Origin of the sequence: Pseudomonas putida, from assembly GCF_002025705.1 — a bacterium.
GTDB classification, from domain to species: Bacteria; Pseudomonadota; Gammaproteobacteria; order Pseudomonadales; family Pseudomonadaceae; genus Aquipseudomonas; species Aquipseudomonas putida_J.
Genome location: NZ_CP018846.1, coordinates 3,552,748 through 3,773,391 on the forward strand (window position 1 = coordinate 3,552,748; position 220,644 = coordinate 3,773,391).

General features: G+C 61.8%; 219 protein-coding genes, 6 tRNA genes, 3 rRNA genes, 3 pseudogenes and 1 riboswitch (2 of these 232 cut by a window edge). Of the genes and pseudogenes, 125 read left to right on the forward strand and 106 right to left on the reverse strand.

What is annotated here, in order from left to right; translation table 11 throughout:
• Together BUQ73_RS15970 and BUQ73_RS15975 are read right to left on the reverse strand one after the other, a co-directional pair.
• Window positions 1-332: the 5' end (the start) of a formate/nitrite transporter family protein gene (locus tag BUQ73_RS15970; protein ID WP_079228790.1), read on the reverse strand. Its footprint begins 457 nt before the window's first position; the window shows 332 of its 789 coding nt (coding positions 1-332); the start codon lies at window positions 330-332; its stop codon lies off the left edge, out of view.
• Between the two features lie 411 nt (window positions 333-743).
• A complete protein-coding gene (locus BUQ73_RS15975; protein ID WP_152031563.1) occupies window positions 744-1,658 on the reverse strand; it encodes an NAD(P)/FAD-dependent oxidoreductase in 915 nt (304 codons plus the stop codon).
• Window positions 1,659-1,769: 111 nt separating this feature from the next.
• Between BUQ73_RS15975 and BUQ73_RS15980 the strand changes: the two genes are divergently transcribed.
• The 8 genes from BUQ73_RS15980 to BUQ73_RS16015 all read left to right on the forward strand — a co-directional run bounded on the left by BUQ73_RS15980 (window position 1,770) and on the right by BUQ73_RS16015 (window position 9,418).
• The gene (locus BUQ73_RS15980; protein WP_079228792.1) at window positions 1,770-2,198 is read left to right on the forward strand and encodes an Rrf2 family transcriptional regulator; all 429 of its coding nucleotides are present in this window, start codon (window positions 1,770-1,772) and stop codon (window positions 2,196-2,198) included.
• Between the two features lie 73 nt (window positions 2,199-2,271).
• The gene (locus BUQ73_RS15985; protein ID WP_079228793.1) at window positions 2,272-2,754 is read left to right on the forward strand and encodes a cell division protein; all 483 of its coding nucleotides are present in this window, start codon (window positions 2,272-2,274) and stop codon (window positions 2,752-2,754) included.
• Window positions 2,747-4,189 (forward strand): TIGR01777 family oxidoreductase, encoded by a 1,443-nt coding sequence (locus BUQ73_RS15990; protein WP_079228794.1) that lies wholly within the window; start codon window positions 2,747-2,749, stop codon window positions 4,187-4,189. The genes BUQ73_RS15985 and BUQ73_RS15990 overlap by 8 nt, the downstream gene beginning before the upstream one ends.
• Before the next feature lie 9 nt (window positions 4,190-4,198).
• Window positions 4,199-6,643 (forward strand): PEP-utilizing enzyme, encoded by a 2,445-nt coding sequence (locus tag BUQ73_RS15995; protein WP_079228795.1) that lies wholly within the window; start codon window positions 4,199-4,201, stop codon window positions 6,641-6,643.
• 29 nt (window positions 6,644-6,672) lie between these two features.
• A complete protein-coding gene (locus BUQ73_RS16000) occupies window positions 6,673-6,963 on the forward strand; it encodes a YceK/YidQ family lipoprotein (RefSeq protein ID WP_079230573.1) in 291 nt (96 codons plus the stop codon).
• Between the two features lie 50 nt (window positions 6,964-7,013).
• Window positions 7,014-7,781: a hypothetical protein gene (locus BUQ73_RS16005; protein WP_079228796.1), complete on the forward strand. Its 768-nt coding sequence runs from the start codon at window positions 7,014-7,016 to the stop codon at window positions 7,779-7,781.
• Between the two features lie 15 nt (window positions 7,782-7,796).
• Window positions 7,797-8,813 (forward strand): 5'-nucleotidase, encoded by a 1,017-nt coding sequence (locus tag BUQ73_RS16010; RefSeq protein ID WP_079228797.1) that lies wholly within the window; start codon window positions 7,797-7,799, stop codon window positions 8,811-8,813.
• 62 nt (window positions 8,814-8,875) lie between these two features.
• Window positions 8,876-9,418: an AAA family ATPase gene (locus BUQ73_RS16015; RefSeq protein WP_079228798.1), complete on the forward strand. Its 543-nt coding sequence runs from the start codon at window positions 8,876-8,878 to the stop codon at window positions 9,416-9,418.
• A gap of 34 nt (window positions 9,419-9,452) precedes the next feature.
• Here BUQ73_RS16015 and trbK read toward each other — a convergent pair whose 3' ends face one another.
• Window positions 9,453-9,632 (reverse strand): entry exclusion lipoprotein TrbK, encoded by a 180-nt coding sequence (trbK, locus tag BUQ73_RS16020; protein ID WP_079228799.1) that lies wholly within the window; start codon window positions 9,630-9,632, stop codon window positions 9,453-9,455.
• 145 nt (window positions 9,633-9,777) lie between these two features.
• Here trbK and BUQ73_RS16025 point away from each other — a divergent pair, with 145 nt between their 5' ends.
• Entirely contained in the window at window positions 9,778-10,548 is a 771-nt protein-coding gene (locus tag BUQ73_RS16025; RefSeq protein WP_079228800.1) for an SDR family NAD(P)-dependent oxidoreductase, read from the forward strand.
• 30 nt (window positions 10,549-10,578) lie between these two features.
• On the opposite strand, the gene BUQ73_RS16030 is transcribed toward BUQ73_RS16025, so the two are convergent.
• Both BUQ73_RS16030 and BUQ73_RS16035 read right to left on the reverse strand, forming a co-directional pair.
• A complete protein-coding gene (locus tag BUQ73_RS16030; RefSeq protein WP_079228801.1) occupies window positions 10,579-11,238 on the reverse strand; it encodes an HD domain-containing protein in 660 nt (219 codons plus the stop codon).
• A 39-nt stretch (window positions 11,239-11,277) separates the two neighbouring features.
• Window positions 11,278-11,640: a hypothetical protein gene (locus tag BUQ73_RS16035; RefSeq protein ID WP_079228802.1), complete on the reverse strand. Its 363-nt coding sequence runs from the start codon at window positions 11,638-11,640 to the stop codon at window positions 11,278-11,280.
• Window positions 11,641-11,813: 173 nt separating this feature from the next.
• Here BUQ73_RS16035 and BUQ73_RS16040 point away from each other — a divergent pair, with 173 nt between their 5' ends.
• Entirely contained in the window at window positions 11,814-13,535 is a 1,722-nt protein-coding gene (locus BUQ73_RS16040) for an ABC transporter permease (protein WP_079228803.1), read from the forward strand.
• A gap of 9 nt (window positions 13,536-13,544) precedes the next feature.
• Window positions 13,545-14,846 carry a nitrate/sulfonate/bicarbonate ABC transporter ATP-binding protein gene (locus tag BUQ73_RS16045; protein ID WP_079228804.1) on the forward strand — a complete coding sequence of 434 codons (1,302 nt, stop codon included), beginning with the start codon at window positions 13,545-13,547 and terminating at the stop codon, window positions 14,844-14,846.
• A gap of 12 nt (window positions 14,847-14,858) precedes the next feature.
• Here the strand turns inward: BUQ73_RS16045 and BUQ73_RS16050 are convergent, their stop codons facing one another.
• A complete protein-coding gene (locus tag BUQ73_RS16050) occupies window positions 14,859-15,947 on the reverse strand; it encodes a polyamine ABC transporter substrate-binding protein (protein WP_079228805.1) in 1,089 nt (362 codons plus the stop codon).
• Between the two features lie 42 nt (window positions 15,948-15,989).
• Window positions 15,990-17,291 carry an NAD(P)/FAD-dependent oxidoreductase gene (locus tag BUQ73_RS16055; protein ID WP_079228806.1) on the reverse strand — a complete coding sequence of 434 codons (1,302 nt, stop codon included), beginning with the start codon at window positions 17,289-17,291 and terminating at the stop codon, window positions 15,990-15,992.
• A 134-nt stretch (window positions 17,292-17,425) separates the two neighbouring features.
• Here BUQ73_RS16055 and BUQ73_RS16060 point away from each other — a divergent pair, with 134 nt between their 5' ends.
• The 4 genes from BUQ73_RS16060 (at window position 17,426) to BUQ73_RS16075 (ending at window position 22,031) form a co-directional block, all read left to right on the forward strand.
• Window positions 17,426-18,346, forward strand: coding sequence for a LysR substrate-binding domain-containing protein (locus tag BUQ73_RS16060; protein WP_079228807.1), 921 nt, complete (start codon window positions 17,426-17,428; stop codon window positions 18,344-18,346).
• A gap of 165 nt (window positions 18,347-18,511) precedes the next feature.
• Window positions 18,512-19,117: a glutathione transferase GstA gene (gene gstA / locus BUQ73_RS16065; protein ID WP_079228808.1), complete on the forward strand. Its 606-nt coding sequence runs from the start codon at window positions 18,512-18,514 to the stop codon at window positions 19,115-19,117.
• 200 nt (window positions 19,118-19,317) lie between these two features.
• The gene (locus BUQ73_RS16070; protein ID WP_079228809.1) at window positions 19,318-20,088 is read left to right on the forward strand and encodes a class I SAM-dependent methyltransferase; all 771 of its coding nucleotides are present in this window, start codon (window positions 19,318-19,320) and stop codon (window positions 20,086-20,088) included.
• Window positions 20,089-20,447: 359 nt separating this feature from the next.
• Entirely contained in the window at window positions 20,448-22,031 is a 1,584-nt protein-coding gene (locus tag BUQ73_RS16075) for a methyl-accepting chemotaxis protein (protein WP_079230574.1), read from the forward strand.
• A 57-nt stretch (window positions 22,032-22,088) separates the two neighbouring features.
• On the opposite strand, the gene BUQ73_RS28500 is transcribed toward BUQ73_RS16075, so the two are convergent.
• Window positions 22,089-22,691: a hypothetical protein gene (locus tag BUQ73_RS28500; protein WP_192858658.1), complete on the reverse strand. Its 603-nt coding sequence runs from the start codon at window positions 22,689-22,691 to the stop codon at window positions 22,089-22,091.
• Here BUQ73_RS28500 and BUQ73_RS16085 point away from each other — a divergent pair.
• The 4 genes from BUQ73_RS16085 to BUQ73_RS16100 all read left to right on the forward strand — a co-directional run bounded on the left by BUQ73_RS16085 (window position 22,690) and on the right by BUQ73_RS16100 (window position 28,253).
• Complete coding sequence (locus BUQ73_RS16085) at window positions 22,690-24,477, forward strand: alpha/beta fold hydrolase (protein WP_079228811.1); 1,788 nt, start codon at window positions 22,690-22,692, stop codon at window positions 24,475-24,477. The two genes, BUQ73_RS28500 and BUQ73_RS16085, sit on opposite strands and share 2 nt — an antisense overlap.
• A 120-nt stretch (window positions 24,478-24,597) precedes the next feature.
• Window positions 24,598-26,346, forward strand: coding sequence for an OPT family oligopeptide transporter (locus tag BUQ73_RS16090; protein ID WP_079228812.1), 1,749 nt, complete (start codon window positions 24,598-24,600; stop codon window positions 26,344-26,346).
• 103 nt (window positions 26,347-26,449) lie between these two features.
• On the forward strand, window positions 26,450-27,283 hold the full coding sequence (locus tag BUQ73_RS16095) for an oxidoreductase (protein ID WP_079228813.1): 834 nt from the start codon (window positions 26,450-26,452) through the stop codon (window positions 27,281-27,283).
• 28 nt (window positions 27,284-27,311) lie between these two features.
• Window positions 27,312-28,253 carry an AraC family transcriptional regulator gene (locus BUQ73_RS16100; protein WP_079228814.1) on the forward strand — a complete coding sequence of 314 codons (942 nt, stop codon included), beginning with the start codon at window positions 27,312-27,314 and terminating at the stop codon, window positions 28,251-28,253.
• A 21-nt stretch (window positions 28,254-28,274) separates the two neighbouring features.
• On the opposite strand, the gene BUQ73_RS16105 is transcribed toward BUQ73_RS16100, so the two are convergent.
• Entirely contained in the window at window positions 28,275-29,657 is a 1,383-nt protein-coding gene (locus BUQ73_RS16105; protein ID WP_079228815.1) for a PLP-dependent aminotransferase family protein, read from the reverse strand.
• 121 nt (window positions 29,658-29,778) lie between these two features.
• Between BUQ73_RS16105 and BUQ73_RS16110 the strand changes: the two genes are divergently transcribed.
• The 3 genes from BUQ73_RS16110 to BUQ73_RS16120 all read left to right on the forward strand — a co-directional run bounded on the left by BUQ73_RS16110 (window position 29,779) and on the right by BUQ73_RS16120 (window position 32,622).
• Window positions 29,779-30,648 (forward strand): DMT family transporter, encoded by an 870-nt coding sequence (locus BUQ73_RS16110; protein WP_079228816.1) that lies wholly within the window; start codon window positions 29,779-29,781, stop codon window positions 30,646-30,648.
• 269 nt (window positions 30,649-30,917) lie between these two features.
• Window positions 30,918-31,826 carry a glutaminase B gene (gene glsB, locus BUQ73_RS16115; RefSeq protein ID WP_079228817.1) on the forward strand — a complete coding sequence of 303 codons (909 nt, stop codon included), beginning with the start codon at window positions 30,918-30,920 and terminating at the stop codon, window positions 31,824-31,826.
• An 85-nt stretch (window positions 31,827-31,911) separates the two neighbouring features.
• A complete protein-coding gene (locus BUQ73_RS16120) occupies window positions 31,912-32,622 on the forward strand; it encodes a tellurite resistance TerB family protein (protein ID WP_079228818.1) in 711 nt (236 codons plus the stop codon).
• Between the two features lie 193 nt (window positions 32,623-32,815).
• Here the strand turns inward: BUQ73_RS16120 and BUQ73_RS16125 are convergent, their stop codons facing one another.
• On the reverse strand, window positions 32,816-33,259 hold the full coding sequence (locus BUQ73_RS16125) for an NUDIX domain-containing protein (RefSeq protein WP_079228819.1): 444 nt from the start codon (window positions 33,257-33,259) through the stop codon (window positions 32,816-32,818).
• A 91-nt stretch (window positions 33,260-33,350) separates the two neighbouring features.
• Between BUQ73_RS16125 and BUQ73_RS16130 the strand changes: the two genes are divergently transcribed.
• Window positions 33,351-33,752, forward strand: coding sequence for a GFA family protein (locus BUQ73_RS16130; protein ID WP_079228820.1), 402 nt, complete (start codon window positions 33,351-33,353; stop codon window positions 33,750-33,752).
• Window positions 33,688-34,146, forward strand: a complete 459-nt coding sequence (locus BUQ73_RS28105; RefSeq protein WP_152031565.1) for a hypothetical protein — start codon at window positions 33,688-33,690, stop codon at window positions 34,144-34,146. Before BUQ73_RS16130 ends, BUQ73_RS28105 begins: the two co-directional genes overlap by 65 nt.
• 169 nt (window positions 34,147-34,315) lie before the next feature.
• Here BUQ73_RS28105 and BUQ73_RS16140 read toward each other — a convergent pair whose 3' ends face one another.
• Window positions 34,316-34,825: a ProQ/FinO family protein gene (locus tag BUQ73_RS16140; RefSeq protein ID WP_079228822.1), complete on the reverse strand. Its 510-nt coding sequence runs from the start codon at window positions 34,823-34,825 to the stop codon at window positions 34,316-34,318.
• 150 nt (window positions 34,826-34,975) lie between these two features.
• Window positions 34,976-35,200, reverse strand: coding sequence for a hypothetical protein (locus BUQ73_RS16145; protein ID WP_079228823.1), 225 nt, complete (start codon window positions 35,198-35,200; stop codon window positions 34,976-34,978).
• Window positions 35,201-35,452: 252 nt separating this feature from the next.
• On the opposite strand from BUQ73_RS16145, the gene BUQ73_RS16150 reads away from it, so the two are divergent.
• The gene (locus BUQ73_RS16150; protein ID WP_079228824.1) at window positions 35,453-38,485 is read left to right on the forward strand and encodes an autotransporter outer membrane beta-barrel domain-containing protein; all 3,033 of its coding nucleotides are present in this window, start codon (window positions 35,453-35,455) and stop codon (window positions 38,483-38,485) included.
• Between the two features lie 139 nt (window positions 38,486-38,624).
• Here BUQ73_RS16150 and BUQ73_RS16155 read toward each other — a convergent pair whose 3' ends face one another.
• On the reverse strand, window positions 38,625-38,822 hold the full coding sequence (locus BUQ73_RS16155) for a DUF1737 domain-containing protein (protein ID WP_079228825.1): 198 nt from the start codon (window positions 38,820-38,822) through the stop codon (window positions 38,625-38,627).
• Window positions 38,823-39,084: 262 nt separating this feature from the next.
• Here BUQ73_RS16155 and BUQ73_RS16160 point away from each other — a divergent pair, with 262 nt between their 5' ends.
• The 5 genes from BUQ73_RS16160 (at window position 39,085) to BUQ73_RS16180 (ending at window position 42,626) form a co-directional block, all read left to right on the forward strand.
• Window positions 39,085-39,993, forward strand: coding sequence for a DUF2167 domain-containing protein (locus BUQ73_RS16160; RefSeq protein ID WP_079228826.1), 909 nt, complete (start codon window positions 39,085-39,087; stop codon window positions 39,991-39,993).
• Between the two features lie 397 nt (window positions 39,994-40,390).
• Entirely contained in the window at window positions 40,391-40,633 is a 243-nt protein-coding gene (locus BUQ73_RS16165; RefSeq protein WP_060513428.1) for a hypothetical protein, read from the forward strand.
• A 103-nt stretch (window positions 40,634-40,736) separates the two neighbouring features.
• The gene (locus BUQ73_RS16170; RefSeq protein ID WP_079228827.1) at window positions 40,737-41,003 is read left to right on the forward strand and encodes a DUF3077 domain-containing protein; all 267 of its coding nucleotides are present in this window, start codon (window positions 40,737-40,739) and stop codon (window positions 41,001-41,003) included.
• A gap of 117 nt (window positions 41,004-41,120) precedes the next feature.
• Window positions 41,121-41,405 carry a DUF3077 domain-containing protein gene (locus BUQ73_RS16175; RefSeq protein WP_079228828.1) on the forward strand — a complete coding sequence of 95 codons (285 nt, stop codon included), beginning with the start codon at window positions 41,121-41,123 and terminating at the stop codon, window positions 41,403-41,405.
• A 57-nt stretch (window positions 41,406-41,462) separates the two neighbouring features.
• Window positions 41,463-42,626, forward strand: coding sequence for an AAA family ATPase (locus BUQ73_RS16180; protein ID WP_079228829.1), 1,164 nt, complete (start codon window positions 41,463-41,465; stop codon window positions 42,624-42,626).
• 277 nt (window positions 42,627-42,903) lie between these two features.
• Here the strand turns inward: BUQ73_RS16180 and BUQ73_RS16190 are convergent, their stop codons facing one another.
• The 13 genes from BUQ73_RS16190 to thrS all read right to left on the reverse strand — a co-directional run bounded on the left by BUQ73_RS16190 (window position 42,904) and on the right by thrS (window position 56,927).
• The gene (locus tag BUQ73_RS16190; RefSeq protein ID WP_079228831.1) at window positions 42,904-44,091 is read right to left on the reverse strand and encodes a phospholipase D family protein; all 1,188 of its coding nucleotides are present in this window, start codon (window positions 44,089-44,091) and stop codon (window positions 42,904-42,906) included.
• Window positions 44,092-44,323: 232 nt separating this feature from the next.
• The gene (locus BUQ73_RS16195; RefSeq protein WP_192858659.1) at window positions 44,324-45,466 is read right to left on the reverse strand and encodes a DUF3883 domain-containing protein; all 1,143 of its coding nucleotides are present in this window, start codon (window positions 45,464-45,466) and stop codon (window positions 44,324-44,326) included.
• 904 nt (window positions 45,467-46,370) lie between these two features.
• A complete protein-coding gene (locus BUQ73_RS16200) occupies window positions 46,371-48,116 on the reverse strand; it encodes an ATP-binding protein (RefSeq protein ID WP_079228833.1) in 1,746 nt (581 codons plus the stop codon).
• A gap of 19 nt (window positions 48,117-48,135) precedes the next feature.
• Window positions 48,136-49,290, reverse strand: coding sequence for a DNA cytosine methyltransferase (locus BUQ73_RS16205; protein ID WP_079228834.1), 1,155 nt, complete (start codon window positions 49,288-49,290; stop codon window positions 48,136-48,138).
• A gap of 147 nt (window positions 49,291-49,437) precedes the next feature.
• Window positions 49,438-49,514 (reverse strand) — tRNA-Pro (locus tag BUQ73_RS16210).
• Between the two features lie 116 nt (window positions 49,515-49,630).
• Window positions 49,631-49,987 (reverse strand): MerR family transcriptional regulator, encoded by a 357-nt coding sequence (locus BUQ73_RS16215; protein ID WP_008100384.1) that lies wholly within the window; start codon window positions 49,985-49,987, stop codon window positions 49,631-49,633.
• The gene (gene ihfA / locus BUQ73_RS16220; protein ID WP_003250679.1) at window positions 49,968-50,270 is read right to left on the reverse strand and encodes an integration host factor subunit alpha; all 303 of its coding nucleotides are present in this window, start codon (window positions 50,268-50,270) and stop codon (window positions 49,968-49,970) included. Before ihfA ends, BUQ73_RS16215 begins: the two co-directional genes overlap by 20 nt.
• Before the next feature lie 4 nt (window positions 50,271-50,274).
• On the reverse strand, window positions 50,275-52,656 hold the full coding sequence (gene pheT / locus BUQ73_RS16225) for a phenylalanine--tRNA ligase subunit beta (protein WP_079228835.1): 2,382 nt from the start codon (window positions 52,654-52,656) through the stop codon (window positions 50,275-50,277).
• Window positions 52,657-52,687: 31 nt separating this feature from the next.
• Window positions 52,688-53,704 (reverse strand): phenylalanine--tRNA ligase subunit alpha, encoded by a 1,017-nt coding sequence (pheS, locus tag BUQ73_RS16230; protein ID WP_079228836.1) that lies wholly within the window; start codon window positions 53,702-53,704, stop codon window positions 52,688-52,690.
• A 109-nt stretch (window positions 53,705-53,813) separates the two neighbouring features.
• A complete protein-coding gene (gene rplT, locus BUQ73_RS16235; protein ID WP_003250671.1) occupies window positions 53,814-54,170 on the reverse strand; it encodes a 50S ribosomal protein L20 in 357 nt (118 codons plus the stop codon).
• A gap of 27 nt (window positions 54,171-54,197) precedes the next feature.
• On the reverse strand, window positions 54,198-54,392 hold the full coding sequence (gene rpmI, locus BUQ73_RS16240; protein ID WP_003250667.1) for a 50S ribosomal protein L35: 195 nt from the start codon (window positions 54,390-54,392) through the stop codon (window positions 54,198-54,200).
• Between the two features lie 61 nt (window positions 54,393-54,453).
• Entirely contained in the window at window positions 54,454-55,005 is a 552-nt protein-coding gene (gene infC, locus BUQ73_RS16245; RefSeq protein WP_012052879.1) for a translation initiation factor IF-3, read from the reverse strand.
• Window positions 55,005-56,927 (reverse strand): threonine--tRNA ligase, encoded by a 1,923-nt coding sequence (gene thrS / locus BUQ73_RS16250; protein WP_079228837.1) that lies wholly within the window; start codon window positions 56,925-56,927, stop codon window positions 55,005-55,007. Before thrS ends, infC begins: the two co-directional genes overlap by 1 nt.
• 337 nt (window positions 56,928-57,264) lie before the next feature.
• On the opposite strand from thrS, the gene BUQ73_RS16260 reads away from it, so the two are divergent.
• Window positions 57,265-57,567, forward strand: a complete 303-nt coding sequence (locus tag BUQ73_RS16260) for a hypothetical protein (RefSeq protein WP_079228838.1) — start codon at window positions 57,265-57,267, stop codon at window positions 57,565-57,567.
• Between the two features lie 162 nt (window positions 57,568-57,729).
• Window positions 57,730-57,942, forward strand: a complete 213-nt coding sequence (locus BUQ73_RS16265) for a cold-shock protein (RefSeq protein WP_003250656.1) — start codon at window positions 57,730-57,732, stop codon at window positions 57,940-57,942.
• A gap of 197 nt (window positions 57,943-58,139) precedes the next feature.
• On the opposite strand, the gene BUQ73_RS16270 is transcribed toward BUQ73_RS16265, so the two are convergent.
• On the reverse strand, window positions 58,140-58,460 hold the full coding sequence (locus tag BUQ73_RS16270) for an I78 family peptidase inhibitor (protein ID WP_027920506.1): 321 nt from the start codon (window positions 58,458-58,460) through the stop codon (window positions 58,140-58,142).
• Window positions 58,461-58,721: 261 nt separating this feature from the next.
• On the opposite strand from BUQ73_RS16270, the gene BUQ73_RS16275 reads away from it, so the two are divergent.
• Entirely contained in the window at window positions 58,722-58,934 is a 213-nt protein-coding gene (locus BUQ73_RS16275; protein ID WP_027920507.1) for a hypothetical protein, read from the forward strand.
• On the opposite strand, the gene BUQ73_RS16280 is transcribed toward BUQ73_RS16275, so the two are convergent.
• The 7 genes from BUQ73_RS16280 to BUQ73_RS16310 form a co-directional block, all read right to left on the reverse strand.
• Window positions 58,906-59,913, reverse strand: coding sequence for a nucleoside hydrolase (locus BUQ73_RS16280; protein ID WP_079228839.1), 1,008 nt, complete (start codon window positions 59,911-59,913; stop codon window positions 58,906-58,908). The two genes, BUQ73_RS16275 and BUQ73_RS16280, sit on opposite strands and share 29 nt — an antisense overlap.
• A 181-nt stretch (window positions 59,914-60,094) precedes the next feature.
• Entirely contained in the window at window positions 60,095-60,493 is a 399-nt protein-coding gene (rbsD, locus tag BUQ73_RS16285; protein WP_079228840.1) for a D-ribose pyranase, read from the reverse strand.
• Window positions 60,490-61,398: a ribokinase gene (gene rbsK / locus BUQ73_RS16290; protein ID WP_079228841.1), complete on the reverse strand. Its 909-nt coding sequence runs from the start codon at window positions 61,396-61,398 to the stop codon at window positions 60,490-60,492. Before rbsK ends, rbsD begins: the two co-directional genes overlap by 4 nt.
• 12 nt (window positions 61,399-61,410) lie before the next feature.
• The gene (locus BUQ73_RS16295; RefSeq protein WP_079228842.1) at window positions 61,411-62,433 is read right to left on the reverse strand and encodes a LacI family DNA-binding transcriptional regulator; all 1,023 of its coding nucleotides are present in this window, start codon (window positions 62,431-62,433) and stop codon (window positions 61,411-61,413) included.
• Window positions 62,434-62,437: 4 nt separating this feature from the next.
• Window positions 62,438-63,433 (reverse strand): ABC transporter permease, encoded by a 996-nt coding sequence (locus tag BUQ73_RS16300; RefSeq protein ID WP_079228843.1) that lies wholly within the window; start codon window positions 63,431-63,433, stop codon window positions 62,438-62,440.
• Complete coding sequence (locus BUQ73_RS16305) at window positions 63,430-64,983, reverse strand: sugar ABC transporter ATP-binding protein (protein WP_079228844.1); 1,554 nt, start codon at window positions 64,981-64,983, stop codon at window positions 63,430-63,432. Before BUQ73_RS16305 ends, BUQ73_RS16300 begins: the two co-directional genes overlap by 4 nt.
• Before the next feature lie 20 nt (window positions 64,984-65,003).
• On the reverse strand, window positions 65,004-65,960 hold the full coding sequence (locus tag BUQ73_RS16310; RefSeq protein WP_079228845.1) for a sugar ABC transporter substrate-binding protein: 957 nt from the start codon (window positions 65,958-65,960) through the stop codon (window positions 65,004-65,006).
• 403 nt (window positions 65,961-66,363) lie between these two features.
• Between BUQ73_RS16310 and BUQ73_RS16315 the strand changes: the two genes are divergently transcribed.
• Both BUQ73_RS16315 and BUQ73_RS16320 read left to right on the forward strand, forming a co-directional pair.
• Window positions 66,364-67,452, forward strand: coding sequence for an asparaginase (locus BUQ73_RS16315; protein ID WP_027920515.1), 1,089 nt, complete (start codon window positions 66,364-66,366; stop codon window positions 67,450-67,452).
• Between the two features lie 185 nt (window positions 67,453-67,637).
• Complete coding sequence (locus BUQ73_RS16320; protein WP_027920516.1) at window positions 67,638-67,880, forward strand: DUF1654 domain-containing protein; 243 nt, start codon at window positions 67,638-67,640, stop codon at window positions 67,878-67,880.
• Window positions 67,881-67,883: 3 nt separating this feature from the next.
• Here the strand turns inward: BUQ73_RS16320 and BUQ73_RS16325 are convergent, their stop codons facing one another.
• The 4 genes from BUQ73_RS16325 to BUQ73_RS16340 form a co-directional block, all read right to left on the reverse strand.
• A complete protein-coding gene (locus BUQ73_RS16325; protein ID WP_079228846.1) occupies window positions 67,884-68,309 on the reverse strand; it encodes a GTP pyrophosphokinase in 426 nt (141 codons plus the stop codon).
• A 63-nt stretch (window positions 68,310-68,372) separates the two neighbouring features.
• The gene (locus tag BUQ73_RS16330) at window positions 68,373-68,945 is read right to left on the reverse strand and encodes an SPOR domain-containing protein (RefSeq protein WP_079228847.1); all 573 of its coding nucleotides are present in this window, start codon (window positions 68,943-68,945) and stop codon (window positions 68,373-68,375) included.
• 159 nt (window positions 68,946-69,104) lie between these two features.
• Window positions 69,105-69,181: transfer RNA gene (locus BUQ73_RS16335), tRNA-Val, on the reverse strand.
• Between the two features lie 179 nt (window positions 69,182-69,360).
• Window positions 69,361-69,437, reverse strand: a tRNA-Val gene (locus tag BUQ73_RS16340).
• Window positions 69,438-69,639: 202 nt separating this feature from the next.
• Here BUQ73_RS16340 and BUQ73_RS16345 point away from each other — a divergent pair.
• On the forward strand, window positions 69,640-70,923 hold the full coding sequence (locus BUQ73_RS16345) for an NAD(P)/FAD-dependent oxidoreductase (protein WP_079228848.1): 1,284 nt from the start codon (window positions 69,640-69,642) through the stop codon (window positions 70,921-70,923).
• Between the two features lie 119 nt (window positions 70,924-71,042).
• On the opposite strand, the gene BUQ73_RS16350 is transcribed toward BUQ73_RS16345, so the two are convergent.
• Window positions 71,043-71,786 (reverse strand): peptidase C39 family protein, encoded by a 744-nt coding sequence (locus BUQ73_RS16350; RefSeq protein WP_079228849.1) that lies wholly within the window; start codon window positions 71,784-71,786, stop codon window positions 71,043-71,045.
• A 155-nt stretch (window positions 71,787-71,941) separates the two neighbouring features.
• Between BUQ73_RS16350 and BUQ73_RS16355 the strand changes: the two genes are divergently transcribed.
• Complete coding sequence (locus tag BUQ73_RS16355) at window positions 71,942-72,121, forward strand: hypothetical protein (RefSeq protein ID WP_027920521.1); 180 nt, start codon at window positions 71,942-71,944, stop codon at window positions 72,119-72,121.
• Between the two features lie 54 nt (window positions 72,122-72,175).
• On the opposite strand, the gene BUQ73_RS16360 is transcribed toward BUQ73_RS16355, so the two are convergent.
• Both BUQ73_RS16360 and BUQ73_RS16365 read right to left on the reverse strand, forming a co-directional pair.
• Window positions 72,176-72,928, reverse strand: coding sequence for a TerC family protein (locus tag BUQ73_RS16360; protein ID WP_016391529.1), 753 nt, complete (start codon window positions 72,926-72,928; stop codon window positions 72,176-72,178).
• Between the two features lie 29 nt (window positions 72,929-72,957).
• Window positions 72,958-73,197 carry a hypothetical protein gene (locus BUQ73_RS16365; RefSeq protein ID WP_079228850.1) on the reverse strand — a complete coding sequence of 80 codons (240 nt, stop codon included), beginning with the start codon at window positions 73,195-73,197 and terminating at the stop codon, window positions 72,958-72,960.
• 132 nt (window positions 73,198-73,329) lie between these two features.
• Between BUQ73_RS16365 and nhaR the strand changes: the two genes are divergently transcribed.
• From nhaR to BUQ73_RS16380, 3 genes are all read left to right on the forward strand, one after another.
• On the forward strand, window positions 73,330-74,223 hold the full coding sequence (gene nhaR / locus BUQ73_RS16370) for a transcriptional activator NhaR (protein ID WP_079228851.1): 894 nt from the start codon (window positions 73,330-73,332) through the stop codon (window positions 74,221-74,223).
• A 99-nt stretch (window positions 74,224-74,322) separates the two neighbouring features.
• A complete protein-coding gene (gene sstT, locus BUQ73_RS16375) occupies window positions 74,323-75,534 on the forward strand; it encodes a serine/threonine transporter SstT (RefSeq protein ID WP_079228852.1) in 1,212 nt (403 codons plus the stop codon).
• 151 nt (window positions 75,535-75,685) lie between these two features.
• Window positions 75,686-76,333: a YceH family protein gene (locus BUQ73_RS16380; RefSeq protein ID WP_079228853.1), complete on the forward strand. Its 648-nt coding sequence runs from the start codon at window positions 75,686-75,688 to the stop codon at window positions 76,331-76,333.
• 5 nt (window positions 76,334-76,338) lie between these two features.
• Here BUQ73_RS16380 and BUQ73_RS16385 read toward each other — a convergent pair whose 3' ends face one another.
• The 8 genes from BUQ73_RS16385 to BUQ73_RS16420 form a co-directional block, all read right to left on the reverse strand.
• Window positions 76,339-76,527: a hypothetical protein gene (locus BUQ73_RS16385; RefSeq protein ID WP_027920526.1), complete on the reverse strand. Its 189-nt coding sequence runs from the start codon at window positions 76,525-76,527 to the stop codon at window positions 76,339-76,341.
• Window positions 76,528-76,695: 168 nt separating this feature from the next.
• A complete protein-coding gene (gene ahpF / locus BUQ73_RS16390; RefSeq protein ID WP_079228854.1) occupies window positions 76,696-78,258 on the reverse strand; it encodes an alkyl hydroperoxide reductase subunit F in 1,563 nt (520 codons plus the stop codon).
• A gap of 125 nt (window positions 78,259-78,383) precedes the next feature.
• The gene (gene ahpC / locus BUQ73_RS16395) at window positions 78,384-78,947 is read right to left on the reverse strand and encodes an alkyl hydroperoxide reductase subunit C (protein WP_004375926.1); all 564 of its coding nucleotides are present in this window, start codon (window positions 78,945-78,947) and stop codon (window positions 78,384-78,386) included.
• 307 nt (window positions 78,948-79,254) lie between these two features.
• Window positions 79,255-80,610, reverse strand: a complete 1,356-nt coding sequence (gorA, locus tag BUQ73_RS16400; protein WP_079228855.1) for a glutathione-disulfide reductase — start codon at window positions 80,608-80,610, stop codon at window positions 79,255-79,257.
• 99 nt (window positions 80,611-80,709) lie between these two features.
• Entirely contained in the window at window positions 80,710-81,549 is an 840-nt protein-coding gene (gene galU, locus BUQ73_RS16405) for a UTP--glucose-1-phosphate uridylyltransferase GalU (RefSeq protein ID WP_012273146.1), read from the reverse strand.
• A gap of 196 nt (window positions 81,550-81,745) precedes the next feature.
• The gene (locus BUQ73_RS16410; RefSeq protein ID WP_079228856.1) at window positions 81,746-82,666 is read right to left on the reverse strand and encodes a c-type cytochrome; all 921 of its coding nucleotides are present in this window, start codon (window positions 82,664-82,666) and stop codon (window positions 81,746-81,748) included.
• Window positions 82,663-83,313 carry a c-type cytochrome gene (locus BUQ73_RS16415; protein WP_079228857.1) on the reverse strand — a complete coding sequence of 217 codons (651 nt, stop codon included), beginning with the start codon at window positions 83,311-83,313 and terminating at the stop codon, window positions 82,663-82,665. The genes BUQ73_RS16410 and BUQ73_RS16415 overlap by 4 nt, the downstream gene beginning before the upstream one ends.
• A gap of 145 nt (window positions 83,314-83,458) precedes the next feature.
• Window positions 83,459-83,818, reverse strand: coding sequence for a hypothetical protein (locus BUQ73_RS16420; RefSeq protein ID WP_079228858.1), 360 nt, complete (start codon window positions 83,816-83,818; stop codon window positions 83,459-83,461).
• Between the two features lie 159 nt (window positions 83,819-83,977).
• On the opposite strand from BUQ73_RS16420, the gene BUQ73_RS16425 reads away from it, so the two are divergent.
• The 8 genes from BUQ73_RS16425 to csrA all read left to right on the forward strand — a co-directional run bounded on the left by BUQ73_RS16425 (window position 83,978) and on the right by csrA (window position 89,787).
• Window positions 83,978-84,280 (forward strand): DUF1883 domain-containing protein, encoded by a 303-nt coding sequence (locus tag BUQ73_RS16425; protein ID WP_027920533.1) that lies wholly within the window; start codon window positions 83,978-83,980, stop codon window positions 84,278-84,280.
• A gap of 8 nt (window positions 84,281-84,288) precedes the next feature.
• Entirely contained in the window at window positions 84,289-84,459 is a 171-nt protein-coding gene (locus tag BUQ73_RS28505) for a hypothetical protein (protein ID WP_165837353.1), read from the forward strand.
• Between the two features lie 21 nt (window positions 84,460-84,480).
• A complete protein-coding gene (locus BUQ73_RS16430) occupies window positions 84,481-85,557 on the forward strand; it encodes an NAD(P)H-dependent flavin oxidoreductase (RefSeq protein ID WP_079228859.1) in 1,077 nt (358 codons plus the stop codon).
• Window positions 85,558-85,723: 166 nt separating this feature from the next.
• Window positions 85,724-86,482, forward strand: a complete 759-nt coding sequence (gene modA, locus BUQ73_RS16435) for a molybdate ABC transporter substrate-binding protein (RefSeq protein WP_079228860.1) — start codon at window positions 85,724-85,726, stop codon at window positions 86,480-86,482.
• Window positions 86,482-87,162 (forward strand): molybdate ABC transporter permease subunit, encoded by a 681-nt coding sequence (gene modB / locus BUQ73_RS16440; RefSeq protein ID WP_079228861.1) that lies wholly within the window; start codon window positions 86,482-86,484, stop codon window positions 87,160-87,162. The genes modA and modB overlap by 1 nt, the downstream gene beginning before the upstream one ends.
• Window position 87,163: 1 nt before the next feature.
• A complete protein-coding gene (modC, locus tag BUQ73_RS16445; RefSeq protein ID WP_079228862.1) occupies window positions 87,164-88,255 on the forward strand; it encodes a molybdenum ABC transporter ATP-binding protein in 1,092 nt (363 codons plus the stop codon).
• Window positions 88,256-88,312: 57 nt separating this feature from the next.
• The gene (locus BUQ73_RS16450) at window positions 88,313-89,335 is read left to right on the forward strand and encodes a DNA topoisomerase IB (RefSeq protein ID WP_079228863.1); all 1,023 of its coding nucleotides are present in this window, start codon (window positions 88,313-88,315) and stop codon (window positions 89,333-89,335) included.
• A 254-nt stretch (window positions 89,336-89,589) separates the two neighbouring features.
• On the forward strand, window positions 89,590-89,787 hold the full coding sequence (csrA, locus tag BUQ73_RS16455; protein ID WP_012315047.1) for a carbon storage regulator CsrA: 198 nt from the start codon (window positions 89,590-89,592) through the stop codon (window positions 89,785-89,787).
• A gap of 70 nt (window positions 89,788-89,857) precedes the next feature.
• Here csrA and BUQ73_RS16460 read toward each other — a convergent pair whose 3' ends face one another.
• The 4 genes from BUQ73_RS16460 to BUQ73_RS16475 all read right to left on the reverse strand — a co-directional run bounded on the left by BUQ73_RS16460 (window position 89,858) and on the right by BUQ73_RS16475 (window position 93,192).
• On the reverse strand, window positions 89,858-90,211 hold the full coding sequence (locus BUQ73_RS16460) for a response regulator (protein ID WP_079228864.1): 354 nt from the start codon (window positions 90,209-90,211) through the stop codon (window positions 89,858-89,860).
• A 12-nt stretch (window positions 90,212-90,223) separates the two neighbouring features.
• Window positions 90,224-91,669 carry an ATPase domain-containing protein gene (locus tag BUQ73_RS16465; protein WP_079228865.1) on the reverse strand — a complete coding sequence of 482 codons (1,446 nt, stop codon included), beginning with the start codon at window positions 91,667-91,669 and terminating at the stop codon, window positions 90,224-90,226.
• A gap of 5 nt (window positions 91,670-91,674) precedes the next feature.
• Window positions 91,675-92,835, reverse strand: a complete 1,161-nt coding sequence (locus BUQ73_RS16470) for a two-component system sensor histidine kinase NtrB (RefSeq protein ID WP_079228866.1) — start codon at window positions 92,833-92,835, stop codon at window positions 91,675-91,677.
• A gap of 84 nt (window positions 92,836-92,919) precedes the next feature.
• Window positions 92,920-93,192, reverse strand: coding sequence for a hypothetical protein (locus BUQ73_RS16475; RefSeq protein WP_079228867.1), 273 nt, complete (start codon window positions 93,190-93,192; stop codon window positions 92,920-92,922).
• Window positions 93,193-93,396: 204 nt separating this feature from the next.
• On the opposite strand from BUQ73_RS16475, the gene BUQ73_RS16480 reads away from it, so the two are divergent.
• Together BUQ73_RS16480 and BUQ73_RS16485 are read left to right on the forward strand one after the other, a co-directional pair.
• Window positions 93,397-93,481 (forward strand) — tRNA-Leu (locus tag BUQ73_RS16480).
• Window positions 93,482-93,585: 104 nt separating this feature from the next.
• The gene (locus BUQ73_RS16485; protein WP_079228868.1) at window positions 93,586-93,999 is read left to right on the forward strand and encodes a DoxX family protein; all 414 of its coding nucleotides are present in this window, start codon (window positions 93,586-93,588) and stop codon (window positions 93,997-93,999) included.
• Here the strand turns inward: BUQ73_RS16485 and BUQ73_RS16490 are convergent, their stop codons facing one another.
• Entirely contained in the window at window positions 94,000-94,194 is a 195-nt protein-coding gene (locus tag BUQ73_RS16490) for a hypothetical protein (protein ID WP_060485048.1), read from the reverse strand.
• A 211-nt stretch (window positions 94,195-94,405) separates the two neighbouring features.
• On the opposite strand from BUQ73_RS16490, the gene BUQ73_RS16495 reads away from it, so the two are divergent.
• Together BUQ73_RS16495 and BUQ73_RS16500 are read left to right on the forward strand one after the other, a co-directional pair.
• Window positions 94,406-95,625 (forward strand): IS3 family transposase gene (locus BUQ73_RS16495; RefSeq protein ID WP_152031491.1). Its coding sequence is split into 2 segments (ribosomal slippage): window positions 94,406-94,754 and window positions 94,754-95,625, totalling 1,221 coding nucleotides; the frame shifts between segments, so codons are not numbered across the junction.
• Between the two features lie 523 nt (window positions 95,626-96,148).
• Window positions 96,149-96,823, forward strand: coding sequence for a polysaccharide lyase family 7 protein (locus tag BUQ73_RS16500; protein WP_079228869.1), 675 nt, complete (start codon window positions 96,149-96,151; stop codon window positions 96,821-96,823).
• Window positions 96,824-97,153: 330 nt separating this feature from the next.
• Here BUQ73_RS16500 and BUQ73_RS28115 read toward each other — a convergent pair whose 3' ends face one another.
• A complete protein-coding gene (locus BUQ73_RS28115) occupies window positions 97,154-97,417 on the reverse strand; it encodes a hypothetical protein (protein ID WP_152031567.1) in 264 nt (87 codons plus the stop codon).
• A 474-nt stretch (window positions 97,418-97,891) separates the two neighbouring features.
• Window positions 97,892-98,548: a hypothetical protein gene (locus tag BUQ73_RS28120; RefSeq protein ID WP_152031568.1), complete on the reverse strand. Its 657-nt coding sequence runs from the start codon at window positions 98,546-98,548 to the stop codon at window positions 97,892-97,894.
• Between BUQ73_RS28120 and BUQ73_RS28710 the strand changes: the two are divergent.
• A pseudogene (locus tag BUQ73_RS28710) lies at window positions 98,547-99,042 on the forward strand (hypothetical protein). The gene BUQ73_RS28120 and the pseudogene BUQ73_RS28710 overlap by 2 nt on opposite strands.
• Before the next feature lie 80 nt (window positions 99,043-99,122).
• Here the strand turns inward: BUQ73_RS28710 and BUQ73_RS28395 are convergent.
• From BUQ73_RS28395 to BUQ73_RS16515, 4 genes are all read right to left on the reverse strand, one after another.
• Window positions 99,123-99,290 carry a hypothetical protein gene (locus BUQ73_RS28395; RefSeq protein ID WP_161492846.1) on the reverse strand — a complete coding sequence of 56 codons (168 nt, stop codon included), beginning with the start codon at window positions 99,288-99,290 and terminating at the stop codon, window positions 99,123-99,125.
• Window positions 99,287-99,457: a hypothetical protein gene (locus tag BUQ73_RS28400; protein ID WP_161492847.1), complete on the reverse strand. Its 171-nt coding sequence runs from the start codon at window positions 99,455-99,457 to the stop codon at window positions 99,287-99,289. The genes BUQ73_RS28395 and BUQ73_RS28400 overlap by 4 nt, the downstream gene beginning before the upstream one ends.
• Window positions 99,454-99,609 carry a hypothetical protein gene (locus BUQ73_RS28405; RefSeq protein WP_161492848.1) on the reverse strand — a complete coding sequence of 52 codons (156 nt, stop codon included), beginning with the start codon at window positions 99,607-99,609 and terminating at the stop codon, window positions 99,454-99,456. The genes BUQ73_RS28400 and BUQ73_RS28405 overlap by 4 nt, the downstream gene beginning before the upstream one ends.
• 156 nt (window positions 99,610-99,765) lie before the next feature.
• Complete coding sequence (locus BUQ73_RS16515; protein WP_079228870.1) at window positions 99,766-100,590, reverse strand: DUF2971 domain-containing protein; 825 nt, start codon at window positions 100,588-100,590, stop codon at window positions 99,766-99,768.
• Between the two features lie 151 nt (window positions 100,591-100,741).
• On the opposite strand from BUQ73_RS16515, the gene BUQ73_RS28715 reads away from it, so the two are divergent.
• Both BUQ73_RS28715 and BUQ73_RS28720 read left to right on the forward strand, forming a co-directional pair.
• A complete protein-coding gene (locus BUQ73_RS28715; RefSeq protein ID WP_237772711.1) occupies window positions 100,742-101,083 on the forward strand; it encodes a hypothetical protein in 342 nt (113 codons plus the stop codon).
• Between the two features lie 57 nt (window positions 101,084-101,140).
• Window positions 101,141-101,440, forward strand: a complete 300-nt coding sequence (locus tag BUQ73_RS28720; protein ID WP_237772712.1) for a hypothetical protein — start codon at window positions 101,141-101,143, stop codon at window positions 101,438-101,440.
• On the opposite strand, the gene BUQ73_RS28125 is transcribed toward BUQ73_RS28720, so the two are convergent.
• Window positions 101,396-102,025, reverse strand: coding sequence for a hypothetical protein (locus BUQ73_RS28125; protein WP_152031569.1), 630 nt, complete (start codon window positions 102,023-102,025; stop codon window positions 101,396-101,398). The genes BUQ73_RS28720 and BUQ73_RS28125 overlap by 45 nt on opposite strands.
• A 44-nt stretch (window positions 102,026-102,069) precedes the next feature.
• Here BUQ73_RS28125 and BUQ73_RS28130 point away from each other — a divergent pair, with 44 nt between their 5' ends.
• The 5 genes and pseudogenes from BUQ73_RS28130 to BUQ73_RS16545 all read left to right on the forward strand — a co-directional run bounded on the left by BUQ73_RS28130 (window position 102,070) and on the right by BUQ73_RS16545 (window position 104,737).
• A complete protein-coding gene (locus tag BUQ73_RS28130; protein ID WP_152031570.1) occupies window positions 102,070-102,612 on the forward strand; it encodes a hypothetical protein in 543 nt (180 codons plus the stop codon).
• Window positions 102,613-102,893: 281 nt separating this feature from the next.
• Window positions 102,894-103,210, forward strand: a pseudogene (locus tag BUQ73_RS16530) (hypothetical protein); the annotation flags it as partial.
• Window positions 103,211-103,299: 89 nt separating this feature from the next.
• A complete protein-coding gene (locus BUQ73_RS28725; RefSeq protein WP_079228871.1) occupies window positions 103,300-103,548 on the forward strand; it encodes a hypothetical protein in 249 nt (82 codons plus the stop codon).
• Window positions 103,549-103,568: 20 nt separating this feature from the next.
• The gene (locus BUQ73_RS16540; protein ID WP_079228872.1) at window positions 103,569-103,826 is read left to right on the forward strand and encodes a hypothetical protein; all 258 of its coding nucleotides are present in this window, start codon (window positions 103,569-103,571) and stop codon (window positions 103,824-103,826) included.
• Window positions 103,754-104,737, forward strand: a complete 984-nt coding sequence (locus BUQ73_RS16545) for a tyrosine-type recombinase/integrase (RefSeq protein ID WP_079228873.1) — start codon at window positions 103,754-103,756, stop codon at window positions 104,735-104,737. The genes BUQ73_RS16540 and BUQ73_RS16545 overlap by 73 nt, the downstream gene beginning before the upstream one ends.
• A 96-nt stretch (window positions 104,738-104,833) precedes the next feature.
• On the opposite strand, the gene BUQ73_RS16550 is transcribed toward BUQ73_RS16545, so the two are convergent.
• Window positions 104,834-104,907, reverse strand: a tRNA-Cys gene (locus tag BUQ73_RS16550).
• A gap of 154 nt (window positions 104,908-105,061) precedes the next feature.
• Window positions 105,062-106,081: a protease SohB gene (gene sohB / locus BUQ73_RS16555; protein WP_027920547.1), complete on the reverse strand. Its 1,020-nt coding sequence runs from the start codon at window positions 106,079-106,081 to the stop codon at window positions 105,062-105,064.
• Window positions 106,082-106,276: 195 nt separating this feature from the next.
• On the opposite strand from sohB, the gene BUQ73_RS16560 reads away from it, so the two are divergent.
• The 4 genes from BUQ73_RS16560 (at window position 106,277) to BUQ73_RS16575 (ending at window position 109,403) form a co-directional block, all read left to right on the forward strand.
• A complete protein-coding gene (locus BUQ73_RS16560; protein WP_079228874.1) occupies window positions 106,277-106,987 on the forward strand; it encodes a histidine phosphatase family protein in 711 nt (236 codons plus the stop codon).
• Between the two features lie 54 nt (window positions 106,988-107,041).
• Entirely contained in the window at window positions 107,042-107,359 is a 318-nt protein-coding gene (locus BUQ73_RS16565) for an SCP2 sterol-binding domain-containing protein (RefSeq protein WP_027920549.1), read from the forward strand.
• 185 nt (window positions 107,360-107,544) lie between these two features.
• Entirely contained in the window at window positions 107,545-108,612 is a 1,068-nt protein-coding gene (locus BUQ73_RS16570) for a phosphotransferase family protein (RefSeq protein ID WP_079228875.1), read from the forward strand.
• 23 nt (window positions 108,613-108,635) lie between these two features.
• Window positions 108,636-109,403 (forward strand): SDR family oxidoreductase, encoded by a 768-nt coding sequence (locus BUQ73_RS16575; protein ID WP_079228876.1) that lies wholly within the window; start codon window positions 108,636-108,638, stop codon window positions 109,401-109,403.
• A 102-nt stretch (window positions 109,404-109,505) separates the two neighbouring features.
• Here BUQ73_RS16575 and BUQ73_RS16580 read toward each other — a convergent pair whose 3' ends face one another.
• Entirely contained in the window at window positions 109,506-109,856 is a 351-nt protein-coding gene (locus BUQ73_RS16580; protein ID WP_079228877.1) for a hypothetical protein, read from the reverse strand.
• A 172-nt stretch (window positions 109,857-110,028) separates the two neighbouring features.
• Here BUQ73_RS16580 and BUQ73_RS16585 point away from each other — a divergent pair, with 172 nt between their 5' ends.
• From BUQ73_RS16585 to BUQ73_RS16600, 4 genes are all read left to right on the forward strand, one after another.
• Window positions 110,029-110,211 (forward strand): hypothetical protein, encoded by a 183-nt coding sequence (locus BUQ73_RS16585; protein WP_027920554.1) that lies wholly within the window; start codon window positions 110,029-110,031, stop codon window positions 110,209-110,211.
• 74 nt (window positions 110,212-110,285) lie between these two features.
• Window positions 110,286-110,678 (forward strand): glycine zipper domain-containing protein, encoded by a 393-nt coding sequence (locus BUQ73_RS16590; RefSeq protein ID WP_079228878.1) that lies wholly within the window; start codon window positions 110,286-110,288, stop codon window positions 110,676-110,678.
• 153 nt (window positions 110,679-110,831) lie between these two features.
• Window positions 110,832-112,661 (forward strand): SLC13 family permease, encoded by a 1,830-nt coding sequence (locus BUQ73_RS16595; RefSeq protein WP_079228879.1) that lies wholly within the window; start codon window positions 110,832-110,834, stop codon window positions 112,659-112,661.
• Window positions 112,662-112,799: 138 nt separating this feature from the next.
• Window positions 112,800-114,224 (forward strand): GGDEF domain-containing protein, encoded by a 1,425-nt coding sequence (locus tag BUQ73_RS16600; protein WP_079228880.1) that lies wholly within the window; start codon window positions 112,800-112,802, stop codon window positions 114,222-114,224.
• A 2-nt stretch (window positions 114,225-114,226) separates the two neighbouring features.
• Here the strand turns inward: BUQ73_RS16600 and BUQ73_RS16605 are convergent, their stop codons facing one another.
• The gene (locus BUQ73_RS16605) at window positions 114,227-114,988 is read right to left on the reverse strand and encodes a sulfite exporter TauE/SafE family protein (RefSeq protein WP_027920558.1); all 762 of its coding nucleotides are present in this window, start codon (window positions 114,986-114,988) and stop codon (window positions 114,227-114,229) included.
• A gap of 99 nt (window positions 114,989-115,087) precedes the next feature.
• On the opposite strand from BUQ73_RS16605, the gene BUQ73_RS16610 reads away from it, so the two are divergent.
• Complete coding sequence (locus BUQ73_RS16610; protein WP_079228881.1) at window positions 115,088-116,008, forward strand: LysR family transcriptional regulator; 921 nt, start codon at window positions 115,088-115,090, stop codon at window positions 116,006-116,008.
• A gap of 116 nt (window positions 116,009-116,124) precedes the next feature.
• Here BUQ73_RS16610 and BUQ73_RS16615 read toward each other — a convergent pair whose 3' ends face one another.
• Window positions 116,125-116,319, reverse strand: a complete 195-nt coding sequence (locus BUQ73_RS16615) for a hypothetical protein (protein WP_027920560.1) — start codon at window positions 116,317-116,319, stop codon at window positions 116,125-116,127.
• Between the two features lie 544 nt (window positions 116,320-116,863).
• On the opposite strand from BUQ73_RS16615, the gene BUQ73_RS16620 reads away from it, so the two are divergent.
• Window positions 116,864-118,777, forward strand: coding sequence for a tyrosine-protein phosphatase (locus BUQ73_RS16620; protein WP_079228882.1), 1,914 nt, complete (start codon window positions 116,864-116,866; stop codon window positions 118,775-118,777).
• 108 nt (window positions 118,778-118,885) lie between these two features.
• On the opposite strand, the gene BUQ73_RS16625 is transcribed toward BUQ73_RS16620, so the two are convergent.
• The 4 genes from BUQ73_RS16625 to BUQ73_RS16640 form a co-directional block, all read right to left on the reverse strand.
• Window positions 118,886-119,830 (reverse strand): AraC family transcriptional regulator, encoded by a 945-nt coding sequence (locus BUQ73_RS16625; RefSeq protein WP_416171829.1) that lies wholly within the window; start codon window positions 119,828-119,830, stop codon window positions 118,886-118,888.
• A gap of 106 nt (window positions 119,831-119,936) precedes the next feature.
• Entirely contained in the window at window positions 119,937-120,314 is a 378-nt protein-coding gene (gene crcB, locus BUQ73_RS16630) for a fluoride efflux transporter CrcB (RefSeq protein ID WP_079228884.1), read from the reverse strand.
• A 71-nt stretch (window positions 120,315-120,385) separates the two neighbouring features.
• A riboswitch (Fluoride riboswitch) is annotated at window positions 120,386-120,447 on the reverse strand.
• A gap of 130 nt (window positions 120,448-120,577) precedes the next feature.
• Window positions 120,578-121,294, reverse strand: a complete 717-nt coding sequence (locus tag BUQ73_RS16635; protein WP_079228885.1) for a glycosyltransferase family 25 protein — start codon at window positions 121,292-121,294, stop codon at window positions 120,578-120,580.
• A gap of 56 nt (window positions 121,295-121,350) precedes the next feature.
• Window positions 121,351-122,721 carry an oligosaccharide flippase family protein gene (locus tag BUQ73_RS16640; protein ID WP_079228886.1) on the reverse strand — a complete coding sequence of 457 codons (1,371 nt, stop codon included), beginning with the start codon at window positions 122,719-122,721 and terminating at the stop codon, window positions 121,351-121,353.
• 312 nt (window positions 122,722-123,033) lie between these two features.
• On the opposite strand from BUQ73_RS16640, the gene BUQ73_RS16645 reads away from it, so the two are divergent.
• Entirely contained in the window at window positions 123,034-124,533 is a 1,500-nt protein-coding gene (locus BUQ73_RS16645) for a sensor domain-containing diguanylate cyclase (protein WP_079228887.1), read from the forward strand.
• Window positions 124,534-124,699: 166 nt separating this feature from the next.
• On the opposite strand, the gene BUQ73_RS16650 is transcribed toward BUQ73_RS16645, so the two are convergent.
• The 5 genes from BUQ73_RS16650 to BUQ73_RS16670 all read right to left on the reverse strand — a co-directional run bounded on the left by BUQ73_RS16650 (window position 124,700) and on the right by BUQ73_RS16670 (window position 128,354).
• Window positions 124,700-124,775, reverse strand: a tRNA-Gly gene (locus BUQ73_RS16650).
• Between the two features lie 63 nt (window positions 124,776-124,838).
• The gene (pgsA, locus tag BUQ73_RS16655; RefSeq protein WP_079228888.1) at window positions 124,839-125,399 is read right to left on the reverse strand and encodes a CDP-diacylglycerol--glycerol-3-phosphate 3-phosphatidyltransferase; all 561 of its coding nucleotides are present in this window, start codon (window positions 125,397-125,399) and stop codon (window positions 124,839-124,841) included.
• A 33-nt stretch (window positions 125,400-125,432) separates the two neighbouring features.
• Window positions 125,433-127,256 carry an excinuclease ABC subunit UvrC gene (uvrC, locus tag BUQ73_RS16660; protein ID WP_079228889.1) on the reverse strand — a complete coding sequence of 608 codons (1,824 nt, stop codon included), beginning with the start codon at window positions 127,254-127,256 and terminating at the stop codon, window positions 125,433-125,435.
• A 6-nt stretch (window positions 127,257-127,262) separates the two neighbouring features.
• Window positions 127,263-127,901 carry a UvrY/SirA/GacA family response regulator transcription factor gene (uvrY, locus tag BUQ73_RS16665; protein WP_027920570.1) on the reverse strand — a complete coding sequence of 213 codons (639 nt, stop codon included), beginning with the start codon at window positions 127,899-127,901 and terminating at the stop codon, window positions 127,263-127,265.
• A gap of 63 nt (window positions 127,902-127,964) precedes the next feature.
• The gene (locus BUQ73_RS16670; protein WP_079228890.1) at window positions 127,965-128,354 is read right to left on the reverse strand and encodes a helix-turn-helix domain-containing protein; all 390 of its coding nucleotides are present in this window, start codon (window positions 128,352-128,354) and stop codon (window positions 127,965-127,967) included.
• 525 nt (window positions 128,355-128,879) lie between these two features.
• Here BUQ73_RS16670 and BUQ73_RS16675 point away from each other — a divergent pair.
• The 11 genes from BUQ73_RS16675 (at window position 128,880) to BUQ73_RS16725 (ending at window position 143,227) form a co-directional block, all read left to right on the forward strand.
• Window positions 128,880-130,187, forward strand: coding sequence for a nucleotide sugar dehydrogenase (locus BUQ73_RS16675; RefSeq protein WP_079228891.1), 1,308 nt, complete (start codon window positions 128,880-128,882; stop codon window positions 130,185-130,187).
• Window positions 130,188-130,278: 91 nt separating this feature from the next.
• Window positions 130,279-131,808, forward strand: a complete 1,530-nt coding sequence (locus BUQ73_RS16680; RefSeq protein WP_192858660.1) for a glycosyltransferase — start codon at window positions 130,279-130,281, stop codon at window positions 131,806-131,808.
• A 16-nt stretch (window positions 131,809-131,824) separates the two neighbouring features.
• On the forward strand, window positions 131,825-132,988 hold the full coding sequence (locus BUQ73_RS16685) for a PilZ domain-containing protein (protein WP_079228892.1): 1,164 nt from the start codon (window positions 131,825-131,827) through the stop codon (window positions 132,986-132,988).
• Between the two features lie 21 nt (window positions 132,989-133,009).
• On the forward strand, window positions 133,010-134,461 hold the full coding sequence (locus BUQ73_RS16690; protein ID WP_079228893.1) for a tetratricopeptide repeat protein: 1,452 nt from the start codon (window positions 133,010-133,012) through the stop codon (window positions 134,459-134,461).
• Entirely contained in the window at window positions 134,458-135,912 is a 1,455-nt protein-coding gene (locus BUQ73_RS16695) for an alginate export family protein (RefSeq protein ID WP_079228894.1), read from the forward strand. The genes BUQ73_RS16690 and BUQ73_RS16695 overlap by 4 nt, the downstream gene beginning before the upstream one ends.
• Window positions 135,913-135,926: 14 nt before the next feature.
• Window positions 135,927-137,354: an MBOAT family O-acyltransferase gene (locus BUQ73_RS16700; protein ID WP_079228895.1), complete on the forward strand. Its 1,428-nt coding sequence runs from the start codon at window positions 135,927-135,929 to the stop codon at window positions 137,352-137,354.
• A 9-nt stretch (window positions 137,355-137,363) separates the two neighbouring features.
• Complete coding sequence (locus BUQ73_RS16705) at window positions 137,364-138,458, forward strand: alginate O-acetyltransferase (protein ID WP_079228896.1); 1,095 nt, start codon at window positions 137,364-137,366, stop codon at window positions 138,456-138,458.
• 18 nt (window positions 138,459-138,476) lie between these two features.
• Complete coding sequence (locus BUQ73_RS16710; RefSeq protein ID WP_079228897.1) at window positions 138,477-139,106, forward strand: alginate O-acetyltransferase AlgF; 630 nt, start codon at window positions 138,477-138,479, stop codon at window positions 139,104-139,106.
• A 27-nt stretch (window positions 139,107-139,133) separates the two neighbouring features.
• Entirely contained in the window at window positions 139,134-140,537 is a 1,404-nt protein-coding gene (locus BUQ73_RS16715; protein ID WP_079228898.1) for an alginate O-acetyltransferase AlgX-related protein, read from the forward strand.
• A gap of 146 nt (window positions 140,538-140,683) precedes the next feature.
• Window positions 140,684-141,769, forward strand: a complete 1,086-nt coding sequence (locus tag BUQ73_RS16720) for a polysaccharide lyase (RefSeq protein ID WP_079228899.1) — start codon at window positions 140,684-140,686, stop codon at window positions 141,767-141,769.
• A gap of 3 nt (window positions 141,770-141,772) precedes the next feature.
• Complete coding sequence (locus BUQ73_RS16725; RefSeq protein ID WP_079228900.1) at window positions 141,773-143,227, forward strand: right-handed parallel beta-helix repeat-containing protein; 1,455 nt, start codon at window positions 141,773-141,775, stop codon at window positions 143,225-143,227.
• Window positions 143,228-143,353: 126 nt separating this feature from the next.
• Here the strand turns inward: BUQ73_RS16725 and BUQ73_RS16730 are convergent, their stop codons facing one another.
• Together BUQ73_RS16730 and BUQ73_RS16735 are read right to left on the reverse strand one after the other, a co-directional pair.
• Window positions 143,354-143,785 carry a GNAT family N-acetyltransferase gene (locus BUQ73_RS16730; protein WP_079228901.1) on the reverse strand — a complete coding sequence of 144 codons (432 nt, stop codon included), beginning with the start codon at window positions 143,783-143,785 and terminating at the stop codon, window positions 143,354-143,356.
• Window positions 143,775-144,161 (reverse strand): DUF488 domain-containing protein, encoded by a 387-nt coding sequence (locus BUQ73_RS16735; protein ID WP_079228902.1) that lies wholly within the window; start codon window positions 144,159-144,161, stop codon window positions 143,775-143,777. The genes BUQ73_RS16730 and BUQ73_RS16735 overlap by 11 nt, the downstream gene beginning before the upstream one ends.
• Before the next feature lie 121 nt (window positions 144,162-144,282).
• On the opposite strand from BUQ73_RS16735, the gene BUQ73_RS16740 reads away from it, so the two are divergent.
• Window positions 144,283-145,899 (forward strand): inorganic phosphate transporter, encoded by a 1,617-nt coding sequence (locus BUQ73_RS16740; RefSeq protein ID WP_079228903.1) that lies wholly within the window; start codon window positions 144,283-144,285, stop codon window positions 145,897-145,899.
• Window positions 145,900-146,049: 150 nt separating this feature from the next.
• On the opposite strand, the gene BUQ73_RS16745 is transcribed toward BUQ73_RS16740, so the two are convergent.
• The 3 genes from BUQ73_RS16745 to BUQ73_RS16755 all read right to left on the reverse strand — a co-directional run bounded on the left by BUQ73_RS16745 (window position 146,050) and on the right by BUQ73_RS16755 (window position 148,775).
• A complete protein-coding gene (locus tag BUQ73_RS16745; RefSeq protein ID WP_079228904.1) occupies window positions 146,050-146,745 on the reverse strand; it encodes a glutathione S-transferase N-terminal domain-containing protein in 696 nt (231 codons plus the stop codon).
• An 88-nt stretch (window positions 146,746-146,833) separates the two neighbouring features.
• Entirely contained in the window at window positions 146,834-147,334 is a 501-nt protein-coding gene (locus BUQ73_RS16750; RefSeq protein WP_027920586.1) for a PaaI family thioesterase, read from the reverse strand.
• A 58-nt stretch (window positions 147,335-147,392) separates the two neighbouring features.
• Window positions 147,393-148,775, reverse strand: a complete 1,383-nt coding sequence (locus BUQ73_RS16755) for an amino acid permease (protein WP_079228905.1) — start codon at window positions 148,773-148,775, stop codon at window positions 147,393-147,395.
• A 266-nt stretch (window positions 148,776-149,041) separates the two neighbouring features.
• On the opposite strand from BUQ73_RS16755, the gene gcvA reads away from it, so the two are divergent.
• On the forward strand, window positions 149,042-149,938 hold the full coding sequence (gcvA, locus tag BUQ73_RS16760) for a transcriptional regulator GcvA (protein ID WP_079228906.1): 897 nt from the start codon (window positions 149,042-149,044) through the stop codon (window positions 149,936-149,938).
• A 209-nt stretch (window positions 149,939-150,147) separates the two neighbouring features.
• Window positions 150,148-151,398 carry an aspartate aminotransferase family protein gene (locus tag BUQ73_RS16765; RefSeq protein WP_079228907.1) on the forward strand — a complete coding sequence of 417 codons (1,251 nt, stop codon included), beginning with the start codon at window positions 150,148-150,150 and terminating at the stop codon, window positions 151,396-151,398.
• A gap of 3 nt (window positions 151,399-151,401) precedes the next feature.
• On the opposite strand, the gene BUQ73_RS16770 is transcribed toward BUQ73_RS16765, so the two are convergent.
• A complete protein-coding gene (locus BUQ73_RS16770; RefSeq protein WP_027920590.1) occupies window positions 151,402-151,704 on the reverse strand; it encodes a hypothetical protein in 303 nt (100 codons plus the stop codon).
• 264 nt (window positions 151,705-151,968) lie between these two features.
• Between BUQ73_RS16770 and BUQ73_RS16775 the strand changes: the two genes are divergently transcribed.
• Window positions 151,969-152,394, forward strand: a complete 426-nt coding sequence (locus BUQ73_RS16775; RefSeq protein ID WP_079228908.1) for a hypothetical protein — start codon at window positions 151,969-151,971, stop codon at window positions 152,392-152,394.
• 73 nt (window positions 152,395-152,467) lie between these two features.
• Window positions 152,468-154,582: an elongation factor G gene (gene fusA / locus BUQ73_RS16780; RefSeq protein ID WP_079228909.1), complete on the forward strand. Its 2,115-nt coding sequence runs from the start codon at window positions 152,468-152,470 to the stop codon at window positions 154,580-154,582.
• A 153-nt stretch (window positions 154,583-154,735) separates the two neighbouring features.
• On the opposite strand, the gene BUQ73_RS16785 is transcribed toward fusA, so the two are convergent.
• Both BUQ73_RS16785 and BUQ73_RS16790 read right to left on the reverse strand, forming a co-directional pair.
• Window positions 154,736-156,178 (reverse strand): SulP family inorganic anion transporter, encoded by a 1,443-nt coding sequence (locus BUQ73_RS16785; RefSeq protein ID WP_079228910.1) that lies wholly within the window; start codon window positions 156,176-156,178, stop codon window positions 154,736-154,738.
• 96 nt (window positions 156,179-156,274) lie between these two features.
• On the reverse strand, window positions 156,275-157,432 hold the full coding sequence (locus BUQ73_RS16790) for a hypothetical protein (protein WP_079228911.1): 1,158 nt from the start codon (window positions 157,430-157,432) through the stop codon (window positions 156,275-156,277).
• Between the two features lie 144 nt (window positions 157,433-157,576).
• On the opposite strand from BUQ73_RS16790, the gene BUQ73_RS16795 reads away from it, so the two are divergent.
• The 16 genes from BUQ73_RS16795 to nuoN all read left to right on the forward strand — a co-directional run bounded on the left by BUQ73_RS16795 (window position 157,577) and on the right by nuoN (window position 176,433).
• On the forward strand, window positions 157,577-158,341 hold the full coding sequence (locus tag BUQ73_RS16795; RefSeq protein WP_192858661.1) for a secretin N-terminal domain-containing protein: 765 nt from the start codon (window positions 157,577-157,579) through the stop codon (window positions 158,339-158,341).
• Between the two features lie 490 nt (window positions 158,342-158,831).
• Complete coding sequence (aceA, locus tag BUQ73_RS16800) at window positions 158,832-160,157, forward strand: isocitrate lyase (protein WP_023534769.1); 1,326 nt, start codon at window positions 158,832-158,834, stop codon at window positions 160,155-160,157.
• A gap of 268 nt (window positions 160,158-160,425) precedes the next feature.
• Window positions 160,426-161,088, forward strand: a complete 663-nt coding sequence (locus BUQ73_RS16805; protein WP_192858662.1) for a lysoplasmalogenase — start codon at window positions 160,426-160,428, stop codon at window positions 161,086-161,088.
• Between the two features lie 381 nt (window positions 161,089-161,469).
• The gene (locus BUQ73_RS16810; protein WP_011534614.1) at window positions 161,470-161,883 is read left to right on the forward strand and encodes an NADH-quinone oxidoreductase subunit A; all 414 of its coding nucleotides are present in this window, start codon (window positions 161,470-161,472) and stop codon (window positions 161,881-161,883) included.
• Between the two features lie 10 nt (window positions 161,884-161,893).
• Entirely contained in the window at window positions 161,894-162,571 is a 678-nt protein-coding gene (locus BUQ73_RS16815; protein ID WP_027920598.1) for a NuoB/complex I 20 kDa subunit family protein, read from the forward strand.
• A gap of 79 nt (window positions 162,572-162,650) precedes the next feature.
• Window positions 162,651-164,432, forward strand: coding sequence for an NADH-quinone oxidoreductase subunit C/D (gene nuoC, locus BUQ73_RS16820; protein ID WP_027920599.1), 1,782 nt, complete (start codon window positions 162,651-162,653; stop codon window positions 164,430-164,432).
• A 2-nt stretch (window positions 164,433-164,434) separates the two neighbouring features.
• Window positions 164,435-164,932, forward strand: a complete 498-nt coding sequence (gene nuoE, locus BUQ73_RS16825; RefSeq protein ID WP_012273294.1) for an NADH-quinone oxidoreductase subunit NuoE — start codon at window positions 164,435-164,437, stop codon at window positions 164,930-164,932.
• Window positions 164,929-166,290, forward strand: a complete 1,362-nt coding sequence (gene nuoF / locus BUQ73_RS16830; RefSeq protein WP_079228913.1) for an NADH-quinone oxidoreductase subunit NuoF — start codon at window positions 164,929-164,931, stop codon at window positions 166,288-166,290. The genes nuoE and nuoF overlap by 4 nt, the downstream gene beginning before the upstream one ends.
• Before the next feature lie 132 nt (window positions 166,291-166,422).
• A complete protein-coding gene (nuoG, locus tag BUQ73_RS16835; RefSeq protein WP_079228914.1) occupies window positions 166,423-169,137 on the forward strand; it encodes an NADH-quinone oxidoreductase subunit NuoG in 2,715 nt (904 codons plus the stop codon).
• Window positions 169,134-170,141, forward strand: coding sequence for an NADH-quinone oxidoreductase subunit NuoH (nuoH, locus tag BUQ73_RS16840; RefSeq protein ID WP_027920602.1), 1,008 nt, complete (start codon window positions 169,134-169,136; stop codon window positions 170,139-170,141). The genes nuoG and nuoH overlap by 4 nt, the downstream gene beginning before the upstream one ends.
• 11 nt (window positions 170,142-170,152) lie before the next feature.
• Window positions 170,153-170,701, forward strand: a complete 549-nt coding sequence (gene nuoI / locus BUQ73_RS16845; protein WP_003251442.1) for an NADH-quinone oxidoreductase subunit NuoI — start codon at window positions 170,153-170,155, stop codon at window positions 170,699-170,701.
• Window positions 170,702-170,711: 10 nt separating this feature from the next.
• Window positions 170,712-171,212, forward strand: coding sequence for an NADH-quinone oxidoreductase subunit J (gene nuoJ / locus BUQ73_RS16850; protein ID WP_027920603.1), 501 nt, complete (start codon window positions 170,712-170,714; stop codon window positions 171,210-171,212).
• 3 nt (window positions 171,213-171,215) lie between these two features.
• Window positions 171,216-171,524 carry an NADH-quinone oxidoreductase subunit NuoK gene (nuoK, locus tag BUQ73_RS16855; protein WP_008096201.1) on the forward strand — a complete coding sequence of 103 codons (309 nt, stop codon included), beginning with the start codon at window positions 171,216-171,218 and terminating at the stop codon, window positions 171,522-171,524.
• Entirely contained in the window at window positions 171,521-173,374 is a 1,854-nt protein-coding gene (nuoL, locus tag BUQ73_RS16860; protein ID WP_027920604.1) for an NADH-quinone oxidoreductase subunit L, read from the forward strand. Before nuoK ends, nuoL begins: the two co-directional genes overlap by 4 nt.
• 49 nt (window positions 173,375-173,423) lie before the next feature.
• Complete coding sequence (gene nuoM, locus BUQ73_RS16865; RefSeq protein WP_027920605.1) at window positions 173,424-174,956, forward strand: NADH-quinone oxidoreductase subunit M; 1,533 nt, start codon at window positions 173,424-173,426, stop codon at window positions 174,954-174,956.
• A gap of 7 nt (window positions 174,957-174,963) precedes the next feature.
• Window positions 174,964-176,433: an NADH-quinone oxidoreductase subunit NuoN gene (gene nuoN / locus BUQ73_RS16870; RefSeq protein WP_079228915.1), complete on the forward strand. Its 1,470-nt coding sequence runs from the start codon at window positions 174,964-174,966 to the stop codon at window positions 176,431-176,433.
• 43 nt (window positions 176,434-176,476) lie between these two features.
• On the opposite strand, the gene BUQ73_RS16875 is transcribed toward nuoN, so the two are convergent.
• Window positions 176,477-176,779, reverse strand: coding sequence for an ogr/Delta-like zinc finger family protein (locus BUQ73_RS16875; protein ID WP_079228916.1), 303 nt, complete (start codon window positions 176,777-176,779; stop codon window positions 176,477-176,479).
• Window positions 176,780-176,980: 201 nt separating this feature from the next.
• Here BUQ73_RS16875 and BUQ73_RS16880 point away from each other — a divergent pair, with 201 nt between their 5' ends.
• On the forward strand, window positions 176,981-177,367 hold the full coding sequence (locus BUQ73_RS16880) for a helix-turn-helix domain-containing protein (RefSeq protein WP_079228917.1): 387 nt from the start codon (window positions 176,981-176,983) through the stop codon (window positions 177,365-177,367).
• Window positions 177,368-177,369: 2 nt separating this feature from the next.
• On the opposite strand, the gene BUQ73_RS16885 is transcribed toward BUQ73_RS16880, so the two are convergent.
• From BUQ73_RS16885 to BUQ73_RS16895, 3 genes are read right to left on the reverse strand one after another with little or no spacing between them, the layout of a single operon-like run.
• Window positions 177,370-177,732 (reverse strand): hypothetical protein, encoded by a 363-nt coding sequence (locus BUQ73_RS16885; RefSeq protein WP_079228918.1) that lies wholly within the window; start codon window positions 177,730-177,732, stop codon window positions 177,370-177,372.
• Window positions 177,725-178,096 carry a head completion/stabilization protein gene (locus BUQ73_RS16890; protein ID WP_079228919.1) on the reverse strand — a complete coding sequence of 124 codons (372 nt, stop codon included), beginning with the start codon at window positions 178,094-178,096 and terminating at the stop codon, window positions 177,725-177,727. Before BUQ73_RS16890 ends, BUQ73_RS16885 begins: the two co-directional genes overlap by 8 nt.
• Before the next feature lie 8 nt (window positions 178,097-178,104).
• Window positions 178,105-178,353, reverse strand: a complete 249-nt coding sequence (locus tag BUQ73_RS16895) for a response regulator transcription factor (RefSeq protein ID WP_079228920.1) — start codon at window positions 178,351-178,353, stop codon at window positions 178,105-178,107.
• 231 nt (window positions 178,354-178,584) lie between these two features.
• Between BUQ73_RS16895 and BUQ73_RS16900 the strand changes: the two genes are divergently transcribed.
• Complete coding sequence (locus BUQ73_RS16900) at window positions 178,585-180,648, forward strand: TonB-dependent receptor family protein (RefSeq protein ID WP_079228921.1); 2,064 nt, start codon at window positions 178,585-178,587, stop codon at window positions 180,646-180,648.
• Between the two features lie 9 nt (window positions 180,649-180,657).
• On the opposite strand, the gene BUQ73_RS16905 is transcribed toward BUQ73_RS16900, so the two are convergent.
• Entirely contained in the window at window positions 180,658-181,722 is a 1,065-nt protein-coding gene (locus tag BUQ73_RS16905) for an AI-2E family transporter (protein WP_079228922.1), read from the reverse strand.
• A gap of 129 nt (window positions 181,723-181,851) precedes the next feature.
• Here BUQ73_RS16905 and yegQ point away from each other — a divergent pair, with 129 nt between their 5' ends.
• The 6 genes from yegQ to BUQ73_RS16935 all read left to right on the forward strand — a co-directional run bounded on the left by yegQ (window position 181,852) and on the right by BUQ73_RS16935 (window position 187,783).
• Window positions 181,852-183,216: a tRNA 5-hydroxyuridine modification protein YegQ gene (yegQ, locus tag BUQ73_RS16910; protein ID WP_079228923.1), complete on the forward strand. Its 1,365-nt coding sequence runs from the start codon at window positions 181,852-181,854 to the stop codon at window positions 183,214-183,216.
• 50 nt (window positions 183,217-183,266) lie between these two features.
• Complete coding sequence (locus tag BUQ73_RS16915) at window positions 183,267-184,955, forward strand: copper resistance system multicopper oxidase (protein ID WP_416171830.1); 1,689 nt, start codon at window positions 183,267-183,269, stop codon at window positions 184,953-184,955.
• Window positions 184,948-185,829 (forward strand): copper resistance protein B, encoded by an 882-nt coding sequence (locus BUQ73_RS16920; RefSeq protein ID WP_079228925.1) that lies wholly within the window; start codon window positions 184,948-184,950, stop codon window positions 185,827-185,829. The genes BUQ73_RS16915 and BUQ73_RS16920 overlap by 8 nt, the downstream gene beginning before the upstream one ends.
• A 14-nt stretch (window positions 185,830-185,843) precedes the next feature.
• The gene (locus tag BUQ73_RS16925) at window positions 185,844-186,272 is read left to right on the forward strand and encodes a DUF411 domain-containing protein (protein ID WP_079228926.1); all 429 of its coding nucleotides are present in this window, start codon (window positions 185,844-185,846) and stop codon (window positions 186,270-186,272) included.
• Complete coding sequence (locus BUQ73_RS16930; protein ID WP_079228927.1) at window positions 186,272-186,709, forward strand: YqaA family protein; 438 nt, start codon at window positions 186,272-186,274, stop codon at window positions 186,707-186,709. Before BUQ73_RS16925 ends, BUQ73_RS16930 begins: the two co-directional genes overlap by 1 nt.
• Before the next feature lie 75 nt (window positions 186,710-186,784).
• The gene (locus tag BUQ73_RS16935) at window positions 186,785-187,783 is read left to right on the forward strand and encodes an alpha/beta fold hydrolase (RefSeq protein WP_079228928.1); all 999 of its coding nucleotides are present in this window, start codon (window positions 186,785-186,787) and stop codon (window positions 187,781-187,783) included.
• 28 nt (window positions 187,784-187,811) lie between these two features.
• Here BUQ73_RS16935 and BUQ73_RS16940 read toward each other — a convergent pair whose 3' ends face one another.
• The 6 genes from BUQ73_RS16940 to BUQ73_RS16965 form a co-directional block, all read right to left on the reverse strand.
• Window positions 187,812-188,393 (reverse strand): DinB family protein, encoded by a 582-nt coding sequence (locus tag BUQ73_RS16940; protein WP_079228929.1) that lies wholly within the window; start codon window positions 188,391-188,393, stop codon window positions 187,812-187,814.
• Between the two features lie 12 nt (window positions 188,394-188,405).
• Complete coding sequence (gene zapE / locus BUQ73_RS16945) at window positions 188,406-189,515, reverse strand: cell division protein ZapE (RefSeq protein ID WP_079230577.1); 1,110 nt, start codon at window positions 189,513-189,515, stop codon at window positions 188,406-188,408.
• 87 nt (window positions 189,516-189,602) lie between these two features.
• Window positions 189,603-190,751, reverse strand: coding sequence for a PQQ-dependent sugar dehydrogenase (locus BUQ73_RS16950; RefSeq protein ID WP_079228930.1), 1,149 nt, complete (start codon window positions 190,749-190,751; stop codon window positions 189,603-189,605).
• Between the two features lie 27 nt (window positions 190,752-190,778).
• On the reverse strand, window positions 190,779-191,096 hold the full coding sequence (locus tag BUQ73_RS16955) for a hypothetical protein (RefSeq protein WP_079228931.1): 318 nt from the start codon (window positions 191,094-191,096) through the stop codon (window positions 190,779-190,781).
• Between the two features lie 144 nt (window positions 191,097-191,240).
• Window positions 191,241-192,209 (reverse strand): agmatinase, encoded by a 969-nt coding sequence (gene speB, locus BUQ73_RS16960; RefSeq protein WP_079228932.1) that lies wholly within the window; start codon window positions 192,207-192,209, stop codon window positions 191,241-191,243.
• A gap of 25 nt (window positions 192,210-192,234) precedes the next feature.
• The gene (locus tag BUQ73_RS16965) at window positions 192,235-193,314 is read right to left on the reverse strand and encodes an extracellular solute-binding protein (RefSeq protein WP_079230578.1); all 1,080 of its coding nucleotides are present in this window, start codon (window positions 193,312-193,314) and stop codon (window positions 192,235-192,237) included.
• Between the two features lie 102 nt (window positions 193,315-193,416).
• Here BUQ73_RS16965 and BUQ73_RS16970 point away from each other — a divergent pair, with 102 nt between their 5' ends.
• The gene (locus tag BUQ73_RS16970) at window positions 193,417-194,307 is read left to right on the forward strand and encodes a LysR family transcriptional regulator (RefSeq protein WP_079228933.1); all 891 of its coding nucleotides are present in this window, start codon (window positions 193,417-193,419) and stop codon (window positions 194,305-194,307) included.
• A gap of 104 nt (window positions 194,308-194,411) precedes the next feature.
• Here BUQ73_RS16970 and BUQ73_RS16975 read toward each other — a convergent pair whose 3' ends face one another.
• The 3 genes and pseudogenes from BUQ73_RS16975 to BUQ73_RS16985 form a co-directional block, all read right to left on the reverse strand.
• Window positions 194,412-196,835: a TonB-dependent siderophore receptor gene (locus tag BUQ73_RS16975; RefSeq protein WP_079228934.1), complete on the reverse strand. Its 2,424-nt coding sequence runs from the start codon at window positions 196,833-196,835 to the stop codon at window positions 194,412-194,414.
• 129 nt (window positions 196,836-196,964) lie between these two features.
• Window positions 196,965-197,840 (reverse strand): FecR family protein, encoded by an 876-nt coding sequence (locus tag BUQ73_RS16980; RefSeq protein ID WP_237772713.1) that lies wholly within the window; start codon window positions 197,838-197,840, stop codon window positions 196,965-196,967.
• 4 nt (window positions 197,841-197,844) lie between these two features.
• Window positions 197,845-198,351: pseudogene (locus tag BUQ73_RS16985) on the reverse strand (RNA polymerase sigma factor); the annotation flags it as partial.
• A 136-nt stretch (window positions 198,352-198,487) separates the two neighbouring features.
• On the opposite strand from BUQ73_RS16985, the gene BUQ73_RS16990 reads away from it, so the two are divergent.
• Complete coding sequence (locus BUQ73_RS16990) at window positions 198,488-198,976, forward strand: LEA type 2 family protein (RefSeq protein WP_079228936.1); 489 nt, start codon at window positions 198,488-198,490, stop codon at window positions 198,974-198,976.
• Between the two features lie 9 nt (window positions 198,977-198,985).
• Here BUQ73_RS16990 and BUQ73_RS16995 read toward each other — a convergent pair whose 3' ends face one another.
• Window positions 198,986-199,249: a hypothetical protein gene (locus tag BUQ73_RS16995; RefSeq protein WP_027920628.1), complete on the reverse strand. Its 264-nt coding sequence runs from the start codon at window positions 199,247-199,249 to the stop codon at window positions 198,986-198,988.
• A gap of 129 nt (window positions 199,250-199,378) precedes the next feature.
• On the opposite strand from BUQ73_RS16995, the gene BUQ73_RS17000 reads away from it, so the two are divergent.
• Window positions 199,379-199,699: a DUF883 family protein gene (locus BUQ73_RS17000; RefSeq protein WP_027920629.1), complete on the forward strand. Its 321-nt coding sequence runs from the start codon at window positions 199,379-199,381 to the stop codon at window positions 199,697-199,699.
• A 3-nt stretch (window positions 199,700-199,702) separates the two neighbouring features.
• On the opposite strand, the gene BUQ73_RS17005 is transcribed toward BUQ73_RS17000, so the two are convergent.
• Entirely contained in the window at window positions 199,703-200,320 is a 618-nt protein-coding gene (locus tag BUQ73_RS17005; RefSeq protein WP_079228937.1) for a tRNA-(ms[2]io[6]A)-hydroxylase, read from the reverse strand.
• 153 nt (window positions 200,321-200,473) lie between these two features.
• On the opposite strand from BUQ73_RS17005, the gene BUQ73_RS17010 reads away from it, so the two are divergent.
• Entirely contained in the window at window positions 200,474-201,337 is an 864-nt protein-coding gene (locus tag BUQ73_RS17010) for a universal stress protein (RefSeq protein ID WP_079228938.1), read from the forward strand.
• A 66-nt stretch (window positions 201,338-201,403) separates the two neighbouring features.
• Here BUQ73_RS17010 and rrf read toward each other — a convergent pair.
• The 3 genes from rrf to BUQ73_RS17025 form a co-directional block, all read right to left on the reverse strand.
• Window positions 201,404-201,519, reverse strand: a 5S ribosomal RNA gene (gene rrf, locus BUQ73_RS17015).
• Between the two features lie 138 nt (window positions 201,520-201,657).
• Window positions 201,658-204,550 (reverse strand): 23S ribosomal RNA (locus BUQ73_RS17020).
• 289 nt (window positions 204,551-204,839) lie between these two features.
• Window positions 204,840-206,376, reverse strand: a 16S ribosomal RNA gene (locus BUQ73_RS17025).
• The 16S, 23S and 5S rRNA genes sit together here, the layout of an rRNA operon.
• A 602-nt stretch (window positions 206,377-206,978) precedes the next feature.
• Here BUQ73_RS17025 and rhtA point away from each other — a divergent pair.
• Window positions 206,979-207,866 (forward strand): threonine/homoserine exporter RhtA, encoded by an 888-nt coding sequence (gene rhtA, locus BUQ73_RS17030; RefSeq protein ID WP_079228939.1) that lies wholly within the window; start codon window positions 206,979-206,981, stop codon window positions 207,864-207,866.
• Between the two features lie 190 nt (window positions 207,867-208,056).
• A complete protein-coding gene (locus BUQ73_RS17035; protein ID WP_079228940.1) occupies window positions 208,057-208,338 on the forward strand; it encodes a hypothetical protein in 282 nt (93 codons plus the stop codon).
• A gap of 56 nt (window positions 208,339-208,394) precedes the next feature.
• Here BUQ73_RS17035 and BUQ73_RS17040 read toward each other — a convergent pair whose 3' ends face one another.
• A complete protein-coding gene (locus tag BUQ73_RS17040; RefSeq protein WP_079228941.1) occupies window positions 208,395-210,203 on the reverse strand; it encodes an aminopeptidase P family protein in 1,809 nt (602 codons plus the stop codon).
• A gap of 208 nt (window positions 210,204-210,411) precedes the next feature.
• On the opposite strand from BUQ73_RS17040, the gene BUQ73_RS17045 reads away from it, so the two are divergent.
• Window positions 210,412-211,530 (forward strand): DUF3182 family protein, encoded by a 1,119-nt coding sequence (locus BUQ73_RS17045; protein ID WP_079228942.1) that lies wholly within the window; start codon window positions 210,412-210,414, stop codon window positions 211,528-211,530.
• Complete coding sequence (locus tag BUQ73_RS17050) at window positions 211,514-212,284, forward strand: alpha/beta hydrolase family protein (protein ID WP_079228943.1); 771 nt, start codon at window positions 211,514-211,516, stop codon at window positions 212,282-212,284. Before BUQ73_RS17045 ends, BUQ73_RS17050 begins: the two co-directional genes overlap by 17 nt.
• On the opposite strand, the gene BUQ73_RS17055 is transcribed toward BUQ73_RS17050, so the two are convergent.
• Window positions 212,263-212,643 (reverse strand): antibiotic biosynthesis monooxygenase, encoded by a 381-nt coding sequence (locus tag BUQ73_RS17055; RefSeq protein ID WP_079228944.1) that lies wholly within the window; start codon window positions 212,641-212,643, stop codon window positions 212,263-212,265. The genes BUQ73_RS17050 and BUQ73_RS17055 overlap by 22 nt on opposite strands.
• 86 nt (window positions 212,644-212,729) lie before the next feature.
• Between BUQ73_RS17055 and soxR the strand changes: the two genes are divergently transcribed.
• Window positions 212,730-213,182, forward strand: a complete 453-nt coding sequence (gene soxR, locus BUQ73_RS17060) for a redox-sensitive transcriptional activator SoxR (protein ID WP_079228945.1) — start codon at window positions 212,730-212,732, stop codon at window positions 213,180-213,182.
• Here soxR and BUQ73_RS17065 read toward each other — a convergent pair.
• Entirely contained in the window at window positions 213,174-214,163 is a 990-nt protein-coding gene (locus BUQ73_RS17065; RefSeq protein WP_079228946.1) for a GlxA family transcriptional regulator, read from the reverse strand. The two genes, soxR and BUQ73_RS17065, sit on opposite strands and share 9 nt — an antisense overlap.
• Before the next feature lie 82 nt (window positions 214,164-214,245).
• Here BUQ73_RS17065 and BUQ73_RS17070 point away from each other — a divergent pair, with 82 nt between their 5' ends.
• A complete protein-coding gene (locus BUQ73_RS17070) occupies window positions 214,246-214,794 on the forward strand; it encodes a cysteine hydrolase family protein (protein WP_079228947.1) in 549 nt (182 codons plus the stop codon).
• Window positions 214,795-214,806: 12 nt separating this feature from the next.
• Here BUQ73_RS17070 and BUQ73_RS17075 read toward each other — a convergent pair whose 3' ends face one another.
• A complete protein-coding gene (locus BUQ73_RS17075) occupies window positions 214,807-215,370 on the reverse strand; it encodes a helix-turn-helix domain-containing protein (protein WP_079228948.1) in 564 nt (187 codons plus the stop codon).
• Window positions 215,371-215,453: 83 nt separating this feature from the next.
• Between BUQ73_RS17075 and BUQ73_RS17080 the strand changes: the two genes are divergently transcribed.
• The 4 genes from BUQ73_RS17080 to BUQ73_RS17095 all read left to right on the forward strand — a co-directional run.
• Window positions 215,454-216,404, forward strand: a complete 951-nt coding sequence (locus BUQ73_RS17080; RefSeq protein WP_079228949.1) for a DMT family transporter — start codon at window positions 215,454-215,456, stop codon at window positions 216,402-216,404.
• Window positions 216,405-216,553: 149 nt separating this feature from the next.
• The gene (locus BUQ73_RS17085) at window positions 216,554-219,469 is read left to right on the forward strand and encodes a monovalent cation/H+ antiporter subunit A (protein ID WP_079228950.1); all 2,916 of its coding nucleotides are present in this window, start codon (window positions 216,554-216,556) and stop codon (window positions 219,467-219,469) included.
• Complete coding sequence (locus tag BUQ73_RS17090) at window positions 219,469-219,813, forward strand: Na+/H+ antiporter subunit C (RefSeq protein ID WP_003250128.1); 345 nt, start codon at window positions 219,469-219,471, stop codon at window positions 219,811-219,813. Before BUQ73_RS17085 ends, BUQ73_RS17090 begins: the two co-directional genes overlap by 1 nt.
• Window positions 219,810-220,644, forward strand: partial view of a monovalent cation/H+ antiporter subunit D gene (locus BUQ73_RS17095; protein WP_079228951.1) — the start only. Its footprint extends 845 nt past the window's final position; only the first 835 of its 1,680 coding nucleotides appear in the window; the start codon lies at window positions 219,810-219,812; the stop codon falls past the right edge of the window. Before BUQ73_RS17090 ends, BUQ73_RS17095 begins: the two co-directional genes overlap by 4 nt.

Here is a 220,644-nt window from a genome sequence, read left to right on the forward strand (position 1 = left end):
AGCAGCCAGTTGCGCGCCACGGCCGCCAGGCGGATGCGCCCGGCGAACATGGCCAACGGTAGGCTCATCATGTTGCCGGTGAGTAGCTCGCCGCCCGCCAGGATCACCAGGATCAGGCCGATGGGAAACACCGCGGCGCCCAGCAGGTTGCCCAGCGAAGCCCACTGCCCGGGGATCATGGCGCTGACATGGATGGCCAGGATGAAGCCCATCGAGATGAAACCACCGGCAAGGAAACCGAGGATGAGCAGCGCGCGGGTGGGCAGCCGGGCTTTGTTGGTACCGGCTTCGATGACGAGCTCGGTGATCCGGGAGGGGGCATTGACAGACATTTCAGTAACTCGAACGCAGGGACGCCAGCGATGCCCAGAGGCATGCCGGAGGTCGGGAATTTACGGATTGCGGGGGTACGGCAGAGGTGCTCAGGGGGAAGGCAAAACGGGTGGTCTCTGGGGCTGCAACGAAGAGCCGCGCACGTTACTGAGGCAGAATGTCGCAGTCAAATTGATAGGGTGGATGGGTTGATAGATGGGGTCGATGAGGGGCCCGGCCATTCACCGAGCTTGCGGCCTGCTCCGGTACTTGTAGGAGCGGCCTTGTGTCGCGAAAGGGCTGCAGAGCAGCCCCAGGTTTTCAGCGCAGGTGCACAAATTGCTGGGGCTGCTCTGCAGCCCTTTCCGACCGGTCCGGCGCCCCGGCAAGGCCGCTCCTACAACAGACCGCGTGAGGCCAAGCAGGTTTGCCTAACGGAAGATCAACGAGTGATGAGCAGCGCCGCCTGTTCGAGCCCCGTCCCCCACCGCGATCGCCACATTACCAGCCGCCACAGCCGCATCACCACAGGCAAATACCCCTGGCACGCTGGTTTCACGCATCGCATCGACCTTGATGAACTGGCCCATGGGCCCGTCTTCGAAGGCGCAGCCCAGCATCGCCGGCAGTGGGCTGGCCATGCGCGTAAGCGGCTGGGTGAACAGCCCCGCCAATTCGACCACCCGACCGCTGGCAAGGGTGACATTGACGCGCTCCCCCACCACGGCCACAACGCCTTCACGCTCCAATTGCACACCGCGTCGCTGCAGTTGCCCTAGCTGCTCGGCATCGGGCTCGAACACACCGTTGAGGAAGAACGTGGTCGGCCCCCAGTCGGGCAGCATCATCGCGTGATGAATCGCCACCGGCGACGCCGCCAGCACACCAATCGGCCCGCCATCCAGCTCGTAGCCATGGCAATACGGGCAATGGAACACGCTTTGCCCCCAGCGTTCCGCCAGGCCTGGAACGGCAGGCAGCTCGTCCACCACACCGGATGCCAGGATCAAGCGGCGCCCTTTGAACTGCTTGCCGTGCGCAGTGCCCACCACGAATCCATCGTCCTCTCTGGACGCTGAAACCGCCGACTGCGTCAGCCACTGTACCGTCGGATATGCCAGCAACTGGCCACGCGCTTCTTCGGCAATCGCACCGGGGTCACGCCCATCTTGCCCCAGGAAACCATGCGAGCTGTGGGCGAAACGATTGCGCCGCTCACCTGCATCGATCACCAGCACCTTGCGACGCGCCCGCGCCAGCTGCAAACCCGCAGAGATACCGGCATAGCTGCCGCCCACGATGATCACGTCGAACATTTGCTCAATCTCCCAGGGCCGAAGACCCATTCAAGGAACTCACGACACAACGTAAGTTACATGAAGGCGACGCGTCAACAGTCTTGTAACTTTTGTTGTTTCGTGTGAGGCTGCGGGTCAACTTCCGACTGCCTGTTGCCCATGAGAAACGACACCCGCCTGTCCCGCATGCTGCACGTGCTGATCCACATGGCCCGGCACGACCAACCCGCCACCTCAGAAACCATCGCGCAAATGCTCGGCACCAACCCGGTGGTGGTGCGCAGGACCATGGCCCTGCTCAAAGAGCAAGGCTACGTGAGCTCGGTAAAGGGGCACCGGGGCGGATGGACACTGGCCAAGCCGCTGGCCGACATCACCTTGCTGGATATCCATGAGGCACTGGGTGGCGCGTCGATCTTTGCCATCGGGCTGTCGACTGACCACCCGCAGTGCCTGGTCGAACAGGCAGTGAACGCGGCGCTGACCGATGCCTTCGATGCGGCGCAGGCGTTGCTGCTGGAGCGTTTGGGGAGCGTGACACTGGAGCAGCTGGCGAGTGATTTCGAGGGGCGGTATCAGGCGTTGTAACCCGCCCCTTGCGCCGCAGCCTCGGCAAATCAAGGTACACTGCCGGCCGACATGGAAGCCGTCAGGACAAGGAATGCTCTTCTCTTCTACAGCGCAACCTGCTGTGCGCCGTGCATTGGTGCGCTGGCTGCAAGCCGCGGCGCTGATGCATCTGCTGATTGGCCTGGGCCTGACCTGGGCCGGCCACAGCCCGCTGCTGGGCAACTACCAACTGAGCATCGAGCAGGCCTTCTGGGGCCAGGCAGCGCCAGCGCCTGCACGCGAGCAGCAAGTGTGGTGGCTCGCACTGTTCGGCGCCACCTTGCAAAGCTACTCACTGTACATGCTCGGCCTGGTCCAGCTGGGCGACCGCCTGCGCAGCCACAGCGCCTGGGCCTGGCTGGGTTTCGGCATCGTGCTGTGGGCACCGCAGGACATGCTGGTGTCGCTACAGGCCGGGATGTGGTCGCACCTGATCATCGATGGCCTGGCCCTGCTCGTCCTGCTGCCGCCGTTGCTGTGGCTGTACCGCCACGACCGCCCCACCTCCACTTTGAAAGGACTTGAACGTGGCTGAACTGCCGATCCTGACCTGGGCTCTCAACCTGCTGCTGATCCAGGGCCTGCTGGGTGCGCTGGATACCCTTTACCACCATGAACTGACCGTGGCCCTGCCCCAGCGCTACAGTGCGCGGCTGGAGCTGGCGATCCATGCGGTGCGCTCGTGCTGCTACGGCATCCTGTTCCTGGGCATTGCCCACGTGGCGTTCCAGGGCGTCTGGGCGATCATCGTGGCGCTGGTGTTCACCCTGGAAATCGGCCTGACCCTGTGGGACTTCGTGGTCGAGGACCGCAGCCGCAAGCTGCCCGCCATCGAGCGCATCATGCACACCGTGCTGGCGATCAACGCCGGCGCCTTCTTTGCCCTGTACGGCCTGCAACTGTTGCAGTGGTCGAGCCTGCCCAGCGGCCTGGTCGCCATCGACCTCGGCTGGCGCGGCTGGTTGCTCACCCTGTTCGCCCTCGGCGTGACCGCGTCGGGCATTCGCGATGCACTGGCGACGTTGCGCATGCAACGCCAGGGGCAGCCAGCCAACCCGTTTGCCGGGGGTACCTTCAAGCAGGTGCTGGTCACCGGCGGCACCGGTTTCATCGGCGAAACCCTGGTCAACCAGCTGCTCGATGCCGGCCACAGCGTCAGCGTGCTGGCCCGCGATCCACTGCGTGCCGCCTACCTGTTCGACGGCCGCGCCCGCTGCCTGCGCAGCCTCGACAAGCTCGGCCATGACGAGCGCTTCGACGTGGTCATCAACCTGGCCGGCGCGCCCGTCGCCGGGCCACGCTGGACACCCCGCCGCCAAGCCCAGCTGCTCGCCAGCCGGGTCGGCACCACCGAAACCTTGCTGCACTGGATGCGCCAGGCCCGGCACAAGCCAGCGCTGTGGATCCAGGCCTCGGCCATTGGCTATTACGGTGTGCGCGACGCCAACCTGCCATTGGACGAAAGCGCCAGCAAGGGCGACGGCTTCATGGCTGAGCTGTGCGATCGCTGGGAGGCGTCTGCCAGCCCGGCCAGCGCCCTCGGTGCGCGCCAGGTGGTGCTGCGCCTGGGCGTGGTATTCGGCCCGGGCGGCGCGCTGACGCCACTGCTGATGCCGTTCCGCCTGGGCCTGGGCGGGCGCATGGGCGATGGCCAGCAGATCATGAGCTGGGTGCACCGTGACGATGTGCTGGCAGTGATGGCGCGCGCCATGGCCGACAGCAACATGCAAGGCACCTACAACCTGGTCGCCCCCGAGTCGGTCAGCCAGGCCACCTTCGCCCAGGCTGCCGGCCAACGGCTCAAGCGCCCGGTGTGGCTGCATATCCCGGCAGCACCGGTGCGTGCCTTGGCTGGCGAAATGGCCGAGCTGTTCTTCGACGGCCAGCGTGTACTGCCAAGCCGCCTGGAGCAGGCCGGCTACCGCTTCCAGTACCCGACCCTGGACAGCGCGTTGCGTGACCTGGCCTGAGGAGCATCGATGAGCAAGCCCCTGCTGTACCTGCTGGCCGGCAACGGCAGCGCCGCCGACTGGTGGGACGATGCCCTGCCGCACTTCCAGCACTACCAGGTGCAGGCCCTGGAGCTGCCCGGCTTCGGCAGCAACCCCGCGCCGCCCTGCGCCAGCCTGGGCGACTATGCGCAAGCCCTGCTCGACCTGACCGAGCGCGGCCACGCGATCATGGCCGTGGGTGTCAGCGCACTGATCGTGCTGCATACCCTGCAGCGCCGCCCTGGGCACTTCAGCCGCAGCGTGCTGCTGGCCCCAGTGGGGGCGTTCCTGTGGCAACGGCGCCTGCCGGCGCTGATGTCACCGCTGCCATTGCGCAAGGCCATCCATGGGCTGCTCAGCCACAAGCCACAGTGGTTCGCCCGCAAGTTCTCCAGCCAGCGCTGGACGCCTGCGCAATACCAGCGCATGGGTGCTGGTTACGCCCGCTGCCGAGCCTTCGTGCCCTCCTGGGAGCAACTGCGCGCCGACACCGCACTCCCCCTGCTGGAATGGATCACCGACCCGGTCGAGCTGGTGTGGGGCGACCACGACCGCATGCTGGGTATCGCCCAGGCCGCCGCCTGGTCGGCAATCCTCGCCCGCGCCGACCTGCGCATCAGCCTGCAACCGGGGTGGGGCCACTACCCCTGGATCGACGCACCCGCCCAATTCGTCGCCTGGCTGGAGTCTGGCGCGCAAGGCTTCGTCGCCCACACCAAAGGCGGCCGCCTGCAACTGGCTGCGCTTGCCGGCCAGGCGGTGCCCGAAGCCCTGAGCCTCGACGATGGCCAAGACCCGCGCCTGGCCAGCTTGCTCGCCTCAGACATGGATGCCTTATGGGCCGTTCGCTCCTCCAGCTACGGTGAAGATCAGGCCGATGCCGCCAACGCCGGCCTGAGTACCACTTACCTGCGCGTACCTGGCCACGCCGTCACCGACCTTGTCAACGAGCTGCGTGAAGCCGGCGTCGAAGAAGTGGTGGTGCAGCGGTTCATCCAGCCGACGGTGTCTGGCATCGCCTTCGTGCGCCACCTTTCGGTGGAACTGGAGTGGCTCGAAGGCCACCTCGAAGCCCTGGCCGACGGCCAGGCCACCCCCCAGCGCGCGACGCTGTCGCGCCTGGGGCCCGCCTGGCAAAGCGGCCAGTTCGCCGAGCTGCATGGGCTGACAGCCACTGCGCTCTGGGACTTCCTGCAGGGCGTGCTGAAGGTGTTCCACTACGTCCCCGGCGACATCGAATGGGCCTGGGACGGCCAGCAACTGTGGTTGCTGCAGTACCGCCCGATCAGCGAGCACGGCTGGCGCCGCCACCTGACCTCGGCCAACATCGCCGAGATTCTGCCGCCCCAGCCCAGCCGCTTCGTCGAATACGCCCAGCGCCGCGCCGCCGCCAGCATCCCGGCGATCATGGCGCGCTGGGACAGCCGCGTGCTGCAGGACAACGAACCCTTCACCGCCGTGTTCGGCGGCGCCTCGTACATCAACAACGACCTGTTCCTGGCCCGGCTGGCCGACTGGGGTATCTGCGCCGCCAATTACGCCGGCGAAGTCGGCGGCGCCACCCCAGCCCTGCCCTGGCGCCCGGCACGCCTGCTGCGCTCGCTGCCGCGCCTGTGGCGCATGCAGCACGCTGCGCGCAGCCACCTGCAAGCCCTGGCCCCCGGCCTGCAACGCTTCGACGAGGAGCTGGCGCAGCTGCAGGCCGCCGCTGCCGACGGCCAGCAACTGGCGGACTGGTTCAGCCGCTTCTACGTCTTCGTGGTGCAAGGCAACCTGTGCATCGCCACCGCCCTGGCCAGCAGCGCAGGCGCCTGGCTCGGCCGGCCACCCACCGCCTACGACGACCTGCAGCACAGCCCCCACCGCCTACCGTGGGAAACCGACCCCGGCACCCCGCGCCCGGCGCCAACCGAACTGCCTCTGCAACCGATGCCGGCCTGGCCTTACGCCATCACACTGGCCCACCGCCTCGGCCTGCCCGGCCTGCGCGGATACTACCTGCAGGTGCGCGAATGGTACCGGGACAATTTGATGCGGATTTTCTTCCGCGTGCACCACGCCATGCCTGAAGCACAGCGGGCACACTGGTTCGCCCCGCATCCGGATGTACGCAGCCGCGATGGCAGCTTCTGGCAGGACGGCAGCATGGGCAGCGAGCAGGCCACCGGCTTCATGATCTATCCCGGCCAGGTGCAAGGCATCCTGGGCCAGGACATCCTCCTTGAAGACAGCCTCGACCCCGGCCGCCACGCCCAGTATCAGGCTGCGCGGGCAGTGATTGCGCGCATGGGTGGGCGGTTGTCCCATGGCTCGACCTTGCTGCGCGAACTGCGCAAGCCTTCGGCGGTGCTGCCGCAGGTGAGCAGTGAGTGGCTGGGGCGCGAGGTGCAGTATCGGGATGGGGAGTTGCTGTTGGTTGAAGGGCAACAATGATGAACGACAGGGAAGGTTCAACGAAGCTTATGACAAGGATTGCCAAGTGCCTGGTGCTCACAGTGCCGCTGATGCTGAGTGGCTGCTGGAGCACGCTCACTCACCTCGGTGGCGAGCGCTGCGTGTATCCGGGCACGCGCTTTGGCTGGAACTTTGCCACTCAGAACGGCGCTGGCGGCTGGGCTGGCCTGATCGACGTGCCCTTCTCTTTTGCGCTGGATACCGTGTTGCTGCCTTATGACCTGACGGCGTTTCTGCCTGAGGGGTTGGGCGGGGATGACCGGGAATGCAATCTGGATGGCTCGTTCAAGGTGATGTAGGTCGATGATCAGGCCCATTGGGCTTTATAGTGGCAGGAAGGGGGAGCTGAATGTACACGGAAACCGAGAAGTATCTTCAAGTCATGGCCGACATTGAACAGGCCTACAAACAGACTGTCCGCGCTGACCGCATGCAACGCCGGTCCGAAAAGGTCAGTCATCTGATATTTCGGCACTTCTGGATCGCGATGAGCTTGCCTTCTGTCCTGGCAGTAGTGCTGGCGTTCTTTGCAAAATACTCGCAGACACCTTGGCTCTTCCAGATTTGCTGGCTTTTGATCGCGCTTTCCTATCTGGCTATGTTCATCTACCCGTTCCTCACCCTGTGGGTGCTCAAGCATTCGCTGAGCAAGGTGATGCGCTCGCCCTTTGCCAGCCTGTTGGAGTGGAACGTCAAAATGACGATGACCGTTGACGCCCAGTACCTCCATACGCTGGCATCGCTCTCTTCCGGCACATTGAAGCTGGGAATGCTGGAACTCAAGAGCGAGCGAAACAGCTTCGAAAAGAGAACCTGGCTAGTCACCGGCGCGTTGGAGAAGATCGGTATATTCCCAGGCTTGCTCGCCCTCATTACCGGCCTCACGACGCTTGAAAAAAACCTGAGCAGTGCCGGCATACCCGATGCCATGCAGTGGGTGTTTGCCGTGGCCGTTGCTAACTTTTTTTTCTTTATACTGTGTGCCTACAGCCAAATGAAACTTGTGCACTACGATCGCATGGTCGCGCTGACCGAGCTGGCCCTTGAACAGCAGCGTGATGTGAACGCAGCCTCTTTGCAGAACTGCGCCCAGGAGCTGAATGTAATACCGCATTAACGGGAGCGCGCCGCCATGCCATACCCCATCGAACAGAAACTCGTCGTCGGCGTCGCCTCCAGCGCCCTGTTCGACCTGACCGTCTCCGACAACATCTACCAGTGCGAAGGCGTGGAGGCATACCGCCTGCATCAGGAAGAAAACCTCGACGTGCCTTTCCCCAAGGGCGTGGCCTTCCCGTTCATCCGCCGCTTCCTGAGCATCAACAAGGCTTTCCCCGAGCAGCTGCCGGTTGAGGTGGTGCTACTTTCGCGCAACTCGCCGGAGACCGGCCTGCGGGTGTTCCGCTCGATCAACCATTACAACCTGGACATCACCCGCGCGGCGTTCATGTCCGGCCGCTCGCCGTACGAATACATCCCCGCGTTCAACGCCTCGCTGTTTCTCAGTGCCCATGAGGGCGACGTGCAGCGCGCCATCGATGCCGATTACCCGGCCGGCCTGGTGCTGCCGACCAAGATCTACGATGACGAAATCGACACCGAGTTGCGGGTGGCCTTCGACTTCGATGGCGTGATTGCCGATGACGAGGCGGAGAGCGTGTACAAGCAGCGCCTGAACCTGGACGAGTTCCAGGCCCATGAACGCGATCGCAAGGCCATTCCGCACCAGCCGGGGCCTTTGGCGGATCTGTATCGCAAGCTATCGCTGATTCGCAAGCTGGAAGACCGCAAGTTGGCGCAAGACCCCGCATACAAACGGATCTTGCGTATCGCGATCGTCACGGCGCGCAATGCGCCTGCCCATGAGCGGGTGGTGACGACGCTGAAGAACTGGGGTGTTTCGCCGGATGAATCCTTCTTCCTCGGCGGAATGGAAAAGGACCGGGTGCTAAAGATTCTGAAGCCGCACATGTTCTTCGATGATCAGCGCAGCCACTTGTTCTCGGCGGCCGGAGACCTGCCGATGGTCCACGTGCCATTTGGTATAGCGAACAAAGTGCGGGCAGCGCAGCCTGCAGTGCCAGAAACGCCGGACGATGACCCGCTCGCAGAAGCAAAACCTGCAGGCCGCTTCGCCGAAGGAACATGAGCATTTGTTGGCCGGTGCGCGCATGGATACAATCGCCGGTTTGCTTGCGACAGGAAGTCCCCATGCAACGAATCGTCATCCTCGGTAACGGTGGCAGCGGCAAGTCCACCCTCGCCCGCTTGCTCGGCGAACGCCTTGAGCTGCCCGTCGTCCACCTGGACGAACTGTTTTGGGAGCCCGGCTGGGCCGAGCCGGACGCCGAGCAGTTCCGCGAACGAGTGCGCGAGGCAGTAGCCGGCGATGCCTGGGTTTGCGAGGGCAACTATGCGCGCCGCACGTTCGACCTGCGCCTGCCGCGGGCTGACCTGGTCATCTGGCTGGACACGCCTCGGCTGACCTGTTTCATGCGGGTACTGCTGCGCCTGCTGCGTAACCAGCCACGCCCTGATCGGGCGGATGGCTGTGAAGAAAGGCTCGACGTCGAATTCCTCAAGTTCGTGTGGACGTTCGACCGCGGCTACCGACAAGGCATCGAAGCCGTGCGCCAGAAGGTCGGGCCGCAGGTGCCTGTGCTGCATTTGCAGGGCAAGCGGCAAGTCAGGGCATTTGTCGAAGGCTTACCTGCCGCCAATGGCAACCCGGCATCGATGCTGAAAGACGTTTGAGCATCGCCAAGGGCATTGGGGCCGCTTTTCGGCCTCAAGGCGACTGCCGAGGCATGCACTTCTCGACCAGCGTATCCCGGTTGGCATTGTTGGGGAGTGTCTTCAAACGGTCGGGCTGGCAGTGCTCATCGGACACTGCGTAGTGGGAAGAGTCGTCGCCGCAGGCCGCCAGCAACAAAGCGGTGAGAATCACAAGAAGGGATTTGCGAATCATCTGCTCACTCACTCCATTGAAGGGCGGAGGCTTGGCATAAGAAAAGATTCTTGCCCAAATAGTAGCGCGTCACAGGGCGAGTTCAATGCCAGACTGGCACTGATTCACCAGACGATGCTGCCCACTTGCGGACATGAGGCACTGCATGAGCCTGATACCCAACCTGAATGGCCAAGCCAACGTCATGATTGCCGGCGCCAGCCGAGGCATCGGTTTGGCGCTGTGCACGGCATTGTTGGCCCGTGATGAGGTAACCAGGCTCTGGGCCGTCGCACGCAACGCCAAAGGCAATGGCGCGCTTGCACAACTCACCAGGCAACACGGCGAGCGCCTGGTGCTGGTGGATTGCGACGCGCGTGACGAACAAGCACTGGCAGCCCTCGCAACCGGGCTCGGGCATACCTGCGATCACCTTCATTTGGTCATCAGCACCTTGGGCACTCTTCATCAGGACGGCGCCAAGGCAGAGAAATCCCTGGCGCAGCTGGATCTGGCCGGCCTGCAGGCGAGCTTTGCGAGCAATGCCTTCGCACCGATATTGCTGCTCAAGCATCTGCTGCCCTTGTTGCGCAAGGAGCCCGCCACCTTTGCAGCGCTGTCAGCCAGGGTGGGTTCTATCGGCGATAACCGCCTGGGTGGTTGGTACAGCTATCGGGCAAGCAAGGCGGCGCTCAACCAGTTGCTGCACACGGCCAGTATCGAGCTCAGGCGCCTGAACCCGGCAGCCACGGTGCTGGCGCTGCACCCTGGGACCACGGACACGCAGCTGTCGCGACCGTTTCAAGGGAATGTGCCGGCGGGGAAGCTGTTTGGCCCTGCGTTTGCGGCGCAATGTGTCATCGAGCAGGTGGCGCGGTTGGGGCCTTCGGACAGCGGAGGGTTCTGGGCGTGGGACGGGCGCGCGATTGAATGGTAAGACCATCGCCAGTCGCAAGCCCGCAAAGCGCTACCCCTTGCCCGCGCCGACCTCATCCATGAAATCAGCAAGAAACACCTCAAGCCGCGCATGGCGCTCGGCCGCCAGGCGGGCCCCTTCACCGGTCGTGAAGCCCGAGGCAAGTTTCAGCAGCTTGGTTTGAAAGTGTTCGATCGCATACGCCGAATCCCGATACGCCCTGCCCTGTGCAGCGGGGTTCTCGAAGTCGTATAGCGCCGACCCCATTCGCCCAGCCGTATAGAAGCACCGGGCAATGCCCAGCGCACCCAAGGCGTCCAGCCGGTCACTGTCCTGAAGGATCCTGGCCTCAAGGGTGCGCGGCTCGAAGCCGGCCGAGTAGCTGTGGGCCTTGACGGCATGTGCCACCTGCTCGATGCGCTGCGAAGGCCAGCCCAGCTCAGCCAGGATCGACGCGGCCTTGTTCGCAGACAGCGTCGACGCCTGGTCACGCAGTGGCGAGTTCTTTTCTACTGCGACACAGTCGTGCAGCAGCGTCGCCGCAAACAGCACTTGCAGGTCGCCACCTTCCACCCGCTGAATCCGCTGCGCGTTTACCCACACACGATGGATATGGGACAGGTCGTGGGAGCCATCCTGCTGGCCAACCGGCAGGTATTTCAGCAACTCGGCGGCGAGGATCTGGAACGGGGCAAACGCTTCGCTATTCATCTGAGGTGTATTCCATACGCGACAATTGCGCGGGGTTTACTAGTCGACCAGCTCGACGTAGCTGGACTCGCCCCCGCCCTCTGCACCGGACAACCAGCCCCAGACAAAGTGCAGCGTTGTACGCCCATGTGAATCCTGGCCCACCTCGCCGCGCGACCAGCCAGCGAGAAGCTCACCCTCCGTGGTGACGCACTGAAAAAGCAGTTCGAAGGTATCGGTGCCCGTCACTCGGCCTACCTGGTTGCCCACACGGATGCGGCCGCCCTGGTAAGTGCTGGTGATGGCCTCACCGTCAACAAAGTAACGGAAAATCGTGCCGTCACCGGACAGCCCTTGGCTGTTGCTGGCGACGGTGAATCGACGGTTGTGCAAGCGTTCGTACATATCAGAAAAGTTATCCATGACCCTCGTGCCTTCACGTGACATTCCATTTCAGACAGCCGAACCTTAGCCGAACAGCGTGGGCACTACCATCTGAAGGTCCGTTTTTGACACATTGAACTGTCAGGGAACTGAACCATACTGGCTCACGTGCTGGCATCCACCCTTTCACCCCTGACGATCGAGACCTGCCCATGGCCCGCCTGTTCAACCCATCGCCAGGCCTGCGTGACGCCGCGCCCAATCGCTGGGACTGGATCCTGTTGCCGCTGGTGCTGGTATTGCTGGTGCTTGCCGCCTATGGCGCCATGCAGATGAGCCGCCCGTTCGTGGTCGGCGAGGCGCTGCCGATTTCCCTCGATCCGGCCAACCTGCCCTACTACCTGATGCGCACCATCCTGCGGATGTTCATCGCGCTGGGCTTCTCGCTGCTGTTCGCCTTTATCTTCGCCGCCCTGGCAGCCAAGTACCGCGCCGCCGAGAAGGCCATGATCCCGCTGCTGGATGTGCTCCAGTCGGTGCCCATCCTGGGCTTCCAGGCCATCGCCATCGCCCCTTTCATCGCGCTGTTCCCGGGCAACCTGCTGGGTGTGGAGTGCGCGGCAATCTTTGCCATCTTCACCTCCCAGGCATGGAACATGGCGCTGAGCCTGTACCAGTCGTTCCGCACCGTGCCGCCGGAGCTGAACGAGGCTGCGCGGATATTCCGCCTCTCGGCCTGGCAGCGCTTCTGGCGCCTGGAGCTGCCGTTCGCCATGCCCGGCCTGCTGTGGAACATGATGATGTCGATGTCCGGCGGCTGGTTCTTCCTGGTCGCCGCCGAGGCCATCTCGGTGGCCGGGCAGGACATCAAGCTGCCCGGCATCGGCTCCTACATCGCCGTGGCCATCGACCAGCGCAACCTTGGCGCCATCGTCTGGGCCATCGGCGCGATGCTCACCGGCATCCTGCTTTACGATCAGCTGTTCTTCCGCCCGCTGCTGGCCTGGGCCGACCGCTTCCGCTTCGAAGACACCCAGGGCGACACCGCGCAGCGCTCCTGGGTGCTTGACTTTGCCCGCCGCAGCCGTTGGCTGAGCGCCTTCAGCGAGCGGCTGGACAAGGGCATGCAAAACGCCATGGGCTGGTTCGCCCTGCGCCACGACGGCAGCGTGGCACGGCGCCAGTGGCTGAGCCTGCCAGCCTGGTGGCCACGCGCCTGGGACATCTTCCTGGTACTGGCCTGTTCCTTCGCCTTCTTGCGCCTGGGGCTGTTCGTGCACCAGGACGTCGGCTGGGGCGAAGCCTTGCACGTGCTCGGCCTGGGCCTGATCACCCTGTGCCGGGTGATGCTGCTGATCGGCCTGGCCTCGCTGGTGTGGGTGCCGCTGTCGATCTGGATCGGCCTGCGCCCACGCTACTCGCAGAAGGTCCAGGCGCTGGCGCAGTTCCTTGCCGCCTTCCCGGTCAACCTGCTGTTCCCGCTGGTGGTGTTGCTGCTGGTGCACTTCCAGCTCAGCCCGAACATCTGGCTGAGCCCGCTGATGGTATTCGGCACCCAGTGGTACATCCTGTTCAACGTGGTCGCGGGCGCGGCGACCATCCCCTACGAACTGCGCCTGGCCGCCGACAACCTCGGCCTGCGCGGCTGGCTGAAATGGAAGCGCGTGTACCTGCCGGCGGTATTCCCCAGCTTCGTCACCGGTGCCATTACCGCCAGCGGTGGCTCGTGGAACGCCAGCATCGTCGCCGAGTACGTCAGCTGGGGCGACACCTCGCTGGTGGCCGACGGCCTGGGCAGCTACATCAAGCAGATGACCGACGCCGGCGACTTCCACCGCATTGCCTTGGGCATCGGCGTGATGTGCATTTATGTGATGCTGCTGAACCGCTTTTTCTGGCGCCGCCTGTACCTGCTCGCCGAAAGCCGTCGTTGAGGACCTGCCATGAAACAACTGTTGATCGAACTCAAGGGCGTGAGCAAGGCCTTCCAGGCCTCCGACGGCACCCCGCGCACCATCCTCGAAGGTGTCGACTTCCACCTGCGTGAACGTGAGATCGTCGCCCTGCTCGGCCGCTCCGGGTCGGGCAAGTCGACCCTGCTGCGGATCATCGCCGGCCTGGTCGGCGCCGACCGCGGCACCGTCAACTACCGCGGCCGGCCGATCCACGGGCCGGTGGGCGGTGTGGCCATGGTCTTCCAGACCTTCGCGCTGTTCCCCTGGCTGACCGTGCAGCAGAACGTCGAACTCGGCCTGGAAGCCCAGGGCGTGACCCCGGCGGAGCGCCAGCGCCTGGCCGACGCGGCGCTGGAGCTGATCGGCCTGTCCGGCTTCGGCGGCGCCCTGCCACGCGAACTGTCTGGCGGCATGCGCCAGCGTGTGGGCATCGCCCGCGCCCTGGTGATGAACCCCGAGGTGCTGCTGATGGACGAGGCCTTCTCGGCGCTCGACGTGCTCACCGGCGAAACCCTGCGCGACGACATGCTCGAGCTCTGGGAAGAACGCCGCATCACCACCCGCAGCATGCTGGTGGTGTCGCACAACATCGAGGAGACGGTGATGATGGCCGACCGCATCCTCATCCTTTCCAGCGACCCAGGCCGGGTGCGCTCGGAACTGCACATCGACCTGCCGCGCCCGCGCAATGCCGACTCTGCGGAGGTTCGCGCGCTGGTCGACGAGGTCTACGCACTCATGACCCAGCGCCCCGAGGCCATCGCCGCTGCGGGCGCGCCGCCGGCCGTGGAGCTTGGCTACCGGCTGCCCGACGCCGACATCGCGCGGATGGAGAGCGTGCTCGAGCTGATCGCCGGCGAGCCGTTCAACGGTGAGGCCGACCTGCCGCACCTGGCCGAAGAAACCGAGCTGCCCGACGAGGTGCTGTTCCCGATCTACGAAGCCCTGGGCCTGCTCGGCTTCGCCCAGGTGGTCGAGGGCGACATCCGCCTCACGCGCCACGGCCGCAACTACGTGACCGCCCGCCAGGCGCGGCGCCAGGACCTGTTCGCACGCCAGTGCAAAGGCCGCGTGTCACTGATCGGCTATATCCTCGACAGCCTGCACCTGGAGCCTGCCGGCCTGCTGGAAAAAACCGTGCTCGACCGCCTGACGGAGTACATGGACGCCGACGAGGCCGAGCGCGTGCTCAAGGTGGCCATCGAGTGGGGGCGCTATGCCGAACTGTTCGAGTACGACTTCCACACTCGCCGCCTGACCCTGGCGCGGGAAATCATGGATGAGCATTGAGCCCGCTGAGCGTCACTTGCCGCTGGTCACCCGGGTCCACATCCGGGTGCTCAGGCGCATCCCGGCTGGCGACAAGGTCTTGATCGGGAACAGCGTGTCGAGCACCGCTTCCGGCGGGTAGATAGCCGGATTGTCGCGCAGCTCGGGCTTGATATACGCCAACGCCGCCGCATTGCCGTTCGGGTACTTCACCGTGTTGCTGATGTTGGCGATCACCTTCGGCTCCAGCAGGTAGTTCAGGTAGGCATAGCCATTCTCGCGGTGCGGCGCCCCCTTGGGCATTACCACCATGTCCACCGCCACTGTCGACCCCTCCCGCGGAATGCTGTAGCCAACATTCACCCCGTTGCCCGCCTGCTGTGCGCTGGCCATGGCCTGCAGCACATCACCACTGAAGCCGATGGCTACGCAGATGTTGCCATTGGCCAGGTCACTGACGTATTTGGACTGGTGGAAATAGCTGATGTAAGGCCGTACCGCAAGCAATGCCGCCTCGGCCTGCTTCAGGTCCTCGGGCTTTTCGCTGTGCGGGTCCAGGCCGAGGGTCCTGAGGGTGATCGAGATGATCTGCGTCGGGTTGTCGAGGAAGGCCACACCGCACTTGCCAAGCTTTTCGATGTTCTCTGGCTTGAACAACAGGTCCCAGGACTGGGTGACCTCGGTGCTGCCGAAGATCGCCTTGATCTTGTCGACGTTGTAGCCGATGCCGGTCGTAACCCACATGTACGGCACCGCATAGCGATTGCCCGGGTCGCTCGCTTCGAGGATCTTCATCAGCTTGGGGTCGAGGTTGTGCCAGTTGGGCAGCTTGCTGCGGTCCAGCTCTTCGATGGCGCCGGCCTTGATCAGCCGCGGCAGAAAGTGGTTGGACGGGCTCGCCAGGTCGTATCCACTGTTGCCTGTCATCAGCTTGGCTTCGGTGGTCTCATTGCTGTCGATCAGGTCGTAGGTGGTCTGAATACCGGTTCGCCGCGTGAACTCGGCCAAGGTGTCGTCGGCGATGTAACCACTCCAGTTGGCAATGTTGACCTGTTCTTGCGCCTGCACTGTCGCGGCCAGCAATGCCGAGGACAACAGGGCCACACATGTGAGCTTGATCATGGGACGGTTCTCTTGTTCTTGTTTGATTGGGTGATTGAACGATCAGCGTTCCAGCCGCGCGCGTTGTACTTCCCAGGCCATGCGCAGCTTGGCACCCAGGTCGAAGAATGGCCGCGGCGGCAGGTAGCCAGGGCTGGCCTGGCCGAGTACGTCGCCAAGCAAGGTCGAGTCGGCGCCGATTGCCATTTCGACCAGCAGGCGCCCCCACAGGGTGCCGCGGGCAACGCCGGAGCCATTGCAGCCGGCCACCGCATGCAGGCCGTCCGCGACCCGGGCGAAATACGGCTCGCCGCTACGGGTGCCGCTGAGATGGCCGGTCCAGGTGTATTGCAGGTCCTGTGCGGTGATGCCGGGAAAGCGCTTTTGCAGCCCCAGCAGGTGCTGGCCCTGGCGCGCGGCCAGGCCACGGCTGCCAATGTCGTGCTGGCGGTACTCGACGGTGTTGCGGATCAGCAGGCGGCGCCCCGGCAACAGGCGCAGGGTGCAGCCGCCTGGCAAGGTGGACAGCACACCCCAGCCCTGTTCGTCGAACAGCTGCTGCCAGTGCGCCCCGTCCAGCGGGCGGGTGATGCTTGCACTCAACTCCAGCGGGAAGGTACCGCTGCGCTTGAGCCCGACCCTGGGCAGGAACGCACCGACACAGGCCAGTACCTGCCGGGCCTGTACCTCGCCGTCCTCGGTGCGGGCAACCCAGCCCTGGCCCGGGCGACGGCGCAGGTCGGTCACCGCGCTGTGCTCGAAGACCTCCACCTGCGCTGGCAACCCATCAGCCAGCCCTTTGACGTAACGCGCCGGCTGCAGCAGGCCGTTACCGCCAGCGCAGTGGATAGCCCTTGAGTAGAAGGCGCTGCCCAGGCGCCGTTGCAGGCACTCACCGTCGAGGTAGCTTGCCTGGGCACCGACGGCGCCCAGCGTCTCCAGTGTGCGCTCGACCTGAGGCAGATGCGCCGGCTGGTGGACCGCGAAGTGGTAGCCGTGGTCGCTGAACTCGCAGTCGATGGCCAGCTCAGCGATTCGCTGGCGGACTTCACCACCCGCTGCGGCCCCGATGCGCGAGGCGACCTGATAGGCGGCAAAGCCCGGGCTGCCGAGCAGTTCGTCGGCACCGGGCAGTTCATGGCTGACCACAAAACCCGAGTTGCGTGCCGAAGCACCCTGAGCAACCCGCTGACGCTCCAGCAACAGGATGCGCTGTGATGGAAAACGGCGCGCCAGGGTATGGGCCGCCGACAAGCCGGTGATGCCGCCGCCGATGATCAGCCAATCGACCTTGTGGGTGCCTAGCAGGCGCGGCCGCTGGGGCGATTCACCGGCCAGCGCGATCCAGCCACAGTGGTTGTTCATTACGTGCCACTCCTTCAAAATCGATGCACAGGCGTGATCGGCGGTTGCCTGCCAAAACGCGTCTTGTGCCCAATTTACGAGTGCGCCAGCGCAATTTCTAACGCTAATATTTCATTCATCCATTCGGAATTTGCATGGATAAAAACCTTCGCCTGCCGTCGCTACAGGCGTTACAGGCCCTGGTCCGGGTCGCCGACACCAGCAACTTCACCGAGGCTGCGCGCCAGTTGCACCTGACCCAGAGCGCCATCAGCCGGCAGATCCAGCAACTTGAGGAGCACTTCCAGACCGCGTTGTTCGACCGCACCAGCCGCAAGGTCGCGCTGACCGCCCACGGGCACGAGGTCTACGTGGTGGCGAAGAACATGCTGAACACCCTGCGCACGCTGGAGGAGAAACTGGCGCCAACACCGCTGGACCGGCCTTTTCGCATCCGCATCTTCGTGTCGCTGGCGGTACGTTGGCTGCTGCCCCGGCTGACCTCGTTCTACGCTGGCAACCCTGGCCTGACCCTGTCGATCGAAACGGTCAGCGGCGACCTGGTAGACACCGGCGGCGACTGTGACGCTTATGTGCTGTACCTGCCGGGCGGCCTGGACGAGCGCCCACTGACGCCGCTGTTCGACGAGTACCTGATCCCGGTCTGCGCGCCCGTGCTGAGCGACGGCCGCAGCCCGCCCCGGCGCGCCGCCGAGCTTGCCAGCCATGCGCTGATCCACGGCTCCACCTCGCGCTACGAATGGACCCTGTGGCTCAAGGCGCAACCAGACCAGCCCGCGCACCAGTACCAGCACCTGCTGTTCAACCTTGACGACCTGGCGCTGGACGCCGCCACCCGCGGCATGGGCATCGCCATGACCGACCGCATGCTGGCCCACGACGCCCTACAGCGCGGCGACCTCGTGGTGCCTTTCGGCGAAGCGCTGAAAACCGGCGGCGTGTATGCCCTGTGGCTGCGCGACAGCGGCGTTGCTCACCCCGCGTGCCAGGCCGTACTCAAGTGGTTCGAGGAACAGGTGGAGCAGACGATGCAACCGGAGCGACGCGCTACGTGAACGGCACCGGGCAACCCTCCCAGTGGTCGGTCACGACCGAACGCTGCCGTTCGCAAGCAAAAGGCAGCTTGCGTGAAATCCAGCTTTGGTGTCATAACCAGTGGGCTGCACAGTGCCTCACCTCGCCAGCCTGCTCACGGCTGGCCCGCTCAAAGGGAGACGACAATGAAGCTCTTTTACTCGCCAGGTGCCTGTTCACTCTCGCCGCACATCGTCCTTAACGAACTGGACCTGCCCTACACCGTCGAAAAAGTCGATCTAAAGACCCACACCACTGCCAGCGGCGCGGATTTCTACACGCTCAATGCCAAGGGCTACGTGCCAGCCCTGCAGTTGGATACCGGTGAAGTCCTCACCGAGGGCCCGGCCATCATCCAGTACCTCGCCGAGCAGAAACCCCAGGCCAACCTGCTGCCCCCTGCGGGCTCGCTGGAGCGCGCACGGGTGCAGGAATGGCTGAACTTCATTGGCACCGAGGTGCACAAGACCCTCGCCGCCCTGTTCAACCCGAGCATCGCCCCGGAGGCCAAGAGCAAGACCATCGACACCTTCGGCAAACGCCTGGGCTTTGTGGAAAAGGCACTGCAAGGCAAGGACTACCTGACCGGCAAGGCCTTCAGCGTGGCCGACGCCTACCTGTTTACCATCGTCAACTGGGCGCCCATGCTGGGCATTGACCTCTCGCCCTGGCCAACGGTGGCGCAGTTCCAGAAACGCGTCGCCAGCCGCCCGGCCGTGCAGAAGACCCTGCAGGCTGAAGGCTTGATCTGAGCTACGCGGGGCTCATTTTGCAAGGCTTGCGCGATCTCGCTCTCACAGAACTGCACATGACATTCTGATCTGCGCAGATCTGTGGGAGCGATCCGACAAGCCCGCCCCCACAGAGTTACTGTTGACCTTGCAGGTAGCTTCACGCCTGCGCGCGGTTTCTATACTTCGCTAATCGCCAGCCCTGCCAGGAGCCACCCAGCATGCCTCCCGTTCATGACGCCGCCCAGACCGGATTCTCCCGCCAGGCGCAGACCTACACCCAGGGCCGGCCCACCTACCCCGAAGCCTTATCCACCTGGCTGCGGCAGGTGGTGATGATCGACGGGCACACCCGTGTGGTCGATCTTGGCGCCGGCACCGGCAAGTTCACCCGCCTGCTGCTACCGCTGACTGATCGGCTGGTTGCCGTCGAGCCCATCGATGCGATGCGCCAGGAATTCGCCAAGTACGTGCCCGGTATCGAGGTGCTTGCCGGAACAGCCCAGGCAATAGCTTTGCCCGCTGCCAGCGCAGACGTGGTGTTGTGCGCCCAGGCCTTCCACTGGTTCGCAGACGCCCAGGCACTGGCAGAAATCCATCGGGTGCTCACACCTGGCGGGCGCCTGGGGCTTGTGTGGAACGTACGGGACGAATCGGTCGACTGGGTCGCGGCGATTACCCGGATCATCACCCCTTACGAAGGCGATACGCCGCGCTTTCATACCGGCCAATGGCGCACAGCATTCGACGGTTCAGGTTTCTCGGCACTGGAACTGACATGCTTCGAGCACACTCACCGCGGTAGCGCCGAAATGGTGATCATGGACCGCTTTCTGTCGGTCAGTTTCATCGCCAGCCTGCCGCCTGCGGACAAGGCCGAGGTTACCCGGCAACTGCGCGAACTGATCCAGACGCATCCGGCGCTGCGGGGCCAGGAAACCATCGCGTTTCCCTACCAGACCCACGCGTACCTCTGCCATCGGCTTGGCTGAAGGTCGGCTCAGAACGAGTCCCACAGCACAATTGCTCACACAAAGCAGCTGATAATGTCCACAATTCAGCACCATATCTGTTGTGAATAATGCGCTCGGAATGTATATTTTTCTGCAGCTGATGGCCCAGTGCCATGTCACTTGTCGCGCGGTTTCAGCCCCTGCAATCAGTGAAGGGATTCATCCTGAGTGAAGGGGCTTGAGGTACGTGCGTATTCACTCAATGCCCTCATTCCAGGTTTCTATCGCCGTCGCCTTCCCTGGCCACGGCAGCATTCCCTTACCTCGTGCAACAGGACCCCAACGGGCATCGCCCGGTAATGGCTATTTCAGGAACGATCAAAAGAAGGGCTATGCAGATGTTCGATGTAATCGGGAAGGTGTTGGCTGATATCAGCGTGAGGTCAAAGCTGACCCTGGGCTTTGCCCTGGTCTTGTTGTTGACCCTTGTGATTGCCGGCATCGGCTGGGGCGGCTTGAGCGGCCTGGGCGAGCGCAGTGCCAAGCTGAGCAGTATCGCCAAGATCAACGAAGAGGCACGCGACGTGCGCATCGCGCGCCTGAACTACACCGTGTCCCCCGGTTCTGCGCAATCTGCACTCATGGTCAAGGCGATGGATGAGCTCGGGCTTCGCATCGAAACGCTCGCAAAGCAGTTCACCGACCCGGAGGACCTGCGCTGGATAGGCCAGGCAGGCAACGCAGTCGAACGCTACCGTACACACTTCCAGGATTATGCCCGTGCCATCGAAGGGCACAACGACGCCCAGGCCAGCCAGGCCTTGGAAGTGCTTGAGGCCGACCTCAAGGGGTTGCTCGAAGCGTCCGGGCAATTGTCGAACAGCCAGTCAGCAAAGCGTGACCATGAAGTGCAGTCGTCGATCCAGCGGTTGATCCTCGCGACATTGCTGGCTTTGGTGCTCGGTGCTATGGCGGCCTGGTTGATCACGCGCCTGATCGTGTTGCCGTTGAAACAAGCCCTGCAGAGCGCAGAGCGGGTAGCCAATGGCAATTTGAGCCAGGATATCGAGGTTTCGCGGCGTGACGAGCTGGGCGAGCTGCAGGCCAGCATGCAGCGCATGACCCTTAACCTGCGTGACCTTATCGGCGGGTTGCGCGACGGCGTGGTGCAAATTGCCAGTGCCGCCGAGGAGCTGTCTGCCGTGACCGAGCAAACCAGTGCGGGCGTCAGCAGCCAGAAGGTCGAGACAGACCAGGTGGCCACGGCCATGAATGAAATGGCCTCCACTGTGCAGGACGTGGCACGCAGCGCCGAGCAGGCCTCGAATGCGGCAGTCAATGCCGGCCATGAGGCACGCGAAAGCGACGCCGTCGTCAACCAGGCCATCGAACAGATTACCCATCTGGCCACCGAGGTGGGTCATTCGACCGAGGCCATGGCCGGGCTCAAGCAAGAAAGTGACAAGATCGGCACGGTGCTGGATGTGATCAAGTCGGTCGCCCAGCAGACCAACTTGCTCGCCCTGAACGCGGCCATCGAAGCGGCACGCGCTGGTGAGGCCGGTCGTGGTTTTGCCGTGGTCGCCGATGAAGTTCGCAGCCTGGCGCAACGCACCCAAAGCTCCACTGAAGAAATCGAAGAGCTGATTGGCGGCCTGCACCGCGGCACGCAGCAGGTGGGCGATATTCTGGAGCGCAGCCGCGCCCTGACCAGCAACAGTGTCGAACTCACCCGCCGCGCCGGCGCTTCGCTGTTGAACATCAGCCGTTCGGTGTCCACCATCGAATCGATGAACCTGCAGATCGCCACGGCTTCGGAGCAACAGAGCGTTGTGGCCGAGGAGATCAATCGCAGCGTGCTCAACGTACGCGACGTGTCCGAGCAGACGGCCACCGCCAGCGAGGAAACCGCCGCATCCAGTGTCAAGCTGGCCCGGCTGGGTGCGGACCTGCAAGTGCTGGTGGGCAAGTTCAAGCTCTGAGCTTAGCCAGTGGCCCGTGCAGGTTGTGACTGCATGGGCCAGCGGCTGCTCGTAACATCACGCAGCCCAGGTTTCATGCAGATGACGCCATAGAGCGCGATCTCCCTGAAGGCTGAACAGTGCGGTCGAGATGCGTGTCTTCGCGTCCTGGCCGGGCTGGCGATGTGTCTCCTGATAGCGGATCACTGCCCCCTCCGGCCATTGCGCCAATGTTTCCAGCTCGGTCAGCTCAATGGTCAAGCCTGGTTGGCCACCCGCACGTTTTGCGAACAAGGTTGCCACATCCTGCAGGCATACCTGAACACCGGTAGGCGTGATCATGGAGAAGTCCTGGGTGAAGCGCTCGATCATCGCCTCAACCTGGCCTTCTCCTCTGGCGAACAGCGCCTCGATCAGTACGTGCAGGTCGATGACTTCTTGTAGGTAACGATTCATGGCATTCCAGTCCTGGGTTGATTGCCGATTATGACTGATCACCCAGGACAATGAGTGCTCATGGATCCCCTCCGAGGCACGCGATGAAAAGTACAAACCGTCGCCCCGGATCCGTCTCGTCATGAAATGAAAATTCGCTGACGTGCGATGAGAAGTGGCCGCTGCCACGGCTGCCTTAGAGTCGGTGCACAACAAGACCGTGCCCGGAATCAAGAGAGCAGCCATGAGCAGACCCACCCGAACGAGCGACACCGCCACCCAGCAAGCTCCAGCAACCGCCCGAAAGCGTCGCACGCGCAAGCAGGCCGACCTCCCGGAAGACTCTCCGTATCAAGCGCTGATCGACGCCGCGGCCAACCAGACCCTGGCGGCCAACCCGCTGGTCAGCATGCGCCCGGCTGACCTGGCCGGTTGGGCCGGTTGCCTGCTCAAGGCCGTGGGCAAGTCGCCGCTCAAGGCTGGCGCCCATGTAGGCGGTTACCTGAAGGCGCTGGGTGGCATCGTCGGTGGCCACTCCGGCATCGCGCCAGACCCGAAGGACAAGCGCTTTGCCGATCCGGCCTGGCAATCCAATGCCTTCTTGCGTGCACTGCTGCAAAGTTACCTGGCCGGCCAGAGTGAGTTGACCCGCTTCATCGAGACCAGCGACCTTGCCCCGCTGGAAAAGAGCCGCGCCCGGTTCATTGCGGCACTGCTGGCCGATGCCCTGGCACCCAGCAACTCACCACTGACCAACCCGGCGGCGCTGCGCAAGCTGGTGGACACTGGCGGCATGAGCCTGGCCAAGGGCATCGGCCAGTTCGGCCAGGACATCCTGCATAACCGCGGCCTGCCGAGGCAGGTCGACAGCTCACCGTTCAAGGTTGGGGAGAACATCGCCACGGCCAAGGGCGAAGTGGTGTTTCGCAACGAGATGTTCGAGCTGCTGCAGTTCGCCGCCACCACCGCAAATGTCTATGCCAGGCCACTGGTGATGTCGCCACCGCAAATCAACAAGTACTACGCCATCGACCTGTCGCCGGAAAAAAGCCTGATCAAGTGGATTCAGGACAGCGGGGTAACCCTGTTCGTCATCAGTTGGCGCAACCCCACCCGCGAGCATCGCGACTGGGGCCTGGCCGATTACGCGCTGTGCCTGGACCAGGCGGTGGACGTGGCGCGCAGCATCACCCGCAGCCCGGATGTGAACATGTGGGGCTCCTGCTCGGGCGGTATCACCCTGGCCGCCTACCTGGGTTGGCTGGCGGCGCGTGGCGAGGGCCACAAGGTGGCCAATACCAGCTGGGCGGTGTGCGTGCTCGACATGCCTTCGGCGTTGGGCGACACCACCCTGGGGCTGTTCAACACCCCCTCGGCCCTGCGCGCGGCCAAGGCCAGCTCGCGGCGCAAAGGTGTGCTGAGCGGCCAGGACATGGCGCGCATGTTCGCCTGGATGCGCCCGAACGACCTGATCTGGAGCTACTGGGTCAACAACTACCTGCTGGGCAACAAACCGCCGGCTTTCGACATCCTGGCCTGGAACAACGACACCACGCGGCTACCGGCCCAGCTGCACGCTGACTACCTCGACCTGATCCAGCAGAACCCCTACAGCCACCCGGGTACCCTGCAGATTGCCGGCGAGTCGATCGACATGACCCAGGTGCAGGTGGGCGCCTATGTGGTTGGCGGTACCACCGACCACATCACCCCCTGGCAGGGCTGCTACCGCACTGCCCGGCTGTTTGGCGCAGACACCACCTACGTGCTGTCCAACGCTGGCCACTTGCAGAGCCTGGTAAACCCGCCGGGTAACCCGAAGTCGTTCTTCTACACGGCACCGGCCGACGCCGAGGCCCCGGAAACCTGGCTGCAGAACGCCGGGGAACGCCAGCAAGGCAGCTGGTGGCCACACTGGCGCGAATGGATCGGCCAGCGCTCGGGCGACAGCCGGGCCGCACCGAAGAAGCCCGGTTCGCGCAAGTACCCCCCCCTGTGCCCCGCACCTGGCACCTACGTCATGGCGCGTTGAGTCAACGCCTGCAGTCGCGAAGGGCCGTTGACGGTGAGGGTGCATGAGCAGCAGTGAACCTTCGTGGCGTTCGCGGCTCAGTTGTGCAGAGCACGCTTGCGACTTCGACAAAGGATTGCCATGCCCCATGCCCCCTCCACCACCCTCCCCGCGATGCGCGTAGAACGTGAACTGAGCCTGCGGGCGGTGCTCACTGGGGCGCTGTTGGGCATCTTGCTCACGCCTTCGAATGTGTATGCAGGGCTGAAGATCGGCTGGTCCTTCAACATGTCGATCATTGCCTTGCTGATCGGTTTCGCCCTGTGGCAAGGGCTCGCGGGGCGCAGGGAAAACCGGCCTGCGTGGACACTGCACGAAAGCAACATCAACCAGACCGTGGCCTCGGCCGCCGCCTCCATCGTCTCTGGCGGGCTGGTCGCGCCGATTCCCGCCTACACCCTGCTCACCGGTCACCAGCTGGACCCGGTGCCGATGATGGCCTGGGTGTTCTCGGTGAGCTTTCTGGGCATCTGGATCGCCTGGTATCTGCGCCCTGCCCTGCTCAACGACCATGGCCTGAAATTCCCCGAGGGCATGGCGACCCTGGAAACACTGCAGCAAATCTACAACCACGGGCGCGAAGCCATGGCGCGAATCAAGGTGCTGTGCAGCGCCGCGCTGTTGTCCGGGCTGGTGAAGTGGATCGACGGGTTCGTCTGGGCGATACCGCGCTGGGCGCCCACACCTGCTCTCGAGCGCCTGACCTTCACGCTCGACCCTTCGCTGATGCTGATCGGCTTCGGCAGCATCATCGGCATACGTGTGGGCCTGACGCTGCTGATCGGCGCCGCTTTGGCCTGGGGCGGGCTGGCGCCGTGGTTGATCGAACATGCTCTGGTGGTGCTTGCCCCGGACGCCAGCGGCCCACAGTTCGCCGCACTGGTGGAATGGCTGTTGTGGCCGGGTGTAAGCCTGATGGTGTGTGCGACCCTGGCTTCGTTGATGGTTCGTCTTTTCCAGGTACCCCGGCGCACACCCGCCAACCTGCGCGTGCCGCGCGCCAAGGTGCGACTCACCCCATGGCCTGTGGCGGGGCTGCTGCTGTCCATCGTGCTGATCGTGACCCTGCAAGCCCTGTTGTTCGGGATCGACTGGTGGATGGCGCTGCTGAGCATTCCTTTGGCAGTGTGCCTTGCCGTGGTCGCCGCACGCGTGGTCGGCGCCACCGGCATCGCGCCGATTGGCGCCATCGGCAAGCTGTCGCAGCTCAGCTTCGGCCTGATTGCGCCGGGGCAGGTGGCGATCAACCTGATGAGCGCCAACACGGCCGGTGGCGCGGCCGGGCAGTCCACTGACCTGATGAACGACTTCAAGGTAGGCCTGGCGATCGGTGCGACGGCGCATAAGCAGCTGGTGGCGCAATGCATCGGGATCTTCATTGGCAGCGTGGTCGGGGTGCTGGTGTACCTCGTGCTGATTCCCGACCCGCAGGCCTTGTTGCTCACCGAGCAGTGGCCGGCACCGGCCGCAGCGACCTGGAAGGCGGTGGCGCAGACATTGACTCAGGGGCTGGGGGTGCTGCCGCTGGAGTTGCGCTGGGAGATTGTGGCCGGCTGCGGGGTTGGCGTGCTGTTGGGCGCGTTGGACAGCCTGCTGCCGCAGCGCGCGGCGCGCTGGTTGCCGAGTACGGCAGCGCTGGGGTTGGCGTTCATCTTGCCGGCTTCGATCAGCCTGATGATGGGGCTTGGGGCGGTGGTTACCTGGCTGGTCAGTTGCCGGTGGCCGAGCGTTACCGAGCGGTTTGCGATCACTGCGGCGGCAGGGTTGATTGCCGGGGAAAGCATCATGGGGGTGGCGGCATCGTTCTGGGAGATGCTGCGCGCGCTGTAGGCCGACAGATAGAAACAGGCAATACTCCAATTGGATCCGGCATAGGCGCCAGCCCCTTCTGAACCTAGCATTGCTGTGCCTTGAAACTTCAGGAACAGCAGCCATGAATGCAGAGAAAACCCTCTTTATCACCGGTGTCAGCAGCGGATTTGGCCTGGCGCTGGCCAGGGAGGCACTTGCCCAGGGGCATCGCGTGATCGGCACCGTACGCAGCGAGTCCGCACGGGCAGACTTTGCGGCGCTCTCGCCTGGACGGGGCCATGGGGTGGTGCTGGACGTTACCCGGTTCGATGCCATCGACGCGGTCATTGCCGAGGTGGAGCAGCGGCACGGCCCGGTGGATGTATTGGTGAACAACGCGGGCTATGGCCACGAAGGCGTGTTCGAAGAATCGCCGCTGGCCGAGATGCGCCGCCAGTTCGACGTCAATGTATTTGGCGCCGTTGCGGTGACCAAGGCGTTCGTGCCGTATTTTCGCCAGCGGCGCAAAGGGCACATCCTCAACATAACCTCCATGGGCGGGCATATCACCATGCCCGGCATTGCCTACTACTGCAGCAGCAAGTTTGCCCTGGAAGGTATCTCTGACACGCTGAGCAAGGAGCTCGCCCCGTTTGGTATCCATGTCACGGCCGTGGCGCCGGGGTCGTTCCGCACCGACTGGGCAGGCCGCTCGATGCAGCGCACCCCGCGCAGTATCAGCGACTACGATGCCAGCTTCGACCCCGTGCGCAAGGCGCGTGAAGAGAAAAGCGGCCATCAGCCGGGCGACCCGCAGAAAGCCGCACGCGCCATGCTGACGGTCATCGCCAGCCCCTCCCCGCCAACGCACCTGCTGCTGGGCAGCGACGCCCTGGCCTTGGTACGTGACAAGCTGCGCCAGACACTGGAGAGTATCGAGCAATGGGAGCCACTCAGCCGCTCGACCGATGGCTGAGGGCGAGACGGCAGGAGACGTGCAGACAATGGCCAGATCAAGCGACCTGTGCACACAGCGCATGGTGCAGTTGATGAAGCAGCTGGCCCCGCTGGAAGGCTACAACCTGAGCCCACTGGATGATGTGCGTTTTCTGCGCAGCAACCGCCCGCTGACGCGCACACCGGTACTGTACGAGCCCGGCATCGTCATCCTCTGCCAGGGCTGCAAGCGCGGCTACCTGGGCGACGAGATCTTTGTCTATGACGCCCAGCATTACCTGGTGGTGTCGGTACCGGTGCCCTTCACCATGGAGACCGATGCCAGCGAGGCTGAGCCGATGCTGGCGCTGTACCTGCGCCTGGACTTCACCCTGGCCGGTGAGCTGATCCAGCAAGTGGATGCAGTACGAGGGTTCGGCGCATCCCAGCCAATGGGCATGTACGCATCCCCCATGGACGATGCGCTGCGCCGCTCTACCTTGCGCTTTCTGGAAATCATGGCAGACCACACCGACGCTCAGATCCTCGGCCCGGCGATGCTGCGCGAACTTTACTACCGCATCCTCACGGGCGATCAAGGCGCAACCCTGCGCGCCGCTATTGCCCAACAGGGCCAGTTTGGCAAAGTGACCCGCGCCATTCACAAGATCCACCACTGCTATCACGAGCACCTGGATGTCGACGCCCTGGCCCGAGAGGCACAGATGAGTGTGCCCAACTTTCACCTGCATTTTCGCAAGGTCACCGAGTCCTCGCCCATGCAGTACCTCAAGTCGACACGCTTGCACCAGGCACGCTTGCTGATGCTGCGCAACGACCTGACGGCAGCCAGAACGGCGTTTCTGGTGGGCTACGAAAGTGCATCGCAATTCAGCCGCGACTTCAAGCGCCTGTTCGGCCGTACTCCATTGGCGGAAGTGGCGTGGATGAAGCAGGCCTATGCGTTGCCGGCACCGACCACACCCTCCCCGTTCGTGTCATCACACTAGCCATGGGGATTGAACTCGCGACTAAGCACTCAGCGCCCGTTTCAACACTTCATAGATTTTGCCGTCGCCCGATTGAGCAACGTTGAAACGCAGGAAATCCCCCGCCGTCATGGACTGGCTGAACGCATTGCCGGGCGCCAGCAACACACCTTCGTTCAGGCAGGCCCTGGCCAGCGTGGCTGCATCCTTGCCTTGAGGGAGCTGGCACCAGAGGTACATGCCTGCCTGGGGAATCATCCAGGGCTTGATACCAATGGCTTGAAGCTTCGCTACCGTACTGTCCATTGCCTCGGCCAACCGCAGGCGAACACTCTCCAGGTGCTTTCGGTACCCGCTATCAGTGATCGCTTGATGGATGATATCCGCAGCCAGGCGCCCAGCCCCGAATGTGGTCGCAATCTTGAGGTCGACCAGGCTCTCGATCCATTCACTCCGTGCGGCGATGTAGCCGCACCGGATCGACGCGGAGATGGTCTTGGAAAAGCTGCCTATCTGGATAACACGTGAGAGGCCATCGAAGGCAGAGAGCCGTGGCGCGGGCGTGTTCTCGAAATCGGCGAAGATGTCGTCCTCTACGATCACCAGGTCGGAGCTGTCGGCCAGCTTCAGCAGCCTGTGCGCCGTGACCGGGGACAGAGTGGCCCCGGTCGGGTTGTGGATGCCGGAATTGGTCATGTACAACCTGGGGGAGTGCTTGAGCAGGGCAGCGCCGAACGCCTCGATATCAGGGCCTGTCTGCGTGTAGGGTACGCCCACAATGTTCACCCGGTGTGCTTTCAGGATTGCGTGAAAGTTGAAGTAACAGGGGTCGTCGACCAGGACGGTGTCCCCCGGCTCCAGCAGAAACCGGCAAATCAGGTCGATGGCGTGGGTGCCGGAATCAGTGAGCATGATCTGCTCCGCAGGCGCATCGACCCCGATGCCCGCCAGCCGCCGCGACAGGAATTGCCTGAGCGGCGGATGCCCAAGGGGTGACGCGTAATCCGTCAGTTTCAAGGTGTCGGAACGGGCAGCGACTCGCAGCGCTTTACGCATGCCGGCTTCGTACATCCAGGATGCAGGTAGCCAACCACACCCGGGTTTCAGCGCATCGCTGGGCGCTTCGAGGGACTGGCGCGAGATCCACAATGGGTCGACTTCACGATCGAGCCTGGGGCCGAGTTCAGTCAGTGCCAATGGCGCCACGGGCCCGGCCACGTAATAGCCGGAGCCACGGCGTGAGCTGAGTACACCCTCTGCCATCAACCGCTCATAAGCTTCGAGGACGGTGGAAACCGATACCTGCATGGTCTGCGCCATTGCCCGGACCGAAGGAATCCTTGCACCTGGCGTGTAGGTTCGAGAGGTAATCCTGGACTGGACCTCACCCATTACCGCCCGGATCAGCGTTCCACTGCGTTTCATCGCGCCCTCAACTGTACTGGGTTAATGTGCATAACAGTTCGGTCAAACTGTATTGGATTGTACATGGCCTTGGTGAGCCCGTCAGTGATGTACTGAACCCGGACTTTTCGAGGACTGGGCGATGGAAAAATCAACAAGCGGGTGGATCAACGGCTTCATAGGCGTCGCCATCTTCGCGGGCTCGTTGCCGGCAACCCGTGTGGCAGTGACGGCCTTTGAACCTACGTTTCTGACTTGCGCCAGGGCAACGATTGCCGCCCTGCTGGGTGCGCTGTTCCTACTCGTGCTACGCCAGCCTCGCCCCAAACGTAGCGACTTGTCGTCATTGGCCATAACAGCGGCGGGCGTGGTTATCGGTTTCCCATTGCTGACAGCGCTGGCCCTGCAGCACGTCACCTCTGCTCATTCCATTGTCTTTGTCGGGCTGCTGCCACTGTGTACCGCAGGGTTCGCCGTGCTGCGGGGCGGTGAGCGACCTCGGCCACTGTTCTGGCTGTTCTCGTTGATGGGTGCCGGAATCGTCGCGGGCTATGCATTGATGAATGGCGGCGAGGCGTCGGCGGTGGGCGATCTGCTGATGATGGCAGCGGTAGTCGTCTGTGGCTTGGGTTATGCGGAAGGGGCGCGTCTGTCGCGGACATTGGGGGGTTGGCAGGTGATCAGCTGGGCGTTGCTGGTGGCGTTGCCGCTGATGCTGCTACTGACCGTCACTAATCTTCCGGCGCCAGATGCCTTCGCCAAGGTCAGCGCCCCTGCGTGGTTCAGCCTTGGTTACGTTTCACTGTTCAGCATGCTGATCGGGTTTGTGTTCTGGTACCGGGGGCTGGTCCAGGGTGGCATTGCAGCAGTGGGCCAACTGCAACTCTTCCAGCCGTTCATGGGGCTTGGGCTGGCCGCGTTGCTGCTGCACGAGCAGGTCAGCTGGATGATGCTGGTGGTGACGCTGGGGGCTGTCATCTGTGTTGCCGGGGCCAAGAAATACGCCCTGTAGCGCTGAAAGCGGGTGATGTTCCTGTGGGAGCGGGCTTGCCCGCGAAGCAGGCTACGCGGCGGATGGCACCGGCTTTGCCGGTGTTCGCGGCGGTGCGGCGATCCGACAAGCCCGCTCCCACAGATCCGTGCCAATCAGAAGATGTGTGCAGATCTGAGCCGAATGATCGACTGCGCCATTTTGGTGCAAAAGTGTGATCTCTCCTGCTGAGCCTGCGTCTGAAACGCTACCCCTCGCTGTCGCCTGGGGGCGTGATGACAGGGCCTTCCATGCAAACGCTGTTGAACGAGATTCTCGACGAAGTGCGCCCCTTGATCGGCAAGGGCAAAGTGGCTGACTACATTCCTGCACTGGCCGATGTGCCGGCGCAGCAGCTGGGCATCGCCGTATATGGCAACGATGGCAGTTATCACTGCGCAGGCGATGCCCTGGTGCCGTTTTCGGTGCAGAGTATTTCCAAGGTATTCAGCCTGGTCCAGGCGATTGGCCATTCCGGTGAAGCCATCTGGGAGCGGCTTGGGCATGAGCCCTCGGGCCAGCCGTTCAATTCGCTGGTACAGCTGGAGTTCGAGCGCGGCCGCCCGCGCAATCCGTTTATCAATGCAGGTGCGCTGGTGATCTGCGATATCAACCAGTCGCGCTTCGCCGCCCCCACATTGTCGATGCGCGACTTCGTGCGACGGCTGTCGGGCAACCCGCACATTGCCATCGATGCCCGCGTCGCAGATTCGGAGTACCAGTTCCGTGCGCGCAATGCGGCCATGGCTTACCTGATGCAGTCCTTCGGCAACTTCCATAACGAAGTCGAGACGGTGCTGCGCAGCTACTTCAGTTACTGCGCACTGCAAATGAGCTGCCTGGACCTGGCCCGGGCCTTCTGCTTCCTGGCCAACGACGGGTTCTGCAAACACAGCGGCGAGCAGATCCTCAGCCGGCGCCAGACCCAGCAGGTGAACTCGATCATGGCCACCAGCGGGCTGTATGACGAAGCGGGGAACTTCGCCTACCGCGTGGGCTTGCCAGGCAAGAGTGGCGTGGGCGGCGGGATTGTGGCAATCGTGCCGGGGCAATTTACCGTGTGCGTGTGGTCGCCGGAGCTGAATGCGGCGGGCAACTCCCTGGCGGGGATGGCGGCGCTCGAATTGCTGAGTTCACGGATTGGATGGTCGGTGTTCTGATCAGCAGCCAGACGGTCATGGCGGTTCGGCTTGAGGGGGCTATCGTTGCTTGTCTGGGCAACCACTACCGATCGAGGGTAGAGCCATGAACACCAGTGATTTGCTCGAACAATTGCTCCGGGCCGGCCAGGGTTCGCAAGCGCAACAAGGCAGCGGCGGCCTTTCTTCGCAAGACGGCCTGGGCGGCTTGCTGGGCGGGCTGCTTGGCGGCGCAAGTGCCACGGGTGGTGGCAATGGCCTGGGTGGTTTGCTGGGCGGCCTGTTGGGTGGTGGCGGCAGCGCTGGCGGTTCTGCCCAGGGGCGCTCCGCAGGTGGCATCAACTACGCGACCTTGGCGTCGTTGGGCATGATGGCGTTCCAGGCCTATCAGAGCTGGCAACGTAGTCAGGCAGCCGCGCCGCAACAGGCAGTGCGAACTGTCGATCAATTGTCCGGCCCCGAGGCCGAGGACCACAGCCACGCGATCCTGCGCGCGCTGATTGCCGCCGCCAAGGCTGACGGGCGCATCGACGAGCAGGAAGAACAGTTGATCTACGCGGAAATCAAACGGCAGACCAACGACCCGCAACTGCAGCAATGGCTGGATGAAGAAGTCAGCAAGCCGCTCGATGCTGCCGAGGTCGCGCGGTCGGCCAAGGACCCGGCCATGGCCGCGGAAATGTACCTGGCCAGCGTGATGCTGGTGGATGACCAGCAGGATGCAGAGCGGGCCTATCTTGACGAACTGGCCAGTGCGCTGCAGATCGACCCGACATTGCAGGTGCACCTGGAGCAGCAGGCCAAGGGAGCTGTTTGACACCGCCATTGGGGCCAGAGATGAACCATTGCGGCCAGAGGTGGACCATTGGGGCCAGAGGTGAACTTTGTGGGAGCGGGTTTACCCGCGAACACGGGCGAAGCCCGTGCCATCCTCCGCGTTGCCTGCTTCGCGGGTAAACCCGCTCCCACAGGATCCGCGCCGGCCTGTAAAAATGAGCAAGTGCAGTACTTCAGATTTCTGATGCCCCATCTGCCCAATGACCGGATATCTTCAGTACTTCGCGCAAGTAATCCAGTGCCCGCTGAAAGACGGGGTGGCAGTCCGCATAGGGAAGATCTTCGAGCGAAGCCCAGAAAAACTCGAACACGTGGCCGTGGTCATCCAGCGTCTGGTGCGCCCACCGCTGGGGCAATGCTTGGTGAATTCGGCACAAGTGAAACGACCACACTTGACCCAGATGCCCGGCGCCCCAGCACCCCAGGTCGCGCTCGATGGCGGCACCCCTGATACCGGATTCCTCTTCCAGCTCACGCAACGCCGCCTCACCCGGCGTCTCGCCGTGCTCGATGGTGCCCTTCACCAATTGCGTGCCTGCAAGGGGATGCCGAAACAGCAGCAGCTGCGGGGGCATCGTGTTCGAAAGCACCACTGGGCAGGATTTGTTTGGGTGCATCACGCTCTCCTTACCTATTCGCGACCTCAGACAGTCGACCGATACTACCGGGCCGGTTACGCTGGCGCTTCCCACCTGCACGGACGCACCCATGACAGACGCCTACCAAGGAAGCTGCTTATGCGCAGCAGTCAGTTTCGAGCTACTCACCCCGCCAAAGGCAGTCAGTCATTGCTATTGCAGCCAGTGCCGCAAAGGCCATGGAGCCGCATTTGCTTCCTATGGCAGCGTCCCGCGCAACAAGCTGCGTGTACTTCGCGGCGCCAACAGTATCAAGGTCTATGCCTCTTCACCGACGGCCGTGCGCGAGTTCTGCGTGGAGTGTGGCTCGACCTTGTTCTGGTCACGCTCTGAAGGTGAGTTTGCCGGCTGGATTTCGATAGCGCTGGGTACGCTTGATACACCGTTTATGCCGCAAAAGCAGACACATGTTCACGTCGATTGCGCAGCGCCCTGGTACACACCATCCAGCATTCAGTCTCAGGTCGACTGAGCCCTATGGGGCGTTGGCAGCCAGTGCCCGCAAGATCATCACCAACCTTGTCGAACTCAAGGTTCGCAAGCAGAACCCCAAGCCAGCTCATTCAAGGAAGCCTTCCGGCATGATGCCACATGACGCTTTACGGTTTACCCGCTGGGTGGCCGGTTTCTCTATCACTACGGTGATTCTCGGCCTGGTACTGGCATTGTACGTGCTGCAATCACCCACCAGTTCGCCCGTCAATATCTCAGGTGCTCTTGCGCTGGGCGTGCTGTGGCTCACCAACCTGATCACGTTGCTGATGAACGCGGTTTACTGGTTTATCCGCAGGTGGCCGAAATGGTTGCTGGTGACGATCGTGGCGCAGGCCGCTGTGGCAGTGATTGGGCTGCTGCAGATGTTCTGACCCGATGATTAGTTCAGGCGAATGCCAGTGCTTGGCCTGAGTGAGCCTGGCAGGGTGGCGCTGCTCAGTTGGCAGGCCAGGGCAAGGTTGAGCACCCTGCCCTGCCGTTCTGCGCGCTTCGGCCCAAGCGCTCGCAAACTGCAAGACGCAGGGCCGAGCAAGGCTGGACTCAGTCCGCAGCCTGTTCCGACGCGCTATCAGCGACCGGCGCTGGAGCAGCCGCTTTGGGCTTCGCACGGTTTTTACGGTCTTTGCCGCGCTGCCGCGAAGCTTGCTGCTTGGCATACAGCGCCTGGCCCGCAGTGACAACGCCAGCGGGCTGGCCGTTCAGGTCCAGGCGCGGTGCGTTCTCTACCATGCTTGCCCAGTAGCGGTTGCCACGGCACCAGGTCGAGATGCCCAGCTTGAGCTGTTCACTGGTGATGCCAAGCAGCTCCAGGTGTTGCTCGGCATCTTTGAAGATGCCCTCTTTGAGCGGCACCTTGGGGGCTGGGTTTACAGGGAACGCCAAGGGGAAGTGCTTCTGCAATGGCCAGATCGCTTCCACCGCCGGGTCCACCTCACGCGCCTTCGCCTGCGGCGCGGGCTTGCGCTTGGCTGGGCGCGGGTTCTCGGCCTTCTGCTGTTCTTTTTCAGACCGCAGGCGGTCACGTAACTCAGCTAGTTGTTCAAAACCCATCGTTAATTCACTGCTTCTACGTTGATTGCGTGACGCAAGGATAAGCCATCAAGCGCCTGGGAGCAGCAGAAAAGGATGAATTGCTGCTGATTTCGTGACGGGGAATGACTTGCCAGTGCGCCACATGCGCACAGCCTGACGCCTGAAACTTCAGGCGATATCGATATCCGACAAGCCCAGTACCTCAGCCTGGGCCAGTATCTCGGCAGGCGTGGCATCGGCTGGCGGCATGACCAGACTGTTCTCGCCGTCACCGAAGTGCAGCACCATCAAATGAAGCGCTGCCTCGTGCCGGGCAAGGCTGGGCTGCTTGAGTTCGAAGCGATGCGATGCTGGCTGGCCGTTGAGCTGGTAGTGCACGGTGTAGGAATGCATGAGTAACTCCAAAGGCAAGGGACTCATTACCTGACCAGGCGGCCAGAACATAATTCAGATGCATCCGCCAGCCGCCTCGGCCCGCTGTGTGCACGGCGTCACGTTCCGCAAACCACTAGCACATGCGTTCTATTCTCATCGCTCCACGCCCTCCCGATACTCCCAGCGTCTATCCGTTGCATCCAAGGAACGCCAGCACCCTCGGGGCTGGCAGCCACTTGCGTGGCATCTAATGGAATATCTGGAATCGCCATGAACCCCCTATTCAGACTCTCCCCGCTCGCACTCTCGATCACCCTCGCCCTGTTGCCAAATGCCTACGCCGCAGACTACGTCCTCGACAGCGGCGAGGACACGTTCAGCAGCGATCGCGCCTACGATGGCACGGTATCGCTGCGCCCCGGCAACGGCGTGCCCGCCACCCTGACCGTCAACAATGGCGCCGTGCTCACCAGCAAAGGTGGACGGATCGGTGGCGCGTCCACCAACAACCAAGCCAGTACGGCCATGGCCACTGTCACGGTCCAAGGCCCAGGCACCCGCTGGGTGGTGCCGCGCACTACAGCCGTCCTGGGTAACACCATCGTCATCGGCGGCGCCGGCCAGGGCACGCTCAACGTGCTCGACGGCGGCGAAGTGTTTGTGCGCGACCTGCAGCTGAGTGACAACGGCAACGCCGGCAATGCCCTGTCGCGGGCGAACCTGGTGGTCAGCGGCCCAGGTGCGAAGGTGGATGCCGTGAACGTGACCTCCGGCGGTACCTTCCTCTATGACTCGCGCATCACCCTGCAAAACGGTGGGCAGCTGGCCAGCGAGCGCGTGGCCATCAACTCGATCAGCGACCTGTCCGGCGCCAACACGCGCTGGGACAACACTGGCAGCTTCCGCAACCGCAACGACCTCAGCCTGAGCGATGGCGCGGTACTGACCAGCGACTCGATGGAGCTGGGTTCGGCCAACATCAGCCGTAATACCGTGGTCAGTGTATCTGGCGAAGGCACCCGCCTGGCCACGCGCGCGCTGACCCTGGGCACCACCACCTCCAGCACCACCCTGGTGCTGGCCAACGGCGCCGAGCTGAGCAGCACAGACGGCATCGACATCAGCGAGCTGACCAGCCTCAACTCAGCCGCACGCGGCGCACTCAGTATCGGTGGCGCAGTGGTCAGGGACGACAGCCGCACCGATATCGACGCAATCACCGCCGGCACCGCACAAGCCGCCGGCCGCCTCGACCCGCAAACGGCGATCCGCTTTGGCGCCGGCAGCGGGGCATTGGCGTTCAACCACACCGACAGCGACCTGCAAGTGAGCAACAGCATCAGCGGTGCGGGCCGGGTCTATGCCTTCAGCGGCAACACCACCCTGAGCGGCGACCTGACCGGCATGAGCGGCAGCACGGTGGTACGTGGCGGGCGCCTGGTGCTGGCCGGCGATGTCGACCAGACCAACCCACGCGGCACCTCGCTGCTGAGCGTTGGCAACGGCACCCTGGTGGTCAACGGCACCGTCGGCCATACCGACAGCGCCGGCAATTACAGCAACCGCGCCCAGGTACTGGACGGCGGCGTGCTGGCCGGTACCGGCCGGGTCGGCAGCACTCAGGTCGCCTCGGGCGGTACCCTGTCGCCGGGTGAAGGCGCGCTGGGCACCCTGACGATCAACGGCGACCTGGACATGGCGGCCGGCTCGCGTTATGCCGCCGACATTGCCGGCGATGGAGGCTCGGACCGCGTCAACGTCAGCGGCACCGCGACCCTGCGTGGCACCCGTGTCGATGTCACCACGCTCAACGACGCGCAAAGCTACCAGACCGGGCAGACCTACACCCTGCTGGCCGCCCAGGGCGGCGTGGTGGATGGCGCTGCTGCTGGCACCGCCTATGCCCAGGCATTTACCAACTCGGCGTTCCTCAACGTCAGCCTGCAGCGCACGGCCAATGAACTGAACCTGACCATCGCGCAGAAGACCACCACGCCAGAGCCACCTGTTGAACCACCGGTCGAACCGCCCGTAGAGCCCCCGGTGCAGCCACCGGTCCAGCCGCCTGTGGAGCCCCCGGTTCAACCGCCGGTACAGCCACCGGTCGAGCCCCCGGTCCAGCCCCCCGTACAACCCCCGGTCCAGCCGCCAGAAACCGGCGGGCCAGCCACCCCCGGCATCTTCCAGACCGTGGCGCTTACCCAGAACCAGTGGAACACCGCAGGCGCCCTGAGCGAGCTGCAACAAAGCGGCGAGCCGCTGCGCCTGTACAACAACCTGCTGGTGCTGGATGCCGACAGCGCCCGCGACGCCATCGATCAGCTCGCCGGCGACTACCACGGCAGCACCGGCACCGCGCTGATCGCCAACAGCCAAGTGGTCTCCGGCGTGCTGGGCACCCGCCTGCGCAACCTGTTCGACAGCACCACCGTGCGCATGCCGCTGGGTGCGTCGAGCTTCATGCCCACCACCCCTGAAATGGAAGGCGGAGCCTGGGCACAGGCCTTTGGCAACTGGTCGAAGCTGGACGGCAACAACGGCGCCGGCGGTTTGCACCAGCGGACCGGCGGCGTGCTGATTGGTGCCGACGGCAGCATCAACCCCGACTGGCGGGCAGGCCTCTACGGTGGCTACAGCCGCACCAAGTTCGATGCCGACGACACCGATGCCAAGGGCCACAGCGACAACTACCACCTGGGCCTGTACACCGGCGCCCAGCTCGATGCCCTGCGCCTGAGCGCAGACGTGGGCTACACCTGGCACAAGCTGGACAGCAAACGCAACGTGGCCTTTGCCGGGTTCAGCGACCACCTGAAGGGCAAGCGCGACGCCAACACCCTGCAGGCCAGTGGCGAGGCGGCTTACCGCATCGGCTTGGGCGCAGTGGCGCTGGAGCCGTTCGTGGGGGTGTCGTACGTGAAATACGATGCCGACAGCTTCCATGAGAAAGGTGGGGCTGCGGCGCTGGATGTGTCCAGTGAGCAGCAAGACACCTGGTTCTCGACCGTGGGCATGCGTGCTTCAACCCGTACACGTGTGGCTGACCATGACACCCGGTTCTACGGGTCGTTGGGGTGGCGCCGTGCTTATGGTGACCTGGACCCGAGCAGTACGCAGGCCTTTGCCGGTGGGCCGGACTTTGCGGTACAGGGCATTGCCCAGACGCGTGATGTGGCGATGACTGAATTGGGGGCGACGGTGAAGGTGAACCGCCAGACTGAAGTGGGGTTGTCGTATCAGGGGCAGTTTGGGTCGGACGCCCGGTACCATTCGGTGAATGCGGGGGTTACGGTTCGGTTCTGATGCGGTGAGGTTGCCTTGCCGAGGTGTTCGCCTTGGCAAATGCAGCGCCTGGGAGATCGAGCGCCGCCCGCGCGGCGCATCGCGGGCGGCGCTCGATCTCCCAGGCCCTACAAATACCAAGACGAACAACCTTGCACCCTCAAGACGAAACGCCATGCACCTCTGGCCAGATAACAGCCTGCGCCACGATCACATCTTTGCCATTAAACGTGAGTGCAGGCCCGCCATGGAGTTGATAACCCAGCTTCAAGGCATCACTGACCCGGTGGCAAAAGGAAGCGTCATCGGGGCCGGTGAGCACCCGGTAAATCGGTAATCCATCCGGTGGTTGAGTCATCTGTTCGCTCCTTGCGGTAGTAAGTGTGTATTCCGAAAATACTGTTAATGCCAGGCGGAAGGCTACGACCAGATGGCGTCTGGAGAGTGGCCCTGCAAGAGCAAGTTCACTCGCGAACAATCCAACGCAGTGCATGGCAGCAACTGCGCCAATGTTCGCAGCAATAGGCTGGCGCATTGAAACGAACATGAAATTCTGGCGATTGGCCAGTTCTTTCAGTTATCCTGCGCGGCCAAATTAATTCAAATTGTAAGGGACTACAATGAAACACCTGCGCCAGCTATTGGCGGCAGTGTTGCTCTGCGCAACCACTTTGCCCGCCATTGCCGCCAGCACTCCCGCGTCTGCGCCAACCGCCAGTGAACAACCGCAGCAGACCGCCGAACAGTGGCTGGCCACGCTCAACCCACAGCACGGCAACATCACCCTGCCCAGCGGCATCGCCAGCCTGCAACTCAACAACGAATTCTACTACCTGTCGCCGGACGACACCGAGCGCCTGCTGACCGAAGGCTGGGGCAACCCACCGGGCTTCAAGACCCTCGGCATGATCATCCCGACCACCGTCAATCCACTGGCCGACAACGGCTGGGGCGTGATCATCAGCTACAAGAACGACGGCCACATTTCCGACGATGACGCAGCCAAGATCGACTACGCCGACCTGCTCGAACAGATGAAGGCCGATGACGAAGAAGACAACAAGGCGCGTCGCGAGCAAGGCTATGCCGGCCTGACACTGTTGGGCTGGGCCGAGCCACCAAGCTACGATCAGGCTACCCACAAGATGTACTGGGCGCGCGAGTTGAAGGCCGAAGACGCCGACCAGACCACGCTGAACTACAGCATCCGCGTGCTGGGCCGCGAAGGCGTGCTGGAGCTGAACGCCGTGGCGGCGATGGCCGACCTGCAGACCATCAAGCAGGAAACGCCGAAGATCCTCGCCTTCACCAACTTCACCGACGGCAACCGCTACGCCGACTACGACGCCAAGACCGACAAGCTGGCGCCATACGGCCTGGCCGCCCTGGTCGCCGGTGGCATCGCCGCCAAGGCCGGCCTGTTCGCCAAGATTGGTGTTGCCTTGTTGGCGTTCAAGAAGTTTATCGTCCTGGGGTTGGTGGCTATCGCTGGCTTCTTCGGCAAGTTGTTCAAGCGCAAGCGAGCCTGATTCTGACGTGGCTCACCCTTGTTGGGTGGGCCACTACCGCAATTGTTCGAGTCGGCTTACAGGGCTGAGCAGTCACATATTGTTACGCCCTCTGGCCAATAAAATCAGATTTAGCCCCTTCCTTGTAGGACCTTTCCCAAAGATACTGCCGACGCCCATTTTTCGTTGCACATGGTCAATGTGGATCCTAGTCTCGGCCGGTCGCTGCCAATTCAGCGATCGGTTTTGACAGACCGTCGATTGTTGTCCGTGTGCACACGCTTATGGCGGCTGTACGTGCGGGCACATTATTGTGCGCCGAGTGCCAACAATCTCGGTCTGTCAACCCGCGTACAGCTGCCACCCTCCCGTTTGACAGCGAGGTGGATCGCAGCTCAACCATTGTTGGAGCGTAAGCATGCTGAAGATAGTTCCAGACCCACCCCACAATCTCCACTCCCTCGAAGACACGCTGATGATGGCGGCAGACTATGCCCTCTGTGCCGAAGTCGTTGCCCAGCAGGCGATGCTGATGCAGCCCAAGTCACCCGTGTCGTTGTTGATCATGACGTCAATGCACGAGCTCGAAACCCTGCGCAAATTGCTCGAATCGGCGCTGGTTCAAATCCAGAAACCAGCCGATCCGCAGACGCTGCATTAATTCGCATCATGATCCTGCCTGGTCTGACGCTTTCGTCTTTGGGTCCCCAGCTTGCGAGCGATTGGGCCAGCCCAGGCAGCTACAACTTCAGGGAGATCAAACAATGGCGACCGAAGAAACCAAATTCACAGTCGGCAAAACCACCTTCTACCAAGGTGATAACCAGACCCATCCCCTCTTCCGCATCGAGCCCGGCATCCCTTGCCAAAGCGCCCGCGAACAGGCCTCTGAACTGATGGGCTACGTCCGCGACCTGACCATCGACGGCCTGATGGAAGACAAACCTCAGCTGCTCTGGGCCTCGCACTACCTCAGCGCCCTGGCCAAGGCCCTGCTCGATGATGCCGAACTGGGCATGATGAAAGACTAAAGTCGTGCCAGCCCCCCTGTGGGAGCCGCGCTTGTCGTGGCGACGAACCGCGGCGATGGGCCGCAAGGCGGCCCCAACAATCCAAGCCCCTGCGCCAACCTCCAGGAGAATTAACCAATGCTCCAAATCAACACCCCGAGCAGTTCGAGCAACAACAATCCAGGCCCTCGCTACAGCCCCTTCCAACGAATGCTCACCGCGCTCCCTGGCATCGCCACCACCCAAGGCAAAGATCAAGCCTCAAAACTCTTGGACTGCGCCCGCTACCTCAACCACACCGGCGTCATGCTAGGCGACCACCGAAGGGTTGCTGCCTCTCACTACCTCAACATGATGGTTCGCGCCCTGTTTGATGAACTTGAACAAAGCCGCCCCTACTCCCGAACCCAAGCTGACCAGTAGTAACGCCGACCCAGTTCAGCCACAATCGGCCACTCAGTTAAAGCTGGGACGCACCGGATGCTCACCACCCTCGCCATCGGCAATTACCGCTCGATCAATCACCTTGTGTTGCCACTAGGCCAACTCAATCTGGTGACTGGGGCCAACGGCAGCGGTAAATCCAATCTCTACAAAGCCCTACGCCTGCTCGCCGAAACCGCCCAAGGCGGCGTGATCGAAGCACTTGCCCGTGAAGGCGGACTGGATTCGACCTGGTGGGCCGGGCCTGAGATGAGTGCACGCATGAAGCGCGGAGAGGTGCCCATTCAAGGCCAGCATCCGAGCGACGTCAAACGCCTGCGCTTGGGTTTTGCCACCGAGGATTTCGGCTTTGCCATCTCGCTCGGCCTGCCTATTCCCCTGCCCTATCCCACTGCATTCATGCTTGATCCCGAGATCAGATCTGAAGCCATCTGGGGTGCTGGAGCCTACCGTCCCTCTTCCTTGTTGGTAGAGCGCAAGAACGCGATGGTGCGCGCCCGGGAGGGCAACAGCTGGACGGTGCTCGATCAGCATGCCGACAGTTGTGAGAGCTTCTTCAACATCGTTGGTCGACCGCGACAGGCACCAGAGATCGGCGAGCTACGGGCGTTCATCAATAGCTGGCGGTTCTACGATCACTTCCGCATCGACCCAGATGCCCCCTGCCGCCAGCCCCAGCTGGGCACCCGCTCGCCAGTGCTGCACCACGATGGACGCAACCTCGCTTCGGCGCTGCAGACCATCATTGAGATCGGAGAGGTAGAAGACCTCGTTGCCGCGCTGGAGGATGCATTCCCTGGCAGCCGCTTGGAGATCGACGCGCCACCGGGTGGCCTGTTCAGCGTGCGGCTGCACCAGCACGGGCTGCTGCGTTCGCTGGGTGGTGCCGAGTTGTCGGACGGGACCCTGCGCTACCTGTTGCTGATGGCCGCGCTGCTGACGCCACGGCCGCCATCGCTGATGGTGCTCAACGAACCGGAGACCAGCTTGCATGCCGACCTGCTCCCGGCGCTGGCGCGGCTGATCATTCGCGCTTCGCAGCGTAGCCAGGTGTGGGTGGTGTCACACAGCAGGCCGCTGATCGAGGCGTTGACGGCGTGTCAGGGGTGCAATGTGCTGGAGCTGGAGAAGCACCAGGGGCACACGCAATTGCGCGGGGTTAGGTTGCTGGATGAGCCGCTGTGGCGCTGGGTGGATTGATCCTATGTTTCGGGATGATCCCGAGCAGAAGGCAATTATCGAAGTCGAAGTCGTCTTGGAGTTGGGTGAACTGGTAACTCCTACGCGGAGTGCACGGGTAGAGTACGTGTTGAAGCTTATTTATCCGGGGAAACTGGAGAGCAAAGCGTCTACGCAGCAGATTGGGATGATGAACTTGAAGGCGCTGAGTCCTTGGCGTTTTTGAGTAAAACAAAAAGGGGCATGATACCCCTTCTAAGTGGTAACAACTATTCTTGTAGTTCAGTCAATCAATTTGTTATTTGCTTCTTGGCTGGTAGAAGAGCGCATCGAGCATAGCTGCTCTAGCGTTCCATGCTTTCAGGGCGAGCCCTGATGGCGGGGCTGCAGATCTCCACCACGGTGCATCCATGATCCGCTCAATGACCTCATCCCAGTATCGCAGGTAGTCCAGTTGGTCAGGTCGAACCAGTCCAACATCTCTGGCCAATAGTTTTCGATTAGCGCTGTCGACACAAAGAAACTGATCAGGTCGTTTCATGCTGAGCAAGCGTGTAGCCGTACCGATTCCGTCACGCCCATCAGGGAAAGCACTGCGGTAATGTGCGATGAATTTGTTGAACTGCGCCTTGGTGACGGTGCCTTTTTCAGGAATATGCTCCAGGGCTCTCGACAAAGGCTCGGGCCTTTCTATAACCACATTCTTGTAAACACCTGCGCCCCGCATCGAACCAAACCAAGCAGCAGATGCCATGACTTTATTTGGCAAACCCGCAATTGCCCTTCGTGTGTCTCCATCAAGGTCTTGGAAGGTTGGAGCACTGGCGAAAGCAACCTTGATTTGATCCAGAAATGCCAAGCGCTCGTTGAAGCCGTGTTGCTTGTCCTCTTTCAGCAACACCAGATAGCTTTCCCAGTCCAACGTCATAACGCTAGAGTCAATGGCCGCCTTACCTGCAGCTCGCTCTCCATAAAGGTCCATCAGTTTATCAAGCTGAGGTTTCCTCGCGTCTCGAATGGCCTGATACCGTTTTGCGTCATCTTCGGTTACGACGCGCGCGTTCTGGCTATACCCTTCGATAAGACTCTGAATTTCCTGGATATTCAGACCGTCTCGGTGAGTTATCAATGTACTGAGTTCCGTATTTTTGCCCAGCGCACCAGCAGTCAGATTCGCACTACCAATGATGGCTTCCCAGCTGTTATCACTGCGGAAAAGGAAAACCTTTGGGTGGAAAACGCCGTCAGGCTGCATCACGAATTTGACGTGTTCGAAGCCTGCGAAATCCAACAGTACTTGAGCGTCAGTCTGGTAGAAATGAATGCCCACCACACCGCTGCGGATCTTCGTCTTATTTTTGATTAAAGCGTTATAGACATCAGTGGTTGCTGATGCCCAAGCAACGCCGAAGGAAATGGAGTCGTGGCCTTCGATGAGACGTTTGAGATGCGCTTGCAGCGCATTTGCGGTACTGATGAGTTCCATAGCATCCAAATTGAAATTGTCGAAAGAGCGGTCTTATCCAAGTCTACCGGCCTTTGATGCCATAGCGCCATCATCACTAAGTGGAATCGCACCCGCTCAATGCACATCAACGACTAGCTTCGACAGGCTGATGACGACCAAACATGCGGTTCGCTTTATGGTGGCTGTGTGAGGGGCACCTCGTGTGCGCCGGCTTGGCCTTCATCGGACTGCCAACCCATGCACAGCTGCACTACCTGAAATGCTCACGGAAACTGGCTCTGAAATCCAGCGGCTTTAAGTACAACTGGCTAGATAAATCGCCCCGCAGAATGAAAAGCCTCGGCTCGCCGCTAAGCTGGAAAACCCGGTAGAGATAAAACTGATCCCCAGCCTCCGCAGAAAATTCCAGCTCATTGTGGCTAACGACAAACGATGACGCGATCCCCCCATTCGTGGCCTTCACTTCGATGTAGCGATGGAGAACATCGCTATCAAACGAGAGGATATCGAAGCCAGCGCCATCTCCTTGATTCTCCGAGATCCACTCCAATTTCTGAAACAGCTCAGGATGACCCATTTCGGTAAGCCGGTGCTGCTCGTAGCCAATCACCCAATGCTCTCCCAATCGTCCAAGCTTGCGATTTGCTTCGTCTCGAGCAGCATAGTCAAATTTGCGCGGTAGACGTTGTCGCGAACGTGTCGACGAAACGAGCTTTTGCCGCTCCTCCATCACTGGAGATTCCACCAACACCGCAGAGTAGGATTTCTGTGCCGGAATCTTCACCTCTTCCAGCCTATCGACGATCTTGCTCACTTCTGCCGAATGTAGAAATACGTAATCCTGGACAGCTTTGCGCAATAGCAATTGACTGTTACCACGCGGTTTGTAGCCTTGGATGAAAGGCAAGCCCATACCGTTGAGAACAGCACTGATGTTCTGGTGTTTAAGTTCGACCGCACCCTTGCTTCGCTCTTTTAACTGCTTGCGGAGAGCCTCGTTGTGCTCGGACTTGTTGTAGGGCGAACCGTCAGCTTCCAAACGGAGCATTTCGAAATAGTCCACGACGGTGGAGTGAACCTCTTCTTCTGTCCAATCCTCCCCCGCTCGAAGAATCTCGAAACCCAAAGCCCGAAGCAGCGGAACCACGGTCATTTCACCGCCAGAGAAATGCTCAGCTCTGAGCACTCCTTGACTTGGAAATTGTTTTCCGAAAGCAACACCCACGATAGCTTTGGAGTCGCATGGCTCCCCGGTTCGGGGGTTTCGAACCATGTAGTCTCTAGATTTACCGAAGCCATAGCGTCTGAGAAACGCCACTCGCCCCAGGTGCGAAAATTCGTCCATTGCGGCTTGAACGGCGGCGGGACTTTTCAATTGGGAAAGGTGAGGCACTGGCTGTGCGTCCTTGCGATTATTTTCGCAGCCACTCTCAGCTTTTTCCTACGAAAAATCAAGCCGCATCAGGCCTCTAAGGCTGCTGTTAAAAGAAAGCTCGCCTGCTGCAACCCTTTGTATAGTTTCGGGAGCAATCGTCGATGACGGCACGAACACCAATGACTTAGTCCAAGAAAGTCATGGGGCGTCCTTACACCCAAATGGAGAACGCATTTTGAAAAGATGTATCCGTGGTTCGGTCGCACGGCGCCGCTAGTTCGAGCAGAGCACGAAGCGTCGAAATAGTCGAATCGAAGGCTCGCCGCCTACTGCCGACTGAACGTGAAAGCCATCGACAAGTGGCGATCACATAATAAGCGCTCCATATACAGGGTGGGTTATATAGAGCGTTTACCGACCAAGCGCAATGGTGCTGAGTCTCTACGTCAGGTTGTGCAGGCGTTTCCGCACAAGATGCACAACATCCTGACTAAAGCGCCGTAGCATGCATCAAGCAGCCCCGATATCGCAACGGCGCGAGTAATATGCTCGATGTACACATTTTTATCGCGTCTGCAATGAGACGCCACCAAGCATCCACCGGCCAAACCTATCACCAGTGGAATAATGGCCAGGTCGAGCGCATGAACCGGACGATCAACATCACTAGGTTCAAGAGCCTTCTACAATCCAGACTTCTCGATGCAAGCGCGCATACTGGCTTTCGTGAGGGCCTTCAACTTCACCAGACATCTCAAGGCCCTGAGCTTAACGGTGATCTGTGAAACCTGGACGAAAAGTCAGGAACGACTCACTATCAATTCGCACCATTTCATTGCTGGACCATACACATAGAATCCTCACGTCAAACATCAATCAAACGACAGATTCAACTCAGAACATAGCTGTTTTATGAAAAGCCTCAGCCTTCCTCAATCAAATGCCTCAAAATTGGAAGAACAGAATCCCTAATACTAAAAGACTCATACTTATTGACAAGCTGGAATGCGTTGTGAGCAGCCGAATTCAGTGTGGACTTATAATTTGAGAACTTTGCAAGACTGTGCTTAATTTTGTTCTTCTGAGCCTCACCCCAAACATCATCTCGACGCTGAAGAAACAAGATGATCTCATCCATACTAGGCTCGAGACCCTTTTCTTCCTTGGAACTTAGCTTGCTTCTACCTTGTTTAGCTCGTTCTTGATTTCGAGAATTTAATACTTCCTCCTTGAGCTCACCATATATTTCTTTTCTAACCAAGAAGCAAACAGAGCACGATTCAAAAAGCATACGCATCAAGACCAAACCAGAATACGTCATTTCGCCAAGATTAAGTCTCTTCGCTTCATGAACCAGAGCTAAATTCTTATCATTGCAATGCAACTCATCCACATCCTGCGGAAGAATTGTCATAAACTTGTTATGATCAATTTTTTCTGTCGGTTTTTTAATCGGCCCGGAGGGATTCTCTGGTTTTGGTTTTGGTTTAGGCGCAGGCTTAGCGCCAGCATTCACTCCTGGCGCAGCTGAATCTGGCCCTGGTAAATCTTGAGGCTGCCCTTCCAAAACTTCATGATTCTTTTTCTTGCTTTTAGCATCGCCAGAATTCTTCCGCCAATTCAACGCAAACTTTGCCATATCTTTAAGCGCAGCTTGATAAGCAGAATTATTTAAATCAACATCAGATTTCGTGGTATTCCAAGGAAGCCGAGATGGATCTTTACATATAAAGCTTACATGCCCAACAAAACCATAAAACTCAGTATGAAACTTTGTCAGCCAGCCCGTCTTCCATGACTTATCAGAAATCAGGACAGCACGCTCATTACAATAAATATTCCAGCCATACTCGCCAGTTAGCTGAGAATTACTAGCTTTATCATAACCTCTTTCAGCAGAAAATTTATGTTTCGAATGCTGGCCGCATTCAATGTATACCGAGATACCCTCTGAAACCTTGAAGAATTTCGAATCAGTAGCATATGGTCCATCAACCCTCAGTTTGACAAGCTGGCTTTCCACCTCCTGCTCATTGACTTCAATGATCAATTGTTTGTCAATAAATTTACCGTACCTTCTACCAATCTCCGAGATCAGATCCGCCTCAAAGTCCTCCCCAGCCATAAGTTGAGATGTTTCATTAGAGAAGGAACTGATTTTAATAGACGTACCAACCTTCCCAGTACTTGAATACTTCTCTGCAGCCAAATCCCATCCTTCTGTCTGCAGGTAGTTATCAGTATCGAGACTCAACACGCATCGTTCTAAACCGGTATCTGACTCTAAATAAGTAACCTTACCAATCCTGAAAAGAGCTCGATTTAGACCTACACCAAAAACTCCGATTCCAAGATTATGCGCGGACCTTTCGCCAAATCTCAAAACTGATTTTTTCAGGTGCTCAGCAGCGATGCCGCCGCAATTATCACTTATTGAAAAAAAATCACCGCTAAAATTCAAACATATCTTATAGGCTTGATAGCTTTCAGGCAATGCGCCACTATCCGCCCCTGACTGAATTCTAGACATTGTATTACGAGCAGCATCGATTGAATTATCGATCAAGTCAAAAATACAAGCCTGTATCGAGATATCGCGAGTCAAACTATCTACAACAACAGCTTTGCTCGGCCGTGTATCAATTGAAATTTTTTCTGGGGCGGACATTTACAGCACTCCATGCTTCCTAAGCTGCAGATTTGTTTTCTATTATGAGCATTGCTTTTAAGATAACCGACATAACAGAGAAAGAAACAAGGGGGGAGACGCTGTTTCCTATCATCCTAAAACTATGCCATTTAGTAGGGTGGAAGACATACCAATCTGGAAACCCTTGTAGGCGAGCTGCCTCTCGAACGGTAATAACTCTACCGAACTCAGGATGGAGAGGACGAACCGCTTGAAATGAGCCCTTATCACTACCTGTACCCGCTCTCAATGTAGGACTCAACCCCTCCCAAGCTAAGCGATAAGACTTACTTATCGGGTCTGCTTTCCCCGGCGGTGTTGAGGCATAACGTTGAGCTACAACATCAGTATGCTTAGTCTCCGCCAGCCCAGAGACTTGACCTAGCCTAAGTTTCTGTAGCGACTCCTTCCAACCCAGTCCTTTAACACGAGGAACCTTACGCATTTTCTTTGCGTATTCAGAAATTTTCACAGCCGGGTTGATTGAATACTCACTCCAATGATATGTATTTTCTTTTGAAGAGGATATAGGTCGAGGCAAGTCTGAAATCGCTTGCTTAACAGTTGTATGAGCAAATACTTTCCCTTTTTCAAAGTCCCCCAAGGATAAAGCATTCATTTCATCTGACCTATAACCTACAACTAAAACTCGATATCTATTGGTAGGTGCCCCATAATCAGCGGCATTGATAACAAAAGGCCCCAAGATAGTATAAATATCTGAAACTTGAGCCATCCCTGCTTCTAGGATTTCAATACCATCCTCATCCAGAATCCCCTCAACATTCTCCATAACGAAAAATTTTGGGCCTAATTCTTTCACATGCCTAAAATAGTGAAAAATCAGACTATTTCTTGGATCATCTTTTTGGCGTTTTCCGATTCGACTAAAACCTTGGCAAGGAGGGCCACCTATAATGCCATCGGGACGCCTGTTGCCTATAATTTCTCGCCAATCGGAGAGAGTTATATCAGCAACGTTCCCTTCAAGTGTTCTTGTGAGGGGGTAATTTTTCTTGTAGCTTGACTGGATATCAGGATCAATATCAACGGCAACAAGTGCGTCAAAACCAGCAAGCTTTGCCCCAAGAGAAAAGCCCCCACAGCCACAAAATAGATCAATTATCGTTGGTGGCTCTAATTCAGAGTTCATTTGCCCCCCAAAAATTACAAATAGGGAATGATAGCAAGAAGCTATACTTGAATTCAATTAGAAATATTTAGAATGTTGTATTCGGAGTTAGTATCCGCAAAACAAAAAAGCCCAGTCGTCACCGACTGGGCTTTTTTGTTTCAATAATGGTCGGGACGGAGTGATTCGAACACTCGACCCCTTGCACCCCATGCAAGTGCGCTACCGGGCTGCGCTACGCCCCGACTGGGCTTGAAGCATGTTCTCAATCCTGCCGAGAACGTTGAAGAATGTACCCTAACCTCCTGATAAATGAAACCTTTTTCTAAAAAAAAATTTTCCATCCATCAAAACCGCAAGGTCATTTCTTCAACACCACCAACACATCCTCCAACTCGACAATCATCTGCCGAATCAGCTGCTTGTACTGGCTCGATTCATCCTTCACCTCATCACTGGAGAGCCGCAACCGCGCCCCGCCAATGGTAAATCCCTGGTCATAAAGCAGCGCGCGAATCTGGCGAATCATCAGCACATCTTGCCGCTGATAATACCGCCGGTTCCCCCGCCGCTTCACAGGGTTGAGCTGAGGAAACTCCTGCTCCCAATACCGCAGCACGTGTGGCTTCACGGCACACAACTCGCTCACTTCACCAATGGTGAAGTAGCGTTTGCCCGGTATGGGGGGCAGTTCGTCGTTATGGCTTGGTTCCAGCATAGGCCTCAACCCGGGCCTTCAACTTCTGCCCTGGACGAAAGGTGACGACGCGCCGTGCAGTGATCGGGATCTCTTCCCCTGTCTTGGGGTTGCGGCCCGGCCGCTGGCGTTTGTCGCGAAGGTCGAAGTTGCCGAAACCGGACAACTTGACCTGCTCGTTCTCTTCAAGTGCGTGCCGAATTTCTTCAAAAAACAGCTCGACCAGCTCCTTGGCCTCACGCTTGTTAAGCCCCAGCTCCTCGTACAGCCTTTCGGCCATCTCAGCTTTCGTCAGAGCACCCATGCCGTTATTTCCTTAACGTGGTGTTCAACCTTTGTTCGAGCGAGGTGAGGATGTTTTGCAGGGTAGTGTTCACCTCATCGTCGTTAAGAGTGCGCGATGGATGCTGCCAGGTCAAGCCGACGGCAAGGCTTTTTCTATCAGGATCAATGCCTTTACCTTGGTAGACATCAAACAGCCTGAGGTCTGTGAGCCATTCGCCTGCATTGTCACGAATTACTTCAAGCACGTCTTGAGAAGCTACATCACGTCCTGCAATCAAAGCCAGGTCGCGACGGGTTTCCGGGAACTTGGAGAGTTCGCTGAATTTCGGCAGGCGGCCTTCGACCACATCACCCAATACCAGCTCGAAGACGAACACCGGGCGGTCCAGGTCCAGGGCTTTGGCAAGCTCTGGGTGGATGGCGCCGAGGTAGCCTACGTCCTTGCCGTCACGCTGGATCACAGCGGTCTGGCCTGGGTGCAGGGCTGGGTGCTTGCCGGCGGCGAAGGTGAAGTCGCTCAGGGCGCCGCTGTAGCCCAGCAGGGCTTCCACGTCGGCCTTGACGTCGAAGAAGTCGATGGTGTCGCGGCCGTTGGCCCAGCCTTCCGGCAGGCGGCTGCCGGTGACGACGCCGGCGATCATTGGCTGCTGCTGCAGGTTACCGAGCTGGCCGACGAAACGCAGGCCGCTTTCGAACAGGCGCACGCGGTCTTGCTGGCGGTTGAGGTTGTGCTGCAGTGCCTTAACCAGGCCCGGCCACAACGAGGCGCGCATGGCGGCCATGTCGTTGGAGATCGGGTTGGCCAGCAGCAGCGGCTCTACGCCTGGGCTGAACAGCTCGAACAGTTTCGGGTCGATGAAGCTGTAGGTGATGGCTTCCTGGTAGCCGCGGGCAACCAGCAGGCGGCGCAGGTTTGGCAGCTCGCCGCGGGTTTCCGGGCGGGCTTGCGGCGCGAGGCGGGCTTGCGGGTAGCGCACTGGCAGGTTGTTGTAACCGTACAGGCGGGCCAGCTCTTCGATCAGGTCGACTTCCAGGCTGATGTCGAAGCGGTGGCTTGGGACGTTGACGGTCCACTGCCCTGCCCCGTTAGCCGTAGTCGCCAGGCCAAGGTTGTTGAGCAGCTGCTCGACCTGGGCCGGGTCCATCTGCATGCCGAGCATCTGGGTGATGCGTTCGGCGCGCAGGGTAACCGGGGCGACGTTCGGCAGGTGCTGTTCGCTGACGGCTTCGACCACCGGGCCGGCTTCGCCGCCGACGATGTCGAGGATCAGCTGGGTGGCACGCTCGATGGCTTCGCGGGCCAGCTGCGAGTCGACGCCGCGCTCGTAGCGGTGCGAGGCATCGGTGTGCAGGCCGTAGGAACGGGCTTTACCGGCGACGGAGATCGGCTCGAAGAAGGCGCTTTCGAGGAACAGGTCGCGGGTTTTTTCGGTGTTCACACCGCTGTGCTCGCCACCCATGACGCCGGCGATGGCCAGGGCGCGGGTGTGGTCGGCGATGACCAGGGTGTCGGCACGCAGGGCCACTTCCTGGCCGTCGAGCAGGACAAGTTTCTCGCCCTCTTCAGCCATGCGCACGCGGATGCCGCCGTTGATTTCGGCGAGGTCGAAGGCGTGCATCGGCTGGCCGAGTTCGAGCATCACGTAGTTGGTGATGTCGACGGCGGCGTCGATGCTGCGCACGTCGCTGCGGCGCAGGCGTTCGACCATCCACAGCGGGGTCGGCTTGCTCAGGTCGACGTTGCGGATGACGCGGCCGAGGTAGCGTGGGCAAGCGGCCGGGGCGCTGACTTCAACCGGGCGCACTTCGTCATGGGCTGGGGCTACGGCTGGCACCACCGGGCGGGTGACTGGCACGTCGTACAGGGCGCTGACGTCGCGGGCCAGGCCTGCGATGGACAGGCAGTCACCGCGGTTCGGGGTCAGGCCGATCTCGATGCTGGCGTCGTCCAGGCTCAAGTACTGGCGGATGTCTTCGCCCACCGGGGCGTCGGCAGCCAGTTCCAGCAGGCCGTCGTTTTCTTCGCTGATCTGCAGCTCGGCTGCCGAGCAGAGCATGCCGAACGACTCGACGCCGCGCAGCTTGGCCTTCTTGATCTTGAAGTCGCCTGGCAGCTCGGCACCGATCATGGCGAACGGGATCTTGATGCCTGGGCGGGCGTTAGGTGCGCCGCACACGACCTGGAAGGTTTCCTGGCCGTTGCTCACCTGGCACACGCGCAGCTTGTCGGCGTCCGGGTGTTGTTCGGTGGCGAGGATTTCGCCCACGACGATGCCGCTGAACTGGCCGGCAGCGGGGGTCACGCTGTCGACTTCGAGGCCGGCCATGGACAGGCGGGCGACCAGTTCGTCACGGGAGACTTGCGGGTTTACCCAACCGCGCAGCCACTGTTCACTGAATTTCATGCTGTTCTCCTAGAAAGTGCGTCGATTGGGCCTAGCGGAATTGCGCCAGGAACCGCAGGTCGTTATCGAAGAACAGACGCAAATCGTTGACGCCATAGCGCAGCATGGCCAGGCGCTCGGCGCCCATGCCGAAGGCGAAGCCTTGGAACTCTTCCGGGTCGATGCCAGACATGCGCAGCACGTTCGGGTGCACCATGCCGCAGCCCATGACTTCCAGCCAGCCGGTCTGCTTGCACACGCGGCAGCCCTTGCCGGAACACATCACGCACTGGATGTCGACTTCGGCGGACGGCTCGGTGAACGGGAAGAACGACGGGCGGAAGCGCACGGCCAGTTCTTTCTCGAAGAACACCCGCAGGAATTCTTCGATGGTGCCCTTGAGGTCGGCGAAGTTGATGCCGCGGTCGATCAGCAGGCCTTCGACCTGGTGGAACATCGGCGAGTGGGTGATATCCGAGTCGCAGCGGTACACGCGGCCAGGGCAGACAATGCGGATTGGCGGCTGGGTGGACTCCATGGTCCGCACCTGCACCGGCGAGGTGTGGGTGCGCAGCAGCATGTTGGCATTGAAGTAGAAGGTGTCGTGCATCGCCCGGGCCGGGTGGTGGCCAGGGATGTTGAGCGCTTCGAAGTTGTGGTAGTCGTCTTCGACCTCAGGGCCTTCGGCGATGCCGTAGCCGATGTGGGTGAAGAACTGCTCGATGCGCTCGAGAGTACGGGTGATCGGGTGCAGCCCGCCGGTGGTCTCGCCACGGCCTGGCAGGGTCACGTCGATGCATTCGGCGGCCAGGCGAGCGCTGAGCTCGGCTTCTTCGAAGGCAGCCTTGCGTGCGTTGAGCACGACGGTGACGCGCTCTTTGGCGTCGTTGATCAGGGCGCCGACTTTCGGGCGCTCATCGGCTGGCAGGTTACCCAGGGTCTTCATCACCTGGGTCAGTTCGCCCTTCTTGCCGAGGTACTGAACCCGGATCTGTTCCAGGGTAGTGATGTCTTCAGCGCGCTCGACGGCCTCTAGGGCTTGGGAGACCAGCGCATCCAGGTTTTCCATGTACAGACTCCAGATACGAAAATAGGGGAAGAGCTTTGAAGGCTCTTCCCCTATCGATGACGTTCAATGCCCGGCAGCGCACGCGCCGCCGGGTGATTGTCGCGGGTACTTAAGCCAGAACGGCTTTAGCTTTCTCGACAATCGCAGCAAACGCCGCTTTTTCGTTCACTGCCAGATCGGCCAGAACCTTACGGTCGATTTCGATCGAAGCCTTTTTCAGGCCAGCAATCAGACGGCTGTAGGACAGACCGTTGGTGCGGGCACCGGCGTTGATACGAGCGATCCACAGTGCGCGGAACTGACGCTTCTTCTGGCGACGGTCGCGGTAGGCGTATTGGCCTGCCTTGATGACCGCTTGCTTGGCAACACGGAATACGCGCGAACGTGCACCGTAGTAACCTTTAGCCAGTTTCAGAATTTTTTTGTGACGCTTACGAGCGATAACGCCGCGCTTAACACGAGCCATGAGTAACTTCCTCTATCTTAACCAGAATTAACGAACGCGCAGCATGCGCTCGACTTTTGCCACGTCGGACGGGTGCAGCAAGCTGGCACCGCGCAGTTGACGCTTACGCTTGGTCGACATTTTGGTCAGGATGTGGCTCTTGAAAGCGTGCTTGTGCTTGAAGCCCGAAGCTGTCTTCAGGAAGCGCTTCGCAGCACCGCTTTTGGTTTTCATTTTTGGCATGTTGAACTCCGCATTCGATAAAAATTACACAATAATCATCAGGCCTGCCGTGCCCGGGAGATTACTTCTTTTTCTTGGGGGCGATGACCATCATAAGCTGGCGTCCTTCCATCTTCGGATGCTGCTCAACGGTGCCGTATTCGGCGAGGTCAGCTTCAACCCGCTTCAACAGCTCCATGCCCAGCTCCTGGTGGGCCATCTCACGACCACGGAATCTCAGAGAGATCTTGGCCTTGTCCCCATCGGTAAGGAAACGTACCAGGTTGCGTAGTTTTACCTGGTAATCCCCATCCTCCGTCCCTGGACGAAACTTGATTTCTTTAATCTGAATCTGCTTCTGGTTTTTCTTGGCTTCGTTAGCCTGCTTCTTCTTCTCGAAGAGGTGCTTGCCGTAGTCCATGACCTTGCAGACCGGCGGTACCGCGTCTGCAGAGATTTCTACCAGATCCAGCTTCGCTTCATCAGCGATACGAAGCGCTTCATCAATCGAGACGATGCCAACCTGCTCGCCATCAGCGCCAATTAACCGAACCTCGCGGGCCGAGATATTCTCGTTGATCGGGGCCTTCGGTACAGCACGCTTATCGTTTCTCATTTCACGCTTAATAGTCATTACTCCGATTCTTGGCGACCACGCCGGGAAACCGCTTGTGTCAGGAGCTCAGCGAACTGGGCGACGGGCATGGAGCCCAGGTCTGCGCCTTCGCGAGTACGCACAGCGACGGTTCGTGTTTCGACTTCTCGATCCCCTATAACCAAAAGGTACGGGACCTTGAGCAAAGTATGCTCGCGGATTTTAAAGCCGATCTTCTCATTTCTCAAGTCCGACTTGGCACGGAAACCGCTACCGTTCAGAGCATTTTCTACCTCGAGGGCGAAATCGGCCTGTTTGTCGGTGATGTTCATGATCACCGCCTGAGTCGGTGCCAGCCAGGCTGGGAACACGCCGGCGTAGTGCTCGATCAGCATGCCGATGAAGCGCTCGAACGAACCGAGGATTGCACGGTGCAGCATGACCGGGCGAACACGGCTGTTATCTTCGGCGATATAGCTGGCATCCAGGCGCTCTGGCAGGTTCGGGTCGTACTGCAGGGTACCGCACTGCCAGTTACGGCCGAGGCAGTCGCGCAGGGTGAACTCGATCTTCGGACCATAGAACGCGCCCTCGCCCGGCTGGTATTCCCATTCCAGGCCCGACTCGTTCAGGGCGTCGGCCAGTGCGCCTTCGGCACGGTCCCACAGCTCTTCGGAGCCCACGCGCTTGGCCGGGCGGGTCGACAGCTTCATGGCGATGTCGGTGAAGCCGAAGTCCTTGTACACATCCAGGGTCAGCTTGATGAAGTCGGCGGCTTCTTTCTTCACCTGTTCTTCGGTGCAGAAGATGTGCGCGTCGTCCTGCACAAAGCCACGCACGCGCATGATGCCGTGCAGGGCGCCGGATGGCTCGTTACGGTGGCAGGCACCGAACTCGGCCAGGCGCAGTGGCAGGTCACGGTAGCTCTTCAGGCCCTGGTTGAACACCTGCACGTGGCACGGGCAGTTCATCGGCTTGACCGCGTAGTCACGGCTTTCCGACGAAGTGGTGAACATGTTTTCGGCGTAGTTCGACCAGTGGCCGGAACGCTCCCAGAGGATGCGGTCGACGACCTGCGGGGTCTTGATTTCCAGGTAGCCGTTGACGCGCTGAACCTGGCGCATGTACTGCTCGAGCACCTGGTACACGGTCCAGCCGTTGGCGTGCCAGAACACCATGCCCGGGGCTTCTTCCTGCAGGTGGAAGAGGTCGAGCTGCTTGCCGATCTTGCGGTGGTCGCGTTTTTCGGCTTCTTCGATGCGCTGGATGTAGGCGGCCAGCTGCTTCTTGTCGGCCCAGGCGGTGCCGTACACGCGTTGCAGCTGCTCGTTCTTGGCATCGCCGCGCCAGTAGGCGCCGGACAGCTTGGTCAGCTTGAATGCCTTGAGGAAACGAGTGTTCGGCACGTGCGGGCCACGGCACATGTCGACGTATTCTTCGTGGTAGTACAGGCCCATGGCCTGCTCGTCCGGCATGTCTTCGACCAGGCGCAGCTTGTAGTCTTCGCCACGGGCCTTGAACACGTCGATGACTTCGGCGCGCGGGGTGACCTTCTTGACCACGTCGTAGTCTTTTTCGATCAGCTCCATCATGCGCTTTTCGATGGCGGCCATGTCTTCTGGGGTGAAGGGGCGCTCGTAGGCGATGTCGTAATAGAAGCCTTCGTCGATCACCGGGCCGATCACCATCTTGGCGGTCGGGTACAGCTGCTTCACCGCGTGGCCGACCAGGTGGGCACACGAGTGACGAATGATCTCCAGTCCCTCTGCATCTTTAGGGGTGATGATCTGCAGGGTGGCGTCGTTGTGGATCAGGTCGCAAGCATCAACCAGCTTGCCGTCGACCTTGCCGGCCACGGTGGCCTTGGCCAGGCCTGCGCCGATGGAAGCGGCGACGTCGGCGACGGATACGGCGTGATCAAACGAACGTTGACTGCCATCGGGAAGAGTAATAACGGGCATGGCGCCTCCTCTCCTAGTGGTGACCCCTACCAAAGGTCACGTGGGTTGGGATGAGCCAGTACAAGATCCGACCTGCCTTCCCTTCAGGGAAGCCTGCCTCACAGTGGCAGAAGCCTTTCGGCTTGCCAGGGACGAACCAGAGTGACTGGAAATAAAAAAGATAGCTGCAAGCTGAACATTGTCAGCTGCAAGCCGGGCATGCTAGCACGCGGGTTGCGCGCCACGCAGAAATATTTGGAAATTACGCCGCCTCGGTGAACTATCGCGGAAAAATTCCTATCAGACCTTGGGAAGCAACCTACTCTTGTTGAGACCTTAACCCAAGGAGTAACTGGTTATGCGAGTACCGTCTCTTCTGGCCCTGGTGGCCGCTGGCGCACTGCTGCTGCCCGTGGCTGCCAATGCTGGCAACTTCCCTCCCGGGAAGGAGGGCCACTACATGACCCAGTGCCAACAGGTGGCCAGCGGCCAGGGCGTTGACGCCGCAGCCGCGAAAAAGCACTGCGAATGTGGTGCCCAGGCCATCAAAAAGAATTTCACCGATAAGGAGATCGCTGACCTGGACAGCACCGACGGCGTGGATGCCAACCTGATGAAGAAGGCACAGATGACCGTACAGGCTGCCTGCAAGCCAAAATGAGCCGTGCGCAGGGTTTGATTCACGCATTATTTGGCCTGGATCAATATCCTGCGAAGGTAAAAGGCGCTAGATGCGCAGAATTAGACTATGATGTTGCCCGTGCTCCGTAGCCTCGGCCACATTGCACCACTGAAAAAACTAAATGTTCTGGAGATTCACCTCATGTCCAATCGCCAACAAGGCACCGTCAAATGGTTCAATGATGAGAAAGGCTACGGCTTCATCACCCCAGCAGGCGGCGGCGACGACCTGTTCGTACACTTCAAAGCCATCGAATCCGACGGCTTCAAGAGCCTGAAAGAAGGCCAGACTGTTTCCTTCGTCGCCGAGCGCGGCCAGAAGGGCATGCAGGCTGCGCAGGTTCGTCCGGAGTAATTCGGGCAGCTGTAAAAAAACCCGCCCTTGTGGCGGGTTTTTTTATGGGCGCTCGCTTTTCTGTGGGAGCGGCCTTGCGTCGCGAAAGGGCCGCGATGCGGCCCCGGCAATTCATGCGGCGAAGCTGAAACCCTGGGGGCGCTTCGCACCCCTTTCGCGACGCAAGGCCGCTCCCACAAGGGGCGGCGGCGCAGCTGTCAACCGCAGTTGACGCGGGTCACCACACCCTGCTCGTCCACATTCAGGTTCAGGCGCTCGGAGCGGTACTCCAGGGTTACCACGTCGTGCGGCTTGAGAATACGCGCCATCTGCGAACCACTGGCCTTGCGCGCCTGCTCCAGCAGGTCGGCGCTGCCCGGCTTGCCGATGGCGAAGTCGGCACCGCTGGCCTCGCAGCGGCCATCATTGCCCGCCGACGCCTCGGGCGCCTTGCCACCCCCCGAGTTACCGCCAGTGCTGCAACCAGCCAGGACAGCAGCCACCGCCAGGGTTGCCAGGAAAGCACGGGTACGGAACATGAATCCTCCTAAAATCGATCTGGGAACTGCCTGATCCGACAGCTCCACCAGTAATTCGTTGCAAAACCGCGCAAGTCTGCCTGAACTCACCACGCCGGGGCCAAAGGCAATCGTGACCGAATTTTACCACTCACCCGACGAGCCGCTTGGTTTGCCCCGCAAAGTCATGATTTACTTTAGGAAGTGAAGGCACAGTGCCTTCTTCGAACGCCAGGATCCGGTGTTCGCCCCTCCACCCCGGGTCCCCAGCGAGAGCCTTCCATGAGCAGCCACAGCATCGACGCCGATATCAAGGTCAAATGGGCCGAGGGCCAGAGCGCCTACAGCCCCAGCACGCCCGAAGAGTTGCTGTTGATCGCCATCGACCTGCTGGTGCGCGACCGCGGCGGCGAAGCGGCGCGCAGTTTCATCGACCAGGTATTCGAGCGCTACGCGCCCCACGCGGCTATTGCAATCGAGCCAGGCGCGCGCTGAGCAGGTCGAAAAAGCCCTGAGCGTCACCCTCGTTCATCCACAGCACATTGGCCGGTTGCTTGAGCACGCCGTACCAGTCGGCGACAGTCTGACCGAAAGTCGGGCCTTCGCGGCTGTCGACGCTCATGTGGATGCGCCGCCCGCTGAACAGCTCGGGCTTTAGCAGATAGGCGATGACACTGGCGTCATGTACCGGCCCACCGGGCATGCCGTACAGGTCCATGTCGTGCTTGATGTAAGCCTGGAGAATATCGACAACCTGCTTGCTGGCGTGGTTGTTCACGGCGGCCAGCTGCTTGAGCCGGGCGTCACTGGTAAGGATCTTGTGGGTAACGTCCAGCGGCAGGTAGGTGAGTTGCACGCCGCTGGCCAACACCACTTCGGCGGCGTGCGGGTCGGCGTAGAGGTTGAATTCCGCCACTGGGGTGATGTTGCCGCCGTTGAAATGGGCACCGCCCATGATCACCACTTCCTTGATGCCTTGGGCGATCTGCGGACGCTGGATCAGCGCCAGGGCCAGGTTGGTCTGCGGGCCGAGCATGGCGATGGTGATGCTGTGGGGCTTGGCGCTCCCCAAGGTATCGACCAGGTATTGCACGGCATTGCCTTCGGCCAGGGGCTTTTTCGGTTCATGCACCGCGACGCCGGTCAGGCCTTCTTCACCGTGGACATCAGCGGCGTAGATAGGCGCGCGCACCAGTGGCCGCCCTGCCCCGGCGTATACCGGGATGTCTTCACGGCCGGCCCATTCGCGGGCCAGGCGGGCGTTGCGCGAGGTCTTTTCCAGGCGCACGTTGCCGGCAACGGTGGTGATGGCGCGAATGTTGAGTGCCTCGGGTGAGGCCATGGCCAGGAACAGTGCGACTACATCGTCGGCGCCGGGGTCGGTGTCGATGATCAGGTCACGCGGGGCGGCCTGGAGGGTGGTGGTAGCGGCTGCGGCCATGAGGGTGAGTCCTTGTAGCAGGGGCTTGAGCATGGGGCACTCCTGTTGCCGGATGGTGAAATGCACTCTTTTGTGTGGGAGCGGCCTTGCGTCGCGAAAGGGGTGCGCAGCGCCCCCGGGATTTCGGCTTCGCAGCATGACCTGCCGGGGCCGCTTTGCGGCCCTTTCGCGACGCAAGGCCGCTCCCACACAAAAAGCGCACCGAGCTCGCTTGTTAGAAGGTGACGCCGGATATCAGGGCGATGTTGCTGTAGGGCTGGCACTCGCCGGTGCGCACGATCGCCCGGGCACTGCGCGACAGCACTTTGAAATCCTCATGGCTCAGCCATTCACGCTTGCCCAGTTTGCCCTTCAGGCGCTCGATTTCGACCAGCGCCGGCGGCACCACCTTCTGCATCTCTTCGGCCAGCACATGCCGCTCCACCTGCAACTCGCTCAACACCGCGCGCAGCACGCTGGCAAAATCCGGTACCCCCGCCGTCAACGCCAGGTCGATCAGCTCGATTCCCGGCGGCACCGGCAAGCCGGCATCACCGATCACCAGGATGTCCCCATGGCCCATCCCGGCGATGGTCCGCGACAGCGCAACGTTGAGCAGCGTGGTCTTTTTCATGGCGTCAGCTCCGCCAGATAAGGGATCGACGGCTGGGCGCCGGCACGGGTGACGGACAACGCCGCAGCACGCTGGCCGAAAGCGATGGCCTCGCCCTCCCCCTTGCCCTGCACCAGCGCCGCGGCAAAACCGCCGATGAAGGTGTCGCCCGCCGCCGTGGTATCCAGCGGCTGCACCTGCGGCGCCGGGAAATGCTGGCTACCGTCACGGCTGACGAACAAGGCGCCTTGCGCACCCAGGGTGACGATCACCTTGCCGGCACCCAGTTGCAGCAAACGCTCGCCAGCGCGGCGGGCGCTCTCCAGGTCATTGACCGGCTCCCCGGTCAGTGCCTCGGCCTCGCTTTCGTTGGGGGTGAGGTAGTCGATATGGGCAAACCAGCTCGCCGGCAACGGGCCAGTGGCCGGCGCCGGGTTCAGGATCACCCGCTTGCCCAGTTCATGCCCTCTGGCAAGGGTCCAGGCCACGGTCTCGGCCGGTACTTCGAGCTGGCAGATGATCACCTCGGCCGCCTGCAGCAACGCATCGAAACGCTGCACCGACTCGGGCGTCAGCAACCCGTTACCGCCAGGAATGATGACGATGCAGTTCTGACTGGCAGCGTCCACGGTAATCAGCGCCACGCCACTGGACACACCCGGGCACACGCCGACCGCCTGGCAATCGATGCCTTCCACTTCCAGCGCCTGGCGCAACTGCTGACCGTAGGCGTCATCGCCGACATTGCCCACCATTGCCACACTGCCACCCAGGCGTGCCACTGCCACCGCCTGGTTGGCACCCTTGCCGCCAGGGACGGTGCAAAAACTCTCCCCAGCCAGTGTTTCACCGGGCCGCGGCAGCCGCTGGGCGCGGGCCACCAGGTCCATGTTGAGGCTGCCGACCACCACTACCTTGGCATTCATGGCGCAAATTCCTTAGCGGTAATCATTGAACAGGTCCGGGCGCGGCCCGGTGGATTCGCGCAGCACGATTCGCGGGGCGACGATGCGCTGTTCGGCGGCATCGCGCCGCGGCGTGGCGATACGTGACAGCAGCAAGGCGGCAGCGCTTTCGCCAAGCTCGCGAATCGATTGGCCGACCGTGGTCAGCGGCGGGTACACATAGCGGCTCAGCTCGATATCGTCGAAGCCGATCACCGACAGCTCGCCCGGCACGCTGATGTTGCGCTCGGCAGCGGCGCGCAACACGCCGAAGCCGATCATGTCGTTGCCGGCGAAGATCGCCGTCGGGCGCTCGCCATCGAGCAGCTGCGCGGCGGCGGCATGGCCGCCCGGGCTGGTGAAGTCGCAATGCAGCACCCTGCCTGCCAGCACCTCGACCTCAGCTTCAGCCATGGCCTGGCGGAAGCCGCGCAGGCGCAACTGCGTGACACCCGTCTCGGCGGGGCCGCCGATATAGGCGATGTCGCGATGGCCCAGCTCCAGCAGATGGCGGGTCGCCAGGTAGGCACCGTGCTCATGGTCGATGCGCACCAGGTCGGCATCGACACCCTCAAGCTCGCGGTCGACGATGACCATCGGCGTGCGCACGCCGGCCAGGCTCTGCAGCAGGTCGGCGTCCTCGCCCACCGACGCCACCACCAGGCCGTCGATGCGTTTTTCCAGCAGCACGCGCAGGTAGCTGCGCTGCTTTTGCGGGTTATCGTCCGAGTTACAGAGGATCACGCAATAGCCGTTGCGCTCGCAGGCATCCTCGATGCCCCGGGCCAGTTCGGCGAAGTACGGGTTGATGCTGTTGGGCACCAGCAGGCCGATGGTGGCCGTGCTGCGCGCCTTCAGCGAGCGCGCCACGGCGCTGGGCACGTAGTCGAGCTCAAGGATGGCCGCCTCGACCTTGAGCCGTACCTGCTCGCTGACCGGGCGGGTCTTGTTCAGTACATGTGACACCGTGGTGTAGGAAATGCCCGCAAGGGCGGCGACGTCTTTGATGGTTGCCATGTTGTCAGTTCCGCCGGCCTGCACGCCGGCTGCGATAAGTGTCGAGCACCACGGCGATGACGATCACCGCCCCGGTGATGATGCGTTTGGTAGGTTCCGACGCGCCGATCTGCGCCAGCCCTGCGGCCAGCACGGAGATGATCAGCACACCGAAGAAGGTGCTGATGACCGAGCCGCGCCCGCCCATCAGGCTGGTGCCGCCGATCACCACGGCGGCGATCACCTGCAGCTCCAGGCCGGAGCCGGCATTGGGGTCGGCAGCTTCCAGGCGCGAGATCTGGAACAGCGCGGCCAGGCCGGCGAGCAGCCCCATCAGGGCAAACACCAGTACCTTGTACGGGCGCGGGTCGATGCCGGCCAGGCGCACGGCCTCTTCGTTGGTGCCGATGCCGATCAGGTAACGGCCGAACACGGTGCGGGTCAGTACCAGCTGGGCCACCACGATCACCAGCAAGGCGATGATGAAGGCCGGCGAGATACCGAAGGCGACCGGGTTGGAAAACCAGGCGTAGGCGTCGCCGATATAGGCAGTACGCGAGTCGGTGAACTGGTAGGCCAGGCCGCGGGCCATCTCCAGCACACCCAGCGAGACGATGAACGAAGGGATGCGCCAGGCCACCGTCACGCCGCCGGTGATACTGCCGGCCAGGGCGGCGACAGCCATGCCGAGCAAGGCTGCGGGCAGCACGCCCCAGCCCCAGCCAAGGATCGCCACGCTGACCGTGGATGCCGCCAGGGCCAGCACCGAACCGACCGACAGGTCGATACCGCCGATGATCAGCACGAAGGTCATGCCCACGGCCAGCACCATCAGGTCGGGGATCTGGTTGGCCAAGGTACTGAAGGTGGCGTACGACCAGAAGTGGCTGCTCAGGAACGAGAACAGCACGATCATCGCCAGCAACGCGCCGGCCAGGCCCAGGTAGGTGCCCAGGCCGTAGTAGCTACCGCTGCGGCGCACGGGCGCGCCGCTCGGGGTGTCGAGGGGTGTGGTCTTCATGCATCCATCCTGGGCGCTGCTTCGTGCAGCAGGGCATCACGTTTTTGATAGCCGGCGAAGGCGGCAGCCAGAAGCTGGTCCTGGCTCCAGTGTTCACGGTCGAAGGTATCGATCAGGCGACCGGCAGAGAGCACGGCGATGCGGTCGCAGATCAGCATCAGCTCGCGCAGGTCGCTGGACACCACCACCAGGGCTTTGCCCTGGCGCGCCAGTTCAGCCAGCAGGCCATAGATGTCGAATTTGGCGCCGACGTCGATGCCGCGGGTGGGCTCGTCGAATAGCAGCACCTGGCAGTCGCGTTCCAGCCAACGGCCGATCACCACCTTCTGCTGGTTACCGCCAGACAGCTCGCCAACCACCTGTGCCGGGCTGGCACTGCGGATGCGCATGGCGCTGATCTGGCGTTCGGCCAGGGCCCTTTCCGCGTCGCTGTCGAGCACCCCAGCACGCGACACTGCAGGCAGATTGCCGAGGGCGATGTTGGCGCTGATCGATTGCGTCAACAGCAGGCCCTCGCCCTTGCGGTCTTCGGTGATCAGGGCAATACCGGCTTTTACCGCAGCCTTGGGCGAATCGATGGACACCGCTTTGAGTGGCTGACCAATCTCGATGCTGCCGCTGTCGGCCCGGTCGGCACCGTAGATCAGCCGCAGCAGCTCGGTGCGCCCGGCGCCGATCAGCCCAGAGACGCCGAAGATCTCCCCTGCCCTGACCTGCAGCGACACATCACGCACCTTGTCGCCGCGGCACAGTTTGTCGACCTTGAGCAACGGCGCACCTATGCTGCGCCGGCCCAGGTCGATATGCTCGCCCAGCTCGCGCCCGACCATCAGGTTGACCAGTTCGGCGCTGCTGTAACGCTGGATTGGTTCGTCGCACACCAGCTGGCCGTCGCGCAGCACGACGATGCGCTGGGCCACGCGCTGCAACTCCTCCAGGCGGTGGGAGATGTAGACGATGGCCACGCCGCGCTGGCGCAGGCGCTCGATCTGGGTGAACAGCAGCTCCACTTCGCGGGCGGTGAGCATTGCCGTGGGCTCGTCGAAAATCAGCACATGGCAGTCGCCAATCAGGTTGCGGGCGATCTCGACCATCTGCTGGTGGCCAATGCCCAGCTCGCCGACCGGGGTGTCCGGGTCGATGGCATCCAGGCCGACCTGGGCCATGGCAGCCGTGGCCAGTTGGCGCAGGCGCTTCTGGCTGATCCAGCCGAAGCGGCTGGGCAGGTTGTCGAGGAACAGGTTTTCCGCCACGGTCAGGGTAGGCAGCAGGTTGAGCTCCTGCATGACCATGCGCACACCGAGGCGCTCGGCCTCGCTGCGGCTGGCCGGCGCGTAGGCCTGGCCGCAGTAGGTCATGTGCCCGGTGGTGGGTGTTTCCAGGCCACAAATGAGCTTGGACAGGGTGCTCTTGCCCGCGCCGTTCTCGCCGGTAAGCGCCAGTACTTCACCGGCGCGCAGGGCCAGGCTGACCTCGGCCAGCACTGGCTGGGCGTAGCTTTTGCCCAGCGTGCTGGCGGCAAGCACCACTTCATTGGCCGAGGCAGACATGGCCACTTCTCCTGCTGGGGTCAGGGCTTGGTGATGAGTTCGACCGGGGTCTGGATGACGTTGTCGGCATCCACGTCCGGCTTCTCGCCCTTGAGCACTTTCAGCGCTGCCTGGATACCGTACACCGCCTGCTGGCTGGCGGCCTGGTCGAGGGTGGCGAGCACGCGGCCATCCTTGAGCATCGGCTTGATGGCATTGATGTTGTCGTAGCCGACCACCTGCACCTGGCCGGCCTTGCCAGCGGCACGCACGGCCGAGACGGCACCCAGGGCCATGCTGTCGTTACCGGCCAGCAGCGCCTTGAGGTCAGGGTATTCGTTGAGCATGGAGGCGGCGACCGCGTTGCCCTTGTCGATCTCCCAGTTGCCGGACTGCACCGAAACGATCTTCATCTTCGCGGCGTCCATTGCATCCTTGAAGCCAGCGGTACGCTGCTGGGCGTTGGTGGTGGTCGGCACGCCCTCGATGATGCCGACCTGGTCACCGGCCTTGAGTTTTTCCTTGGCCAGGTAGTCGCCCACCATGCGCGCGCCTTTGCGGTTGTCGGGGCCAACGAAGGGCACGCTGATGCCCTTGCTCTTGAGCAGCTCAGGGTCCAGGCGGTTGTCGATGTTGATGACGATGACGCCCTGGTCCATGGCCTTCTTCACCGCCGAGACCAGCGCCTTGGAGTCGGCCGGCGCGATCACCAGGGCCTTGGCGCCCGAGTTGACCATCTGCTCGACGATGCGGATCTGTTCACCGGTATCGGTTTCGTTCTTGATGCCGTTGGCAACCAGGTCGAAATCGCCAGGGTGGGCTTTCTGGTAGTCCTTGGCGCCGTCTTCCATGGTGCGGAAGAATTCGTTGGCCAGTGACTTCATCACCAGCGCGACCTTGGGTTTTTCCTCTGCGTGGGCGGCAGACAGCGGCATGGCGAGGGACAGCGAGGAGATGACGGCTAGCGCCAGCAGACGACCGGGGAACGGCAGCTTCATGGGAGATGACTCCGAATCTTGTGTTTTTTATCGGATCGCAAACGTTTGCGTTGGGTAACTATGGAAACAGGACCTGGTTTTGTCAAATCCGTTTCGCTTGCGGGGTCAAGACGCTGCTGGTGCAGATTATCCGGAATTTTTCCGAAAAACCGAACACCTTTTCCTATGCTTGTTCGGGGATCCGAATGGAATACGCCTTGTGTGGGAGCGGCCTTGCGTCGCGAAAGGGGTGCGTAGCGCCCCCGGTTCTCAGCTTCTGCGCCGGAATTGCCGGGGCTGCTGCGCAGCCCATTCGCGACGCAAGGCCGCTCCCACACACGATCGCGCACAGCTGGTACGGATTCTGCCTGTTGCCCTGCGCGACACAGCAACCACCTCATCAGGAAGAGAGAGAACAATAATTATGAATGCTGCACTGAAGTCCTTCGCTCCCAGCGCCCTGGCGCTACTGCTGATCCTGCCCGCCACCGCCTCGGCAAAGGAAGCCGAAACCCAGCAGAAACTGGCCAACGTGGTGATCCTCGCCACCGGCGGCACCATTGCCGGCGCTGGCGCCAGCGCTGCCAACAGCGCCACCTACCAGGCCGCCAAGCTCGGCGTCGACAAGCTGATTGCCGGCGTGCCGGAACTGGCCGACCTGGCCAATGTACGCGGCGAGCAAGTGATGCAGATTGCCTCCGAAAGCATCACCAATGACGATTTGCTGAAACTGGCCAAGCGCGTCGCCGAGCTTGCCGACAGCAAGGACGTCGATGGCATCGTCATCACCCATGGCACCGACACCCTGGAAGAAACCGCCTACTTCCTGAACCTGGTGGAGAAGACCGACAAACCGATCGTGGTAGTCGGCTCGATGCGCCCGGGCACGGCAATGTCTGCCGACGGCATGCTCAACCTGTACAACGCCGTGGCGGTGGCCAGTGACAAGCAATCGCGCGGCAAGGGCGTGCTGGTGACCATGAACGACGAGATCCAGTCGGGTCGTGATGTGAGCAAGTCGGTAAACATCAAGACCGAAGCCTTCAAGAGCGCCTGGGGCCCGATGGGCATGGTCGTGGAAGGCAAATCGTACTGGTTCCGCCTGCCGGCCAAGCGCCATACCACCCAGTCGGAGTTCGACATCAAGCAGATCAGCAGCCTGCCGCAGGTGGACATCGCCTACAGCTACGGCAATGTCAGCGACACGGCCTACAAGGCGCTGGCGCAGGGCGGGGCGAAAGCGATCATCCATGCCGGCACCGGCAATGGCTCGGTGTCGTCGCGGGTAGTGCCGACGCTGCAGGAATTGCACAAGAACGGCGTGCAGATCATTCGCTCTTCCCACGTCAACCAGGGTGGTTTCGTGCTGCGTAATGCCGAACAGCCTGATGACAAGTACGACTGGGTGGTGGCGCACGACCTGAACCCGCAGAAGGCGCGGATTTTGGCGATGGTGGCGATGACCAAGACCCAGGACAGCAAGGAGCTGCAGCGGATCTTCTGGGAGTACTGATTCTGGTATGACTTGGGCTGGTGCGCTGCTTGCATCGGCCCTTTCGCGGCTAATGCCGCTCCTGCAGGTGCCACATAACCCTGTGGGAGCGGGCTTGCCCGCGAAGAATCCAGCACCGAGCCAGTTGCGAAATATTTTGCCTTGAAATACTGTACGCACATACAGCACAACAAGGAATCGCCCCCGTGGCCAGCACCGACTCCGCAACCGCAAGCAGCTACCAACAACTGGGCCTGCGCATCCAGAAGATCATCAACAACCCCCTCGCCCAGCGCAGCCGCGCCGCACTGATCTTCCGCCAGGAACACGAGTCGCCCGATGACTGGGAAACCCTGCTCGAGGAAATCGCCGAGAACGACAACGTCACCCTCGCCCACCGCGACGATGGCGGTGTGCAGATCTTCTGGACCGTGCCAAAGGAAGATTGAGGCTCAGGCCAGCGCCTGCAGGTAGGCACTGGCCTCGCGGTAACGGGCCAGCCGCGCCAGGTCGGCAGGGCCAGGGATGGGAATACGCGAGAGATCGCTGTTGTCGGCCAGGTCGGCCAGCTTGACGGTACGCGCCAGCGGGTCGCTGCCCAGGCGCACGACGAAGTCATGGTAGCTTTCGCCCTGGTGCCGGCTCAGGGCCAGCAAGGCGGCGAGAATTTTCAGGGGAAAGCCCTCTCGGGCCAGATCGGAAACGGTCAGCGTCGTATCTTCGATCACGTCATGCAGCACTGCGACAATGCGCTGCTCTGGCGTGCTGACCCGCATCATCACCCGCAGCGGGTGGAGGATATAAGCCGCTCCACCCTTGTCGTATTGCCCTTCATGTGCCCTGGCGGCCACAGCAATGGCCCGCTCCAGCGTAGACATGAGGCCCTCCCCCGTTTGGCTTGTCTCAGGCCAAGCATAGCCGGGGAAGACTACAGATAACAGTTAGCGCTGCGCACCATGCTGGATGACGATCGAATCGGTACCCAGCTTGGCCATCACCTCAGCCTTGCGCGCGTCGGCTTCAGCCTTGCTCGGGAACGGCCCCATCAACACTACCGGTTTGCCGTCGCGGTATTCGACCGAGGACGGGATGCCCTTCTCGATAAGGCGTGCGGTCATGTCGCTCAGCGCGCCCATGTTGGCACCCTGGATCACTTCGACATCCCACCCTTCAGGTGCAGGCTGATCTGCCAACGCTTCGGCGCGACGCTGCAGATCGGCACCGCCGCAATATTCACGGATGCGCAGGTTGTTGCCGCCGTCATCGACGATGATTTCGTATTGGCCATCGGTACCTTTGATTGCCACGTAGCTGCGGTAAGCCTCGTACTGGCCAGCATCGTCCTTGCCGCGGACCTGGCCGCAGATGGTGCCCTTGGTGTCGATCCGCACGTTGCCGAACTTGGCGGTCTTGGGGTTGTGCAGGTGCTCGGCAACCTGCTTGTGCACACCCTCGACCTCGTTCTCACAGCCCGCCAGGGCCAGCACTGCCAATACCACTGCCAGTTTGCGCACGCGTGTACCTCCAGATTCGAAGGGGCGGATTCTACCACGGCCACCCAGGGCACCGCCCGCGACCAAAGGTTACACGCTGCTTCGAGGGGCAATTCAGAATGCAAAAAGGGCGACCCTTTCGGATCGCCCTTTCTGATGCCCGGAAACCGGGACTTTGTTTGGTAGGCACAATTGGACTCGAACCAACGACCCCCACCATGTCAAGGTGGTGCTCTAACCAACTGAGCTATGTGCCTGTCGTGTGGTGCGCATATTAGTGATCGAATGCGTACCTGTAAAGCGTTTTTTTCAAAAAAATCAAAAACTTTCAGAAACCTGCGGGCGCCGGCACCGGCCACCTGGAATGCGCCCATAATGCAAAAAGGGCGACCCTTGCGGATCGCCCTTTCTGATGCCCGGAGACCGGGACTTTGTTTGGTAGGCACAATTGGACTCGAACCAACGACCCCCACCATGTCAAGGTGGTGCTCTAACCAACTGAGCTATGTGCCTGTCGTGTGGTGCGCATTCTACGCATTCCAAAAACCCTGTCAACACTTTTTTTCGCGCTAACTCACTGAATCTTAAACTGTTTATAGAGAAGGGCCGGCTGGAGGCCAGTAAAGGATTTTCAACGGACGACTAGCGGGTGTTTATTATTATTGATAGCATCGGTACATTCGTTAAAAATATAAAACACAGAGGTTCCTGCAGCATGGCTAACACCCCCTACCCCCAGTCCTACTACGCCGCCTCGGCCAACCCGGTGCCGCCACGTCCGGCGCTGCAGGGTGAGGTGGAAACCGATATCTGCATCATCGGTGCCGGCTACACCGGCCTGTCCAGCGCGCTGTTCCTGCTGGAAAACGGCTTCAAGGTGAGCATCGTCGAAGCGGCCAAGGTCGGCTTCGGCGCATCGGGCCGCAACGGTGGCCAGATCGTCAACAGCTACAGCCGCGACATCGACGTCATCGAACGCACCGTCGGCCCCAAGGAAGCACAACTGCTGGGCAAGATGGCCTTCGAAGGCGGCCGCATCATCCGTGAGCGCGTGGCCAAGTACAACATCCAGTGCGACCTGAAGGACGGCGGCGTGTTCGCCGCGCTGACCTCCAAGCAGATGGGCCACCTGGAATCGCAAAAGCGCCTGTGGGAACGCTTCGGCCACACCCAGCTGGAGCTGATGGACCAGAAGCGCATCCGTGAAGTGGTCGCCTGCGACAACTACCTGGGCGGCATGCTGGACATGAGCGGTGGCCACATCCACCCGCTGAACCTGGCCCTGGGCGAAGCGGCCGCGGTCGAATCGCTGGGCGGCATCATTTATGAGCAGACCCCGGCCATCCGCATCGAGCGTGGTGCCAACCCGGTGGTGCACACCCCGCAAGGTAAGATCCGCGCCAAGTTCATCATCGTTGCCGGCAACGCCTACCTGGGCAACCTGGTACCGGAGCTGGCGGCCAAGTCGATGCCATGCGGCACCCAGGTGATCACCACCGAACCGCTGGGCGACGAACTGGCCCGCACCCTGCTGCCGCAGGACTACTGCGTGGAAGACTGCAACTACCTGCTCGACTACTACCGCCTGACCAGCGACAAGCGCCTGATCTTCGGCGGTGGCGTAGTGTACGGTGCGCGCGACCCGGCCAACATCGAAGCGATCATTCGCCCGAAGATGCTCAAGGCCTTCCCGCAGCTGAAGAACGTCAAGATCGACTACGCCTGGACCGGCAACTTCCTGCTGACCCTGTCGCGTCTGCCACAGGTCGGCCGTATCGGCGACAACATCTACTACTCGCAGGGTTGCTCGGGCCACGGCGTGACCTACACCCACCTGGCGGGCAAGGTGCTGGCCGAGGCGCTGCGTGGCCAGGCCGAACGTTTCGACGCCTTCGCCGGCCTGCCGCACTACCCGTTCCCGGGTGGCCAGATGCTGCGTGTACCGTTCAGCGCCCTGGGCGCCTGGTACTACAGCCTGCGCGATCGCCTGGGCTTCTGATGTAAGCAGGCCCGACCTCTTCGCGGGCAAGCCCGCTCCCACAGGGACCGCACAAGGTTCGAAACCAGCGCAGTCCCTGTAGGAGCGGGCTTGCCCGCGATGAGGCGGCGCAGGTAGAACTATTTGTTCAGGCTGCGCACGGCCTGCTTTGCTGCAACCTCCTGGCCCGCCCGGGCCAGTTCGTCGGCAGCCTGTAGCCAACGCTGGCGGTCCACCTGGGCCGGCAGCTGGCGCGGCGGCTGCACCAGCACTGCCCAGCTCCCCTCCTTCGCCCACGCCGAGGCAAAGTCGTCGAACGCCATCAGCTGACGCCGATGCATCCCCGAGCGCAGCAGCACACGCTTCTTGAAGCTGTCATAGCCAATCAGCACCGCATAACGCGGTTCGCTCCACCACGCCGAACCTTCCTCGTAACGCAACAGCACCGGATTGCCAGCAGCCACCTGGGCCAGCAAGGCATCCAGTTGCTTGTCCAGCGGGTACACGACCATGCCGTACTCACGCGCCACACGCGGGATGCTGGTTTCCAGCGCCTCGGCCCCCTTCGGCAGGTTCAGCGGCTTGTCCAGCAACCCCGGGGTAATCGGCGCGCCTTGCTGCGACAATAGCGCGGCCAGGGCCATCGCCCCGCTGTGGTTGGCATTGCCGCGGTAGAACGGCACGCTGCTGATTTCGACCCGCTGCGGCATGCCCTTGAGGCTGGCAGGTGGTGCGCTGGCACAACCGCCCAGGGTGGCGGCCACCAGGCAGGCGGCCAACAGCTGACGTGGGACGGTCAACCAGCTCTTGCAGGAATGTTGCTCCATGGGCACTCGCTTGTTCCGATGCCAGGCAGGCAGCGCCCGGCTCTGGCCACCGATCATAGGGCGCTGCGTTGCTCGGGTATAGTCCGACAATAGAACGGAACCAATCGGCTTAAGCAATCGACCTTTGGTCAATGGAACGTCACGGGCGGGCAGCTAGACTAAAGCAGTGTCTGGAGGGCAAACCGCAGGTTGCCCAAGAGAAGGAGGCACACATGAGCCTGACCATGGCAATCCTCATGCTGGTAGGTATGTGGCTGAGCGTCGCGGCCGCCATGCTGTGGGGTGTTCTGCGTATCGTGCGGCGTCATTCCCAGCACCACCACCTGCCACCGCAGGCCCCGGCCAAGGCGCAGCCAGTGCGCAGGGCACGGCGGCATGCCGGGGTGCATTGAGGTTTCTTCACCTGTATGCGAACGGGGCGCAAAGAGCGCCCCGTTTTTATTACATCAGCCTTCAGCTGCTTCGCGCTTGAGCCGCGCCCGGCGAGCCAGGATGTTGAGGATCTCGATCACCGTCGAGAAGGCCATCGCCGCATACACATAACCTTTCGGTACATGGGCGCCAAAACCTTCGGCGATCAGCGTCATGCCGATCATGATCAGGAAGCCCAGGGCCAGCATGACCACTGTCGGGTTGTCGTTGATGAAGTTGGCCAGCGGGTCGGCAGCCACCATCATGACGATCACGGCGGTAATCACGGCAATGATCATGATCGGCAGGTGCTCGGTCATGCCCACGGCGGTGATGATGCTGTCGACCGAGAAGACGATGTCCAGCAGCAGGATCTGGAAGATCGCCGCAGCGAAGCCCAGGGTAACCGTGGAAGAGACCTTGGCTTCTTCCTTGGCACCGTGCGGGTCGACGTTCTCGTGAATCTCTTTGGTGGCCTTCCACAGCAGGAACAGGCCGCCGGCAATCAGGATCACGTCCTTCCAGGAGAAGGCGTTGCCGAACACCTCGAACACCGGGTCGGTCAACTGAACGATCCAGGCCACGGTGCTGAGCAGGGCCAGGCGCATGACCAGGGCCATGCTGATACCGATACGGCGTGCCTTGGAGCGGTACTCCACCGGCAGTTTGTTGGTCAGGATCGAGATGAAGATCAGGTTGTCGATGCCCAGTACCACTTCCATGGCCACCAGGGTAGCCAGGGCGACCCAGGCGGTAGGGCTAGCGGCGAGTTCCAGCAAGTATTCCATTGTTCAAATCCTGCAGCGGCGGTTAAGGGTCAGATTTCCTGGGTGGATGCTTTCTTTTCGGCGTCCTTGGGCTTGTGGCCCTCGCTGCCGATGGCCTCGCTCAATGCCTGCTGGGCGGCCTTGTTGGTGTCGTCGATGGCCTGCTTGGCGGACTGCGCGGCCTGGTCGAGCATCTGCTGGGCAGACTTCTCGGCCTGGTCGCAACCGGCCAGGGTAAACAGCGCCAGGGCCAGCACCAACGGTGTGCCAATGGATTTGAGTTGCAGCATGGTGTCCTCGCTTGAAAAATCCCGGCGGCGCGTAGCGCCTGATGGGGTCGCATTCTAGAGACGCCAATACCTCAGGAAAATTCGTATTTTCAGCGTGTATACTTCGGTTTTTTCGAATCGGGACCTGCGCTCGTGCTCAACTACCGCCAGCTCCACTACTTCTGGGCCGTGGCCAAGACTGGCAGCATCGCTCGCGCCAGCGAACAGCTGAACCTGACCCCACAGACCATCAGCGGGCAGATCAGCCTGTTCGAGCAGACCTATGGGCTGGAGCTGTTCCAGCGCGTCGGCCGGCAACTGGAACTGACCGAGACCGGCCGCCAGACGCTGGTTTACGCCGAGCAGATGTTCCAGATCGGCGGCGAACTGGAGGCCATGCTCAGGGCTGGCCCGCAAGAGCAGATCCTGTTTCGCGTGGGGGTGGCCGATGTGGTGCCGAAGTCGATCGTCTATCGCCTGCTGGCACCGACCATGGAGCTGGACGAGGTATTGCGCATCAACTGCCGCGAAGACAAGCTCGAACGGCTGCTGGCAGACCTGGCGATCCAGCGCCTGGACCTGGTGATTTCCGACAGCCCGATGCCCAGCCACCTGGATATCAAGGGCTATAGCCAGAAGCTCGGCGAATGCGGCCTGAGCTTCTTCGCTACCCCGGCCCTGGCCAGGCAGCATGCCGGCCCCTTCCCCGCCTGCCTGCAGGATGCTCCACTGTTGATTCCCGGCCCGGAAACCGTGGTGAGCAGCCGCCTGGTGCGCTGGCTGGGTGAGCAACAGGTGCAGCCGAGGATTGTTGGCGAGTTCGATGACAGTGCACTGATGCAGGCATTCGGGCAGTCGGGCAGCGGGGTTTTCGTCGCGCCCAGCGTGATTGCCGAAGAAGTGTGCCGCCAGTATGGCGTCGAGTTGATTGGCCAGACCGAGGCGGTGCATGAGTCGTTCTATGCCATTTCGGTGGAGCGCAAGGTCAAGCACCCGGGGATCCTGGCGATTACCGAGGGGGCGCGGCGGGAGCTGTTTCATTGGTAGTGGTGGCGCCCCGACTTGCCCGCGAAGAGGTCAGACCTGCCCACCAAGGGTCTATGGTAAAATCGCGCCCTTTATGCAAACGCCGAGATACCGCTGTACATGACTCCTGTTTTCCGACTCCTCAACCGCACCAGCCTGGTGACCCAGATCGTCATCGGCCTGGTCGCCGGCATCGCCCTGGCCCTGCTGGCACCTGCCATCGCCCGTGACCTGGGCTTCCTCGGCAAAGTGTTCGTCAGCGCCCTGAAGGCCGTCGCGCCGGTGCTGGTGTTCATCCTGGTCATGGCGTCGATCGCCAACCATCGCCACGGCCAGGAAACCCACATCCGCCCGATCCTCTGGCTGTACTTGCTGGGTACCTTCGCCGCCGCCGTGGTGGCCGTGGTCGCCAGCATGCTGTTCCCTTCGCAGCTGGCCCTGAGTACCGGCGAAGCGACGCTCAGCGCGCCGGGCGGCATCGCCGAGGTAATGCAAAACCTGCTGTTGAGCGCGGTCGACAACCCGGTCAACGCCTTGCTCAATGCCAACTTCATCGGCGTGCTGACCTGGGCCATTGGCCTGGGTGTGGCCCTGCGCCACGCCGGCGAAACCACCCGCACCGTGGTCGAGGACCTGTCCAATGGCGTGACCCTGATCGTGCGGGTGGTCATCCGCTTCGCCCCACTGGGCATCTTCGGCCTGGTCAGCTCGACCCTGGCCCAGTCCGGCCTGAGCGCCCTGCTCGGCTACCTGCACCTGCTGGCCGTGCTGATCGGCAGCATGCTGTTCGTGGCGCTGGTGATGAACCCGCTTATCGTGTTCTGGAAGATCCGCCGCAACCCTTACCCGCTGACGTTGCTGTGCCTGCGCGAAAGCGGCATCACCGCGTTCTTCACCCGCAGTTCGGCGGCCAACATTCCGGTCAACTTGGCACTGTCGGAGCGCCTGGGGCTGCATGAGGACACCTATTCGGTGTCGATCCCGCTGGGTGCGACCATCAACATGGCAGGCGCGGCAATCACCATCACCGTGCTGACCCTGGCGGCGGTGCATACCTTGGGCATTCCAGTCGACTTGCCGACCGCCGTGCTGCTGAGCGTGGTGGCGGCGGTTTGTGCCTGTGGTGCTTCGGGCGTGGCCGGCGGGTCGTTGCTGCTGATTCCGCTGGCGTGCAGCCTGTTCGGCATCCCCAGCGAGATTGCCATGCAGGTGGTGGCGGTCGGCTTCATCATTGGCGTGCTGCAGGATTCGGCGGAGACGGCACTGAATTCTTCGACGGATGTGCTGTTTACGGCGGCGGCTTGCATGGCTGAAGAACGTCGCAGCATTTGAGATTGCCGGGGCCGCTTTGCGGCCCTTTCCGACCGGTCCGGCGCCCCGGCGAGGCCGCTCCTACAAGAGCAACGCGCATGCCTGTAGCCAATTGCCTTACACCGCGGCATTACCTACGCTAGTGGCCTTTCCCCAGTAATGAGACAGGGCCATGTCAGAACACGAAACCGCAGGTGAAGGCCGCTTCAGCAACATCGAGATCCGCATTCTTGGCGCGCTGATCGAGAAGCAGGCCACCAGCCCGGAAAGCTACCCGCTGACCCTCAACGCCCTGGTCCTGGCCTGTAACCAGAAGACCAGCCGGGAACCTGTGATGAACCTCACCCAGGGCCAGGTCGGCCAGGCCCTGCGCGCCCTCGAGAGCCAGGACATGACCCGCCTGCAGATGGGCAGCCGCGCCGACCGTTGGGAGCAGCGGGTGGACAAGGCCCTGGAGCTGGTACCGGCGCAGCTGGTGCTGATGGGCCTGATGTTCCTGCGCGGGCCACAGACCCTTAACGAACTGCTGACCCGTAGCAACCGCCTGCACGACTTCGACGACACCGAACAGATCCAGCACCAGCTCGAACGCCTGATTTCCCGCGACCTGGCCCTGCACCTGCCACGCCAGGCCGGGCAGCGGGAAGACCGCTATACCCACGCCCTCGGTGACCCGGCGGAAATCGAGGCGATTCTGGCGGCGCGCCAGCAGGAAGGCGGTGCTCGCAGCAGTGGCACCAGCGTTTCGGAAGAGCGTATCGAAGCGTTGGAAGCGCGAATCGCCGCGCTGGAAGCACGCCTGGCCGAGTTGGAAGGCTGAAGCCGCTACTGCTCAGGGTCGGGGAAGTTGCGACAGCTCTTGCGCTCGGCCAGCTCCCGCTCTGTGGGGCGCTGGTCGACGAACACAGTGCGGCCGTCGGCGTAGATCTCGAGGTAGCCCCAGTGCAGGTCCTGCTCTTTCTGCCCGGGCTTGGGGGGGACTAGCCACCAGGGTTCGCGGCTGATCAGGGTCATGGGTCAGGTTCCTGAGGGTGTCTGCAGTAATCATAGACACCCTCAGTTTTTGCATTGCTGGTACCGGCCCTTTCGCGGCTAAAGCCGCTCCTACAGGGAAATCACCGCCCATAAGGCCTGCGCTGTACCTGTGGGGGCGGCTTTAGCCGCGAAGAGGCCGGTACAGGCTTACGCCGGCGCCGAAGTGCGGATCAGGTGATCGAACGCCGCCAGCGAGGCCTTGGCACCCTCGCCCACCGCGATAACGATCTGCTTGTACGGCACAGTGGTCACGTCACCTGCGGCAAACACACCCGCCACACTGGTCTGGCCCTTGGCGTCGACGATGATCTCGCCACGCGGCGACAGCTCGACAGTGCCCTTGAGCCAATCAGTGTTCGGCAGCAGGCCGATCTGCACGAAGATGCCTTCCAGCGCCAGGTCATGCACCTCATCGGTGGTGCGATCCTTGTAACGCAAGCCCGTCACTTTTTCACCATTGCCGACCACTTCGGTTGTCAACGCGCTGGTGATCACCTTGACGTTCGGCAGGCTGTGCAGCTTGCGCTGTAGCACCGCGTCGGCACGCAACTGGCTGTCGAACTCGATCAGCGTCACCTGGGCAACGATACCCGCCAGGTCAATGGCCGCTTCCACACCCGAGTTGCCGCCGCCAATCACCGCCACACGTTTGCCCTTGAACAGCGGGCCGTCGCAGTGCGGGCAGTAGGCCACGCCACGGGAGCGGTATTCCTGCTCGCCCGGCACATTCATTTCGCGCCAGCGGGCGCCAGTGGCGAGGATTACCGTCTTGGCCTTGAGCGAGGCGCCGCTGGCAAGGCGCACTTCATGCAGCCCGCCGTCGGTAGCCGGAATCAGCGCTTCGCCGCGCTGCAGGTTCATGATGTCGACGTCGTACTGCTTGACGTGCTCTTCCAGTGCCGTGGCCAGCTTCGGCCCTTCGGTTTCCTGCACCGAGATGAAGTTCTCGATGGCCAGGGTGTCGAGCACCTGGCCGCCGAAACGCTCGGCAGCCACACCGGTACGGATGCCTTTGCGTGCGGCGTAGATGGCCGCTGCAGCACCGGCTGGGCCACCACCGACCACCAGCACGTCGAAGGCGTCCTTGGCGTTGATCTTCTCGGCCTGGCGGCTGCCGGCATTGGTGTCGATCTTGCCGAGGATCTCTTCAAGGCCCATGCGGCCCTGGCCGAACAATTCGCCGTTCAGGTAGATGCTCGGCACCGCCATGATCTTGCGCGACTCGACTTCATCCTGGAACAACGCACCGTCGATAGCCACGTGCCGCACGTTGGGGTTGAGCACGGCCATCAGGTTCAGCGCCTGGACCACGTCCGGGCAGTTCTGGCACGACAGCGAGAAGTAGGTTTCAAAGGTGAATTCGCCTTCCAGCGCCTGGATCTGCTCGATCACTTCGGCACTGGCCTTGGACGGGTGGCCACCGACTTGCAGCAATGCCAGCACCAGCGAGGTGAATTCGTGGCCCATGGGGATGCCGGCGAAGCGCAGGCTGATATCGGATCCCGGGCGGTTCAGCGAGAACGAAGGACGACGGGCATCGCTGCCATCCGCGCTGAAGGTAATGAGGTTCGACAGGCCGGCGATTTCCACCAGCAGGTCGTGCAATTCGCGGGACTTCGCGCCGTCGTCGAGGGAGGCAACGATCTCGATCGGCTGGGTGACCCGCTCCAGGTAGGTTTTCAGTTGCGATTTAAGCGTGGCGTCCAACATACGGGCGATTCCTTTTTCAAAACTCGGATACAAAAACGCCCAGGCGAGTTCGCCCGGGCGTTTTTACGGGGCGGTGGGTACTTCAGCTTTGGCGGCTGCTCACCGCCCGCAACTTGCGCATGACCTTAGATCTTGCCTACGAGGTCCAGGGAAGGAGCGAGAGTAGCTTCGCCTTCTTTCCACTTGGCCGGGCAGACTTCACCTGGGTGAGCGGCAACGTACTGGGCAGCCTTCACCTTGCGCAGCAGCTCGGCTGCGTCGCGGCCAACACCACCGTCGTTCAGTTCGACGATCTTGATCTGGCCTTCCGGGTTGATCACGAAGGTACCGCGGTCCGCCAGGCCGGCTTCTTCGATCAGTACGTCGAAGTTGCGCGAGATGACGTGGGTCGGGTCACCGATCAGTGGGTACTGGATCTTGCCGATGGTGTCCGAAGTGTCGTGCCAGGCTTTGTGGGTGAAGTGGGTGTCGGTCGACACACCGTAGATTTCCACGCCCAGCTTCTGGAACTCGGCGTAGTTGTCGGCGAGGTCACCCAACTCGGTCGGGCAGACGAAGGTGAAGTCGGCCGGGTAGAAGAACACGACGGACCACTTGCCTTTCAGGTCGGCTTCGCTGACCTGAACGAACTCGCCCTTGTGGTAGGCGGTGGCGTTGAACGGTTTGACCTGGCTGTTGATGATTGGCATGAGAGACGCTCCTTCATGGGGTTGGAATCAGTTGATGGAGAGAATCCTAACCGCTGATCCCCATAAAGGCTCATTGGCAAAGCTCATGCTTGTGATTGGTTTTGGCTATAACCGCAGATAATTAATAGAAGGGAATGGGCTGAGCAATGGATCTTGTGGGAGCGGCCTTGCGTCGCGAAAGGGCCGCAAAGCGGCCCCAGGGTATCGGCGTCAAAGCTGATGTTGCTGGGGCTGCTCTGCAGCCCTTTCCGCCCGGTTCGGCGCCCCGGCAAAGCCGCTCCCACACAAAGCACAGCGCCAGGTGCGATCAGCGGGTGACGGTGCGCATGGTGACAAACTCTTCGGCAGCCGTCGGGTGTACGCCGATGGTCTCGTCGAACTGCAACTTGGTCGCGCCAGCCTTCAAGGCAACACCCAGGCCCTGGATGATCTCGCCGGCATCCGGGCCGACCATGTGGCAGCCCAGCACCTTGTCGGTCTCGGCATCCACCACCAGCTTCATCAGGGTCTTTTCCTGGATGTCGGTAAGGGTCAGCTTCATGGCGCGGAAGCGGCTTTCGAAGATCTGCACCTTGTGCCCAGCTTCCAGTGCCTGCTCTTCAGTCAGGCCGACGGTACCGATCGGTGGCTGGCTGAACACGGCAGTCGGGATGTTCTGGTAATCCACCGGGCGGTATTGCTCAGGCTTGAACAGGCGCCGCGCCACGGCCATGCCTTCGGCCAACGCCACCGGGGTGAGCTGCACGCGGCCGATCACGTCGCCAATGGCGAGGATCGACGGTGCGGTGGTCTGGTACTGCTCATCGACGCGAATGAAGCCGCGGGCGTCCAGCTCCACACCGGTGTTTTCCAGGCCCAGGTTGTCGAGCATCGGGCGCCGACCAGTGGCGTAGAACACGCAATCGGCGAGCAGCTCGCGGCCGTCCTTGAGGGTGGCTTTCAGGCTGCCGTCGTCAAGCTTGTCGATGCGCTGGATGTCGGCGTTGAACTGCAGGTTCAGGCCGCGCTTTTCCAGCTCTTCCTTGAGGTGGGTACGCACCGAGCCGTCGAAGCCGCGCAGGAACAGGTCACCGCGATACAGCAAGGTGGTGTCGGCGCCCAGGCCCTGGAAGATGCCGGCGAATTCGACGGCGATGTAACCACCGCCGACCACCAGCACGCGGCGCGGCAAATCCTTGAGGTAAAACGCCTCGTTGGAGGTGATGGCCAGTTCCTTGCCCGGGATGTCCGGCACCTGCGGCCAGCCGCCGGTGGCAATCAGGATGTGCTCGGCGCTGTAGCGCTGGCCGTCCACTTCCACTTCGTTGGCGCCGGTGATGCGGGCATGGCCTTGCAGCAAGGTGACGCCGCTGTTCACCAGCAGGTTGCGGTAGATGCCATTGAGGCGCTCGATCTCGCGGTTCTTGTTGGCAATCAGCGTGCCCCAGTCGAAGTGGCCCTCTTCGAGGGTCCAGCCGAAGCCTGCGGCCTGCTCCAGCTCATCGGCGACATGGGCGCCGTACACCAGCAGTTTCTTCGGCACGCAACCGACGTTGACGCAGGTGCCACCCAGGTAGCGGCTCTCGGCCACTGCCACTTTTGCACCGAAGCCCGCAGCGAAGCGCGCCGCACGCACACCGCCGGAACCGGCGCCAATCACGAACAGATCAAAATCGTAGGCCATGTATTCAGTCTCCTTGGCTGGCGCCCAGCATAACGCCGTTGGCCGCCGCAAACAAAAAAGCCACCCCGAAGGGTGGCTCCTTGAACCTGCGCTGGCGTATCAGTACGCCTTGCCGGCCTTGTAGAAGTTCTCGAAGCAGAAGTTGGTCGCCTCGATGTAGCCTTCGGCGCCACCGCAGTCGAAACGCTTGCCCTTGAACTTGTAGGCGATCACGTTGCCTTCGGCAGCCTGCTTCATCAGCGCGTCGGTGATCTGGATCTCGCCACCTTTGCCCGGCTCGGTCTGTTCGATTTTCTCGAAGATGTCCGGGGTCAGGATGTAGCGGCCGATGATCGCCAGGTTGGATGGTGCGTCTTCCGGCTTCGGCTTCTCGACCATGGAGTCAACGCGGAAGATGCCGTCCTTGATCTCTTCACCGGCGATGACGCCGTACTTGTTGGTTTCCTGCGGGTCGACTTCCTGGATGGCGACGATCGAGCAGCGGTACTTCTTGTACAGCGCGACCATCTGCGCGAGCACGCCATCACCTTCGAGGTTGACGCACAGGTCGTCGGCCAGCACCACGGCAAACGGCTCGTCACCGATCAGCGGGCGGCCGGTCAGGATGGCGTGGCCCAGGCCTTTCATTTCGGTCTGGCGGGTGTAGGAGAACGAGCACTCGTCGAGCAGGCGACGGATACCGACCAGGTATTTTTCCTTGTCGGTGCCCTTGATCTGGTTTTCCAGCTCGTAGCTGATGTCGAAGTGGTCTTCCAGAGCGCGCTTGCCGCGGCCGGTGACGATGGAAATCTCGTTCAGACCAGCATCCAATGCTTCTTCAACGCCATACTGGATCAGTGGCTTGTTGACCACCGGCAGCATTTCCTTGGGCATGGCTTTGGTAGCAGGCAGGAAGCGAGTGCCGTAACCGGCTGCCGGGAACAAGCATTTCTTGATCATAAACATCCTTAAACATAGGCGAGGCCTGTGGAATTCGGCGCAGTCTAATCAGGCGGCATGCAGCTTACAATGCCCTGCCTGTGACGACCGCTGCCATCATAGAGATAACCCAGTGTAGATAGTTCCAAAACGTTCGTGAAATTCCCGTCATCCGGCCCCTGCGCGGCAGCCGCGAAAAGGCCGGCGCAACGTGCTTTCAGCTACCGCTGCCCTGCCCGACCAGCACCCCGTCGACCTGCTGGCCATACAGGTTGACGCCGTCGTTGGCGTGGAACTTCAGCCGTGTCTTCTCGATGGAACCGTCCACCAGGCGCGGGTCCTGGGGGCGCTCGTGGCGGTTGACCCAGGCGGCCACGTCCCAGGCTTGCTGATCGCTCAGGCTGCCCGGCTTGCCCAGTGGCATGTTGTACTTGATGAACGATGCCGCGGTATTGATCCGGTGCATGCCAGCGCCCCAGTTGTAGGAGTCCTTGCCCCAGAGTGGCGGCATCACATATTCACCGGCCACCTGCTGCCCCTCGCCGTTGTCACCGTGACAGATGGCGCACTGTTCGCGGTAGACCTGCTGGCCGCGCTTGAAGTCGTAGCCGCCTTTTGGCTGTGGCACCTCGGGGTAGCCGCGACCGGCGATTTCCACAGCAGTGGGCGCCTTGGTCGAAAGCCAGTAGGCGTAAACCGACAATGCGGTCATCTGCGGGCTGTCGGCAGCTGGCGGCTTGCCGTTCATGCTGAACTGGAAGCAGCCCTGGATGCGCTCGGCAAAGGTGTTCACCTTGTCGTTCTTCTTGCGGTAGGCCGGGTACATCGGATAGGCGCCCCACAGCGGCGCTGAGTGCGCCAGGCGGCCCTGGTCGAGGTGGCAATTGCTGCAGTTCATGCCATTGCCCACGGCCTCCGGCATCAGCCGGCGGGTATCGACGAACAGTGCGTGGCCCTCGCGGACCATCTTGCCAAAGGCGTTGTCCGGCAGCTCGCTTTCGGCAGGCGGTGCGAACTGTGGCGCGGCATGGGCACCGGGGACCTTCAGTTGCGACTGGTCTTCCATGGCGATGGGCGCCTGGTTGGCAAAGGTATTGCTCGCAGCCAGCAGCAGTAAGGTTGGCAACAGGGTTCTCATGGCTTGACCTCCGGGCTGGCGGGTTGGGCGAAGTACTCGGCAATCGCCTTGACTTCGGCGTCGGTCATGGCCTTCGCCACGCCTGCCATCAACTGGTTGGGGTCATTGCTGCGGCTGCCATCACGCCAGGCGTTGAGCTGTGCCATCAGGTAGGCAGCAGGCTGCCCGGCCAATGGTGGGAAATGCTCACCGACGCCGCTGCCGCCCGGGCCATGGCACTGCACGCAACCGGGGATCTGCCGGCTCCAGTCACCGTAGAGGGCCAGGCGTTCGGTGGGGTTGCTTGCTATTTGCTGGCGGCGCAGGTCTGGGGCAGGATCACCTGGCAGCCCCGCCAGGTAGTGGCTGACGGCCTCGATCTCATCGATGCTCAGGGCTTTGGCCAGCGGCGCCATGACCGGCTGCTGGCGGCTGCCATTGCGCCAGTCATGCAACTGCTTGCTCAGGTAGCCGGCCGGCAGGCCAGCCAGGCGGGGGAACCCTGCGGCGGCAACCCCTTTGCCGTCCGGACCATGGCAACCCAGGCAGGCCATGGCGGCGGGGTTGGACCCGCCCTGGGTAAAGACTTTCTGGCCATCGGCGGCATGCGCCGCGGGCCAGGCCAGGATCAGCAGGCTGCCGATCACGACGCGACTCAACGGTGTCATCACGAATCTCCATTTCTTTTGTTATAAGCTTAGGCTCAAAAAACATAAGCAAATGGATACTAGCCCTGTAAGGGAATTCGCAACAACGCTCAAGCCGACCAAGGGATGGCTATTGGCCTTTTAACCGAGGATCCGTTGAGCCAGATCAACTGCCAGAGATGCACTCCGTCGCTGCCGTGCGCACGTCACCCAGGCGCAGCGGGAAGTTGTTCAGGCGCTCATGCAGCTTGATGCTGCTGCCGCTGCCGCGCTTGTGGATGTCGACCAGCGCTGCCGGCCCGGTGCTTGCCGTGTACTTTTGCGGCACGACAAGGCGCAGGCCGTCACCGCGCTGTTCCTCGACCAATGGGTCACGGGACTTGGCCAGGTGCGCCTTGACGCAATCGGCATATTCGCGGGGGGTCTTGCCAGACATGACATCCAGGGTTTCATGGGATTGCTCAAGTTCCGAAACGCTGACACAACCGCCCAGCGCAAGGAACAACGCCGCCACCATCCACTTCATTTGACGCACCTCGAATGACAAGAGAGCGTAGGACAACAGCCAGGCGGTTTTGCTCCCCGTCTTGGCCGTTTTATCTGCCTGGTGCCATCAGGCGCGGCAGCGTAAGCCGACATCGTGGTATCTTTCGCGTTTGCAGAACCAATCTTTGCGGAGCACCCCATGAAATTCGTACACCAGCGCGAGCACCTCAACGAGGACGATATCGTCGTCATCGAGTGCTCCCAGCGCTGCAACATCCGCCTGATGAACGACGCCAATTTCCGCAGCTTCAAGAACGGCGGCCGGCACACCTACCATGGCGGCCACTTCGAGCGCTTCCCGGCCAAGATCACCGTGCCCAGCACCGGTTTCTGGAACATCACCATCGATACCGTGACCAGCCGCCCGATCTCGGTAACGCGCAAGCCGACCCTGACCCACAAGATCAAGATCATCCGCCGCTCGTCGTCGAAACTCGGATAAGGCCCACCATGACCCAGAACATCAAATACGTCATCAAGTACAAGCTCGACGGCCAGCGCCGCTGGGACTTCGCGGTGATGGCAGACGCCTCCCACGAGCAGGCCATGGAAGCCCTGCGCAAGATCCACGGCGAAGACGCCGAGAAGATCAGCGACATCCAGGTGAGCAAAGCACTGTAAGGCAGCAACAAGGAGAAGCGCATGAGCAACTGGCCCGACCGTCGTATCCTCGATCTGCTGGGCATCGAGTTGCCCATTCTCCAGGCGCCAATGGCCGGTGCCAGCGGTTCGGCCATGGCCATTGCCGTGGCCAGCGCGGGTGGCCTGGGCGCCTTGCCCTGCGCCATGCTCAGCGGCGAGCAGCTGCGTGGCGAGATCGAAGCGTTTCGCGCCGCCTGCCCTGGCCTGCCACTGAACCTGAACTTCTTCTGCCACCAGCCGCCAGCCCCCGACCCTGAGCGGGATGCCCGCTGGAAGCAGGCATTGAAACCGTACTACGCCGAAGTCGGCGCCGACTTCGCCGCGCCTACGCCCGTTTCCAATCGCGCCCCCTTCGATGAACAGAGCTGCATGCTGGTCGAGCAATTGCGACCGGAGGTGGTGAGCTTTCACTTCGGCTTGCCGCAAGCCGCGCTGCTGCGGCGGGTAAAGGCCAGCGGTGCCAAGGTGCTGTCCAGCGCCACCACGGTAGAAGAAGCGCTGTGGCTCGAAGCCAACGGCTGCGATGCAATCATCGCCATGGGCTATGAAGCCGGCGGCCATCGCGGCATGTTCCTCAGCGACGACATCACCAGCCAGATCGGCACCTTCGCCCTGGTGCCGCAGATCGCCGATGCGGTGCGGCTGCCGGTGATCGCTGCTGGCGGCATCGGCGACCACCGTGGCTTGGTGGCAGCCCTGGCACTGGGCGCCAGCGCGGTGCAAATCGGCACGGCCTACCTGTTCTGCCCGCAAGCCAAGGTCTCCCCTGCCCACCGCCGGGCATTGGACAGCGCACCGGCCAGCGACACGGCGTTGACCAACCTGTTCACCGGGCGCCCGGCGCGTGGCATCAACAACCGCATCATGCGCGAGCTGGGGCCGATGAGCGAACTGGCGCCACGCTTCCCTCTGGCCGGCGGCGCTCTGATGCCACTGCGGGCGATTACCGATGCCCAAGGCAACAGCGATTTCAGCAACCTGTGGTCGGGGCAGGCATTGCGCCTGGGCCGGCATATGCCGGCTGAGCAGCTGACCCGGGAGATTGCTTCAAAGGCATTGGCGCAGATTGCTCGATAAGGTTTTCATCCAGTGCCGGCCTCTTCGCGGCGGTTCGACGCGAAGAGGCCAGCACTGCCAATACCTGACTCCCAGGTTATAACTCCTCCTCCAGCCCCTTCCCGACAAATGGCTTATCGCTATATAGTTCACACCATAACGATAACCACCTCAAGGAGCTGTCTTCATGCGTATCCGCCCGTTCCACTTGGCCGCCACTGCCCTGGCCAGCCTGATTTCCCTCAACAGCGCCTGGGCCGACGAGGTGCAGGTCGCAGTCGCGGCGAACTTCACCGCGCCGATCCAGGCCATCGCCAAGGACTTCGAGAAGGACACCGGCCACAAACTGGTCGCCGCCTATGGCGCCACCGGGCAGTTTTACGCGCAGATCAAGAACGGCGCGCCGTTCGAAGTGTTCCTCGCCGCCGACGACAGCACCCCGAAGAAGCTGGAAGAGGAAAAGGAAATCGTCCCGGGCTCGCGCTTCACCTACGCCACCGGCACCCTGGCCCTGTGGTCGGCCAAGCCGGGCTACGTGGACAGCAAGGGTGAAGTGCTGAAGAAAAACCAGTTCCAGCACCTGTCAATCGCCAACCCCAAAGCCGCGCCTTACGGCCTGGCCGCCACCCAGGTGCTGGACAAGCTGAAGCTGACCGAGGCCACCAAGAGCAAGATCGTCGAAGGCCAGAACATTACCCAGGCCTTCCAGTTCGTCTCCACCGGCAACGCCGAACTGGGCTTCGTTGCCCTGTCGCAGGTCTACAAGGATGGCAAGGTGACCGAAGGTTCGGCCTGGATCGTGCCCGCCAACCTGCACGAGCCGATCAAGCAGGACGCGGTCATCCTCAACAAAGGCAAGGACAACGCTGCCGCCAAGGCCCTGGTCGACTACCTGAAAGGCCCGAAAGCGGCCGCGGTGATCAAGTCCTACGGTTATGAAATCTGATGCCACTGGACGCCAGTGACTTCGGCGCGGTCTGGCTGACCATCAAACTGGCCAGCCTGACCACGCTGATCCTGCTGATCGTCGGCACGCCCATCGCCTGGTGGCTGGCGCGCACGCGCTCGTGGCTACGCGGGCCGGTGGGCGCGGTGGTGGCGTTGCCACTGGTGCTGCCACCGACGGTGATCGGCTTCTACCTGCTGATCGCCCTCGGCCCGCACGGCTGGCTCGGCCAGGCGACCCAGGCATTGGGCCTGGGTACCGTGGTATTCAGCTTCACGGGCCTGGTGATCGGCTCGACGGTGTACTCCATGCCGTTCGTGGTGCAGCCGCTGCAAAACGCTTTCGGGGCCATCGGCCAGCGCCCGCTGGAAGTGGCCGCGACCCTGCGTGCCAGCCCCTGGGACACCTTCGTCCATGTGGTGCTGCCGCTGGCCCGCCCCGGTTTCGTCACCGCAGGCATCCTCGGCTTTGCCCATACCGTGGGCGAATTCGGCGTGGTGTTGATGATCGGTGGCAATATCCCCGACAAGACCCGTGTGGTCTCGGTGCAGATCTTCGATCACGTCGAGGCCATGGAATATTCGCAAGCTCACTGGCTGGCCGGTGCCATGCTGGTGTTCTCGTTCCTCGTGCTGCTCCTGCTTTACGCTGGGCGCCGTAGCAAGGCGGGCTGGAGCTGAAATGACCGGATCAATTGTGGCGCGCCTGCAACTGGCGCGCGACGACTTCACCCTTGATGTCGACCTGCAACTGCCCGGGCGCGGCATCAGCGCGCTGTTTGGCCACTCCGGCTCGGGAAAGACTTCGTGCCTGCGCTGCCTGGCCGGCCTGGAGCGGGCAGCCAGTGCGTATATCGAGGTCAACGGTGAGGTCTGGGAAGACAGCACCCGTGGCCACTTCCTGGCACCGCACCTGCGCCCGGTGGGCTACGTGTTTCAGGAGGCCAGCCTGTTCCCGCACCTGTCGGTGCGCGGCAATCTGGAGTTCGGCTGGCGGCGCATCGCCGTGGCCGAGCGCAAGGTCAGCCTCGACCAGGCATGCCAGCTGCTGGGCATCGGCCACCTGCTCGAACGCAAGCCGGCCACCTTGTCGGGCGGCGAGGCACAACGGGTCGGCATTGCCCGGGCATTGCTCAGCAGCCCGCGGTTGCTGCTGATGGACGAGCCGCTGGCGGCACTCGACGGGCCACGCAAGCGCGAGATCCTGCCGTACCTCGAACGCCTGCACGACGAACTGGACATCCCGCTGGTGTACGTCAGCCATGCCCAGGACGAAGTGGCGCGGCTGGCCGACCACCTGGTGCTGCTGGAGCAAGGCCGGGCCATGGCCAGCGGGCCGATCGGCGAGACTTTGGCCCGCCTTGACCTGTCACTGGCCCAGGGCGAGGACGCCGGGGTGGTCTTCGAGGGCATGGTCGTCGGCCATGATCCGCACTACGACCTGCTCGACCTGCGCCTGCCCGGCAGTGACGCGCCGTTGCTGCGCATTGCCCATCCGGCGCACAGCATGGGCAGCACCTTGCGAGTCAAGGTCCAGGCCCGCGATGTGAGCCTGGCCCTGCGCGCCGACAGTACCTCAAGCATTCTCAACCGCCTGCCGGTGCGGGTGCGCGAAACGCGCCCGGCGGACAACCCGGCACATGTGCTGGTGAGCCTGGATGCCGGTGGCAATGCCTTGCTGGCACGCATCACCCGCTTCTCGGCAGACCAGCTTGACCTGCACACGGGCCAGGCGCTGTTCGCGCAAATCAAGTCGGTGGCACTACTGGGCTGAGCATGATCGAAGCGGCTGTTGTCCATTGATCAGTGACCTGATCGAGGCCTGCCGCCGATGCTCGACTGCCCTCTGCCACCCAGCCTGCACTATGTCGACGACAGCCAGCCGGGCCTGACCCGGCGTCGCTGGCGCGACCGCTTCATCTACCTCGATGCCCAGGGGCAGCGCGTGCGCGACAGCGAAACCCTGGCGCGCATCGCCGCGCTAGTGATCCCGCCCGCCTACACCGATGTGTGGATCTGCAGCGACCCGCAAGGCCACCTGCAAGCCACCGGCCGCGACGCTCGCGGTCGCAAACAGTACCGCTATCACGCCCAGTGGCGCGAACTGCGCGACCAGCACAAGTACGGGCGCATGCTGGCCTTTGCCCAGGCCCTGCCAAAACTGCGCGCACAACTGCAAGCACACCTGGCCCGCCCAGGCCTGGATCGAGAAAAAGTCATGGCGCTGGTGGTGAGCCTGCTCGACCACACGCTGATCCGCATTGGCAACCAGCGCTACCTGCGCGACAACCAGTCCTATGGGCTGACCACCTTGCGCAATCGCCACGTTCAGGTACAGGGCAGCACCGTGCGCTTCCATTTCCGCGGCAAGCGCGGGGTGGAGCACAATGTCACGCTGCGTGACCGGCGCCTGGCCAACCTGCTCAAGCGCTGCATGGAACTGCCCGGGCAGGCGCTGTTTCAGTATCTGGATGACGACGGCCAGCGGCACAGCATTGGCTCGAGCGAGGTCAACCAGTACCTGCAGCAGCTGACCGGTGCCGATTTCACCGCCAAGGACTACCGCACCTGGGCCGGCAGCAGCCTGGCCCTGAGCCTGCTCAGGCCGCTGGCCTGGGAGCCGGAGAGCGAAGCCAAACGCCAGGTCGCGACCATCGTCAAACAGGTGGCTGCACGCCTGGGCAACACCCCGGCGGTGTGCCGGCGCTGCTATATCCACCCTGCCGTACTCGAGCATTATGCCCTGGGGCGCCTGGCCGATTTGCCTGGGCGCCGCGTGCGCAAGGGGCTGGATGCCGAAGAGGTGGCCTTGTTGTTGTTTCTCCAGGCCCTGGAAGCAAAATCCGATGATTGAGCCGAACTATTCACCCCATCATGCAGAGAAATTTCCCATTAAGGCCGAAGCCCCCTATTCTTGCCATCGAGCACCTTCGCCGACACGCTTAACAGCATTTACCTCGGCACCTGCGACTAAAGACACGCAACAGAATTTGTCTTTCGGGGAATTACTATCCGCCGAAAGCGTCTTTAATGAGAAGGAAGAGGGACAAGCTCCCACCGCTGCGGCCCAATGGCCCGACGGATTTCTACATCACCAAGGAGAACTACATGCTGATACTCACCCGTAAGGTTGGCGAAAGCATCGTCATCAACGATGACATCAAAGTCACCATTCTGGGCGTAAAAGGGATGCAGGTGAGGATTGGCATCGATGCACCAAAGGATGTTCAGGTGCACCGTGAAGAGATCTTCAAGCGCATCCAGGCCGGCAGCCCGGCCCCGGAAAAGCACGACGACCAACACTGACCTGAGCGCCTCGCTTCAAGCCGCACGGACGCGCTTGATCGAATGGCCGGCGCAAGCCGCTACCTGAACCTCAGGTGCCGAGCAGCTCGCGCACCTTGGCGATCAACTTGTCCATGTCGAACGGCTTGTCGAAGACTGCAGCGAAAAGCTCCGGGCGCCCTTGGCTGGCCTGGGCGCCGCTCATGAGGATCACCGGCAAATCAGGCAGCTCCAGTTCGTCGCGAATCGCCCGCACCAGTTCCTCACCATTGAGTACCGGCATCATGTAGTCGGTGATCACCAACTCCACACGCTTTTCCTTCAGCGCCTCCAGGGCCTTGCGCCCGTTGCTCGCCTTTTCCACCAGAAAGCCTTCGTCCTCCAGAGCAAAGCCGAGGATATCGGCGATCAGGTATTCGTCATCGACGATCAGGATTGTGTTCATCGGCAGGCTCCCTCAGCCACCCCCTTGCGGCACAGGAGTACCCGAAAGCACGCCGCAGGCACCCTCGAACGCCTTGCGCAGGCTGATGCCCTGCGGCCCGATATGCAGCTCGTGCAATGCGGGGTCGTGGTGACTGTCACGCACTTTCAGGATCGACAGCATGCGCCGCAACTGCGAGTCCAGTTCAACGAAGCGCATCAGCATGAGGTTGTCGACGATGCTCGACAGGTCCGGCGCCGGGGCGGTGATTTCCGAGCCGAAGATATCGCGCATTTCCCAGGTGAGCATGACGCTGACATCCCGCGCCCGCAGCTCGCCGGCCAAGGCCCGGAAGAACGCATTGAGCCGCGCCGGGTCGGTCGCCAGGCGGCTGAATGCGCCCAGGCTGTCGATCAGTACGCGCTTGCTGCCCTGCTGCTCGACATGCTTGAGCAAACGCGCACCAACCTGATCCAGCAGGCCTTCGGTGGTCGGTTGCCAGCACAGCTGCAAAGCGCCCGTACGCTCCTGAGCGGCAAAGTCGTAGCCCAGCGATGCAGCCTTCAGCCGCAGCCTGGCGGGCGTTTCGTAAAAGCCAAAATGCAAGGCCGGCTGCTCGGCGCTGGCTGCCGCCAGAAACGCCAGGCCCAGGGAGGTCTTGCCGATCCCCGAGGGCCCCATCAGCAGGCTCACCGAGCCCAGCGTCAGGCCCCCGCCCAGCATTTCATCCAATGCTTCGACACCCGTGGAAACCCGGCTCATGGAGGCCGAACCGAGCTGAGTGGGGTGACTGTAGAGCGCCTCCAGGCGCGGGTATACGTGCATCCCTGATTCATCGATCAGGCACTCGTGACGCCCGGACAATGCACCGCTGCCCCGCGTCTTGCGCAACTGCACGTGGCGCACCGCTCGGCTACCAACTAACTGCTCGCCCAACTCGATCACGCCGTCGACCATGGTGTGTTCCGGGCTGTTGTCGTCGAGCCGAGCACTGGTCAGCAACAGCACGGTACAACCGGCAAAGGCCGCATGCCCCTGCAGTTCCGAGACGAACTTCTTGGTATCCAGGGCGGTTTCCGCACGCACCCGGGCATTGAGCACCCCATCGACGATCAGCAGGCTGGCCTGTTGCCTGCCGATTTCCTGGCGCAGCAACTTGACCACTGCATCGAGCCCTTCCTGTTCCAGGGTATCGAAGGCACTGACGAACTGGATCTGGTCACCGACCAGGGCCGGGTCGAAGAACTCGAGGGTCGCCAGGTACTGGAACAAGCGCTCGTGGGACTCGGCGAGCAAGGTCGCCACCAGCACCTTGCCACCGTCGCGCACATGGCTGCAGGCCAACTGGTTGGCGAGGATGGTCTTGCCCGCGCCGGGCGGCCCCTGGACGATATAGGAAGCACCCGCCACCAGGCCGCCCTTGAGCAGCGCATCGAGCCCCTCGATCCCCGTGACCAGCCGCTTGAGTGCCTGCACCATGGTGGCTACCTGTCGTCTTGTGCGCCCGAATTGGGCTGATAGGCCGGCAGATACAGACGCATGCACGTGCCTTGGCCGAGCGTGCTGTCGACACTGATGGCGCCATTGCTCTGCTTGGCAAAGCCATAGACCTGGCTAAGGCCAAGGCCGGTGCCCTTGCCGAAAGGTTTGGTAGTGAAGAATGGCTCGAAGATGCGCGGCAGTACCTGAGGGTCTATACCGTCCCCGCTGTCACGGATTTCGAAGCACACGAATGCGCCGTGCAGCCCTTCCACCTCGCCCGCAAGCTCCAGCGCGCGTACTGCCAGGCCTATTGTGCCGCGCTCGCCGATCGCGTCACGGGCATTGAACAGCAGGTTGAGTAGCACCATCTGCAATTGCCCGGTATCCACCTCGATCAGCGGCAGGTCGGGCTGTACATTCTCGTGCAGCACGATTTCACGCGGCAACGCGTGCTCCAGCAAGCCACGCGTGGAATCCAGCAGCGTGGTCGGGTCGATGAGCGAGACATCGAGCTGCCGGTAGCGGGCGAAACTGAGCAGTTGCTGGGTCAGCTCGGTGCCGCGCTGACCGGCATCGAGAATATGCCCGAGCATACGCAGCACCCGCGCCGGGTCCTGGCTGGCCTGCGCCAGGCGCGCCGAGTTGATGATGATGGTCAGCAGGTTGTTGAAGTCATGTGCCAGGCCACCGGTGAGCTGGCCCAGCGCCTCGAGCTTCTGCGCCTGGAACAACTGGGCGCGCACGGCGTCGAGCTGCAGTGCCGATTCGCGCCGGTCGGTGATATCACGGGTGACCTTGGCCAGCCCGACGATCTGCCCCTGTTCGTCGCGGATCACATCGAGCGCGGCCAAGGCCCAGAATTGCGTGCCGTCCTTGCGCACACGCCAGCCTTCGTCCTGTGCCACGCCCTGCTCCAGAGCCTGCTTGAGCAGGCGCTCCGGGCGCCCTTCGGCGCAATCCTGTGGGGTGAAGAACAGCGAGAAATGCTGGCCGATGACTTCTTCGGCGCGGTAGCCCTTGATTCGTTGGGCGCCTGCGTTCCAGGACACTACATGGCCGGTGGGGTCGAGCATGTAGATGGCGTAATCCACCACAGATTGCACCAGCTGCTCATAGCGGCTGGCGGGCATGACAGGGTGATCGATGCAGTCGGCTGAAACCATGCAAACTCCACAGGCACAGCGAAAGGGACCTGATTAGCTTAGCCAAGCGTACCCTTCTGCAACAGCGCACGCCGTAACAGATTATCAGCGCTCAGGTTCGACCAACACCGGGCTGACACGCCGCGGCATCGCCACTTTCAGCAGCCACAGGCCCACCAGCAGGATCAGACCGCCACCTGCCAGCGCCATCAAGCGCTGCGGTTGCGGGTGTTCGGCATCGAAACCGAGCATCAACAGGTAGCCACCGAGGCTAATCAGGCTGATGTACAGAAAAGCGCCCACCAGCAAGACCTGCGCAAACAACAGGCGCCAGAACCACCGAGGGCGGACAGTGCGCCCGGGAACAGCCTGGGACATGGCTTCATACCCGTTGGATCCAATAAAGTGGGCAACAGTGGCTTAATGACAGCAAGGTGTCAATTACCCATTCGATCGACCCCCTCATTCCTTTGATCATAGGTGCTGCGATTGACTCAACTATAACAATGGGTTATAAAGCGCACTTGATTGTCAGGCCCTTCTGCCTAGAAGCGCGCCGGTCGCTACGACCCTTTCAAGCGTGCGAGTGTGGTGGAATTGGTATACACAGCAGACTTAAAATCTGTCGGCGTGAGCCTTGCGGGTTCGAGTCCCGCCACTCGCACCAAACTTCTTCGAAAAGGCGCCCTTGCGGCGCCTTTTTGCTGCCCGGCGGCAACCTTCTGCGCAACTGCTAGAGTGGAGTTTGTCTACATCCACCGGTATGCCGCCATGCGCTACTCCCTGTTCGATGGTCAACGCGACATCATCTTGCTGATTGCCCGCGTGCTGCTCATGATCCTCTTCGTCCTATCGGGCTGGGCAAAGCTCACCGGCTTCGAAGGCACGGTCGGCTACATGACCTCGCTGGGCGCGCCTGCGCCGATGCTGGCGGCAGCGGTTGCGGTGATCATGGAATTCATTGTCGGCATCCTGCTGATCCTGGGCTTCTACACACGCCCGCTGGCCTTCCTGTTCGCCTTGTTCGTGCTGGGCACTGCGCTGCTTGGCCATCCATTCTGGAACATGGTCGACCCGGAGCGTGCCGCCAACATGACCCAGTTCCTGAAAAACCTCAGCATCTGCGGCGGCCTGCTGATACTGGCGGTCAGTGGCCCGGGGCGCTTCTCGATCGACGGGCGCTGACTAGTCGTCCAGATCGTCGTGCCAGGCTGGGTGATCGCGCTCTTCGTCATCGAGGTCATCCAGCAGCTCTTCGTCCTCCTCGACTTCGTCTTCGGCGCCCTGGGCGTCAGCTTCAGGGTCGAAGTCCTCATAGAGGAATTCGTGATCGAGCAGATGATCGTGCTCGGGCTCGTGCAGGTCGTCTTCGTCGCGCATGGTGGCTCCTGGAAATCTGGCACGCCTATATAGGCGCATCGTAGGTCGCGGTCAATGGGACAAGGTTAATGCTGGCTTAACCGACCGGCCTCAGGCTGAAATCTCTCCCTTCAAAACGTTCATTGCCCGCCTTCATGGCGGGCTTTTTTTTGCTCATTGTCCCGTCCTGAATAAGGTTTACACCTCCCATCCCGAATTTCCGGAGAGTCAGATGGAGCAAGGTGTAAAGCGCACACAGAGAGATTACTCACTGTCTTTTAAATTGGCGGTGGTTGATCAGATTGAAAAAGGCGAACTGACCTACAAACAGGCCCAGGTGCGGTATGGCATCCAGGGTCGGTCGACGGTTCTGGTATGGTTGCGTAAGCACGGTCGGCAGGATTGGAGCCAGGGGGCCTCGATCCGCGACGAGAGGAGCTGCGCGATGTCTGACCCCAAAACGCTCACTCCAGAGCAGCGGATCAAAGAGCTTGAGCAACAGTTGGAACTGATGAGCCAGAAGGCCCAGTTTTTTGAGACGGTCGTTGATGTTCTGAAAAATGACTATGGTGTTTCGGTCGTAAAAAAGCGATCCGGCAAGTCCTCTCGCAAGGTCAAGTCGCAGGACTGAGCATTGCCAGGGCTTGTCAGTTTCTAGGCATCAGTCGACAGGCTTACTACAAGCGCAACCGAACTGCTGATGGCAAAGAGCGCCAGGCAGATCAGGTGGTTGAGTTTGTTCAGCAAGTCCGGATGCGCCAGCCTCGTCTGGGTACACGCAAGCTGCACTATCTGCTGCATTGCCAACCTGACAAACGGTTCCAAGTTGGCCGAGATAGGCTGTTCCAGGTCTTGGGAGAGCGCCGTTTGCTGGTGCTGCCTAAGCGGGCCTACCACAAGACAACACAAAGCTTTCATCGCTTCTACCGCCATCCCAACTTACTCAAGCCGGGCCCAAGCCAAGTCGTTCCGACAAGGCCGGAGCACGTCTGGGTTGCCGATATTACTTACCTGCCCGCACGTAACGGCCCGCTGTACCTGAGCCTGGTAACGGATGCGTACTCCAGGAAAATTGTTGGCCACCACGTCCATGAAAGCCTGCATGCCGAGTCAGTGGCGCAAGCCTTCAAGCAGGCATTACGAAAGCGACGTCGTCGCCAGCCATTAGTCCACCATTCGGATCGAGGCATCCAATATTGCTCGGCGCTGTACCAGTCACTGCACCAACGGCACGATGTTCAGTGCTCCATGACTGATGGGTATGACTGCTACCAGAACGCGCTGGCCGAGCGAATCAACGGAATCCTCAAGATGGAGCTGCTGTTGAGCAGCCCTGAAGATCTTGAGCAGGCGAGACAGATGGTTGACGAGGCAGTGCAGATCTACAACACAGAACGGCCCCATATGGCCCTGAAAAACAAAACGCCCGATGCAGTGCATCGGGCGTTTTGAGGCCTGTCGGCCTACCTGAACAGGTGTAAACCTATTTCAGGACTAGACACATGGAGGTTGCCGACACACCGTCAACGTGAGTTTCACGAATTCATGACAAGCACTTCGGCACTCTGACCCTGCTCCGTACGTTCTTTAGACCCGCCACTGGTTGGCGGGTTTTTCTTTTTCCGGGCACTGGAAATGTGTACGAAAAGTTGTCGCATCCCTTGCCTGTGCGCACGCGAACGAGACCGCCATCGCAAGAAAAACCCGAGCAAAGCCCGGCCTTGAGCCGGGCTTTGCTTTGGCGGCTACCCGCAGACCCAAGCCTCTTTCTTACCCGTCATCACGCTTTACGCAATTCCAGGGGTTGAAAAAAGACCTGCCAGAGATACTGTATATCCATACAGATAAAGCCCATTCACCCCGCGCTTCAAATCATCCGCCTGCGCACTCACGAGTGCCCAACCGGATGCGGAGGAACGCATCAGGGTTGGAAGGCAATCGTGCCAGGCCAATGATTTTATCGTCAGGAGTATTTATGACCGTAAACATCAGCAATCTAACGATCGCTACCCCGGTGGCAGTCTCGTCAACGAACCCCGTCGCACTTGAGCTCAACGGCGCCGAAGCGATCGCCCAGTACCCGAGCGTGGTGAAAGTGCTCAGTGACGGGTCGATCCAGTTTTCGGCACCGACCAAAGGGGCTTCAAGCAAGAGCACCCACAGAACCCGTTGCGAGTGGTCGGAGACTCAGAACTGGACGCTAGGCAGCGCACCCGACCACTGGAATCGCCAGACCATGGCACTGACCAAGGTCAACTCGGCGCAAAAGGTGGTCATCAGCCAGATGCACGTCAGGGGGGATGACAGCCCGCCGGTGAAGGTGTTCTGGAACAAGGGCAACATCACCCTAGGCTTCCGGGAGTCTTACAACCAGACCAACCCGGTGAACAGCACCCTCTTGCAGGGCGTGCCACTCGGCACAACGTTCGACGTGATCATTCACGCCACCGCTGCGGGTGTGGTCAAGGTGACTGCCAGGTGCAACGGGGTCTCCAGAACCTCAAGCGAACTGCAGCTCGATGACACCTGGGATTCGCGCCTGCTCGAGTTTCATGGCGGGATCTACAACCAGGTGGACTACACCGACGCAACGCCGGCATCCGATGGCTCTGTATGCATCATCAGCGAACTGTCGCTGAGCCATGGCTGAATGCCGGACAAAATGAAAAACCCCGCAGACGTTAATCTGCGGGGCTTTCGAATGGTGGAGGCCGAGGTCGGAATCGAACCGGCGTAGACGGATTTGCAGACCGATACAAGAATCACAGTCTCATGCGGCCTTGGCGCCATAATCAGTTCCAAAACGAATCGGGATCTGCCTGGCTGTAACCCGCATCCTACAAGGCTCTGCGTTTCAGTTTTGGAACCGCGCTTACCTCTAATCTAATAATCTTAAGGCTCTACCGGAATGGAATTTACGCCCATGAACGAGCCTGCTATCGACGAAATTAACCGGCATATCCATAAGCACACAGAAATTCTAATTTTTATCCAATGTAGAGCCATTAGGCACTCCAACCCTTCGCACGTCGGTTGTCTTACCCTGCGGCTTGTCTGACGCCTTGGGATGCTTCTCCATAAGTTCTTTTTCGGAAATTGTCTCTTTCTGCTTATCTTTCTCCATCTGCTCTCGCTCCTGCTTATTCCTATCCGCACCACAATCTGCACACTGCGCATGAACGTGAGATATTGTGAAAAATGAAAGAACGCACATCAGAGCGACATAAAAAGTAAGTTTAGACATAGCAAAATCTCCACTCAACTCTTAAAACCAAAAAAATTAGTCTTGCACCATTCAAAATTAGACGACCGACAATCGGTCATTCGACTATTTAGCGATAGGATATGTATCGCAAACTTCTAAAAGTATTTGCCTTGTCATAACGGGATAAACTGTAAGACCTTGCCCTCAAGCTTGAGAGGCATCGGCCGTACCAATGGATCAAGCAGAACTTGACCGGCGTCAGCGCGAGAAAGCAGTCAAAGTGAAGGAAAAAGACCTGCGCTTGAAAGTTTGATAAGGGACTAAACAGGCACTATTGGAGCTGATGGAGTGGGCTTAAATAAGGAACCGGACGAGGCGATGACGCTCATGATTTATCAATTGCATCAGCTTGGCCCGGGCGGCTCGCTATCTATGCTCACTCCGCCGCGCCACGAAATCAGGGTATTGCAGGCCATGGCGCGAAAGTTTAATTATCATGCAAAGCTGCTTCGTCTACGCTCTTGTTATGAAGGTAACCGCGACTGCGATCAGTGAAATTGCGGCAACTGCAAGCGAAACAAATTTCAATACTTGAAAAGAAAACTCACCTTTTTTTACTCTTGTCCATTCGGATTTGAGTAACGCCTGCGTCTTCTCCACCAGTGAGCTGACGGTTGAGTTAACCTCATCTTTACTTGCGGCACCATCGCTGTGGAAAAATTCTAAAAGAGCGATTATTTCTGAGTGCTCACTTGGATTAAGCCTCATCCGAATCCGGAAAATAAGAGTATCCAGCTTTGAGATTTCAGCGTGACGCTCCAGAAGGTATGCATCGCTATCTTCATTCCGGTTAGCCTTCAGATCTTTAGCACTGAACAGCGAAATTGCTCCCCCGGCTAATTCAGAAACATCATTTCGCAAGCCGTCAATCCATGCCTGTCGGAATTCCGAAGTTTTTTGGTCTTTAGCGAGGACGGTTACAGCAAATGAGATTGCACCAGCTATAAGGGCTGCCATAGCAGGCCCAGAGTACGGAATGATTGAAGATATTAGTTCCATAGAAACCCCTTTCTGTTGGATTTTGGCGCCACCGTAATACCCCATCCCAGACCAAATTGCCACCATGCCGCATCCGGCCACGGAGGGCGGCGCATGCATGGAGAAAGCCATGGTCGAAGCTACCGAGAAGCAGCTCGGCCTGCTCTGGCACTTCGCTGAGCGATCTGACCGTCGCAGGCCGCACCACTTCCTCACCAGTCCAGAGTACGACGTCTCGAATACCGGGCAACGCCTGAAGGCAAGCAGTTTGCGCTATCCAAGCTGCCACCGCCGCCGCCTCCGCGAAAGTACACCAGATTCGATGCCTACCTCGATGAGTGCGAATGCTATGACGGCTTCGCCCACTTCCTCGGGATCAACCAGCCGCAGATCCAGCAGCGCGGCACCTGGGGCAATACGAGTACCGGATGGTCCGCTACCCACGCGGAAGTGCCTACTGCGAGCATCGCCGGCCTACCCGTTTCGCGCACTGGTCGCCCTACGAGACTCTTGAGGTCGCCGGTGAGTGGGCTCACACCATAAAAGCGGCCAAGGCCAGCTACAAAGAAGTGCTTCGGCTGCACCAGGCCAAGGCCCGCGCCGATAAGAAGCGCCTCGCGGCCTAACCCTCCGGCGCTGCCCGCCAGCGCCTTCCCCACAAAACGAAAACGCCGCCCAGAGATAGGCGGCGTTTAGAGATTCCCGGTCAGGGCTTGAAACCTTTATCTGGGGTCTTTGGAGGCGGGATGTCCCAGAGCTTGTCGCTAGAATCCTGCTGGGCCTTGGCTTTTTCCTCGGATTCTGACTCGAAGCATCCGCTGAGCATTACGGAACTGACCAAGGCCAGCATGGCGAGTGCGATAGAGCGCTTCATGGCTTGAACCCCTCGTCCTGGCTCTCATCAGGCGGAGTGATGTTCCAGAGGTTTTCACTCGCCTCCTGTTGCTCTTGAGCCTTCTTCTCTGCTTCGGATTCCAAGCAACCGCTCAAAAGCAGTGCTGAGGCGGTTGCGAGAATGACGATCGAGATAGCCCGCTTCATGGCGTGAAACCCTCGTCCTTGCTCCGGTCTGGCTTAGGGATGTTCCAGAGCTTTTCGCCGGCCGCCGGCTTTTCAGCCTCGGATTCCCAGCAGCCGCTCAGCGACAGCGCAGTGAGGGCTACAAGCATTGCTCCAATAACGGTGCGTTTCATTAGGTTCCTTCCTTAGAAATGGCCGGGCGTTATAGCAAAGATCCAGACCTCCCGCAAAACGTGGCGCTGTGCCATCAGCCGGTGCCTTCCCCTATTCAACGATAACGCCTCCCCGGCGAGGGCGGCATTCATCGGTTTTTCTCTTTTGAGTATGTCTCAGGGCGCTCGGTAAGGAATTTTCGACTGCACCACTCTGACTTTATGGTGTTCGCCTTCTGCTTTAGCATAAATAACAGATTCAATATTTGACACGAATGCCTTCATTGCGGTGAAGGCTAAATCTTGATCACGCATCGGCCCAACATGAATGGCCTTTATACTCTCATAAGAAAAACTGACCGGAGTGTATGGAACCAACAACCCACCTCTCTGCCGGAATTGCAATTTACTACTCGGTATCTGAAGATCAAGCGCGCAGCGAACCTCCCGCTCCTCATAAAAATGCTCATTCTTAAATATGGACGCCGTCCTTACGAGGATCGACAAATACTCCAATGACTTGAGCGGAAGTTCATCGCCGTAGCGCCTCAGATCATCAGCAAGGCCGTGAACACTGTCCTTGACCGCCTCGAAAGCAAACTCAATTTTCTTTTCTCGGTCATATACGCAATCAAATAAACCTAATTTCTCGACTAGTCGATCGCTATCAAACTCTATGGCATATGAACCGTATGCTCGCCACTGGCTAAGCTGATCACCAGCCTCGCTGAATGAGCACACAAAAATTGGCTCATCATTGATCCAGTCTGAGACATGACTATCAAATCCAGACTTCAACTCACGAATTGCCTTAAGAGCAAATTCATCACCATCTGAAAACTCTTGCGCCACAATATCTAACGCATCTATGACAAAAACAACTCCATCATTTAACTCTTGAGAGTCATTCAAAAATCTTATGTCGGTCATCCAAAGTTCTTTGAGCTCCAAAATGGATTTCACTGCGCCTGCGTCTGTGTAGTGATAAAGGCTATCAGCCATTGCATCGCCTCCTGCGTGGATGGGCGACTATACATTTGAGGTTGATTTCTTGCCCACCGAAAATCATCGCATCGTTTGCCAGTTCAGCTGAGGAGCGGCTTCAGCGGTAGCCACCAAGCTGGCCCTGGCAGAGTACGGCAGCACGCACGACGTGCAGATCATCAACGCGCTCCTCGCGAACGAGCATGAGGACAACCGCCGGTTCGCCCAGGACTGCGAAGCTTGGTTCGGCCAGCCGATCATCGTCCTGCGGGACGAGAAATACGGCGCCGACGCTCATGAGGTGTTTCGCCGCGAGCGCTACATGAAGGGCCGCACCGGCGCGCCGTGCACCAAAATCCTCAAGCGGCGCTTGCTCGATACATGGAAGCAGCCTGGCGACATCATGGTATTCGGCTACACTGCGGAGGAGGCCGACCGCCTGGAAGACTTCAGAGAGCGAAACCCAGACCGACCGGTGATAGCCCCGCTGATCGACCGCGGCCTGGGCTAGGACGACTGTAAGGCCATCCTGCTGCGCGCAGGCATCGAACTGCCGCTGATGTACCGGATGGGCTACGACAACGCCAACTGTATCGGCTGCGTGAAGGGCGGCGAAGGCTACTTCCGAGCGATCCGCCAAGACTTCCCCGAGCAGTTTGAAGCGCTGTGCGTCATCCAGGACGAACTGGGCGACGGATCCTACCTATTCCGTAACCGAACCTCCAACGTGCGGTTCTCTCTTCGCGACCTGGGTGACGGGCCGATCCGACGCAACGAGAAGCTGCCAGCCTGCTCATTTTTCTGTGAATTAGCGGAAGATGAGTTAGAGCGGCTTGCCATGACCACGCATGTTCAAAAACCGATTTAAGTAGGGCTCAAGGAAATTCTTCACCTCATCCAGCGATCCGAATTCATTAACTGACAATTTGACCATGACTGAGCGCAGTTGCCGTTCTTCCTCAGCAAGCTGATTGTTTCTCTCAGACAAATTAGCTAGATAATCGCCCATTTGAAATATGGACGGATTTTTGGAGTGCCTACTAATTTCGCTTTGTATTATGAATGCCTCTTGCCTTGATTGCTCGATTAGCATTTCGACTAGCCGTAACTGTAGCTCTCTATAGGAGGTAGTGCGAGCAGTCTGCATTTCCTCTTTTGCCAAGGCAATTTGCGCATCCTGCTGAGCCGATAGGTTTTTATACTCTACCTTCTGAACCTCAATAAGTTCACGCTGTAGATAAACGGTTCTAACTACGGCCAGAAGTGTGCAAAATGAAACAATCGGGCCCAGCACCCCTCCTATGTAGCCACCAAATTCAGACCACTTTGCTGAGACATCCGAAAAACCCCCTCCAAACTGGTCGCGGTACAAAACAAAGGAAGCGATCGCCGCCACTACAACCGGCAAAACAATTAACGCAGCGAAACTCCAAAAACTTTTAAGAAACTTCATATCTTCTCCATGAAAACAGAGAAACATACCTGAAAGGTATCCCCATGCCCACAGAAAACCGATCCAGCAACACCGAGATGGTCAGCGTGCCCCGCGACCTGGTGCGCCGACTTATCAGCGCGACAATAGCTGCACGCGGCGAAGGCTCGCCCACTCAGCGCGAGGCCGAAGCTTTGCTCAGCCAGCCATCCCCGCAGCCCCACTCCGAGCCAATAGCCTGGATGGTTGGTACTGCCTTCTGGTGGACCAAAGAAGAGGCAGAGAGGGATGCGGCGGCTACTGGGCTGCCGATTGTTCCCGTTGGACCGTTGGTATCCATCCCCGACGGATATTGCCTGATGCCCAAGCGGCTCACGGCCGAGAACGGCGCCAAGGCACTGCTGCTCGGTGAGTTCAAGCTGGAGGTCACCCAGGAATGCCCGGAATGCCGCGAACTGGATGAGCCAGTGGAAGGCTGCGAGATATGCGATGGCGAGGGCGAGTACGGCCAGCGCCACATCATTCCGTGGGACCAGATCAAGTACATCTACAGCGAAGCCGTCAGGGGTCTCGCGATTCAGCCGAACACCACCCGAGAGCCCGCCTGACGTCTGGAGAACATTTGTACTCCACTCCGCTTTAACCCCTCTCCCCTCTACTCACTGCCGCGATATGGCGGCCAAGGGATCAGCTGCGCACTCGCTTCACGACGCCGGCGGCCATGAGCGCGGCGCCCGGTATTCATAGACCAGCGTTCGAAGTGCCCAGCCCAACAGCAAGCAGCGCGATACCAACAGCAAACATAAGCGTTCTCCCTAACTAGAAGTATCCATTTCAGAACCCGCCAATTTAAGCACAAGCAGGTCGCAGGAGCGGCCAAGGAATCGTCATGACTGAAGAAATCAAGCTGATCCAGCCGGCGCCGGTCGTGCGCACGAATACGGGATGTTTGAACACCCCGACCTGCCCGACTTAGATGAAGGCGATGGCGAGAAGTGCAAGGCCTGGATTGGTCAACAGGGCCTGCAGCTCGTCATGGTCCACCTGGAAAACGACGCTCCGGAAGAGATCGCTGAACGCTACTTCGAAGCTGGAGAACCGCATTGCGGCTACTGGGAGCCGGGCAAGCCGGAAGGTGATGGCTGGTTCTGCCTGGCCATCCATGACACCGACGACGGCCCAGTGTGCTGGTGGGCGCGTAGACAGCCTGAGACGTGCTCACATATCTGGGTGAAGGCATCCAACCGCGGAACCGGCACCGGCGACATCTGCCAGGCCTGCTTGCAGGTGCGACCATGACCCGCCTCGCCCTCTGCCTCCTGCTGCTGACCACCGGCGCCGGCGCTGACTCGCTCCCTTATGGAGTCGACACATTCCACGACGACGAGCGCGGCGCCACCTGCTGGTACACCGCCACGGGGCTGAGCTGCATTCCTGACAGCCAGCTCAAGCGCAAGACCAGGGCAGCAGGCCAGCAACCAGCGCCAGTCTCCCCGCACGAAACCCAACCCGAACCTACACCCGCTCTGGCGCCTGGGCGCTGAATTGATGAGAGGTATGAGCTGTGAGCGAATGGATCAAATGCAGCCACAGGCTGCCAGTTACGGATGAAGACACCGACACGACTTTCATTGTGTCAGTCAAGCGAGCGCACAACGGCAAGACCTACGTCTTCGCTGCCGAATGGCTGAACAAAAAGCTGCTCCACAGGGAAGACCCAGACCCGGATGACCCAGAGGACGGCACGCCATTCAGCGGCTGGTACTCGCTCGAAACTACCGCGACCAGGCGGGCAAGGAATTACCACTCGGTACCGACCTAGTGCAGGCCAAACTGAAGTGGGCCGACCTCGAAGCCAAGGCCACACCGGCCGAATTGAAGACGATGAAGGGGATTTTCGACGAGTACGAGCGCAAGATCATTCCGGGCAAGGCCGCCAGGACGCAGAAGGACAACATCTACGAGCTCAAGCAACTGCGCGCTGTGTTCGATTCGGCTCCGATCGACGCCATCACGCCGGCCATGATCGCGCAATACCGCGACTCGCGCTCGGCGAAGACCAGGGCAAACAGGGAAATCGCCCTGCTCTCCCATGTTTTCAACACTGCAAGGGAATGGGGGCTCACCACCAGGGACAACCCGTGCTTGGGCGTGAGGAAGAACAAAGAGAAACCGCGCGACTTCTACGCCAACGCAATGGTGTGGCAGGCGGTGTATGAGGAGGCTCCGCCGGAGCTGAAGGACGCGATGGACCTAGCGTACCTGACCGGTCAGCGGCCGTCGGACGTTCTGTCCATGCGGAAGGACGATATGGAGGGAATCTACCTGCTGGTCAGCCAAGGCAAAACCGGCAAGCGACTGAGAATCGTCTTGGAAGCGGAGGGAGTGAAGAACAGCCTGGGCCTGCTGCTCGAGCGGATCATGCACAGGACAAGCGAGCACTTGTCGCCGTTCTTCATCGTCAATGAGCACGGCAAGCGCATGAGCTGGCCGATGTTGCGCAACCGGTGGGCCGATGCGCGAGAGGATGCCAGGGTGAAGGCCGAGGTCGAGAAGAAGCCAGACCTGGCCAATCGAATCGCCCAGTTCCAGTTCCGCGATATCAGACCGAAGGCGGCTTCGGAGATCACCGACCTGAGCGATGCAAGCGTGCTGCTGGGCCACTCGAAAGAGGGGATCACCGAGCGCGTTTATCGCCGCGTCGGCGCCATCGCCAAGCCCTCTAAAGGCTGAAGTTTCGGAACTCCATGCCTTTAGTTTCGGAACTCTCGGCTTTTTTGACCCATAAAGAAAACCCCGCAGACGTTAATCTGCGGGGCTTTCGAATGGTGGAGGCCGAGGTCGGAATCGAACCGGCGTAGACGGATTTGCAATCCGGAGCATAACCACTTTGCTACTCGGCCTCAAAGTTCGGATCTAGCTGCTTACGCTTCGCTATCTCCTTGAAACACCGCACCTTTTTCAAAGTTTGCTGCGTTTCGATGGGCGCCATTATGTCTGCATTCCTTCAACCTTGCAACCCCCTGAACATAAAAAAATTTCAGTGGGTTCAAGGTGTTAGCGCAAGCGGCCGAGTTTGCTCCACAACCCTACCACCGCATTCTCAACAGTGCCGCTGGCCGCCATGCCGATACGCTCCTGCAAGCTCTTGCGCTCGGCATAGTGCAGGTGGAACAGATTGGCCGTGCGGGCGCGGTCACTGAGGTATTCATCACTGGTCTGCAGTTCATCGACCAGCTTGCGGTTCAGTGCGGCAACGCCGAGCCAGACCTCACCGGTGGCCACCTCATCGATGTGCAACTGCGGGCGGTAGCGGGACACAAAATCCTTGAACAGCTGATGGGTGATGTCCAGGTCTTCCTGAAACTTCTCCCGGCCCTTCTCGGTGTTCTCGCCAAACACGGTCAGGGTACGCTTGTACTCGCCGGCAGTCAGCACTTCGAAGTCGATGTCGTGCTTCTTCAGCAGGCGGTTGACGTTGGGCAACTGCGCCACCACACCGATCGAACCCAGCACGGCAAACGGTGCACTGACAATCTTCTCGCCGATGCAGGCCATCATGTAGCCGCCACTGGCCGCGACCTTGTCGATGCACACGGTGAGCGGGATGCCAGCCTGGCGGATGCGCGCCAGTTGCGAAGCCGCCAGGCCATAGCTGTGCACCAGGCCACCGCCGCTTTCAAGGCGCAACACCACTTCGTCACGTGGGGTGGCAAGGGTGAGCAGCGCGGTGATCTCGTTACGCAGGCTTTCGGTGGCGGAGGCCTTGATATCACCATCGAAGTCGAGCACGAACACCCGGCCCTTCTCATCGGCCTTGCCCTTTTTCTGCTGTTTTTCCGCCTTGGCCTGCTGCTTGCGCAGGGCCTTGAGCTGAGCCTTGTCGAGCAGGCCGCTTTCCAGGCGCTCGCGCAGCTCTTTATAGAATTCGTTGAGGCGGGTGACCTGCAACTGCCCACCGGCCTTGCGCCGCCCCTTGCCACGCAAACCGGCGATGGCGGACAACACCACCAGGATGGCAATCACCAGGGTGGCGGTTTTGGCGAGAAAGCTTGCGTATTCGGCAAGAAACTCCACGTTGACTCCTTATGAACCTGCGCCAGATCGGCGCGAAACTGTTGCAAGCATACCGTTGCGCCCGTGCCCTCGCCAGCCGAGGTAAACGCTGGCAACACAGTTCAAACAACCTTTTCAAACGCTTGTATGTTTTTTCGTTGACAGCCTGTGTGGCGCATCCTAACCTCGCAGCAACCTTCAACGCCGGATACCTCAGTGGGCAATCTCTACCTGATCCGACATGGCCAGGCCTCCTTCGGTGCAGACGACTACGACGTCCTCTCGCCCGTCGGTGTGCGCCAGAGCCAGGCCCTCGGCGAACATCTCGCCCAGCTAGGCCTGCGCCTGGACCGCTGCGTGGCCGGCGACCTGCGGCGCCAGCAGGACACTGCCCGTCACGCGCTGCAGGCGCTGAGCGCGGGTGGTTGCGCGGTGCCGGCCATTGAGACCGACCCGGCCTTCAATGAGTTCGATGCCGATGGCGTGATCCGCGCCCTGCTCCCCGGCCTGTTGGCCGATGAGCCGCACGCCCGGGATATCCTGCGCAACGGCGCGCAAAACCGCAGCGAGTTCCAGCGCCTGTTCGCGCTGATGGTGCAACGCTGGCACGCTGGCGAACATGCCAATGACGGCCTGGAAACCTGGCAGGCGTTCACCGACCGGGTCGAAGCCGGCCTGCAGCGTGTACTGGGCAGCGCTGGCAGTGGCGACAACATCGCCGTGTTCACCTCCGGCGGCACCATCGCCGCCCTGCTCCACCTGGTTACCCGAATCACCCCCAGCCAGGCCTTTGCGCTGAACTGGCAGATCATCAACACGTCGCTCAGCCAGCTGAAGTTCCGCGGCCGCGACGTGGCACTGGCTTCCTTCAACAGCCAAGCACATGTGCAGCTGTTGAGGGCGCCGGAGCTCATCACCTACCGTTGAGCCCGGCCCATTGTGTCCCTGCGGACGCGACTATCACTTAACAAGGAAAACACCATGAGCGATGTAGCTAAAGCCGTCGAGGCGATGAAGGCAAAATTCAACCCAGCTGCTGCGGCTGGCCTGGACCTGGTGTTCGGTTTCAACATCACCGACGAAGACAAGCACTATGCGCTGCTGGTCAAGGACGGCACCTGCGAGATCCAGGAAGGTGAAAACCCGGATGCCAACTGCACCCTGGTACTGGACAGCGAAACCCTCAAGGGCATCGTCAGCGGTGAAACCGACGGCATGCAGGCTTTCATGGGCGGCAAGCTGCGCGTCGAAGGCGACATGATGCTGTCGATGAAACTCAGCGAGCTGTTCCCTTCCTGAGTGATGGGCACAACCCCTGATGAGAAAACCGAAGCCTGACCGGCTTCGGTTTTTTTTTGCCCGGCATTCGGTGCAGTGATCGACCAGCAACACCCTCGCCTATATGGCACCTGGCACGCTTGTTCCACCGCCGCCAGGCCATTAGATTAGCCAATAGTCCTTGCGCCAGATAATAAGGAAAACGCATGACGCTTACCGACCAGTCCACCCAGGTACGCCCCGGCGAAGAACTCGACGCGGCCGTCATCGATCCTTACCTGAAGGGCCACATCGCCGGCCTTGAGGGCACCCCGAGCATCAGCCAGTTCCCTGGCGGCGCGTCCAACCTCACCTACCTGGTCAGCTACCCGGGCCGCGAATTCGTATTACGCCGCCCGCCGTTCGGCCAGAAGGCCAAGTCGGCCCATGACATGGGCCGCGAGTTCCGCATCCTCAACCAGCTCAACAGCGGCTTCCCGTATTGCCCCAAGGCCTACGCCCACTGCACCGACGAATCGCTGATCGGCGGTGAGTTCTACGTGATGGAGCGAGTGAAGGGTGTGATTCTGCGTTCGGACATCCCGCCCGAGCTGGGCCTGGATGCCAGCCGCACCGAAGCCCTGTGCAAAAGCTTCATCGACCGACTGGTCGAGCTGCATCAGGTGGATTACCACGCCTGCGGCCTGGCTGACCTAGGCAAGCCGGAAGGTTATGTGCAACGGCAGATCGAGGGCTGGACCAGCCGCTACGAAAAGGCCCTGACCCCGGATGCCCCCCGCTGGGAGAACGTGATTGCCTGGTTACGCGAGAAGATGCCGGCCGACCACCCGCGCCCGGGTATCGTGCACAACGACTACCGCTTCGACAACGTGATCCTCGATGCCGACAACCCCATGCGCATCATCGGCGTTCTCGACTGGGAGATGGCCACCATCGGCGACCCGCTGATGGACCTAGGCAACAGCCTGGCCTACTGGATCGAGGCCAGCGACCCGGCACCGGTGCAGCTGATGCGCCGCCAGCCAAGCAACGCCCCGGGCATGCTCACCCGCCGGCAGTTCGTCGACTACTACGCCGAGCGCGCTGGCATCCGCCTGGACAACTTCGATTACTACTATTGCTATGGCCTGTTCCGCCTGGCCGGCATCGTCCAGCAGATCTACTACCGCTATTACCACGGCCAGACCCAGGACAAACGCTTCGCCCAGTTCATTCACATGAACCGGTTGCTGGAGCAGATGAGCCTGCAGGTTATCGGCAAGTCCACGCTCTGACGCCTGACAACAAGGAAAGCAGCATGTCCAAGACTCAACTGTTCGACCTCGACGGCAAGATTGCCTTCGTCTCCGGTGCCAGCCGCGGCATCGGCGAGGCCATTGCCCATCTGCTGGCCCAGCAGGGTGCCCACGTGATCGTCTCCAGTCGCAAGCTGGAAGGCTGCCAGCAGGTGGCCGACGCCATCATCGCGGCGGGCGGCAAGGCCACGCCGGTAGCCTGCCATATCGGTGAGATGGAGCAGATCCAGCAGGTGTTTGCCGGTATCCGTGAACAGTTCGGGCGCCTGGACATCCTGGTCAACAACGCAGCCACCAACCCGCAGTTCTGCAACGTGCTCGACACCGACCTGAGTGCCTTCCAGAAGACTGTCGACGTGAATATCCGCGGCTATTTCTTCATGTCGGTGGAAGCCGGCAAGCTGATGCGCGAAAACGGTGGCGGCAGCATCATCAACGTGGCCTCGATCAACGGCGTTTCACCGGGTCTGTTCCAGGGCATCTATTCGGTGACCAAGGCTGCGGTGATCAACATGACCAAGGTGTTCGCTAAGGAGTGCGCGCAGTTCGGCATTCGTTGCAATGCATTGCTGCCGGGCCTGACCGACACCAAGTTCGCCTCGGCGCTGGTGAAGAACGACGCCATCCTCAATGCCGCGCTGCAGCAGATCCCGCTCAAGCGCGTGGCCGACCCCAAGGAAATGGCCGGCGCCGTGCTGTACCTGGCCAGCGATGCTTCCAGCTACACCACCGGTACCGCGCTGAATGTCGACGGTGGGTTCCTGTCCTGATCAGGGCTTGAGGGCCCTTTCGCGGGTGAACCCGCTCCCACAGGTTCTGTGTGGTTCTGTGGGAGCGGTTTTACCCGCGAAGAGGCCAGTAGCGCAAAGACATTACAGGCAGGTCGCCGCTGCTGCCCGGCGCTGCAGGGCCATGCCGTCATTCTTCTGTGCGTAGTAATCCACCCGCGTTCCGCCCGCCTGCGGATAGACATCCACGAACGACTCCGCCTCGCGGGTATAAACAGTCAACCCGCCCTGCTTGCGCGGCTCCAGGTAGCCACTGGCATCGTCGCCGAACACATCCTCCTTCTGCCAGCTGAACTGGATGCACTGGGCCACCAGTTCCGGTGCCTTGCGCGAATCAAGCTGGGCCGTCGGTTTGCCACCGCGCGCCGCATCCATGGCCGCGCTCGCGCAACCGACCAACACCAGCGCCGCAACCATCGGCAGAATTGCTCGCATGTTCCATCCTCGGGGCAAAAAGAAAGCGACTCTAGCACCGCAATTGAATTGCCCCAAGCACGCCATTCATCGCTCGCACGGCAAAATTTTGCGCGTCAAGGAAACCAAATGGATCGATCCCAGTCTGATTCAGTGTCCCGTAAACCTATGCGGATCAAGGACCTATATACAGATGACCCGCTTTGCAAGCTTTTCGCTGATTGCCGCCTTTCTGCTTTTGTCGGGCTGCTATCACGACCACTACCGTGATGACGGTGGCTGGCGCGATGACGACCGCGGCCACCGTCACCACCACCGACATGATCGCGACGATGACGACGACCGCCAATGGCGCGGTGACCGTTACGACCGCTGAAGCGTCTCCCCTACCCTGACCCGCCGCCCGACCGTGCGGCAACTTAACCTGATGATTCCTTTGAGGTTCAAATCATGCGTCTGACTCTGCCTTCCATTGCCCTCGGCCTGCTGCTGTGCCAGGGCGCTTTCGCCGGTGACGGTACCGCCGCCATTGGCGGTGGCCTGGGTGGTGTGCTGGGCAACGTGGTTGGCCAGCAACTCGGCGGCCGCACTGGCGCGGCCATCGGTGCCGGTGTCGGCGGCGCAGCCGGTAGTGCGGTAGGCGCGAAGAAAGGCAACCGTACCGAAGCTGCCATCGGCGGTGGCCTGGGCTCGGCTGGCGGTTCGCTGCTGGGCGGCGCGGTAGGCGGCAAGACCGGTTCCACCGTCGGTGCCGGCCTGGGCGGTGCAGCCGGTGGTGCCCTGGGCAACCACCTGGGCGACAACGGTGGCAGCAATAAGCACCGCCATCACCGCCATCACTGAGTGATGACAGCAAAGAGGGCCGCATCTTGCGGCCCTTTTCTTTTGTGCCAGGGTGCAAACACTGCAGCACATCAACACCACCTTCACCGCAAGCTGCCACACTGACTGCTACTGTCTTTCGTGCCCCCTTGAGTGAAGGAACACCCCCGCCCCATGAACCAGGAACTGCTCTGGGTCCTCGGCCTGCTGGCTGTCGTCGTCATCCTCTTCGTCATCAACCGCCCGCGCATGGACGTGGTCGCCTTGCTGGTGATCCTCGCCCTGCCGCTGTCGGGCATCCTCACCGTAGAACAGGCCCTGGCCGGTTTCAGCGACCCCAACGTGGTGCTGATTGCCGCGTTGTTCGTGATCGGCGAAGGCCTGGTGCGCACCGGCATCGCCTACCGCATCGGTGAATGGATGAGCGAACGGGCCGGTAACAGCGAGGCCCGCCTGCTGGTGCTGCTGATGGTTTCGGTGGCCGGGCTGGGTTCGGTGATGAGCTCTACCGGCGTGGTGGCGATTTTCATCCCGGTGGTGCTGAGCATTGCCGCGCGCCTGAAGATTTCGCCCAGCCGGCTGATGATGCCGCTGAGCTTCGCCGGCCTGATCAGCGGCATGCTCAGCCTGGTGGCCACGCCACCCAACGTGGTGGTGCACAGCGAACTGGTACGCCATGGCGCGCCCGGCTTCAGCTTCTTCAGTTTCACCCCGTTCGGCCTGGTGGTGCTGGTGCTGGGCATCGGTTACATGCTGCTGACCCGCCACTGGCTCAATGGCGAAGTGCGCAAGGACGGCCGCGTGGAAAGCCGCCGCACGCTGCTCGACCTGGTGCTCGACTACAAGCTGAACGGCCGCGAACGGCGCCTGCGCATCCGCCCGCACTCGCCACTGATCGGCCATACCCTGGGCGAACTGGAGCTGCGCACAAAGCACGGCGCCAACGTGATTGGCATCGAACGCCAGCACAAGTTCACCACCCGGGTGATTGCCGCAGACTCGAACACCGTGCTGCACCAGGGTGATGTGCTGCTGCTCGACCTGTTCGCCAACCGCGACGACCTGCGCACCCTGTGCCAAACCATGCAGCTGGAGCCGTTGCACTTCAAGGCGGCCTACTTCATCGACCAGTCCCAGGAACTGGGCATGGCCGAGGTTTCGCTGCCGCCGGGCTCACAACTGATCGGCAAAAGCATTCTGGAGCTGGCCTTTCGCACTCGCTACGACCTCAACGTGGTCGGCCTGCGCCGCGAACAGGCGGCCATCGACGAGCAACTGGTGGAAGAGAAGCTGCGCCTGGGCGATACGCTGCTGGTGGTCGGCCCGTGGAAGGCCGTGCGCCAGTTGCAAAGCCAACCCAAGGACTTTCTGGTGCTGAGCCTGCCCGCCGAAATCGACCAGGTTGCGCCAGCACGCACCCGCGCGCCGTATGCCCTGGTGAGCCTGGCGGTGATGGTCGGGCTGATGGTCAGCGGCGCCGTGCCCAATGTCATCGCCGCGCTGATCGGCTGCCTGCTGATGGGCGCCGGGCGCTGCATCGACATGAACAGTGCCTACCGGGCCATTCACTGGCAGAGCCTGGTGCTGATCGTGGGCATGCTGCCATTCGCCCAGGCGCTGCAGAAAACCGGTGGCATCGACCTGGCCGTGGGTGGGCTGGTCAGCCTGCTGGGCGGCGCCGGCCCGCTGGCCATGCTGGCCTGCCTGTTCACAGTAACGGCTGTCATCGGCCTGTTCATTTCCAACACCGCCACCGCCGTGCTCATGGCACCGGTAGCAATCAGCACGGCAACGCAACTGGGCATGTCGCCCTACCCGTTCGCCATGACCGTGGCGCTGGCGGCATCGGCGGCGTTCATGACGCCAGTGTCGTCCCCGGTCAACACCTTGGTACTTGGCCCGGGCCAGTACCGCTTTGGCGACTTCGTCAAGATCGGCGTGCCCTTCACCCTGCTGGTGATGCTGGTGACCGTACTGATGGTGCCGTGGTTCTTCGGTCTGTAAGCAATCTGGCAAGGAATGGAGGCTATTTGCCACTAATTTGCACGAATACGGCAGATTGACATCAAGCACCCCGTGCCAACACACTGACGCGTCAATGCCCCAGGTGCTTATTGCCGTTGTCCTGGATTTCGTTTCCGCTTGTCGGTCGAGCCTATGGTTTTTCCAGCACATTCGCGCTTTTTGCCCTATATCGCCTTGTTTGGCCTGACCTTCGCCCTGACCCTCGGCGGCATCCTGGCTCGGCCTATCGAATCGCTGTCACTGTTCTGGCCAGTCAATGCGGTGCTGGCCGGCGTACTCTTGCGTTATCCACGCCAGGCCAACCTCATGGGCTTTACCCTGGTGTGGCTGGCGATGGTCGCAGCCGACCTGGCGTGCGGCAGTACCTGGGCGCCGGCCCTGTGGTTCAACCTGTGCAACCTCGGCGTGGTGGTGACGGTGTGGTGGCTGCTGTCGCGCCTGCCCCGCCTGCATCGGCGCATGCGCACTCCGCACGGTGTGCTCAGTGTATTCGGCGCCTGCGCTGCGGGTGCCGTGGTGGCCGCCAGCATGGCCTGTGCAATGGCCGCTCCGTGGTTCGAAAAGTCGCTGCAGGCCACCTGGCTGGCCTGGTTCAGCGAACAGTTCTCGACCAGCGTGCTGGTGCTGCCGATCCTCCTTACCGCCCCTTCGGCCCGCGCCCTGGTGCGCAGCGGCGCCCAGGCCATCCGCCTGGCCCCCTTGCTGGTGCTGCTGGCTTCACTGGCGTTCAGCATCGCTTTCGGCGGGCCAGGCGCCATTGCATTTCCGATTGCCGCACTGCTGTGGTGTGCCTGGACGTACTCGCCGTTCCTGGTGTCTTTGCTGACGCTCACCGCCGGCAGCACGCTGATCGTGGCCGTGGCGCAGAACCTCATGCACTTCAGCGTGCCGCAGAGCGAACCCGGGGTGACCACACTGATGTCGGCACGCCTGGGTATCGCCATGCTGGTCCTCGGGCCACTGGTGGTGGCCTGTGTCAGCCAGGCCAATCGCAGCCTGCTGGCGCGCCTGGCGCACCAAGCCACCATCGATCACCTCACCGGCCTGCTCAGCCGAAGTGCCTTCAGCCGCCGCGCCAATGCCCTGCTCGACAGCCGCCAACAACACGCCCAAGGGCTGCCGCTGACCCTGATGATGCTCGACATCGATCACTTCAAGTCGATCAACGACCGCCATGGCCATGCGGTAGGTGATCAGGTGTTGCGCCAGTTCGCCCGCACACTGCAGGACCAGCTGCACGACGAAGAACTGCTCGCCCGCCTGGGCGGCGAGGAATTCGTGGTGGTGCTCCCGGGGCTGGCGCCGGAGCGGGCCGAGTTCACCGCCGAACGCCTGCGCCGTGCCGTGCAGGACCTGCACCTGGCCCAAGGCGATGACCGCCTGCAGATCACTGTCAGCATCGGCGTCGCCGGCTGCGCAGCAGACGAAGCCGCCCCCAGCCTGGACGAACTGCTGGCGCGCGCCGATCAGGCGCTGTACCGGGCCAAGGCACAGGGCCGCAATCGGGTCGAACAGGCCGAGCCGCAGCGCCAGGTGATCTGACTTCAGCCCATCAGCAAGTCCCAGGACAGTTTGGCGATCAGTACGCACAGCAGGATCAGGAACAGCCCGCGCACGAACCCGGCGCCCTTGCGCACTGCCAGCCAGGTCCCGGTCAAGGCACCGAGGATGTTGCACGCGGCCATCGGCAAGGCGATGGCGTACAGCACATTGCCCGATGGCACGAAGAACACCAGGGCCGCCAGGTTGGTGGCAATGTTGACCACCTTCGCCGACGCCGAGGCATGCAGGAAATCGAGGGCGAAGAAGCGGATGAACAGGAAGATCAGGAAGCTGCCGGTGCCCGGGCCGAACAAGCCGTCATAGAAGCCGATCGCCCCCCCGATCAGCACTGCCAGGCACTGCTCCCGGCGGCCGATTTTCGCCGGTTTGTGCAAAGTGCCGAAGTCTTTCTTGCAGAAGGTGTAGATCGCCATCAGCACGATCAGCACCAGCACTGCCGGGCGCATCACGCTGGGTGGCACCAGCGAAACTGTGGCGGCCCCCGCAAACGACATGATGAAGGCGCTGACTGCCGCCGGCACGATAAGGCCCCAGTCCAGGGTCACCTTGCGAATGAACGAGCGTGCAGCAAACGCCGTACCGCACACCGAAGCCAGCTTGTTGCTGCCCAGCAACGCCGCCGGTTGCGCCGTGGGCAGCACGTTGAACAGCGCCGGGATCTGAATCAGCCCGCCGCCGCCGACAGCGGCATCGATCAGGCCGGCAGCGAAAGCGAACAGGGAAAGTACGGCGATATCCATCATGGCGCGGTTCCAGGCAGTGAAGACAGACTGCAAGGCTAATCAAAGCGGCGCGCTTGTGTTGAAATGCCATATTGCAATAACTGCAATAAGGAACCCTCCATGGCTTTGAACATGCTGCGCGAAATCCAGGCCTTCGTCAGTGTTGCGCACAAGCGCAGCTTTGTTGCCGCCGCACGCGCCCTGGGCCGCTCACCCAGCGCGGTGACCCGTGCGGTGCAAACCCTGGAAGACAACAGTGGGTGCAAGCTGCTCAACCGCAACGCCAACGCCGTGAGCCTCACCGAAGCCGGTGAGCGCCTGCTGCCCCATGCCGAACGCTTGCTGGATGTGCAACGCGACGCAGCCGATGAACTGGCCGCGCTCACCGGCAGTGCGCAAGGCTGGGTGCGCTTTGCCGCGCCGCAACTGCTCGGCGAGCACGTGCTGCCTGGCGTGCTGGCCAGCTTCAGCCAGCGCCACCCGCAAGTGACCCTCGACGTGCAGTACAGCGACGCGGCCCTCGACCCGTTGCACGGCAAGTTGGATTTCGTGATACGCGGCGCCTTTCCCCAATCGAGCGAACTGATTGGTTATCCACTGTGGCGCTACCACCGCCATCTGTATGCCAGCCCGGCCTACGTCGCCCGAGCCGGCATGCCCGAGCAGCCCGAGCAGTTGGACAGGCACGCCCTGATCCTGCACACCGCCCCGCGCATCCTCAAAGCCTGGCACTTCTGCCGCGACGGTCAGATCACCAGCTTGCGCCCGCATCCACGCCTGCGCCTGGGCTCTGGCGACGCGGTGTATCACGGTACCCTGGCCGGTGCCGGCATCGCACGGCTGGCCGACTGGGTGGCAGAAGCGCAGGTGAAGGCTGGGCGCCTGGTACGGGTGTGCGCGGATTACCGGCTGACCTCAAGCACCGGCCAGGACCCGCAGATGCATGCGGTGTACCCCTCCGGCGAGCTACCCGCCCGGGTGCGCGAGCTGCTGCTGGCCTTGCGCCAGGCTGGCGAAGCCGCCTTTGAACGGGCGGGCTGAGCGCTGTTCAAATTCTGCTCAATTTAACAGAGCCCGCAAATGGCCTGGCCTCCAGCACTTTATCCACAGACCTACCCACGTTTTTTGTGGACAGATTTCCCTAAGCAATGAAGGACTTATCGCACCGTCAGCAGCGCGACATTCGCCGCCTTGACCAGCTCGATCCATTCCTGCGCGCTGATCACCCCAGACTGCTCCAGAGACTCGGCACAGCGCAGCGCCTGATCGTATTGATCCTCTTCGAGGATGCCTTCGCTGAGATAACGGCTACGCCACTCCAGCATGGCTGAAGTGCCCTTCTTGCATTCCATCTATGTACTGACTCCCAAGGCAAAAGACTGGGTTCGTTATATACGACCCATTATGACGCAGCGGGAGACTACACGAGGCTTTTACACTTGAGAACGACTTGCACCTACCGCTAGTCCAGCGGTATGGCCAGGGAGAACTGCCAGAATCAGGCAGGAAACGGGCCCATCTAGCGAGGTAGACGGGCCGCAGGGCGTGAGGAGAGTCAGCTTGGCGGAATGGTGCCGAGCAGGCCGATCAGAACGGTCAACAGCAGAAAGCCACCCAGAAACAGCGCGAGCTTGCCCATCGGAACCTCTTCAATGTGATAGCAGGGACGAAGAGCATTGTCGGCTTCAGGCTGATACGGTTACAGATTCAGGTTCGAGGAAAAAAAGCGGATCAGATGATGCAGCGCCTACCCCTGCCAGCAGTTCGTCAAAGACAGAATGCGCGCCCAACAGACGGAAAGCGCAGTCATTTGCGCCGCACGGCAAGCTGTAACATTCAGTTTCATCTTCCCCACCGACAGTAGCCAGCCCAACGCATCCGATCGAGGCTACTTCTGTGTTGCAACGTCTGTTCTGTTCCCTGTCCCTGCTTACCCTGGCCATTTCCGCTGCGCATGCCGCCGACACACTCGACACGCCGCGCCTGGCCGGCATGGACAATTTCCGCGACATCGCCGGCACCACCAGCGCTTACACCACCAACCATGATGGCGTCATGCGCGCCGGGGTGTTCTACCGCTCCAATGCCCTGACCCCGACGGCAGCCGACCTCACCGTCCTCAACGGCCTGGGCATCAGCGATGTCTACGACCTGCGCACCCCCAGCGAAATCGCCAGCACACCCGACACCCTGCCGGCCGGCGCCAGCTACACCAACATCGACATCATCGGTAGCACCACCTCCGGCTCGAACATCACCAATATCTCGTTCACCAGCGCTGCCCAGGCGCGGGCCATGATGCAGGAAACCAACCGCGCCTTTGTCAGCGATGCCGGCATGCGCGGGCAGTTCAGCGTGCTGTTCAACGAACTGGCCAGCGCTGACGGCGCAGCGCTGTTCCATTGCACCGCCGGCAAGGACCGCACCGGCTGGACTGCCGCCGTGCTGCTGAGCATCGCCGGGGTCGACGACGCGACCATCATGAGCAACTACCTGGCCACCAACGACTACACCGCCGCCCGTGTGGCAGCGACGCTGGCTGCCATGCCGGCGAGCATGGCCGAGGTCTACGCGCCGCTGCTCGGAGTCGAAGCCAGCTACCTGCAGGCGGGCCTGGATGAAGTCACTGCCGCCTACGGCAGCATGGATAACTACCTGAAACAGGGCCTGGGGCTGTCGCAAGAAACCATCTACGTGCTACGCGGCAAGATGGTGCGCTACGCCACCCTGCCGGGCGAAGCCGGCCTGCTGGGCAACGCCGCTGCCGGTGCGCAGCTGCTGCGCCAGTTGCAGGACACCTCGCTGTCGGGCAGCTATAGCGCCTACAACTACTACCTGCAGTCGGCCATCGACGCCGGTACGCTGGGCGGCGTCGAGTCGACCGTGGGTGGGCAGGTGCATGCCGACGCTGCCAGCTACCTGCTGCGCCAAGGGGCGATGATCGACCGTGCGGCCGCGCCTTTCGCCGATGGCAGCGACCTCAAGGTCGGCCAGGCGCGCCTGTGGAGCACCGCACTGGCCGGCTACATGGGCACCGATGGTTCTGCACACGCCGCCAGCAGCAACGAGCACAGCCAGGGCCTGATGGTCGGACTGACCCAGCGCTTCTCCGAACAGCTCAGCGCCCATGCCGGTTTCGGCTATAGCAACGGCAATGTCGGCGGTGCCGGTGGCGAAGCGGATACCGACCTGACCTTCCTCAGCCTGGGTGCGCGCTTCGCGCCCAATGGCCTGGAACAAGGCTTGTTCATCGATGCCGATGCCAGCGCCGGTTGGCTCGACTATTCGAGCAAACGCGAACTCGGTGGCGGCCTGGGCACGGCCAAGGGCGACAGCCACGGCACCCTGGCAGGAGGCAGCCTGGCACTGGGTTATCGCCTGCCCACCGGCGCCATGGTGCTGGAGCCGAGCCTGGGGCTGCGGGTCAGCCGCGTGGACCTCAACGGTTTCACCGAGAAAGGCAGCGAACTGGCCTTGCAGGTAGATGACCTGAAAGAAACCCGACGCGCCGCCGTGGCCAACCTCAAGGCCTCCTTCGCGCCGGTGGCCATGGGCAGCTGGCAGCTGGTACCGGGGGTCGAAGTGGGTTACGAGCATGCCCTGGGCGATCATCAGGTCGACAGCGAAGGTCACTTGCTGGGGCTGGATATCGAACAGCATGCGGCCTTCGACAACCGCGACCAGTTCATTGGCGGCGTGAACCTGATGGCCAACCTCGGGGCACTGAGCGTCGGGGCTGAGGTGGCAGCCATGGGCGGGGGCGACAGCCATGGTGTCAGTGGCAGCCTCAAGGCCAGCTACGCATTCTGAAGATTTCAGGGGCTGCGTTGCAGCCCTTCGCGGGCACTGTGCCCCCTCAAGCTTGGCGCTATCCCTGTGGGAGCGGGCTTGCCCGCGAAGGGCCGCACAGCGGCCCCACTATCGGCGATCTCGGCGCATATCTGCGGGATTGAGCCCGAATGCCAACTTGAAGTACTGGGCAAACCGCCCGGCATTGCTGAAACCATGGCGCAAGGCAACCTCTGCCACAGACCCTCCCTCCCCGCGCGCCAGCACTTCACGTGCCTGCTCCAGCCGTACCTGCCGCTGATAGCCGACGATCGATGTGCCAGCAAAACGCCGGAAGCCATCCTGCAACGCCCGCAGGCTGACATTGGCCAACCCCGCCAACTCGCTGCCACTGACCTGCCTGGCGGGGTGCTCGCGCAGATAAGCCATGGCCAGCTTCACATGGCGCGGTGCGATCGCCGGTGCCGGGTTGCGCAATGCCTCACTGTAGTTGTGCGGCCAGGTTTCGAGCAGCGCGTCGACCAGCATCTCCTGCAAACGCACGGGCATCAGCAGACCCGTACTGATCAGCTGATCGAACTCGGTACCGGTTGCCAGTTCGAGCAAGGCCCGGATGCCCTGGAACGCCGGATTGCTCAGGTCGACCCGCGGCGCAAAGCGAATTGGCGCTGGCAAGGGCTGTTCAAGCAGGGTCGAAAGGCGCTCGGTAAACGCCCCGCGGCGGATCGACATGCCGCACTGGGCGTGGCCTTCGGTGATGCGCACCGAGCGAATGTCGAGCTTGTCCACCGCCAGGCCGACCTGGGCACCGCCGATCGACTCGCCGCGGTGGTCGAAGATGATCTTGCCAGCAGTGGGCAGCACAAAGGTGATTTCGTCCTGCGGCGCCGGCAGGACGATGGTGAAGTCGCCCTGGTACTGCATGCGCCGCACGCTCATGCCTTCGAAGCGGCCGTAGACGCCACCAATGGCGATGCCCTCGCCCAGCGGCGGCATGTCGGCATACAGGTTGCCGTACAGTTGCGTGAACAAAGCAGCGAACTCGTCGCTGCGCATGTCGCTGGAGCGCAGCATGAACTGCTTGCGGATCGTGCCGGGATACACCGTATCGCACACCTTGTGCCACGAAAGGGGACCGGCACACTATCAACCACGCATGACAGGTGTGTTACGCCCTGCCTCAGCCCAGCCAGCGCACCAGGGCAAAACCGGCGAAGGTCATCAGCAGCGAACCCAGCACATGGGCCGAGACCGTGGCGGCCGCCCAGCCGTAGCGGCCATGCATGAGCATCGACAGGACTTCGGCGGAAAAGGTCGAGAAGGTGGTCAGCCCACCGCAGAATCCAGTGGTGATCAGCAAGCGCCAGGCCGGGTCGAGGTTGGGCCAGCGCATGAAGAAGGCCATGGCCGCGCCAATGACGAAGCCGCCGATCAGGTTGACCAGCAAGGTGCCGAAGGGCATGCCAGGAAACAGCGAATTGAAACGCAGGCCGAACCACCAGCGCAGCACGCAGCCGCTACTGCCACCAACGATCACGGAAATGAGGGAAAGGTACATCGGCTAACTCCACAAGGTATCGAAGGCCCTGTGGGTAAACGGCAGGCATGGCCTACGCGCCCTGTCACAGGGTGTGCGTAGGCATCATCAGCGCCAAGGCGGTTCAAGGAGGAATGCCATCTCCTGAAACCGCGATGCTAATGGGTCAGCTGATACATTGCAATGTGCGCAACGCTGCAGATCGGCCGCTACAGCCTGCCGACGATATCGGCTTCGTTACCTTTGTCCAGCCGACCCGCAACGGCCGCTTTGCGCGGTATGTGTTATCGGGTTCGCCTGAGTTTCTCTGCCTTCAAGCGCCGATACAGGGCCATTAACGGCCGCAGCATGGCCAGCCGGTCAAAGATCGACAGGGCGTGCAGGTCGGTGCGCGATGGCCTTTGGTAACCCAGGTTCCAGGTGAAGTAGTAGGCCTGGATGTTCTTGTCGGTATGGATGAGGGTATTGAGGGCCGCATCATAGTGCATCGGCCCGCCGTCCGGGTGCCCGGGCGGGCGCTGCAGAATCTGCGCAAGAAAGTCTCGCAGCTTGCCCACACTCTTGCCATTCACCGCATAGAAGTGCGACAGGTGGATGGGGCGTTCGACCAGCGCCCAACCGGGGGTATCCGAGTTGCCGTCGTACGAATGGCCAAGGTAGGCGATGTCCCAGTCCATGCCTTGCAAGGACTCGATGGCCTTTTTGCCAAACGGGCCAATACGCCGGGAAAACTGGATGTCATCTTCCATGATGAGGATGTTGTCCACATTCAGGCGCACCGCTTCTTCCAGTATCTGCATGTGGCTCATGAAGCAGCCCCGGGCGCCGATACTGGGGAAGCCCTCCTGGGCGGTGGGTGTCACCGCTGGGAAGAAGCCGATTTTTTCGTTATCGATGTGGAAGCCGTTGCGGGCGAACTCGGCTTGTGTTTCCTGGCGGCGGTCCGTTCTGGACGGGATATTGATGATTCGGGTCCGATCAAAAAAGTCGATCACATTCATCTGTCAGGTCCTTGGCGCAGCTGATCAGAACAACGAGGGGCAAGCGTAAAGCGTGCTCAGGCGAACAGTTGGCTGATGAACTGGCCACACAGGGCGCCAAACACCATGACTGGCAGCACCATCAGCTCGCGCTTGATACTCAGCATGCCCAGCTGGTGGCTGGTCTTGAAGATCAGGAACAGCGTGAAGAAGGTATGCAGGGCCACACCCCAGAGTGCGTAGGTCACCCCGCCGATGGCCAGCAACAACGGCATCAAGGTGAACAGCGCAACCACCCGGATGATGTTGTCCATGGCCATGTACTTGGTCAGCCCCAGGGCCATCCATATCTGTTGGGTCAAGCCATAGCGCAAGGTGAACAGCGACAACGACAGAATCGCCATCATCTGCCCGGCGTCCTGATACCGTGCGTCATAAAGCCAATGGATGATCAGCGGGCTGGCGGTGAACAGGAAGCCGCAGGTGAACAGGGTCAGCACATCGAACATCAGCCTGAAGCGGAAATACAGGCGGCGCAGGCGCTCCATGTCGCCGCTCCTGGCCGCCTCGCTGAAGGCCGGCAAGGCCACTGCCCCGGCCAGCCGCTGCAGGCTGAGCTGGAAGGCTGCGAGAATGCCCACGGCAATCGAATACACCCCCAACTGCGCCACCGTCATGCTGCCGCCGAACCAGATCCGGTCACCCTGCATGGCGAGCACGCCGACGGCGGATGAGAGGAACACCCAGCGGCCGTAGTTGACGATTTCACGCAGCGCCGCCGGGTCCCACTGCGGGCGGTCTTTATGCCCCGGGAAGATCATGTGGCTGAGCACCGTGGTGACCAAGGTGGAGACCAGGCCGGCAGCCACCAACGCCCAGATGGAACGGGTGAGGTAGCCGATCACCAACATCACTACCAGGCCGGCGATTTGCGAAAGCAGCTCGACCAGCACCACCTTCTTCTGCTGGAAGCTACGGATGGCCACGTCGATCTTGGTCGACTGGAAGGCGAAGATGATCGCGAAAAAGCCGGTAACGGCCAGTACTGCGGGCAACTCCGGGGCGGCATAGGTGGAGTGCGGCGGCCACAATTCGAAGTGCTGGGAAACCCATGATGCCAGCGCCACCAGCTGCATTACGACAAACAGCCCAAGGCCGCGAATGATCTGCAGCGACCAGACGGTATTGAGGAACAGCGGCTCATCACCGCGCGGGCTTTGAATGATGTTCTGCCGCAGGCCCACGTCGGATAGCAACAGCAGCAACACCGAAACCGTGGTGGCAATGGCCATGAGGCCGAACATCTCTGGCAGCAGCAAGCGGGTGATGATCAGGTTGCCACCCAATCGAATGACCTGGGAGGCCACGATGGACCCGATATTCAACGCCCCGGCCAACAACACGCGCTTGCGAAGACTTTGCGAGGACGACAGATCGATCGTAGACATGGCACCCACTGATCCGGTTTTTTAAGACGTTACTATAGTCGCAATCTGCCACGTTGCTATTGAGCCAGTGTGCGTCAGATGTTTGTTCAAACTGTTTTAATCCGCTTTGCATTTTGAACAGTGACTTTGAAGATGCTCTCGCGCACACGATTGCGCCTCACTTTTTGTCAGACATTCCTACCGCGCATAATGCTATATTGCTAGCATTGAACCAGCCAGTTACCTCCTGACCGCCTGGTTAGCGACTCGCACGGACGGCCCCGGCGCACGAACCGCCAGCAAGAGAAACCGGAATCTGCATCAGGTACTGACGTGAAGCGTGACATCCACCTCGTTGTTCTTCTGCTGTTGGTCATTGGTTGTTCGCTCGCATCGCTGACGCTGTGGAAGGTGATGGCCTCCCGCGAGCGGGCGCTCGAAGAGGTCAACATCCACGGCCTGAACCTGACCCAGGCGCTGTCCACCTATTCTGAAGGCATCGTGCGGCAGAGCTCACTGCTATTGCTCGGTCTCGTCGAGCGCCTGGAAACCGAGGGCAGCGGGCCTGCGCAGATCGAACGCCTGAGCCAGCTGATCAGCCGCCAGCAGCCGTTGATGCCGCAATTGAGCGGCATCACCATTTACGCCAAGGATGGGCGCTGGCTGATGTCGTCCAACCGACCGATCCCTTTGAACGCCAACAGCAGCGATCGGGCCTACTTCATCCACCACCGCGACGACCCATCCCGGGAGCCCTTTATCGGCCTGCCCATCCGTAGCCGTGCCAACCAGGAATGGGTGATTACCATCAGCCGGCGCTTCAACGACGCCCGCGGCGAGTTCGCCGGCGTCGTGGCCGTGACACTTGGGGTGGAAAACTTCCTGCGCCTGTTCGGCCAGATCGACGTGGGCCATGACGGCGCCATCGGCCTGTCGTACACCGACGGCGCAATGCTGGTGCGTTACCCGTTTCGGGAGCAGGACATGGGGCGCAACTTCTCGAAGTCGCCCATCTACGCCAAGTACCTGGTCGACCGATCGGTGGGCACCGCCTCGTTCACCTCAAGCCTGGATGGTGTGGAGCGCCTGTATGCGTTTCGCAAGAGTGACAAGCTCCCGCTGGTGACGACGGTCGCGCTAGGCAAACGCGAAGCACTGGCGGCCTGGCAGTTCGAGGCGATGCTGTCGTTGCTGGTGGTTTCCGGGCTGCTCGCGCTGACCGGCTTCATTGGCGGGTTGCTGATTCGCGCCATGCGCCGACGAGCCGCAGTTGAAGGTGAGCTCAGAGCGGCCCAACAGCAGTTGCTTGCCAGCAATCAGCAGCTCGAGCGCCAAGCGATGCACGATGCGCTGACCGGCCTTGCAAACCGGCGCTGCTTCGACGAGGTTCTGGCCGAGGAGATTCAAAGAGCACGGCGAAACGGGACAACACTGTCGTTGCTGATGATTGATATCGACCACTTCAAACGCTACAACGACAGCTACGGGCACCCCGCTGGGGACGCCTGCCTGCAGCAGGTTGCCTACCTGCTCTCGACCTGCATCCGCCGCCCTGGCGACCTGCTGGCACGCTATGGGGGTGAGGAAATGGCGATCATTCTGCCCGACACCGACCGCGACGGTGCAGTCGCGGTTGCGCGGCTGATAATCGAGCGCCTGGCCTTGGAACCTATCGCTCACCAAGACAGCCCTTTTGGCCATGTGACCGCCAGTATCGGCATCGCCAGCGCTGCTGGAACTGACTCTGAATGTTGGCTATCGCTGCTTGAACGCGCCGACCAGGCGCTTTACATCGCCAAGGAGGCGGGCCGCAATCGCCTGCATGTCGACTGATCGAAGGCGTACAGTGGTTTGCGTTGACTGCAGGAGGGCGAACAAATCAGAGCATGGCGCTTCATCCGAAATGGCCCGCTGGTGATTTCCGCCGAAACGAAAAAAGGCCCCGAAGGGCCTTTTTTCACGACTTGCAGACTTCAAGCGAACTCTGCAGGTCTTTATTTGGAGCGGGAAACGAGACTCGAACTCGCGACCCCGACCTTGGCAAGGTCGTGCTCTACCAACTGAGCTATTCCCGCGTCGTGATGGGTGCCATTCTAGCGATATCTGAAACGGCGTCAACCCCTTGATTCAAAAAAGTTTTATTTTTGCTCTGAGCCTTCGCGCAGGTGCGGCCAGGCGGCCAGCAGGTAGTGCACCATCGACCACAGGGTCAGCGCAGCTGCCACCAGCAGCAGGCCGTAGCCCAGCACCACCCAGAAGCTCACCACCGGCGGGTTGCCCAGCAGGATCACCAGCGCCAGCATCTGCGCTGCGGTCTTCCATTTGCCGAGGCTGGACACCGCCACGTGCGCCCTCGCCCCCAGTTCGGCCATCCACTCGCGCAGCGCCGACACGACGATCTCGCGACCGATGATCACCGCCGCGGGCAGGGTCAGCCAGAAGTTGGCGTGCACCTGCACCAGCAGCACCAGGGCCACGGCCACCATCAGCTTGTCGGCCACCGGGTCGAGGAAGGCGCCAAACGGGGTGCTCTGCTGCAGGCGACGCGCCAGGTAGCCGTCCAGCCAGTCAGTGGCGGCGGCGATGGCGAACACCGTGCTGGCGGCCATGTAGCTCCAGTGATAGGGCACATAGAACAGCAGGATGAAGATCGGGATGAGCAGGACGCGTAGAACGGTGAGCAGGTTTGGAATATTCATCGGTACGACTGGCTGCGGGTTGAGCCCGGCATTCTACTCGCTATGCAGGCTGGCATAAATCGACTCGGCAAGCTTTTTACTGATGCCGGGGGCTTTGGCGATCTCATCGATGCTGGCGCGGTTGAGCTCTTGCAGGCCGCCGAAGTGCTTCAGCAGATCGCGGCGGCGCTTGGGCCCTACCCCGGCAACGTCTTCCAGGCTCGATGTGCGGCGGGCCTTGCCACGCCGGGCACGGTGACCGGTGATGGCAAAACGGTGGGCTTCGTCGCGTATCTGCTGAATCAGGTGCAGTGCCGGGTTGTCGCCCTTGAGGGTAAACTCATGGGCCACGTCGTTGAGGTACAGGGTTTCGAAGCCGGCCTTGCGGGTCACACCCTTGGCCACGCCGAGCAGGGTCAGGTCGGTGAAGGCCAGCTCCTGCATCACTTCGCGGGCCATGTTCAGCTGGCCCTTGCCACCGTCGACCAGCAGCACGTCGGGCAATTTACCTTCGCCGTCCTTGATGCGCCCATAACGGCGGGTCAGGGCCTGGTGCATGGCGGCATAGTCGTCGCCGGCGGTGACGCCTTCGATGTTGAAGCGACGGTAATCCGACTTGATCGGGCCTTCGGGGCCGAACACCACGCAGCTGGCCACTGTGGCTTCGCCGCTGGAGTGGCTGATGTCGTAGCACTCAAGGCGCTGCGGCACTTCATCCAGGCCGAGCACTTCGGCCAGGGCCTCGAAGCGTGCGGCCATGTGCTGGCGGTTGGCCAAGCGGGCATTGAGTGCCTGTTCGGCATTGGTCACCGCCAGTTGCTGCCAGCGTGCGCGGGTGCCGCGTACGCGATGGCTGATGATCAACTCACGACCGCGCAGGCTCTGCACGGCTTCAGTGATGGCCTCGAAGTCTTCGTGCACCACGTTGACGATCAGTTCGCCGGGCAATTCGCGCTCGGCATTGCCCAGGTAGTACTGCGACAGGAAGGCGGCCATGACTTCGGCCACTTCCTCCTCGATGCCCACCTGCGGAAAGAAGTTCTTGCTGCCCAGCACCCGGCCGCCACGCACGCTGATCAGGTGCACGCAGGCACCGCCCGGGTTGACGAAGGCGGCCACCACATCGACGTCGCCGGAGCCACCTTCGATGTACTGTTGGTCCTGAACCCGGCGTAACAAGGCAATCTGGTCGCGCAGTTCGGCGGCCTTCTCGAAATTGAGGGCCATGGCGGCTTTTTCCATGGCTTCGTTGAGCTCATTGCCCAACTGCTGGCTGCGCCCTTCAAGGAACATCACCGAGTGGCGCACGTCCTCGGCATATTCCTCGGCCGTGACCAGCTGGGTGCACGGGCCTTTGCAGCGCTTGATCTGGTACTGCAGGCACGGGCGGGTACGGTTGGCGAAATAGCTGTCTTCGCACTGACGCACGGAGAAGGCCTTCTGCAGCAGGCTGAGGCTCTCGCGAATGGCGCCAGCACTGGGGTAAGGCCCGAAATAACGCCCCTTGGCTTTCTTCGCCCCGCGATGAATCCCCAGGCGAGGGAATTCGCCATCCGACAGAAACACATACGGATAGGACTTATCGTCACGTAACAGAATGTTGTAAGGCGGACGCCACTGCTTGATCAGATTCTGCTCGAGCAGCAGCGCCTCGGTCTCATTGGCAGTGATGGTGGTTTCAACCTGGGCGATACGCCCTACCAGCGCGGCAGTTTTCGGCGCCAGGCCAGTCTTGCGAAAATAGCTGGCCAGGCGCTTCTTGAGGTTCTTGGCCTTGCCCACGTAGAGCAGCCGCGCCTCGGCGTCGAACATCCGGTATACGCCCGGGCGACCGCTGCAGGTCGCCAGGAACGCGCTGGCATCAAAGACTTGTGACATGAGGGTTTACAGGCTTGCGTCAACCATACCGTGGCGAACGGCCAGCAAGGTCAGTTCGACGTCGCTGGTGACCGAGAGTTTTTCGAAGATCCGATAACGGTAAGTATTGACGGTCTTGGGCGACAGGCACAACTTGTCGGAGATGATCTGCACTTTCTGGCAGCCGACGATCATCAGGGCAATCTGGATTTCCCGCTCCGACAGCGCATCGAACGGCGAGCCCTGGGGCTGGAACGACTTCAACGCCAGTTGCTGAGCGATCTGCGGGCTGATGTAGCGTTGGCCGGCAAAGGCCAGGCGAATGGCCTGAACCATTTCGTCCAGCCCTGCGCCCTTGGTCAGGTAACCGGCGGCACCGGCCTGCATCAGGCGGGTGGGGAACGGGTCTTCTTCACATACTGTTACAGCCACCACCTTGATATCGGGGTGGCTGCGCAACAACTTGCGGGTGGCTTCGAGGCCGCCGATCCCAGGCATCTTCACATCCATCAGCACGACGTCAGGCTTCAGTTCCCGGGCGAGCTTCAGCGCCGATTCGCCCGAATCCGCCTCACCCACCACCTGCAGGCCGTCGATATCGGCCAACATGCGAGTAATACCGGTTCGAACCAGATCGTGATCGTCGACCACTAGGACCCTAATCAAGCAGACACCTCGTCAACAGGGCGATTGGATCCCGCCACCTTAACAAAATTTTTCATGACGGACCTAGCGTAAAACTTCCTTCAGAAACGTCTGACGCTCATGACGCGGCTGGCGCATCATCTCGGCACTGCTGCCCTCACCCACCAGACGCCCCAGCAGATGCCACATGGCCGCCTTGTCAGCCGCCGGTAAACGCCGAAATGCGCCCAGTAGACCCGTTTCATCCGCTGTCAGGCTTTCCAGCGGTGCCGGTGTGCGCTCCCCGCTAAGCACATAAAGCGCATCCACACCCCGGATCGCCAGCGCTGCCAGGTAGTCCGCCCTAGGCGTGCGCTCACCACTTTCGTACTTGCCTTGGGCGTTGGGCTCGACGCCACCGATGTCGCCAAATACCCGCTGGGTCATGCCCAGCCGTTCACGCTCTTCCCGCAGACGTGGACCGAGTCCTTTCATATGACGTTTCTCCTTGTTCCTTTGCCGTCATGGGTACCGCTCACAATCCTGTAAGCAGTTGCAGACTGTGCAGTCACTATGCCCATCACCGACCAGCGTCGCAAGCCAGTATTGCGCCACCACCACTCCCCTGCGAGGCCTTGATTTGCACGGCATTTATGCCCTCCAGCCTTGCAAACCTGCACATGCAAAACAGGAAAAACCGGGGAAACGCCATGCGCTTGGCGTCACTTTATTGCCACATGTGCAGTTATCATTTTTTTGACGCCCAACTAACAACAACTTTAACTTGTTGATTTTTAACGGTTTTTAAACTTTCACAGAGTGGATGTAAGTTATTTTCAAACAAGGGAATATCAAAGCTTGCAATAAAAATAAAAACACCTTTAGGCTGTAATAAGACAACTAAGAAACAGCCTGCAACGCCACTTCTGAGCGCGGCTTAATTCTGCGCGTCTGCCATTTCGACAACTTCATGAACGATGTATCTCGGCCGGCTTTGCCGTGCCCCAGGGAGAGGGACCTATGAACATCAGTATCTTTGGACTTGGCTATGTTGGCGCGGTCTGCGCGGGCTGCCTGTCGGCCCGCGGTCATCACGTGTTGGGGGTGGACATTTCCCCGGCGAAAATCGAACTGATCAACCAGGGCAAATCGCCGATCGTCGAGCCGGGCCTGGAACAGCTGCTGCAAGATGGCATCAGCAAGGGCCGACTGCGCGGCACCACCGACGTGCAAGCGGCGATCCTCGCCACCGACCTGTCGCTGCTGTGCGTCGGCACACCCAGCAAGAAGAACGGTGACCTGGACCTGGTGTACATGGAAGCGGTCTGCCGGGAAATCGGCACCGCCCTGCGCGACAAGGCCAGCCGCCATACCGTGGTGGTCCGCAGCACCGTGTTGCCAGGCACCGTGAAGAACGTGGTGATCCCGATTCTCGAAGAATGCTCGGGCAAGAAGGCCGGCGTCGACTTCGGTGTTGCGGTCAACCCGGAGTTCCTGCGCGAGAGCACAGCGATCCAGGACTACGATTTCCCGGCCATGACCGTGATTGGCGAACTGGACAGCCAGTCAGGCGACCTGCTCGAGTCGCTGTACAGCGAACTCGACGCGCCGGTGATCCGCAAGACCATCGAAGTCGCCGAGATGATCAAGTACACCTGCAACGTCTGGCACGCCACCAAGGTCACCTTCGCCAATGAAATCGGCAACATCGCCAAGGCTGCCGGCGTCGATGGCCGCGAGGTGATGGATGTGGTCTGCCAGGACCACAAGCTCAACCTGTCGCGCTACTACCTGCGCCCGGGCTTCGCCTTTGGTGGCTCGTGCCTGCCCAAGGATGTACGCGCCCTCACCTACCGTGCCGCCAGCCTGGATGTGAAAGCACCACTGCTTGACTCGCTGATGCCCAGCAACGCCTCGCAGGTGCAGAACGCCTTCGACCTCATCGAGCGCCAGGACAAACGCAAGATCGCCCTGCTGGGCCTTGCCTTCAAGGCCGGCACCGACGACCTGCGGGAAAGCCCGCTGGTGGAACTGGCCGAGCGCCTGATCGGCAAGGGCTACCAGCTGCACATCTTCGACGAGAACGTCGAGTACGCCCGGGTGCACGGGGCCAACAAGGAATACATCGAAGCGAAGATCCCGCACGTTTCGTCGCTGCTGCACAGCGACCTGCAGCAGGTGATCGATAACGCCGAGGTGATCGTCCTGGGCAACAACGACCCGCGCTTCGCCAGCGCCCTGCATGCCGACCACGGCAAACAGGTGATCGACCTGGTCGGCTTCATGCCCGGCCTGAGCGACAGCCGCACCCAAGGCATCTGCTGGTAACCGAGAAGGGCCTCACCACGCCCCACCCGCCACAGGCTCACGCCTGGGCGGCGTGGCGCGCGGGCATCGCAAAAACAGGAGTCAAGCCGACATGGATCGACAGCAACCGCCCTTCGTGGCACCCGGCTACCTGCGCGCAAGCGCCAGCTTCTTCGGCTGGGCGTGCCTCGCCGGGCTGATCGCGCTGGCGTCGGAAATGGTCGCGCCGCAGTACCTGGACCCAGACCACCACCTGTTCATCTTCATCATCGGCACGCTGGGCATGTGGCGCTATGGCAACGCCATCGTCCATTACCTGCGTGGCATGTACTTCCTGCACTGGAAGTTCCCGCGCCTGCGCCGGCAGGTCGAGCGCCTGGGCGATGCAGCGCTGCCCTCGCACATGTTCATGGTGGTGACCAGCTTCCGCATCCCCACCATGACCACCTTCAAGGTCTACCAATCGGTGTTCCAGGAAGTGCAACGGCTGAAGGTGCCGTGCACGGTGATCGCCTCGATCGTCGAGAAAGGCGACGAGACCTTCATCAAGGACATCATGCGCAACGAGGTCAAGGACCGCGACGACATCAAGCTGGTGATCGTTCGCGCCCGCGGCACCGGCAAGCGTGACGGCCTGGCCCATGCCTTCCGCGCGCTGTCGCGGCAGATGCCGCTGAGTGATGCGGTGGTCGGCGTGGTCGATGGCGACACCATGATGCTGCCCGGCTGCGTCGAGCGTGCGGTCAAGCTGTTCGCCGTGCTGCCGGACGTGGGCGGCCTGACCACCAACGAATTCTGCGAAGTCGAAGGCAGCCGCTGGATGCGCCAGTGGCACTCGATGCGTTTCGTCCAGCGCCACATCAACATGTGCTCGATGGCCCTGTCGCACCGGGTGCTGACCCTGACCGGGCGGTTGTCGTTCTTCCGCGCCGAAGTGATGATCGACCCCGAGTTCATCCGCGACGTCGAAGCCGACTTCCTCGAACACTGGCGCCTGGGCCGCTTCCAGTTCCTCACCGGCGACGACAAGTCGAGCTGGCTGAGCCTGATGCGCGCAGGCTGGAACACCTTCTACGTGCCCGACAGCCACACCCTGACCGTCGAGCACCCGCCCAGCGACAGCTTCTGGATCGCCACCCGCCAGCTGATGTTCCGCTGGTACGGCAACTCGCTGCGGCAGAACTTCCGCGCCACTGCGCTGCTTGGCCGCGCCCGCCTGGGTCTGTTCACGCTGTACGTGCTGTTCGACCAGCGTGTCTCGATGTGGACCTGCCTGATGGGCCTGACCGCCTCGGTGGTGGCCGGCCTGGTGTTCGGTATCCAGTACCTGCTGGTGTACCTGTTCTGGGTGCTGATCTCGCGCAGCCTGGTGACCGTGCTGTTCGTCTTTGCCGGCCACCCGGTCAGCCCGATGTACCCCTTCGTTCTTTATTACAACCAGATAGTCGGTTCGCTGATGAAGGTCTACGCGATGTTCCACATGGACCAGCAAAGCTGGACGCGGCAGAAGACCACCCTGGCCACTGGCAGCGTCGACTTCGACGCCAGCCTCAACCGCTGGTCCTCGAAGGCGATGCTGTGCTCCTCGATCGCCATCTTCTTCGGGGTCATCACCGTTCTCCTAGAGCTCTCGCAACGTTAAGGAAAGGCGCCTGCATATGAGTACCACGAACATTCCCGCGGCCCCGGGCAAGACAGCGGCCAACATCGTCCACGAGGCGGTCGACGAGCGCCAGTACGTGCGCACCCGGATGAACGCGCGAGTGCGCCTGGCCAGTGCCGGCCAGCCCCCATTCGAAGTGGCCCTGCAGGACATTTCCCTGGGTGGCCTGGGCCTGAATCATGACGCGCCGCTGAAAGTCGGCACCCTGTACGACGCCTCGATCCGCCTGCGCCTGAACCAGGTCGACCTGAACATCGACAGCAAGATCCGTATCGTCTCCCAGCGCGGCAGCGAAGTAGGCGCGCAGTTCGTCGAGCTCGATGCACAGAAGCGCGACATCCTGCGCTACCTGATCAGCGCCTACATGTCGGGCGAAATCGCCGACATCAATGGCCTGTTCAATGTGATGCAGCGCGAGAACTACATCAAGGAACGCAAGCACAAGTACGCCAGTGCACGCACCCCGGGCGCGCGCCTCAAGGCCATGGCCGGTACCTTGCTGTACACCGCCGCCGGCGTCGCCGCGCTGGCCTTCGTCGGCTACAAGGGCTACCTGCTGTTCTTCCGCATCCCGGCGCTGCAGGCCCAGGTGGCGGCCAACGCCCAGGTCATCAGCATGCCCGACAACGGCTATGTGAAGTACCTGCTGCCCGCCGGCGCCACCGACGTGCAGGCCGGCCAGCCGCTGGCCAGCATCTCCACGCAGCTGGCCACCAGCTTCACCAGCCCGGCCGACATGAAGGCCGTCGCCGACCTGTCGCCGGGCGACCTGCAAACCCTGCTCGGCCGGGCCACCATCGAGACGGTGATCAACAGCCCGTGCGACTGCCAGGTCTACTACCCGAGCCAGCGCCTCGACGGCTACGGCTACAAGGAAGCCCCGCTGATGCACCTGCTGCCCAAGGACCAGGGCCTGTTCGTGCGCGCCAATGTGCCATTCGACAAGCTCGCCGATGTCGACCGGGTGAAGTCGGTGGACATGCAGGTGTTCGGCCTCGACCAGCATTACAGCGGCAAGGTGGTGGACGCGCGCGTCGACGAGGTCAACCGCAACCTGGCGCTGACCATCCAGCCTGACAGTCCGCTGCCGGCCGATGCCTACCAGAAAGCGGTGGCGGTCGACCTGTTCCTGGGCCTGCCGTTCGGCGCAGCGCGCTAAGCGGCCAAGGACGATGACTCCATGACCGTGAACATGCCCCCCCGCCTGCTGCTGGCCGGCCTGGCCCTGGCCTGCGCCAGCACGGCCAGCGCCGGGCAGAGCCTGGAACAGATCCGCTACGCGCTGTACAAGGACCCGTCGGCCGAGGTCACCAGCGACCTGCGCGAGCTGGCTGGCCGTGGCGACCTGGCCAGTACCTTGCTGCTTGGCGATGTGCTGGCCGGGCGCGAAGACGCCAGCCGCGCGGAAGTGGTGGCGCTCTATCAGAAGGCCTTTGCCGACGGCCATGGCATGGTCCCGGCACTGGCTTCGCTGGCCCGCCTGATCGACCGCACCCCGAGCCTGCGCGAGGCGCAACGGCCCTGGATGGCGCAGGCACTGACGCGCTACCCGGCCAACCTCGACCCGCGCAACACCAGCACCACGCTGGAAGTGTTCCTGACCTACCCGGAGCTGGTCGACACCGCCCAGGCCGCCCAGCTGCTGGCCCTGTACCAGCAAGCCTGCCTGCTCAACTGCCGCCCCGAGCTGTACCACGCCGTGCTCGCCGAGCGCCAGGGTGACCGCGCCAGCGCCGAGCGCTGGTATCGCCAGGCGGTGCGCGTGGACGTGCGAGCCCTGGACCGCTACTACGCCTTCCTTGGCGAGCAGCAGGACCGCCTGTTCCCGCCCTTCGCCGACCAGCTCGAGCCCGAGCGCGAACAGTTGCCGGTAGAGATCATCCACCGCGTCGCCGCGCTGCTCGATAGCATCACCAGCGTGCAGCGTGCCGAACAGGAAGCAGACCGCTACGAGAACCAGGCCAGCGCGCCCGGCGCCGAGAAGCTGCCGCCAACCGCCGAGCAACTGGCCCGCGAAAAAGCCCAGAGTGACGCCCTGAACCTGGCCACCGCCCGCGTCCAGCGCTGGCGCGATGTGGCCGTGGCACGGGGCTTTGTACCGGCCATGGTGTCCAAGGCCAACTACATGATCTCCAACCCGACCGAGCACAACGCCGAGGAAACCCAGGCGCTGATCGACCAGGTGCGCGAACGCGAACCGACCCGGGCCAAGGCGTTGCAGGCGCAGTTCTACATGGTCAACAACTGGCTGACCCTGGACCCGGACAAAGCCCGCGCGCTGATCGACGAACTGCGTGCCAGCGGCTACCCCGGTGCCGGCCTGCTGCTGGCCGAGTACTACAGCAAGGGCGTCGAGGACCAACCCGACCAGGAAAAGGCCCTGGCACTGTTCCAGGCCGAAGCCGACAAGGGCAACACCGCCGCCTGGTACCGCATGGCCACCCTGCACGCCTACGGCCGTGCCCTGTGCCACGACCCGGTCAAGGCCTACACCTACGCCCGTGTCGCCCTCGACCTGGGTGAACGCGGCGCGCGCAGCCTGATCAAGCGCCTGGAAAAGACCCTGCCAAAGGATGACATCGAGCGCGCCCTGGCCGCTCGCAACGGGCTGTACAAGGAGGCCACCCTGTGAAAGCGCACCACCCCCTGTTCGGCGCCCTGCTGGCCCTGGCACCCTTGCCGGCGGCCTTCGCCGCAGAAGAAATCACCGGCCCCGAAGCCGACAGCAACGAACCGGTGCGCGTCGCCGCCCTGGATGGCAGCGAGCCGGTGATCACTTCGGAAGTGTTCAACAAGCTCACCGTGCAGACCGGCTACGGCCCCGAGGACTCCCAGGTCGGCAGCGACCGCGAGACGTTCTACAGCCTGCGCTACGAGCCGTCGTTCGCCTGGTACTCGCCAGAAAAGCGCTGGGCCAAATGGATGGTCTACGGCCGCCTGTGGCTGAACTACGACTCCAGCCAGTCGAGCAACCTGGCCAACGAAGCCAGCAACAGCAATGAACGCGAGCAGCCCGAAGGCTGGTACGCCGAACTGCGCGAGCTGTACGTCAAGCGCAACCTGATCGGCGACGACCCGCGCTTCTCGGCCTCGTTCGGCCGCCAGCGCTTCTATGACGACTACGGCATCTGGTGGGACGACAGCCTCGAATCGCTGCGCTTCAACTACCAGGACACCTTCTCCGAGGCGTTCTTCGCCGTCGGCCAGAAGTTCCACAACTACAACACCGACGTCAACCGCCTGGCCGACAGCGAGGAGCGCACCACCTACCTGATGGGCCAGTACGCCTACCGCTGGAGCCAGAACAACCAGGTCGGTGTGCGCCTGATGCACGAGAACGACCACAGCGGCCACGACGCCGACGACCGCTACGACTTCAAGGGCATGCGCTACGGGCTGTTCTTCAAGGGCGACAACCTCGCCTACCCGGTGCTCAGCGACTACCACCTGGAACTGGCAGCGCTGGACGGCAAGATGGACAACACCGACGGCAACGGCGTCACCACCACCGGCCACAGCAGCAAGGGCTGGGCGGTGCTGGGCGAAGTCGGCAAGCGCTTCGACAGCCTGCCATGGACACCACGCCTGGCGCTGCGTGGTGGCCTGACCGACAAGCCCAGCGATGAGAACGATGGCTTCCGCCTGAACACCATCCAGTCCGACCGCATCACCCGCAGCGGCTCCTACAGCACCCGCCTGACCAGTTCGTTCGTCGCCCTCGACCTGCGCAACCTGAGCTACTACGGCTTCGCCGTGGAAACCCGCCCCACCCCGCGCAGTGCGCTGGACCTGCGGGTGACCCAGCTCGACCTGCGCGATGCCGACGGCACCTTGCCGATCCGCATGAATGGCGACCAGCGTGCCGAGCGTAACCGCGCCATCAACCAGGGCAGCAACGGCAACGGGCGCAACGTCGGGCAGATGGTCGACCTCAACTACTACTGGAAGATGTTTCCGGTGGCTATCGATGGCAAGCACCTGGACGTCAACGCGCTGGTCAGCGCCAGTTACCTCAATGCCGGCAGTGCATTGGCAACCGGCGACGACTACCAGCTGAGCGTCGGCGTGGTGATCAGTTACTAAGGAAGGGCCGTGCCATGATTTTCGCCTCCAATGTGTTCCTGTTCCTTTACCTGCCGCTGTTCCTGGCCGTGTATTTCCTGACCAAGGCGCAGTGGCGCTCCACGGTGATCGTGGCCGCCAGCTACATCTTCTATGCCTGGTGGCGACCGGACTTCCTGCTGTTGTTCGTCGGCATCACCTACTGGAATTACTGGTTCGGCCTGCGCATCAAGGCACGCCTGGACGCCGGCAACAAAGCCATGGCCTTGCGCCTGCTGTGGATCGGCGTGGCCGGCAACCTGGCGACCCTGGGCTACTTCAAGTACGCCAACTTCGGCGCCGAAGTGCTAGCCATGCTGCTGGCACCGCTGGGCATCAACACCTGGACACTGGAGAACATCTTCCTGCCGCTGGGCATTTCGTTCTACGTGTTCCATGCCCTGAGCTACATCGTCGACATCTACCGCAAGGACGCCACGCCAACGCGCAACTTCATCGACTTCGCCGCCTTCGTCGCGCTGTTCCCGCACCTGGTGGCCGGGCCGATCCTGCGCTACAGCCAGCTGGCGCCGCAGCTGCGTGAACGCACCCACTCGCTGGAGCTGTTCTCGCTGGGCGTGTGCCGCTTCATGCTCGGTTTCATCATGAAGGTGCTGATCGCCGACCGCCTGGCGCCGATCAACCTGCTGTTCGTCAGCGAAGGCACGCTGCAATTCAGCGATGCCTGGTTCGGCCTGGTGATCTCGACCCTGCAGCTGTACTTCGACTTCGCCGGCTACAGCCACATGGCCCTGGGCCTGGCGCTGATGATGGGCTTCCGCTTCCCGGAGAACTTCAACCAGCCTTATGTGGCGCAGAGCATCACTGAGTTCTGGGCACGCTGGCACATGACCTTGGCGCATTTCCTGCGCGACTACGTGTACTTGCCGCTTGTGCGCAAGCGCGTGGCCGGCGCGATGCCGGCGCTGATCTGGACCATGCTGCTGTCAGGCCTGTGGCACGGCGCGAGCTTCGCCTTCATCTGCTGGGGCCTGTTCTTTGGGGTCGGCATGGTGCTCGAACGCAAGTTCAACCTGGCGACCAAGGTCGGTGGGCCCTACAAGCCGGGCCGCAATCTGCGCACCGGCCTGTTGATCGTGTTGAGCATGCCTTTGTTCTTCACCATGGACCTGCGCCACAGCATCGACATCTACAAGGCGCTGTTCGGCTTCAACGGCTTCGGCTCGCTGGAGCTGTACGTGCTCGGCGCCTCGAAGATGGCCATGGCCTTTGCCTTGGTAGCGCTGGCCTGGCTGGTACTGGCCGGGATCAACAACCTGTGCTTCTACGCCGGCAACAAGGAAGGCTATTTCATGCGCCATGTCGGCGCGCTGCACAGCGTGCTGCTGTGGGGGGGCTTCTTGCTGGCGCTGAGCAGCCTGGCGGCCAACTCGTTCTCACCCTTCCTGTATTTCCAGTTCTAGGAGAGTGCCATGTACCCGGTGATGAATTCGGCCAGCAAGGCCAATGGCATTCTGTTCGTGGTGGTACTGGCGGCGATGTTCGTCTATTCGCTGCCACCGGTGTTCAGCTTTGCCCGTACCTCGACCGACACCTGGAACCTGTTTGTCGACGGCAAGCTGCTGCGCAAGTTCGAGCAGGCCTACGACAAGCGTTTCTTCCTGCGCGAGCCGTCGGTGCAGCTGTGGGCCGATGCCCAGTTCCACCTGTTTGGCGAAGGCACCAAGGGCGTGGTGCTGGGCAAGGATGGCTGGCTCTACACCAACCAGGAATACCGCGTGCCCAACGACCTCGAAGCCAACCTGGCAAGCCAGCTGGAGCAAATCGCGAAGGTCCGTACGCAGCTGGCCGAGCATGGCAAGCAGCTGGTGATCCTGCCGTTGCCGATGAAGCTGGATGTGTACGCGGCGCATGCCCAGCACGCCTTCGACCCACGGGTGGCCAGCCTCTACGACCAATTCGTCGGCGAGCTGCAAAGCCGCCAGCTGGACGTAGTACCGCTGCGCGAGGCATTCCTCGCCAACCTCGAAGGCCCGCAACTGTTCCTCAAGTCCGACACCCACTGGAGCCCGGAAGGCGCACGGCTGTCGGCCTACGAACTGGCACGCCAGCGCCCGCAATTGCTGGGTGACCAGGTGTACGTGTCGCGCAAGGCTGGCGAGAAGAGCGTCAAGGGCGACCTGATGAACTACATCCAGTTCGACCATGCGCGCCTGGCGCCGCAGTTCGGCCCCAACCCGATCGCCCTGTACGAAACCCTCAAGGCCACGCAAGGCGCCGACGACCTGTTCGCCGAGGAAGACCAGAGCCTGCTGCTGGTCGGTACCAGCTACAGCAAGATCGACGACTGGAACTTCGTCGGCTTCCTCAAGGAGGCGCTCAACCGCGACCTGCTGAGCATCGCCGTGGAAGCCCGCGGCCCGTTCGAAGCCATGAACCAGTTCCTCGCCAGCGACCAGCTGGCCAACACGCAGATCGATACCGTGGTCTGGGAATTCCCCCTGCGCACCCTGCTCGCCCATCGCCCCGGCTCGCTCAGCCGCAGCGCTGCGCCCCAGCATTTCTGACGATTCAAGGAGAGCCTGATGAAACTTACTTCGCTGTTCACCGCCATCGCCCTGGCCACTGCCAGCCATGCCGCCCTGGCCGCCGAAGGCAACGCCGACCTGTACGACGCCGTAGCCCCGGCCGACTCGGCGTTCGTGCGGGTGCTGAACCTGTCCGACAGCAACATCGACGTCAGCCTCAGCGGCAAGGTCAACCCGCAGCGGGTCGCCGCCGGCCAGCTCAGCGGCTACCGCTTCACCGCCGCCGGCCCGCACAAGATCGCCGTCGGCGGCAAGTCGATCGAACCGCAGCTCAAGGCCAATGCCGCCAGCACCGTGGTCTACGACGGCAAGCAACTGAAGCTGATCAGCGACAAGTACGTCAACGAGCCGAAGAAGGCGCAGATCGCCTTCTACAACCTGACCCCCAACCAGGCCGCGCTGAAGACCTCCGATGGCAAGCACGAGGTGGTCGAAGCGCTTGGCAACGGCGAGACCGGCACGCGCATGGTCAACGAAATCAAGATCGACTTCGCTGCCTACCAGCAGGACACCAAGGTCGCCAGCTTCGACGAGCAGTTCCTCAAGAAGGGCCGCTCGTACAGCTACGTACTGCTGCCGGGCAACCGCAGCATGACCCTGGCCAACAGCATCGACCCGACCGAGTGATGAATGCCCTGCAAGGATGAATGGCACATGAAGACCCTTGTACCTTTTGGCCTGAGCGCTGCCCTGGCCTTGTTCAGCCTGCCGGGCCTGGCCGCGCAGCAGGCCCAGGCGAGCAAGCCAGGTTGCGAGAACCTGCAGTGCATGGTTTGCCCGGCAATGAGCGACCCGCAACGCTATGCCGAAGGGCGCATGAAGCTGATGCGCGAAATCGTGCCTGGCAAGGACCGCTGGCTGTTCCGCTCGGTCGTCGACCTGACCAACGACTTCGGCATCCCCGCCCCGATGCGCCCGGAGTTCGCCCGCCTGATGCAGGCCTTCGAACGCCAGGGCATTCATGTGGCCATGGCCATCCAGCCGACCCGCGGCCTGATGCACCGCGACAAGCTGTTCGCCGACCAGTTGCACGGTTTCGACTACGCCCGCGCCAGCAACAGCCTGGCCACCTACCTCGGCCAGCTGCGCCAGGGCGGCGCGGTGGTGACGCCGATGATGCAGCTGGTACAGCAGCCGCCCAAGGGCGAGTACTTCTTCCGCCGCGATCACCACTGGACGCCTACCGGTGCCGAGGCCACGGCAAAACTGATGGCTGAAGAAATCCGCCGCCAGCCGTTCTATGCCGGCCTTACCAAGAAGGAGTACCGCACCGAGCCAGGCGTAATGGTGCCCAAGGACGGCACGATGAACCTGGCGATGAGTTCGCTGTGCGGCAACAACTATGGTTTCCAGTATGTCCGTGGTTACCAGACCATCCCGGTGGCCAGCGGTGGCGACGCGCTGTTCGACGAAGCGCCGGACCCGGAAGTGATCCTGGTCGGCGACAGTAACGCCGCAGCCCGCGAAGACGAGAGCAAGCAGTTCAACTTCGATGGCTACCTGAAGCAGTACCTGAACGTCGACATTCTCAACTACGCCCTGCCCGGGGTCGGTGAAGATGGCTCGCTGCTGGAGTACCTGCTGTCCAGCGACTACAAGCCCAAGGCGCCGCCCAAGCTGATCGTCTGGGAACTGCCGGCCAACTACCGGCTCGACTCGCCGTTGATGTATCGCCAGCTGGTGCCGGCGGTTCAGGGCGGCTGTGCGGCAAACAAGGAGGTGCTCGGGGCGAAACTGCAGCGCCCGGCCTTGAAGGTGGGTGAGCGCATCGAACTGCTGAGCAATGCCGGCAGTGGTCGCCAGGCGCTGTCGAAGGGGTTTCTCGACATTCGCCTGAGCGACAAGAACGTCAAGGACTTCTACATCATCGTCTATTACGACAACGGTGCGCGGGACAAGGTGTGGTTCCGCCGTGAGGCGGCGGTGACCGGCGGGCAATACTACCTGGAGCTGAGCAAGGCACCGGAGTTTGCCGGGGCCAACCTGTTGTCGGTGTTCATGGAGCCGACCAAGGCCGGCACCGCGGCGACCAATGTGGAGACGCGCCTGTGCCTTTGAAGAAGGTATTGCCAAACCTGGGGCTGCTTTGCAGCCCTTTCGCGACACAAGGCCGCTCCTACAATGCACCGCGATCGCCTGTAGGAGCGGCCTTGCGTCGCGATAGGGGCGCAACGCGCCCCCTGAATGCTGCACTACTGCTCGCCATGGCGCTGCTAACCCCCCAGACCCAGGCAGCGCAATCCATCTGGCCCCCCCACAGCACTGCACAATCGGCCATGATCGCCGACTACCGCACCCTGGCCTGCACCAAGGAGCCCCCCGCGCCCTACACCGGCAGCCTGCGCCTTGAAAGCAAATACGACCAACGCGACGCCAGCAAGTCGACCCTGCGCAGCAGCCCCGACGCCGACAGCGAACGCATCGGCAAGCAAGTCAAGGAGTTCGTCGGTGGCCTGATCTACGCCAGCAAACGCTTCCAGCGTGCCAAGAAACCCCAGGACGCCAACATGGCCCTGGCCTGCCAGGACCAATGGCTGCAACACTGGGCCGACGCCGGCGCCCTGCTGAACCCCGATGCCAGCGGCACCGGCATGGCCGCACGAAAATGGGCACTGGCCGCCATGGCCGGTGCCGTGCTGCTGACCCAATCGGCCAGCGACGGCAAGCTGCAGCTGAGCGAAGCGCAGCGCAACTGGTTCACCCGCCTTGGCGAGCTGGTGATCCGCGAGTACGACCCACGCCGCAGCGCCAGCGGTGTGTACTTCAACAACCACGACTACTGGGCAGCCTGGGCCGTGGCCGCGACCGGCATGCTGGTAGGCCGCGACGACTTCATCCAGTGGGCCGATGGCAACCTGCGCCGTGGCCTGGCCCAGGCCGTGCGCGCCAACAACGGCAACTACGCCTACCTGCCGCTGGAAGTGGCTCGCAGCAAGCTGGCTGCCAACTACAGCCAGTACGCCCTGGTGCCGCTGGTGCTGCTGGCCGAATCGGCGCGCGCCAACGGCCTGCCGTGGAGCCGCGAAGACCAGCAGACTCTCGACCTGCTGGCCAACTTCGCCGCCCGCACGGTGCTGGCCCCAGGCGACCTGCCCGAACTCAAGGGGCAGTCCCAGGCCGATGTGGCCCCGTACAAGATGGCCTGGCTGATCCCGTTCCTGCAGCGCAACCCCGGCCATGCGCTGGCGCGCCAGCTGTACGACAGCGAAGACGGCGAGGTGGACAACTACAGCCAGCTCGGCGGCCCGATCAAAGCGTTCTACCCCCCACTGCCCGGATCAAGGAGCTGACCCATGGCTGCCCTCGCCCGCTTTTCCCTCACCTGCCTGGCCGCCCTGTGCCTGGCAGGCACTGCCCAGGCCGCCAGCCAGGCGCTGCCGGTCAATCAGACCGTAGACACCTTGCCCAGCGAGCAACGCCAGCTCAAGGCTGACCAACTGCGCCAGCAGGTGCGCCAGGCCGTGGCATTCCAGCAGGCCGAACGGCAACGCCCGGCCGGGCGCGCCAGCGTCAGCCTGCAACCGATGTTCTCGTCCCAGGCCGGCAGCTGGCCGTTCGAGCCGTTCGTCAACAACGGCCTGTTCCGTGCCATCGCTGGCTACCAGGCACACCACCCGCAGGTGGTGATGCTGCGCGGCGGCAGCATCACCCTGGCGCAGTTGCACGATGCACTGAACGACCCACGCATCCTCAAGCGCTACAAGGATGGCTACCTGCTCAGCTACCCGCTGATGATCGGCAGCGACGCAGGGCTGGTGCTCGAAGGCACCAGCCTGTACCTGTCGGCGTTCGCCGGCACCGCGCTGATCAACCAGGGCTGGCTAGGGCTGAACCAGTCCAGCCTGCAGAGCATGGCCGGCGACAAACCGGGCAGTACCGACCGCGCCTGGCGGCCATTCGTGGTGGCCTGGGCTGGCAGCCATACCCAGGTGCTCGGCTCGACGCTCAAGCGCCTGGGCTACAACGCCAACCTCTCGCGTGGCCTGAGCACCGCCTTGAGCACCCAGCAGGCGGCCAGCACCCGCCCGGCCACGGTGATCATCCGTGACAGCCAGTTCAGCGAGATGTCCAGCGCCGTGGAACTGCAGCACAGCCAGGCGACCATCACCGGCAGCCAGTTCGAGCAGTCGCAGCAGTACGCCATCGATGTGCAGAACAGCCAGGTCAAGCTGCAGGGCAACCAGCTGCGTGGCATCGACAACAACAGTGGCGTGCGCTTGCGTGGCCAGACCCGCGCCCTGGTCGAAGGCAACCTGATCCTCGGTGCGACCAAGGCCGCCATCGAAGTCAGCGAGCAACAGGGCGCGGTGCTGCTGGCCGGCAACCGCATCGGCGACAGCCGGGGCAATGGCATCCAGCTGCGCAACCTGGCACCTAGCGTGGCGGCACCGCTGGTGATCGATGACAACCTGCTGGCCAGCAGCCAGGGCAGCGCGGTGGATGCCAGCGAGGTGGGTGCCGTGGCGCTGCTCGACAACCGCATCGGCAATACCGCGGAATATGCCGTCAGCCTGCGCAACGCCACGCCGCTGGCCGGGCCACTGGTGCTCAGCGGCAACCGCCTGGGCCGAGTCGGCAAGGCGCTGGTACGGGTGGAGGGTGTGCGGGATGTGGTGCTGGGGGGCAACAGCTTCGATGGCAAGCCGTTGCTGCAGAACCTGTTGATCGGGGATTTGCTGCCGTTGCAGGGCCAGTTGCTCGAGGCCACGGTTCGCCAGGGTGAGACTGTGCGGGTCAGGCAGCAATGATCCAGCATCTGCTGTGACTTTACTGGCCTCTTCGCGGGTAAACCCGCTCCCACAGGCATTGCACAGGTATCGGAACCTGTGAGGATCCTGTGGGAGCGGGTTTACCCGCGAAGAGGCCGCTACAGGTCAACCGATAACCCGCTGCATCCTCACAAAGCAATCATCCTCACCCATCTCGACAAACCCATGGCGCAGGTACAGCTGCCGCGCCGGGTTGCTCTTGAACACCATCAGCCTCAACAGCGGCAGCCGCCGCTGCGCCGCCCAATCGGCCAGTGTTTCCAGCACCTGGCTGCCCACCCCGCGCCCACGTTGTTCCGGCAACAGGTGCAACTCACGAATGAACAACGCCTGCCGGTCCTGGCCAAGGCTGCAGAAACCCAGCACGGTCTCCCCTTCCATCACCAGCCACTGCTCGCGCCAACCCCAGGCTTCATCGAACGCTTGCTCGATCCACAACAGGTCGAATTCGCGGTAATAGGGCAACATCGCCCGCCGCGTCAGGTCGCGGGCAAAGGTGCGCCAGGCATCGCTCGCGGCGATCAGCTCAACGGGCATAGCACACCGGCGAGCTGCTCGGGCCGCGACGCTCCAGTTCATCTTCCAGCCAGGCCGCAAGCACCTGGGCGTTGTTGTGCTCGGTGTCCTTACCGGCATACAGCAAGGTCAGGTTGCCTTTGGCTGCAAGATCGAGCAGCGGATACCAGTGTTCAGGGTGCGCCGCCAGTTCGTGCTGATAGCGCTCGGTGAACCCGGCGAAATCCACCGCGCCCTGGTGGAACGCCTTGCGCAAATCAGTGGATGGCGCCACGTCGCGAAACCACTCGCCATGCAGTTCATCCTTGCGTTTGTTGCGCGGCCACAGGCGATCGACCAGCACACGCTGACCATCTTCTTTCTCTGGCGCGTCGTAGAAGCGCTTGCAGCGAATCATGGGGTTCTCCTGCCTTTACCGTCTGTCTTGAGCCTAGGTAATTCATTGACCGAGGTCACGTCCAGGCGGGGAATTGTTTCTATGCTCAGAGCCACCCTCGCCGACGCCAACCGGAGCCCCCATGGCAACCCCGTCCCTGGCCAGCCAGCAGCCACTGGCCCACAGCGATTCCCGCCCGCAGCTTTCGCACAAACCCGGGCGCGCCACCCTCGTACTGTTCTTCGGCCTGCTGCTGGCCGGTATCGCCTACACCGCCTGGAGCCTCAAGCAGGACGTGACCGCCAGCGACACGGTGGTCACCACCATCACGCCGTTTCTGCTGCTGGGCCTGGCACTGCTGATTGCCCTGGGCTTCGAGTTCGTCAACGGCTTCCATGACACCGCCAACGCAGTGGCCACGGTGATCTACACCCACTCGCTGCCGGCGCCGGTGGCGGTGGTCTGGTCCGGCCTGTGCAACTTCCTCGGCGTGCTGCTTTCCAGCGGCGCGGTGGCGTTCGGCATCATCGCCCTGCTGCCGGTGGAGCTGATTCTACAGGTCGGTTCCTCGGCAGGCTTTGCCATGGTCTTTGCCTTGCTGCTGGCAGCCATCATCTGGAACCTCGGCACCTGGTGGCTGGGGTTGCCGGCGTCCTCCTCGCACACGCTGATCGGCTCGATCATCGGCGTCGGCGTGGCCAACGCGCTGATGCACGGGCGTGACGGCACCAGCGGGGTCGACTGGGCCCAGGCCAGCAAGGTCGGCTATGCCCTGCTGTTTTCGCCACTGATCGGCTTCGCCTGCGCAGCCCTGTTGCTGCTGGCACTGCGCGCGCTGGTCAAGCGCAAGGAGCTGTACCAGGCGCCGGAAGGCCGCACGCCACCGCCATGGTGGATCCGCGGGATTCTGATCCTGACTTGCACCGGCGTGTCGTTCGCCCATGGTTCCAACGACGGGCAGAAAGGCATGGGCCTGATCATGCTGATCCTGGTGGGCACCCTGCCGATGGCCTATGCCCTGAACAAGACCATGCCCAGCGAGCAGGCGCTGCAGTTTTCTGCGGTGGCCGAGGTGACCCGCCAGGCGCTGGTACGCACGGCCCCCGGGCCGGCCCCCGGCGACCCGCGCCAGGTGCTAACCGCGTTCATCGCCGAGCCCAAGGCCAGCCCGCAACTGGTGCCGGCGCTGGCTGAGCTCACCGGCATGATCGGTGACCAGGTCAAAGGCTACGGTTCGCTGCGCAGCGTGCCGGGCGAGGCCATGGCCAACGTGCGCAACGACATGTACCTGACCAGCGAAGCCATCCGCCTGATCGAGAAAAAACAACTGGTGACGTTGGACGCCGATACCCGCAGCCATGTGCAGCTGTTCAAGACCCAGCTGGACGACGCCACCCGCTATATCCCGCTTTGGGTCAAGGTGGCGGTGGCCATCGCACTGGGCCTGGGCACCATGGTCGGCTGGAAGCGTATCGTGGTGACAGTGGGAGAAAAGATCGGCAAGACCCACCTGAGCTATGCCCAGGGTGCTTCGGCGGAAGTGGTCGCCATGTGCACCATCGGTGCGGCGGACATGTTCGGGCTACCGGTGTCGACCACCCACGTGCTGAGTTCGGGGGTGGCTGGGACCATGGTCGCCAACGGCTCGGGGATTCAGCAGCGCACACTGATCAACCTGCTGATGGCCTGGGTGCTGACCCTGCCGGCGGCGATGCTGCTGGCCGGGAGCCTGTACTGGTTGCTGAACCAGATCTTCTAGGCTGAAATGCGAGTCTTGTAGGAGCGGCCTTGCGTCGCGAAAGGGGTGCGAAGCGCCCCCAGGATTCAGCTCCGCCGCAAGTATCGCCAGGGCCGCTTTGCGGCCCTTTCGCGACGCAAGGCCGCTCCTACAGAGGTCAGTGTTGACTGATCAGGCGGGGATTTTCAGGCCACGCTGCACCGCTGGCCGCTCAAGGAACTTCGCCAGCACACGCTGCACTTCCTTGAATTCGTCGAAGCCCACCAGATCGCGTGCGTTGTAACGCTCCACAAGGTTGCGCACCCAAGGGAAGATGGCAATGTCGGCGATGCTGTATTCATCGACCATCCACTCGCGCCCTTTCAGGTGCCGGTCCAGCACACCCAGCAAGCGCTTCGATTCGTTGACGTAACGGTCGCGCGGACGCTTGTCTTCGTATTCCTTGCCAGCAAAGAAATGGAAGAAACCAACCTGGCCGAACATCGGCCCGATGCCGCCCATCTGGAACATCAGCCACTGCAGGGTCTGGTAACGCTGGGCCGGGTCCTGGCTCAGCAACTGACCGCTCTTTTCTGCCAGGTACTGCAGAATCGCCCCCGATTCGAACAACGGCAACGGTTGGCCGCCCGGGCCGTTGGGGTCGAGGATCGCCGGGATCTTGTTGTTGGCGCTGAGCGAGATGAACTCGGGGCTCAGCTGGTCATCGTTGTCGAAGCTGACCTTGTGCGGTTCGTAGGCCAGGCCGATCTCCTCCAGCATGATCGACACCTTGACGCCGTTGGGCGTGGGCAGCGAGTACAGTTGCAGGCGTTCGGGGTGCTTCGCGGGCCATTTACGGGTGATGGGGAAAGCGCTCAGATCGGTCATGGTCAACCTTGGCCTTGGGAATGGACTTGTCACTCTAGAGACATCCCGCGCGGCTGACCATCACCGGCCGTTGATCAGCTGGTCTGGCTCAGCTGGCTTGGCCATGCGCCTTGAGCTTGAGCTTTTCGGTGTCCACCCGCACGAACACCGAATCGGCGCTTACCGTCAGTACATCGCCGGCCCAGACCTCGCAGATGACCCGGGTCTTGCGCCCGACTTCACCTTCCACGCGCGCCTTGAGCAGCAGCTCCACGCCCATCGGGGTGGGTTTGAGGTAATTCAGCCCAAGGCTGCCGGTGACGCAGTCGATGCGCGGCAGGCTGCCCGCTTCACGGCCTTCGGCGCGGTAGTGGTAGGCCATGGCGGTCCAGTTCGAATGGCAGTCGACCAGCATGGCCAGCAGGCCCCCATAGACCAGGCCGGGCCAACCGATGAAGGTGCTGTCGGGTGAGTGCCGGCACAACAGGTGAATGCCGTCGGCATCCCAGTGGCTTTGCAAGTGCAGGCCGGATGGGTGGGAGCAGCCACAACCAAAGCAAGTACCTTCGGGGGCGGCAAGGGCCTGGAGAGAAAGAATCGGGTCGTTCATACGCTGCCTGTGCTTGTTGGAATGGGGGGCGCGAAACGCCCCCCATTAAAGCAGAAGCTCAAGCCGGCTGGGCAACCACCTTGCCGCCCTTCTGGGTCAGCGACACCAGCAGGATGAACAGGGTCACGCCGGCGGTCATCAGCGTCTCGTAGCGGTAGGCATCGCTGAACAGCATGTAGCCCAGGACCATCACGATGGTGCCGATCACCAGCCAGGTCAGCCAAGGGAACAGCCACATCTTCAGCTCCAGCGGCCGCCCTTCACGTTCGGCACGGGCGCGCATGCGCAGTTGCGACACGGCGATCACCAGGTACACCAGCAAGGCGATGGCGCCAGTGGTGGACAGCAGGAAACCGAATACCTTGCCCGGCAGTACATAGTTGACGAAGCAACCGACGAAGCCTGCCAGGGTCGAGAGGATCACCGCCACGGTCGGCACGCCAGCGCCGGAAATACGCTTGGTCATGCTCAACGCCTGACCACGGGCACCCAGCGAGTAGAGCATCCGCGAAGCCGTGTAGAGGCCGGAGTTCATGCAACTGGTCACCGCCACCAGCACCACCAGGTCGACCAGCAACTTGGCCCCCGGCACATTCAGCACTTCCAGCACACGCTGGAACGAGCCCACCGCTTTGAGGCTTGGGTCGTTCCAGGCCACCAGCGACACCACCAGGAAGATCGACGCCAGGTAGAAGATGGCGATGCGGTACACCACCAGATTGGTAGCGCGGCGGATCTTGTCTTTCGGGTTGGCGGTTTCGTCGGCGGCAATGGTCACGATCTCGGCACCGAAGAACGAGAAGATGGTGATCAGCACGCCACCGAGCACGGTGCCGAAACCGTTGGGCATGAACCCGCCGTTGTCCCACAGGCGGCTGATGCCGGACACCTCGGCCAGCGGCCAGAAGCCGAACACGGCCAGGCTGCAGACCCCGATGAAGGCGATGATCGCGACCACCTTGACCAGCGCGAACCAGTACTCGAACGCGCCGAAGTTCTTCACGCTGACCAGGTTGCTGCCCGACAGCACGACCATGATCAGGAAAGCGAACAGCCAGGACGGCACGCCAGGGAAATAGGCATGCAGGATGTCTGCACCGGCAATGGCCTCGACCGGAATGATCAGCACCCAGAACCACCAGTACAGCCAGCCGATGGTAAAGCCGGCCCAGGGGCCGATGGCCTCCGAGGCGTAGGTGGAGAACGAACCGCTGTTGGGGTTGGCGATGGCCATTTCGCCAAGCATGCGCATCACCAGCAGCACCAGCAGGCCGGTCATTGCATAGGAGATGAGAATGGCCGGGCCCGCAGTGGCGATGGCGTTGGAAGAACCGATGAACAGGCCGGCACCAATGATGCCGGCAATGGAAATCATGGACACCTGACGCGAGGTCAGACCGTGCTGCAAGGAACGCTGTTTGTTGTTGTGTAGCGAAGCCATGAAGAACCCTCGAATGGGTCGGCCGGCGTGCGGCGCATGTGCCGTCGACGGCTGAAAGTTGGAGCAGAATTCGGGTAGGTCGTATTGCTCGTTGTTGTTGTTTTATGTCGCCGGTCGCGCACTTGCCTCCTCTTCGCCATACCGGTTGTAATCGTTGATCGAGGTCAGTATTAATCTATAGGGCGAGGTCAACAAACGACCTTTTCGAAGCACATGATTCCGATATGGAATGAACTTCTTCCTTTTTTGCTCGGTACGCGCCTGCCATGTCCAAACGCCTGATGCCCTCGACCACCGCCCTGCAGTGCTTCGAAGCCGCCGCCCGGCACCTGAGCTTCACCCGTGCGGCACAGGAGCTGCACCTGACCCAGAGCGCCGTCAGCAAGCAAGTGGCGCAGCTTGAGGACATGCTCTCGCATTCGCTGTTCCAGCGTATTCGCCGGCGCCTGCACCTGACCCCGGCGGGGGCGCTGTACCTCACCGAAGTGAACAAGATCCTCACCCAGATCGACATCTCCAGCCGCTACATCCTCAGCTACGGCGACGAGACCGAGGTGCTGCGCATCGCCACCCAGCCGACCTTCGGCGCACGCTGGCTGGTGCCCAGGCTCAAAGGATTCGGCGACCGCCACCCGCGCATTCACCTGGACATCCGCAACGAACTGGAGCCATTCGACCTGGTGCAGGCCAAGGCCGATATCGCCTTCTTCTTCGGCCAGGGCACCTGGCCGGGGGCTACCTGCATCGAATTGTTCAGCGAGGAAGTGGTGCCAGTGTGTGCGCCCGGCCTGCTGGCCCGGCACCGTTTCGACAGTGCCGAGGCGCTTACCGAACACCGGCTGCTGCAGTGCGCATCACGCCCGGAGGCCTGGCACGAGTGGTTCCTGGGGTTGGGCCTGCACAGCCAGAACAGCTACCACGGGCCGCGCTTCGACACGTTCTACCTGTGCATCCGGGCGGCCATCGCCGGCTGTGGCATAGCTTTGATTCCGCGCTACCTGGTGGCTGAAGAACTGAGCGAAGGCAAGATGGTGGTGGCCTGGGACCACCCGGTGGCGAGCAATGGCCGGCATTTCATCGCCCATGCCGAGCACGCCGCAGAAGTGCCCAAGGTCAAGGCCTTCGTGCAGTGGATTCGCGAGCGGGTGGCTGAGGGGGATTGACGTAACCTGAACTTGCCTCTTCGCGGGCAAGCCTGCTCCCACAGGTTCTGCGCAAGATTCAAGTCTTGCGCGGTACCTGTGGGAGCAGGCTTGCCCGCGAAGAGGCAAGTTCATGAATCTGGGGAATGACCGCAATCGAATAATTCGTTTGCGGAATAATACTGCGGCGCGCTTGGATATTAAGAAACTCGAACAAGGTCCACGTGCCCATGAATCTGGAAAGTATCAGTCAATCCATCGCCATCGTTCATCCGATCACACTTTCCCATGGCCGTAATGCCGAAGTCTGGGATACCGACGGCAAACGTTACATCGACTTTGTCGGCGGTATCGGCGTACTCAACCTGGGCCACTGCAACCCGGCCGTGGTCGCAGCAATCCAGGCCCAGGCCAGCCGCCTGACCCACTACGCTTTCAACGCCGCCCCCCATGGCCCGTACCTGAAGCTGATGGAGCGCCTGCGCCAGTTCGTCCCGGTCAGCTACCCGTTGGCCGGCATGCTCACCAACAGTGGCGCAGAAGCTGCGGAAAATGCCCTGAAGGTCGCCCGCGGCGCCACCGGCAAACGCGCCATCATCGCCTTCGACGGTGGCTTCCACGGCCGCACCCTGGCCACCCTGAACCTCAACGGCAAGGTCGCCCCCTACAAGCAGCGGGTCGGCGAACTGCCGGGGCCTGTATACCACCTGCCCTACCCCAGCGCCGACACCGGCGTCACCTGCGAGCAGGCGCTCAAGGCCATGGACCGCCTGTTCAGCGTGGAATTGGCGGTCGAGGACGTGGCAGCGTTCATCTTCGAACCGGTACAAGGCGAAGGGGGTTTCCTCGCCCTCGACCCGGCGTTTGCCCAGGCGCTGCGGCGCTTCTGCGACGAGCGCGGGATCCTGATCATCATCGACGAGATCCAGTCCGGCTTCGGCCGCACTGGCCAGCGCTTTGCCTTCCCGCGCCTGGGTATCGAGCCGGACCTGCTGCTGCTGGCGAAAAGCATCGCCGGCGGCATGCCGCTGGGTGCAGTGGTCGGGCGTCAGGATTTGCTGGCGGCATTGCCCAAGGGCGGCCTGGGTGGCACCTATTCGGGCAACCCGATCGCCTGCGCGGCGGCGCTGGCGAGCCTGGCACAGATGACCGACGAGAACGTCGCCACCTGGGGTGAGCGCCAGGAACAAGCGATTGTTGCCCGCCACCAGCGCTGGAAGGCCTCGGGCCTGAGCCCGTTCATCGGCCGACTGACTGGCGTAGGTGCCATGCGTGGCATCGAGTTCGTCAATGCCGATGGCAACCCGGCCCCGGCGCAGCTGGCCAAGGTAATGGAAGCGGCGCGGGCCAAGGGCCTGCTGCTGATGCCTAGCGGCAAGGCGCGGCACATCATCCGCCTGCTGGCACCGCTGACTATCGAGGCCGAGGTGCTCGAAGAGGGGCTGGATATCCTCGAGCAGTGCCTGGCCGATCTGGTCTGAGGCTTAAAGGCCCAGTTCCTGTGGGGTGAGCATGTCGGACTCGAAGGCAATCCAGCCGCCTTCGAGTTCGGCGTGGCCGTTGACGATCGGGCCGTAGTAGGTCAGGCCGTTCTCCAAGGTCACGCAGATGTGCGTGGCCGACTTCTCGGGGGCCGCGAGCGTACCGACGAAATGCACCTTCTTCAGGGTTTCGGTCACCGCTTCCAGACCCACGCGCATGTTGGGGTTTTCCGAGGCCTCGGTGTCACCGCCACGGTCTTCGGCGCTGATGGTCACGGTGGCGGTGTACGGGTACTTGGTGCTCAAGCGGGGTTACCTCGAAAAAGGGTTGGGCGTGTTAAGGCGCGTAGAGTACGGCAGGTGATCTCTATTGTCTCTACTGGCCTCTTCGCGGCGGTTCGACGCCTCGATAAACCCGCTCCCACAGAGATTGCACATTGCTCAAGGTACGCACACTAACTGCGGGAGCGGGTTCACCCGCGAAAGGGCCAGACCTGCAACAGGTGATCTGAAGAGCCCGATCTGTTAGGGTGCCCGCCGATGCACGCCACACCACACGAGGACACCTGAGTGAGCGCCGAAGAACCCCTGATCGCCGACCTGTTCGAGGTTGACAAACGCCTGACCCTCAAGCCCGTCGTGGACTTCAACAGCTACCTGCGCAGCGCCTTCGGCGAAGGCCCGTGCCGCTGCTACCGCTGCGCCGAAGGCAGCGACGAAAGCAGTTACAGTCATGCACACAACTTCACCTTCGAAGGCCGCCCCTGGCACCGCCGCTTTGCCAGCACCGCCGGCAGCGACGTCGCCCAAGTGCTGAAAAAGGCCTGGCTGTCTTACACCAAGGCCGACCTCAGCCTGATCGGTGCGCTGGACCTCACCATCCTCAAGACGTTCACCGAAGCCGCCCTGCACGAGCGCCTGCTGGCCCTGCTGCCGGCCAGCGGCCTGGCCCGCCAAATCGACGGCCAGTGGATGCTGCAAGCCCAGGCCGACTGACGGCCCGGCGGTCAGGCAGGATTCCCCCGCTCTGCTACCGTGGGAGAATCCGTATCGCCGCAGGTAGTCCGCCATGGCCCGTACAACGCCCATCGAGCTGTACCGCAATATCGGCATCGTCGCCCACGTGGACGCTGGCAAGACCACGACCACCGAACGCATCCTGTTCTACACCGGGGTCAACCATAAAATGGGCGAGGTGCATGATGGCGCCGCGACCATGGACTGGATGGCCCAGGAGCAGGAGCGCGGCATCACCATCACCTCGGCGGCGACCACGGCCTTCTGGCAAGGCTCGACCAAACAGTTCGCCGACAAGTACCGCTTCAACATCATCGATACCCCCGGCCACGTCGACTTCACCATCGAGGTGGAGCGCTCGCTGCGCGTGCTCGATGGCGCGGTGGTGGTGTTCAGCGGTGCCGACGGTGTCGAGCCGCAATCCGAGACGGTCTGGCGCCAGGCCAACAAGTACCACGTGCCGCGCCTGGCCTACATCAACAAGATGGACCGCCAGGGTGCCGACTTCTTGCGCGTGGTCAAGCAGATCGACAAGCGCCTGGGGCACCACCCGGTACCGATCCAGCTGGCCATCGGCAGCGAAGAAAACTTCATCGGCCAGATCGACCTGGTGAAGATGAAGGCGATCTACTGGAACGATGCCGACAATGGCACCAGCTACCGCGAAGAAGAGATCCCCGCCGAGCTCCAGGCGCTGGCCGACGAATGGCGCGCGCACATGATCGAGGCTGCAGCCGAGGCCAATGACGAGCTGACCATGAAGTTTCTCGATGGCGAGGAGCTCAGCGTCGACGAGATCAAGGCCGCCTTGCGCCAGCGCACGATTGCCAACGAAATCGTGCCGACCATCCTGGGTTCTTCGTTCAAGAACAAGGGCGTGCCACTGATGCTCGACGCGGTGATCGACTACCTGCCTGCCCCGTCGGAAATCCCTGCGATCAAGGGCACCGACCCTGACGACGAAGAAAAGCACCTGGAGCGCCACGCGGACGACAAAGAGCCCTTTTCTGCCCTGGCTTTCAAGATCGCCACCGACCCCTTCGTCGGTACCCTGACCTTCGCCCGGGTGTATTCAGGCGTGCTCAGCTCAGGCAACGCCGTGCTCAATTCGGTAAAAGGCAAGAAGGAACGCATTGGCCGCATGGTGCAGATGCACGCCAACCAGCGCGCCGAGATCAAGGACGTGTGCGCCGGCGACATTGCCGCCCTGATCGGCATGAAGGACGTGACCACCGGCGACACCCTCTGCGACATCGACAAACCGATCATCCTTGAGCGCATGGACTTTCCCGACCCGGTGATCTCGGTGGCCGTCGAGCCAAAGACCAAGGGTGACCAGGAGAAGATGGGCATCGCCCTGAGCAAGCTGGCCCAGGAAGACCCGTCGTTCCGCGTGCGCACCGATGAAGAAACCGGCCAGACCATCATCTCGGGCATGGGCGAACTGCACCTGGACATCATCGTCGACCGCATGCGACGCGAGTTCAACGTCGACGCCAATATCGGCAAGCCGCAGGTGGCCTACCGCGAAAAAATCCGCAACACCTGCGAGATCGAGGGCCGCTTCGTCCGCCAGTCTGGCGGGCGCGGTCAGTATGGCCACTGCTGGATTCGCTTCGCTCCCGGCGATGAAGGCAAGGAAGGCCTGGAGTTCATCAACGAGATCGTCGGCGGCGTGGTGCCGCGCGAGTACATACCGGCAATCCAGAAAGGCATCGAGGAGCAGATGAAGAACGGCGTACTGGCCGGCTACCCGCTGATCAACCTGAAGGCGGCGGTATTCGACGGCTCATACCATGACGTCGACTCCAACGAGATGGCGTACAAGATCGCCGCTTCCATGGCCACCAAGCAGCTGTCGCAGAAAGGCGGTGCGGTGTTGCTGGAACCGGTGATGAAGGTCGAGGTGGTGACGCCGGAGGAGTATCAGGGTGACATCATGGGTGACTTGAGCCGGCGCCGCGGCATGATCCAGGATGGCGACGAGACGCCGGCGGGCAAGGTGATCCGTGCCGAAGTGCCGCTGGGGGAAATGTTCGGCTATGCCACCTCGATGCGCTCGATGACCCAGGGGCGTGCAAGTTACACGATGGAGTTCACCCGCTATGCCGAGGCACCGGCGAGCATTGCCGATGCCATCGTCAAGAAGAACCGCGGGGAAGCCTGAGTTCAGCGCCCCCTGTGGGAGCGGCCTTGCGTCGCGAAAGGGCCGCAAAGCGGCCCCGGCAACTCATGCATTACCACCGGAAACCTGGGGCTGCGTTGCAGCCCTTTCGCGACGCAAGGCCGCTCCCACAAAGACTGTGCCTGCGGCCGATACTCAGTGCTGCTCTCCAGCCCGCTTCAGCAGCTTCTTGCAGCGCTCCGACAGGTGCACCACGCGCAAATGCTTGCCCGCCTTGGCATAGCGTTCACGCAAGGTCTTCAGCGCAGCAATCGCCGAGTAATCGACAAAACTCAGGTGCCGGCAATCCAGGGTGACCTTGGCCGGATCACCCGCCGGGTCAAACTGATTGAGAAACGGCGCGGTCGAGGCAAAGAACAACGTGCCATGCACCTGGTAATGCTTGCACCCTTCCCCGTCCTCGTGGCTGTCGGCATATAGCTCGCGGGCATGCTGCCAGGCGAAGTTCACCGCTGCGATGACGATGCCGAACAGCACCGCCGTGGCCAGGTCGGTGAACACCGTCACTACCGTTACCGCGATGATCGCCAACACGTCGCTCACCGGCACCTTGTGCAGTACCCGCAACGAGGCCCAGGCAAAGGTCTGCTGGGCCACCACGAACATCACCCCGACCAGTGCCGCCAGCGGAATGCGTTCGATCAGCGGCGACAGGAACAGCACGAACAGCAGAATCATCACCCCGGCCACCACGCCCGACAGCCGGCCACGACCGTTGGAACTGAGGTTGATCACGGTCTGCCCGATCATCGCGCAGCCGCCCATGCCGCCGCACAGGCCAGAGATCATGTTGGCCGCGCCCAGGGCCACGCATTCGCGGTCCGGGTAGCCGCGGCTCTCGGTGATCTCATCGGTGAGGTTGAGGGTCAGCAGGGTTTCCAGCAGGCCAACCATGGCCATCAGCACCGCGTAGGGGGCGATGATCTTCAGGGTTTCCAGGTTCCACGGCACTTGCGGCAGGGCCAGCTGCGGCAGGCCACCGGCGATGTGCGCCATGTCGCCGAGGGTACGCGTTGGCAGGTCGAACAGGTACACCAGCACGCCAACCCCAAGGATCGCCACCAGTGCCGGCGGCACCGCGCGGGTCAGTTTTGGCAGCACATAGACCACCAGCATGGTCAGCGCCACCAGGCCGAGCATCAAGTACAGCGGTGCACCGCTGAGCCAGTGCTCGCCGTCCTTGAAGTGCTCGAGCTGGGCCATGGCGATGACGATCGCCAGGCCGTTGACGAAGCCAAGCATCACCGGGTAAGGCACCAGCCGCACCAGTTTGCCCAGCCGCAGCAGGCCGAACAGGATCATCACCACCCCGCCCAGCAATACCGTGGCCAGCAGGTATTGCACACCGTGTTGCACCACCAGGGCGACGATCACCACCGCCATGGAACCTGCAGCCCCGGAGATCATCCCCGGGCGGCCGCCGAACAACGCCGTCAGGGTGCAGATGATGAAGGCGCCATACAGGCCCATCAATGGGTTGAGATGGGCCACCAAGGCAAAGGCGATGCATTCGGGCACCAGGGCAAACGAGGTGGTCAGGCCGGCGAGCAGGTCGGCACGTAGTCGGGCGGGTTTCATGGGCATCCTGTGGTGCGGTCCTGGCGGACGGTACGAAAAATCAAGGGGCGCGATGTTACGGAATTTGTCTGACAGCGGCCACCGCAAGGCGTGTCATCAGCGTGTGCGAGTCAGCCACTGCGCCATCGACGCATCCTCCAAGGCGTACTCGCCGCGGTTGGCCTTCCACACCAGCTCCTTCTCGCGCAGGGCGTCCAGGGCCTTCTGCACGCTGGGCGTGCTGGCATTGGCTTCGACCTGGGCCTGCTCCAGCTTGCGCGCCACATCGAGCAAGGTCTGCTCGGTGAACGGCGAGAACGGCTGCCGGCCCTGGGCACGCTCGGCCATGATCTGAAGCACTGCCTGCTGCAAGGGCGACAGCTCATTCCAGGCACTTTCGTAATCGCTCCACACCCCGGCCTGGTGATTGAGCGCGCCGGTGCGCAACAACTCACCCAGGTTAGCCGCCTCGCCCAAGCCTACGCTGACCTCGGCCAGCAACTTGTTGAGCATTTCAGGCCGTCGCCCCACCAACTCGAAGGCATATTCCAGGTCTGCGGCCTTGAACTGGTTGCTGTCGGCCAGGCGGCGGTTCCACAGTTCGGTAATGAAGCCGACATACTCGCGCCCAAGCAAGGGAAACGGGGTAATGCTGGCACCGAAGAACGGCTGCTTGCTCTTGAGCACCAGGTTGGCGAGCTTGTCGCGGCTGGAACCTGTGAACACCAGACGCAGGCCGTCCGGGCGGTCACCCCGGTTCAGGTGGTCGCGCGCAGCCTTGAGGGCGAACATGGCATTGAGGCCGTCTTCACTGTTCAGGGCGTGCTGTGCTTCATCGATGATCAGTACCACCATCTGCCCTGACACCTGGTGCAGCACCGCCAGCGCCTGGGCCAAGGTGGTGCCCGCGGGCAGTTGTGGACGGGTGAAATCCCAGCTGAGGGTGCGCAGCAGGTTGATCTTGTCGATACCGGCTTTTTTCGCCGCCTTGGCCAGTGCACTCTCGAAGCCGCCAAGCGCGGTGCCGATCGCGCCGCTGATCAGGTCTGCCGGGGCGGCGTCGCGGTCCGACCACAGGTCGACATACACCGGTAGCCAGCCACGCTGCACACACTCGGGGATGAAGTCGTTGTTGAGGAAGGTACTTTTACCGGTACGCCGAGGTGCCGCCAGGAACATCCCCGAACTGTAATCGACCAGCGATTCGCCGGCCAAATCCTGGGCCAGGGCCTTGGCCAGCTGCTCACGGCGCAGGAGCGGGCGGGAGGGCGACATGTCATTATCCTCAATTATCTGGATGACTATAATTTATAGCCTACAAGATAAAACCCGATAAAACACCCTGCGTTCATTCAGCCGCAAACATGCAGTCAAGCCACTGTGATCCAGGCCCGGCAAACTCCTGACAAATTTGCCATCATGTTGATTCCACTTGCGGAGAACATGAGCATGCCGCTACGCCCCCTTTTCGCCTCGCTGCTGCTGGCCGCCAGCCTCACTGCCCAGGCCGCCACCGAGGTGGTGCCCTTGCAGCATCGCAGCAGCGCCGAGCTGTTGCCCGCCGCCCAGGCATTCATTGGCCGCGACGGCACCGTCAGCGCCTTCGAGAACAAGCTGATCGTCAACGCCAGCCCCGAACGCATCGACGACCTGCGTGCCCTGCTGCAGCAGCTGGACACCGTTCCCAAGCGGCTGCTGATCAGTGTCGACAACAACGACAGCAACTACCAGGACAACCACGGCAACGGCCAGGTCATTCGCTATGGCACTAGCAACCGCGAAGGCGGCTTGCAGCAGATCCAGGCCAGCGAAGGCCAACCGGCACTGATTCAGGTCGGCCAGAGCATCCCGGTCACAAGCACCAGCACCGACGGCTACGGGCGCATCCAGAGCAACACCGAATACCGCAATGTGACCCAAGGTTTCTACGTCACGCCAAGCTTGAGCGGGGATACGGTTCGCCTGCAAATAAGCACCAATAATGACCGAATCAGCCAGGAACGTGCCGATGTAGTGAAAGTGCAAAGTACCGACACGACAATCAGCGGAAGGCTCGGCGAATGGATCACCCTGGCCGGCTACAACCAGCAGAGTCAAGCCGACCGCAACCCGTCAAGCCGTACGTACAGCACGCAACGGGGTGAAAACATGACTTTGCGTGTCAAAGTCGACCTTCTGGACTGATCCCAGGCAATTCAAGGCCTCGACCAAAGGCCTTGAAACTGACTGCCAAGTCGCATTAGACCAAGGATGTAGTAAGTTAGAAAAAGCACTACAAAACATTTGACAGGGTGTTTTTCCCAAGGGCATGATGGCCTCGCTCCCGCTAATCAGGGGCCCTGGCAAGGGCCTTCGAGGCGTACTCCTTCCACCCCTGGAGGCACCTCGTGTCTATACGGCCCACAAGGCGGTTCGACGGGATTGCGACTGCAACGAAGAAGTTGTCCCGAGGGACGGAAGCGCATCACCGCAGTTCTGGCAATCGCATAGCACCGCAGCAAGGCAACCACGAGCCGACCTGCCGGAGCACACTTGCGCCTGGCCTGCACCTCCTTCCCCTTCGAGCCTTCGCGTTCGCCGCCGCACTCCCCCGGACAGGACAGCCGCCAGGTCCCTGATCTGCCCCGAGCATCAGCACAATTAACCCAAGATCGATGCGACGAGGTTTATTTCCATGGCACTGACACGCGAACAGCAAATTGCAGCCCTCGAGAAAGACTGGGCCGAGAACCCGCGCTGGAAAGGCGTGACCCGTACCTACACCGCCGCCGATGTCGTTCGCCTGCGTGGCTCCCTGCAGCCGGAGCACACCCTGGCTCGCCTGGGCGCAGAAAAACTGTGGAAGCTGGTCACCCAAGGTGCCCACCCGTCCTTCCGCCCAGAAAAAGATTTCGTCAACTGCATGGGCGCCCTGACTGGCGGCCAGGCAGTGCAGCAGGTCAAGGCCGGTATCCAGGCCATCTACCTGTCCGGCTGGCAAGTGGCCGCCGACAACAACTCGGCCGAGTCCATGTACCCAGACCAGTCGCTGTACCCGGTCGACTCGGTACCAACTGTGGTCAAGCGCATCAACAACTCGTTCCGCCGCGCCGACCAGATCCAGTGGAAAGCCGGCAAGAATCCGGGCGACGAAGGCTACATCGACTACTTCGCGCCAATCGTGGCTGATGCCGAAGCCGGTTTCGGTGGCGTGCTGAACGCCTACGAGCTGATGAAGAACATGATCGAAGCAGGCGCCGCTGGTGTGCACTTCGAAGACCAGCTGGCCTCGGTGAAAAAATGCGGCCACATGGGTGGCAAGGTACTGGTACCTACCCAGGAAGCCGTGCAGAAGCTGGTGGCCGCGCGCCTGGCTGCCGACGTATCGGGTGTGCCAACCATCATCCTGGCCCGTACCGACGCCAACGCCGCTGACCTTCTGACCAGCGACTGCGACCCATACGACCAGCCGTTCGTGATCGGCGAGCGTACCCGTGAAGGCTTCTACAAGGTGCGTGCCGGCCTCGACCAGGCCATCGCCCGTGGCCTGGCCTACGCTCCGTACGCCGACCTGATCTGGTGCGAGACCGCCAAGCCGGACCTGGACGAAGCCCGCCGCTTCGCCGAAGCGATCAAGAAGGAGTACCCGGACCAGATCCTGTCGTACAACTGCTCGCCTTCCTTCAACTGGAAGAAGAACCTGGACGACGCGACCATCGCCAAGTTCCAGCGCGAACTGTCGGCCATGGGCTACAAGCACCAGTTCATCACCCTGGCCGGCATTCACAATATGTGGCACGGCATGTTCAACCTGGCGCACGACTACGCCCGCAACGACATGACCGCCTACGTGAAGCTGCAGGAGCAGGAATTCGCCGACGCCAGCAAAGGCTACACCTTCGTGGCGCACCAGCAGGAAGTCGGCACCGGCTACTTCGACGACATGACCACCGTGATCCAGGGTGGCGCTTCGTCGGTGACCGCACTGACCGGCTCGACCGAGGAAGAGCAGTTCCACTGATAGTGGGGTGCTGATGTAGGAAGGCCCGGGGCTTGCAAAAGCCCCGGGCCTTCCTTTTGGGGCTACGCAAGGCCTGTAGGAGCGGCCTTGCGTCGCGAAAGGGCTGCGCAGCAGCCCCGGCACTCGACGCTTTTGCTCAAGAACCTGGGGCTGCTGCGCAGCCCTTTCGCTACGCAAGGCCGCTCCTACAAGGACTGCAGCCAACCTGGGAGCAGCAAAAACCAGGATCAGGTCTATGCTTGAGGCAGCACAGCAGCAAGGACCGCCCATGCCCCGTCCAAGCCACCTGATCGTCATCGCCCTGGCCGCCGCTTCTCTCTATCTATACGCACTGGCCAGCGACAACGCCGTGCTCGGCCTGCTGGCCAAACCCGTCCCGGTACTGGCCCTGATCGCCTGGCTACGCAGCGCACCCGCCACACCCTATCGCCGCTGGATCAGCGTCGGCCTGGCCTTCTCGGTGCTCGGCGATATTCTTCTGGCCATCCCCGCCGACCTGTTCGTGTTCGGCCTGGCCGCGTTCCTTTGCGCCCACCTCGCCTACCTGCGCGCCTATTGCGGCCTGACCTTGCGCCCCGCCCCGCTGGCACTGCTATCGAGCGCCATCATCGGCATCAGCCTGTTCAGCGTGCTTGCCAGCCACGGCCTTGGCCCGCTGCTGCTTCCGGTATCGGTCTACGCACTTGCCATCAGCGCCATGCTCTGGCGGGCCCTGGCCTGCGGTGGTATCGCCGCGCTCGGCGCCTGCCTGTTCGTGTTCTCTGACAGCCTGATCGGCATCGACCGCTTCGTCAGCCCGTTCGCTGCCGCGCCTTACCTGATCATCCTCGCCTACTGGCTTGGCCAATGGGCGATCGCTTCATCAGTTCGCCATGGCTCAACCGATAAAGTATTGACCCAGAGCGGTGCGCGCGGCGTCGGAAGCTGCTAGAACAGGAGTATTTCGCATTTGCAAGTAGGGCAAATCTGCATATGAACTTTACAAGGGGCAGAACAACCGAATTAGAAGGCATCAGTTCAAATGATATTAATTATCATTACGAAGTTTGTAATTCGTTACCAGTCGCAAGAAACATAATTAACAAAACCGCATGCAATGCCCGAATTTCAAGGCTTTCAGCCAGTTAGGAGCGAGTTTTGTTCTAAATCCTACGAATAAATTTGCAACGGAAATTTTACTTGCACCGGGTTTACCCATAAAATCAGCGCGATTGATTCAGCTGCGACATTTGGTCACTGCACCTGCGACACCACGTCGCCGCTCTACTTATTTCAGACTGCAGAGCTGGGTCTCTGTATAAGGATCTCTAGCATGTCCGATTCGGCAGGACTCATCGCCCACAACTGGGGCTTTGCCATCTTCCTTCTGGGTGTCGTCGGCCTGTGTGCCTTCATGCTCGGTCTCTCCAGCCTGCTCGGTAGCAAGGCTTGGGGCCGTGCCAAGAACGAACCCTTCGAATCCGGCATGCTGCCCGTCGGCAGCGCCCGCCTGCGCCTGTCCGCCAAATTCTATCTGGTCGCGATGCTGTTCGTGATCTTCGATATCGAAGCCCTCTTCCTGTATGCATGGTCTGTGTCCGTCCGCGAAAGCGGCTGGACCGGATTCGTCGAAGCACTCGTTTTCATAGCAATTCTGTTGGCTGGTCTTGTCTACCTATGGCGCGTCGGGGCCCTTGACTGGGCTCCCGAAGGTCGCCGCAAGCGGCAAGCGAAGCTGAAACAATGAGGCTTTGGCAATGCAATACAATCTCACCAGAATCGATCCGGATGCGCCCAACGAGCAGTACCCGGTAGGTGATCGGGAAACCGTCACCGACCAGCTGCTCGAGGACCAGGTCCACAAGAACATCTTCATGGGCAAGCTTGAAGATGTGATGCGTGGCGCGGTCAACTGGGGTCGCAAGAACTCCCTCTGGCCGTACAACTTCGGCCTGTCCTGCTGCTACGTGGAAATGACCACGGCCTTCACGGCACCCCACGACATCGCCCGCTTCGGCGCCGAAGTCATCCGGGCCTCGCCGCGTCAGGCCGACTTCATGGTCATCGCCGGTACCTGCTTCGTCAAAATGGCGCCGATCATCCAGCGCCTGTACGAGCAGATGCTCGAGCCCAAGTGGGTCATCTCCATGGGTTCGTGCGCCAACTCCGGTGGCATGTACGACATCTACTCGGTCGTTCAGGGGGTCGACAAGTTCCTCCCCGTGGACGTCTACGTGCCTGGCTGCCCGCCACGCCCTGAGGCTTTCCTGCAAGGCTTGATGCTGCTGCAGGAGTCGATCGGCCAAGAACGACGCCCGCTTTCCTGGGTGGTTGGTGATCAAGGCATCTACCGTGCCGAGATGCCAGCCCAGAAAGACCTGCGTCGCGAACAGCGCATTGCGGTAACCAACCTGCGCAGCCCCGACGAAGTCTGATCCAGCGACCTGCCGCCCGCTCCCTGAGGAGCCGGCGGCCTGGCTTCATTCTTAACGCTGACCCAAAGCGACCGAGACCATGACAGCGGACAACGCTATTTTCATTCCGCCCTACAAGGCTGACGACCAGGATGTGGTCGTCGAACTGCACAACCGTTTTGGCGCCGACGCATTCGTCGCCCAGGAAACCCGCACCGGCATGCCCGTGCTGTGGGTCAAGCGCGCACAGCTCAAGGAAGTGCTCAGCTTCCTGCGCGGCGTCGCCAAGCCTTACAGCATGCTGTACGACCTGCACGGCGTCGACGAACGCCTGCGCACCCAGCGCCGCGGCCTGCCAGCTGCTGACTTCAGCGTGTTCTACCACCTGCTGTCGGTAGAACGTAACAGCGACGTGATGATCAAGGTGTCGCTCAGCGAAGGCGACCTGAACCTGCCAACCGTCACCGGCATCTGGCCAAACGCCAACTGGTACGAGCGCGAAGTCTGGGACATGTTCGGCATCGACTTCGCCGGCCACCCACACCTCAGCCGCATCATGATGCCGCCGACCTGGGAAGGTCACCCGCTGCGCAAGGACTACCCGGCCCGTGCCACCGAGTTCGACCCCTACAGCCTGACCCTGGCCAAGCAGCAGCTTGAAGAGGAATCGGCGCGTTTCAACCCGGAAGCCTGGGGCATGAAGCGTCAGGGCGCCAACGAGGACTACATGTTCCTCAACCTCGGCCCGAACCACCCTTCGGCCCACGGTGCCTTCCGTATCGTCCTGCAGCTGGATGGTGAAGAGATCGTCGACTGCGTACCGGACATCGGCTACCACCACCGTGGTGCCGAAAAAATGGCCGAGCGCCAGTCCTGGCACAGCTTCATCCCCTACACCGACCGTATCGACTACCTCGGCGGGGTGATGAACAACCTGCCGTACGTGCTCGCGGTCGAGAAGCTGGCCGGCATCCAGGTGCCGCAGAAGGTCGACGTGATTCGCATCATGCTGGCCGAGTTCTTCCGCATCACCAGCCACCTGCTGTTCCTGGGTACCTACATCCAGGACGTTGGCGCCATGACCCCGGTGTTCTTCACCTTCACCGACCGCCAGCGCGCCTACACCGTGATCGAAGCGATCACCGGTTTCCGCCTGCACCCGGCCTGGTACCGCATCGGTGGCGTCGCCCACGACCTGCCGCGCGGCTGGGACAAGCTGGTCAAGGACTTCGTCGAATGGCTGCCCAAGCGCCTCGACGAGTACACCAAGGCTGCCCTGCAGAACAGCATCCTCAAGGGCCGTACCATCGGCGTTGCCGCGTACAACACCAAGGAAGCCCTGGAGTGGGGTACCACCGGCGCCGGCCTGCGTGCCACCGGTTGCGACTTCGACCTGCGTAAAGCCCGCCCTTACTCCGGCTACGAGAACTTCGAGTTCGAAGTACCGCTGGCCCACAACGGCGATGCCTACGATCGCTGCATGGTCCGTGTCGAAGAGATGCGCCAGAGTATCCGCATCATCGACCAGTGCCTGCGCAACATGCCGGAAGGCCCGTACAAGGCGGACCACCCGCTGACCACGCCGCCGCCGAAAGAGCGCACCTTGCAGCACATCGAGACCCTGATCACGCACTTCCTGCAAGTCTCGTGGGGCCCGGTCATGCCGGCCAACGAGTCGTTCCAGATGATCGAGGCCACCAAGGGCATCAACAGTTATTACCTGACGAGCGATGGCGGCACCATGAGCTACCGCACCCGGATCCGTACCCCGAGCTACCCGCACCTGCAGCAGATCCCTTCGGTGATCAAAGGCAGCATGGTCGCCGACCTCATTGCGTACCTGGGCAGTATCGACTTCGTTATGGCTGACGTGGACCGCTAAGCATGAACAGCACGCTTATCCAGACAGACCGTTTCGCCCTGAGCGAAACCGAGCGCTCGGCCATCGAGCACGAAATGCATCACTACGAGGACCCGCGCGCGGCGTCCATCGAAGCCCTGAAGATCGTCCAGAAAGAACGTGGCTGGGTGCCGGACGGCGCCATCCATGCCATCGGCGAAGTGCTGGGCATCCCTGCCAGCGACGTCGAGGGTGTGGCCACTTTCTACAGCCAGATCTTCCGTCAGCCCGTTGGCCGCCACATCATCCGTGTGTGCGACAGCATGGTCTGCTACATCGGCGGTCACGAATCCGTGGTCAGCCAGATCCAGAGCGAGCTGGGCATCGGCCTCGGCCAGACCACCGCGGACGGGCGCTTCACCCTGCTGCCGGTGTGCTGCCTGGGCAACTGCGACAAAGCCCCAGCGCTGATGATCGACGACGACACCTTCGGTGACGTGCAGCCGGCTGGCGTTACCAAACTGCTGGAGGGTTACGTATGACCATTACTTCCTTCGGCCCGGCCAACCGCATCGCGCGTTCGGCCGAAACCCACCCGCTGACCTGGCGCCTGCGTGATGACGGCGAGCCGGTCTGGCTGGCCGAGTACGAGTCGAAGAACGGCTACGCCGCTGCCCGCAAGGCACTGGCGCAGATGTCTGCCGACGACATCGTGCAAAGCGTCAAGGACTCCGGCCTCAAGGGCCGTGGCGGTGCAGGCTTCCCCACTGGCGTGAAGTGGGGCCTGATGCCCAAAGACGAATCCATGAACATCCGCTACCTGCTGTGCAACGCGGACGAAATGGAGCCGAACACCTGGAAGGACCGCATGCTGATGGAGCAACAGCCCCATCTGCTGGTCGAGGGCATGCTGATCAGCGCCCGCGCCCTGAAGGCCTACCGTGGCTACATCTTCCTGCGTGGCGAGTACACCACCGCGGCGAAGAACCTCAACCGTGCCATCGATGAAGCCAAGGCCGCCGGCCTCTTGGGCAAGAACATCCTGGGCAGCGGTTTCGACTTCGAGCTGTTCGTGCACACCGGTGCCGGGCGCTACATCTGCGGTGAAGAAACCGCACTGATCAACTCGCTGGAAGGCCGCCGCGCCAACCCGCGCTCCAAGCCGCCCTTCCCTGCCGCCGTTGGCGTGTGGGGCAAGCCGACTTGCGTGAACAACGTCGAAACCCTGTGCAACGTGCCAGCCATCGTTGCCAACGGCAACGACTGGTACAAGTCGCTGGCCCGTGAAGGCAGCGAAGACCACGGCACCAAGCTGATGGGCTTCTCCGGCAAGGTGAAGAACCCGGGCCTGTGGGAACTGCCGTTCGGCGTCACCGCCCGCGAGCTGTTCGAAGACTACGCCGGCGGTATGCGCGATGGCTTCAAGCTCAAGTGCTGGCAGCCAGGCGGCGCCGGTACCGGCTTCCTGCTGCCCGAGCACCTCGACGCACAGATGTACGCCGGTGGCATCGCCAAGGTCGGCACCCGTATGGGTACCGGCCTTGCCATGGCGGTCGACGACAGCGTCAACATGGTCTCGCTGCTGCGCAACATGGAAGAGTTCTTCGCCCGTGAATCGTGCGGCTGGTGCACCCCATGCCGTGACGGCTTGCCGTGGAGCGTGAAGATGCTGCGCGCACTGGAGAAAGGCCAGGGCCGCGCCGAAGACATCGAGACGCTGCTGGGGCTGGTCAACTTCCTCGGCCCAGGCCGTACCTTCTGTGCTCACGCACCAGGTGCCGTCGAGCCATTGGGCAGTGCCATCAAATACTTCCGCTCGGAGTTCGAGGCCGGTGTAGCGCCTGAAAGCGCTGGCACCCTGCGCCCGAACCTGGCGAAGCCGATCGTGGTCGGCGCATAACAAGATGAAACGCGGGTGGTCCGTGCCACCCGCCAACCTGCAGGCCGGCCCGAACGATTCGAGGCGGGCCGCAGGTATACAGATTTCCATTAGCCACGCCCGCTCACGCGGGCCAACGAAGAACTTTGAACAATGGCCACTATCCACGTAGACGGCAAAGCGCTCGAAGTCAACGGTGCAGACAACCTGTTACAGGCGTGTCTGTCGCTCGGCCTCGACATCCCTTATTTCTGCTGGCACCCGGCGCTCGGTAGCGTCGGCGCCTGCCGGCAGTGTGCGGTCAAGCAGTACACCGACGAGAACGACACCCGTGGTCGTATCGTCATGTCCTGCATGACCCCTGCCTCCGACGGCACCTGGATCTCCATCGACGATGACGAGTCCAAGGCGTTCCGCGCCAGCGTCGTCGAATGGCTGATGACCAACCACCCGCACGACTGCCCGGTGTGCGAGGAAGGCGGTCACTGCCACCTGCAGGACATGACGGTAATGACCGGCCACAACGAGCGCCGCTACCGTTTCACCAAGCGTACCCACCAGAACCAGGACCTCGGCCCGTTCATCGCCCATGAGATGAACCGCTGCATCGCCTGCTACCGCTGCGTGCGTTACTACAAGGACTATGCCGGTGGTACCGACCTGGGCGTGTACGGCGCCCACGACAACGTGTACTTCGGCCGCGTCGAAGACGGCGTGCTGGAAAGCGAATTCTCCGGCAACCTGACCGAGGTCTGCCCAACCGGCGTATTCACCGACAAGACCCACTCCGAGCGCTACAACCGCAAGTGGGACATGCAGTTCGCCCCGAGCATCTGCCACGGCTGCTCCAGCGGCTGCAACATCAGCCCGGGTGAGCGCTACGGCGAACTGCGCCGGGTCGAAAACCGCTTCAACGGTTCGGTCAACCAGTACTTCCTGTGCGACCGCGGCCGCTTCGGCTACGGCTACGTCAACCGCAAGGACCGCCCGCGCCAGCCACACCTGGCCGACGGCACCAAGCTGGGCCTGGACGCTGCCCTGGACAAGGCCGCCGACCTGCTGCGCGGCCGTACCATCGTTGGCATCGGCTCGCCACGCGCCAGCCTCGAAAGCAACTACGGCCTGCGTGAACTGGTCGGCGCCGACTACTTCTACTCCGGTATGGAAGAAGGCGAACTGGCCCGCGTGCGCCTGGCCCTGAACGTGCTGAACAACAGCCCGCTGCCGGTGCCGACCCTGCGCGACATCGAAGACCACGACGCCGTGTTCGTGCTTGGTGAAGACCTGACCCAGACCGCTGCCCGTGTGGCGCTGTCCGTGCGCCAGGCCACCAAAGGCAAGGCCGAGGCCATGGCCGAAGCGATGAAAGTGCAGCCTTGGCTGGACGCCGCCGTGAAGAACATCGGCCAGCACGCGCTGTACCCGCTGTTCATCGCCTCGCTGGCTGAAACCAAGCTGGACGACGTCGCCGAAGAATGCGTGCACGCCGCCCCGGCCGACCTGGCCCGCATCGGTTTCGCCGTGGCCCACGCCATCGACCCGAGCGCACCGGCTGTTGCCGGTCTGGACGACGAAGCCAAGGCCCTCGCCCAGCGCATCGCCGACGCCCTGGTCGCGGCCAAGCGCCCGCTGGTGATCGCCGGTACTTCGCTGGCCGACCCGGCGCTGATCGAAGCCGCCGCCAACATCGCCAAGGCCCTGAAGCTGCGCGAGAAGAACGGTTCGCTGAGCCTGGTGGTGCCTGAGGCCAACAGCCTGGGCATGGCCATGCTGGGTGGCGAGTCGGTCGATGCTGCGCTGGACGCCGTCATCAGCGGCAAGGCCGACGCCATCGTCGTGCTGGAAAACGACCTGTACGCCCGCGTACCGGGCGCCAAGGTCGACGCAGCCCTGGCCGCGGCCAAGGTGGTGATCGTCGCCGACCACTCCAAGACCGCCACTGTCGATCGCGCCCACCTGGTACTCCCGGCGGCCTCTTTCGCCGAAGGCGACGGTACCCTGGTCAGCCAGGAAGGTCGCGCCCAGCGCTTCTTCCAGGTGTTCGACCCGCAATACCTGGACAGCAGCATCCTGGTTCACGAAGGCTGGCGCTGGATGCACGCCCTGCGTGCCACCCTGCTGAACAAGCCGGTCGACTGGACCCAGCTGGACCACGTCACCAGCGCCTGCGCCGAAGCCGCGCCGCAACTGGCCGGTATCATCAACGCTGCCCCAAGCGCCGCGTTCCGCATCAAGGGCATGAAGCTGGCCCGCGAACCGCTGCGCTACTCGGGCCGTACCGCCATGCGCGCCAACATCAGCGTGCACGAGCCGCGTACCCCGCAGGACAAGGACACCGCGTTCGCCTTCTCCATGGAAGGCTACTCGGGTTCGGCCGAGCCGCGCCAGCAGGTGCCGTTCGCCTGGTCGCCGGGCTGGAACTCGCCGCAAGCCTGGAACAAGTTCCAGGACGAGGTCGGTGGCCACCTGCGTGCCGGTGACCCGGGCGTTCGCCTGATCGAATCGCAAGGTGATCGCCTGAACTGGTTCAACGCCATCCCGGGCGCGTTCAACCCGGCCCGTGGCACCTGGACTGCGGTACCGTTCTTCCACCTGTTCGGCAGCGAAGAAAGCTCCTCGCGCGCCGCCCCGGTGCAGGAGCGCATCCCGGCCGCCTACGTCGGCCTGGCCAAGTCCGAAGCCGACCGCCTGGGTGTCAACGACGGCGCCCTGCTGAGCCTGAACGTGGCCGGTGTGGCCCTGCGCCTGCCGCTGCGCATCAATGAAGAACTGGGCGCTGGCCTGGTTGCGTTGCCCAAAGGCCTGGCCGGCATTCCGCCTGCCATCTTCGGTGCATCCGTCGAAGGTCTGCAGGAGGCAGCACAATGAGCTGGTTCACCCCCGAAGTGATCGATGTGATCCTCACCGTGGTCCGGGCCGTTGTGGTCCTGCTTGCGGTGGTGGTCTGCGGCGCGCTGCTCAGCTTCGTCGAGCGGCGCCTGCTGGGCTGGTGGCAGGACCGTTACGGTCCGAACCGCGTCGGCCCGTTCGGCATGTTCCAGATCGCTGCCGACATGCTGAAGATGTTCTTCAAGGAAGACTGGAACCCGCCCTTCGTCGATCGCATGATCTTCACCCTGGCGCCGGTCGTGGCCATGAGTGCCCTGCTGATCGCCTTCTGCGTGATCCCGATCACCCCGCTGTGGGGCGTCGCCGACCTGAACATCGGCCTGCTGTTCTTCTTCGCCATGGCCGGCCTGTCGGTCTACGCGGTGCTGTTCGCCGGCTGGTCGTCGAACAACAAGTACGCCCTGCTGGGCAGCTTGCGTGCCTCGGCACAGACCGTGTCGTACGAAGTGTTCCTGGGCCTGGCGCTGATGGGCGTGGTGGTGCAGGTGGGTTCGTTCAACATGCGCGACATCGTTGAGTACCAGGCACAGAACCTGTGGTTCATCATTCCGCAGTTCTTCGGCTTCTGCACCTTCTTCATCGCTGGCGTCGCCGTGACTCACCGTCACCCGTTCGACCAGCCAGAAGCGGAGCAGGAACTGGCCGACGGCTACCACATCGAGTATGCCGGCATGAAATGGGGCATGTTCTTCGTCGGTGAGTACATCGGCATCATCCTCATCTCGGCGCTGCTGGTGACCCTGTTCTTCGGCGGCTGGCACGGCCCGTTCGGCATCCTGCCGCAACTGTCGTTCCTGTGGTTCGCCCTGAAGACCGCGTTCTTCATCATGCTGTTCATCCTGCTGCGCGCGTCGATCCCGCGCCCACGCTATGACCAGGTGATGGACTTCAGCTGGAAGTTCTGCCTGCCGCTGACCCTGATCAATTTGCTGGTGACCGCTGCGATCGTGCTTTACAACACGCCAGCCGTCGCGGCCCAGTGAGGATTTGACCCATGTTCAAGTATATCGGCGACATCGTTAAGGGCACCGGCACCCAGCTGCGCAGCCTGGCAATGGTGTTCTCCCACGGGTTCCGCAAGCGCGACACCCTGCAGTACCCCGAAGAACCCGTGTACCTGCCGCCGCGCTACCGCGGCCGCATCGTCCTCACCCGCGACCCCGATGGCGAGGAGCGCTGCGTAGCGTGCAACCTCTGCGCGGTGGCCTGCCCGGTCGGCTGCATCTCGCTGCAGAAGGCCGAGACCGAGGACGGCCGCTGGTACCCGGAATTCTTCCGCATCAACTTCTCGCGCTGCATCTTCTGTGGCCTGTGTGAAGAGGCGTGCCCGACCACCGCGATCCAGCTGACTCCGGATTTCGAAATGGCCGAGTTCAAGCGTCAGGACCTGGTGTACGAGAAAGAAGATCTGCTGATCTCCGGCCCCGGCAAGAACCCTGACTACAACTTCTACCGTGTTGCGGGTATGGCGATCGCTGGCAAGCCGAAGGGCTCTGCACAGAACGAAGCCGAGCCGATCAACGTGAAGAGCTTGCTCCCATAAGGACAGAAAGATGGAATTCGCTTTCTACTTCGCATCCGGGATCGCCGTGGTCTCCACCCTTCGGGTGGTGACTGGCACCAACCCCGTGCACGCCTTGCTTTACCTGATCATCTCGCTGATTTCCGTAGCGATGATCTTCTTCGCCCTGGGTGCGCCGTTCGCCGGCGCCCTGGAAGTGATCGCCTACGCCGGCGCCATCATGGTGCTGTTCGTGTTCGTGGTGATGATGCTCAACCTCGGGCCGGCTTCGGTCGCCCAGGAGAGGGGCTGGCTCAAGCCCGGCATCTGGGCCGGGCCGGTAATCCTTGCCGCCCTGCTGCTGCTGGAGCTGCTGTACGTGCTGTTCGTCTCCCCTAGCGGCGCGGCCATCAGCGGTACCACCGTCAGCCCGAAAGAAGTGGGTATCAGCCTGTTCGGCCCGTACCTGCTGGTGGTCGAACTGGCATCGATGCTGCTGCTGGCTGCAGCCGTCACCGCCTTCCACCTGGGTCGCAACGAGGCGAAGGAGTAAATCATGGGTGCTATCCCTCTCGAGCATGGTCTGGCAGTCGCCGGCATCCTGTTCTGCTTAGGTCTGGTTGGCCTGATGGTCCGCCGCAACATCCTCTTCGTGCTCATGAGCCTGGAAGTCATGATGAACGCCTCTGCCCTGGCGTTCATCGTCGCCGGTGCCCGTTGGGTCCAGCCCGACGGCCAGGTGATGTTCATTCTGGTGATCAGCCTGGCAGCCGCCGAGGCCAGCATTGGCCTGGCGATCCTGCTGCAGCTGTATCGCCGCTTCCACACTCTCGACATCGATGCTGCCAGTGAGATGCGCGGATGAACCTTCTCTTCCTGACTTTCGTCTTCCCCCTCGTCGGCTTCCTGCTGCTGTCGTTCTCGCGCGGGCGGTTCTCGGAGAACCTGTCCGCCCTGATCGGCGTCGGCTCGGTGGGCCTCTCGGCCGCCACCGCTGCCTACGTCATCTGGCAATTCAACGTCGCCCCGCCTGAGGGCGGCGCGTACAGCCAGCTGCTGTGGCAGTGGATGTCGGTGGACGGCTTCGCGCCGAACTTCACCCTTTACCTGGACGGCCTGTCGGTGACCATGCTTGGCGTGGTGACCGGTGTCGGCTTCCTGATTCACCTGTTCGCGTCCTGGTACATGCGCGGCGAAGCCGGTTACTCGCGCTTCTTCTCGTACACCAACCTGTTCATCGCCAGCATGCTGTTCCTGATCCTCGGCGATAACCTGCTGTTCATCTACTTCGGCTGGGAAGGCGTGGGCCTGTGCTCGTACCTGTTGATCGGTTTCTACTACAGCAACCGCAACAACGGTAACGCAGCACTCAAGGCGTTCATCGTCACCCGTATCGGCGACGTGTTCATGGCCATCGGCCTGTTCATCCTGTTCGCCCAGCTGGGTACCCTGAACGTGCAGGAACTGCTGGTGCTGGCACCGCAGAAGTTCCAGGCTGGCGACACCTGGATGGTGCTGGCAACCCTGATGCTGCTGGGTGGTGCGGTCGGTAAATCGGCCCAGCTGCCACTGCAGACCTGGCTGGCCGACGCGATGGCGGGCCCGACGCCAGTTTCGGCACTGATCCACGCGGCAACCATGGTGACGGCGGGCGTATACCTGATCGCCCGTACCAACGGCCTGTTCCTGCTGGCGCCGGACATCCTGCACCTGGTGGGCGTCGTCGGTGGCGTGACCCTGGTACTGGCCGGCTTCGCCGCGCTGGTGCAGACCGACATCAAGCGTATCCTCGCCTACTCGACCATGAGCCAGATCGGCTACATGTTCCTGGCCCTGGGCGTGGGTGCCTGGGACGCGGCGATCTTCCACCTGATGACCCACGCCTTCTTCAAGGCCCTGCTGTTCCTTGCCTCCGGTGCGGTGATCGTTGCCTGCCACCACGAGCAGAACATCTTCAAGATGGGCGGCCTGTGGAAGAAACTGCCGCTGGCCTACGCCAGCTTCGTGGTTGGTGGCGCTGCCCTGGCGGCACTGCCGATCGTGACCGTGGGCTTCTACTCCAAGGACGAAATTCTCTGGGAAGCCTTCGCCAGCGGTAACACCGGCCTGCTGTACGCCGGCCTGGTCGGCGCGTTCATGACTTCGCTGTACACCTTCCGCCTGATCTTCATCGCCTTCCACGGCGAAGCCAAGACCGAAGCCCACGCTGGCCACGGCATCAGCCACTGGCTGCCGCTGGGTGTGCTGATCGTGCTGTCGACCTTCGTCGGCGCCTGGATCACCCCACCGCTGGCAGGCGTACTGCCAGAGAGCGCCGGCCATGCCGGTGGCGAAGCCAAGCACGCGCTGGAAATCACCTCGGGTGCCATCGCCATCGCCGGTATCCTGCTGTCGGCCATGCTGTTCCTCGGCAAGCGCCGCCTGGTCAGCGCGATCGCCAACAGTGGCATCGGTCGCGTCCTGTCGGCCTGGTGGTTCGCCGCCTGGGGCTTCGACTGGATCTACGACAAGCTGTTCGTCAAGCCTTACCTGCTGATCAGCCACATCCTGCGCAAGGATCCGGTTGACCGCAGCATCGGCCTCATCCCTCGCATGGCTCGCGGCGGCCACGTCGCCATGAGCAAGACCGAGACCGGTCAGCTGCGCTGGTACACCGCTTCTATCGCCGTTGGCGCAGTGCTGGTACTCGGCGCTGTGGTAGTGGCGGCGGTATGACCATGAACTTTGCGAACCTTGCGACTCTGCGAAAGGAAACGAACCCGTCATGATTTTGCCTTGGCTGATCCTGATCCCCTTCATCGGCGGCTTCCTGTGCTGGCTGGGTGAGCGCTTCGGCGCCACCCTGCCGCGCTGGATTGCACTGCTGACCATGTCCCTGCTGCTCGGCATCGGCCTGTGGCTGTGGGCTCACGGCGACTACACCCTCGCCCCTGCTCCGGGCGCCGAGCCAGCCTGGGCCCTGGAATACAAAGTCCAGTGGATCCAGCGCTTCGGCATCAGCATCCACCTGGCCCTCGATGGCCTGTCGCTGCTGATGATCCTGCTCACCGGCCTGCTCGGTGTGCTGTCGGTACTGTGCTCCTGGAAAGAAATCCAGCGCCACGTCGGCTTCTTCCACCTCAACCTGATGTGGATCCTCGGCGGCGTGGTCGGTGTGTTCCTGGCCCTGGACCTGTTCCTGTTCTTCTTCTTCTGGGAAATGATGCTGGTGCCGATGTACTTCCTCATCGCGCTCTGGGGTCACAGCTCGGCAGACGGCAAGAAGACCCGGATCTACGCGGCGACCAAGTTCTTCATCTTCACCCAGGCCAGCGGCCTGATCATGCTGGTGGCGATCCTGGGCCTGGTGCTGGTCAACTACACCAACACCGGCGTGATCACCTTCAACTACAGCGACCTGCTCAAGGCCGACCTGCCGGCCGGTACCGAGTACCTGCTGATGCTGGGCTTCTTCATCGCCTTCGCGGTGAAGCTGCCGGTGGTACCGTTCCACTCCTGGCTGCCTGACGCTCACGCCCAGGCACCTACCGCAGGTTCCGTGGACCTGGCCGGTATCTTGCTGAAGACCGCGGCCTACGGCCTGCTGCGTTTCGCCCTGCCGCTGTTCCCGAACGCCTCGGCCGAGTTCGCGCCGATCGCCATGACCCTGGGCCTGATCGGTATCTTCTACGGTGCATTCCTGGCCTTCGCGCAAACCGACATCAAGCGCCTGATCGCCTTCTCCAGCGTCTCGCACATGGGCTTCGTGCTGATCGGTATCTACTCCGGCAGCCAGCAGGCCCTGCAAGGCGCGGTGATCCAGATGCTGGCCCACGGCCTGTCGGCTGCCGCGCTGTTCATCCTGTCCGGCCAGCTGTACGAGCGTCTGCACACCCGTGACATGCGTCAGATGGGTGGCCTGTGGCACCGCATCGCCTACCTGCCGGCCATCAGCCTGTTCTTCGCGGCGGCATCGCTGGGCCTGCCAGGCACCGGCAACTTCGTCGGCGAGTTCCTGATCCTGATCGGCAGCTTCGTGCATGTACCGTGGATCACCGTGATCGCCACCACCGGTCTGGTGTTCGGTTCGGTTTACTCGCTGATCATGATCCACCGCGCCTACTTCGGCCCGGCCAAGTCCGACACCGTGCTGGCCGGCATGGACGGTCGCGAGCTGATCATGGTCCTCGGCCTTGCCGGGCTGCTGATCCTGCTGGGCGTGTATCCACAGCCGTTCCTCGACACCTCTGCCGCCACCATGAGTGGTGTGCAGCAGTGGCTCGGTTCCGCTTTCACTCAACTCGCTTCGGCCCGGTAAGAGCGCTATGGAATTCACCACTCAACACTTCATCGCATTGGCGCCGATGCTGATCACCACCATCACCACGGTGGTGGTGATGCTGGCGATCGCCTGGAAGCGCAACCACTCGCAGACCTTCCTGCTGTCCACCGTGGGCCTGAACCTGGCCCTGCTGTCGATCCTGCCGGCGCTGAAAGTCGCGCCACTGGCGGTCACCTCGCTGGTTACCATCGACAAGTTCGCCTGCCTGTACATGGCGATCATCCTGGTTGCCACGCTGGCCTGCGTCACCCTCGCCCACGCCTACCTCGGTGAAGGGTCCAAGGGTTTCCCGGGCAACCGTGAAGAGCTGTACCTGCTGCTGCTGATGTCTGCCCTCGGTGGCCTGGTGCTGGTCAGCGCCAACCACCTGGCTGGCCTGTTCATCGGCCTGGAGCTGCTGTCGGTACCGGTCTACGGCCTGGTGGCGTATGCCTTCTTCAACAAGCGCTCGCTGGAAGCCGGCATCAAGTACATGGTGCTGTCGGCCGCAGGCTCCGCCTTCCTGCTGTTCGGCATGGCCCTGCTGTACGCCGACGCTGGCAGCCTGACCTTCGACCAGCTGGGCAAGGCCCTGGCCACTACCAGCATGCCAAGCCTGCTGGCCCAGCTGGGCCTGGGCATGATGCTGGTCGGCCTGGCCTTCAAGCTGTCGCTGGTACCGTTCCATCTGTGGACCCCGGACGTGTACGAAGGCGCCCCGGCGCCGGTTGCCGCGTTCCTGGCCACCGCCAGCAAGGTTGCCGTGTTCGCCGTGGTCGTGCGCCTGTTCATGCTCTCCCCTGCTGCCAGCAGCGGCGTGCTGAGCACCGTGCTGGCCGTGATTGCAGTCGCCTCGATCCTGATCGGTAACCTGCTGGCGCTGACCCAGAGCAACCTCAAGCGCCTGCTCGGTTACTCGTCCATCGCCCACTTCGGCTACCTGGTCATCGCCCTGGTTGCCAGCAAGGGCCTGGCCATGGAAGCCATGGGCGTGTACCTGGTCACCTACGTGATCACCAGCCTCGGCGCCTTCGGTGTCATCACCCTGATGTCCTCGCCTTACGGCGGCCGTGACGCCGATGCACTGTACGAGTACCGCGGTCTGTTCTGGCGCCGTCCGTACCTGACTGCGGTACTGACCGTGATGATGCTGTCGCTGGCAGGCATTCCGCTGACCGCTGGCTTCATCGGCAAGTTCTACATCATCGCCACCGGCGTCGAGTCGCAGCTGTGGTGGCTGGTCGGTGCGCTGGTGATCGGTAGCGCCATCGGCGTGTACTACTACCTGCGCGTCATGGTCACCCTGTACCTGGTCGAGCCGAACCTACGTCGCCACGACGCCCCACTGAAGTGGGAACAGCGCACCGGCGGCGTGATGCTGCTGGCCATCGCCATTCTCGCCTTCGTCCTGGGTGTGTACCCGCAACCGCTGCTGGACCTGGTTCAGCACGCTGGCCTGCAACTGCTCGGCTGATCGCAGCTGAAGTAAAAACACCCCGCACATGCGGGGTGTTTTTTTATCTGTGCCTGGTGGCCGCCTGCGAAGGCTTTCCCAAACGCGGGCTACTCGGTGCCCCCTCATCACGTGCCAAAGCAGACTTGCGCAATTCCTTGCCGGCAGATGGCAGCTGTACTTCCGGGTTGGGCATACCACTGGGTGAAAGTTCGTGGGTCATTTCAAACTCCGCCCTCACCGACCAGCCGCAAGCCTCATTGATACATTGCAAGTAGGCAACGCGCAAAAAGATATGCCGACCTTCACTGGTACGAATTCGCATACGGCTGTTGCAGTGCGGGCAGACCAGCTTGTAAGTACTCACGCAACATACCTGCCAGCGTTGCTTGAAAAAACTAGCTGTAAGAAAAGACCGCCAGCGTCCTGCGTATCAGCTACGGTCATAGAAAGGTTTTTCATCAAATTACTTCTCATGCCAAGATATCTCCTCAAATCGAATGGCCAATATTCATAACGAGTATTTTAAGCCCAGGGAATGTCGTTAAACCAGTCATGGATATTTGTTATGAATAGCCAATTGCTTACACCGGTGCTGGCGCGCCTGAAGCTTCTTACCGGCTCCGACACCGACGTTCAGTTGGCAAGAGCCATGAAAGTCAGCCCACAGACGCTGAGCAGCTGGAAAGTTCGCGACAGCATTCCATATTCACTTTGCGTAGACCTGGCCAGTCAGCACGGCTGCTCGCTGGATTGGCTCCTTCTCGGTAAACACGATGACAGCCTTGCTGTGCAAGGCCAGGACGACTGGGAGAGCGACATGCTCGACCGCCTGCGCGAGCTTTCCCACACAGACCGCCAGTCGGTACAGCTACATATCGAGGACAAGCAACGTATCCGTCAGCTCGAGCGACAACTGCAAGACCTGGCCAAGCGCTGCGCTGCGGCACAATAACGTCAGCCTCGGCGGCGCCAGCGCTGGATGAGCTCGCGCAGGTCCACCGAGTCCAGCCAGACCAGTACCTTCAAGGTAATCGGTATAACCACAACCGCAGCGGCAAACGCGGCCATGCCACGCGACAACATCGGCGCCAGCGCATGCAGCAGTGGCTCGAACAGGTAGCCGACCCCCAGGGTCAAGAACACCAGCAACACCTGCTTGCGAGCCGACAGGCGCCTGCGAGAAACGATGATGAGTCGATCCCGGGCGGCGCTCACCAACAATGCCCCCAATAGTGCACCGAACAGGGCCCTGCCCTCGGTGTCCAGCAATTCGTAGAATGCAGCGATGGCGGCCTCCACCAGATAGGGCTCATCCATGCTCAGTCCCTCCGCCAGCGGCTGGCCCGGCTTTAAGGTTGAGCCTCACCGCAGCCGCAATGAAATACCGATAGCAGACCGACAGAGCCCTTCCGCTGGCATGCCCAGCGACATCTTCAAGGCGCCGGTAACCACGGCTACGCAGTGCAATGCGCCAGCTCGCGAACTCCCTGGCGGCATCTATCGCGGCGCAGCGTACAGCCAATGCAAGGCGAGCCTCACTGACATCTTCGTCAAGTCGCAGGCGTTCGCGTAACACACTCAGTTCGATGCGTGGCCAAAATGGATCGTGACAATCGGGAAACCGTGCAGCCTTGGAAAAAGGCTCGATCCGTGATTGCGGGGTCAGTTGATCGTCATGCATATCGCCCCTCACTGCTCGGCCAGCATGCCGTAGCGAATGGCTTTGATGACGGCCGCGACACGTGTGGGAACATCGAACTTGCGCAGCAAGTTGGCCACATGGAAGTTCACTGTCGACTCCTTGCACTGCAGAATCTGGCCGATTTCCCATGAGGTCTTGCCATAGGCGCACCACAACAGCACTTGCTGTTCTCGCGGTGTCAGGTAAATCGGCGCTTCGGTATGGCTTTCAGGTGTCCGTCGCGTATTGGTTTCCATCACTGAGTTCCCCAAGTAGTCGCCAGATGTGGCAGCGCAGAGTGCTGCCGCTATGTAGGCCCACCTTACGGACGCCAGCCTTGCCAGCTCCAGCGATGCAACTTGTAAAGAACCGTCCTACACATCCGTTCAACTCGACGTACGCAGGAAAATCTCAATTATTCGTGCTCTGGCAGGCTCTTCGCTCGTCACAACGCGGTTGCCTGTCTGCCTATCGCCTGGAGTTGTACGATGCGTCCCGTTTTACCCTTCTCGTCTTACCTCGGCCTGCTGGCCATTTTCAGCGTCAGCCAGCAAGCTGCGGCAGCGCCTGCCGTTGAATTGGGCCAGGTGCTGATCAACGATGAAGAGCAAAGCGAACTGAACGACGCCCGTGAACGCCTGCGTGCGGTGCCAGGCGCCACCAACCTGGTGGACATGCAACGCGTCGGGCAAGGCCGGGTCGCCAGCAATCAGGACGTGTTGGCCTATCAGCCAGGCGTGTTCGCCCAGTCGGCGGGCAACGACGGCATCAAGCTGTCGATCCGAGGCTCGGGCATCAACCGTGCCCCTGGCGCCCATGGTTCCGGGGTATACACGATGTTCGACGGCCTGCCGCTGACCGGCCCGGGCGGTACACCTTACGAATTATTCGAACCGCTATGGTTGAACCGCGCCGAAGTGTTGCGCGGGGCCAACGGCTTCGATCAAGGCTCGCTGGCCCTGGGCGGCGCCATCAATTATGTGACCCACACCGGCTACGACGCCGCACCGCTGCAGGTGCGCTATGAGGTCGGCAGCCGCGGTTACCAGCACCGCCATATCAGCTCGGGGCAAGTGCTGGGTAACCTTGACTACTACGTGGCCCTCACCGACTCGGAGTACGACGGCTACCAGGCACACAGCAGCGGCAGCGCGAAAGGCATCGCCGCCAACGTCGGCTACCGCTTCAACCCGAACCTGGAGACGCGCTTCTACCTGCGTTACCGGGAAACTGAAAACGACCTGGCCGGGCGCTTGACCAAGGATCAGATCAAGCACGACCCTCGCGCTGCCAACCCGGGCTACCTGTCGCGCAACGACAGCCGCCCGCAACCGGGTAGCACCTGGGTGGGCAACAAGACCACGTTCTACCTCGACGACGATTCGCGCCTGGAGGCCGGGCTGGTCTATCACGACTACCCGATGGACCTGCGCGAGGGCGCCATGCGCCTGAAGGTGGCCTACGCCGATGTCAGCGGCACACTGAACTACTTCCGCCGCGACACCTTGTTCGGCCACGAGAGCAAGACCACCATCGGCTGGCGCACCACCAAGCACCTGCCCAACAGTGGCGCCTCGCAGTTCTCGCGGGTCAACGATGTAGTCGGCGCACGCACGCGTGACTTCACCTATCAGGGCTCGGACACCGTGCTGCATGTGGGCAACGACCTCGAGCTGATCCCTGACCTGTGGCTGACCACCGGGCTGGCGATGATCTACACCCGTCGTGAAAGCGATGTCACGTACCCCGTCGATGGCGGCAAGGTCAGCCAGCATGACTGGGACTATGCACCACGCGTTGGCCTGCGCTACGACATTCGCCCGGACCTGCAGGTCTATGGCAACCTCAACCGTTCGGTGGAGCCACCGCATCCGTGGTCCCTGGTCTGGAGTGCGCCGGTCACCAACCAGCCCATGAAGATGCAGAACCAGACCGCCACCACCCTGGAACTGGGCGCCCGCGGCGATTCGGCGCTGGGGCGTTGGGACCTGGCCTGGTACTACTCGCAAGTGCGTCATGAACTGCTGAACGTCGAAGTCGTGCAAGGCTTGCCGTTCAAGGAGTTCAACGCCAGCCCCACCGTGCACCAGGGCGTCGAAGCCGGCCTGGAAAGCAACCTCTGGGAGCAACCCGGCACGGGCAAGCTGAGCCTGCGCCAGGCTTACACCTTCAGCGACTTCCATTACCGCGACGACGACACGTTCGGCGACAACCGCCTGCCCGGCATCCCCATGCACTATTACCAGGCCGAACTGCGCTACGACTGGCCGAGCGGTTTCTACGCCGGGGTCAACACGCAGATGGCGTCGAAAGTGCAGGTCGACTACGCCAACAGTTACCACGCCGATGCCTATGCCCTGCTCGGTGCGCGCCTGGGCTGGAACTCGCCGAAACAGGACTGGCAAACCTGGCTGGACCTGCGCAACCTGACCGACAAGCGCTATGCCGCTACGGTGACCCCTGGGTACAACGATGCCGGGCAGGATGTTGCCCGCTCGACACCGGGTGAAGGCTTCGGCGTTTACGCCGGGGTTTCGTACAGCTTCCGTTGACGGAGCGCCTCAGGACGGCAACTGCACCTGGGGTTTGGTCGCGGCGAAAATCGCCCAGCTGGAGACGAACAGCGCCGCGATCAATGGCCCTATCACGAAGCCATTGAGCCCGAATACCGCCAGCCCGCCCAAGGTCGACACCAGAATCAGGTAATCGGGCATGCGCGTGTCCTTGCCCACCAGGATCGGCCGCAACAGGTTGTCCACCAGGCCGATCACCAGTACCCCGAACGCCGTCAGGATCACCCCTGGCAAAATCGCCCCGGTGAGCAGGAAGTACGCCGCCACCGGCGCCCAGACGATCCCCGCCCCCACCGCCGGCAACAGCGACAGGAACGCCATCAGCACGCCCCACACCAGCGCACTGGGGATATCCAGCACCCAAAAGATCAAACCACCCAGCGCACCCTGGGTAATGGCCATCAGTACATTGCCCTTGACCGTGGCCCGCACCACCCGGCTGAACTTCAGTTGCAAGCGGCGCTTCTGGTGCTCCGGCAGCGGTACCGCAAGGCGTACCCGGCGGGCCACGTCGGCACCTTCGCGAAGGAAAAAGAACAGCAGGTACGTCATGATGCCGAAGCTCACCAGGAACTCGAAGGTGCCCTGCCCAAAGTTGAACACCTGGCCGGCCAGCACCTGGCTGCCCTGGGTGGCCCATTTGGTGATCTTGTCGCGCAGCCCGTCCAGGTTGCCCATGCCCATGGTGTCCAGCCCATGCTGGGCAAAGCCCGGGAGCATGTCCTTGCCACGTGCGACATAGCCGGCGATGTCCAGCTGCCCGCTCTCGATACGCTGGTACAAGGTGGCGCCTTCCTGCACCAGCAAGGCGCTGGTGATGATCACCGGCAGCACTGCCACCAGCAGGCACACCAGCAAGGTGGTGAACGCTGCCAGGTTGCGGCGCCGGCCGAAGCGGATCAGCAAGTGGCGCTGCAACGGCGCGAACAGGATGCCGAGAATCACCGCCCAGAAGATGGCACCGTAGTAGGGAAGCAGGATCCACACGAAGGCGATGGTCACCAGTGTCAGGAGTACTGCCAGGGCTTTGTTCTGCAGGGCATCTTGGTTCATGGCGGCTCCTCAGGTGTCATGGGTATTAGTGCACGCCACCTGCGCAAAAGTGCCACGCCGACCTTGATTCAAATCAATACCACACCCCCGATCAGCCGTTAGCATCCGCGCCTTTGCCCCGGTGCGCCCATGAATCGACCCGCCAAGCCCGAACTGCTCGCCCCTGCTGGCAGCCTCAAGACCCTGCGCTATGCCTTCGCCTACGGTGCCGACGCGGTCTACGCCGGCCAGCCGCGCTACAGCCTGCGGGTGCGCAACAACGAGTTCGACCACGCCAACCTGGCGCTGGGCATCAGCGAGGCGCATGCCCTGGGCAAACGCTTCTACGTGGTGGTCAACATCGCCCCGCACAACGCCAAGCTGAAGACCTTCCTCAAGGACCTGGCGCCAGTGGTAGAGATGGCGCCCGATGCGCTGATCATGTCCGACCCCGGCCTGATCATGCTGGTGCGCCAGCATTTTCCGCAGATGCCGGTGCACCTGTCGGTGCAGGCCAACACGGTGAACTGGGCCAGCGTGCAGTTCTGGCAACAACTGGGCCTGAGCCGGGTGATCCTGTCGCGCGAGCTGTCGCTGGAAGAAATCGAAGAGATTCGCCAGCAAGTACCGGGCATGGAGCTGGAAGTGTTCGTCCACGGCGCCCTGTGCATGGCCTACTCCGGCCGTTGCCTGCTGTCCGGCTACCTGAACAAGCGCGACGCCAACCAAGGCACCTGCACCAACGCCTGCCGCTGGAAGTACGAGGCCACGCCAGCCACCGAAAATACCGCCGGCGACATCGTCCGCGAGGTCGAGCCGACCCTGGGTATTGGCGCGCCCACCGAACAGGTGTTCCTGTTGCAGGAGAGCAATCGCCCGGGCAGCGAGATGCCGGCCTTCGAGGACGAGCATGGCACCTATATCATGAACGCCAAGGACCTGCGCGCCATCCAGCACGTCGAGCGCCTGGCGGCCATGGGCGTGCACTCGCTGAAGATCGAGGGCCGCACCAAGAGCCACTTCTACTGCGCGCGGGCAGTGCAGTCCTACCGCAAGGCTATCGACGATGCCGCAGCCGGGAGGCCGTTCGACATGGCGCTGATGGACAACCTCGAATCGCTGGCCCGGCGCGGCTACACTGAAGGCTTCCTGCGCCGCCATGTGCACGATGAATACCAGAACTACTTGCGCGGCAACTCGCTGTCCGAGCGCCAGCAGTTCGTCGGTGAACTGACAGGGGTGCGCGTCGACGGCCTGGCCGAGGTGAAGGTGAAGAACCGCTTCGCCCTGGGTGACCACCTGGAATTGATGACCCCGCGCGGCAACTACCACTTCGACCTGCACCGCCTGCTCGACCGCCAGCAGCACGCCATCGAGGTCGCACCCGGTGACGGCCATGTGGTGTACCTGCCGATCCCCGAGCAGGTTGCCCTGGAGTATGGCCTGCTGATGCGCGACCTGGGCAACGATGACCAAGCGCCTGACAAGGCTGTAATCTGCGCCTCAGCCAGCTGACAGGCGCAACCGGCGAGGATCGTGGCTCTCCCGCATGAGGCCACGCCATGTTGCGCAACCCAACCCGCCGCACCTTCGTCAAAGGCCTGGGCGCCGCCACCACACTGGCCGGCCTGGGCTTGTGGCGCCCGCTGGCACAGGCCAGCGCTGGCCGTGAGCTGGCCGGCCAGCACTTCGAGCTGTTCATCGGCCAGACCCCGGTCAACATCACCGGCCGACCACGTACCGCGCTGACCATCAATGACAGCCTGCCCGGCCCGCTGCTGCGCTGGCGTGAAGGCGACACGGTGAACCTGCGCGTGCGCAACCATCTGGACCAGAGCACCTCGATCCACTGGCACGGCATCCTCCTGCCGGCCAACATGGACGGTGTACCAGGCCTGAGCTTCGCCGGCATCGCGCCGGGTGGCGACTACCTGTACCGGTTTACCCTGCGCCAGAGCGGCACCTACTGGTACCACAGCCATTCTGGCTTGCAGGAGCAGGCCGGGGTCTATGGCGCGATCGTCATCGAGCCGCGCGAGCCCGAGCCACACGCCTACCAGCGCGACCATGTGCTGCTGTTCAGCGACTGGTCCGACGAGGCGCCCGAAGCGTTGCTGGCGACCCTGAAAAAGCAGTCCGACGCCTTCAACTACCACAAGCGCACACTTGGCGATTTCATCGACAACGTCGCGCAACAGGGCTGGGGCAACACCGTTGACGAACGCCTGAGCTGGGCGCGCATGCGCATGAGCCCCACCGACCTCGCCGACATCAGCGCTGCCACCTACACCTACCTGCTCAACGGCCAGCCACCGGACGGTAACTTCACCTGCCTGTTCCAGCCCGGCGATACCGTACGCCTGCGGCTGATCAACGCCTCGGCCATGACCTATTTCGATTTCCGCATCCCCGGCCTGCAGCTCACGGTAATCGCCGCCGACGGCCTGCCGGTGACGCCCGTGACCGTGGACGAACTGCGCATCGCCGTGGCCGAAACCTATGACGTGCTGGTGACCGTGGGCGACCTGCCCGCCTACACCCTGTACGCCCAGAGCATGGACCGCGGCGGCTATGCCCGCGGAACCCTGGCCCGTGCCAGCGGCTTGCAGGCGCCGGTGCCGCAACCTGACCCACGGCCGGTGCTTGGCATGGCCGACATGGGCCACGGCGGCATGGCGAGCATGGACCATAGCAACATGGCCGGCATGGATCACTCAGCGATGATGGCCATGCAGCAGCACCCGGCCAGCGAAACCGGCAACCCGCTGGTCGACATGCAGACCATGGCCCCCCGGCCCAACCTGGCCGACCCCGGCATCGGCCTGCGTGACAATGGTCGCCGGGTGCTGACCTACGCCGACCTGCGCAGCCCCTACCCCGACCCGGACGGTCGCGAACCCTCACGGGAAATCGAGCTGCACCTGACCGGGCACATGGAGCGCTTCGCCTGGTCGTTCGACGGGGTCAAGTTCAGCGATGCCGCACCACTGCGCCTGACTTACGGCGAGCGCGTACGCATCACCCTGGTCAACGACACCATGATGACCCACCCCATCCACTTGCATGGCATGTGGAGCGACCTGGAGGACGAACACGGGCGCTTCCTGGTGCGCAAGCACACGCTCGACATCCCGCCCGGCAGCCGCCGCAGTTACCGGGTCACCGCAGATGCCCTGGGCCGCTGGGCCTACCACTGCCACCTGCTCTACCACATGGAGACCGGCATGTTCCGCGAGGTACGGGTCGATGAATGAGCTCAACAACCGGCGCCTGGTCACCGGCGTCGCCCTGGCCGCGCTGCTGGCCAGCGAACGGGCCATGGCCGCCGGCATGGCGCACATGACCCATGACGCCATGCCAACGGAACACAGTCAGACAAGCCATGGCCAGATGAACCACGCCAGTGCGCCGAGCCAACCCCGTACGCCGCTCCCGGTACTGAACGACGCCGACCGCCAGGCCGCCTTCCCGCCCCTGCCCGGCCACCAGGTGCACGACCGCACAATCAACTGGGCGGTGATCGTCGATCAGCTGGAATACCAGCATGTCGAAAGCAGCAGCGCCCTCAAATGGAACGCCACGGCCTGGGTCGGCGGCGACATAGATCGCCTGTGGCTTCGCACCGAGGGCGAACGGCAACAAGGCAAGACCCACAAGGCCGAGTTGCAGGCGCTGTGGGGCCACGCGATCAACCCGTGGTGGGAGCTGGTCGGCGGCCTGCGCCAGGACTTCAAGCCGGCCAGCGGGCAGGCCTGGGCCGCCTTCGGCATCCAGGGCACCCCGCTGTATGGCCTGGAGCTGGAAGCCACAGCCTATGCCGGCGAGCGACAACAGAGCGCGCTGCGCCTGGAGGCCGCTTACGCTATCCTGCTGAGCAACCGCTGGATCCTCGAGCCGAACCTGGAAGCCAACTTCTTTGGCCGCAACGATGCCGGCCGCGAACAAGGCGCCGGTTTGGCCGACAGCGAAGTCGGCCTGCGCCTGCGCTACGAAATCAGCCGAGGCTTCGCGCCCTATGTCGGGGTAAGCTTCGAGCGCCTGCACGGCAACCGCGCCAGCCAGGCCCGCGAGGACGGTGAAGACCTCGGCCAGACCCGCCTGGTGGCGGGCATACGCCTGCGTTTCTAAGGAGTTGTTTGACCATGCTGCGTAAACACCTGATCACCTTCGGCCTGCTGGCCATCACCGGCCTGGCCCAGGCTGCCGAAACCATCGATGTCTATCGCGATCCCAATTGTGGCTGCTGCAAGGCCTGGATCAGCCACCTGCGCGACAACGGTTTCACCGTCAATGACCATGTCGAGCCGAACATGAGCGCCGTGAAACAGCGCCTGGGGGTGGCACCGCGCTTGGCGTCATGCCACACCGGGGTGATCGACGGCAAGTTCGTCGAAGGCCATGTGCCCGCCGAGCAGGTACGCCTGCTGGCCAAGCGCAGCGACCTCAAGGGGCTGGCCGTGCCGGGCATGCCCATGGGTTCGCCCGGCATGGAAATGGGTGACCACAAGGATGCCTACCAGGTCATCGGCGTGACCCAGGATGGCCAGGACACCGTGGTCGCCAGCTACTGATGCTGAGCCTCTGGGCGCTGTTTCTCAGCGCCTTCGGTGCCGCCACGCTGCTGCCGCTGCAATCGGAGGCTGTGCTGGTCGGCCTGCTGCTGCGCCAGCCCGAAGCCTGGTTGACGCTGCTGCTGGTCGCCACCCTGGGCAATGTGCTCGGCTCGGTGGTCAACTGGCTGCTCGGCCGGGCCATCGAGCACCTGCGTGACAAGCGCTGGTTCCCCTTCAGCGCCAGCCAGCTGGAACGGGCGCAGCAACGTTACCAGCGCTGGGGGCAATGGTCGCTGCTGCTGAGCTGGATGCCGGTGATCGGCGACCCGCTGACCTTGATCGCCGGCATCATGCGCGAGCCGTTCTGGCGCTTTCTGCTGCTGGTGACCCTGGCCAAGGGTGGGCGCTATATCGTCGTGGCGATGATTACCCTGGGCTGGTTTCATGCCTGGTAACACCTTTAACGTTTAAGGTGGTCCACTGACTGCTACAGTCGCCAATTCCTACATGGTCCTACACGGAGTGCCCCCATGCTGCGCGCAACCGCCCTGGCCCTGGCCTGCCTCGTCGGCGCCCCGGCCATCGCCGCCGAATCGCCCACCTACGGCAAACAGCTCGAAGGCTTCAGCTACCCTCACCCACTCAAGCATTTCGATTTCCAGTCCCAGGGCCAGCACCTGCAGATGGGCTACATGGACGTGCCGGCCCAAGGCCAGGCCAATGGCCGCAACGTGGTACTGATGCACGGCAAGAACTTCTGTGCCGCCACCTGGGAGACCACCATCGACGCCTTGAGCCAGGCGGGCTATCGGGTGATTGCCCCCGACCAGGTCGGCTTCTGCACCTCGAGCAAGCCGGCCCAGTACCAGTACAGCTTCCAGCAACTGGCGGTGAACACCCACGCCCTGCTCGAGCAGTTGGGCATCAAGCAGGCAATCGTGCTCGGCCACTCCACCGGGGGCATGCTCGCTACCCGCTATGCACTGATGTACCCGCAGCAGGTCGAGCGCCTGGCAATGGTCAACCCGATCGGCCTGGAGGACTGGAAAGCACTGGGCGTGCCGTATCGCACGGTGGACCAGTGGTATGCGCGCGAGCTCAAGCTCGATGCCGAAGGCGTGCGTGAGTATGAGCGCAAGACCTACTACGCGGGGCGTTGGAAGCCTGAGTACGAGCGCTGGGTGCAGATGCTGGTGGGGCTGAACAAGGGGCCGGGGCATGAAGCGGTGGCGTGGAACTCGGCGCTGATCTACGACATGATCTTCACCCAGCCGGTGTATCACGAGTTCAAGGACCTGAAGATGCCCACGCTGCTGCTGATCGGCGACCAGGACACCACAGCAATCGGCAGCGACATCGCCCCACCGGAGGTGAAGGCGAAGTTGGGCAAGTACCAGGAGCTGGGGCCGCAGGTAGCCAAGCTGATTCCACAGGGTGAGCTGGTGACCTTCGAGGGCATGGGGCATGCGCCGCAGATCGAGGAGCCACGGCGCTTCAACCGGACATTGGTGGAGTGGCTCGGCCGCTAACCCGATGAATGGGGGCGCGTTGCGCCCCCTACAGTCGCCAGACTTGCGCCTCGGTCCAGCCGAGTTCGGCAAAATCCAGCGCCCGCAGGTCGGCTTCCTCTTCGCAGAAAAACTCATCCAGCTGTGGTGGCCGCACCGCCGTGTCGCTGAGCATCGCATGCACCTGCCCACGGTGATGGATCTGGTGCTCGAACAGGTGTGCCAGCAGGCGTAGCCGCTGTTCGCGCTGAATCCGTTGCGGCCGCACGATGCTCACGTAACGCTCCAGTTGGGCGTCCTGCAGCAGGCTGCAATAGGCGATCAGCCGGTGATCGGCCTGGGCCTGCTCGGCATGCAGGTCGGTACAGGTGGCGAACGGTTGCTCCGGTTCGAAGAAGCGCTCGCCATCCGGGTGCGGCGCCTCACCACGCTGTTCGCACTCGAGCATGTCGAGGTAGAACCAGTCCACTGTCAGCAGGTGGTTGAGGGTGGCCTTGATCGACGGGAAGAAGCTGCAACGGGGGGCGACGAACTCGTCGTGGGTCAGTTGCAGGCAGGCCTTGTACAGGCGGTGGTTGGCCCAGCCATTGTTGTAGGCCTGGGTCAGCAGATGATGCGACAGCGGCTCCATGGTTCGGCTCCTTCAGGCGAAGCGTTGCAGTTGCATCTCCCGTAGCCGGCTCAGGGTCCTTTGGTACGGGAACGCCAGATACCCTTGAGTGTAGAGGGCATCGAGGGGAACCTGTGCTTCCAGGTACAGCGCCACCCGGCGGTCGTAGCATTCGTCGACCAGGGCGATGAAACGACGCACGGCGTCATCCTTGGCTGACAGCATCGGCAACTCGCGGTCACCCGCCGCGACACGCGCCGCACCATCCTCGGTACCGCGGGCGATACGCCCGGCCCGCTGTTCACCACCCAGGGCCGGCACACCCTCGACCAGAATCGCCGGGAAGCGATCGCACAAGGCCATGAACTCCATGGCGGCCAAGGGCCGTTCGCAAAGCTCGGTAAAGCGGCACCAGACGGCCTGGCTGCTGCTCCGGATCACTTCGATCTGCCGCGAGCCGATCTGCAGTGGCGCGCTGCTGCCGGGGTCATCCGGGCTGAGCTGCTGGAAAACCGCGGCCAGCGCACCGCCTTCGCTCCCCGCTTCGGCCACCCAGTAACGCTGGCACTGTGCACCCGGGTGCAGGCGATGGTCCTGCTCGCCGGCCACCGAAAGCACCTGCATGTGCCGCTCGATGGCGCTGATGGCTGGCAGAAAGCGCTCGCGATTGAAACCATCGCGGTACAGCTGCTGCGGTGGCTGGTTAGAGGTGGCGACCACCACCACACCGTGATCGAACAGCACCTGGAACATGCGGCCGAGAATGATTGCATCACCGATGTCGCTGACGAACAGTTCGTCGAAGCACAACACACGGATCTGCCCGGCCAGTTCCCGGGCCAGTGCCTGCAAGGGGTCGGCAGTGCCGTTGAGCTGGAACAGGCGCTGGTGAACCCAGGCCATGAAGTGGTGGAAGTGCTGGCGCCGGGACGGGACGTTCAGGCAACGATGGAACAGGTCCATGAGCCAGGTCTTGCCACGACCGACCGGCCCCCAAAGGTACAGGCCCTGAGTGGTATGGCCATTCTGCAAGGCTTCGAAACAGGTTTGCAGGGCCATGACAGCCTGGGCCTGAGCCGGGTCATGGGCGAAGCCTTGCTCAGTTAATGCCTGCTGATAGAGGGATTGCGGATCGAGGGGCATGGTCGCTGGCTTGGCCTGTTGGAGCTCCATTGTCTGCACTGGCCCTTTCGCGGGCAAGCCCGCTCCCACAGGTATTCCACAACGCTCTCAACCCTCGCCCAGCCCCACTTTCAGCAGTGCCCCATCCTTGGCATCGGTCAGCACATACAGGTAGCCATCAGGACCCACCCGCACATCACGGATGCGTGCATTCAACTCACCCAGCAAGCGCTCTTCATGGACGATCTTGTCGCCATCGAGCTGCAAACGGATCAGCTCCTGCGTAGCCAGTGCACCAATGAACAGGTTGTGGTCCCAGGCCTTGAAGGTCGGGCTGTCATAGAAGGCCATGCCGCTGATACCGGGCGACTTCTCCCAGACATGGTGCGGGTCGACCATGCCGTCGACATGCTTGCCCTTGGCCTCGGGGATTGGCAGCAGCGAGTAGTTGATACCCTGTGTTGCGATTGGCCAGCCATAATTCTTGCCCGGCGCCGGGATGTTGATCTCGTCGCCCCCGCGTGGGCCGTGCTCGTGGGTCCAGAGTTTGCCCGTCCAGGGATTCATTGCCGCGCCCTGCTGGTTGCGGTGGCCGAACGACCAGATTTCCGGACGCACACCCTGCTTGCCGACGAAAGGGTTGTCCTTCGGTACTTCACCGTCGGGCAGGATCCGCACGATCTTGCCCTGTAGCTTGTCCAGGTCCTGGGCGGTCGAGCGCTGGTTGTTCTCGCCCAGGGCGATGAACAGGAAACCGTCGCGGTCGAACACCAGCCGCGAGCCGAAATGGTTGCCTACCGAAAGCTTGGGCTGCTGGCGGAAGATCACATTGAAGTTCTCCAGCCGCGCGCGGTCCTCGGATAGCTGGCCGCGGCCCACCGCCGTGCCGGCCTTGCCATCACTGCCCTCTTCGGCATACGACAGGTACACCGTACGGTCCTTGGCGAACTCAGGCGACAGCACCACGTCGAGCAAACCACCCTGCCCTTCGGCCCAGACCTTGGGCACACCGCTGATGGGGGGGCCGACCTTGCCCTCGGCATTGATCACCCGCAGGTTGCCGGGGCGCTCGGTGACCAGCATGTCCTTGCCGCCCGGCAGGAAAGCCAACGCCCAGGGGTTGCGCAGGCCGTCGGTCAAGGTGCTGACAGTAAGCTGCCCTTCCTCGCTGGGAAACTGCTGCTCGGGGGCGGCATGGGCCATCAAAGGCAACAGTACGGCAGCGGTCAGGGTCGTCAGCCAGGTAGCTCGGATCATGCAGAATTCCTTTCTCGCGAGTGGGGCTCAAGGTGCGCGCTGGGTGTCACGCGGCGGCCGGGTGGGTTCCAGGTTCGGCGCCTGCTGCTGGCGGCGCAGGTTGTCACCATTGCCGATGCCGCGATTGTCCAGGCTTGGCGTGCGGTACACAGGCTGGGTGGACGGGCCACGCACGGGTGGCGTGGCCGGCATGCTGCCCTGGCGGCTGTTGGGGTTGGCGCGCTGAATCGGGCTGTTGTACGGGTTGTTGTTGCTGGCGGCGAGCTGCAGTGGCTGCACGGGCGCGGCCTGCACCGGCAGGTACAGCAGCAGGCCGATGGCCAGGGTCGGCAATGTAAGATTCATGCTTCACCTCTGTACGAAAAGCGCGCCTTGTGCGTTTGGATAGCCTAAGGCGCGAAGGGTTCGCGGCAAAAGTGTGAATGCGATTCCTGATGTTTCAGTATGAGCCTGATGGCGTTGGCCATCAGGCTCGCCGATCACCGGGCATTAGTGGCCTTGCACTGCGTCGACCTTGTGCCGCGCCGCGTACAGGCACAGCATCTCCATGGCCAGGGTGGCCCCGGCCAGCGCAGTAATATCGGCATGGTCATAGGCCGGTGCCACCTCCACCAGGTCCATGCCCACCAGGTTGATACCACGCAGGCCACCCAGGATTTCCAGTGCCTGCACCGTGCTCAAGCCGCCGCATACCGGGGTGCCAGTGCCGGGCGCGTAGGCCGGGTCGAGGCAATCGATGTCGAAGGTCAGGTACACCGGCCGGTCCCCGACCCGCTGGCGGATCGCCGCGATGATCGCCTCGGTACCTTGGCGATGCACTTGCCGGGCATCGAGAATGGCGAAACCCTGGCTGTCGTCATTGGTGGTACGCAGGCCAACTTGTACCGAGCAGGACGGATCGACCAGCCCTTCGCGTGCGGCATGCCAGAACATGGTGCCATGGTCGATACGCCCCTCTTCGTCCGGCCACGTGTCGCTGTGCGCATCGAAATGGATCAGCGCCAGCGGGCCATGGCGGCGGGCATGGGCCTTGAGCAGCGGGTAGCTGATGAAATGGTCGCCGCCCAGGGTGAGCATGGCGCAACCAGCTTCAAGAATATGCTCGGCGTGGGCCTGGATGCTGCCCGGTACCGACTGCGGCGTGCCGCTGTCGAAGGCACAGTCGCCGTAGTCGATCACGGCCAGGTGGTCGAATGGGTCGAACGCCCAGGGCCAGTGGCGCGCCCAGGCCTGCTGCACCGAGGCAGCGCGGATCGCGCGCGGGCCAAAGCGTGCGCCAGGGCGGTTGCTGGTGGCGGTGTCGAACGGCACTCCGCTCACCACCACATCCACCCCACGCAGGTCGCGGCTATAACGGCGCCGAGAAAAACTGGTGATGCCGGCGTAGGTACTTTCCGCTGCGGTACCGTACAGGCTGTCGCGGGTCATGGCCTGGTCGTTGTTCTGGGCTTGTTCCACGGTTGGGCTCCTTTGTGGTTATTGGTCACTGGCGGCTGCGGAACGCCGTCCACAGCCGGTTGCGCTGGCGCAGGTCGGACAGCGCCATGCTGCGGTCGGCATACAACCGCCCACGCACCTCGGCAGGTGGGTAGATATCCGGGTCGTTGCGCACGACGTCATCGACCAGAGGCGTCGCTGCCTGGTTGGCATTGGCGAAGAACAGCGTATTGGTCAGCGCTGCCACCGACTCTGGCTTGAGCATGAAGGCGATGAAGGCTCGGGCGGCTTGCGGGTGCGGGGCATCCTTGGGAATGACCAGGTTGTCCTGCCAGACCAGCGTGCCTTCACGGGGGATGCGGTAGATCAGCTCGAACGGCTTGCCGGCGCGGCGAGCCTGGTCGGCGGCCATGGCAGCATCGCCATTGTAGGTCAGCGCCAGGCATACGCTGCCGTTGGCCAGGTCGCTGATCTGCCGGCCATTTGCGACATAGCTGATCGACGGTTGCAGCTGGTTCAGCAAGTTCTGCGCGGCGTTGAGATCTGCCTTGTCCTGGCTGTACGGGTCCTTGCCCAGGTAGTTGAGCGCGACACCGATCACTTCCTGCGGCGAGTCCGGCATGGCGATGCCGCACTCCTTCAGGCGGCTGGCATACTCGGGCTTGAACAACAGGTCGAGGCTGTCCAGCGGCACATCGCCCAGGCGCTGGCGCACCGCCTCGACATTCACCCCCAGGCCCAGGGTGCCCCAGGTGTAGGGCACGGCGTAGCGGTTGCCAGGGTCGGTCTCGGCCAGCTTGGCCAGCAGGTCCTTGTCGAGGTTGGCGTAACCGGGCATGCCTTGCGCATCGAGCGGTTGCAAGGCATTGGCCTTGAGCGCCCGGGCCAGCACGGTGGCCGATGGCACCACCACGTCGTAGCCGCTGCGGCCGGTGAGCAGCTTGGTTTCGAGTACTTCGGTAGTGTCGAAGGTGTCGTAGCGCACCTTGTAGCCGGTTTCCTGTTCGAAGCGCTTGAGCGTTTCCGGGGCGACGTAGTCGGCCCAGCTGTAAAGATTGACGACCTTTTCTTCGGCCTGCAGTGGCAGGGCCAGAATCAGGGACAACAGGCACAACGATCGACGCATGACGGACACCTCGGCAAATGGGTGGATGCCGCCAGCATGCCAGCCGGGTAACATTGCAAGAATGGCAAGTTTGCAAAGCTGACATTCTTCAGGAGCAATGTGATGCTCGGACAACTGCACGACCCTGACCTGCACCTGCTGCGGCTGTTCGTCACTGTAGTAGAGGCCGGCGGTTTCAGTGCCGCCCAGGGCGTGCTGGGCTTGAGCCAGCCCACCATCAGCCAGCGCATGGCGCAACTGGAAACGCGGCTCGGCTATCGCCTGTGCAGCCGCGGCAAGAGCGGCTTTCGCCTGACCGACAAAGGCGAGCTGCTGCTGGAGGCGGCACGTGGCCTGCTGCTGAACATCGAGCTGTTTCGCCAACAGGCCAACGGCGTGGCCGGGCGCCTGTTGGGGACGGTACGGGTGGGCATGGCGGAGAACCAGGATGCGGCCGTGAGCCTGCGCCTGGCGATGGCCATTTCACGTTTTCGCCAACGTCAAGAATCAGTGCAACTGGAGCTCATCAGTGCGCCTCCGGCAGAGCTGGAGCGGCTATTGCTGGAGCAACGGCTGGATTTCGCCATCAGCTACTTTTCCGGCAACCAGGCGGCGTTCGACTATCAACCTTTGTTCGAGGAGCGCCAGCGTTTGTACTGTGCCAAGGGGCATGCGCTGTTCGATGCAGTCGAGGTGACGCTTGAGCAGTTGCTGGAGGCGGATCAGGTACGTCATCCGTATCGCTTTCTCAAGGGCGGCGAGCCGTTTCAGAGCCGACGCAGCATGGCGGTGGCGGAGCAGATCGAAAGCGTGCTGACGCTCATTCTGTCGGGGCGGCACATTGGTTATCTGCCGTGCCACTGCGCGGCGAGCTGGGAGGTTCAGGGGATGTTGCGAGCGCTGGATCCGGGGCTGGATTTTGTGGTGCCATTCACCTTGGCCCGGCATCGGGGACAGGTAGCTGGGGAGGCCCAGGCGGCATTCATGGATGATTTGCTGGTGGCGTTTGCCTGAATCGGCCTCTTCGCGGGCAAGCCCGCTCCCACAGGGATCGCGCAAGGCTTGAGGGTTGGCCAGTACCTATGGGAGCGGGCCCTCCTGCAAAGAGGCCGGAGCATTCAGTAGGCCATGCTCCAGGTCAGAGTGTAGGTACGGCCCCGGCCCTGGTAGTCATACAGATAGGCCGGGCCATAGGTCGGCGAATAGAACAGCGTGGCCCGCTGCCCCCAGACCGTGCTGTACTGCTTGTCCAGCAAGTTCTGGATCCCCGCGCTGAAGGTACCAAAACCGGTGTCCTGGCTCCCCAACAGGTCAAACGTGGTGTAACCGTCGATCTCATGGTCGGCATCATCCTTCAGGCTGAAGGCATGGTTGGCCTGCAGCCGCGCACTGCGGCCATCGCCCTTCCAGCCGACGAACGCAGTGGCCTTGGACAGCGAGGCATAGCGGGCATCACGCTTGATCCAGTCGCCATCGGCGCCTTCTTCCTCGGAACGGGTCAGGTGCACGGTACCGCCTGCTTCCCAACCCGTCTGGAAGTGGCGGGTCAGCGCGCCCTCGAAGCCGAAGTCGCGGCTCTTCTGGTCTTCGACGTTGATGGTCAGGGTTTGCGAATCGACGTTGATGATCTTGTCCGACCAGATGTAGTACAGCGCCGCTTGCGCGTCCCAATCCAGGTCGGCATAGCGCCAGCCCAGTTCGACCTGGCGGCTCTTGATGCCAGCCAGCGGGTTGTCCGCCACGCTCAGCCCAGGCTTGCCGTAGTACTTGGCCGGGTCCGGCAGGTCGAAACCTTCGCCATAGTTGGTCCACACCTGGTGGCCGTTCTTGAAGTCGTAGATGGCGCCGATGTTGTACAGGTTGACCTCATAGTCGTTGCTGCCACCGGGCACGCCCTTGAAATCACTGACATCCACGTCCATCTGCTGGCGCCGGGCGCCGCCGGACAGGGTCAGGTTTTCAGTAGCGTGCCAGTCGAGCTGGGCGTAGACCGAAACACCGTCGACCCGGTAACTGGGGTAACGCGGCGCCTTGCTCTCCCTTTCAAGGTCCAGCCCGCCGCTCTCGGATGAAGTCAGGGCATCGAAGGTGGTCTGGTCGGCATTGAAGCGCTCGCGATCCAGGTCGACGCCATAGGTCAGCTTGAGGGTGTCCCACTGCTTGGCGAACAGCCCCTTGAGGCTGGTGACCTCGAAATTCTGCTGCGAGGCGGCAAAGTACACACCGCGCGAGCCGGTCGGCGTGGCTCGGTTGTAGTACGGGAACGGGTAGAAATTGTCGTCTTCCTTGCGGTACGAGGCCTGCAGGTAGAAGTCCTGGCCCAGCACATCGGTGTGGTGGTAGTTGGCGTTGAGCAGCAGGCGCCGGGTGCGTGGCTCCAGGTCCGAGGAATAGCCGCCGCGCAGTTCGGCGTCCTCCAGGTCGGAAGGAGCGTTGTAGTTCAGGTTGGGGAAGTTGATACCCGTGCTGCCGTGGTTGCCGGAATCGTAGTACTGGGCCAGCAGGTCGAGGCTTTGTTCATCGGTGAGCTTCAGGCCGAGAGTGCCCAGTACATCGAGGGTGCGGTTGTACTGCAGGTCGGTCTGGGTGTTGTCGATGAAGATCTGCTCGCCCGCACCGTCGTAGAAGGCTTCGTTCTGCTCGCCAGAAATCCCCAGGCGCGCATTGACCCGGTCGTTGCCGCCACTGATCGACTGGGCGAAGCGCGTGGCCAGGTCGTCGCTGTTGTTGAAGCCACTGCTGGCACCGAGCTGGGTTTCGAAGCGTGCCGGGCCCGGTTCGCCCTTCTTGGTAACGATGTTGATGATGCCGCCGGTGGCACCGCCGCCGTAAATGGCGCTGGCGCCGGAGAGCACCTCGACACGTTCGACGTTGAACGGCGAAATGCTGTCGAACTGGCGTGACAGCCCACGCGAGCTGTTCTGGCTGACACCGTCGATCATCACCAGCACATTGCGCCCACGCATGTTCTGGCCATAGTTGGTGCGCCCTTCGGGCGCAAGGTCCAGGCCCGGCACCAGCTTGCCTATGGCTTCCTTGAGGCTGACCCCACTGTCGATCTGTTCGCGCAGCTGCTGTTGGTCCACCACCCACACCGTACCGGGGATTTCGCTGATGGCGGTGCTGGTGCGCGAGGCAACGCTGACTTCGATAGGCTTGAGGTTGACCGCCTGCCCTGCTGGCCCGGCCTTGCGCAGGGTAACCGTGCGGGCATCGCTGAACTGCCATGCCATGTCACTGCCGGCCAGCAGCAGCTGCAGCGCCTGTTCGATGCTGTAGCTGCCTTGCAGCGCCGGGCTGCTCAGGCCTGCTACATCACCTGTGGTGTACAGCAGGTGCAGGCCGGCCTGGTCGGCAAATGCAGTCAGGGCCTGATCGAGGGGTTGTGCCGGCAGGTCCAGTTGAACCTGGCGGGCCTGCATGTGTGCCTGCGTATCTGGGGCGGCCCATGCTTGCATTGGGCCGGCAAGAACTGCCAGGGCGCTGCAAGACATCAAGGCATGGTGTAGGCGACCGCCGCGACGGTGGGTAGGCTTGGGCAAAAGAGGCACGAATGAGCTTCCAGACAAGTCGTAATTGAGAATGGGTTGCTGATCAGTCCCACTACGACGATCTGGCTTGCATGAACTTGCAGTGCCAAATGAAAAATATTTCGATTATTTTTTACAGGATCAATGCACCACTGCCAGCCACGGCAGATAAGTGACCTTGAGGCCGTAACGCTGCTCCAACGTGCGCAGCAGGGCCTGCGGATCGTTCAGGTCGAACACGCCGCTGACCTCGAGTGCGGCGAGCTTGTTGTCGGAGAGCAGGATACGGCCGTGCTGGTAGCGCTCGAGTTCGGCCAGTACCTGGCGCAGCGGTTTGCCATTGAAGATCAGCTTGCCGCGCTGCCAGGCTGTCTGCGCGCCGGCGTCGGCGGCGATAGCCAGGTTGTGCGCACCGACCCAGGCTTCACCTTTGGCCAGCACCACATGGCCGTCACGGCGCACGCTGAAGGTGGCCGCACTGCCCTGCACAGCCTCACCGGCGGTTTCGACCACGAAAGGGCGCGGATCATCAGCGGTTTCGAACAACGCCTCGCCTGCCTGCAGCGTCACCCTGCGTTCGCTGGCGCTGAAGGCCACCTTCAGGGCACTGCCGCTGTTGAGCACTACCCGCGAACCATCTGCCAGGGTAACGCGCTGCTGCTCACCAATGCCCGTGTGATAGTCCGCCAGCCACACCGGCACGTTTTGCCAGCTGCTGTAGCCTGCCACCAGCAGCACCAGTGAGGCGGCGATGCCCGATGCCCAGCGCCACTTGCTGCGCCGCGCAGGCGCTGCCTGGAACACTTGGGCAGTCGGCGTATGGCCAAGATCCTGCCACAGCGCTTCGGCCTCCCGCGCCGCTTGCGCATGTGCCGGGCTCAGCTGGCACCAGCACTGGTAACCGGCCCGGTCACTTGCGCTGGCATGGCCCGAGTGCAGCAGCACCTGCCAGTCGAGGGCATCGTCGGACAAGTCGCTGATGGGGTGGGGAGCGTGCATGGTCGAAGTTTCAGTCATGGTTGTGCTTGAGCCAGTCGCGGCAATGGCGCAGGGCCTGGCCGATGTATTTTGCCACCATGCTCTCGGAAACGCCCAGTCGTTGTGCAATCTGCGCCTGGGTCAGGCCTTCGACCCGATTGAGCAGCAGCGCCTGACGCGCATTGCTGGACAACTGCAGCAGGGCCTCGTCGAGTATCTGCAGCCGCTCGCGGGCCAGCAATGTTGCCTCCGGGGCGGGCGCCGGGCAGGCAACCTCCCCTGCACCTTCGCTGTCTTCATGGCTGGCGGCGATACGCTGCTCGCGGCGCAGCGCATCAATGGCCAGGTTGCCAGCCACACGGAAGATGAAGCTGCGCGCATGCAGCACCGGCACCGCTTGCTCATCGATCTTCACCAGCTTCAGGTACGTCTCCTGGGCCACGTCGGCGGCACGCTGCCGGTCGTTCATGCGCCGGGTAAGAAACTGCAGAAGGTCGTCGTAGTGCTCCTGGAAACTCGCCAGCAGACCGGACACGGGAGACGTCAGCATTGGGTAGAAGCACTGCCAGTAAGAGGAATTGTCGGGCGTTAATGAGAAACAGTATCTTTCATTAGGCCCGACACTTTCAACGCTGCCGTGCATTTGCCACACTGCAGTCTCAACTTCGCCGGCAAGGTCCTTCTCCATGGTTGCCCATTTGCGCCGCTACGTTCGTTTGCTTCTGGTCCTGCTACTGGCAGGCGGGCTGAACGCCTGCGCGCTGTTTCAGGCCAGCGACCCGCTCAACATCAGTGTGATCGGCATCGAGCCACTGCCGGGGCAGGAGCTGGAAATGCGCATGGCGGTGAAGATGCGGGTGCAAAACCCCAACGAATCGGCCATCGATTACAACGGTGTAGCGCTGAATCTGGAGGTCAACGGCCAACCACTGGCAGCTGGGGTCAGTGACCAGAGAGGGCACATCGGCCGCTACGACGAAGCCGTGATTGTGGTACCGGTAAGCATCACGGCGTTCGCCTTCCTGCGTCAGGCCTATGGCCTGGGCAAGCTCGATTCGCTGCAAGGGATGCCTTACAAGCTGCGCGGCAAATTGGCCGGAGGGACCCTGGGCACGGTGCGCTTCAGCGACGAGGGCAAGCTGGACCTGCCCAAGGATGGCAGCCTGTATTGGTGAGGCGCCGGATCAGCGGTTGGCGCTGGCTGCGGCCATCATCTTGTTGACTTCGCTGCGCACCATGTTGGCGTACTCTGGAGGCGACATGCCCTCCAGTTCGGCACGTACCCATTCTGCCCACTTGCCTTTGCGCCGTGATTTTTCCGAAATCAGCCGCGCAGCTTCGCCCTTGGCCTTGCCCAGGTTGTTCTGCCACATCTCGAACAGCCGGGCCTTTTCTGCCTCGATCTGCGCCCGTTCCTCGAAGCTCATGTTGGCCAGATTGAAACTCATGAAGGTACCTGCCTGTTGAAAATGGCCGCTATCTTACACCGTGGCGTCGCATCATCGGCAAAGCCGTCGCAACTTTCCCGGCGCGCAGGCATCCATTGTTCAAACCACCCCATCAACGAGGACGTGTTCATGGCCCGTAAAAACGCCGCACTGGCCGACAGTGATCAGATCAAGGACCAAATGTTCAGTGAACTGCAGGCATTGATCGAAGAATCGGAAAAGCTGCTCGATGAAAGCGCCGCTCTGGTTGGCGAAGAAGCCGAGACCCTGCGTGCGCAGGTCAGTCTGAAACTGCGTCAGGCACGCCAGGCCGCCGGCCAGGTACGTGCCAAGGCGCAACCGGTGGTCGATGCCACCCAGGACTACATCGGCGGCCACCCATGGCAGACTGTGGCGGTGTCCGCGGGCTTCGGCCTGGTGATCGGCCTGCTGCTGGGGCGCCGCTACTGAGTGTCAGGCGGCCTGCACCATCGGGATACCGCTGTGGAAACGCAGCTCCTGGTCCGGTGACTGGATCAGTTCGGCTTCAGCTTCACGCACCACGGTGACGCGGCGGGCGATGTCCGCCTCGTCACCATACTGGTGGGCCAGTTTCAGGTAGCCCTGGTAGTGGCGTGCTTCGCTTTTCAGCAAGCCGTGATAGAACGTGCCAAGTTCTTCATCAAGGTGTGGCACCAGGGCCGCGAAGCGCTCGCAACTGCGGGCTTCGATGAATGCCCCGACCACCAGTGTATCCACCAGTTTCACCGGCTCGTGGGCCCGCACCAGGCGACGCAAGCCCGACGCATAGCGCCCCGCCGACACCGGCCGCAGCGGCACGCCGCGGCGCTTCATCAGGCGCAGAACCTGCTCGTGGTGCACCAGCTCTTCACGGGCCAGGCGCGACATCATGTTGATCAGGTCCAGGTGGGTGTTGTACTTGGCGATCAGGCTGAGGGCGGTGCTGGCTGCCTTGAACTCGCAGTTCTTGTGGTCGATCAACAGGGTTTCCTGGTCGGCGAGTGCCGCTTCGATCCAGGCATCAGGGGTCGGGCAGCCGAGGAAGGCATCGATTTCGGGGATCAGGGACATAAGCGAACAACCACACTGGACAGGCAAGACCGGCGATTATACCGACGGCGACGGGTAGCACCAGTGACTATGCTTGATGTACATCAAGCGGCGACGCGAGGGGCGCCGACTATAGTCAGGCATTGCTCGCCACCTTTGAAGGGAGTTCACGCCATGCAAGCCGTTCGCAGCATCCTCGTCGTCCTTGACCCCGACCATGCCCATAGCCGTGCACTCACCCGGGCCAAGCTGATTGCCGGCGTGACCGGTGCACGTCTGCACCTGTTGATGTGTGACAAGCGGCATGACCATAGCGCGTTGCTGAGCCTGCTCAGCAGCCAGCTGCATGATGATGGTTATGACAACGTGACCCATGAACAGAAGTGGAAGGAGAGCCTGCACGAGTCGATCATCTATGTGCAGCAGGCCGAGGGTTGTGAGCTGGTCATCAAGGAGCATCGCCCGGACAACCCCTTGAAGAAGGCCTTGCTGACCCCGAACGATTGGAAGTTGTTGCGCCAGTGCCCTTGTGCGGTATTGATGGTCAAGAGCGAGCGGCCATGGACAGGTGGCGTGATCCTCGCAGCGGTGGATGTGGGGAACCAGGACGAAGATCATCGTCGGCTGCATACCAGCATCATCGACCATGGTTATGCCATTGCCGGGTTGGCCAAAGGCGACCTGCACGTGATCAGTGCACACCCCTCCCCCATGCTGTCTGCGTCTGATCCTGTCTACCAACTGAGCGAGACCATCGAAAAGCGCTACCGGGAAGCCTGCAGCGCGTTCCAGGCTGAATTCGATATCAGTGAAGATCGCCTGCATGTCGCGGAAGGGCCGGCGGATGTGCTGATCCCCCATTTCGAGAAGCAGCTTGATGCCGTGGTCACGGTCATGGGCACGGTCGCTCGCACCGGGATTTCCGGGGCACTGATCGGCAATACCTCGGAAGTCGTACTGGACGTCCTGGAAGGCGACGTGCTGGTGCTCAAGAGCGAAGAAGCTACAGCTCACCTGGCGGAACTTGCCCGGGGTTGATGTTTTTTCGGCCCGCAAAGACAAAACCCCTACCTGCATACGCAGATAGGGGTTTTGCGAAATGAATCTTGACGATGACCTACTCTCACATGGGGAAACCCCACACTACCATCGGCGATGCATCGTTTCACTGCTGAGTTCGGGATGGGATCAGGTGGTTCCAATGCTCTATGGTCGTCAAGAAATTCTGTAGCCAGAATGTCCAGATGGACAGCCCAGCGAATCCGGATATGTGATGTTGTGGTTCGTTGCGAACTTTCGGTTCGTATCATCTTCACCACCACAATTTGGCGCTTACGCTCAAATTGCTTGGGTGTTATATGGTCAAGCCTCACGGGCAATTAGTATTGGTTAGCTCAACGCCTCACAGCGCTTACACACCCAACCTATCAACGTCGTAGTCTTCGACGGCCCTTTAGGGAACTCAAGGTTCCAGTGAGATCTCATCTTGAGGCAAGTTTCCCGCTTAGATGCTTTCAGCGGTTATCTCTTCCGAACATAGCTACCCGGCAATGCCACTGGCGTGACAACCGGAACACCAGAGGTTCGTCCACTCCGGTCCTCTCGTACTAGGAGCAGCCCCTCTCAAATCTCAAACGTCCACGGCAGATAGGGACCGAACTGTCTCACGACGTTCTAAACCCAGCTCGCGTACCACTTTAAATGGCGAACAGCCATACCCTTGGGACCGGCTTCAGCCCCAGGATGTGATGAGCCGACATCGAGGTGCCAAACACCGCCGTCGATATGAACTCTTGGGCGGTATCAGCCTGTTATCCCCGGAGTACCTTTTATCCGTTGAGCGATGGCCCTTCCATACAGAACCACCGGATCACTAAGACCTACTTTCGTACCTGCTCGACGTGTTTGTCTCGCAGTCAAGCGCGCTTTTGCCTTTATACTCTACGACCGATTTCCGACCGGTCTGAGCGCACCTTCGTACTCCTCCGTTACTCTTTGGGAGGAGACCGCCCCAGTCAAACTACCCACCATACACTGTCCTCGATCCGGATAACGGACCTGAGTTAGAACCTCAAAGTTGCCAGGGTGGTATTTCAAGGATGGCTCCATGAGAACTGGCGTCCCCACTTCAAAGCCTCCCACCTATCCTACACAAGCAAATTCAAAGTCCAGTGCAAAGCTATAGTAAAGGTTCACGGGGTCTTTCCGTCTAGCCGCGGATACACTGCATCTTCACAGCGATTTCAATTTCACTGAGTCTCGGGTGGAGACAGCGCCGCCATCGTTACGCCATTCGTGCAGGTCGGAACTTACCCGACAAGGAATTTCGCTACCTTAGGACCGTTATAGTTACGGCCGCCGTTTACCGGGGCTTCGATCAAGAGCTTCGCTTGCGCTAACCCCATCAATTAACCTTCCGGCACCGGGCAGGCGTCACACCCTATACGTCCACTTTCGTGTTTGCAGAGTGCTGTGTTTTTAATAAACAGTCGCAGCGGCCTGGTATCTTCGACCGGCATGGGCTTACGGAGCAAGTCCTTAACCCTCGCCGGCGCACCTTCTCCCGAAGTTACGGTGCCATTTTGCCTAGTTCCTTCACCCGAGTTCTCTCAAGCGCCTTGGTATTCTCTACCTAACCACCTGTGTCGGTTTGGGGTACGGTTCCCAGTTATCTGAAGCTTAGGAGCTTTTCTTGGAAGCATGGCATCAACCACTTCGCGCTCTAATGAGCACTCGTCATCAGCTCTCGGCCTTAAGATCCCGGATTTGCCTAAGATCTCAGCCTACCACCTTAAACTTGGACAACCAACGCCAAGCTGGCCTAGCCTTCTCCGTCCCTCCATCGCAATAACTGGAAGTACAGGAATATTAACCTGTTTTCCATCGACTACGCTTTTCAGCCTCGCCTTAGGGACCGACTAACCCTGCGTCGATTAACGTTGCGCAGGAAACCTTGGTCTTTCGGCGTGCGAGTTTTTCACTCGCATTGTCGTTACTCATGTCAGCATTCGCACTTCTGATACCTCCAGCAAGCTTCTCAACTCACCTTCACAGGCTTACAGAACGCTCCTCTACCGCATCACCTAAAGGTGATACCCGTAGCTTCGGTGCATGGTTTGAGCCCCGTTACATCTTCCGCGCAGGCCGACTCGACTAGTGAGCTATTACGCTTTCTTTAAAGGGTGGCTGCTTCTAAGCCAACCTCCTAGCTGTCTAAGCCTTCCCACATCGTTTCCCACTTAACCATGACTTTGGGACCTTAGCTGACGGTCTGGGTTGTTTCCCTTTTCACGACGGACGTTAGCACCCGCCGTGTGTCTCCCATGCTCGGCACTTGTAGGTATTCGGAGTTTGCATCGGTTTGGTAAGTCGGGATGACCCCCTAGCCGAAACAGTGCTCTACCCCCTACAGTGATACATGAGGCGCTACCTAAATAGCTTTCGAGGAGAACCAGCTATCTCCGAGCTTGATTAGCCTTTCACTCCGATCCACAGGTCATCCGCTAACTTTTCAACGGTAGTCGGTTCGGTCCTCCAGTCAGTGTTACCTAACCTTCAACCTGCCCATGGATAGATCGCCCGGTTTCGGGTCTATACCCAGCGACTAAACGCCCTATTAAGACTCGCTTTCGCTACGCCTCCCCTATTCGGTTAAGCTCGCCACTGAATATAAGTCGCTGACCCATTATACAAAAGGTACGCAGTCACCTAACAAAGTAGGCTCCCACTGCTTGTACGCATACGGTTTCAGGTTCTATTTCACTCCCCTCTCCGGGGTTCTTTTCGCCTTTCCCTCACGGTACTGGTTCACTATCGGTCAGTCAGTAGTATTTAGCCTTGGAGGATGGTCCCCCCATGTTCAGACAAAGTTTCTCGTGCTCCGTCCTACTCGATTTCATTGATAAGAGATTTTCGTGTACGGGGCTATCACCCACTATGGCCGCACTTTCCAGAGCGTTCCACTAATCTCAAACCAACTTAAGGGCTGGTCCCCGTTCGCTCGCCACTACTAAGGGAATCTCGGTTGATTTCTTTTCCTCAGGGTACTTAGATGTTTCAGTTCCCCTGGTTCGCCTCTTGCACCTATGTATTCAGTACAAGATACTCAGCTTATGCTGAGTGGGTTCCCCCATTCAGAGATCTCTGGATCACAGTCTGTTTGCCGACTCCCCAAAGCTTATCGCAGGCTACCACGTCTTTCATCGCCTCTGACTGCCAAGGCATCCACCGTATGCGCTTCTTCACTTGACCATATAACCCCAAGCAATCTGGTTATACTGTGAAGACGACATTCGCCGAAAATTCGCACGTCGCTCTTTCGAGCAGAACTCACAAATTTTACCTTAGCCTGATCCACCAGCAGTGAAACTGGTGTTCAGTCTATATCTATCACATATCCGAATTTTTAAAGAACGGTCTGACAAAAGTCAGAAATCAACATTCGACCTGAATGCTCATTTCTGAGTTCTGATCAAGTGCCTCTTCAACCATGAATCAAGCAATTCGTGTGGGAGCTCATCAGCAGGCTGATGTCGTCGATTAAGGAGGTGATCCAGCCGCAGGTTCCCCTACGGCTACCTTGTTACGACTTCACCCCAGTCATGAATCACACCGTGGTAACCGTCCTCCCGAAGGTTAGACTAGCTACTTCTGGTGCAACCCACTCCCATGGTGTGACGGGCGGTGTGTACAAGGCCCGGGAACGTATTCACCGCGACATTCTGATTCGCGATTACTAGCGATTCCGACTTCACGCAGTCGAGTTGCAGACTGCGATCCGGACTACGATCGGTTTTGTGAGATTAGCTCCACCTCGCGGCTTGGCAACCCTCTGTACCGACCATTGTAGCACGTGTGTAGCCCAGGCCGTAAGGGCCATGATGACTTGACGTCATCCCCACCTTCCTCCGGTTTGTCACCGGCAGTCTCCTTAGAGTGCCCACCATTACGTGCTGGTAACTAAGGACAAGGGTTGCGCTCGTTACGGGACTTAACCCAACATCTCACGACACGAGCTGACGACAGCCATGCAGCACCTGTGTCAGAGTTCCCGAAGGCACCAATCCATCTCTGGAAAGTTCTCTGCATGTCAAGGCCTGGTAAGGTTCTTCGCGTTGCTTCGAATTAAACCACATGCTCCACCGCTTGTGCGGGCCCCCGTCAATTCATTTGAGTTTTAACCTTGCGGCCGTACTCCCCAGGCGGTCAACTTAATGCGTTAGCTGCGCCACTAAAATCTCAAGGATTCCAACGGCTAGTTGACATCGTTTACGGCGTGGACTACCAGGGTATCTAATCCTGTTTGCTCCCCACGCTTTCGCACCTCAGTGTCAGTATCAGTCCAGGTGGTCGCCTTCGCCACTGGTGTTCCTTCCTATATCTACGCATTTCACCGCTACACAGGAAATTCCACCACCCTCTACCGTACTCTAGCTTGCCAGTTTTGGATGCAGTTCCCAGGTTGAGCCCGGGGCTTTCACATCCAACTTAACAAACCACCTACGCGCGCTTTACGCCCAGTAATTCCGATTAACGCTTGCACCCTCTGTATTACCGCGGCTGCTGGCACAGAGTTAGCCGGTGCTTATTCTGTCGGTAACGTCAAAACAGCAAGGTATTAACTTACTGCCCTTCCTCCCAACTTAAAGTGCTTTACAATCCGAAGACCTTCTTCACACACGCGGCATGGCTGGATCAGGCTTTCGCCCATTGTCCAATATTCCCCACTGCTGCCTCCCGTAGGAGTCTGGACCGTGTCTCAGTTCCAGTGTGACTGATCATCCTCTCAGACCAGTTACGGATCGTCGCCTTGGTGAGCCATTACCTCACCAACTAGCTAATCCGACCTAGGCTCATCTGATAGCGCAAGGCCCGAAGGTCCCCTGCTTTCTCCCGTAGGACGTATGCGGTATTAGCGTTCCTTTCGAAACGTTGTCCCCCACTACCAGGCAGATTCCTAGGCATTACTCACCCGTCCGCCGCTGAATCAAGGAGCAAGCTCCCGTCATCCGCTCGACTTGCATGTGTTAGGCCTGCCGCCAGCGTTCAATCTGAGCCATGATCAAACTCTTCAGTTCAATACTGCTTGGGTCTTTAAGAAACCCTAAACTTGGCTCAGCAATCTCAAATGACTATGTGATTTCTCGCATGGCCACTTGTGATGCTGATAATCTTTGTGACTATCAGTCCGTACTCACAAGCACCCACACGAATTGCTTGATTCGATTTGTTAAAGAGCGTTTGGTTAAGAGCTTTTCGTCTCAACCGAGGCGCGCATTCTACGCTTTCCTCAGAGCCTGTCAAGCGTTTATTTCGAAGTTTTTTGCGAGAAACTCGTTTAGCTTCAAACACTTGGCTCGCTGCGATCTCTCGTAGCGGGAGGCGAATAATACAGCGTTTAAAACCGCTGTCAACCTTCATCTCAACCGCTATCGATCATTCGATCGAAGCGCCTCCAACCTCACCTTAACTACCTAACTCATTGAATCTCAAGGAGTTTGTCGTTCCGATGTCGCTGGAAGTGGGGCGCATTATAAGGGGATTCGAAAGCGCGTCAACCGTTAATTTCATGAAATTGAAACAATCGGTGAAAAGCCTATGAAAGGCACCTTGCACCTCATACCACCAATTGCGCACTATATTGCACACCCGCACACCTCCCAAGGATAGCCGCGCAGAAATGAACACCCAACCCCGCAGCCTGGCCGCCACCCTCTTCCCGATCGGCCTGCTGCTCATTGCCATGGCCTCGATCCAGTCCGGCGCCTCACTGGCGAAAAGCATGTTCCCAATCATCGGCGCACAAGGCACCACCACCCTGCGCCTGATCTTCGCCAGCGTCATCATGCTGCTAATCCTGCGCCCCTGGCGCGTGCGCATGACCGCCAACACCCTGCGCAACGTCGTCATCTACGGGATGTCCCTGGGTGGCATGAACTTCCTCTTCTATATGTCGCTGCAAACCACGCCACTGGGTATCGCCGTTGCCCTGGAGTTCACCGGCCCGCTGGCCGTGGCGCTGTTCGCCTCACGCCGTGCACTCGATTTCCTGTGGATTGCCCTGGCAGTCGCTGGCCTGTTGCTGCTCTTACCGGTAGGTCATGGCGGCCAACCACTTGATGTACTGGGGGCAGCTTATGCGCTTGGCGCGGGTGTGTGCTGGGCACTCTACATTCTGTTCGGCCAGCGTGCCGGTGCCGAGCACGGCATCCAGAGCGCTGCCCTCGGCGTCGTGGTCGCGGCCTTGTTCGTCGCGCCCATCGGCATCGTCCATGCCGGCAGTGCATTGCTCACCCCGGCTGTAATCCCGCTGGCACTGGGCGTCGCCGTACTTTCGACCGCCCTGCCCTATAGCCTGGAAATGGTCGCCCTGACTCGCATGCCAGCGCGCACCTTCGGCACCCTGATGAGTATCGAACCGGCGATAGGCGCCCTGTCAGGCCTGCTGTTCCTCGGCGAAGTACTGAGCACCACTCAGTGGCTGGCAATTCTTGCCATCATCGCAGCCTCGGCTGGCGCTACGTTGTCCATGCGCCGCGAGGCAAGCCCGGCAGTCGCAGCAGACTGATTTGAGACATATTTTCATTTGAGACGATATTAGTGATTGTCCCCACCCGCCGCGCTGATTAAGCTGTCACAAAATCATAATCTTTACGCTATCTACTTGTGCGAACACGGACGTCGAGGAAGATCCAGGAAGAACCTAAGCGACAACGACAGGGCCGGGAAGCAGACCAGCCCTGCATTTAAGGACAGGAATGAAACGTATTTTGCTCATCCTGGCCGTCTTGGCCATTGCCGGATGCGCCGCAACGGCCAAGACTGAGGTCAAAAAAGGGAAAAAGGGCCTGCATATCAATTGCTCTGGCCTGTCCTCCTCGTGGGACAAGTGCTACAGCAAGGCGGCCAGTTCCTGCAGTCCACGCGGTTACAAGGTGATCGCGCGCTCTGGTGACACTGACGAGGAGCCCGGGGACTACCTGTTCGGCATCAACCCCGCCGGCTATACCAGTCGTAGCATGATCGTCATCTGTAAATGAGAAAGGGCAGCCCGTGAGCTGCCCTTCTTTTATTCATCGACTTGCCATCAGGCCGCTCAAAGCGGCGCAGTACGCCTCTTCAGCCAATCCAGCGAAGCCCCTTGCAGCAAAGGTGAGAGGCGCTCATGCACCATTACGTGGTACTGGTTCAACCACCCCCGCTCGTCCTCGGTCAGCATCGCGGGAAGCAGGCAACGGGTATCGATAGGGCACAGCGTCAAGGTCTCGAAACGCAGGAAGTCACCAAACGCACTCTTGCCCGACTCACGGCTGACCACCAGATTTTCGATGCGCACACCCCAGGCACCAGCCCGATAGGTACCCGGCTCGATCGAACTGATCATTCCTTCCTGCATTGCCGTCTGCGGGGTGGTTGCCGCCTGATAGGCGATAACCTGTGGACCTTCGTGCACGTTCATGAAGTAGCCAACGCCATGCCCGGTACCATGGCCGTAGTCGACCTGGTCTGCCCAAATCGGCGCCCGTGCGATGGCATCGAGCAATGGTGACAGGATGCCGCGCGGGAAACTGGCACGCGACAATGCGATCATCCCCTTGAGTACGCGCGTGCAGTCCTGCTTCTGCTCCAGGCTCGGACTACCCACCGGTACCATCCGCGTGATGTCGGTGGTGCCTCCCAGGTACTGCCCTCCAGAGTCGATCAACAGCAGGCCATCACCTTCGATAACCGCGTGGGATTCTTCGGTAGCTCGATAATGCGGCATCGCGCCGTTGCCATTGAACGCCGCAATGGTCGAAAAGCTCAGCGAGACGAAGCCTGGCCGGCGGGCACGCGCAGCACTCAACTGCTCATCCACCGTCAGTTCGGTGATGACCTCCTGGCCCTGGTGCGCTTCAAACCAGGCGAAGAATTCGCACAAGGCCGCGCCATCCTGCTCCATGACCTGGCGTACATGCACCAGTTCCTCTTCGCTTTTGCGTGATTTGCTCAGCGTGGTCGGGTTCAACCCTTCGACCAGTTGCACCTTGGCATCCAGGTTCTCCAGCAAGCCGCAGGTCACACGCGCTGGATCGACCAGCAGCCGGCTATCGGGCGCCAGCGCTGCCAGGGCATCGTGCACCGATGTGTAATCGCGCACCTCGATGCCATCGACCTCAAGTACATGGCGCAAGTGCTCATCGAGTTTTTCAACACCGACGAACAAGATAGCCTGGTCCTTGCCGACCAAGGCAAAGGAAACGAAAACAGGGTTGTAGGACACATCACTACCGCGCAGGTTGAACAACCAGGCGATGTCGTCCAGGGTCGCAATGAAGTGCCAATCAGCGCCCTTCTCCTGCAACGTGGCGCGCAGTTGCCCAAGTTTCTCGGCCCGACTGACCGTGGCGTGGGGCGGCAGGTGCTGATAGACCGGGTTGCCAGGCAACGCTGGACGGCCCTCCCACACTTCGGCGAGAAGATCCCGATCGGTTACCAGACGCGCCTCGCGAGCCCGGAGCCGCTCTTCGAGCTGACGCGCCGCAGCCAACGCCATGACCGCGCCATCCACAGCCACGGCCCCATTCACCCGAATATTGTCCCCGAGCCACTCCAGCGCGCCCGGCTTGCCGGGCAGCAACTTCATCAAGTCGATGCCGCTACCAGCCAGTTCCTTCTCGGCTTGCTCCCAGTAGCGGCTGTCCACCCACACTCCGGCAAAGTCCGCAGTCACTACCAAAGTGCCCACCGAGCCATCGAACCCCGAGAGCCACCGACGCCCCTGCCAGTAACCTGGCAGATACTCGGAAAGATGCGGGTCTGCCGACGGCACCAGCAGGGCATCGACCCCCTCCCGTGCCATGACCTGGCGCACGCGCGCCAGGCGCTCCGGCACACTTTGCTGAATCGTGGTCTGAACGTTCATGCGCACTCCTGCGGACACATCGAGATTATTCCAGGATGAGAATAATGGAACAGCTGCCACGGTGCCGCAATCATGGCGACCGACTCACGGCACGCTATGCCCATGACGTCACCTGCTATTAAGACGCTTCCTACACCATCAGTCATTTCGAGCTGAACTTACCGTTGGCACAGGCTTCACAACCTGTACATTCATTGCACACAGGCAGATACCCATGCCCAGTGCCTGCGACCAGAAGACCGCCGTGGTGCTGCTCGACACCCGTGAGCACACCCCGGAACATGAACATGCCGTACACCTGAAGCTGGCTGAACGCCTGGCCCGGCTGTTGGGCTGCGATGCCGTGCGGACCGTTGTGCCGACCAGGGCAAACACACGCTGCTACTACGTGCCGACCGACACCTTGGTCGGCACTGAGCGTTATGCCGCCATGGGCATTCGCAGCGAGCAGGACCTGTTTGGCGGCCTGGTCAGCCACCCCTACATGGCTACCAAGGCCATTTCCCATCCGCTACCGGCCGAGGCCGACTTCCCACCTGGCTGGACCGATGCCTTCGCTCGCCATGCCAGTGACGCCCTGCTCTGCGGCTACACCGTGTTCAGCAAGGCCGATGCCCGCCGCGCCGCCCAGCTACTGCTGCGTGATGGCCCGCTGCGGGTGAAGCCGGTGCTGGCTTGTGCCGGCCGCGGCCAGCAAGTCATCACCCAGGCGGATGAACTGGAGCCGCTGCTGGCCAACATGGATGAACGGGACCTGGCCCTGTGGGGCCTGGTGCTGGAGGAGGACCTGAGCAAGGTAGAGACCTTCAGCGTTGGCCAGGTCCGCGTCGCGGGCCTGACCTGCAGCTATCACGGCACCCAGCAACTGACCCGTGACCACCAAGGCATCGAGGTCTACGGCGGCTCCGAACTGATCGTGGTGCGGGGTGACTACCAGGCCCTGCTGCAGCGGCCTCTGGAGGATCACCTGCGCCTGGCGATCAACCAGGCCATGACCTACGAGCAAGCCGCCGAACAGCATTTCCCGGGTTTCATCGCATCGCGGCGCAACTATGACATCGCCCGCGGCACCACAGCCCAAGGCCATCTGCGCAGCGGCGTACTCGAACAATCCTGGCGTCTGGGCGGAGCCAGCAGTGCCGAGCTCCTGGCGTTGCAGGCATTTGCCGACGACCCGGCACTGCAACAGGTATGCGCTTCAACCCATGAAGTATTCGGCTGCCCCGACCTGCCCACTGACGCCACGCTCTTCTATCAAGGAAACGACAGTGAACTCGGACAACTCAGCAAGTACGCGCGGATTCGCCAGCATGAGCATTCAGAGTGAAACCGTTGAACTGCAAGTCGAAGATGACAGCATCGTCGGCACCCTGGTCAGCCCCGGAAGCAAGATGCCCGGCATTCTCTTCGTTCACGGCTGGGGCGGCAGCCAGCAGCGCGACCTGGCGCGCGCCCGGCATATCACCGGCCTGGGCTGCGTGTGCATGACCTTCGACCTGCGCGGCCACGAGAAGACCGAAAGCCAGCGCCTGACCGTCACCCGAGAACAGAACCTCAAGGACCTTCTGGCTGCCTACGACCGACTGGTCAGCCACCCGGCGGTGGACAGCAGCGCCATCGCCATCATCGGCAGTAGCTACGGCGGCTACCTGGCCACCCTGCTGACCTTGCAGCGACCGGTGAAATGGCTGGCATTGCGGGTACCGGCGATGTACTGGGACGACGAATGGAACATGCCCAAGCAGGCCCTCGACCGCCAGCGCCTCAACGCCTATCGCCAGCGCGCCCTCGGCCCGGCCGACAATCGTGCCCTGGCCGCTTGCGCCGAGTTTGCCGGCGACGTGCTGCTGGTCGAATCGGAACAGGACGACTATGTGCCGCACTCCACATTGATGAGCTATCGCTCGGCGTTCGTCAGTGCGCACTCGCTGACCCATCGTATCGTCGACGGTGCCGACCACGCCTTGTCCAGTGAAGCGAGTCAGAAGGCCTACAGCTCGATCCTGGCCGCGTGGATCAGCGAAATGGTGATTGGTGCGCGCCTTGACCGTTACCCACACTACGCCCCTTGGTACGCCTGACCCTCGCCAACCTGGCAATGCAAGCCCCCATCAGCGCCGCGCACCAGGCTGCGCAGCGCCTGGTAGGCGGCGAAGTTGACACCTCGCGCCTGATGCTGACTCAGCATTTCGAAGAACGGTTCTTCGGCAAAGCACTCCGCCGCCGCCGCCCAAGCCAGGCGTGATTGCCATTGCAGGTACTGCAAGACGCGGCTGCCATCGTCACTGGCCTGGATGCTGACACCTTGCAAACCTTGGCAACGCGCAGCCAGTTCCTCGCTGCGAGTGACCAAGGCCTGAGCCAGCGCCGCCTGACGCGAGGCAGGCACTTCGTATTCGATCATTTGAGTGAACCACAGGGAATGCGGCATAGCCGTCATGGCGAATCTCCTTGCTGCGGGCGCTTGCTACGGAATGGCCAGCAGGGTAAAACCTCTAGTTAACTCAAGGTCAAGCGATTTTTCCCATGCCCAGCAACCCACCTGCCGCCACGGACAAACTGCTCAGCGTCGGCCAACTGGCAGCGCGCAGCGGCGTGGCAGTAACCGCCCTGCATTTCTACGAAACAAAGGGGCTGATCCAGAGCACTCGCAATGCTGGCAACCAGCGGCGCTATCCCAGGGCAATGCTGCGCCGGGTCGCAGTGATCAAGATGGCCCAGCGGCTCGGCATACCGCTGGCCGAGATCGCCTCTGCTCTGGCCGCGCTGCCCATCGACCACACTCCGACCGCTGAAGACTGGCAACAGCTTTCGGCCCGCTGGCGTGATGACCTGAGCCGGCGTATCGACGAAATGGTCAGGCTGCGCGACCAGCTCGATGGCTGCATCGGCTGCGGTTGCATGTCGCTGAAGGAGTGCCCGCTGCGTAACCGCCAGGACCATCTGGCTGATGCCGGGCCGGGGCCGCACCTACCCTGAGCAGGGCAGCGCAAGGCGTTGTCGGTACTCGCTTGGCGTCAGCCCGGTGATGCGCTGGAACACCTTGCGAAACGCCCCGGGGTCCTGATACCCCACACCCCAGGCAACCTGCTCGACCGTACGCCGGGTGAACTCCAGCATCCGACAGGCCCGCCCCACCCTTACCTGCTGGCAATACTCGGTGGGCTTCAATCCGGTGGCAGCACGGAAGCGCCTGAGGAATGTGCGCGCCTCAAGCCCGGCACAAGCTGCCATGCCAGCGAGGTCGGCGTCTTGCGCGCCATCTGCCTGCAACCAGTGCTGAACCCTGAGCACCGCCTCGTCACCATGATCCAGACGTGGGTTGAACAGTACCCCCGGCAACGGCCTGGTGACCGGCTCGACAGACATGTAGCGCGCCGTCTCCCAGGCCACGCAGACACCAAGATAGCGCTCCAACAGGCGCAGCCCCAGCTCGGTCCAGGCCATCAAGCCGGCTGAAGTCATGATGTCACCATCATCCAGCAGTGGCTGGTTGGCCTCCACGCGAACCTTTGGGTAACGCTGGGCGAGGGCCTGCGCATAGTTCCAGTGGGTACTCGCGGCCCGACCATCGAGCAGGCCACTGGCAGCGATGAAGAACACGCCGATGCACACCGACGCCAGGACCGTGCCCTGACCATGCCATTGGCGCAGCACCTGCCGATGACGCTCGAGCAGTTCCAACGCAGGCGTAGGCTCGAGGCTGGGCGGGATGATCAGCACGCGCAGCGGCTGGCCCGCCGTACCAGGGCTATCCTCAAGACACTGTAACTGCCCCGCCTCATCGACCCGCCAGTGGCTGACACACACCCGCGGCAGCTCAACCGCACCCAGTTCGACGGCCACGCGGTTGGCCACGCTGAACAAGTCACTCAGGCCATGCAGCGCCGCGCGCTGCGCGCCAGGGTAATGCAGCAGGCCGATCTGCAAGCTGCCAAGGCTGTCAGTTTTTGCCGTCATTGTGTCGATCGCGCCAATCCTCAAGTCGGTGCCCACAGCCTATAACTATCGTCATCCAACGACTACTGCCACAGGAGGCAGCATGAGCAAGCAGGCCCTGATCATCATCGACATCCAGAACGACTACTTCCCAGGCGGCAAATGGACCCTCGACGGCGCCGACAAGGCGGCTGACAATGCCGCCCGCCTGCTGGCCGAGGCGCGCCAGAAAGGCGACCTGGTGGTTCACGTGCGCCATGAGTTCGAAAGCGCCGATGCGCCCTTCTTCGCCCCGGGCACCCAGGGCTCGGCCATTCATTCAAAGGTGGCGCCAAAGGCGGGCGAACCCGTGGTACTCAAGCACAAGGTCAACGCGTTTCTCGGGACCGACCTTAAACAGACGCTGGACCAGCATCAGGTCAAGGCCGTGACCATCGTCGGCAGCATGAGCCACATGTGCATCGACGCCGCCTCCCGTGCGGCTGCCGACTTTGGCTATGACGTCACCGTGGCGCACGATGCCTGTGCCACCTTGCCGCTGGAGTTCGAAGGCAAGCAGGTCCCGGCAGCCCACGTGCACGACTCAGCCATGGCCGCGCTGGCGTTCGCCTATGCCAAGGTGGTGAAGACCGACGAGCTGCTCAAGGGCTGAGCCTGGCACCGTTCAGATCACCACATTACGCACGAAGCGCACGGGGACTGACCCATCATTGCGGTAGGCATAGCGGCAATTGCTGGGGAACACATGGAACTGCCCGACCTGCAGACAGTGCCCGGCGCCTTCGATGATCAGTGTAAGTTGGCCTTCAGCCACGTAGATCTGCTCACTCCAGCCCTCGGCATCGGCTTCGCTGGTGTAGCACTCGCCAGGCGCGAGGGTCCATTCCCAAATTTCCACCTCGCGCCGGGCAGCGCTGCTGGCCAGCAGCACTGCCTTGCTCTGCGGGTGCTCGCCGGTCCAGGCCAGTTCGTCGATGCGGCTGGGGTCGCGCTGATCCGGAGCCTGGATCAGGGTGCTGAAGGCGACCCCGAGGGCTTCGGCAATCAGGTCGAGAGTGGTCAGGCTGACATTCTTCTCGCCCGCCTCGATTGCCACCAGCATCCGCCGGCTGACCCCGGAGCGTTCGGCCAGGGCACTCTGGCTCATGCCGGCCGCGTTGCGCAGGCTACGGACATTGAGGCTGACGTGTTGCAGCACCGATGCACGGTGCGCGGAATCTTTGTGCACTATATTGCTCACCCTTACCCATTGCGCAGTATACTGCCCACTTTGCGGCGATTGTGCGCCGCCCCCTTCGAGTGCGCAAGACCATGAGCCAGCCGACCAGCAGCCCACAGACCGCGGTATCTTTTCGCCTGAGCAAGGCGGAAATGGTGCTGGTGTTCATCACCATGCTATGGGGCGGTACCTTTCTGCTGGTGCACAACGTCATGACCGTGAGCGGCCCGATGTTCTTCGTCGGCCTGCGCTTCGCCGCAGCGGCGCTGTTCGTCGGCCTTGCCTCGGCGCGTGCTTTACCGGGCCTGACGTTCACGGAGCTGAAGGCCGGCGTGCTGATCGGGGTATCCATCATGCTGGGTTACGGCCTGCAGACCATGGGCCTGCAAACCATCAGCAGCAGCCAGTCGGCGTTCATCACCGCACTCTACGTTCCGTTCGTACCGCTTTTGCAATGGCTGGTGCTGGGGCGTCGCCCGGGGCTGATGCCGAGCATCGGCATCTGCCTGGCGTTCGTCGGCCTGATGTTACTGGCCGGGCCAGAAGGCGGCACATTGCATTTCAGCGAAGGTGAAGTGGTCACCCTCGTGAGCGCCGTAGCCATCGCCGCCGAGATCATCCTGATCAGCAGGTTCGCCGGCCAGGTCGATGTGCGCCGGGTCACCGTGGTGCAATTGGCCACCGCTTCGCTGCTGGCGTTCCTGATGATCGTCCCGACCCAGGAGCGCCTGCCTGATTTTTCCTGGCTGCTGTTGCTTAGCGCGCTGGGCCTGGGCGCCATGAGCGCGGTAATTCAGGTGGCGATGAACTGGGCGCAGAAGTCGGTTTCACCAACCCGCGCTACGCTGATCTACGCGGGCGAGCCGGTATGGGCGGGTATCGTCGGGCGCATCGCTGGCGAGCGCCTGCCCGGTGTCGCGCTGATCGGCGGGTTGCTGATCGTCATTGCCGTGGTGGTGAGCGAGCTGAAGGTCCGCCGCAACCGTGAAACCAGCGAAGCCCACGAAGCGCCAGCCCGTCGCGAACACGAAGCCGGCCTGTAAAGCGCCCGACAACGTCTATGCTCTGTAAAAAACTGTTATAAAAAAACAGCTTGTCACAGCGCTTTTGTACGATTCTGCGACAGCTTGCGTGTTGGTGATCAACGGCCCGGCACGTATGATCCTTGCAAACCTTTCCAGAATAGAACTCTATGTCATTGATAGTGCTACTGCTTCTGCCGTTCGTGGGCAGTTGCCTGGCAGCTGTGCTGCCGCACAACGCACGTAACGCCGAGTCCATCCTGGCCGGGCTCGTGGCCCTGGTCGGCACTGTCCAGGTAGCACTGCTGTACCCTCAGATCGCCGATGGCGGCGTAATCCGCGAAGAAATCCTCTGGCTACCAAGCCTGGGCCTGAACCTGATCCTGCGCATGGACGGTTTCGCCTGGCTGTTCTCATTGCTGGTATTGGGTATTGGCACCCTGGTATCGCTGTATGCGCGCTACTACATGTCGCCGCAGGACCCGGTGCCGCGCTTCTTCGCGTTCTTCCTGGCATTCATGGGTGCCATGCTCGGCCTGGTGATCTCAGGCAACCTGATTCAACTGGTGTTCTTCTGGGAATTGACCAGTCTGTTCTCCTTCCTGCTGATCGGTTACTGGCACCACCGCGCCGACGCCCGCCGCGGCGCCTACATGGCGTTGATGGTCACCGGCGCGGGTGGCCTGTGCCTGCTGGTCGGGGCCCTGCTGCTCGGCCATGTGGTCGGCAGCTACGACCTGGACAAGGTCCTGGCTGCCGGCGAAACCATCCGCCAGCACGCACTCTACCCTGTGCTGCTACCTCTGATTCTGATCGGCGCATTGAGCAAGAGTGCGCAATTCCCCTTCCAGTTCTGGCTGCCCCATGCCATGGCAGCACCCACTCCAGTTTCTGCCTACCTGCACTCGGCGACCATGGTCAAGGCCGGCGTATTCCTGCTGGCGCGCCTCTGGCCGGTGCTGTCGGGCAGTGAGGAGTGGTTCTGGATCGTCGGCGGCGCAGGTGCCGTGACCTTGTTGCTGGGCGCCTTCGCCGCGATGTTCCAGAACGACCTCAAGGGCCTGCTGGCATATTCAACCATCAGCCACCTGGGCCTGATCACCCTGCTGCTGGGCCTCAACAGCCCGCTGGCTGCGGTCGCCGCAGTGTTCCACATTCTCAACCATGCCACCTTCAAGGCCTCGTTGTTCATGGCCGCCGGCATCATCGACCATGAAAGCGGCACCCGTGACATCCGCCGCCTGAGCGGCCTGATACGCCTGGTGCCCTACACCGCTACCCTGGCCATGGTGGCCAGTGCCTCGATGGCCGGCGTGCCATTGATGAACGGTTTCCTGTCCAAGGAAATGTTCTTTGCCGAAACCGTGTTCATCACTTCCACTGCCTGGGTCGAAGCCGCTTTACCGGTAATCGCCACCCTCGCCGGGACCTTCAGCGTCGCCTATGCCCTGCGCTTCACCGTCGACGTATTCTTCGGGCCTCCGGCCGAAGACCTGCCGCACACTCCACACGAGCCACCCCGCTGGATGCGTGCGCCGGTCGAACTGCTGGTGCTCACCTGTCTGGTGGTGGGTATCTTCCCGGCCCAGTCGGTCGGCCCATTGCTGGCCGCCGCTGCACTGCCAGTGGTGGGTGGCACGCTACCGGAATACAGCCTGGCCATCTGGCACGGCTGGAACGCGCCGCTGATCATGAGCCTGGTCGCCATGAGCGGCGGTATCGTGCTTTACCTGCTGCTGCGCAACCAGCTGCGCCTTGGGCGCTTCCCGTATCCGCCGCTGATCGAGCGCTTCAACGGCAAGCGCCTGTTCGAACATGGCCAGGTCCGCCTGATGCTGCTGGCCCGACGGGTCGAGGGCTTGCTGACCAGTCGCCGCCTGCAAGCGCAACTGTTCATGCTGGTGCTGGCAGCTTTCATCGCCGGCCTCACACCGATGCTGTACAGCGGCTTGAGCTGGGGCGACCGGCCGAAGATCCCTGGCTCCGGTGTGTTCGTCGCGCTGTGGCTGATCGCAATCGCCTGCGCCATCGGCGCCGCGTACCAGGCCAAGTATCACCGCCTGGCGGCATTGATCATGGTCAGCGTCTGCGGCCTGATGACCTGCATCACGTTCGTCTGGTTCTCGGCACCCGACCTGGCCCTGACCCAGCTGGTGGTCGAGGTCGTCACCACGGTACTGATCCTGCTCGGCCTGCGCTGGTTGCCACGGCGTATCGAGGGCGTCTCGCCACTGCCTGGCAGCCTCGACCGCGCCCGTGCCCGGCGCCTGCGCGACTTGCTGCTGGCGGTGCTGGTCGGTACCGGCATGGCAGTGTTGTCGTACGCCATGCTGACCCGGCCGACGCCCAACGACATTTCTTCGTTCTACCTCAGCCGCGCCCTGCCACAAGGTGGCGGTACCAACGTGGTCAACGTGATGCTGGTGGACTTCCGCGGTTTCGATACCCTCGGCGAAATCACCGTGCTGGTAGCCGTGGCGCTGACCGTATTCGCCCTGCTGCGACGCTTCCGCCCGCCGAAGGAGAGCATGCAGTTGCCGGCCCAGCAGCGCCAACTGGCGCCCGACGTGGTCACCGACCTGATCAATCCGCGGCATGCCACCGACACGGCCCTGGGTTTCATGATGGTGCCAGCGGTGCTGGTGCGCCTGCTGCTGCCCATCGCTTTGCTGGTATCGATGTACCTGTTCATGCGTGGCCATAACCAGCCAGGCGGCGGTTTCGTCGCCGGCCTGGTGATGTCGGTGGCGTTCATCCTCCAGTACATGGTCGCCGGCACCCAGTGGGTAGAAGCGCAGATGAGCCTGCGGCCGCTGCGCTGGATGGGCACCGGGCTGCTTTGCGCGACCTTGACCGGGGTCGGCGCGATGCTGCTGGGTTACCCATTCCTCACCACTCATACCGCTCACCTGCACCTGCCGTTGCTCGGCGACGTGCATGTGGCCAGCGCGTTGTTCTTCGACATTGGCGTGTACACCGTGGTTGTCGGCTCCACCCTGCTGATCCTCACTGCCCTGGCGCACCAGTCGGTGCGCGCCTACCGCCCGGGCAACCCGTCGAAATCCAGCCAAGCAGGAGCCGCCTGATGGAAGAAGTCATTGCAGTCGCCATCGGTGTACTGGCCGCCTCAGGGGTGTGGTTGATCCTGCGCCCGCGCACCTACCAGGTGATCATGGGCCTGTGCCTGCTGTCGTACGGGGTCAACCTGTTCATCTTCAGCATGGGCAGCCTGTTCATCGGCAAGGAGCCGATCATCAAGGACGGTGTGACCCAGGACCTGCTGCACTACACCGACCCGCTGCCGCAGGCGCTGGTGCTCACCGCCATCGTCATCAGCTTTGCCATGACCGCGCTGTTCCTGGTGGTACTGCTGGCATCCCGCGGCCTGACCGGCACCGACCATGTGGACGGCCGGGAGCGTGACGAATGAGCGGCATGAGCCAACTGATCGTCGCCCCCATCCTGCTGCCACTGCTGACTGCAGCGGTGATGCTGTTACTGGGCGAAAAACATCGCCAGATCAAGGCGCGCCTGAACCTGCTTTCAACCTTTGCCGGGTTGGCCGTCGCCGTCAGCCTGCTGCTGTGGGTGCGCACCCAGGGGCAAGCGGAATCGATCGGTGTCTACTTGCCCGGCAACTGGCCCGCACCCTTTGGCATCGTGCTGGTGGTGGATCACCTTTCAGCCCTGCTGCTGACCCTGACCGGTGTCATCGGCATCAGCGCCCTGCTGTTCGCTCGCGCCCGCTGGGATGGTGCCGGCGCCAGCTTCCATGCGTTGTTCCAGATCCAGCTGATGGGCCTGTATGGCGCCTTCCTCACCGCCGACCTGTTCAACCTGTTCGTGTTTTTCGAAGTGTTGCTGGCCGCGTCCTACGGCCTGTTGCTGCACGGCTCGGGCCGGGCACGGGTGCGTGCCGGGCTGCACTACATCGCCATCAACCTGTTCGCCTCGTCGCTTTTCCTGATTGGCGCGGCGATGCTGTACGGCGTGACTGGGACCCTCAACATGGCCGACCTGGCCCTGAAGATCCCACTGGTGCCGGAAGCCGACCGTGGCCTGCTGCACGCTGGTGCAGCGATCCTGGCCATGGCGTTCCTGGTCAAGGCCGGCATCTGGCCGCTGAATTTCTGGCTGGTGCCTGCCTATGCCTCAGCCAGTGCGCCGGTCGCCGCGCTGTTCGCCATCATGACCAAGGTTGGCCTGTACGCAGTACTGCGCCTGTGGACCCTGCTGTTTTCCGGGCAGGCCGGTGCTTCGG

What these genes read in the sequence shown, in the direction of transcription:
- BUQ73_RS28720 (WP_237772712.1), top strand. Translation starts at nt 101,141, where the DNA reads ATGGGCTACGACAACGCCAACTGTATCGGCTGCGTGAAGGGCGGCGAA.
- BUQ73_RS16940 (WP_079228929.1), bottom strand. Translation starts at nt 188,393, where the DNA reads ATGGAGCCGCTGTCGCATCATCTGCTGACCCAGGCCTACAACAATGGC.
- BUQ73_RS16200 (WP_079228833.1), bottom strand. Translation starts at nt 48,116, where the DNA reads ATGTCCGCCCCAGAAAAAATTTCAATTGATACACGGCCGAGCAAAGCT.
- pheT (WP_079228835.1), bottom strand. Translation starts at nt 52,656, where the DNA reads ATGAAATTCAGTGAACAGTGGCTGCGCGGTTGGGTAAACCCGCAAGTC.
- BUQ73_RS28405 (WP_161492848.1), bottom strand. Translation starts at nt 99,609, where the DNA reads ATGAAACGCACCGTTATTGGAGCAATGCTTGTAGCCCTCACTGCGCTG.
- BUQ73_RS16300 (WP_079228843.1), bottom strand. Translation starts at nt 63,433, where the DNA reads ATGAAGACCACACCCCTCGACACCCCGAGCGGCGCGCCCGTGCGCCGC.
- BUQ73_RS16100 (WP_079228814.1), top strand. Translation starts at nt 27,312, where the DNA reads ATGGCCAGATCAAGCGACCTGTGCACACAGCGCATGGTGCAGTTGATG.
- BUQ73_RS16565 (WP_027920549.1), top strand. Translation starts at nt 107,042, where the DNA reads ATGAGCGATGTAGCTAAAGCCGTCGAGGCGATGAAGGCAAAATTCAAC.
- BUQ73_RS16580 (WP_079228877.1), bottom strand. Translation starts at nt 109,856, where the DNA reads ATGCGAGCAATTCTGCCGATGGTTGCGGCGCTGGTGTTGGTCGGTTGC.
- BUQ73_RS16490 (WP_060485048.1), bottom strand. Translation starts at nt 94,194, where the DNA reads ATGCGCGACGAAGACGACCTGCACGAGCCCGAGCACGATCATCTGCTC.
- BUQ73_RS16175 (WP_079228828.1), top strand. Translation starts at nt 41,121, where the DNA reads ATGCTCCAAATCAACACCCCGAGCAGTTCGAGCAACAACAATCCAGGC.
- BUQ73_RS16460 (WP_079228864.1), bottom strand. Translation starts at nt 90,211, where the DNA reads ATGAACACAATCCTGATCGTCGATGACGAATACCTGATCGCCGATATC.
- BUQ73_RS16685 (WP_079228892.1), top strand. Translation starts at nt 131,825, where the DNA reads ATGAGTACCACGAACATTCCCGCGGCCCCGGGCAAGACAGCGGCCAAC.
- yegQ (WP_079228923.1), top strand. Translation starts at nt 181,852, where the DNA reads ATGAATCGACCCGCCAAGCCCGAACTGCTCGCCCCTGCTGGCAGCCTC.
- BUQ73_RS16680 (WP_192858660.1), top strand. Translation starts at nt 130,279, where the DNA reads ATGGATCGACAGCAACCGCCCTTCGTGGCACCCGGCTACCTGCGCGCA.
- BUQ73_RS16275 (WP_027920507.1), top strand. Translation starts at nt 58,722, where the DNA reads ATGAGCAGCCACAGCATCGACGCCGATATCAAGGTCAAATGGGCCGAG.
- BUQ73_RS28130 (WP_152031570.1), top strand. Translation starts at nt 102,070, where the DNA reads ATGCCCACAGAAAACCGATCCAGCAACACCGAGATGGTCAGCGTGCCC.
- BUQ73_RS16720 (WP_079228899.1), top strand. Translation starts at nt 140,684, where the DNA reads ATGGCGCTGCTAACCCCCCAGACCCAGGCAGCGCAATCCATCTGGCCC.
- BUQ73_RS16610 (WP_079228881.1), top strand. Translation starts at nt 115,088, where the DNA reads ATGGCTTTGAACATGCTGCGCGAAATCCAGGCCTTCGTCAGTGTTGCG.
- rhtA (WP_079228939.1), top strand. Translation starts at nt 206,979, where the DNA reads ATGAACACCCAACCCCGCAGCCTGGCCGCCACCCTCTTCCCGATCGGC.
- BUQ73_RS16295 (WP_079228842.1), bottom strand. Translation starts at nt 62,433, where the DNA reads ATGGCAACCATCAAAGACGTCGCCGCCCTTGCGGGCATTTCCTACACC.
- BUQ73_RS28505 (WP_165837353.1), top strand. Translation starts at nt 84,289, where the DNA reads ATGACCCAGAACATCAAATACGTCATCAAGTACAAGCTCGACGGCCAG.
- rpmI (WP_003250667.1), bottom strand. Translation starts at nt 54,392, where the DNA reads ATGCCAAAAATGAAAACCAAAAGCGGTGCTGCGAAGCGCTTCCTGAAG.
- BUQ73_RS16425 (WP_027920533.1), top strand. Translation starts at nt 83,978, where the DNA reads ATGAAATTCGTACACCAGCGCGAGCACCTCAACGAGGACGATATCGTC.
- BUQ73_RS16380 (WP_079228853.1), top strand. Translation starts at nt 75,686, where the DNA reads ATGTCAGAACACGAAACCGCAGGTGAAGGCCGCTTCAGCAACATCGAG.
- BUQ73_RS17005 (WP_079228937.1), bottom strand. Translation starts at nt 200,320, where the DNA reads ATGTCCCTGATCCCCGAAATCGATGCCTTCCTCGGCTGCCCGACCCCT.
- BUQ73_RS16590 (WP_079228878.1), top strand. Translation starts at nt 110,286, where the DNA reads ATGCGTCTGACTCTGCCTTCCATTGCCCTCGGCCTGCTGCTGTGCCAG.
- BUQ73_RS16325 (WP_079228846.1), bottom strand. Translation starts at nt 68,309, where the DNA reads ATGTCTACGCTGGAGCGGGCCATTGCTGTGGCCGCCAGGGCACATGAA.
- BUQ73_RS16785 (WP_079228910.1), bottom strand. Translation starts at nt 156,178, where the DNA reads ATGAAACCCGCCCGACTACGTGCCGACCTGCTCGCCGGCCTGACCACC.
- BUQ73_RS17085 (WP_079228950.1), top strand. Translation starts at nt 216,554, where the DNA reads ATGTCATTGATAGTGCTACTGCTTCTGCCGTTCGTGGGCAGTTGCCTG.
- rbsK (WP_079228841.1), bottom strand. Translation starts at nt 61,398, where the DNA reads ATGAATGCCAAGGTAGTGGTGGTCGGCAGCCTCAACATGGACCTGGTG.
- BUQ73_RS16715 (WP_079228898.1), top strand. Translation starts at nt 139,134, where the DNA reads ATGAAGACCCTTGTACCTTTTGGCCTGAGCGCTGCCCTGGCCTTGTTC.
- BUQ73_RS16260 (WP_079228838.1), top strand. Translation starts at nt 57,265, where the DNA reads ATGCGAGTACCGTCTCTTCTGGCCCTGGTGGCCGCTGGCGCACTGCTG.
- nuoL (WP_027920604.1), top strand. Translation starts at nt 171,521, where the DNA reads ATGAACCTTCTCTTCCTGACTTTCGTCTTCCCCCTCGTCGGCTTCCTG.
- infC (WP_012052879.1), bottom strand. Translation starts at nt 55,005, where the DNA reads ATGACTATTAAGCGTGAAATGAGAAACGATAAGCGTGCTGTACCGAAG.
- nuoC (WP_027920599.1), top strand. Translation starts at nt 162,651, where the DNA reads ATGACAGCGGACAACGCTATTTTCATTCCGCCCTACAAGGCTGACGAC.
- crcB (WP_079228884.1), bottom strand. Translation starts at nt 120,314, where the DNA reads ATGTACCTTTCCCTCATTTCCGTGATCGTTGGTGGCAGTAGCGGCTGC.
- BUQ73_RS16465 (WP_079228865.1), bottom strand. Translation starts at nt 91,669, where the DNA reads ATGGTGCAGGCACTCAAGCGGCTGGTCACGGGGATCGAGGGGCTCGAT.
- BUQ73_RS16045 (WP_079228804.1), top strand. Translation starts at nt 13,545, where the DNA reads ATGAAACAACTGTTGATCGAACTCAAGGGCGTGAGCAAGGCCTTCCAG.
- BUQ73_RS16475 (WP_079228867.1), bottom strand. Translation starts at nt 93,192, where the DNA reads ATGTCCCAGGCTGTTCCCGGGCGCACTGTCCGCCCTCGGTGGTTCTGG.
- BUQ73_RS16690 (WP_079228893.1), top strand. Translation starts at nt 133,010, where the DNA reads ATGACCGTGAACATGCCCCCCCGCCTGCTGCTGGCCGGCCTGGCCCTG.
- sstT (WP_079228852.1), top strand. Translation starts at nt 74,323, where the DNA reads ATGACTCCTGTTTTCCGACTCCTCAACCGCACCAGCCTGGTGACCCAG.
- BUQ73_RS16215 (WP_008100384.1), bottom strand. Translation starts at nt 49,987, where the DNA reads ATGCTGGAACCAAGCCATAACGACGAACTGCCCCCCATACCGGGCAAA.
- BUQ73_RS16190 (WP_079228831.1), bottom strand. Translation starts at nt 44,091, where the DNA reads ATGGAACTCATCAGTACCGCAAATGCGCTGCAAGCGCATCTCAAACGT.
- BUQ73_RS15995 (WP_079228795.1), top strand. Translation starts at nt 4,199, where the DNA reads ATGAGCAAGCCCCTGCTGTACCTGCTGGCCGGCAACGGCAGCGCCGCC.
- BUQ73_RS16155 (WP_079228825.1), bottom strand. Translation starts at nt 38,822, where the DNA reads ATGACTCAACCACCGGATGGATTACCGATTTACCGGGTGCTCACCGGC.
- BUQ73_RS16585 (WP_027920554.1), top strand. Translation starts at nt 110,029, where the DNA reads ATGACCCGCTTTGCAAGCTTTTCGCTGATTGCCGCCTTTCTGCTTTTG.
- rbsD (WP_079228840.1), bottom strand. Translation starts at nt 60,493, where the DNA reads ATGAAAAAGACCACGCTGCTCAACGTTGCGCTGTCGCGGACCATCGCC.
- BUQ73_RS17050 (WP_079228943.1), top strand. Translation starts at nt 211,514, where the DNA reads ATGAGCATTCAGAGTGAAACCGTTGAACTGCAAGTCGAAGATGACAGC.
- BUQ73_RS17010 (WP_079228938.1), top strand. Translation starts at nt 200,474, where the DNA reads ATGCAAGCCGTTCGCAGCATCCTCGTCGTCCTTGACCCCGACCATGCC.
- BUQ73_RS16765 (WP_079228907.1), top strand. Translation starts at nt 150,148, where the DNA reads ATGAATCTGGAAAGTATCAGTCAATCCATCGCCATCGTTCATCCGATC.
- BUQ73_RS16740 (WP_079228903.1), top strand. Translation starts at nt 144,283, where the DNA reads ATGGCAACCCCGTCCCTGGCCAGCCAGCAGCCACTGGCCCACAGCGAT.
- BUQ73_RS16365 (WP_079228850.1), bottom strand. Translation starts at nt 73,197, where the DNA reads ATGCTGCAACTCAAATCCATTGGCACACCGTTGGTGCTGGCCCTGGCG.
- BUQ73_RS16485 (WP_079228868.1), top strand. Translation starts at nt 93,586, where the DNA reads ATGCGCTACTCCCTGTTCGATGGTCAACGCGACATCATCTTGCTGATT.
- BUQ73_RS16165 (WP_060513428.1), top strand. Translation starts at nt 40,391, where the DNA reads ATGCTGAAGATAGTTCCAGACCCACCCCACAATCTCCACTCCCTCGAA.
- BUQ73_RS16880 (WP_079228917.1), top strand. Translation starts at nt 176,981, where the DNA reads ATGAATAGCCAATTGCTTACACCGGTGCTGGCGCGCCTGAAGCTTCTT.
- BUQ73_RS16705 (WP_079228896.1), top strand. Translation starts at nt 137,364, where the DNA reads ATGTACCCGGTGATGAATTCGGCCAGCAAGGCCAATGGCATTCTGTTC.
- glsB (WP_079228817.1), top strand. Translation starts at nt 30,918, where the DNA reads ATGCAAACGCTGTTGAACGAGATTCTCGACGAAGTGCGCCCCTTGATC.
- BUQ73_RS16170 (WP_079228827.1), top strand. Translation starts at nt 40,737, where the DNA reads ATGGCGACCGAAGAAACCAAATTCACAGTCGGCAAAACCACCTTCTAC.
- BUQ73_RS28115 (WP_152031567.1), bottom strand. Translation starts at nt 97,417, where the DNA reads ATGTCTAAACTTACTTTTTATGTCGCTCTGATGTGCGTTCTTTCATTT.
- modC (WP_079228862.1), top strand. Translation starts at nt 87,164, where the DNA reads ATGACCGGATCAATTGTGGCGCGCCTGCAACTGGCGCGCGACGACTTC.
- nuoF (WP_079228913.1), top strand. Translation starts at nt 164,929, where the DNA reads ATGACCATTACTTCCTTCGGCCCGGCCAACCGCATCGCGCGTTCGGCC.
- galU (WP_012273146.1), bottom strand. Translation starts at nt 81,549, where the DNA reads ATGATCAAGAAATGCTTGTTCCCGGCAGCCGGTTACGGCACTCGCTTC.
- BUQ73_RS17090 (WP_003250128.1), top strand. Translation starts at nt 219,469, where the DNA reads ATGGAAGAAGTCATTGCAGTCGCCATCGGTGTACTGGCCGCCTCAGGG.
- BUQ73_RS16035 (WP_079228802.1), bottom strand. Translation starts at nt 11,640, where the DNA reads ATGGATAACTTTTCTGATATGTACGAACGCTTGCACAACCGTCGATTC.
- BUQ73_RS16420 (WP_079228858.1), bottom strand. Translation starts at nt 83,818, where the DNA reads ATGAAGTGGATGGTGGCGGCGTTGTTCCTTGCGCTGGGCGGTTGTGTC.
- pheS (WP_079228836.1), bottom strand. Translation starts at nt 53,704, where the DNA reads ATGGAAAACCTGGATGCGCTGGTCTCCCAAGCCCTAGAGGCCGTCGAG.
- nuoN (WP_079228915.1), top strand. Translation starts at nt 174,964, where the DNA reads ATGGAATTCACCACTCAACACTTCATCGCATTGGCGCCGATGCTGATC.
- BUQ73_RS16640 (WP_079228886.1), bottom strand. Translation starts at nt 122,721, where the DNA reads ATGTCTACGATCGATCTGTCGTCCTCGCAAAGTCTTCGCAAGCGCGTG.
- BUQ73_RS16270 (WP_027920506.1), bottom strand. Translation starts at nt 58,460, where the DNA reads ATGTTCCGTACCCGTGCTTTCCTGGCAACCCTGGCGGTGGCTGCTGTC.
- BUQ73_RS16615 (WP_027920560.1), bottom strand. Translation starts at nt 116,319, where the DNA reads ATGGAATGCAAGAAGGGCACTTCAGCCATGCTGGAGTGGCGTAGCCGT.
- BUQ73_RS28120 (WP_152031568.1), bottom strand. Translation starts at nt 98,548, where the DNA reads ATGGCTTTCTCCATGCATGCGCCGCCCTCCGTGGCCGGATGCGGCATG.
- BUQ73_RS16790 (WP_079228911.1), bottom strand. Translation starts at nt 157,432, where the DNA reads ATGTCGCCCTCCCGCCCGCTCCTGCGCCGTGAGCAGCTGGCCAAGGCC.
- BUQ73_RS28395 (WP_161492846.1), bottom strand. Translation starts at nt 99,290, where the DNA reads ATGAAGCGCTCTATCGCACTCGCCATGCTGGCCTTGGTCAGTTCCGTA.
- BUQ73_RS16355 (WP_027920521.1), top strand. Translation starts at nt 71,942, where the DNA reads ATGAGCCTGACCATGGCAATCCTCATGCTGGTAGGTATGTGGCTGAGC.
- trbK (WP_079228799.1), bottom strand. Translation starts at nt 9,632, where the DNA reads ATGATTCGCAAATCCCTTCTTGTGATTCTCACCGCTTTGTTGCTGGCG.
- nuoE (WP_012273294.1), top strand. Translation starts at nt 164,435, where the DNA reads ATGAACAGCACGCTTATCCAGACAGACCGTTTCGCCCTGAGCGAAACC.
- BUQ73_RS16075 (WP_079230574.1), top strand. Translation starts at nt 20,448, where the DNA reads ATGTTCGATGTAATCGGGAAGGTGTTGGCTGATATCAGCGTGAGGTCA.
- BUQ73_RS16675 (WP_079228891.1), top strand. Translation starts at nt 128,880, where the DNA reads ATGAACATCAGTATCTTTGGACTTGGCTATGTTGGCGCGGTCTGCGCG.
- BUQ73_RS16025 (WP_079228800.1), top strand. Translation starts at nt 9,778, where the DNA reads ATGAGCCTGATACCCAACCTGAATGGCCAAGCCAACGTCATGATTGCC.
- BUQ73_RS16160 (WP_079228826.1), top strand. Translation starts at nt 39,085, where the DNA reads ATGAAACACCTGCGCCAGCTATTGGCGGCAGTGTTGCTCTGCGCAACC.
- BUQ73_RS17070 (WP_079228947.1), top strand. Translation starts at nt 214,246, where the DNA reads ATGAGCAAGCAGGCCCTGATCATCATCGACATCCAGAACGACTACTTC.
- BUQ73_RS16315 (WP_027920515.1), top strand. Translation starts at nt 66,364, where the DNA reads ATGAATGCTGCACTGAAGTCCTTCGCTCCCAGCGCCCTGGCGCTACTG.
- BUQ73_RS16385 (WP_027920526.1), bottom strand. Translation starts at nt 76,527, where the DNA reads ATGACCCTGATCAGCCGCGAACCCTGGTGGCTAGTCCCCCCCAAGCCC.
- BUQ73_RS16090 (WP_079228812.1), top strand. Translation starts at nt 24,598, where the DNA reads ATGCCCCATGCCCCCTCCACCACCCTCCCCGCGATGCGCGTAGAACGT.
- rplT (WP_003250671.1), bottom strand. Translation starts at nt 54,170, where the DNA reads ATGGCTCGTGTTAAGCGCGGCGTTATCGCTCGTAAGCGTCACAAAAAA.
- fusA (WP_079228909.1), top strand. Translation starts at nt 152,468, where the DNA reads ATGGCCCGTACAACGCCCATCGAGCTGTACCGCAATATCGGCATCGTC.
- thrS (WP_079228837.1), bottom strand. Translation starts at nt 56,927, where the DNA reads ATGCCCGTTATTACTCTTCCCGATGGCAGTCAACGTTCGTTTGATCAC.
- BUQ73_RS16050 (WP_079228805.1), bottom strand. Translation starts at nt 15,947, where the DNA reads ATGATCAAGCTCACATGTGTGGCCCTGTTGTCCTCGGCATTGCTGGCC.
- BUQ73_RS16105 (WP_079228815.1), bottom strand. Translation starts at nt 29,657, where the DNA reads ATGAAACGCAGTGGAACGCTGATCCGGGCGGTAATGGGTGAGGTCCAG.
- BUQ73_RS16000 (WP_079230573.1), top strand. Translation starts at nt 6,673, where the DNA reads ATGACAAGGATTGCCAAGTGCCTGGTGCTCACAGTGCCGCTGATGCTG.
- nuoJ (WP_027920603.1), top strand. Translation starts at nt 170,712, where the DNA reads ATGGAATTCGCTTTCTACTTCGCATCCGGGATCGCCGTGGTCTCCACC.
- BUQ73_RS16430 (WP_079228859.1), top strand. Translation starts at nt 84,481, where the DNA reads ATGAGCAACTGGCCCGACCGTCGTATCCTCGATCTGCTGGGCATCGAG.
- BUQ73_RS16060 (WP_079228807.1), top strand. Translation starts at nt 17,426, where the DNA reads ATGGATAAAAACCTTCGCCTGCCGTCGCTACAGGCGTTACAGGCCCTG.
- BUQ73_RS16755 (WP_079228905.1), bottom strand. Translation starts at nt 148,775, where the DNA reads ATGGCTTCGCTACACAACAACAAACAGCGTTCCTTGCAGCACGGTCTG.
- BUQ73_RS16700 (WP_079228895.1), top strand. Translation starts at nt 135,927, where the DNA reads ATGATTTTCGCCTCCAATGTGTTCCTGTTCCTTTACCTGCCGCTGTTC.
- BUQ73_RS16360 (WP_016391529.1), bottom strand. Translation starts at nt 72,928, where the DNA reads ATGGAATACTTGCTGGAACTCGCCGCTAGCCCTACCGCCTGGGTCGCC.
- BUQ73_RS28125 (WP_152031569.1), bottom strand. Translation starts at nt 102,025, where the DNA reads ATGAAGTTTCTTAAAAGTTTTTGGAGTTTCGCTGCGTTAATTGTTTTG.
- BUQ73_RS16570 (WP_079228875.1), top strand. Translation starts at nt 107,545, where the DNA reads ATGACGCTTACCGACCAGTCCACCCAGGTACGCCCCGGCGAAGAACTC.
- BUQ73_RS28725 (WP_079228871.1), top strand. Translation starts at nt 103,300, where the DNA reads ATGACCCGCCTCGCCCTCTGCCTCCTGCTGCTGACCACCGGCGCCGGC.
- BUQ73_RS16470 (WP_079228866.1), bottom strand. Translation starts at nt 92,835, where the DNA reads ATGGTTTCAGCCGACTGCATCGATCACCCTGTCATGCCCGCCAGCCGC.
- BUQ73_RS17055 (WP_079228944.1), bottom strand. Translation starts at nt 212,643, where the DNA reads ATGACGGCTATGCCGCATTCCCTGTGGTTCACTCAAATGATCGAATAC.
- BUQ73_RS16130 (WP_079228820.1), top strand. Translation starts at nt 33,351, where the DNA reads ATGACAGACGCCTACCAAGGAAGCTGCTTATGCGCAGCAGTCAGTTTC.
- BUQ73_RS16725 (WP_079228900.1), top strand. Translation starts at nt 141,773, where the DNA reads ATGGCTGCCCTCGCCCGCTTTTCCCTCACCTGCCTGGCCGCCCTGTGC.
- BUQ73_RS16120 (WP_079228818.1), top strand. Translation starts at nt 31,912, where the DNA reads ATGAACACCAGTGATTTGCTCGAACAATTGCTCCGGGCCGGCCAGGGT.
- gstA (WP_079228808.1), top strand. Translation starts at nt 18,512, where the DNA reads ATGAAGCTCTTTTACTCGCCAGGTGCCTGTTCACTCTCGCCGCACATC.
- BUQ73_RS16935 (WP_079228928.1), top strand. Translation starts at nt 186,785, where the DNA reads ATGCTGCGCGCAACCGCCCTGGCCCTGGCCTGCCTCGTCGGCGCCCCG.
- BUQ73_RS16110 (WP_079228816.1), top strand. Translation starts at nt 29,779, where the DNA reads ATGGAAAAATCAACAAGCGGGTGGATCAACGGCTTCATAGGCGTCGCC.
- BUQ73_RS16635 (WP_079228885.1), bottom strand. Translation starts at nt 121,294, where the DNA reads ATGAATGTGATCGACTTTTTTGATCGGACCCGAATCATCAATATCCCG.
- BUQ73_RS15975 (WP_152031563.1), bottom strand. Translation starts at nt 1,658, where the DNA reads ATGGGTCTTCGGCCCTGGGAGATTGAGCAAATGTTCGACGTGATCATC.
- BUQ73_RS16955 (WP_079228931.1), bottom strand. Translation starts at nt 191,096, where the DNA reads ATGAATCTTACATTGCCGACCCTGGCCATCGGCCTGCTGCTGTACCTG.
- aceA (WP_023534769.1), top strand. Translation starts at nt 158,832, where the DNA reads ATGGCACTGACACGCGAACAGCAAATTGCAGCCCTCGAGAAAGACTGG.
- soxR (WP_079228945.1), top strand. Translation starts at nt 212,730, where the DNA reads ATGCCCAGCAACCCACCTGCCGCCACGGACAAACTGCTCAGCGTCGGC.
- BUQ73_RS16030 (WP_079228801.1), bottom strand. Translation starts at nt 11,238, where the DNA reads ATGAATAGCGAAGCGTTTGCCCCGTTCCAGATCCTCGCCGCCGAGTTG.
- BUQ73_RS16815 (WP_027920598.1), top strand. Translation starts at nt 161,894, where the DNA reads ATGCAATACAATCTCACCAGAATCGATCCGGATGCGCCCAACGAGCAG.
- BUQ73_RS16920 (WP_079228925.1), top strand. Translation starts at nt 184,948, where the DNA reads ATGAATGAGCTCAACAACCGGCGCCTGGTCACCGGCGTCGCCCTGGCC.
- BUQ73_RS16805 (WP_192858662.1), top strand. Translation starts at nt 160,426, where the DNA reads ATGCCCCGTCCAAGCCACCTGATCGTCATCGCCCTGGCCGCCGCTTCT.
- nuoI (WP_003251442.1), top strand. Translation starts at nt 170,153, where the DNA reads ATGTTCAAGTATATCGGCGACATCGTTAAGGGCACCGGCACCCAGCTG.
- pgsA (WP_079228888.1), bottom strand. Translation starts at nt 125,399, where the DNA reads ATGAATATTCCAAACCTGCTCACCGTTCTACGCGTCCTGCTCATCCCG.
- ahpC (WP_004375926.1), bottom strand. Translation starts at nt 78,947, where the DNA reads ATGCCAATCATCAACAGCCAGGTCAAACCGTTCAACGCCACCGCCTAC.
- BUQ73_RS17040 (WP_079228941.1), bottom strand. Translation starts at nt 210,203, where the DNA reads ATGAACGTTCAGACCACGATTCAGCAAAGTGTGCCGGAGCGCCTGGCG.
- BUQ73_RS16895 (WP_079228920.1), bottom strand. Translation starts at nt 178,353, where the DNA reads ATGGAAACCAATACGCGACGGACACCTGAAAGCCATACCGAAGCGCCG.
- modB (WP_079228861.1), top strand. Translation starts at nt 86,482, where the DNA reads ATGCCACTGGACGCCAGTGACTTCGGCGCGGTCTGGCTGACCATCAAA.
- BUQ73_RS28500 (WP_192858658.1), bottom strand. Translation starts at nt 22,691, where the DNA reads ATGGCTGCTCTCTTGATTCCGGGCACGGTCTTGTTGTGCACCGACTCT.
- BUQ73_RS16015 (WP_079228798.1), top strand. Translation starts at nt 8,876, where the DNA reads ATGCAACGAATCGTCATCCTCGGTAACGGTGGCAGCGGCAAGTCCACC.
- BUQ73_RS16055 (WP_079228806.1), bottom strand. Translation starts at nt 17,291, where the DNA reads ATGAACAACCACTGTGGCTGGATCGCGCTGGCCGGTGAATCGCCCCAG.
- BUQ73_RS16040 (WP_079228803.1), top strand. Translation starts at nt 11,814, where the DNA reads ATGGCCCGCCTGTTCAACCCATCGCCAGGCCTGCGTGACGCCGCGCCC.
- zapE (WP_079230577.1), bottom strand. Translation starts at nt 189,515, where the DNA reads ATGCCCCTCGATCCGCAATCCCTCTATCAGCAGGCATTAACTGAGCAA.
- BUQ73_RS16950 (WP_079228930.1), bottom strand. Translation starts at nt 190,751, where the DNA reads ATGATCCGAGCTACCTGGCTGACGACCCTGACCGCTGCCGTACTGTTG.
- BUQ73_RS15985 (WP_079228793.1), top strand. Translation starts at nt 2,272, where the DNA reads ATGCTCTTCTCTTCTACAGCGCAACCTGCTGTGCGCCGTGCATTGGTG.
- BUQ73_RS16605 (WP_027920558.1), bottom strand. Translation starts at nt 114,988, where the DNA reads ATGATGGATATCGCCGTACTTTCCCTGTTCGCTTTCGCTGCCGGCCTG.
- ahpF (WP_079228854.1), bottom strand. Translation starts at nt 78,258, where the DNA reads ATGTTGGACGCCACGCTTAAATCGCAACTGAAAACCTACCTGGAGCGG.
- BUQ73_RS16810 (WP_011534614.1), top strand. Translation starts at nt 161,470, where the DNA reads ATGTCCGATTCGGCAGGACTCATCGCCCACAACTGGGGCTTTGCCATC.
- BUQ73_RS16265 (WP_003250656.1), top strand. Translation starts at nt 57,730, where the DNA reads ATGTCCAATCGCCAACAAGGCACCGTCAAATGGTTCAATGATGAGAAA.
- BUQ73_RS16965 (WP_079230578.1), bottom strand. Translation starts at nt 193,314, where the DNA reads ATGCGTCGATCGTTGTGCCTGTTGTCCCTGATTCTGGCCCTGCCACTG.
- gorA (WP_079228855.1), bottom strand. Translation starts at nt 80,610, where the DNA reads ATGGCCTACGATTTTGATCTGTTCGTGATTGGCGCCGGTTCCGGCGGT.
- BUQ73_RS16140 (WP_079228822.1), bottom strand. Translation starts at nt 34,825, where the DNA reads ATGGGTTTTGAACAACTAGCTGAGTTACGTGACCGCCTGCGGTCTGAA.
- nuoH (WP_027920602.1), top strand. Translation starts at nt 169,134, where the DNA reads ATGAGCTGGTTCACCCCCGAAGTGATCGATGTGATCCTCACCGTGGTC.
- BUQ73_RS16735 (WP_079228902.1), bottom strand. Translation starts at nt 144,161, where the DNA reads ATGATTCGCTGCAAGCGCTTCTACGACGCGCCAGAGAAAGAAGATGGT.
- nuoG (WP_079228914.1), top strand. Translation starts at nt 166,423, where the DNA reads ATGGCCACTATCCACGTAGACGGCAAAGCGCTCGAAGTCAACGGTGCA.
- BUQ73_RS16145 (WP_079228823.1), bottom strand. Translation starts at nt 35,200, where the DNA reads ATGCATTCCTACACCGTGCACTACCAGCTCAACGGCCAGCCAGCATCG.
- BUQ73_RS16980 (WP_237772713.1), bottom strand. Translation starts at nt 197,840, where the DNA reads ATGACTGAAACTTCGACCATGCACGCTCCCCACCCCATCAGCGACTTG.
- BUQ73_RS16515 (WP_079228870.1), bottom strand. Translation starts at nt 100,590, where the DNA reads ATGGCTGATAGCCTTTATCACTACACAGACGCAGGCGCAGTGAAATCC.
- BUQ73_RS17065 (WP_079228946.1), bottom strand. Translation starts at nt 214,163, where the DNA reads ATGACGGCAAAAACTGACAGCCTTGGCAGCTTGCAGATCGGCCTGCTG.
- gcvA (WP_079228906.1), top strand. Translation starts at nt 149,042, where the DNA reads ATGTCCAAACGCCTGATGCCCTCGACCACCGCCCTGCAGTGCTTCGAA.
- BUQ73_RS16745 (WP_079228904.1), bottom strand. Translation starts at nt 146,745, where the DNA reads ATGACCGATCTGAGCGCTTTCCCCATCACCCGTAAATGGCCCGCGAAG.
- ihfA (WP_003250679.1), bottom strand. Translation starts at nt 50,270, where the DNA reads ATGGGTGCTCTGACGAAAGCTGAGATGGCCGAAAGGCTGTACGAGGAG.
- BUQ73_RS16310 (WP_079228845.1), bottom strand. Translation starts at nt 65,960, where the DNA reads ATGAAGCTGCCGTTCCCCGGTCGTCTGCTGGCGCTAGCCGTCATCTCC.
- BUQ73_RS16930 (WP_079228927.1), top strand. Translation starts at nt 186,272, where the DNA reads ATGCTGAGCCTCTGGGCGCTGTTTCTCAGCGCCTTCGGTGCCGCCACG.
- BUQ73_RS16595 (WP_079228879.1), top strand. Translation starts at nt 110,832, where the DNA reads ATGAACCAGGAACTGCTCTGGGTCCTCGGCCTGCTGGCTGTCGTCGTC.
- BUQ73_RS16905 (WP_079228922.1), bottom strand. Translation starts at nt 181,722, where the DNA reads ATGAACCAAGATGCCCTGCAGAACAAAGCCCTGGCAGTACTCCTGACA.
- BUQ73_RS16730 (WP_079228901.1), bottom strand. Translation starts at nt 143,785, where the DNA reads ATGCCCGTTGAGCTGATCGCCGCGAGCGATGCCTGGCGCACCTTTGCC.
- BUQ73_RS16995 (WP_027920628.1), bottom strand. Translation starts at nt 199,249, where the DNA reads ATGAGTTTCAATCTGGCCAACATGAGCTTCGAGGAACGGGCGCAGATC.
- modA (WP_079228860.1), top strand. Translation starts at nt 85,724, where the DNA reads ATGCGTATCCGCCCGTTCCACTTGGCCGCCACTGCCCTGGCCAGCCTG.
- BUQ73_RS16500 (WP_079228869.1), top strand. Translation starts at nt 96,149, where the DNA reads ATGACCGTAAACATCAGCAATCTAACGATCGCTACCCCGGTGGCAGTC.
- BUQ73_RS28400 (WP_161492847.1), bottom strand. Translation starts at nt 99,457, where the DNA reads ATGAAGCGGGCTATCTCGATCGTCATTCTCGCAACCGCCTCAGCACTG.
- uvrC (WP_079228889.1), bottom strand. Translation starts at nt 127,256, where the DNA reads ATGTCACAAGTCTTTGATGCCAGCGCGTTCCTGGCGACCTGCAGCGGT.
- BUQ73_RS16010 (WP_079228797.1), top strand. Translation starts at nt 7,797, where the DNA reads ATGCCATACCCCATCGAACAGAAACTCGTCGTCGGCGTCGCCTCCAGC.
- BUQ73_RS16345 (WP_079228848.1), top strand. Translation starts at nt 69,640, where the DNA reads ATGGCTAACACCCCCTACCCCCAGTCCTACTACGCCGCCTCGGCCAAC.
- BUQ73_RS16575 (WP_079228876.1), top strand. Translation starts at nt 108,636, where the DNA reads ATGTCCAAGACTCAACTGTTCGACCTCGACGGCAAGATTGCCTTCGTC.
- BUQ73_RS16085 (WP_079228811.1), top strand. Translation starts at nt 22,690, where the DNA reads ATGAGCAGACCCACCCGAACGAGCGACACCGCCACCCAGCAAGCTCCA.
- BUQ73_RS16670 (WP_079228890.1), bottom strand. Translation starts at nt 128,354, where the DNA reads ATGAAAGGACTCGGTCCACGTCTGCGGGAAGAGCGTGAACGGCTGGGC.
- BUQ73_RS16415 (WP_079228857.1), bottom strand. Translation starts at nt 83,313, where the DNA reads ATGACACCGTTGAGTCGCGTCGTGATCGGCAGCCTGCTGATCCTGGCC.
- BUQ73_RS17080 (WP_079228949.1), top strand. Translation starts at nt 215,454, where the DNA reads ATGAGCCAGCCGACCAGCAGCCCACAGACCGCGGTATCTTTTCGCCTG.
- BUQ73_RS16410 (WP_079228856.1), bottom strand. Translation starts at nt 82,666, where the DNA reads ATGAGAACCCTGTTGCCAACCTTACTGCTGCTGGCTGCGAGCAATACC.
- BUQ73_RS16885 (WP_079228918.1), bottom strand. Translation starts at nt 177,732, where the DNA reads ATGGATGAGCCCTATCTGGTGGAGGCCGCCATCGCTGCATTCTACGAA.
- BUQ73_RS16150 (WP_079228824.1), top strand. Translation starts at nt 35,453, where the DNA reads ATGAACCCCCTATTCAGACTCTCCCCGCTCGCACTCTCGATCACCCTC.
- BUQ73_RS16900 (WP_079228921.1), top strand. Translation starts at nt 178,585, where the DNA reads ATGCGTCCCGTTTTACCCTTCTCGTCTTACCTCGGCCTGCTGGCCATT.
- BUQ73_RS16095 (WP_079228813.1), top strand. Translation starts at nt 26,450, where the DNA reads ATGAATGCAGAGAAAACCCTCTTTATCACCGGTGTCAGCAGCGGATTT.
- BUQ73_RS17000 (WP_027920629.1), top strand. Translation starts at nt 199,379, where the DNA reads ATGGCCCGTAAAAACGCCGCACTGGCCGACAGTGATCAGATCAAGGAC.
- BUQ73_RS16305 (WP_079228844.1), bottom strand. Translation starts at nt 64,983, where the DNA reads ATGTCTGCCTCGGCCAATGAAGTGGTGCTTGCCGCCAGCACGCTGGGC.
- BUQ73_RS16710 (WP_079228897.1), top strand. Translation starts at nt 138,477, where the DNA reads ATGAAACTTACTTCGCTGTTCACCGCCATCGCCCTGGCCACTGCCAGC.
- BUQ73_RS16890 (WP_079228919.1), bottom strand. Translation starts at nt 178,096, where the DNA reads ATGCATGACGATCAACTGACCCCGCAATCACGGATCGAGCCTTTTTCC.
- BUQ73_RS16450 (WP_079228863.1), top strand. Translation starts at nt 88,313, where the DNA reads ATGCTCGACTGCCCTCTGCCACCCAGCCTGCACTATGTCGACGACAGC.
- BUQ73_RS16205 (WP_079228834.1), bottom strand. Translation starts at nt 49,290, where the DNA reads ATGAACTCTGAATTAGAGCCACCAACGATAATTGATCTATTTTGTGGC.
- BUQ73_RS16990 (WP_079228936.1), top strand. Translation starts at nt 198,488, where the DNA reads ATGGTTGCCCATTTGCGCCGCTACGTTCGTTTGCTTCTGGTCCTGCTA.
- BUQ73_RS16925 (WP_079228926.1), top strand. Translation starts at nt 185,844, where the DNA reads ATGCTGCGTAAACACCTGATCACCTTCGGCCTGCTGGCCATCACCGGC.
- BUQ73_RS17035 (WP_079228940.1), top strand. Translation starts at nt 208,057, where the DNA reads ATGAAACGTATTTTGCTCATCCTGGCCGTCTTGGCCATTGCCGGATGC.
- BUQ73_RS16970 (WP_079228933.1), top strand. Translation starts at nt 193,417, where the DNA reads ATGCTCGGACAACTGCACGACCCTGACCTGCACCTGCTGCGGCTGTTC.
- nuoM (WP_027920605.1), top strand. Translation starts at nt 173,424, where the DNA reads ATGATTTTGCCTTGGCTGATCCTGATCCCCTTCATCGGCGGCTTCCTG.
- BUQ73_RS16625 (WP_416171829.1), bottom strand. Translation starts at nt 119,830, where the DNA reads ATGCTGCGCTCCAGCGACATGCGCAGCGACGAGTTCGCTGCTTTGTTC.
- BUQ73_RS16795 (WP_192858661.1), top strand. Translation starts at nt 157,577, where the DNA reads ATGTTGATTCCACTTGCGGAGAACATGAGCATGCCGCTACGCCCCCTT.
- nuoK (WP_008096201.1), top strand. Translation starts at nt 171,216, where the DNA reads ATGGGTGCTATCCCTCTCGAGCATGGTCTGGCAGTCGCCGGCATCCTG.
- BUQ73_RS16005 (WP_079228796.1), top strand. Translation starts at nt 7,014, where the DNA reads ATGTACACGGAAACCGAGAAGTATCTTCAAGTCATGGCCGACATTGAA.
- BUQ73_RS28105 (WP_152031565.1), top strand. Translation starts at nt 33,688, where the DNA reads ATGTTCACGTCGATTGCGCAGCGCCCTGGTACACACCATCCAGCATTC.
- BUQ73_RS15980 (WP_079228792.1), top strand. Translation starts at nt 1,770, where the DNA reads ATGAGAAACGACACCCGCCTGTCCCGCATGCTGCACGTGCTGATCCAC.
- BUQ73_RS16750 (WP_027920586.1), bottom strand. Translation starts at nt 147,334, where the DNA reads ATGAACGACCCGATTCTTTCTCTCCAGGCCCTTGCCGCCCCCGAAGGT.
- BUQ73_RS16350 (WP_079228849.1), bottom strand. Translation starts at nt 71,786, where the DNA reads ATGATCGGTGGCCAGAGCCGGGCGCTGCCTGCCTGGCATCGGAACAAG.
- BUQ73_RS16280 (WP_079228839.1), bottom strand. Translation starts at nt 59,913, where the DNA reads ATGCTCAAGCCCCTGCTACAAGGACTCACCCTCATGGCCGCAGCCGCT.
- BUQ73_RS16070 (WP_079228809.1), top strand. Translation starts at nt 19,318, where the DNA reads ATGCCTCCCGTTCATGACGCCGCCCAGACCGGATTCTCCCGCCAGGCG.
- BUQ73_RS16125 (WP_079228819.1), bottom strand. Translation starts at nt 33,259, where the DNA reads ATGCACCCAAACAAATCCTGCCCAGTGGTGCTTTCGAACACGATGCCC.
- BUQ73_RS16180 (WP_079228829.1), top strand. Translation starts at nt 41,463, where the DNA reads ATGCTCACCACCCTCGCCATCGGCAATTACCGCTCGATCAATCACCTT.
- csrA (WP_012315047.1), top strand. Translation starts at nt 89,590, where the DNA reads ATGCTGATACTCACCCGTAAGGTTGGCGAAAGCATCGTCATCAACGAT.